The sequence below is a fragment of the Promicromonospora noduliphila genome, assembly GCF_056951025.1.
The window spans coordinates 4,171,429-4,399,954 of sequence record NZ_CM167806.1; the positions used below are offsets into that span (position 1 = coordinate 4,171,429).

Annotated in this window: 197 protein-coding genes, 5 tRNA genes and 1 pseudogene (2 of these 203 running past the window's edge); 89 read left to right on the plus strand and 114 right to left on the minus strand. The window is 72.8% G+C overall.

Annotated elements, in window-relative coordinates:
* From AC0QU1_RS18285 to AC0QU1_RS18310, 6 genes are all read right to left on the minus strand, one after another.
* A protein-coding gene (locus AC0QU1_RS18285) for a Gfo/Idh/MocA family protein (RefSeq protein ID WP_483571341.1) crosses the window boundary here: on the minus strand, nt 1–907 show its 5' portion. The gene continues 260 nt to the left of window position 1, outside the view; only the first 907 of its 1,167 coding nucleotides appear in the window; its start codon is at nt 905–907; its stop codon lies beyond the left edge, outside the window.
* Between the two features lie 90 nt (nt 908–997).
* The gene (locus AC0QU1_RS18290) at nt 998–1,846 is read right to left on the minus strand and encodes a sugar phosphate isomerase/epimerase family protein (RefSeq protein WP_483571342.1); all 849 of its coding nucleotides are present in this window, start codon (nt 1,844–1,846) and stop codon (nt 998–1,000) included.
* Between the two features lie 129 nt (nt 1,847–1,975).
* On the minus strand, nt 1,976–3,265 hold the full coding sequence (locus tag AC0QU1_RS18295; RefSeq protein ID WP_483571344.1) for an MFS transporter: 1,290 nt from the start codon (nt 3,263–3,265) through the stop codon (nt 1,976–1,978).
* 137 nt (nt 3,266–3,402) lie between these two features.
* Complete coding sequence (locus AC0QU1_RS18300; RefSeq protein WP_483616266.1) at nt 3,403–3,810, minus strand: GNAT family N-acetyltransferase; 408 nt, start codon at nt 3,808–3,810, stop codon at nt 3,403–3,405.
* Between the two features lie 333 nt (nt 3,811–4,143).
* Nucleotides 4,144–4,998 (minus strand): S1 family peptidase, encoded by an 855-nt coding sequence (locus AC0QU1_RS18305; RefSeq protein WP_483571348.1) that lies wholly within the window; start codon nt 4,996–4,998, stop codon nt 4,144–4,146.
* 97 nt (nt 4,999–5,095) lie between these two features.
* Nucleotides 5,096–6,124 carry an SDR family oxidoreductase gene (locus AC0QU1_RS18310; protein ID WP_483571350.1) on the minus strand — a complete coding sequence of 343 codons (1,029 nt, stop codon included), beginning with the start codon at nt 6,122–6,124 and terminating at the stop codon, nt 5,096–5,098.
* Between the two features lie 55 nt (nt 6,125–6,179).
* Here AC0QU1_RS18310 and AC0QU1_RS18315 point away from each other — a divergent pair, with 55 nt between their 5' ends.
* Nucleotides 6,180–6,824 (plus strand): TetR/AcrR family transcriptional regulator, encoded by a 645-nt coding sequence (locus AC0QU1_RS18315; protein ID WP_483571352.1) that lies wholly within the window; start codon nt 6,180–6,182, stop codon nt 6,822–6,824.
* A gap of 409 nt (nt 6,825–7,233) precedes the next feature.
* Here AC0QU1_RS18315 and AC0QU1_RS18320 read toward each other — a convergent pair whose 3' ends face one another.
* The 4 genes from AC0QU1_RS18320 to AC0QU1_RS18335 are packed head-to-tail and all read right to left on the minus strand — an operon-like array spanning nt 7,234 to nt 13,133.
* Nucleotides 7,234–9,702, minus strand: coding sequence for a glycoside hydrolase family 2 protein (locus tag AC0QU1_RS18320; RefSeq protein WP_483571354.1), 2,469 nt, complete (start codon nt 9,700–9,702; stop codon nt 7,234–7,236).
* A gap of 26 nt (nt 9,703–9,728) precedes the next feature.
* Nucleotides 9,729–10,697, minus strand: coding sequence for a carbohydrate ABC transporter permease (locus AC0QU1_RS18325; protein ID WP_483571356.1), 969 nt, complete (start codon nt 10,695–10,697; stop codon nt 9,729–9,731).
* Nucleotide 10,698: 1 nt separating this feature from the next.
* On the minus strand, nt 10,699–11,598 hold the full coding sequence (locus AC0QU1_RS18330) for a carbohydrate ABC transporter permease (RefSeq protein ID WP_483571358.1): 900 nt from the start codon (nt 11,596–11,598) through the stop codon (nt 10,699–10,701).
* The gene (locus AC0QU1_RS18335) at nt 11,595–13,133 is read right to left on the minus strand and encodes an ABC transporter substrate-binding protein (protein ID WP_483571360.1); all 1,539 of its coding nucleotides are present in this window, start codon (nt 13,131–13,133) and stop codon (nt 11,595–11,597) included. Before AC0QU1_RS18335 ends, AC0QU1_RS18330 begins: the two co-directional genes overlap by 4 nt.
* Before the next feature lie 127 nt (nt 13,134–13,260).
* Here AC0QU1_RS18335 and AC0QU1_RS18340 point away from each other — a divergent pair, with 127 nt between their 5' ends.
* Nucleotides 13,261–14,283 (plus strand): LacI family DNA-binding transcriptional regulator, encoded by a 1,023-nt coding sequence (locus AC0QU1_RS18340; protein WP_483616268.1) that lies wholly within the window; start codon nt 13,261–13,263, stop codon nt 14,281–14,283.
* Nucleotides 14,284–15,020: 737 nt separating this feature from the next.
* Here AC0QU1_RS18340 and AC0QU1_RS18345 read toward each other — a convergent pair.
* Entirely contained in the window at nt 15,021–15,158 is a 138-nt protein-coding gene (locus AC0QU1_RS18345; protein ID WP_483571364.1) for a hypothetical protein, read from the minus strand.
* Nucleotides 15,159–15,709: 551 nt separating this feature from the next.
* Between AC0QU1_RS18345 and AC0QU1_RS18350 the strand changes: the two genes are divergently transcribed.
* The 4 genes from AC0QU1_RS18350 (at nt 15,710) to AC0QU1_RS18365 (ending at nt 20,110) form a co-directional block, all read left to right on the plus strand.
* Nucleotides 15,710–16,240, plus strand: a complete 531-nt coding sequence (locus tag AC0QU1_RS18350; protein ID WP_483571366.1) for a ricin-type beta-trefoil lectin domain protein — start codon at nt 15,710–15,712, stop codon at nt 16,238–16,240.
* Nucleotides 16,241–16,608: 368 nt separating this feature from the next.
* A complete protein-coding gene (locus AC0QU1_RS18355; protein ID WP_483571368.1) occupies nt 16,609–17,253 on the plus strand; it encodes a hypothetical protein in 645 nt (214 codons plus the stop codon).
* Nucleotides 17,254–17,487: 234 nt separating this feature from the next.
* Nucleotides 17,488–19,029 (plus strand): PepSY-associated TM helix domain-containing protein, encoded by a 1,542-nt coding sequence (locus AC0QU1_RS18360; protein WP_483571370.1) that lies wholly within the window; start codon nt 17,488–17,490, stop codon nt 19,027–19,029.
* Between the two features lie 427 nt (nt 19,030–19,456).
* On the plus strand, nt 19,457–20,110 hold the full coding sequence (locus tag AC0QU1_RS18365; protein WP_483571372.1) for a class I SAM-dependent methyltransferase: 654 nt from the start codon (nt 19,457–19,459) through the stop codon (nt 20,108–20,110).
* A gap of 55 nt (nt 20,111–20,165) precedes the next feature.
* Here AC0QU1_RS18365 and AC0QU1_RS18370 read toward each other — a convergent pair whose 3' ends face one another.
* The 3 genes from AC0QU1_RS18370 to AC0QU1_RS18380 all read right to left on the minus strand — a co-directional run bounded on the left by AC0QU1_RS18370 (nt 20,166) and on the right by AC0QU1_RS18380 (nt 23,857).
* Nucleotides 20,166–20,927 (minus strand): DUF427 domain-containing protein, encoded by a 762-nt coding sequence (locus AC0QU1_RS18370; protein WP_483571374.1) that lies wholly within the window; start codon nt 20,925–20,927, stop codon nt 20,166–20,168.
* Nucleotides 20,928–20,943: 16 nt separating this feature from the next.
* Nucleotides 20,944–22,179 carry an AI-2E family transporter gene (locus AC0QU1_RS18375; RefSeq protein ID WP_483571376.1) on the minus strand — a complete coding sequence of 412 codons (1,236 nt, stop codon included), beginning with the start codon at nt 22,177–22,179 and terminating at the stop codon, nt 20,944–20,946.
* A gap of 85 nt (nt 22,180–22,264) precedes the next feature.
* A complete protein-coding gene (locus AC0QU1_RS18380) occupies nt 22,265–23,857 on the minus strand; it encodes a peptide chain release factor 3 (RefSeq protein WP_483571378.1) in 1,593 nt (530 codons plus the stop codon).
* A 138-nt stretch (nt 23,858–23,995) separates the two neighbouring features.
* On the opposite strand from AC0QU1_RS18380, the gene AC0QU1_RS18385 reads away from it, so the two are divergent.
* Genes AC0QU1_RS18385 through AC0QU1_RS18395 form a run of 3 tightly spaced genes read left to right on the plus strand, consistent with a single transcriptional unit; the run spans nt 23,996 to nt 26,969 of the window.
* Nucleotides 23,996–25,102 carry a DUF418 domain-containing protein gene (locus AC0QU1_RS18385; protein ID WP_483571380.1) on the plus strand — a complete coding sequence of 369 codons (1,107 nt, stop codon included), beginning with the start codon at nt 23,996–23,998 and terminating at the stop codon, nt 25,100–25,102.
* Nucleotides 25,103–25,107: 5 nt separating this feature from the next.
* Nucleotides 25,108–26,268 (plus strand): sensor histidine kinase, encoded by a 1,161-nt coding sequence (locus AC0QU1_RS18390; protein WP_483571382.1) that lies wholly within the window; start codon nt 25,108–25,110, stop codon nt 26,266–26,268.
* Nucleotides 26,265–26,969, plus strand: a complete 705-nt coding sequence (locus tag AC0QU1_RS18395) for a response regulator (protein WP_483571384.1) — start codon at nt 26,265–26,267, stop codon at nt 26,967–26,969. Before AC0QU1_RS18390 ends, AC0QU1_RS18395 begins: the two co-directional genes overlap by 4 nt.
* Here the strand turns inward: AC0QU1_RS18395 and AC0QU1_RS18400 are convergent.
* Nucleotides 26,966–30,454: a family 43 glycosylhydrolase gene (locus AC0QU1_RS18400; RefSeq protein ID WP_483571386.1), complete on the minus strand. Its 3,489-nt coding sequence runs from the start codon at nt 30,452–30,454 to the stop codon at nt 26,966–26,968. The two genes, AC0QU1_RS18395 and AC0QU1_RS18400, sit on opposite strands and share 4 nt — an antisense overlap.
* 732 nt (nt 30,455–31,186) lie before the next feature.
* Between AC0QU1_RS18400 and erm the strand changes: the two genes are divergently transcribed.
* The 3 genes from erm to AC0QU1_RS18415 all read left to right on the plus strand — a co-directional run bounded on the left by erm (nt 31,187) and on the right by AC0QU1_RS18415 (nt 33,353).
* Nucleotides 31,187–31,966 (plus strand): 23S ribosomal RNA methyltransferase Erm, encoded by a 780-nt coding sequence (erm, locus tag AC0QU1_RS18405; protein ID WP_483576730.1) that lies wholly within the window; start codon nt 31,187–31,189, stop codon nt 31,964–31,966.
* A gap of 65 nt (nt 31,967–32,031) precedes the next feature.
* Nucleotides 32,032–32,649 (plus strand): hypothetical protein, encoded by a 618-nt coding sequence (locus AC0QU1_RS18410; protein ID WP_483571388.1) that lies wholly within the window; start codon nt 32,032–32,034, stop codon nt 32,647–32,649.
* Between the two features lie 182 nt (nt 32,650–32,831).
* Nucleotides 32,832–33,353, plus strand: coding sequence for a VanZ family protein (locus AC0QU1_RS18415; protein WP_483571390.1), 522 nt, complete (start codon nt 32,832–32,834; stop codon nt 33,351–33,353).
* Nucleotides 33,354–33,435: 82 nt separating this feature from the next.
* Here AC0QU1_RS18415 and AC0QU1_RS18420 read toward each other — a convergent pair whose 3' ends face one another.
* Nucleotides 33,436–33,777 (minus strand): nuclear transport factor 2 family protein, encoded by a 342-nt coding sequence (locus AC0QU1_RS18420; protein ID WP_483571392.1) that lies wholly within the window; start codon nt 33,775–33,777, stop codon nt 33,436–33,438.
* A gap of 215 nt (nt 33,778–33,992) precedes the next feature.
* On the opposite strand from AC0QU1_RS18420, the gene AC0QU1_RS18425 reads away from it, so the two are divergent.
* The 5 genes from AC0QU1_RS18425 to epsC all read left to right on the plus strand — a co-directional run bounded on the left by AC0QU1_RS18425 (nt 33,993) and on the right by epsC (nt 39,221).
* Nucleotides 33,993–34,613 (plus strand): TetR/AcrR family transcriptional regulator, encoded by a 621-nt coding sequence (locus AC0QU1_RS18425; protein WP_483571394.1) that lies wholly within the window; start codon nt 33,993–33,995, stop codon nt 34,611–34,613.
* Entirely contained in the window at nt 34,610–35,527 is a 918-nt protein-coding gene (locus AC0QU1_RS18430; RefSeq protein ID WP_483571396.1) for an ABC transporter ATP-binding protein, read from the plus strand. The genes AC0QU1_RS18425 and AC0QU1_RS18430 overlap by 4 nt, the downstream gene beginning before the upstream one ends.
* Nucleotides 35,524–37,212: an ABC transporter permease gene (locus AC0QU1_RS18435; RefSeq protein WP_483571398.1), complete on the plus strand. Its 1,689-nt coding sequence runs from the start codon at nt 35,524–35,526 to the stop codon at nt 37,210–37,212. Before AC0QU1_RS18430 ends, AC0QU1_RS18435 begins: the two co-directional genes overlap by 4 nt.
* A 477-nt stretch (nt 37,213–37,689) precedes the next feature.
* Nucleotides 37,690–38,625, plus strand: a complete 936-nt coding sequence (gene cysK, locus AC0QU1_RS18440) for a cysteine synthase A (RefSeq protein ID WP_483571400.1) — start codon at nt 37,690–37,692, stop codon at nt 38,623–38,625.
* Complete coding sequence (epsC, locus tag AC0QU1_RS18445) at nt 38,625–39,221, plus strand: serine O-acetyltransferase EpsC (protein WP_483571402.1); 597 nt, start codon at nt 38,625–38,627, stop codon at nt 39,219–39,221. The genes cysK and epsC overlap by 1 nt, the downstream gene beginning before the upstream one ends.
* Nucleotides 39,222–39,402: 181 nt before the next feature.
* Here the strand turns inward: epsC and AC0QU1_RS18450 are convergent, their stop codons facing one another.
* On the minus strand, nt 39,403–39,795 hold the full coding sequence (locus tag AC0QU1_RS18450) for an MmcQ/YjbR family DNA-binding protein (RefSeq protein ID WP_483571403.1): 393 nt from the start codon (nt 39,793–39,795) through the stop codon (nt 39,403–39,405).
* Between the two features lie 216 nt (nt 39,796–40,011).
* On the opposite strand from AC0QU1_RS18450, the gene AC0QU1_RS18455 reads away from it, so the two are divergent.
* On the plus strand, nt 40,012–41,124 hold the full coding sequence (locus AC0QU1_RS18455; protein WP_483571405.1) for an LLM class F420-dependent oxidoreductase: 1,113 nt from the start codon (nt 40,012–40,014) through the stop codon (nt 41,122–41,124).
* 73 nt (nt 41,125–41,197) lie between these two features.
* On the opposite strand, the gene AC0QU1_RS18460 is transcribed toward AC0QU1_RS18455, so the two are convergent.
* Both AC0QU1_RS18460 and AC0QU1_RS18465 read right to left on the minus strand, forming a co-directional pair.
* Nucleotides 41,198–43,081: a bifunctional metallophosphatase/5'-nucleotidase gene (locus AC0QU1_RS18460; RefSeq protein WP_483571407.1), complete on the minus strand. Its 1,884-nt coding sequence runs from the start codon at nt 43,079–43,081 to the stop codon at nt 41,198–41,200.
* 221 nt (nt 43,082–43,302) lie between these two features.
* Nucleotides 43,303–43,755 carry an MGMT family protein gene (locus AC0QU1_RS18465; protein WP_483571409.1) on the minus strand — a complete coding sequence of 151 codons (453 nt, stop codon included), beginning with the start codon at nt 43,753–43,755 and terminating at the stop codon, nt 43,303–43,305.
* Nucleotides 43,756–43,831: 76 nt separating this feature from the next.
* Here AC0QU1_RS18465 and AC0QU1_RS18470 point away from each other — a divergent pair, with 76 nt between their 5' ends.
* Both AC0QU1_RS18470 and AC0QU1_RS18475 read left to right on the plus strand, forming a co-directional pair.
* The gene (locus tag AC0QU1_RS18470) at nt 43,832–45,148 is read left to right on the plus strand and encodes a GNAT family N-acetyltransferase (protein WP_483571411.1); all 1,317 of its coding nucleotides are present in this window, start codon (nt 43,832–43,834) and stop codon (nt 45,146–45,148) included.
* Complete coding sequence (locus AC0QU1_RS18475) at nt 45,148–46,128, plus strand: phosphotransferase family protein (RefSeq protein WP_483571413.1); 981 nt, start codon at nt 45,148–45,150, stop codon at nt 46,126–46,128. Before AC0QU1_RS18470 ends, AC0QU1_RS18475 begins: the two co-directional genes overlap by 1 nt.
* Here the strand turns inward: AC0QU1_RS18475 and AC0QU1_RS18480 are convergent.
* Nucleotides 46,119–47,393: an Fpg/Nei family DNA glycosylase gene (locus AC0QU1_RS18480; RefSeq protein WP_483571415.1), complete on the minus strand. Its 1,275-nt coding sequence runs from the start codon at nt 47,391–47,393 to the stop codon at nt 46,119–46,121. The two genes, AC0QU1_RS18475 and AC0QU1_RS18480, sit on opposite strands and share 10 nt — an antisense overlap.
* Nucleotides 47,386–47,838 (minus strand): ribose-5-phosphate isomerase, encoded by a 453-nt coding sequence (locus AC0QU1_RS18485; protein WP_483571417.1) that lies wholly within the window; start codon nt 47,836–47,838, stop codon nt 47,386–47,388. Before AC0QU1_RS18485 ends, AC0QU1_RS18480 begins: the two co-directional genes overlap by 8 nt.
* A gap of 64 nt (nt 47,839–47,902) precedes the next feature.
* Between AC0QU1_RS18485 and AC0QU1_RS18490 the strand changes: the two genes are divergently transcribed.
* The gene (locus AC0QU1_RS18490) at nt 47,903–50,029 is read left to right on the plus strand and encodes a M13 family metallopeptidase (RefSeq protein ID WP_483571419.1); all 2,127 of its coding nucleotides are present in this window, start codon (nt 47,903–47,905) and stop codon (nt 50,027–50,029) included.
* 258 nt (nt 50,030–50,287) lie between these two features.
* Here AC0QU1_RS18490 and pepN read toward each other — a convergent pair whose 3' ends face one another.
* The gene (gene pepN / locus AC0QU1_RS18495; RefSeq protein WP_483571421.1) at nt 50,288–52,849 is read right to left on the minus strand and encodes an aminopeptidase N; all 2,562 of its coding nucleotides are present in this window, start codon (nt 52,847–52,849) and stop codon (nt 50,288–50,290) included.
* Nucleotides 52,850–53,056: 207 nt separating this feature from the next.
* On the opposite strand from pepN, the gene AC0QU1_RS18500 reads away from it, so the two are divergent.
* Nucleotides 53,057–54,010 (plus strand): hypothetical protein, encoded by a 954-nt coding sequence (locus AC0QU1_RS18500; RefSeq protein WP_483571423.1) that lies wholly within the window; start codon nt 53,057–53,059, stop codon nt 54,008–54,010.
* A 72-nt stretch (nt 54,011–54,082) separates the two neighbouring features.
* Here the strand turns inward: AC0QU1_RS18500 and malQ are convergent, their stop codons facing one another.
* The 3 genes from malQ to AC0QU1_RS18515 form a co-directional block, all read right to left on the minus strand.
* On the minus strand, nt 54,083–56,323 hold the full coding sequence (gene malQ, locus AC0QU1_RS18505) for a 4-alpha-glucanotransferase (protein WP_483576732.1): 2,241 nt from the start codon (nt 56,321–56,323) through the stop codon (nt 54,083–54,085).
* Between the two features lie 152 nt (nt 56,324–56,475).
* On the minus strand, nt 56,476–57,555 hold the full coding sequence (locus AC0QU1_RS18510) for a mechanosensitive ion channel family protein (RefSeq protein ID WP_483571425.1): 1,080 nt from the start codon (nt 57,553–57,555) through the stop codon (nt 56,476–56,478).
* Nucleotides 57,556–57,714: 159 nt separating this feature from the next.
* Nucleotides 57,715–57,963 carry a PTS sugar transporter subunit IIB gene (locus AC0QU1_RS18515; protein ID WP_483571427.1) on the minus strand — a complete coding sequence of 83 codons (249 nt, stop codon included), beginning with the start codon at nt 57,961–57,963 and terminating at the stop codon, nt 57,715–57,717.
* A 156-nt stretch (nt 57,964–58,119) separates the two neighbouring features.
* Here AC0QU1_RS18515 and AC0QU1_RS18520 point away from each other — a divergent pair, with 156 nt between their 5' ends.
* Nucleotides 58,120–58,503: a globin gene (locus tag AC0QU1_RS18520; protein ID WP_483571429.1), complete on the plus strand. Its 384-nt coding sequence runs from the start codon at nt 58,120–58,122 to the stop codon at nt 58,501–58,503.
* A gap of 31 nt (nt 58,504–58,534) precedes the next feature.
* Complete coding sequence (locus tag AC0QU1_RS18525) at nt 58,535–59,491, plus strand: acyl-CoA thioesterase (RefSeq protein WP_483571431.1); 957 nt, start codon at nt 58,535–58,537, stop codon at nt 59,489–59,491.
* Between the two features lie 22 nt (nt 59,492–59,513).
* Here the strand turns inward: AC0QU1_RS18525 and AC0QU1_RS18530 are convergent, their stop codons facing one another.
* Complete coding sequence (locus tag AC0QU1_RS18530; RefSeq protein WP_483571433.1) at nt 59,514–60,014, minus strand: acyl-CoA thioesterase; 501 nt, start codon at nt 60,012–60,014, stop codon at nt 59,514–59,516.
* A gap of 206 nt (nt 60,015–60,220) precedes the next feature.
* Between AC0QU1_RS18530 and AC0QU1_RS18535 the strand changes: the two genes are divergently transcribed.
* Nucleotides 60,221–60,871: a hypothetical protein gene (locus AC0QU1_RS18535; protein WP_483571435.1), complete on the plus strand. Its 651-nt coding sequence runs from the start codon at nt 60,221–60,223 to the stop codon at nt 60,869–60,871.
* 46 nt (nt 60,872–60,917) lie between these two features.
* Here the strand turns inward: AC0QU1_RS18535 and AC0QU1_RS18540 are convergent, their stop codons facing one another.
* The 8 genes from AC0QU1_RS18540 to AC0QU1_RS18575 form a co-directional block, all read right to left on the minus strand.
* Nucleotides 60,918–62,714, minus strand: coding sequence for a dynamin family protein (locus AC0QU1_RS18540; RefSeq protein WP_483571437.1), 1,797 nt, complete (start codon nt 62,712–62,714; stop codon nt 60,918–60,920).
* On the minus strand, nt 62,711–64,867 hold the full coding sequence (locus AC0QU1_RS18545) for a dynamin family protein (protein WP_483571439.1): 2,157 nt from the start codon (nt 64,865–64,867) through the stop codon (nt 62,711–62,713). The genes AC0QU1_RS18540 and AC0QU1_RS18545 overlap by 4 nt, the downstream gene beginning before the upstream one ends.
* Nucleotides 64,868–64,920: 53 nt before the next feature.
* Nucleotides 64,921–65,808, minus strand: a complete 888-nt coding sequence (locus AC0QU1_RS18550; protein WP_483571441.1) for a hypothetical protein — start codon at nt 65,806–65,808, stop codon at nt 64,921–64,923.
* Nucleotides 65,809–66,360: 552 nt separating this feature from the next.
* Nucleotides 66,361–67,314: a phosphotransferase family protein gene (locus tag AC0QU1_RS18555; RefSeq protein ID WP_483571443.1), complete on the minus strand. Its 954-nt coding sequence runs from the start codon at nt 67,312–67,314 to the stop codon at nt 66,361–66,363.
* Between the two features lie 490 nt (nt 67,315–67,804).
* The gene (gene ettA / locus AC0QU1_RS18560; RefSeq protein WP_483571445.1) at nt 67,805–69,487 is read right to left on the minus strand and encodes an energy-dependent translational throttle protein EttA; all 1,683 of its coding nucleotides are present in this window, start codon (nt 69,485–69,487) and stop codon (nt 67,805–67,807) included.
* A 126-nt stretch (nt 69,488–69,613) separates the two neighbouring features.
* Nucleotides 69,614–70,315, minus strand: coding sequence for a single-stranded DNA-binding protein (locus tag AC0QU1_RS18565; protein WP_483616270.1), 702 nt, complete (start codon nt 70,313–70,315; stop codon nt 69,614–69,616).
* Nucleotides 70,315–71,895 carry a GTP-binding protein gene (locus tag AC0QU1_RS18570; protein ID WP_483571449.1) on the minus strand — a complete coding sequence of 527 codons (1,581 nt, stop codon included), beginning with the start codon at nt 71,893–71,895 and terminating at the stop codon, nt 70,315–70,317. Before AC0QU1_RS18570 ends, AC0QU1_RS18565 begins: the two co-directional genes overlap by 1 nt.
* Entirely contained in the window at nt 71,892–73,580 is a 1,689-nt protein-coding gene (locus AC0QU1_RS18575; protein WP_483571451.1) for a GTPase, read from the minus strand. Before AC0QU1_RS18575 ends, AC0QU1_RS18570 begins: the two co-directional genes overlap by 4 nt.
* Nucleotides 73,581–73,802: 222 nt before the next feature.
* Here AC0QU1_RS18575 and AC0QU1_RS18580 point away from each other — a divergent pair.
* A tRNA-Arg gene (locus AC0QU1_RS18580) sits at nt 73,803–73,878 on the plus strand.
* A gap of 2 nt (nt 73,879–73,880) precedes the next feature.
* On the opposite strand, the gene AC0QU1_RS18585 is transcribed toward AC0QU1_RS18580, so the two are convergent.
* Together AC0QU1_RS18585 and AC0QU1_RS18590 are read right to left on the minus strand one after the other, a co-directional pair.
* Nucleotides 73,881–75,539, minus strand: coding sequence for an FAD-dependent monooxygenase (locus tag AC0QU1_RS18585; protein ID WP_483571453.1), 1,659 nt, complete (start codon nt 75,537–75,539; stop codon nt 73,881–73,883).
* Nucleotides 75,540–75,627: 88 nt separating this feature from the next.
* Nucleotides 75,628–76,371 (minus strand): hypothetical protein, encoded by a 744-nt coding sequence (locus AC0QU1_RS18590; protein WP_483571455.1) that lies wholly within the window; start codon nt 76,369–76,371, stop codon nt 75,628–75,630.
* 106 nt (nt 76,372–76,477) lie between these two features.
* Here AC0QU1_RS18590 and AC0QU1_RS18595 point away from each other — a divergent pair, with 106 nt between their 5' ends.
* The 3 genes from AC0QU1_RS18595 to AC0QU1_RS18605 all read left to right on the plus strand — a co-directional run bounded on the left by AC0QU1_RS18595 (nt 76,478) and on the right by AC0QU1_RS18605 (nt 80,508).
* Nucleotides 76,478–76,903 carry an NUDIX hydrolase gene (locus AC0QU1_RS18595; RefSeq protein WP_483576733.1) on the plus strand — a complete coding sequence of 142 codons (426 nt, stop codon included), beginning with the start codon at nt 76,478–76,480 and terminating at the stop codon, nt 76,901–76,903.
* A 129-nt stretch (nt 76,904–77,032) separates the two neighbouring features.
* On the plus strand, nt 77,033–78,355 hold the full coding sequence (locus AC0QU1_RS18600) for a winged helix DNA-binding domain-containing protein (protein WP_483571457.1): 1,323 nt from the start codon (nt 77,033–77,035) through the stop codon (nt 78,353–78,355).
* Between the two features lie 344 nt (nt 78,356–78,699).
* Complete coding sequence (locus tag AC0QU1_RS18605; RefSeq protein WP_483571458.1) at nt 78,700–80,508, plus strand: ATP-dependent DNA ligase; 1,809 nt, start codon at nt 78,700–78,702, stop codon at nt 80,506–80,508.
* Between the two features lie 25 nt (nt 80,509–80,533).
* On the opposite strand, the gene AC0QU1_RS18610 is transcribed toward AC0QU1_RS18605, so the two are convergent.
* A complete protein-coding gene (locus tag AC0QU1_RS18610; protein ID WP_483571459.1) occupies nt 80,534–81,364 on the minus strand; it encodes an alpha/beta hydrolase in 831 nt (276 codons plus the stop codon).
* A gap of 229 nt (nt 81,365–81,593) precedes the next feature.
* Here AC0QU1_RS18610 and AC0QU1_RS18615 point away from each other — a divergent pair, with 229 nt between their 5' ends.
* Both AC0QU1_RS18615 and AC0QU1_RS18620 read left to right on the plus strand, forming a co-directional pair.
* Nucleotides 81,594–82,181 (plus strand): TetR/AcrR family transcriptional regulator, encoded by a 588-nt coding sequence (locus tag AC0QU1_RS18615; RefSeq protein ID WP_483571460.1) that lies wholly within the window; start codon nt 81,594–81,596, stop codon nt 82,179–82,181.
* Between the two features lie 62 nt (nt 82,182–82,243).
* Entirely contained in the window at nt 82,244–82,822 is a 579-nt protein-coding gene (locus AC0QU1_RS18620; protein ID WP_483571461.1) for a dihydrofolate reductase family protein, read from the plus strand.
* 56 nt (nt 82,823–82,878) lie between these two features.
* Here AC0QU1_RS18620 and AC0QU1_RS18625 read toward each other — a convergent pair whose 3' ends face one another.
* Nucleotides 82,879–83,424 (minus strand): DUF6879 family protein, encoded by a 546-nt coding sequence (locus tag AC0QU1_RS18625; RefSeq protein WP_483571462.1) that lies wholly within the window; start codon nt 83,422–83,424, stop codon nt 82,879–82,881.
* Between the two features lie 241 nt (nt 83,425–83,665).
* Between AC0QU1_RS18625 and AC0QU1_RS18630 the strand changes: the two genes are divergently transcribed.
* The 6 genes from AC0QU1_RS18630 (at nt 83,666) to AC0QU1_RS18655 (ending at nt 87,488) form a co-directional block, all read left to right on the plus strand.
* Nucleotides 83,666–83,899, plus strand: coding sequence for a hypothetical protein (locus AC0QU1_RS18630; RefSeq protein ID WP_483571463.1), 234 nt, complete (start codon nt 83,666–83,668; stop codon nt 83,897–83,899).
* 5 nt (nt 83,900–83,904) lie between these two features.
* Nucleotides 83,905–84,429 carry a DUF6879 family protein gene (locus AC0QU1_RS18635; RefSeq protein ID WP_483571464.1) on the plus strand — a complete coding sequence of 175 codons (525 nt, stop codon included), beginning with the start codon at nt 83,905–83,907 and terminating at the stop codon, nt 84,427–84,429.
* A complete protein-coding gene (locus AC0QU1_RS18640) occupies nt 84,395–85,279 on the plus strand; it encodes a helix-turn-helix domain-containing protein (RefSeq protein ID WP_483571465.1) in 885 nt (294 codons plus the stop codon). Before AC0QU1_RS18635 ends, AC0QU1_RS18640 begins: the two co-directional genes overlap by 35 nt.
* 45 nt (nt 85,280–85,324) lie before the next feature.
* On the plus strand, nt 85,325–86,146 hold the full coding sequence (locus AC0QU1_RS18645; protein WP_483571466.1) for an HAD family hydrolase: 822 nt from the start codon (nt 85,325–85,327) through the stop codon (nt 86,144–86,146).
* Nucleotides 86,147–86,238: 92 nt separating this feature from the next.
* The gene (locus AC0QU1_RS18650; protein WP_483571467.1) at nt 86,239–86,799 is read left to right on the plus strand and encodes a DUF6879 family protein; all 561 of its coding nucleotides are present in this window, start codon (nt 86,239–86,241) and stop codon (nt 86,797–86,799) included.
* A gap of 116 nt (nt 86,800–86,915) precedes the next feature.
* Nucleotides 86,916–87,488: a phosphotransferase-like protein gene (locus tag AC0QU1_RS18655; protein WP_483616272.1), complete on the plus strand. Its 573-nt coding sequence runs from the start codon at nt 86,916–86,918 to the stop codon at nt 87,486–87,488.
* Nucleotides 87,489–87,494: 6 nt separating this feature from the next.
* Here the strand turns inward: AC0QU1_RS18655 and AC0QU1_RS18660 are convergent, their stop codons facing one another.
* Nucleotides 87,495–87,902, minus strand: a complete 408-nt coding sequence (locus AC0QU1_RS18660) for a MerR family transcriptional regulator (RefSeq protein ID WP_483571468.1) — start codon at nt 87,900–87,902, stop codon at nt 87,495–87,497.
* A gap of 85 nt (nt 87,903–87,987) precedes the next feature.
* On the opposite strand from AC0QU1_RS18660, the gene AC0QU1_RS18665 reads away from it, so the two are divergent.
* Nucleotides 87,988–88,725, plus strand: a complete 738-nt coding sequence (locus tag AC0QU1_RS18665; RefSeq protein WP_483571469.1) for an SDR family oxidoreductase — start codon at nt 87,988–87,990, stop codon at nt 88,723–88,725.
* A 23-nt stretch (nt 88,726–88,748) separates the two neighbouring features.
* Here the strand turns inward: AC0QU1_RS18665 and AC0QU1_RS18670 are convergent, their stop codons facing one another.
* Genes AC0QU1_RS18670 through AC0QU1_RS18685 form a run of 4 tightly spaced genes read right to left on the minus strand, consistent with a single transcriptional unit; the run spans nt 88,749 to nt 93,866 of the window.
* Nucleotides 88,749–90,371 (minus strand): dipeptide ABC transporter ATP-binding protein, encoded by a 1,623-nt coding sequence (locus AC0QU1_RS18670; RefSeq protein ID WP_483571470.1) that lies wholly within the window; start codon nt 90,369–90,371, stop codon nt 88,749–88,751.
* Entirely contained in the window at nt 90,368–91,234 is an 867-nt protein-coding gene (locus AC0QU1_RS18675) for an ABC transporter permease (protein WP_483571471.1), read from the minus strand. The genes AC0QU1_RS18670 and AC0QU1_RS18675 overlap by 4 nt, the downstream gene beginning before the upstream one ends.
* Nucleotides 91,231–92,214: an ABC transporter permease gene (locus AC0QU1_RS18680; RefSeq protein ID WP_483571472.1), complete on the minus strand. Its 984-nt coding sequence runs from the start codon at nt 92,212–92,214 to the stop codon at nt 91,231–91,233. Before AC0QU1_RS18680 ends, AC0QU1_RS18675 begins: the two co-directional genes overlap by 4 nt.
* Nucleotides 92,211–93,866: an ABC transporter substrate-binding protein gene (locus tag AC0QU1_RS18685; protein WP_483571473.1), complete on the minus strand. Its 1,656-nt coding sequence runs from the start codon at nt 93,864–93,866 to the stop codon at nt 92,211–92,213. Before AC0QU1_RS18685 ends, AC0QU1_RS18680 begins: the two co-directional genes overlap by 4 nt.
* 502 nt (nt 93,867–94,368) lie before the next feature.
* Here AC0QU1_RS18685 and AC0QU1_RS18690 point away from each other — a divergent pair.
* The 14 genes from AC0QU1_RS18690 to AC0QU1_RS18755 all read left to right on the plus strand — a co-directional run bounded on the left by AC0QU1_RS18690 (nt 94,369) and on the right by AC0QU1_RS18755 (nt 109,423).
* Nucleotides 94,369–95,586 (plus strand): toxic anion resistance protein, encoded by a 1,218-nt coding sequence (locus AC0QU1_RS18690; RefSeq protein WP_483571474.1) that lies wholly within the window; start codon nt 94,369–94,371, stop codon nt 95,584–95,586.
* A gap of 8 nt (nt 95,587–95,594) precedes the next feature.
* On the plus strand, nt 95,595–96,161 hold the full coding sequence (locus AC0QU1_RS18695) for a hypothetical protein (protein ID WP_483571475.1): 567 nt from the start codon (nt 95,595–95,597) through the stop codon (nt 96,159–96,161).
* Nucleotides 96,162–96,904: 743 nt separating this feature from the next.
* Nucleotides 96,905–97,810 (plus strand): AAA family ATPase, encoded by a 906-nt coding sequence (locus tag AC0QU1_RS18700; protein WP_483571476.1) that lies wholly within the window; start codon nt 96,905–96,907, stop codon nt 97,808–97,810.
* The gene (locus AC0QU1_RS18705; protein ID WP_483571477.1) at nt 97,807–99,123 is read left to right on the plus strand and encodes a GlnX family signal transduction membrane protein; all 1,317 of its coding nucleotides are present in this window, start codon (nt 97,807–97,809) and stop codon (nt 99,121–99,123) included. Before AC0QU1_RS18700 ends, AC0QU1_RS18705 begins: the two co-directional genes overlap by 4 nt.
* A complete protein-coding gene (locus AC0QU1_RS18710) occupies nt 99,120–100,142 on the plus strand; it encodes a glutamate ABC transporter substrate-binding protein (RefSeq protein ID WP_483571478.1) in 1,023 nt (340 codons plus the stop codon). The genes AC0QU1_RS18705 and AC0QU1_RS18710 overlap by 4 nt, the downstream gene beginning before the upstream one ends.
* Nucleotides 100,139–101,242, plus strand: coding sequence for a hypothetical protein (locus AC0QU1_RS18715; RefSeq protein WP_483571479.1), 1,104 nt, complete (start codon nt 100,139–100,141; stop codon nt 101,240–101,242). Before AC0QU1_RS18710 ends, AC0QU1_RS18715 begins: the two co-directional genes overlap by 4 nt.
* Nucleotides 101,239–103,524 (plus strand): serine/threonine-protein kinase, encoded by a 2,286-nt coding sequence (locus AC0QU1_RS18720; protein ID WP_483571480.1) that lies wholly within the window; start codon nt 101,239–101,241, stop codon nt 103,522–103,524. The genes AC0QU1_RS18715 and AC0QU1_RS18720 overlap by 4 nt, the downstream gene beginning before the upstream one ends.
* Nucleotides 103,525–103,561: 37 nt before the next feature.
* Nucleotides 103,562–104,677: a PP2C family protein-serine/threonine phosphatase gene (locus AC0QU1_RS18725; RefSeq protein WP_483571481.1), complete on the plus strand. Its 1,116-nt coding sequence runs from the start codon at nt 103,562–103,564 to the stop codon at nt 104,675–104,677.
* Nucleotides 104,678–104,703: 26 nt separating this feature from the next.
* Nucleotides 104,704–106,011 carry a VWA domain-containing protein gene (locus AC0QU1_RS18730; RefSeq protein WP_483571482.1) on the plus strand — a complete coding sequence of 436 codons (1,308 nt, stop codon included), beginning with the start codon at nt 104,704–104,706 and terminating at the stop codon, nt 106,009–106,011.
* Nucleotides 106,008–107,114 carry a double zinc ribbon and FHA domain-containing protein gene (locus tag AC0QU1_RS18735; RefSeq protein WP_483571483.1) on the plus strand — a complete coding sequence of 369 codons (1,107 nt, stop codon included), beginning with the start codon at nt 106,008–106,010 and terminating at the stop codon, nt 107,112–107,114. The genes AC0QU1_RS18730 and AC0QU1_RS18735 overlap by 4 nt, the downstream gene beginning before the upstream one ends.
* Before the next feature lie 359 nt (nt 107,115–107,473).
* Entirely contained in the window at nt 107,474–107,653 is a 180-nt protein-coding gene (locus AC0QU1_RS18740; protein WP_483571484.1) for a hypothetical protein, read from the plus strand.
* A gap of 533 nt (nt 107,654–108,186) precedes the next feature.
* Nucleotides 108,187–108,336, plus strand: a complete 150-nt coding sequence (locus AC0QU1_RS18745; RefSeq protein ID WP_483571485.1) for a hypothetical protein — start codon at nt 108,187–108,189, stop codon at nt 108,334–108,336.
* A 304-nt stretch (nt 108,337–108,640) separates the two neighbouring features.
* Entirely contained in the window at nt 108,641–109,276 is a 636-nt protein-coding gene (gene orn, locus AC0QU1_RS18750; RefSeq protein WP_483571486.1) for an oligoribonuclease, read from the plus strand.
* 71 nt (nt 109,277–109,347) lie between these two features.
* Nucleotides 109,348–109,423 (plus strand) — tRNA-His (locus AC0QU1_RS18755).
* 83 nt (nt 109,424–109,506) lie between these two features.
* Here the strand turns inward: AC0QU1_RS18755 and AC0QU1_RS18760 are convergent.
* Nucleotides 109,507–110,403 carry an ATP-grasp domain-containing protein gene (locus AC0QU1_RS18760; protein ID WP_483571487.1) on the minus strand — a complete coding sequence of 299 codons (897 nt, stop codon included), beginning with the start codon at nt 110,401–110,403 and terminating at the stop codon, nt 109,507–109,509.
* A complete protein-coding gene (locus AC0QU1_RS18765; RefSeq protein WP_483571488.1) occupies nt 110,400–111,500 on the minus strand; it encodes an ABC transporter ATP-binding protein in 1,101 nt (366 codons plus the stop codon). Before AC0QU1_RS18765 ends, AC0QU1_RS18760 begins: the two co-directional genes overlap by 4 nt.
* A gap of 43 nt (nt 111,501–111,543) precedes the next feature.
* On the opposite strand from AC0QU1_RS18765, the gene AC0QU1_RS18770 reads away from it, so the two are divergent.
* From AC0QU1_RS18770 to AC0QU1_RS18780, 3 genes are all read left to right on the plus strand, one after another.
* Entirely contained in the window at nt 111,544–112,203 is a 660-nt protein-coding gene (locus AC0QU1_RS18770) for an ABC transporter permease (protein ID WP_483571489.1), read from the plus strand.
* A complete protein-coding gene (locus AC0QU1_RS18775; RefSeq protein WP_483571490.1) occupies nt 112,200–112,880 on the plus strand; it encodes an ABC transporter permease in 681 nt (226 codons plus the stop codon). Before AC0QU1_RS18770 ends, AC0QU1_RS18775 begins: the two co-directional genes overlap by 4 nt.
* Nucleotides 112,881–113,023: 143 nt before the next feature.
* Nucleotides 113,024–114,052, plus strand: coding sequence for an ABC transporter substrate-binding protein (locus AC0QU1_RS18780; RefSeq protein WP_483571491.1), 1,029 nt, complete (start codon nt 113,024–113,026; stop codon nt 114,050–114,052).
* Between the two features lie 122 nt (nt 114,053–114,174).
* Here AC0QU1_RS18780 and AC0QU1_RS18785 read toward each other — a convergent pair whose 3' ends face one another.
* Nucleotides 114,175–115,728, minus strand: coding sequence for a dihydrolipoyl dehydrogenase family protein (locus AC0QU1_RS18785; protein WP_483571492.1), 1,554 nt, complete (start codon nt 115,726–115,728; stop codon nt 114,175–114,177).
* 120 nt (nt 115,729–115,848) lie between these two features.
* Nucleotides 115,849–118,278 (minus strand): Tex family protein, encoded by a 2,430-nt coding sequence (locus AC0QU1_RS18790; RefSeq protein ID WP_483571493.1) that lies wholly within the window; start codon nt 118,276–118,278, stop codon nt 115,849–115,851.
* A gap of 347 nt (nt 118,279–118,625) precedes the next feature.
* On the opposite strand from AC0QU1_RS18790, the gene AC0QU1_RS18795 reads away from it, so the two are divergent.
* From AC0QU1_RS18795 to AC0QU1_RS18805, 3 genes are all read left to right on the plus strand, one after another.
* Nucleotides 118,626–119,930 carry a serpin family protein gene (locus AC0QU1_RS18795; protein ID WP_483571494.1) on the plus strand — a complete coding sequence of 435 codons (1,305 nt, stop codon included), beginning with the start codon at nt 118,626–118,628 and terminating at the stop codon, nt 119,928–119,930.
* Nucleotides 119,931–120,086: 156 nt separating this feature from the next.
* Complete coding sequence (locus AC0QU1_RS18800) at nt 120,087–121,478, plus strand: OFA family MFS transporter (protein ID WP_483576737.1); 1,392 nt, start codon at nt 120,087–120,089, stop codon at nt 121,476–121,478.
* 2 nt (nt 121,479–121,480) lie between these two features.
* On the plus strand, nt 121,481–121,651 hold the full coding sequence (locus AC0QU1_RS18805; RefSeq protein WP_483571495.1) for an MFS transporter small subunit: 171 nt from the start codon (nt 121,481–121,483) through the stop codon (nt 121,649–121,651).
* A 13-nt stretch (nt 121,652–121,664) separates the two neighbouring features.
* On the opposite strand, the gene fdhD is transcribed toward AC0QU1_RS18805, so the two are convergent.
* Nucleotides 121,665–122,570, minus strand: a complete 906-nt coding sequence (gene fdhD / locus AC0QU1_RS18810) for a formate dehydrogenase accessory sulfurtransferase FdhD (RefSeq protein WP_483571496.1) — start codon at nt 122,568–122,570, stop codon at nt 121,665–121,667.
* Nucleotides 122,571–122,648: 78 nt separating this feature from the next.
* On the opposite strand from fdhD, the gene AC0QU1_RS18815 reads away from it, so the two are divergent.
* The gene (locus AC0QU1_RS18815) at nt 122,649–124,976 is read left to right on the plus strand and encodes an FdhF/YdeP family oxidoreductase (protein WP_483571497.1); all 2,328 of its coding nucleotides are present in this window, start codon (nt 122,649–122,651) and stop codon (nt 124,974–124,976) included.
* 99 nt (nt 124,977–125,075) lie between these two features.
* On the opposite strand, the gene AC0QU1_RS18820 is transcribed toward AC0QU1_RS18815, so the two are convergent.
* From AC0QU1_RS18820 to trmB, 3 genes are all read right to left on the minus strand, one after another.
* The gene (locus tag AC0QU1_RS18820) at nt 125,076–126,710 is read right to left on the minus strand and encodes a solute symporter family protein (RefSeq protein WP_483571498.1); all 1,635 of its coding nucleotides are present in this window, start codon (nt 126,708–126,710) and stop codon (nt 125,076–125,078) included.
* Between the two features lie 17 nt (nt 126,711–126,727).
* Entirely contained in the window at nt 126,728–127,063 is a 336-nt protein-coding gene (locus tag AC0QU1_RS18825) for a DUF485 domain-containing protein (protein ID WP_483571499.1), read from the minus strand.
* A 193-nt stretch (nt 127,064–127,256) separates the two neighbouring features.
* Entirely contained in the window at nt 127,257–128,054 is a 798-nt protein-coding gene (gene trmB / locus AC0QU1_RS18830) for a tRNA (guanosine(46)-N7)-methyltransferase TrmB (RefSeq protein ID WP_483571500.1), read from the minus strand.
* 97 nt (nt 128,055–128,151) lie between these two features.
* Here trmB and AC0QU1_RS18835 point away from each other — a divergent pair, with 97 nt between their 5' ends.
* Nucleotides 128,152–128,439 (plus strand): hypothetical protein, encoded by a 288-nt coding sequence (locus AC0QU1_RS18835; protein ID WP_483571501.1) that lies wholly within the window; start codon nt 128,152–128,154, stop codon nt 128,437–128,439.
* Between the two features lie 28 nt (nt 128,440–128,467).
* On the opposite strand, the gene AC0QU1_RS18840 is transcribed toward AC0QU1_RS18835, so the two are convergent.
* Nucleotides 128,468–129,034, minus strand: coding sequence for a TetR/AcrR family transcriptional regulator (locus AC0QU1_RS18840; protein ID WP_483571502.1), 567 nt, complete (start codon nt 129,032–129,034; stop codon nt 128,468–128,470).
* A gap of 101 nt (nt 129,035–129,135) precedes the next feature.
* Between AC0QU1_RS18840 and AC0QU1_RS18845 the strand changes: the two genes are divergently transcribed.
* Entirely contained in the window at nt 129,136–130,134 is a 999-nt protein-coding gene (locus AC0QU1_RS18845; protein WP_483571503.1) for an alpha/beta fold hydrolase, read from the plus strand.
* A gap of 133 nt (nt 130,135–130,267) precedes the next feature.
* Here the strand turns inward: AC0QU1_RS18845 and AC0QU1_RS18850 are convergent, their stop codons facing one another.
* The 5 genes from AC0QU1_RS18850 to AC0QU1_RS18870 form a co-directional block, all read right to left on the minus strand.
* A complete protein-coding gene (locus AC0QU1_RS18850) occupies nt 130,268–131,557 on the minus strand; it encodes a HupE/UreJ family protein (RefSeq protein ID WP_483571504.1) in 1,290 nt (429 codons plus the stop codon).
* Nucleotides 131,554–135,063, minus strand: coding sequence for a metallophosphoesterase (locus tag AC0QU1_RS18855; protein WP_483571506.1), 3,510 nt, complete (start codon nt 135,061–135,063; stop codon nt 131,554–131,556). Before AC0QU1_RS18855 ends, AC0QU1_RS18850 begins: the two co-directional genes overlap by 4 nt.
* 202 nt (nt 135,064–135,265) lie before the next feature.
* Nucleotides 135,266–135,338: transfer RNA gene (locus AC0QU1_RS18860), tRNA-Lys, on the minus strand.
* Between the two features lie 106 nt (nt 135,339–135,444).
* A tRNA-Lys gene (locus tag AC0QU1_RS18865) sits at nt 135,445–135,520 on the minus strand.
* A gap of 102 nt (nt 135,521–135,622) precedes the next feature.
* Complete coding sequence (locus tag AC0QU1_RS18870; protein ID WP_483576739.1) at nt 135,623–135,919, minus strand: GroES family chaperonin; 297 nt, start codon at nt 135,917–135,919, stop codon at nt 135,623–135,625.
* Between the two features lie 145 nt (nt 135,920–136,064).
* On the opposite strand from AC0QU1_RS18870, the gene bcp reads away from it, so the two are divergent.
* From bcp to AC0QU1_RS18885, 3 genes are all read left to right on the plus strand, one after another.
* A complete protein-coding gene (bcp, locus tag AC0QU1_RS18875; protein ID WP_483571507.1) occupies nt 136,065–136,544 on the plus strand; it encodes a thioredoxin-dependent thiol peroxidase in 480 nt (159 codons plus the stop codon).
* Nucleotides 136,545–136,548: 4 nt separating this feature from the next.
* Complete coding sequence (locus AC0QU1_RS18880) at nt 136,549–137,760, plus strand: acyl-CoA dehydrogenase family protein (protein WP_483576741.1); 1,212 nt, start codon at nt 136,549–136,551, stop codon at nt 137,758–137,760.
* A gap of 35 nt (nt 137,761–137,795) precedes the next feature.
* A tRNA-Leu gene (locus AC0QU1_RS18885) sits at nt 137,796–137,877 on the plus strand.
* Between the two features lie 31 nt (nt 137,878–137,908).
* On the opposite strand, the gene trxA is transcribed toward AC0QU1_RS18885, so the two are convergent.
* Nucleotides 137,909–138,271, minus strand: coding sequence for a thioredoxin (gene trxA / locus AC0QU1_RS18890; RefSeq protein WP_483571508.1), 363 nt, complete (start codon nt 138,269–138,271; stop codon nt 137,909–137,911).
* 113 nt (nt 138,272–138,384) lie between these two features.
* Between trxA and AC0QU1_RS18895 the strand changes: the two genes are divergently transcribed.
* Nucleotides 138,385–138,954, plus strand: a complete 570-nt coding sequence (locus tag AC0QU1_RS18895; RefSeq protein ID WP_483571509.1) for an NUDIX hydrolase family protein — start codon at nt 138,385–138,387, stop codon at nt 138,952–138,954.
* Nucleotides 138,955–138,963: 9 nt separating this feature from the next.
* Here the strand turns inward: AC0QU1_RS18895 and AC0QU1_RS18900 are convergent, their stop codons facing one another.
* The 3 genes from AC0QU1_RS18900 to AC0QU1_RS18910 all read right to left on the minus strand — a co-directional run bounded on the left by AC0QU1_RS18900 (nt 138,964) and on the right by AC0QU1_RS18910 (nt 141,731).
* On the minus strand, nt 138,964–140,637 hold the full coding sequence (locus tag AC0QU1_RS18900) for an ATP-binding cassette domain-containing protein (protein WP_483571510.1): 1,674 nt from the start codon (nt 140,635–140,637) through the stop codon (nt 138,964–138,966).
* Between the two features lie 93 nt (nt 140,638–140,730).
* Nucleotides 140,731–141,156, minus strand: coding sequence for a trypsin-like serine peptidase (locus AC0QU1_RS18905; protein WP_483571512.1), 426 nt, complete (start codon nt 141,154–141,156; stop codon nt 140,731–140,733).
* Nucleotides 141,108–141,731, minus strand: coding sequence for a trypsin-like serine peptidase (locus AC0QU1_RS18910; protein WP_483571513.1), 624 nt, complete (start codon nt 141,729–141,731; stop codon nt 141,108–141,110). The genes AC0QU1_RS18905 and AC0QU1_RS18910 overlap by 49 nt, the downstream gene beginning before the upstream one ends.
* Before the next feature lie 177 nt (nt 141,732–141,908).
* Between AC0QU1_RS18910 and AC0QU1_RS18915 the strand changes: the two genes are divergently transcribed.
* Nucleotides 141,909–142,307: a DUF3054 domain-containing protein gene (locus AC0QU1_RS18915; protein WP_483571514.1), complete on the plus strand. Its 399-nt coding sequence runs from the start codon at nt 141,909–141,911 to the stop codon at nt 142,305–142,307.
* An 87-nt stretch (nt 142,308–142,394) separates the two neighbouring features.
* Here AC0QU1_RS18915 and AC0QU1_RS18920 read toward each other — a convergent pair whose 3' ends face one another.
* Both AC0QU1_RS18920 and AC0QU1_RS18925 read right to left on the minus strand, forming a co-directional pair.
* Complete coding sequence (locus AC0QU1_RS18920; protein WP_483571515.1) at nt 142,395–143,081, minus strand: non-canonical purine NTP pyrophosphatase; 687 nt, start codon at nt 143,079–143,081, stop codon at nt 142,395–142,397.
* Between the two features lie 67 nt (nt 143,082–143,148).
* Nucleotides 143,149–144,633 carry an MFS transporter gene (locus AC0QU1_RS18925; protein WP_483571516.1) on the minus strand — a complete coding sequence of 495 codons (1,485 nt, stop codon included), beginning with the start codon at nt 144,631–144,633 and terminating at the stop codon, nt 143,149–143,151.
* A gap of 161 nt (nt 144,634–144,794) precedes the next feature.
* Here AC0QU1_RS18925 and AC0QU1_RS18930 point away from each other — a divergent pair, with 161 nt between their 5' ends.
* Complete coding sequence (locus tag AC0QU1_RS18930; protein WP_483571517.1) at nt 144,795–145,265, plus strand: winged helix-turn-helix transcriptional regulator; 471 nt, start codon at nt 144,795–144,797, stop codon at nt 145,263–145,265.
* 4 nt (nt 145,266–145,269) lie between these two features.
* Here AC0QU1_RS18930 and rph read toward each other — a convergent pair whose 3' ends face one another.
* The 8 genes from rph to AC0QU1_RS18970 form a co-directional block, all read right to left on the minus strand.
* Nucleotides 145,270–146,019: a ribonuclease PH gene (rph, locus tag AC0QU1_RS18935; protein WP_483571518.1), complete on the minus strand. Its 750-nt coding sequence runs from the start codon at nt 146,017–146,019 to the stop codon at nt 145,270–145,272.
* A gap of 35 nt (nt 146,020–146,054) precedes the next feature.
* Nucleotides 146,055–146,885 carry an MBL fold metallo-hydrolase gene (locus tag AC0QU1_RS18940; RefSeq protein ID WP_483571519.1) on the minus strand — a complete coding sequence of 277 codons (831 nt, stop codon included), beginning with the start codon at nt 146,883–146,885 and terminating at the stop codon, nt 146,055–146,057.
* Nucleotides 146,885–147,688 (minus strand): glutamate racemase, encoded by an 804-nt coding sequence (gene murI, locus AC0QU1_RS18945; RefSeq protein WP_483571520.1) that lies wholly within the window; start codon nt 147,686–147,688, stop codon nt 146,885–146,887. The genes AC0QU1_RS18940 and murI overlap by 1 nt, the downstream gene beginning before the upstream one ends.
* Before the next feature lie 94 nt (nt 147,689–147,782).
* Nucleotides 147,783–148,556, minus strand: a complete 774-nt coding sequence (locus AC0QU1_RS18950) for a DUF2017 family protein (RefSeq protein ID WP_483571521.1) — start codon at nt 148,554–148,556, stop codon at nt 147,783–147,785.
* Nucleotides 148,553–148,861 carry an ATP-dependent Clp protease adapter ClpS gene (gene clpS, locus AC0QU1_RS18955; RefSeq protein WP_483576742.1) on the minus strand — a complete coding sequence of 103 codons (309 nt, stop codon included), beginning with the start codon at nt 148,859–148,861 and terminating at the stop codon, nt 148,553–148,555. Before clpS ends, AC0QU1_RS18950 begins: the two co-directional genes overlap by 4 nt.
* A gap of 160 nt (nt 148,862–149,021) precedes the next feature.
* Nucleotides 149,022–150,458: a nicotinate phosphoribosyltransferase gene (locus AC0QU1_RS18960; protein WP_483571522.1), complete on the minus strand. Its 1,437-nt coding sequence runs from the start codon at nt 150,456–150,458 to the stop codon at nt 149,022–149,024.
* A 91-nt stretch (nt 150,459–150,549) separates the two neighbouring features.
* Complete coding sequence (locus AC0QU1_RS18965) at nt 150,550–152,355, minus strand: DEAD/DEAH box helicase (protein ID WP_483571523.1); 1,806 nt, start codon at nt 152,353–152,355, stop codon at nt 150,550–150,552.
* Nucleotides 152,352–152,654 carry a DUF3039 domain-containing protein gene (locus AC0QU1_RS18970; RefSeq protein ID WP_483571524.1) on the minus strand — a complete coding sequence of 101 codons (303 nt, stop codon included), beginning with the start codon at nt 152,652–152,654 and terminating at the stop codon, nt 152,352–152,354. Before AC0QU1_RS18970 ends, AC0QU1_RS18965 begins: the two co-directional genes overlap by 4 nt.
* A 375-nt stretch (nt 152,655–153,029) precedes the next feature.
* Here AC0QU1_RS18970 and AC0QU1_RS18975 point away from each other — a divergent pair, with 375 nt between their 5' ends.
* On the plus strand, nt 153,030–154,265 hold the full coding sequence (locus AC0QU1_RS18975) for an AAA family ATPase (protein ID WP_483571525.1): 1,236 nt from the start codon (nt 153,030–153,032) through the stop codon (nt 154,263–154,265).
* A gap of 4 nt (nt 154,266–154,269) precedes the next feature.
* Here AC0QU1_RS18975 and nagB read toward each other — a convergent pair whose 3' ends face one another.
* From nagB to AC0QU1_RS19005, 6 genes are all read right to left on the minus strand, one after another.
* A complete protein-coding gene (gene nagB, locus AC0QU1_RS18980) occupies nt 154,270–155,049 on the minus strand; it encodes a glucosamine-6-phosphate deaminase (protein ID WP_483571526.1) in 780 nt (259 codons plus the stop codon).
* Nucleotides 155,049–156,017, minus strand: coding sequence for an ROK family protein (locus tag AC0QU1_RS18985; RefSeq protein ID WP_483571527.1), 969 nt, complete (start codon nt 156,015–156,017; stop codon nt 155,049–155,051). The genes nagB and AC0QU1_RS18985 overlap by 1 nt, the downstream gene beginning before the upstream one ends.
* The gene (locus AC0QU1_RS18990; RefSeq protein WP_483571529.1) at nt 156,017–156,871 is read right to left on the minus strand and encodes a carbohydrate ABC transporter permease; all 855 of its coding nucleotides are present in this window, start codon (nt 156,869–156,871) and stop codon (nt 156,017–156,019) included. Before AC0QU1_RS18990 ends, AC0QU1_RS18985 begins: the two co-directional genes overlap by 1 nt.
* On the minus strand, nt 156,868–157,815 hold the full coding sequence (locus AC0QU1_RS18995) for a carbohydrate ABC transporter permease (protein WP_483571531.1): 948 nt from the start codon (nt 157,813–157,815) through the stop codon (nt 156,868–156,870). The genes AC0QU1_RS18990 and AC0QU1_RS18995 overlap by 4 nt, the downstream gene beginning before the upstream one ends.
* 133 nt (nt 157,816–157,948) lie before the next feature.
* Nucleotides 157,949–159,247, minus strand: coding sequence for an extracellular solute-binding protein (locus tag AC0QU1_RS19000; protein ID WP_483571533.1), 1,299 nt, complete (start codon nt 159,245–159,247; stop codon nt 157,949–157,951).
* Nucleotides 159,248–159,337: 90 nt separating this feature from the next.
* Nucleotides 159,338–160,492 carry an ROK family transcriptional regulator gene (locus tag AC0QU1_RS19005; protein WP_483571535.1) on the minus strand — a complete coding sequence of 385 codons (1,155 nt, stop codon included), beginning with the start codon at nt 160,490–160,492 and terminating at the stop codon, nt 159,338–159,340.
* Nucleotides 160,493–160,799: 307 nt separating this feature from the next.
* Here AC0QU1_RS19005 and AC0QU1_RS19010 point away from each other — a divergent pair, with 307 nt between their 5' ends.
* Nucleotides 160,800–161,780 (plus strand): DUF4349 domain-containing protein, encoded by a 981-nt coding sequence (locus AC0QU1_RS19010; RefSeq protein ID WP_483571537.1) that lies wholly within the window; start codon nt 160,800–160,802, stop codon nt 161,778–161,780.
* Between the two features lie 10 nt (nt 161,781–161,790).
* Here AC0QU1_RS19010 and AC0QU1_RS19015 read toward each other — a convergent pair whose 3' ends face one another.
* From AC0QU1_RS19015 to AC0QU1_RS19085, 15 genes are all read right to left on the minus strand, one after another.
* Nucleotides 161,791–162,195: a RidA family protein gene (locus tag AC0QU1_RS19015; protein ID WP_483571539.1), complete on the minus strand. Its 405-nt coding sequence runs from the start codon at nt 162,193–162,195 to the stop codon at nt 161,791–161,793.
* A 53-nt stretch (nt 162,196–162,248) separates the two neighbouring features.
* Nucleotides 162,249–163,472, minus strand: a complete 1,224-nt coding sequence (locus AC0QU1_RS19020; protein WP_483571541.1) for a type III PLP-dependent enzyme domain-containing protein — start codon at nt 163,470–163,472, stop codon at nt 162,249–162,251.
* Nucleotides 163,473–163,515: 43 nt separating this feature from the next.
* On the minus strand, nt 163,516–165,384 hold the full coding sequence (locus AC0QU1_RS19025; protein WP_483576743.1) for a beta-N-acetylhexosaminidase: 1,869 nt from the start codon (nt 165,382–165,384) through the stop codon (nt 163,516–163,518).
* 224 nt (nt 165,385–165,608) lie between these two features.
* On the minus strand, nt 165,609–167,357 hold the full coding sequence (locus tag AC0QU1_RS19030; protein ID WP_483576744.1) for an HNH endonuclease: 1,749 nt from the start codon (nt 167,355–167,357) through the stop codon (nt 165,609–165,611).
* Between the two features lie 637 nt (nt 167,358–167,994).
* A complete protein-coding gene (locus AC0QU1_RS19035; RefSeq protein WP_483571543.1) occupies nt 167,995–169,053 on the minus strand; it encodes an HpcH/HpaI aldolase/citrate lyase family protein in 1,059 nt (352 codons plus the stop codon).
* The gene (locus tag AC0QU1_RS19040; RefSeq protein WP_483571545.1) at nt 169,050–170,258 is read right to left on the minus strand and encodes a CaiB/BaiF CoA transferase family protein; all 1,209 of its coding nucleotides are present in this window, start codon (nt 170,256–170,258) and stop codon (nt 169,050–169,052) included. Before AC0QU1_RS19040 ends, AC0QU1_RS19035 begins: the two co-directional genes overlap by 4 nt.
* Entirely contained in the window at nt 170,255–172,468 is a 2,214-nt protein-coding gene (locus AC0QU1_RS19045; protein ID WP_483571547.1) for an SUMF1/EgtB/PvdO family nonheme iron enzyme, read from the minus strand. Before AC0QU1_RS19045 ends, AC0QU1_RS19040 begins: the two co-directional genes overlap by 4 nt.
* Nucleotides 172,465–173,637 carry a ribokinase gene (locus AC0QU1_RS19050; protein WP_483571549.1) on the minus strand — a complete coding sequence of 391 codons (1,173 nt, stop codon included), beginning with the start codon at nt 173,635–173,637 and terminating at the stop codon, nt 172,465–172,467. The genes AC0QU1_RS19045 and AC0QU1_RS19050 overlap by 4 nt, the downstream gene beginning before the upstream one ends.
* Nucleotides 173,634–175,031, minus strand: coding sequence for an ADP-ribosylglycohydrolase family protein (locus AC0QU1_RS19055; protein WP_483571551.1), 1,398 nt, complete (start codon nt 175,029–175,031; stop codon nt 173,634–173,636). The genes AC0QU1_RS19050 and AC0QU1_RS19055 overlap by 4 nt, the downstream gene beginning before the upstream one ends.
* Nucleotides 175,028–176,206, minus strand: a complete 1,179-nt coding sequence (locus tag AC0QU1_RS19060; RefSeq protein WP_483571553.1) for an ADP-ribosylglycohydrolase family protein — start codon at nt 176,204–176,206, stop codon at nt 175,028–175,030. The genes AC0QU1_RS19055 and AC0QU1_RS19060 overlap by 4 nt, the downstream gene beginning before the upstream one ends.
* A 40-nt stretch (nt 176,207–176,246) precedes the next feature.
* A complete protein-coding gene (locus AC0QU1_RS19065; RefSeq protein ID WP_483571555.1) occupies nt 176,247–177,521 on the minus strand; it encodes an ABC transporter substrate-binding protein in 1,275 nt (424 codons plus the stop codon).
* 29 nt (nt 177,522–177,550) lie between these two features.
* On the minus strand, nt 177,551–178,378 hold the full coding sequence (locus AC0QU1_RS19070) for a carbohydrate ABC transporter permease (protein ID WP_483571557.1): 828 nt from the start codon (nt 178,376–178,378) through the stop codon (nt 177,551–177,553).
* Nucleotides 178,379–178,382: 4 nt separating this feature from the next.
* Nucleotides 178,383–179,324: a carbohydrate ABC transporter permease gene (locus AC0QU1_RS19075; RefSeq protein WP_483571558.1), complete on the minus strand. Its 942-nt coding sequence runs from the start codon at nt 179,322–179,324 to the stop codon at nt 178,383–178,385.
* Complete coding sequence (locus AC0QU1_RS19080) at nt 179,321–180,391, minus strand: LacI family DNA-binding transcriptional regulator (protein WP_483571560.1); 1,071 nt, start codon at nt 180,389–180,391, stop codon at nt 179,321–179,323. Before AC0QU1_RS19080 ends, AC0QU1_RS19075 begins: the two co-directional genes overlap by 4 nt.
* A 221-nt stretch (nt 180,392–180,612) precedes the next feature.
* A complete protein-coding gene (locus AC0QU1_RS19085) occupies nt 180,613–181,266 on the minus strand; it encodes a CGNR zinc finger domain-containing protein (protein WP_483571562.1) in 654 nt (217 codons plus the stop codon).
* 139 nt (nt 181,267–181,405) lie between these two features.
* Between AC0QU1_RS19085 and AC0QU1_RS19090 the strand changes: the two genes are divergently transcribed.
* The 3 genes from AC0QU1_RS19090 to AC0QU1_RS19100 are packed head-to-tail and all read left to right on the plus strand — an operon-like array spanning nt 181,406 to nt 182,605.
* The gene (locus AC0QU1_RS19090) at nt 181,406–181,849 is read left to right on the plus strand and encodes a VOC family protein (RefSeq protein WP_483571564.1); all 444 of its coding nucleotides are present in this window, start codon (nt 181,406–181,408) and stop codon (nt 181,847–181,849) included.
* 26 nt (nt 181,850–181,875) lie between these two features.
* Nucleotides 181,876–182,127 carry a hypothetical protein gene (locus tag AC0QU1_RS19095; RefSeq protein WP_483571566.1) on the plus strand — a complete coding sequence of 84 codons (252 nt, stop codon included), beginning with the start codon at nt 181,876–181,878 and terminating at the stop codon, nt 182,125–182,127.
* A complete protein-coding gene (locus AC0QU1_RS19100; RefSeq protein ID WP_483571568.1) occupies nt 182,114–182,605 on the plus strand; it encodes a hypothetical protein in 492 nt (163 codons plus the stop codon). The genes AC0QU1_RS19095 and AC0QU1_RS19100 overlap by 14 nt, the downstream gene beginning before the upstream one ends.
* A 142-nt stretch (nt 182,606–182,747) precedes the next feature.
* On the opposite strand, the gene AC0QU1_RS19105 is transcribed toward AC0QU1_RS19100, so the two are convergent.
* Nucleotides 182,748–183,833, minus strand: a complete 1,086-nt coding sequence (locus AC0QU1_RS19105; RefSeq protein ID WP_483571570.1) for a CobW family GTP-binding protein — start codon at nt 183,831–183,833, stop codon at nt 182,748–182,750.
* Nucleotides 183,834–184,026: 193 nt separating this feature from the next.
* On the opposite strand from AC0QU1_RS19105, the gene AC0QU1_RS19110 reads away from it, so the two are divergent.
* Nucleotides 184,027–184,998: an NAD(P)-dependent alcohol dehydrogenase gene (locus AC0QU1_RS19110; RefSeq protein ID WP_483571572.1), complete on the plus strand. Its 972-nt coding sequence runs from the start codon at nt 184,027–184,029 to the stop codon at nt 184,996–184,998.
* Between the two features lie 9 nt (nt 184,999–185,007).
* Here AC0QU1_RS19110 and AC0QU1_RS19115 read toward each other — a convergent pair whose 3' ends face one another.
* Together AC0QU1_RS19115 and AC0QU1_RS19120 are read right to left on the minus strand one after the other, a co-directional pair.
* Nucleotides 185,008–185,766, minus strand: a complete 759-nt coding sequence (locus tag AC0QU1_RS19115) for a class I SAM-dependent methyltransferase (RefSeq protein ID WP_483571574.1) — start codon at nt 185,764–185,766, stop codon at nt 185,008–185,010.
* A gap of 31 nt (nt 185,767–185,797) precedes the next feature.
* On the minus strand, nt 185,798–186,697 hold the full coding sequence (locus AC0QU1_RS19120; protein WP_483571575.1) for a LysR family transcriptional regulator: 900 nt from the start codon (nt 186,695–186,697) through the stop codon (nt 185,798–185,800).
* 88 nt (nt 186,698–186,785) lie between these two features.
* Here AC0QU1_RS19120 and AC0QU1_RS19125 point away from each other — a divergent pair, with 88 nt between their 5' ends.
* Nucleotides 186,786–187,589, plus strand: coding sequence for an SDR family NAD(P)-dependent oxidoreductase (locus AC0QU1_RS19125; RefSeq protein ID WP_483571576.1), 804 nt, complete (start codon nt 186,786–186,788; stop codon nt 187,587–187,589).
* Between the two features lie 41 nt (nt 187,590–187,630).
* Nucleotides 187,631–188,263, plus strand: coding sequence for a TetR/AcrR family transcriptional regulator (locus AC0QU1_RS19130; protein WP_483571577.1), 633 nt, complete (start codon nt 187,631–187,633; stop codon nt 188,261–188,263).
* Here the strand turns inward: AC0QU1_RS19130 and AC0QU1_RS19135 are convergent.
* Together AC0QU1_RS19135 and AC0QU1_RS19140 are read right to left on the minus strand one after the other, a co-directional pair.
* Nucleotides 188,260–189,378, minus strand: coding sequence for a Gfo/Idh/MocA family protein (locus tag AC0QU1_RS19135; RefSeq protein WP_483571578.1), 1,119 nt, complete (start codon nt 189,376–189,378; stop codon nt 188,260–188,262). The two genes, AC0QU1_RS19130 and AC0QU1_RS19135, sit on opposite strands and share 4 nt — an antisense overlap.
* On the minus strand, nt 189,375–190,112 hold the full coding sequence (locus AC0QU1_RS19140; protein ID WP_483571580.1) for a sugar phosphate isomerase/epimerase family protein: 738 nt from the start codon (nt 190,110–190,112) through the stop codon (nt 189,375–189,377). Before AC0QU1_RS19140 ends, AC0QU1_RS19135 begins: the two co-directional genes overlap by 4 nt.
* A 360-nt stretch (nt 190,113–190,472) precedes the next feature.
* On the opposite strand from AC0QU1_RS19140, the gene AC0QU1_RS19145 reads away from it, so the two are divergent.
* A complete protein-coding gene (locus AC0QU1_RS19145) occupies nt 190,473–192,407 on the plus strand; it encodes an HNH endonuclease signature motif containing protein (protein ID WP_483571581.1) in 1,935 nt (644 codons plus the stop codon).
* A gap of 71 nt (nt 192,408–192,478) precedes the next feature.
* Here the strand turns inward: AC0QU1_RS19145 and AC0QU1_RS19150 are convergent, their stop codons facing one another.
* The 7 genes from AC0QU1_RS19150 to AC0QU1_RS19180 all read right to left on the minus strand — a co-directional run bounded on the left by AC0QU1_RS19150 (nt 192,479) and on the right by AC0QU1_RS19180 (nt 203,992).
* Complete coding sequence (locus tag AC0QU1_RS19150; RefSeq protein WP_483571582.1) at nt 192,479–193,531, minus strand: hypothetical protein; 1,053 nt, start codon at nt 193,529–193,531, stop codon at nt 192,479–192,481.
* 159 nt (nt 193,532–193,690) lie between these two features.
* Nucleotides 193,691–196,018 carry an alpha-galactosidase gene (locus tag AC0QU1_RS19155; RefSeq protein WP_483571583.1) on the minus strand — a complete coding sequence of 776 codons (2,328 nt, stop codon included), beginning with the start codon at nt 196,016–196,018 and terminating at the stop codon, nt 193,691–193,693.
* Complete coding sequence (locus AC0QU1_RS19160) at nt 196,015–196,845, minus strand: carbohydrate ABC transporter permease (RefSeq protein ID WP_483571584.1); 831 nt, start codon at nt 196,843–196,845, stop codon at nt 196,015–196,017. Before AC0QU1_RS19160 ends, AC0QU1_RS19155 begins: the two co-directional genes overlap by 4 nt.
* Nucleotide 196,846: 1 nt before the next feature.
* A complete protein-coding gene (locus AC0QU1_RS19165; RefSeq protein ID WP_483571586.1) occupies nt 196,847–197,722 on the minus strand; it encodes a carbohydrate ABC transporter permease in 876 nt (291 codons plus the stop codon).
* Complete coding sequence (locus AC0QU1_RS19170) at nt 197,719–199,011, minus strand: ABC transporter substrate-binding protein (protein WP_483571588.1); 1,293 nt, start codon at nt 199,009–199,011, stop codon at nt 197,719–197,721. The genes AC0QU1_RS19165 and AC0QU1_RS19170 overlap by 4 nt, the downstream gene beginning before the upstream one ends.
* Nucleotides 199,012–199,058: 47 nt before the next feature.
* Nucleotides 199,059–200,348 carry a cellulase-like family protein gene (locus AC0QU1_RS19175; protein WP_483571589.1) on the minus strand — a complete coding sequence of 430 codons (1,290 nt, stop codon included), beginning with the start codon at nt 200,346–200,348 and terminating at the stop codon, nt 199,059–199,061.
* Nucleotides 200,345–203,992: a DUF5107 domain-containing protein gene (locus AC0QU1_RS19180; RefSeq protein ID WP_483571590.1), complete on the minus strand. Its 3,648-nt coding sequence runs from the start codon at nt 203,990–203,992 to the stop codon at nt 200,345–200,347. Before AC0QU1_RS19180 ends, AC0QU1_RS19175 begins: the two co-directional genes overlap by 4 nt.
* A gap of 110 nt (nt 203,993–204,102) precedes the next feature.
* On the opposite strand from AC0QU1_RS19180, the gene AC0QU1_RS19185 reads away from it, so the two are divergent.
* Together AC0QU1_RS19185 and AC0QU1_RS19190 are read left to right on the plus strand one after the other, a co-directional pair.
* Complete coding sequence (locus AC0QU1_RS19185; protein WP_483571591.1) at nt 204,103–204,984, plus strand: helix-turn-helix domain-containing protein; 882 nt, start codon at nt 204,103–204,105, stop codon at nt 204,982–204,984.
* A 241-nt stretch (nt 204,985–205,225) separates the two neighbouring features.
* Nucleotides 205,226–207,289: an NPCBM/NEW2 domain-containing protein gene (locus tag AC0QU1_RS19190; protein WP_483571593.1), complete on the plus strand. Its 2,064-nt coding sequence runs from the start codon at nt 205,226–205,228 to the stop codon at nt 207,287–207,289.
* Between the two features lie 73 nt (nt 207,290–207,362).
* Here AC0QU1_RS19190 and AC0QU1_RS19195 read toward each other — a convergent pair whose 3' ends face one another.
* A complete protein-coding gene (locus tag AC0QU1_RS19195) occupies nt 207,363–208,292 on the minus strand; it encodes a LysR family transcriptional regulator (RefSeq protein WP_483571595.1) in 930 nt (309 codons plus the stop codon).
* 116 nt (nt 208,293–208,408) lie between these two features.
* Here AC0QU1_RS19195 and AC0QU1_RS19200 point away from each other — a divergent pair, with 116 nt between their 5' ends.
* The gene (locus AC0QU1_RS19200; RefSeq protein WP_483571597.1) at nt 208,409–209,281 is read left to right on the plus strand and encodes an aldo/keto reductase; all 873 of its coding nucleotides are present in this window, start codon (nt 208,409–208,411) and stop codon (nt 209,279–209,281) included.
* A 37-nt stretch (nt 209,282–209,318) separates the two neighbouring features.
* Complete coding sequence (locus tag AC0QU1_RS19205) at nt 209,319–210,251, plus strand: aldo/keto reductase (RefSeq protein ID WP_483571598.1); 933 nt, start codon at nt 209,319–209,321, stop codon at nt 210,249–210,251.
* A 125-nt stretch (nt 210,252–210,376) separates the two neighbouring features.
* Here AC0QU1_RS19205 and AC0QU1_RS19210 read toward each other — a convergent pair whose 3' ends face one another.
* Nucleotides 210,377–211,789 (minus strand): FAD-binding oxidoreductase, encoded by a 1,413-nt coding sequence (locus AC0QU1_RS19210; protein WP_483571600.1) that lies wholly within the window; start codon nt 211,787–211,789, stop codon nt 210,377–210,379.
* A gap of 99 nt (nt 211,790–211,888) precedes the next feature.
* On the opposite strand from AC0QU1_RS19210, the gene AC0QU1_RS19215 reads away from it, so the two are divergent.
* Entirely contained in the window at nt 211,889–212,419 is a 531-nt protein-coding gene (locus tag AC0QU1_RS19215) for a MarR family winged helix-turn-helix transcriptional regulator (protein ID WP_483571602.1), read from the plus strand.
* An 87-nt stretch (nt 212,420–212,506) separates the two neighbouring features.
* Nucleotides 212,507–213,949, plus strand: a complete 1,443-nt coding sequence (locus AC0QU1_RS19220; RefSeq protein ID WP_483571604.1) for an MDR family MFS transporter — start codon at nt 212,507–212,509, stop codon at nt 213,947–213,949.
* Here the strand turns inward: AC0QU1_RS19220 and AC0QU1_RS19225 are convergent.
* Nucleotides 213,930–214,349: a helix-turn-helix domain-containing protein gene (locus tag AC0QU1_RS19225; protein ID WP_483571606.1), complete on the minus strand. Its 420-nt coding sequence runs from the start codon at nt 214,347–214,349 to the stop codon at nt 213,930–213,932. The two genes, AC0QU1_RS19220 and AC0QU1_RS19225, sit on opposite strands and share 20 nt — an antisense overlap.
* Before the next feature lie 62 nt (nt 214,350–214,411).
* Between AC0QU1_RS19225 and AC0QU1_RS19230 the strand changes: the two genes are divergently transcribed.
* Complete coding sequence (locus AC0QU1_RS19230; protein WP_483571608.1) at nt 214,412–215,383, plus strand: NAD(P)/FAD-dependent oxidoreductase; 972 nt, start codon at nt 214,412–214,414, stop codon at nt 215,381–215,383.
* A gap of 19 nt (nt 215,384–215,402) precedes the next feature.
* Here AC0QU1_RS19230 and dnaG read toward each other — a convergent pair whose 3' ends face one another.
* On the minus strand, nt 215,403–217,394 hold the full coding sequence (dnaG, locus tag AC0QU1_RS19235; protein WP_483571610.1) for a DNA primase: 1,992 nt from the start codon (nt 217,392–217,394) through the stop codon (nt 215,403–215,405).
* A gap of 60 nt (nt 217,395–217,454) precedes the next feature.
* On the minus strand, nt 217,455–217,739 hold the full coding sequence (locus AC0QU1_RS19240) for an SbtR family transcriptional regulator (RefSeq protein WP_483616275.1): 285 nt from the start codon (nt 217,737–217,739) through the stop codon (nt 217,455–217,457).
* A gap of 85 nt (nt 217,740–217,824) precedes the next feature.
* Here AC0QU1_RS19240 and AC0QU1_RS19245 point away from each other — a divergent pair.
* The 4 genes and pseudogenes from AC0QU1_RS19245 to AC0QU1_RS19260 form a co-directional block, all read left to right on the plus strand.
* A pseudogene (locus AC0QU1_RS19245) lies at nt 217,825–218,082 on the plus strand (zinc-binding dehydrogenase); the annotation flags it as partial.
* A gap of 134 nt (nt 218,083–218,216) precedes the next feature.
* Entirely contained in the window at nt 218,217–218,375 is a 159-nt protein-coding gene (locus tag AC0QU1_RS19250) for a zinc-binding dehydrogenase (RefSeq protein ID WP_483571611.1), read from the plus strand.
* A gap of 162 nt (nt 218,376–218,537) precedes the next feature.
* Nucleotides 218,538–218,711 carry a DUF4236 domain-containing protein gene (locus AC0QU1_RS19255; protein ID WP_483571612.1) on the plus strand — a complete coding sequence of 58 codons (174 nt, stop codon included), beginning with the start codon at nt 218,538–218,540 and terminating at the stop codon, nt 218,709–218,711.
* Between the two features lie 119 nt (nt 218,712–218,830).
* Nucleotides 218,831–220,117: a deoxyguanosinetriphosphate triphosphohydrolase gene (locus tag AC0QU1_RS19260; protein ID WP_483571614.1), complete on the plus strand. Its 1,287-nt coding sequence runs from the start codon at nt 218,831–218,833 to the stop codon at nt 220,115–220,117.
* A 21-nt stretch (nt 220,118–220,138) separates the two neighbouring features.
* Here the strand turns inward: AC0QU1_RS19260 and AC0QU1_RS19265 are convergent, their stop codons facing one another.
* Genes AC0QU1_RS19265 through AC0QU1_RS19275 form a run of 3 tightly spaced genes read right to left on the minus strand, consistent with a single transcriptional unit; the run spans nt 220,139 to nt 223,802 of the window.
* Nucleotides 220,139–221,017, minus strand: coding sequence for a sugar ABC transporter permease (locus AC0QU1_RS19265; protein ID WP_483571616.1), 879 nt, complete (start codon nt 221,015–221,017; stop codon nt 220,139–220,141).
* Nucleotides 221,014–222,582: an ABC transporter permease subunit gene (locus AC0QU1_RS19270; RefSeq protein ID WP_483571617.1), complete on the minus strand. Its 1,569-nt coding sequence runs from the start codon at nt 222,580–222,582 to the stop codon at nt 221,014–221,016. Before AC0QU1_RS19270 ends, AC0QU1_RS19265 begins: the two co-directional genes overlap by 4 nt.
* Nucleotides 222,582–223,802 carry a sugar ABC transporter substrate-binding protein gene (locus AC0QU1_RS19275; protein ID WP_483571619.1) on the minus strand — a complete coding sequence of 407 codons (1,221 nt, stop codon included), beginning with the start codon at nt 223,800–223,802 and terminating at the stop codon, nt 222,582–222,584. Before AC0QU1_RS19275 ends, AC0QU1_RS19270 begins: the two co-directional genes overlap by 1 nt.
* Before the next feature lie 193 nt (nt 223,803–223,995).
* Here AC0QU1_RS19275 and AC0QU1_RS19280 point away from each other — a divergent pair, with 193 nt between their 5' ends.
* Together AC0QU1_RS19280 and AC0QU1_RS19285 are read left to right on the plus strand one after the other, a co-directional pair.
* The gene (locus AC0QU1_RS19280; RefSeq protein ID WP_483571620.1) at nt 223,996–225,039 is read left to right on the plus strand and encodes a LacI family DNA-binding transcriptional regulator; all 1,044 of its coding nucleotides are present in this window, start codon (nt 223,996–223,998) and stop codon (nt 225,037–225,039) included.
* Between the two features lie 153 nt (nt 225,040–225,192).
* Entirely contained in the window at nt 225,193–226,992 is a 1,800-nt protein-coding gene (locus AC0QU1_RS19285) for a glycoside hydrolase family 13 protein (RefSeq protein WP_483571621.1), read from the plus strand.
* Between the two features lie 51 nt (nt 226,993–227,043).
* On the opposite strand, the gene AC0QU1_RS19290 is transcribed toward AC0QU1_RS19285, so the two are convergent.
* Both AC0QU1_RS19290 and AC0QU1_RS19295 read right to left on the minus strand, forming a co-directional pair.
* The gene (locus AC0QU1_RS19290) at nt 227,044–227,457 is read right to left on the minus strand and encodes a hypothetical protein (protein WP_483571623.1); all 414 of its coding nucleotides are present in this window, start codon (nt 227,455–227,457) and stop codon (nt 227,044–227,046) included.
* 15 nt (nt 227,458–227,472) lie between these two features.
* Nucleotides 227,473–228,526 carry the 3' portion of a PGAP1-like alpha/beta domain-containing protein gene (locus tag AC0QU1_RS19295; protein WP_483571624.1) on the minus strand. The gene runs 530 nt beyond the window's last position, so the window shows 1,054 of its 1,584 coding nt (coding positions 531–1,584); the start codon falls outside the window, past its right edge; it ends in the stop codon at nt 227,473–227,475.

Genomic DNA, 228,526 nt, shown 5'->3' on the forward strand with positions numbered 1-228,526 from the left:
TGTAGTTGTCCGTGTTGTCGAGGCCGTCGGAGGTCAGGCTGGCGAGGTCGGCCGCGTGCTCGGCGCTGCTGAGCACCCGCTCGGGGAGCCTGAGCCGGGTGACGGTGGCCGTCGTGCTGTTCTCTACCACGATCTTGCCGGCATCGCCCAGGATCTCGAACCGGTCGGTGCCCACCATGTCGTGGGTGGCCGTGACGAACACGCCCGTCACGCCGCCGCCGTAGTCGGCAAGGACGGTGACCTCGTCCTCGACGGCGATGTCCCGCCGGAACCCGTACGCCACCTTGGCGTACACGGTCCTCGGCACGCCGCAGATCCACTGCCACAGGTCGAGCTGGTGCGGCGCCTGGTTCACGAGCACGCCGCCGCCCTCGCCGCCCCACGTGGCCCGCCACGGGCTCTGGTCGTAGTAGGGCTGGGTGCGCCACCAGGTGGTGATGATCCAGTTGGAGCGCCGGACGGCGCCGATCTCGCCGTTCTCGACGATCTCCTTGAGCCGCCGGTACAGCGGGTTGGTGCGCTGGTTGAGCATGATGCCGAAGGCCACCGCCGGCCTGGTCGCTGCGAAGGCGTTCAGCTCGGCGACCTGCTTGGTGTAGACGCCGGCGGGCTTCTCGATCAGGACGTGCAGGTCGCGCCGCAGCGCCTCGATACCGACCTCCGGGTGCAGGTAGTGCGGCACCGTGGTGACGACCGCGTCCACGGCGCCCGAGTCGAGGAGCCGCACGTAGTCGTCGAAGAATGGCACGTCCGGGTACCGGGCCGCGGCGACGGCGGCCCGCTCGGGGTCGACGTCGGCGATGGCGCCGACCACCAGCCCGGGCACCAGCCCCTCGTTGATCTGCTTCGCATAGACGGCCCCCTGGGTCCCGAACCCGACAACCCCGAGCCGCAACGTAGCTGCCACGACCTCTCCTCCCGAACGTGAGATCTGGTGTCTGCGGTGAGATCTGGTGGCGCGGCACCAGATCTCACCGCAAACACCAGATCTCGGGGCCTATCGCGTCGTCACGCCCGCACGAGCCAGCAGGGTCGCGAAGGCTCGGGCCGCGTGGCCGAAGGCTTCCGGGCCCGAGAAGCCGCCGAGCTCGAACGCCGCGGCGAGGTGCGGTTCGAGCGACGCGAACCCCGCGTACCCGTCGTCGCGCAGCGCGGTCACGGTCTCCAGCAGCTCGCCGTCGCCCTCGCCGGCCGGCACCACCCGCCCCGACGCGGCGAGCGCGTCCTTGACCTGCAGGTAGTCCACGTACGGCCGCAGCATCGCGTACCCGTCGGTGAACGGCCGGACGCCGACCTGCACGAAGTTGGCGCTGTCCCACGCCAGCCGCAGCGCCGGCGACCCGACGGACTCGACCAGGTCGAGCACCCGCTCGGGGATGTCGCCGTAGATCTCCTTCTCGTTCTCGTGCAGCAGCGTCACCTGCTCCCGCTCGGCGACGTCCGCCAGCAGCCGCATCCGCACCAGCACGTCGTCACGGACACTCTCGGCCGTGACGCCGTCGGGGCGGTAGAACGAGAAGATCCGGATGTTCGGCGTGTCCAGCGCGTGCGCGACCCGGACCACCCGGCGCAGACGCTCGACCTCGTGGTCAGCCTCCAGCGTCACGTCGACCTTGCCGATCGGCGAGGCGACGGCCGAGACCGCCAGCTCCTCGCGCAGCAGCAGCACGCGCAGGTCCGCGAGCTGCTCGTCGGTCAGGTCGACGACGTTCACGCCCCACGCGCTGCGGACCTCGATGTGGTGCGCGCCGTGCGACTTCAGGACGGCGGCCTGGATCCGGGGATTCTCGTCGATCTCGTCGCCGAAGCCGGACAGCGTCCAGGCGAGCGGTGGGGTCTGGGACACGGGGCTCCTTCGTTGGTAGCCGCGGCAACCGATTGCCAAACGGCGCCATCCTAGCCAGCCAGGTGCGGGCTGTCACCGAGTCGGCGGGCGGCCGCTGGGCCGGCGGGCTGCCGCTGGGCCGGCGGGCCGTCAGGTCGCCGACGTCACGGGCGCCGTCGCCCGCACCACGCCGTCGACCTCCGGTGTGACCCGCCGCCCGACGACGAACGCCACCGCCCCGATCCCGAGGCAGCCCGCCACGACCACCCCGGTGAAGGCGCCGGACCAGCCTTGCTCCAGCAGCAGCCCCGCGACCACGGGGCCCGCGATGGTGCCTGCCTGGAACGCCCCTGAGCTGATCGCGTTGTACCGGCCGCGCAGGTGCCCGGGCGCCATGTCGTTCGTGAGCGCGGGCAGGGCCGACTGCAGCAGCGTCTCCCCCAGCCCGAACACACCGTGGAACGCCAGCACGATCACCACGGCCGTCGTGCCGCCCGGCATCAGCCCCGTGACGCCCAGCAGCAGCCATGCCGCCGCCCACACGACGGCCATCAGGGCGAGCACGCGCGTGCGGCGCCGTCCGCTGACCCGGTTCATCACCCAGAACTGCAGCGCGACGATCACCACCGTGTTGACCACGAACGCGAAGCCCACCACCCGGGTCGAGACCTCGGACACCTGCCGCGCGAAGGCGGGGAAGCCGGCCTCCATCTGCCCGTAGCCCACGAACGCCGCCAGCAGCCCGAGCGCGGCGAGCCAGAGCACCTCGGGCCGGCGGAGGATCGCCAGGTAGCCCACGGCGGGGCCTTCGGCATCGTCCGGGTGGTCGACGCGTCCGTGCAGGTGCCGCAGCGGCCCCAGCAGCACGACGACGGGTGCGGCGAACGTCGCGGCGTTGACCAGGAAGGCCATGACGAACGTGCCCGGCCGCTCGACGTCGACCACGAGCCCGCCGACCACGCCACCCACGCCGACGCCGAGGTTGAGCAGGGCGAAGTTCACGCCGTAGTACCGCTGCCGCAGCTCGCCGTCGACCACCGTGGCGACGAGCGCGTTGACCGACGGCCACCCGACCCCGAACTGCATGCCCGCGAGCGCCAGCCCTGCGGCGGCAACGACCGGGACCGTGGCGAACGCCAGCACGGCGTACCCGACGACGGCGCAGGCCAGGCCGCCGAGCATGACCTTGCGGGCGCCGTACTTGTCGACCATGGCGCCGGCCGGGCCGGTGACGAGCATGCCGACCACGGCGATCAGCCCCATGAGCGTGCCGGACAGGCCGAGCGAGAACCCGCGCACCTCGTGCAGGTAGATGATCGTGAACGGGAGGGTCAGACCGCGGCCGAAGAACTGAACCACCACGGTGGACAGCAGCCAGCGGCCGTCGTTCGGCAGGTCCGACCAGAAGGCGAGGGCGCCGGAGCGCGAGGAGGATGTCACGGGCTGATCCTCGCTCGGTGCGGGGCGGGCGGCTAGCGGTTTTCGGCCGCCGCCGTCCACGCGCAGGTCCGGCTGTCCGGTGCCCATCGCGCTGCCCGCCCCGCCCACCCCTCCGTCAGGCGGGTCGGCGCGGAAGGTCAGAGCGGCATGACACCGGCCGCCGTCGGCCGGAACCCGCACTGCGCGTAAAACGACTCGAGGTGTGGCTCATAGTCGACGTGCAGCCATCCGGCACCGGACGCCCTCGCCTCCTCGGCGGCCGCACGCACCAGCCGCACCCCGAGTCCTCTCCGCCGTTCGTCTGGATGCACGGTGGTGTCCAGGATGAAGGCGTGCGTCCCGCCGTCGCCGGCAACATTGACGAACCCGACGAGCCGGCCGATCCGATGCGCGGCGACCCAGGTGAGGCTACGGGCAAGCACCGGTGCAAACGACGTCGGCCGATGATCGGGCCACGACGCACGGAACAGCTCGTTGAGGTTGTCGTCCGTGAGCAGGGGACGCACGGCCAGCACGGCTTCGTCGTCCTGCAACGAATCACTCATCATGCGGAACAGGCTGCCAGGTGTGCTGCGACCAAGGCCGACGAGGCTCGGCCCGGCTCTCCAGGGAACTAGTTGCTCCCGGGGGTGGGTTGCGGAGAGTGAACATTGTCAACTGTCCGCAACCCACCCCCGGGAGCAAGGTTTATCCCGTGCACGTCTGCTCGTTGACGGCAGAGGGCGCGTTCGATCAGCGTCACGACCTGCGGGAGCCTAGCCGCCGCCAGCCATGGCCGGGCTCAACCCGGCGCCGTCCGCCGTCCGGCGTCCAGCGTCCAGCGTCTGGCGTCTGGCGTCTGGCGTCCGGCGTCTGGCGTCTGGCGTCCACGAGGACGCTCAGCGTTCGAGCTCCGCGTGGATCAGGTCCGCGTAGACATCGACCCTGGTGTAGCCGCTGTAGGCGCCCTCGCAGACCTTCCCGTTGCGGGAGAGGGTCGGCCCGAACACGCCGGCCAGTCGCCCGTCGATGACCAGCGGGCCCCCGCTGTCACCGCCGCAGGCGGCGGGTCCGCCGTCGGGCCGCCCGCCGCAGACGTAGAACCGGGGGGCGAGCTGGAACGGCCTGGCCGGATGCGCCTTGGCGGCGTCGTTGCAGGCGGTGTAGCTGAGCATCGGGATACGGCCCTGCTGCAGCACCGGCGACGGGCCCAGCAGGCCCTCCTCCTGGTAGATGCCCCAGCCCAGGACGGTCGCCGGCCGCCCGGGCCGGTAGCGCCAGCCGTCGTCCGGGTCGATGATCCGGAGGGTGCGGTACGGCATCGGCTCGTCGAGCGTCAGCACGGACACGTCGCCGCCGCCGGCGAACGGCGGATCGCCGGGCTCCGGCGTGGGCGGCGGCACGCGGGGCACGTTCCACACCCGCACGACGTCACGGACAGTGCCGTCCTGGCCGCGGAGATCCGTCCGTCCGCCGATCACCTGGAACTGCTCCGGCACCAGGTCGTCGATGCAGTGGGCGGCGGTCACCACCTTCGTCGGGGTGACGAGGGCGCCCCCGCAGAAGTGGCCCGACGGCGTCGTCGTGTCGCCGGCCCGGCTGAGGAACACCATCCACGGGTACCGCGTCGTCGTGGCGTCCCGGCCGTCGACAATCGCCTGTGCCTGCGTCGCGCCGAGCGACAGCGACATGACGACGGCCAACACCGGCACGAGCAGGGCGACGACGAGGCGTGCTGAGATCGAATGCGTCATGTGCTCGACCGTACGAACCCGCGCACCCGCCCGACATCGGGATTGTCCCTGGTCGGGACCCTGGACTCAGGAGTCGGTGTCGTGGACCGGTCCGTGATCACCTCCCCGAACGCGACCGCACCAGCCCGAGCTCGATGAGGCTGCGGCCCGTGTCGACGAGGGTCTCGCCCACGGGGCGCATGCTCCAGCCGAGCTCGCGGCGCGCCTTGTCCGAGCTGACCCGGTCGGCGCTGCCGACGAAGTCGAGGCCGAGCCGCACCTCGCGGTCGAACCGGCCGACCGCCCACATCACCCAGAACGGCATCCGGCGGGTGGGCACGCGGTACCCCTGCGGTCCGAACTCGTCGTCGACGATCCGCGCGATGTCGCCGTACCAGAGGTTGTCGCCGGCGCAGATGTAGCGGTTGCCCGCCGCCTCCGGCAGCTCCATGGCGAGCCGGTGCGCCCGCGCCACGTCGCGCACGTCGACCGGCGCGAACCCGAGCTCCGGGACCGCGGGCATCTCGCGGTTGAGGAGCCGGCGCACCAGCACCAGCGACGTGCCGGCCGCCGCGTGCTGCAGCGGCCCCAGCACCAGCCCCGGATTGATCACCGCCAGCTCCAGCTCGGGATGCTCCGCCACGAAGTCCCAGGCCGCGCGCTCCGCGAGCGTCTTGCTCTTCGCGTACGGGGCGGTCCGGCTCAGGTCGCTCCAGTCCTCCTCGGTCCGACGCCGGTCGTCGTCGTGCGAGCGGCCGGCGCTCACGGCGGCGAGGGACGATGTCATGACGACGCGCCGCACCCCCGCCCGCGCGCTCGCCCCCAGGACCCGCAGCGTGCCGTCGACGGCGGGCCGGATCAGCTCGGCCTCGTCGCGCGGCGGCGCCGCGGGGAACGGCGAGGCGACGTGCACCACGTACTCCCGTCCGGCGACCGCCTCGTCCCAGCCGGCGTCGGCGGACAGGTCCGCCTCGACCAGCTCGAGGCGACCGCCGAGCGAGTCCGCGATGCGGTGCAGGTGCGCCGTCCGCGCGGGGTCGCGCAGCGAGCGCACGGTCCCGCGCACCTCGTGCCCGCTCCTGATCAGCTCCTCGATCACGTGCCCGGCGATGAATCCCGTGGCGCCGGTGACAAGAACCTTCGACATCGCATCTCCAGTCTGAGCGGTGTTTAGATTATGAGCACCGTATAGATTGCCAGGCATGGAGGTCAACAGGGCGCGCAAGCGCGAGACGTACCACCACGGCTCCCTCCGCGAGGAGCTGATCGACGCCTGCGTGCGGCTCATCGAGGTCGAAGGGATCGCGGCCGTGAGCCTGCGGCGTGTCGCGCGCGAGGCGGGGGTCAGCCCGGGCGCGCCCTACCACCACTTCCCCGACCGGGCCGCGCTGCTGTCCGCCATCTCCGCCCGCGGCTTCGAGCAGCTCACGCGGGACCTGCTGAGCGCCGTCGGTGAGTCGCCGGGCACGGCGGCGTCCGACGACGTCGCACGCGCCGCCGCTGCGTACGTCGCCTTCGCCCGGCGCCGGCCGGGCCACTTCCAGGTGATGTTCCGGCCCGAGCTCTCCGAGCCGGAGAAGCATCCGGCCGTGCTGGAGGCCGGCGACGCCGCGCTCAAGGTCCTGACCGACCTGGTCGACCGGCTCGGCGTCGCCGACCCGGAGGCGTTCGGGATCACGCTCTGGGCGCTGGGCCACGGCCTCGCGTCGCTGACCCTCGACGGTCAGCTCGCCCACAAGGCCGCGGCCTGGGGCACCGACCCCGACGACCTCCTCGCCCGCGCCCTCGGCCAGATCGGCCGCTCGCTCGACATCCGAACCGGCCCGGGCGCGGCCCCCACGTCGTGACCTGACCTGACTCGACCTGACCTGACCGGTCAGGTCAGGTCACGCCCCGATCTGGGCCGAACCGCAGATTGCTGTCGAATCCCGCAAGCCTCGTCGTGCCGAACCGCAACTTGCTGGCCTCTCCAGGCGCCGAACCGCAACTTCCTCGTCTCTTCGAGCGCCCGCTCGGCTCTCCGGGCGCCGAACCGCAACCTCCTCGTCACGCTGGGCGCCGAACCGAGAGTTGGACGTCGATCGAGGGCCGAATCGACCAACACATTTCGGTTCGACGCCGGGAGAGATCAGCAGGTTGCGGTTCGAGGCACCGGCCGACCAGCAAGTTGCGGTTCGGCGCCTGGAGAGGCCAGCAGGTTGCGGTTCGGCGCCCGGAGGAACCAGCAAGTTGCGGTTCGAGGTAGGGCCGGTCAAGTCATGCCCAGCGCTCGCCGCGCCGGTTTGGCTCCTCGATCGGGGCCGCGTCGACGAACGTCCGCGCGCGCACGACGCCGCCGTCGTCCACGAGCCAGAGGAACAGTCGGGCCGACGGCGTCCCCGGCGGCGGCACCGTGACCCGGACGGCCGGGCTGAGCACGAACGGCCTGGCCTCGACGGTCTCCGACTCGACTTCCCGGAGGCCGACATCGAGCGGAGCGGTGTCGCCGAGTCGGGCGTCGTCGAACCGAGCATCGTCGTCGGACCGGGCCGCCTGCCCCAACCTGACCGTGTCCAGCCTGACCACGTCCAGCCTGACCGCGTCCAACCTGACCGCGTCCAACCTGCCGTCCTCGAACGGCGTTCCCGCAGGCACCCACGCCGCCCGGACCTGCCCGCGCACCACTCCAGGTCCGTGGTGCGACACGTGCACGTCGAGCGTGAGGTCACCCTCCGGAACGGCGAGGTCGGCCCCCGCGTGCGCGGGAACCAGGTCGACGACGAGGATCGTCTCGGCGTTGACGTCGCGGGGGTCGAGGCCGCCGCGGTCCTTGGGCCGGCGGTCGGCGTCGAGCAGGCCGGCCATCTCGTGCTCGACGTCGGTCAGCTCGGTGTAGACGTAGCCGGCGAACCGGTCGTGCCTGCGCAGCTCCTGCGTCTGCCAGCGCAAGTGCCAGGCCCGTTCGAGGCTGGTGAACCCCGCGCCGTACTCGCTGTTCAGCACGGGGACGCCGGTACGCGGGTGGTCCGCCGACCCGTAGAGCGACTTCTTCGCCAGGAAGTCCGGCGCGAGCTTCACCGGGAAGTCCTCGCCCGTACCGTCCGCGAGCGCCGCGACGTTGGCGGCCCACGCGGCCGGGTCCTCGTCGTAGTAGTGCCAGTCCACCAGGTCCGTCCGCACGTGCGCCCAGCCCGAGTTCTCGACGACCGGGCGGGAGTCGTCCAGGGCGCGGAGGGCCTCGTAGGCGCGGACGGCGGCAGCGGCCCGGTCGGTGCTGCCGGGGATGTCCCAGTCCAGGCCCCACTCCTCGTTGTAGAGGCCCCAGACCACGATGCTCGGGTGGTTCCCGTCGCGCTCGACCATGGGCCGGATCTGCGCCTCGAAGGCCCGTGCCGCTTCCGCGCTGAACCGGCTCGGGGCGGGCGGCTCGGCCCAGACCAGCATGCCCGTGCGGTCGGCGTGGTGCAGCCAGCGCGGGTCCTCCAGCTTGAGGTGCTTGCGGACCAGGTTGTAGCCCAGGTCCCGCGCGTGCCGCAGGTCCGCGACCAGGGTCTCGACGTCGGGCGCCGTCAGGCCGGTCTCGGGCCAGTAGCCCTGGTCGAGCACGCCGCGCAGGTAGATCCGCTCGTCGTTGAGGTACAGGTGCTCGCCGCGGCGCTCGATGCGCCGCAGCCCGCCGGTGACGCGGACGACGTCGTGGTCACCGCCCACGGCGTCGTCCGCACCCCGCGTGGTCACCGTCAGCACATAGAGGTGCGGGTCGGCCGGGCTCCAGAGCCTGGGCTCCGCGATCTCGATGCGGCCCGACGCCGTGCCCGCGCCGTCGGCGACCAGCTCGATCCGTTCCCCCGAGCCAGCCGGTGCTCCCATGCCGCGCTCTGGCCCAGCAAGATCCGGCCCCGCACCCGCCGGCCCCGCGTCCGAGCCCGCCAGGTCCGCTCCGGAGCCCAGAACGTTCGCTCCCGCGCCCGCCGAAACCTCGACCGTCACACGTGCCCCCGCCGGCGCGTCCCCCGCGACGTCGACCGTCACGTCGAAGCCCGTCAGCGAGTCGCCCCGGAGCGTCACGCGGGCCGCGTACGTGCGGCCGCGCGCCTCCAGCCAGACGGGCTGCCAGATGCCGGAGGTCGGCGTGAACGAGACGCCGTCGTAGTCGTCGCGCGGGATGGAGCGCTGCTTGCCGTGCGGGATGGCTCGCTTGTCGGCGGGCGCGTCGACCTCGACCTCCAGCGTGCCGGACGCTCCGGGCGCCAGCACGCCGTCGAGGTCCACCTCGAACGGCGTGTACCCGCCCACGTGCTCGGCGACCCGGACGCCGTCGACCCGGACGACGGCGCGGTGGTGCACCGCGCCGAAGCAGAGCACGGGCCGCGCGCTCGCCCAGGCGGCCGGGACGGTGATCCGGCGCCGGTAGGTCGCGTGCTCCAGCCAGGTGCGCCCGACGCCGGACGCCGGGGTCTCCCAGGCGAACGGGACCGTGACCGGCACCGTGCCGCCGGGGACGTCGAGGTCCCAGGTGCCCTCCAGGCTGGTCCAGCGGTCGGACCGGTCGCGGTCGGGGCGGGGGTACGCGGTCCGGTCGGGGTCGGGGCGGAAGTGCTCAGGCGGTGCGGCCTCAGGGAGCGCGGCCTCAGGGAGAGGCGCTTCCGAGCCGGACGCCTCCGGACGAGCCGTCGCAGAGCGGGAGACACCAAAGCGCGAGGCACCAGGAAGGGAGGCTTCGGGGCGCGTGCGGGCCGAGGTCATGTGTGAGCCTTTCGAGAGTGCGGGGGTCAGCCCTTGACGCTTCCGGCGAGGATGCCGTTGATGAAGTGCCGCTGGAGGGCGATGAAGACGATCAGGAGCGGGACCAGAGCGATCGACGCGGCGGCCAGCAGCTCGCCGGTCACGGTCGCGTAGTCGGCCCCGACGCGGTTGCCGGTGATGTTCTGCGCGAGGGTCGACAGGACCACCTGCAGCGTCGCCATCCGCTCCGAGCTCGCCGCCACCACGGGCCAGACGAAGTCGTTGTAGATGTTCATGACGGTCAGGACGGCGAGCCCGGCCAGGGCCGGCCGGATGACGGGCAGCACGATCCGGGTGAAGATGCCGAACTCGCCCGCGCCGTCGACCCGGGCGGCGTCCAGCAGCTCGTCCGGGATGTCGGCGATCACCTGGCGCATCCAGAAGATGGCGAAGGCGTCGACCGCCCCGGGCAGAATCAGCGCCTGGTAGGTGTTCACCCAGCCCAGCGCCTTCATCTCCAGCAGCAGCGGGATGATCAGCACGATGGTGGGCAGCATCAGGGTGATCAGCACGGTGCCGAACAGCAGGTCGCGGCCCGGGAACCGGTACTTGGCGAACGCGTAGGCCGCGAGCGGCGCGCAGAACAGCGTGATGGCACCCTTCACCACCAGCACGACGGCGGTGTTGAGGAAGCCCTGGCCGATCGGCACGTCGGCGAACATCCGCCGGTAGTTGTCCAGCGTCAGCGCCGTCAGGTCAAGGCCGAGCGGGTCGCTGACGATCTGCGTGGCCGGCTTGAACGCCGAGACGAGCGCCCACGCGACCGGCGCGAGGAAGGCCAGCGCGAGCAGCAGCAGGAACGCCTGCGAGCCGACGGCGGCGGGGAGCCACCGCTGCCGCGCCGTCGGCGGCCGGGTCGCCGCCGGATAGGCCCCGCCGCGACGGGTCGCTAACGGCCGGGTCTCACCGGAACGTGCGACGGCGGTCTCCGCCGCGCGGGCGATAGGTGTGGTCATGTCAGTCCTCCGTCCGCAGGAGCCGGACGAACAGCAGCGAGAGCCCCATCACCACGACCACCAGCAGGAACGAGTTCGCCGCCCCGGTGCCCAGGTCGCCCCGGGTGATGTGCTCGTACAGGTGCAGGCCCGCCGTCGTCGTCGAGTTGTACGGGCCGCCGTCCGTCACGACGAACGGTTCGGCGAACATCTGGAACACGGCCAGCGTCTGCAGCACCACCGAGAACATCAGCGTGCGCCGCACGAGCGGCACGGTGATGCTCCGGAGCTGGCGCGCGCGGGACGCGCCGTCGATCGCCGCCGCCTCGTACACGCTCGCGTCGATCGACTGCAGCCCGGACAGCAGGATGATCACGATGAACCCGGTGGTCTTCCACAGGAACAGCAGGGCCAGCGTGGGCTTGGCGAACTCGCTCGTGGTGAGCCAGCCGACGTCGGGCAGACCGACGAGGTTCAGCAGGCCGTTGACCGCCCCGTAGTCCTGGTCGAAGACCACCACCCAGATCTGGGCGACGGCCACCAGCGGCGTCACGAACGGCACCAGGAACGCGATCCGGTAGAACGAGCGCATCCGGAGCTTCGCGTTGTTCAGCAGCACCGCGATCAGCAGCGACAGCACCACTTGCACCGGGACGATCATCAGCCAGAGCACCGCCGAGTTGCCCAGCGAGCCCCAGAACATCTCGTTGCCGAGCAGGTAGGTGTAGTTGTCCCAGCCGACCCACTGCGCGGCGCCCGACCCGCGCCAGTCGGTGAAGCTCAGGCGCAGCGTGAACAGCATCGGGTAGACGCTGAACGCCACGAACAGCGCGACGAACGGCAGCACGAACACGTACGGCGCCACCGCGCGGGGTAGCCAGGGCCGCGTGATCGGGCGGCCCTGGCCCACGAGCACGCTCACTGGCGGTCGACCAGGTTCGTCTGGATGTCCGCCGTGGACCGCTCGATGACCTCGTCGGGGGTCAGGTCGCCGTCGTACATCCGCTGGATGTTGGTGCCGAGGTAGTCGACGGCGCCCGTCCACCACGTCGGCGCGGGTGCACCGCCGGGGATCTGCTCGCCGGCCTCGACCGCCGTCGTCCACAGGTCCTGGCCGCCGAGGCCCTCGACGGGGCCGAACAGCGGGTCCGCCGGGTCGGCCGCCGGCGCGTAGGCCGGGATCGAGGTGGCCAGGCCGTTCGGGTAGGTGTCGTTCTCGCCCCACACGGCCCGGTAGCCGTCCTCGTGGAACATGAGGAACTCGTAGAACAGCCACGCCAGCTCGGCGTTCTCGCCGTCCTTCGGCAGCACGAACGACGACCCGCCCATGGCGCCCGAGCGGGCGCCGCCGTCCTCCCATGCGGGCAGCGGCATGGCGCGCCAGTCGCCGCTGGTCTCGGTGAGCTGCTGCTCCGGCGCGAAGCTGAACCAGATGGCCCACGGGTAGAACACCTGGTCGCCGGACTCCAGAGCGCCGACGTCGGACGGCGACAGGTACTCGGCGCGGGTGCCGAGGCCCTCCTTGTTCACGGTGTCGAGCCAGCCGAGCACCTGGCGGTACTCGTCGGAGTCGAGGCGCAGCTCGCCGTGCTCGTCGGCGATGGCGGTGCCGAGCTGGCTCGCGTACATCTCGAGCTGGAGCTGGCCGAGGAACGCGCTCTGCTCCAGGTGGATCGGGGCCGAACCCGGCACCGCCTCCTGGTAGTCGCGGGCCGCCTCCAGCAGGTCGTCGTAGGTCTCGATGGTCGTCGCGTCGATCCCGGCGTCGGACAGTGCCCGCTCGTTGTAGAAGAGCAGGCCGGGGTCCAGGTCGAACGGCACGCCGTAGATGGCGCCGTCCTGCGAGTTGACGTCGATCTTCTGCGGGGCGATGTCGGCGGTGTACGGGGCCAGCACGTCGGTGAGATCCCACAGGTAGTCGGAGAAGCCGGCGACCTTCGCGTCGTCGAGGAACACGCCGTCCGGCACGTCGGTGCCGGTGATCAGGGTGTTCTGCAGCTTGGCGTCGATGTCGACGGCCTCGTGGTGCACGGTGATGTCCGGGTAGACCTCGTTGAAGTCGTCGATCACCGCGTCGAAGACGTTGAACAGGTCGCCCGAGCGGTCCCAGATGGTGATCTCGCCCCGGGGCGACTCCTCGGCGGGCGCCTGGAGCCGGTCGGCCGCCGTCGGCTCGGATCCCCCGGTCTCGCCGCTGGTGATGGACGGGCCGCAGGCGGCGAGCAGGGTTGCGAGGGTCAGGGCGCCGGCGGCTGCGGCGGCACGACGGCGGGAGGTTCCGGGGGCCTCTGCCGCGCGGCGGCGAGCGGTTCCGGCGGTACGACGGCGTGAGGTCGCGGCAGCGCGACGGCGTGAGGTCGCGAGTGCCTGGGCCGTGCTGCGGCGGGCTGTTCCGGGGTCCTGTGCGGCGGCGCCGCTCGGGCCGGCAACGGCGCGGGTGTGGTGGTTTGGGTGCATGAGCACTCCCTTGTGCATGCGCGGCACGTCGCCGCACCGCGCGGTTTTCAACGTGTGCAAACTAGCTCTCCTTTGCCGACGTTGCAAGGCCTATCCTTGGGTGAACCAGGACGAGAGGGGAGCGCGCGTGCCGATCACACTCCGCGACGTGGCAGAGAAGGCCCAGGTGTCGGTGCGGACGGTGTCGAACGTCGTCGCCGGCTACACGCACGTCAGCGAGCGGACCCGGCAGCGCGTGCAGGCGGCCATCGAGGAGCTCGACTACCGGCCCAACCCCGTGGCCCGCACCCTGCGCACGGGCCGCACCGGCGTGCTGGCGCTCGTGGTCCCGGAGATCGACGTGCCGTACTTTGCGGAGCTCGCCCGCGAGGTGATCGACGCCGCGGCGGCCCTCGGCTACCGCGTCATGGTCGACCAGACGGGCCACGACCACGAGCGCGAGCGCCGGCTCCTCACCGGCGCGGACCGCACCATGCTGTTCGACGGCGTGCTGTTCAGCCCCCTGGTCACGCGGGACGAGCTCGCGGAGATGGAGCCGAGCACGACCATGCCGCTGGTGCTGCTCGGCGAGCACGACTTCGACGGCCGCTACGACCACGTGGCCATCGACAACGTGCAGGCCGCCCACGACGCGACGACCCACCTGATCGCCAGCGGCCGCACCCGCATCGCGGCGATCGGCACGCAGCCCGACGAGGACTACACCACCCCGCGGCAGCGCACGCTCGGCTACGAGCGCGCCCTGCGCGAGGCGGGACTGTCCCCGGACCGGGAGCTACTGCGCCCGGCGGCGCACTACCGGCGCGCCGACGGGTACGACGCGGCGGCCGCGCTGCTCGCCCTCCCCGAGCCCCCGGACGCCATCTTCTGCTACTCCGACCTGCTCGCCATGGGCGCCATGCGCGCGGTGTTCGACGCCGGCCGCAGCGTGCCCGACGACGTCGCCGTGATCGGCATCGACGACATCGAGGAGGGCGAGTACACGCACCCCAGCCTGTCGACGGTGTCGCTGGACACCCCGTTCATCGCGCGCCAGGCGGTGGGCCGGATCGCCGAGCGGATCGCCGACCCCGACACCCCGGCGATCGAGGTCACGGCGCCGCACACCCTGATCGTCCGGGAGAGCACGGCCCCGCCGACCCCACACTGACGCGCGGCGCCCGGCGCCCCACGCGAGTCACGTTCTACCCAGTCATTACGCCCGAAACTCACGTGGGTTCCGGGCGTAATGACTGGGTAGAACGTGACTTCGCGCGCCGCCACTCTTGCAACGTGTGCACATCGTGCGCCACAGTTGCCTTTGCAACGTCTGCAAAGGTGCATCTCGGGCGTCACCGCACCGCTACCGAACATCACGCGCACGACAAGGAGGTCCTGCACCATGTCTCGACATCTCACGACCCCGCGGAGATCCGCCGCACTGACCGTCGCCCTCGCGGCAACGTTCGCCCTGGCCACAGCACCCGCCGGCACGAAGGCGGTGCTGGGAGCAGCGCCGGCCGCCGCGGGACCGACGACCACCACCGCGTCAGCGGCCGACGACGTCACCCCGGCCGCCCTGCCCGGCTCCGTGCTCTACAGCCCCGACCTGGCCCAGAACCCGAACGGGACGGCCGGCTATCCCCGCGCGATCCGCCTCGACCACGACCAGAGCGCGAACCAGACGATGCTCGCCACGTTCGCGCGGGGCGGCGTCGGCTCGGCCAACGTCATGCCCGTCTACCGCAGCACCAACGGCGGCACGTCGTGGTCTCAGGTCTCCACGATCAGCTCGAACACGCCGGGCTGGGACATCGAGGCGCCCACCCTCTACGAGGTACCGCGCACCATCACCGGCCTGGCCGCGGGCGACATCCTCGCCGCGGGCACCGCCTGGCAGGTGGGCGACTACAGCACGCAGAAGATCGAGGTCTTCCGCTCCACGGACCGCGGGTCCACCTGGCAGTACCTGTCCACCTGCACGCAGACCTCCGGCCAGCCCGACACCTGGGGGCACGGCATCTGGGAGCCGGTCTTCCTGGTCACGGAGGACAACCGCCTCGCGTGCTTCATCTCGGACGAGCGCCCCGCGAACAGCCCCACCAACAACCAGGTGATCGGCCACTACACGTCGTCCGACGGCGGCCGCACGTGGAGCTCCTCCATGACCGTCGACGTCTCCTTCCCGGCCGACAACCTGCGCCGTCCGGGCATGCAGACCTTCGCTTCGCTGCCCAACGGCGACCACCTCATGTCGTACGAGATGTGCCGCGACGCCACCGACCCCGACCACGCCTGCGAGGTCTACGTCAAGCGCAGCGCCAACGGCTCCGACTGGGGACCGGCCGGCGACGCGGGCACCCTGGTCCGCACGGCCGACGCACGCGAGCTGCTGCACACGCCGTACATCTCCTGGATCCCCGGCGGGGGTCCGAACGGGACGGTCCTGCTGTCCGGGCAGCGCGTCGTGGCGGGGCCGACGGGGAACAAGACGGTCCTGGCGGAGTCGGGCACGGTGCTGTTCGCCAACACCAACCTCGGCACCGGCGCGTGGACCGAGGCGGCGACCCCGGTCACCGTGAACCCGACCGGCGGGTATGCCACCGGCGTCCCCGTCGTGCCCCGGCTACTCGACCCCCGCGATCCCCCGCGAGGACGGGACCAGCTACCTCTACCTCGCCGCGACCTGGCTCGGCACCGGGAACCAGTGCGAGGTGCGGTTCGGGATCGGCACGCTGCCGGGACCCACCGGACAGGTCGTCGGCCCGGTGGGCAAGTGCCTCGACGTCGACACCAACACCGCGGCGAACGGGAACGCCGCCCAGCTCTGGACGTGCGGCATCGCGACCGGCCAGACCTGGTCCGTGAGCCCGGACGGCACGCTCCGCGCGTTCGGCAAGTGCCTCGACGTCGACGCGCAGGGCACGGCCAACCACACCAGGGTCCAGCTCTGGGAGTGCAACGGCTCCGGGGCGCAGCAGTGGGACGCCCGGGCCGACGGATCGCTGTTCAACCCGCAGTCCGGGCGCTGCCTGGACCTCCCGCAGGGCAACACCGCGGACGGCACCGACCTGCAGATCTACGACTGCAACGGGCTCTGGACGCAGGTCTGGAACGTCCCGCAGTAGGAGTAGGCAGCGGGCCCCAGTAGGTAGCGGGGCGGCAACAGCCAGGCGGACGGCGGTACGTCGCGCGAGCGGCCGGCCCGCGAGGACGCCGCCGTCGCCGTCGGCCGCGGGAGGAGCGATCGCCGCTCCTCCCGCGGCCGGCCACCGCTCCCACCTCTCGCGCCGAGGGCCCTGCTTCCCACGCCGCGGGCCGTACCTGCCACACCACCGCTCCCACCTCCCACCAGGACGGCGGTGCGGCTAGGCTGCGCGTCGACCCTTGCCGTGCCGTCGTGCGGCCAGCGCGCATGCCGCCGTACCGCAACGACGCCCGTCCGACCCGAGAGCATTCGCCCGACCCCGAGACCGCCCGACCTGAGAGCGACAGGATGCAGCCAGCCGAGGACCAGCCAGGCCGCACGCGCGCGCGTGCGGTGCGCGGCGGCCTCGCGGCGACGTCGGCCACGCTGGTCGCGCTGCTCTCCCACCTCGCGGGCGGCGGGGAGCTGCCCGGCGTGCTGGGGATCGCCGTCCCGCTGGCGCTGTCGCTGCCGGTCTGCATGGCGTGGTCCGCGCGGCACCTCTCGCTGCTCCGGCTGTCGGCCTCCGTGGTGGCGAGCCAGCTCTTCTTCCACGTGCTGTTCGTGCTGGGCACCCCCGTGGACGCCGGGGCGGCGCCGCCTGTCCACACGGGGCACGGCGGGATGGGCCTACCGACGACGACGGCGCAGGCTCCCGGGCAGATGACGGAGCCCTTGCACGCCGACACCACGATGTGGGCCTGGCACGCCGTCGCGGCGGTGGTCACGATAGTCGTCCTGCACCGCGGGGAGCTGATGCTGCTCCGCCTGCTGGCCCTGGCCGGCCGGACGGCGGCGTGGCTGCTGCGCGGACGGGACGTCGTCGAGGGCGTCGGCGCCCTCGTGCTTCCGGCGCGCCCGGACGTGGTCCCGGCGACCTTCCGTCCCCTCCACCCGGGCCCGCGGCTGTCCCCGCTGCGCCGCAGGGGGCCTCCCGGAGCGTTCGCGGTCTGAGTTCCGAGCCACGGGCGCGCTGCACGCGCCCGTGCGCTGCTGCCCGTCCTGAAGTGACGGGTATCCCGTGCGCGCCGACGTCGTGCTGCGTCACGTCGCAGGAGACGCCTGCCTCTCGTGGGCTTCCGCTCTCTTGTGGGCTTCCGCTCCCCCGTGGGCTTCCGCTCCCTCGTGACCTTCCGCGCGCACGACGACGCCTCCCCGTGAACCCCTCGCCTGAAAGCAGGCCCTCGCATGACCGAAACGCTTGTCGGCTCCCCCGTGCCCGCCGACGCACCGCCCTCCGACGCCCTACCCCCCGGCCCGCGGCGCCGCCCCTGGTTCGGCCCGCTGCTGCGGCGGCTGCACTTCTACGCCGGCCTCCTGGTCGGCCCGTTCATCCTGGTCGCCGCGACCAGCGGCGCCCTGTACGCACTGGCCCCCGCCCTGGAGCAGGTGATCTACGACCACGAGCTGCACGCGCCCGCCACCGACACGCGACTGAGCCTCGGCGAGCAGGTCGAGATCGCCCGGGCGTACGTCGACGGCGACGCGACGCTCTCGGCGGTGCGCCCCGCGCCGGAGCCGGGCGACACCACCCGGGTCCTGTTCAGCCAGGGCGGCCTGGGGCCCAGCGAGTCCCGCGCCGTGTTCATTGACCCCGGAACGGGTGAGGTCCGCGGCGACCTCATCACCTACGGCTCCAGCGGCTCGCTGCCGCTGCGGAGCTGGATCTCGAACCTGCACCGCAGCCTCCACCTGGGCGATCCCGGGCGGCTGTACAGCGAGCTCGCCGCCTCCTGGCTCGGCATCGTCGTGACGGCGGGGCTCATCCTGTGGATCGGCCGCCTGCGGACGGCCCGGCGCCGGGCGGGCGCCGTCCGGCCCAAGCGGCGACGGACCGGTTACCGGCGCCTGCTGTCCTGGCACACCGCCGTGGGCGCGACGGTGGTGCTGGTCGCGCTGTTCCTGTCCGTCACCGGGATCACCTGGTCCCAGTACGCGGGCGCCAACGTCAGCGACCTGCGCGCGACGCTCGGCTGGCTCACCCCGACCCTGGACACGAGGCTGGCCGACCGGCCTACGGACGGGGCATCGGGCGCAGGGACGCTCGGCGAAGGGACGTCCGGCGAAGGGACGTCCGGCGGAGAAACGCCCGGCGGAGCCGGCGAGCACGCTGAGCACGGCGATGCGGGCCAGGACCCCGCCGACCCCGGAGACCTCGCGGACCCGGCCACGTTCGACGCCGTCCTCGCGGCCGCCCAGGCGATCAACGTCAACACGGGCGAGGTCGAGATCACGCCGCCGACCGAGCCGGGCACGGCGTGGGTGGTGCAGGAGAACAAGAGCAGCTACCCGACCGAGGCCGACTCCGTCGCCGTGGACGGGACCACCATGCAGGTGGTCCACCGCACCGACTTCGCGGACTTCCCGCTGCCCGCCAAGCTCACGACATGGGGTATCGACCTGCACATGGGCCTCTTCCTCGGCCTGGCGAACCAGATCCTGCTGTTCGTGCTCGCGCTGGGCATCGGCTCGATGGTGGTGCTCGGGTACCTCATGTGGTGGAGACGGCGGCCCACCCGCGGGCCGCGCGGGCTCGGTGGCCCGCCTCCGAGCCGGGGAGCGCTGCGCGACGCCCCGTGGTGGGGTGTGGCCGCCGTCGTCGCGGGTGCCGCGGTCGTGGGGTGGTTCCTCCCCCTGGTGGGGTACACGCTGGCCGGCTTCGTCGTCCTGGACCTCCTGGTCGGTGCCTACCAGGCCCGACGCGCCCGCGACCTATCCGGGGCGAGCTGATCCGCTCGGCCGTGCTATTCGACGGGTTGATTCGCCGCATTGTGATGCCTGACGGTCTGACCATGCGGCCGCGATACCCGGCTGGCCGATCGGTGCGACCGCCGTCTCCGGCGGGCTGACCATGCGGTCACCGTGTCCGACATGCCGACCCGTTCGGTCGTGGTGCCCGACGGAGAGAACTTCCTCCCGAGGGAGTGTTACGGAGAGTGAACATTGTTCACTCTCCGTAACCCACCCTGGGGAGCAACTGTTTCCCGGACCACCCGGCATCATGACGAAGACCATGTCGGTCACGTCCCGACGTCGCCGACACGGGGTGGCCGACATCTGGCGGTCGGCACCGGGTCGCCCACGACGCCGGTGCCAGCGCCGTCACCACTACGGTGTTGTCATCGAGTTCACCCCAACCCGTGAGCGGGAGACCATGGTGCGCGCAGCGAGGCTGGACCGGCTGCGCCGGTACTGGGACCGGCAGTCGGCGTCGTACGACCAGAAGATGGACCGCGCCGAGCGGCTGTTCGGTGACACCCGCGCCTGGGTATGCCGGCAGGCCACGGGCCGGGTGCTGGAGGTGGCGGTCGGGACGGGCCTCAACCTCGGGCTGTACCCCGAGCACACCACGCTGACCGGCATGGACCTCAGCCCCGCCATGCTCGACCTGGCCCGCGAGCGCGCTGCCGAGCTGGGCCGCGAGGTCGACCTGCGAGTCGGCGACGCCCAGCGGCTCGAGTTCGACGACGCCTCGTTCGACACCGTGGTCTGCACCTTCGGGCTGTGCGCCGTGCCGGACGACCACGGTGCCGTCGACGAGATGGTGCGCGTGCTGCGGCCGGGCGGCCTGCTCGTGCTCGCCGACCACGTGGTCAGCACGTCGGTGGCGCTGCGGCTGCTCCAGGCCGTGGCCGAGCTCTACACCGTGCCGGTCGAGAACGAGCACTTCCGGCGTCGGCCGATCCTGCACGTCCAGGCCGCCGGACTCACCGTCGAGCGGCACGACCGGTTCACGCAGGGCATCGTCGAGCGCCTCACGGCCCGCAAGCCCACGACCGACCGAGCGCCACGCAAACCCACGACCGGCTGAGCGACGGTACAGCCCGGCCGCCCAGGCCGCCCGAGCCGCCTCTGAGCCGCGCTGCCTACGACTGGCCGATCCGCTCCCCGTCCACGTAGACCTCCAGGTCAGGGGTCTTCTCGGCCCAGAAGACGATCATCCCGGCGACCCGCAGCGCCTCGCGCAGCGGTGTCTCGAAGCCCCAGGCGATGTCGGTCAGCTCCAGGTCGCCGACGGTGAGCGACCAGTACGACGCCTCCCCCTTGTACGGGCACCCGCTCACGGTGTCGGTACGGGTCAGCAGGTCCATCCGCACGTCGACGCGGGGCAGGTAGTACCGCGGCACGAGCCCGGTCTCGGTGAGGACTATCGGCCTGCGCGACTCCGCGACGACCTCGCCGCCGGCCACCACGCGGACGTGCCTGCTGGACGGCATCGTGTCGATCCGCACGTACGGGCTGCGCGCGTGGGCGTGGAGCACCTCGTCCTCGGCGAGCCAGGTGTCGCAGGCCGACCAGGTCAGGGAGTACGCGTCGCGCATGCCCTCGACCGGGGCCTTCGGGTAGCGCCGGGCCGCCTCCGGCAGCACCCGCTCGCCCACCACGACGTCGAACAGCTCGCTGGGCCCGAGCACCTCGGACCGCGGGCCCTCCCCGGCCGGGCGCAGCTCGGCCGTCACGTCGCCGAGGACGAAGAAGTACCGGGGGTAGTAGGAGTGCTCCCAGACCAGCAGCGGCGTCGCGGCGTCGGCGACGACGGCGCCCGCGCTGAAGGCGCGCACCCTGGTCGCGCCGACCTGGACGGTGCCCGGCGGGATCACGAACGGGTCCTGGACGATCTCGGGCATCTTCGTCACCTCTCGGTCAGGGCTTGGCCGCGGCGCCCGGGTCGCGCAGCATGTGCGACTCCACGAGCTCGTGCCGCTGGAAGTACGTGGTCGCGGTCGCCTGGATCGTAGCCGCCACCGGCAGCGCGAGGAACGCGCCGAGCACCCCGAAGACGGCGCCGAACGCCAGCACCACCAGCAGGCTCACCGCTGCGTTCATCTCCAGCGCCCGCGCCGACACCTTCGGTGCCAGGTACAGGTTCTCGAACTGCTGGTACGCGATCACGAAGGCGAGCACGGCCAGGGCCTGCGGCAGCCCCTGCGCGGTCAGCGCCACCATCACGGGCAGCGCGCCGCCGAGGTAGGCGCCGATGGTCGGCACGAACTGGGACACCACCCCGACGAAGACGGCGAGCGGCACGGAGTACGGCGTCTGCAGGATGAGCAGGAACACGAGCGTGACCACCGTCGAGACCGCCGCAAGGACCACGCGGGAGCCGATGTAGTCGGACACCTTGGCCTGCGTGACCTCCCACAGGTGCAGCACCTCCTGCTGGCGCGCCGGCGTCAGCCAGGCGCAGACGGCGGCGCGGAACCGCGGCCCGGCCGCGAGCAGGTAGTAGGCGACCAGCAGGACCGTGAGCGTCGCGAGGAGCCCGCCCACCACGGTGGTGCCAACCAGGAGGGCCCCGGAGGCGACGTCGTCGCCGAACTCGCCCATCGCCTGGCGCAGCAGGTTCTCGGTGTCGGGCACGACGATGTCGAACCGCTCGGCGACGAAGTCCTGCAGCCCCGCGTAGAGCCGGGGGACGGACCGCGCGAGCTCGACGAGCTGCTGCACGAACAGGTTGCCGAACAGTGCGAGGAGCACGACGACCACGACGAGCGCCCCGATCAGCGTGGCCGCGGCGGCCAGGCCGCGCCGCCACCCGTGGCGCACCAGCCAGACCGTCGCGGGCTCCAGCGCCAGCGCGATGAAGAACGCGATGAGCACGTTGACGAAGAGCCCCTCCAGCGCCCCCATTGCGTTCCACGCGAAGATGCCGAGGAACACCGCCACGACGGCCATGGCCAGCGCCCGCGGCAGCCAGCGCGGCGGGCGCGGCGAGTCCGGGGCGCCGCGCGGGGGCTCGGGGGGCTGCTCGGCGCCGGGCGCAGTACCAGCACCCAGCTCGGTATCCAGGCCGGGCTGGAGCTCGCGGCCGGGACCGGCGGAGCCGGCCGGCGCTTCCGGACCGGGCGCACCGGCCTCGGACGAGCTGGGCGACGTCATGCCCAGACGCTAGTGCCCCGCTCCCCCACCGGCCAGCGCACCAAGCCCCGCGCCCTCCGCGAAGGCCCTCCTCGGAGACCCGCCGTCAGACCCCGCTCGCGACCAGCGGAACGAGGGGCACGTCGGGATGGGCGCGCTCGAACGCGCGGGCGTGCCACACGTCGCGCAGCAGGACGAGCGGCGTGCCGTCCCCGCGCCGCACCACCTCCACGCCCGGGTAGGCGGCGATCGTCTCGACGTCGCCCGGCGCCGCCTCGCGGGCGAGCCCCAGGCCGAGCGTCTCCAGGCGGATCGGCGCGGAGAACTCGTGCTCCATCCGGAAGGTGGCCACCTCGAACTGGAGCGGGCCGACGGCGGCGAGGATCGGGTTGCCATCGCCGCGCGCCTCGGACACCAGGACCTGGACCACACCCTCCTGCTCGAGCTGGGTGATGCCCTTGCGGAACTGCTTGGACCGCCCCGGGTCGGCGACGCGCGCGGCGGCGAAGTGCTCGGGCGCGAACACCGGCATCGGCGGGAAGCGCACGCGCGGGCCCGCGGAGTCGAACACCGTGTCGCCGACGGCGAGCGTGCTCGCGTTGACCAGGCCCACGACGTCGCCGGGGTAGGCATCCTCGACCGTGGCCCGCTCGCGGCCGAAGACCGACAGGGCGTACTTGGTGGCGAACGGCCGGCCGGTCCGCTCGTGCGTGACGACCATGCCGCGCTCGAAGCGGCCGGAGCACACGCGGACGAAGGCGACGTGGTCGCGGTGGTTCGGGTCCATGCCCGCCTGCATCTTGAACACGAACCCGCTGAACGCCTGGTCCACCTCGCGGGCCGCGCCGTCGACGTCGGGCCGCGCACCCGGCGCCGGGGCCAGCTCGACGACGGCGTCCAGGAGCTGCCGGACGCCGATGTTGGCCAGCGCCGCACCGAACAGCATCGGCGTCGTGGTGCCGGCGAGGAACGAGGCGCGGTCCAGCTCGTCGAGGAGCTGCACGCTCTCGACCGCCTCGGTGTGGTCGTCGCCGAGGGCGTCCGCCGCGGCCTGCGGGGAAAGCACTGTCTCCTCGGCGATCGACGCGCCGCCCGGAGCACGGCGGTAGGTGCGGACCTCGCCACTGGCCCGGTCGAGCAGCCCGATGAACCGCCCGGCCTCGCCGACCGGCCAGGTGAGCGGCGTCGGGCGCAGGCTGATGCGCTCCTCCAGCTCGTCGCACAGCTCCAGGGCCTCGCGCCCGGGCCGGTCCCACTTGTTGACGAACGTGATGACCGGCACGCCGCGCCGGCGGCACACCTCGAACAGCTTGAGCGTCTGCGGCTCCAGGCCCTTCGCGGAGTCGAGCAGCATGACGGCGGCGTCGACGGCGGTGAGCACCCGGTAGGTGTCCTCGGAGAAGTCGGCGTGCCCCGGGGTGTCCAGCAGGTTGATCACGACGTCGCCGTAGGCGAACTGCAGCGCGGCGGAGGTGATCGAGATGCCGCGCTTCTGCTCCATCTCCAGCCAGTCCGACACGACGCCGGCGCGGTTGCCCTTGCCGTGCACCGCCCCGGCCTCCTCGATCGCATGGGCGTGCAGCGCCAGCGCCTCGGTGAGCGTCGACTTGCCGGCGTCGGGGTGCGAGATGACGGCGATGCTGCGCCGGCGCGCCGCCTCGACCGCTACCGGGCGGGCGTCGGAAGCGATGATCGTCACCGAGACTCACCGATCTGTACGCGCTGCAACAACCCCACACCCATCTCTCGTTTGCCAGCCGCTAACTCTACCCTCCGGCACGGGAAAGGTACTTTTGGCCGGTACCGCGGTCCGCGGCTCGACGCCGAGCATGAAGGCATGCCCACAACCTCGGCCGAACCGGTCCCTGCCCGGCCCCGTCTTGTCGCGCTCGACGTCGTCCGCGGCGTCGCGCTGTGCGGGATCCTGATCGCCAACGTCATCCCGATCAGCGCGTCGGTCGCGTCCGACGCGCCCGTGACCACCGCCCTCACCACCTCCGGCAACGGCGCGGTCGACTGGCTGCACCTGCTCGTCGACCAGCGTTTCTTCCCGATCTTCTCGCTGCTCTTCGGCATCGGGTTCACACTCCTCGTCGACTCGGCCACGACCCGCGTCGTGCGACCGCGGCTGATCCTGCTGCGCCGGCTGCTGGTGCTGCTCGCGATCGGCCTGGCGCACATGCTCCTGCTCTGGCCCGGCGACATCCTCACGGTCTACGCCGCGGTGGGGTTGCTCGTGCTGCTGCCGTCCACCTGGCTGCCGCGGTGGGCCGTCGCCGGGCTTGCCGCCGTCTGCCTGGCGGGGGCGATCCTGCTGGGTGCCGGCCACTACGCCATGGTGCCGGGGCTCTTCCTGCTCGGCTCGGCCCTGACCCGGTACGGCGTGACGCGCCGCATCGAGGACTCGGCCCGCGTCCCGGCCCTGCTGGCGCTCGCGCTCGCCGCGGCCGCCGCCCCCGCCGCGTGGGCGCAGGCCTCGTTCGAACGCACCGGAGACATCGACGCGCCGGCCTACCGCATGGTGTTCGCGGTGGCCGGCCTGCTGATCGCCGGGGTCTACATCTGCCTGCTGCTGGTGCTGCTGCGCACTCCCATCCGCCCCGCGCTGCGGGCCGTGTTCGCGCCCCTGGGGAAGATGGCGCTGACCAACTACCTGACCGCCACCGTCCTGGTGCTCGGCGTCGCGCACGTCGTCGGCCACCCGGAACGCTGGTCGTCGAAGACCGTGCTGGTGATCGCGGGCACCGTGCTCGCCGCCCAGTGGCTGTTCTCCACCCTCTGGCTCCGCCGCTTCCAGTACGGGCCCCTCGAGTGGGTATGGCGCTGGGCCACCTGGCTGCGCCGCCCACCGCTGCGGGTGACGGCCCGGGCGGCCGGCACGGCCTCAGACGCCACGACCGACCGGACGACCGAGCGACGCCCGCCGTCGACCCTCGTAACCTGAGCAGCGTGCACACGACCGGGCGCGGAGCAGCACTGACCAGGATCTTCGGAGACATCGTCCTCGGCCTCCTCCTCACCGTCGTGCTCCTGGTCACCGCCGCGGCTCTGGCGGCGAGCTGGGGCGGGTTCTCCTGGGTGTTCGGCCTCGGCGCGGGAGCCGCGGTCTGCACGCTCGCGCTCCTGCGTCGCCGGCGCCGGTTCGGCATGGCGCTCACGGGTCTCGGCGTGGCGGCGGCGACCGTCGTCGTCGCGCGGCTCGCCGGGTTCCCCGAGGAGCCCGCCCCCGCGATGGCGCTGGCGCTCGCCGTGCTGATCGCCTCCGCGGTCCGGGCGCTCCCTACCCGGCAGGCGGCCGTAGTGGTCGGAGGGGGCCTCGTCGTGGTCGTCGGTTCTTGGCTCGCCGCCGTGCCGTTCGTGCCCGAAGCGACGGTCGTCCCGATGGTGAACGCCGCGACCTGGCTCGCCGCGGTCGCGGCGGGCCTCGGGGGACGGCTCGTCGTCGCCCGCCGGGAGGCGGCGGTCGAGCGGGTGCGCAAGGACGAGCGGCTGGCGGTGGCGCGCGAGCTGCACGACGTCGTCGCGCACCACATCACCGGCATCGTCGTCCAGGCGCAGGCCGCGCAGATCCTGGCCGGCGAGGGAGCGGACGACCCCGGGCGGCTCGCGGGCTCCCTCGCGGGCATCGAGGCCGCCGGGTCGGACGCCCTCACCTCGCTGCGCCGCGTCGTCGGCCTGCTGCGAGACGCCGAGGACGCGTCTCCCGTCGCGCCCGGTCCCGAGGCGCTCGGCACGCTGGTCGGCCGGTTCGAGAACCGCGGTGGACCGGCGGTCCGGCTACGGCTGTCCGACGACGAAGCCGCGTGGCCGCCCGAGGTCACCACCACCGTCTACCGCGTGGTCCAGGAGGCGCTCACGAACGTCACGCGGCACGCGCCGCACGCCCGTCTCGTGACCGTCGACGTGAGCAGGACGCGGGAGACCGTCGTCGTCGAGGTGTCCGACGACGCGCCGCCCTCACCCGGGCTCCGTCCCGGCGGCGGTTACGGCCTGATCGGGATGCGGGAGCGCGTCGAGGCGCTCGGCGGCACCTTGCATGCGGGACCACGCCCCGGAGCGGGCTGGGCCGTGCTGGCCGCCCTGCCCCTCACCGCCGAGGAGCCCCGATGACGATCAGCGTGCTCCTGGCCGACGACCAGCCGATGGTCCGTGGCGGCCTGCGGCTGATCCTGGAGGACCAGCCCGATATCGAGGTCGTGGCCGAGGCGTCGGACGGCGCCGAGACGGTCGCCCTGGCCCGCCGCCTCCGGCCCGACGTGTGCCTGGTCGACATCCGGATGCCGCGCCTGGACGGCATCGAGGTCACCCGGACGCTCGCCGGGCCCGACGTCGCCGATCCGCTCCGCGTCATCGTCGTGACGACGTTCGACGTCGACGAGTACGTGTATGGGGCGCTGCGCGGCGGCGCCGTCGGCTTCATCCTCAAGGACGCCGGGCCCGCGCTGCTCGTCGAGGCGGTCCGGGCGGCGCACGCGGGCGACGCCCTGGTCTCGCCGTCGGTCACCGTGCGGCTGCTGCGGCAGCTGACGACGTCCCCGGCGGGCGCGCCTGGTCTGCCGGGCCGCTTCGGCGCGGAGAGCCGGCCGAAGCGGCCGGGCGGCGGATCCGCCGCCCGGCCGCTCTCGGAGCGAGAGACCGAGGTGGTCCGCGCCATCGCGCGCGGGCGGACCAACCTGGAGATCGGCGCGGAGATGTTCATCTCGCTGAGCACCGTCAAGGGTCACGTCGCCGCGATCCAGGCCAAGCTCGGTCTCCGCAACCGCGTGGAGATCGCGGCCTGGGCCTGGGAGACCGGACTGGTCGGCCGCTAGCTTCTGGGCGCCACCCGCGCGGTGGCCGCAGAGACCGCCACGCCCGGGAACGCGCCCGGCCGCGACGCGGTCACCCGGACCGACAGGCGGTGCCCGACGTCGGCGCCCGTGAGCCGGAACGTCTGCCGGGTGGCACCGGCGACGGGCTCGCCGTCCCGCAGCCACTGGTAGGCGAACGTCAGGCCGTCCCGGTCCCACCTGCCGGGGGTCGCGGCGAGCGTCGAGCCGACGACGGCCCGGCCCGCCACCTTCGGCGACCGCAGCGCGGTCGGCTGGACGCCCTCGTAGGGCAGCGGGTCGACGCTCGTGAGCGTCGGCGTCACCCGCTGCATCAGGCCGTCGGGCCCGAAGGTCAGCCGGTCGATGGTGGTCTCGCGGTGGGTCCCGTCACCGCCGGGGATCCCGAACCGGTGGTAGGCGATGTACCACTCGTCGGTGCCCGGCACCTGGACGATCGAGCTGTGCCCGGTGCCGAGGATGCCCTGGCTGGTGTCCTTCTCCAGGATGACGCCGCGGTAGGTCCACGGTCCGTAGACGCTGGTGGCCGTCGCGTAGCCGACGCGGTAGTTGGGCGAGCCGGTGTCGTCGATCGAGTACGTCAGGTGGTAGAGCCCGTCGCGGTAGTTGACGAAGCTGCCCTCGCGGAAGTCGGTCAGGCCGCCGATCCGCTGGAGCGTGTCCTGCTTGATCGACAGCATGTCGTCGCTCAGCTCGGCGTACACCGGCCCGTTCGACGGCCCGCCGTTGCCCCAGAACAGGTAGTCCTTGCCGGTCTCGGGGTCCTGGAACGCCGCGGGATCGATCGCCTGGCCCGACGCGATCGGCTCGTTGTTCAGGATCATCGCTTCTCGCTGCGCGGTGAACGGCCCCTCGGGGCTGTCGGCCACGGCGACGCCGAGGGTCTTGCGGTTGTACGTCGGGTTGTGGCCGGAGAAGTAGAAGTAGTACTTGCCGCCCCGTTCGATGATGGTCGGGGCCCAGGCGTTGCCCGTGGCCCACGGCACGTCGCCGTTGGCGCCGTCGAGCGTGAGGATCGGCTCGGCCGAGCGCTCCCAGCTCGCCAGGTCCGTGGACTTCCAGACGTAGAAGTCCTTGCCGCCCCAGCCGGCAACGCCGTCCGTGGTCGCGTACAGGTAGTAGGCGTCACCGAACCGCGCGATGTTCGGGTCGGCGTACAGGCCGGGCAGCACGGGCGAGCGCATCTCGACGGCGCGCACCGTCCAGTCCCTGCTGCTGCCGTCCTGGGCGGTGACCGTGAACGTCCGCGGGGCCGACAGGTCGACCGGGCCGGTGACCTGGGGCGAGACCGTCGACGTCGACACGGTCTCGAAGGCCGGCTCCAGCGCGGTCAGGTCGGTGCCTGGCGTCACGGGCAGCGTCACGGTCGACGTCGCGGCGTCGATGACGGCCGGGACCTTGAGGGCGTCCAGCCCCACACCGGTGATGGCGGTCGGGTCGGCCCCGAGCTCACGCACCTCGGCGGCGGACAGGGCGCGGTTGTAGATCCGGAAGTCGCGCACCTTGCCCTTGAGGTACTTGTCCGCGGTGTAGGTGGAGCGGCCCAGGTAGTTGGCAGTGGTCCGGCCGTCGCCAATGTCGCCGGGCTCGATGGTGACGCCGGTCTTCTCGCCGACCTTGACGCCGTCGAGGTAGAGCGTGGCCGTGCCGTCCTGGAGGGTGTAGGTCAGCGTCTTCCAGACGCCGCGCGACAGCGCCGCACCCGACGTCACCGTCTGCTCGGTGGACCAGTTCCCCGTGGCGATCGAGGAGCGGTAGTTGTTCCCGGTGGTGAACAGGTAGCCGTTGCCGACGCCGCCGCCGTCGGTGTTGCCCAGGCCCCAGATGAAGTACGGCGTGGCCTGGGCCGGATCGATCCACACCTTCGTCGAGACGGTGATGGCGTCGAGCCCGGCCATCATGTTGTCCGGCAGCCGCACGTGGCCGTTGGTCCCGCCCAGGCTCAGCGCGCCGTCGGCCCACGTGACATCGCCGCTGACGACGCCGTCGTAACCGTGGCCGGTGCCGTCGGCGGCGACCGACCCCGCCGTCTCGTCGAGCGCGTAGTGCGCGACCAGGCCGTTCTCGTCGGCCACGACCGGCGTCGGCTCCTCCGGGATCACCACGCCCTCGCGCAGCGCCGCGAGCTCGGCGCCGGTCACCGGGATGACGGTGCCGTGCCGCGGGCTGGCGGGCAGGTCGTAGTCGGGCGCCACCTGCCAGTCCGGGTGCTCCAGGTCGTCGGTGCCGAGCGGGATGTAGCCGCGGCCGCCGTACTCGTCCACGAACAGGTAGTACGGCGAGCCGGACGTGTCGCCCGGGTTGGCCTTGAAGACGGTCGGGCCTTCGACGGCCGAGGTACCGGCGTCGCGGCCGATGCAAGCGTCCATGAACTGCCACGAGGGGTTGCCCGGCAGGTCGACGGCGGTGAGCGTCGGAGACTTCTCCTGGATGATGTCGGAGCAGCCGGTGCCCCCGCCGCCCTCGTCCTTGGTGAAGCGGTAGTAGGTGCCGTTCTCCCGGATCACCGTGGAGTCGATCCGCGACTCGCCGCGGTCCTGCCAGATCTTCGCCTCGCTGAACGTCACGAAGTCGCGCGTGGTGGCGTAGAGCATCCGGTTGTAGGCGCCGCCGGTGTGGTTCGGGTCGTCCTCCGCGTACAGCTTCGAGGCCCAGAACACGACGTACTGGCCGAGCGACTCGTCCCAGTAGGCCTCGGGTGCCCAGGTGTTGCCGGCGGTGTCGGGCGAGACCTTGACGTGCCGCTGCTCGGACCAGTTGATCAGGTCCGTCGACTCCCAGACCTCCAGGTACTTGCTGCCCTGACGCTGCGCCTGGTCCCAGTTGCCGTTGCGGCCGATGGACAGGTCCGTGGCGATGAGGAAGAACCGGTCGCCCTCGGGCGAGCGGATGAGGAACGGGTCGCGCAGGCCGAGGGTGCCCTGCGTCGACTCCAGCGTCGGCCGGCCCTCGTTCAGCTCGTCCCAGGTCAGCGCGTCGTTGCCGCGGCTCGCCGCGAAGTAGATCTTCTCGCCCGCGATCGAGTTGCCCGTGAAGTAGCTGAACGCGTACCCCTCGTAGGCCGCGGCCTCGGGCAGCTCGCGCACGGTCAGGGGGATCTCGCGGGCGGCGGTCGCGCCGCCGACGTCGGCGGTCCCGGTCAGGGTGACCTGGGTGTCCCCCGCGCCGTGCGCCGGGCGGTGGACGACGCCGTCGGTGGCGACGACCTCCGGGTCGGACGACGTCCAGGTGACCGTCGCCCCGTGCAGGCCGGACGACGGCAGCGTGAGGTGGCCCCGGACGTCGTCGGCGTGCACGATGCTCAGCGCGGCCGCCGCGGCGTCGGCCTGCGCCTGGTCCTCGGCGGCGGCGGTCTCGGCGGTGGTGGCCTCGGCGGTGGTGGCCTCGGCGGTGGTGGCCTCGGCGGTGGTGGCCTCGGCGGTGGTGGCCTCGGCGGTGGTGGCCTCGGTGGTGGTGGTGGCGGACATCGTGGTCTCCGGGGCGGCCGCGAGCGCAGAGCCCGCTGTGGCGCTTGCTGGCAGGAAGGGAATCAGGCTTCCGAGCAGGGCCGCGGCGGCGCTCGCGGCGACCGCGCGGAGGGGCAGGCGGGAAGGACGAGTGCTTCTTTGCACGGTGACCTCGCGAGAATGTGAGCGTTAACAGTCGCGCAAATATGACCGTCGGCAGAACGCCGTGTCAAGCCTTCGCGGACGAACACCTGGGTGCCCGCTCGTCCGACGAGCATCCGTGCCCCGTGGAAAAAGCCCCGTGGAAAAAGCGACGAGCGCCCGCGCCCGCGGAAAAAGCGTGGCCTGGGGCCACGGGGCACTCGTAGGGTCACCGGTGATGAGCGCCATGACCATGAATGCGATGATCAGAGAGCGTTCCGCCCGCTAGCGGCGCGGAACGCACACTCACACCCAGCGCGTGCCCCGCGCCGCCGGCTCCCACCGGGCGGCGCGTTTGTGCTGCCCGGAATCGAGTACCGACGACATCCGGAGCACACCATGTCACGCAACCGTTCTTCTCGTGCCTCTTCCCGGCCGTTCTCCCGCACCTCGGGTGATTCCCGCAGAACCCCGCCTGGGTCCCGCAGCACTCCGCCCCGTTCGGGAACGGATCGGCCCGATTCCGGCACGGCCCGGTCCCAGGCCAACACAGATCAGCCCGATGCTGGCGCGGTCCCACCCGCCGAGCAGTACCCCGGCGGCGCCCACGAGCTGGGCCAGAACCTCCTGGTCGACCGGCACGTGATCGACCGGGTCGTCGTCCTCGTCGGGGACGCCGACCGGCTCGTCGTCGAGTGGGCCGCCGGGCGCGGCGCCGTGACCCTGCCCCTGGCGCGCACGGGCCGGCAGATCGAGGCGGTCGAGATCGATCCGCGGTCGGTCGGCCGGCTGGGCCGGGTGGTGCCCGGCAACGTCACCGTGACGCGGGACGACATCCTGCGCCACGCGCCGCCGTCCGGCACCTACGACCTGGTGTGCAACGTGCCGTTCCACCTGACCACCCCCGTGCTGCGGCGCCTGTTCACCCTGGACGGCTGGCAGCGGGCGGTGCTGATCACGCAGTGGGAGGTGGCGCGCAAGCGGGCCGCCGTCGGCGGCACCACGCTCCTGACCGCCCAGTGGTGGCCGTGGTTCACCTTCCGCCTGGACCGCCGGGTCCCCGCTGCCGCGTTCCGGCCGCGGCCCAGCGTCGACGCCGGGCTGCTCGTGATCGACCGCCGTCCGGCGCCGCTGGTGCCCGCGGCCGAGACGGACCGCTACCAGCGATTCGCCGCCGCCGTGTTCAACGGGCCCGGCCGGGGCGTGCGCGAGATCCTCGCCCGGCAGGGGATCGCCCGCGGCGACGTCCGGCGGTGGGCGCGCGAGAACGCCGTCGGGCCGAGTGCGCTGCCGCGCGACCTGGACGCGCGGGCGTGGGTGAGCGCGTACGCGATGAGCGGCCGGCGACCGGCCGCGCGACCCGTCGATCGCGCGCGACCCGCCGATCGGTGAGAGCCATCACCTGATGCGCAGGGGATCGCCATCGGTCCGGCATGTCGATGGGGTCGAATAGGCCCATGACGTCGGACACTCCCCTCGCCCCGAGCACCCCTCGCCGCCCGCGCCCCCGTTGGATCATCGCCACCGCGTCGGTGGTCGGTGGACTGGTCGCCCTTGGCGCGGTCGGCGAGGTGGTGCTGCGCGGGCTCATCGACGACCGGATCGCGGCCGCCGCCGCGGAACTGCCCTCGGGCGTCACGGTGACGCGGGCGGACACGCCGGCGCTCTGGCAGGTCGCGACGGGTCAGGCCGCGGTGCGGGTGGAGGTCTCGCCCGAGGCGCTGACCGACCAGGCGCGGTCCGTCACCGAGCTGCGGGGACTCCGGGTCGTGTCCGACTCGGGCGGCCTGGTCGCGCGGGTGCCGCTCTCCATCGCCGGGAGCCGACAGACCGTCGAGGTGCTCCTCTCGGTGGCCGCGGAGGGCGGCCGGGCCGTGCTCCGCGCGGACTCCGTCCGGTTCGCGGGGCTCACCCTGCCGGTCGCCACGGTGGCCCAGCAGCTGGGCAACGCCCAGCTCGACCGCCTGGCCGAGGGCGTGGCGTTCCCGGAGGACGAGGGCCAGGTAGCGATCTCGTCGGCACGCGCCACCGACGGCGGACTGGAGCTGGGCGCCGAGGTAGCGATGTGGGGCTGAGCGACGGGACTTGACCCCGTGGCCCCGAGCGGGTCCGCTTTGATCATGCGATTGGGCATGCTCTGGCGCTGCGAACCATGCGCAATCGCATGGTCAAAGCGGACCGACTCGCACTCCCACCAGACCGAGGCCGGCGAGCTCACCTAGGCCGCCGGCTGCACGGGCCATACGATCACGTCACCATGATCTCCACGTTCCTGGTCGCCTATCACGACCTCGTCCCCGTCGCCTTCCTCCTGATCGCGCTCGCCTGTGTCGGCGTCGGCTACCTGGCCCTGCGGCACCCGCGGTCCGGCCGGTGGATCCTGTGGACGCTCCTGGCGCTCTCCGCGCTCCCGGTCATCGCGCTGACCTTGGTCCCGGCTGCGGCTCCTGGGCCGGACGGCGCCGTCTGCACGGTTCAGTTCTCCGTCCCGACGCTCGGCGGCGTCGAGACCCTGGCCAACATCGCGCTGTTCTTCCCGCTGGCTCTCTTCGCAGCGCTGACCACCCGGCGTCCGCTGCTGGTGCTCGCGGCGGGATCGTTGGCGTCGGCGGCGATCGAGGCGCTGCAGGCCGTGGCGCCCGTCATCGGACGCGCCTGCGACACCAACGACTGGCTGATGAACACGATCGGCACGGCGGTCGGCGTCCTGCTCGCGTGGGTGACCCTGATGCTCGCGAACCGCGCGGATGCCAGGAAGGCCGTCGGGGTGCGCGAGTAGCGACCTCAGCCCAGCATGCCGCCGCGTGCGCCCCCACCGCGCCCGACGGGCGCGCCGGCCCCAGCGCGTCGCTCTCGGCGCGTCAGCTGATCACCAGGCTGGCGACCTTCCCGTCGCGCAGCTCGAACTTGAGCGGCCCGGTCCCGTTGAACCGGTTGCTGGTGACCTTGAGGGTGAGGGTGTACTCGGAGGGCTCGCTCCCCGGCTCCAGCGAAATGAAGTCGAAGCGGGCCTGCATCCCGATGTTGTCGGTCTCGTTCCAGCTCCGGATGCCGTCCGGGCCGTGGAACTCGCGGCCCCAGTCGTTCAGGTACGCGTCGTCGGTGAACACGGCGACGAAGCGCTCGGTATCGCCCGCGTTGGTCGCGTCGATGAACTCCTGGATCGGGGCGGGAACTGCGGCGGACGGGTCGGTGACAGCCATGCGAAGCCTCCAAGGGCGCTCGGTCTTCTCGGCTTCGAGAATAGGCACGGCTTCCCGCGCCAACCAGGACGCGACAGTCCTACCTTCGCCGGGCTGCGCCCCGCTCAGGGGACCTCGCGGACGCGGGACTGGTTCGGCGCGCGCCCACCGCTCCGACACATCGAGCACGCCTATACGCCTGTACAGCAGGCTGTACATCCGTATAGGCTGCCCGCATGCCCCCTTCCGATGACCTCACCGCCCGCGCCCGGATCCGCGACGCCGCGCTCGCCGAGTTCGGGGCGCAGGGCATCGCGGGCGCCACGATCCGCGGGATCGCCAAGCGCGCGGGCGTCTCGCCCGCGCTGGTCCAGCACCACTTCGGCACGAAGGACGGGCTCAGGGCCGTGTGCGACGACCACGTGCTGGAGTACTACCGCGCCACGACCAAGGCAGCCTTCGACGGCGGCGAGATCGCCGAGGCCTCCTTCATGGCCTCGGTCTACGACTCGTCGCCGCCAGTGCTCGGCTACCTCGCGCGGGCCCTCATCGACGGCACGCCCGCTGCCGAGACCGTCTTCGACGAGATGGTGGGCCTCACCGAGCGCTACTTCGCGGGCCGCCCCGGGCTGGCCGACCCGCGGACTCGCGCCATCGTCTACACCAGCATGCGGCTGGGCGGGCTCGTGCTGCACCACCACGTGGCCCGGCTGCTGGACGTCGAGTCGATCACCGACGCCGGCCCCCGGCTCGGCCGGGCGACCCTCGACGTCGTCTCCCCCGACATTCTCCCCGACGGCGCCGCCGACCAGATCCGCCGGGCACTGGACACCTACGAACAGGAAGCGAACCGATGACCGCAACCACCGGCACCGCCGTCGTCGACATCCACGGGCTGGTCAAGACCTTCGGCTCGACCAAGGCCCTGGACGGCCTGGACCTTCGGGTGAGCCAGGGCGAGGTGCACGGCTTCCTCGGGCCGAACGGCGCGGGCAAGACCACCACGATCCGGGTCCTGCTCGGGCTGCTCCGGCCGACGTCGGGCGAGGTGCGGCTGTTCGGCCGCGACCCCTGGTCCGACGCCACGGAGCTGCACCGGCGGCTCGCCTACGTTCCCGGCGACGTCACGCTCTGGCCCGGCCTCACCGGGGGCGAGGTGATCGACCTGCTCGGCCGCACGCGCGGCGGACAGGACTCCGCCCGCCGCGACGAGCTGATCGAGCGGTTCGAGCTGGACCCCGGCAAGCGCTGCCGCACCTACTCCAAGGGCAACCGGCAGAAGGTGGCCCTCATCGCCGCGCTGGCCTCCGACGTCGAGCTGCTGATCCTCGACGAGCCCACCTCCGGCCTGGACCCGCTCATGGAGGCGGTGTTCGCCGCCGAGATCGCGCGCGAGCACGACCGCGGGCGCACCGTGCTCCTGTCGAGCCACATCCTGTCGGAGGTGGAGGCCCTCTGTGACCGCGTCAGCATCGTCCGCGCGGGGCGGACCGTGGAGTCCGCGCCCCTCTCGGAGCTGCGCGCCGTGCGGCGCACCGTGGTGACGGCAGAGCTGGCCGCGCCCGCGCCCGCGCTCGGCACCCTCCCGGGCGTCCACGACCTGGAGGTGGACGGCCTGACCATCACGTGCCGCGTCGACGCCGAGCACCTCGACGCGCTGCTGCGCACGCTCGTCGAGTCCGGGGTACGCAGCCTGACCAGCAGGCCGCCGTCGCTGGAGGAGCTCTTCCTCGCGCACTACCGCCAGGAGACCGCGGAGGCCGCCCGGTGACCGGCCACCCCGCGGACGGCGCCGCGCGCCGCGGCGCCGGATCGCGCACCGCCGTCGGACCGCATGCTGCCGCACGGCATGGCGCCGGACCGCACGCTGCCGGACCGCATGCGGCCGGGTCGCTGGCCGGCATCGGCGAGCTCGTCCGGCTGGTCGTGCGCCGCGACCGGTTCCTCCTGGCCACCTGGCTCGTGGTCATGGCCCTGCTCGCCCTCGGCCTGGCCTCCGGCGGCATCGCCGCCTACCCGACGCACGCCGAGCGGGTCGCCCTGGTCGGAGAGGTAGCGGCCAACCCGGCGCTCCTGGCCCTGCGCGGGCCCGTCTTCGCGCCGACCCTCGGCGCGCTCGCGGCCCAGGGACTCGTCTCCAGCGGGGTGCTGTTCAACGGCCTGGTGAGCCTCCTGCTGGTCGTCCGGCACACCCGGGCGGACGAGCAGGCCGGACGCCGGGAGCTGCTCGGGTCGGCGGTCGTGGGCCGCCAGGCCCCGCTCGCCGCGGCGCTCGCCGTCGTGAGCACCGCAAACCTCGCGGTCGCCGTGCTCGTCGCGCTCGGCCTGCTGGCCACCGGCCTGCCCGTCGGTGGTTCGGTGGCGCTCGGGCTCGCGCTCGCGGCCGGCGGCATCGTGTTCGCCGCCGTCGGCGCGGTCGCCGCGCAGGTGACCGAGGGCGCCGGCGGGGCGAGGGCGCTGGCGCTCGTGACGTTGGCGGTGCTGTACGTCGTCGCGGCGGCGGGCGACCTGTCCGGGTCCGGGCTGGTGTGGTGGTCGCCGTTCGGCTGGGTCCGGCACCTGCGGTCCTTCGCCGGTGAGCAGTGGTGGGTGTTCGCGCTGTTCGCCGGGCTCACCGCCGTCCTGACGTGGGCGGCGTTCGCGCTGTCCGCGCGGCGCGACCTCGGTGCGGGCCTGGTGCCCGCCCGGCCGGGTCCGACGGCCGCCGGGCCCGCGCTGCGCAGCCCGTTCGCCCTGGCCTGGCGCCTGCACCGCGGGGCGCTGCTCGCCTGGACGGCGGGCGCCACCCTGCTCGGGCTGGCGCTCGGCGCGGCGATGGCCTCCATCGGCGGCCTCCTGGACACCCCGGCCTACCGGGAGCTCGTCACCACGCGGGGCGACGGCGACGTGGCCGACGCGTTCTTCCACCTCGTGCTCTACGTGCTGGCGCAGGTCGTCGCCGCCTCCGTCGTGGCATCGGCCTTGCAAGTGCGCGGCCAGGAGACGGCGGGGCTCGCCGACCTGCTGCTGAGCGGGCCCGTGGACCGGGTCCGCTGGGCGGCCGACCACCTGGTGCTGACGGCGTCCGGTGCGGCGCTCGTGCTCGCCGGCCTCGGGCTGGGTGCCGGGCTGGGCTACGGCCGACCGCTCGAGGTGTTCTGGACCACAATGGCCTACCTGCCCGCGTGCCTGGTCTTCGCCGGGATCGCCATGGCGTTCACCGGCTGGGGCCCGCGTATCGCGGCTCCCGCCACCTGGTCGGTGCTGGGCCTGGCGGTCGCGCTCGACCTTCTCGCGGAGTTCCGGCTGGTGGACGTCATGGTGCTGCAGCGGGTCTCCCCGTTCGCCGCGATCTCGGTCCCGTTGACCATCGGATCCGGCCTCGCCGCCGCCCTGACGACGGTGACCACGATCGCCGTCGCCCTGACCTGGTTCGGACTGTTCGGGCTCCGCGTGCGCGACCTGGACGCGTCCTGAGCGCCGCTCGGGCCGCGTGCCGCCACCCGGGCCCGGCGCGGCCCGGGTGGCGTCATCCATCAACATGATCGATACCTGAGACAGATCTTGTCTCACAGTCCCCGCCCGCGTAATCTGCACGAGGCGAGCCGCCCGCCCGCCATAGAACACGCAGCCGCGCGGCCGTCCGGCCGCCACACGCAGGGAGGACGTCTTGAGCACCGTGCGCTCCGCACTCCCCACCTCCGCCCGCCCGGCCACGACGCGCCGAATGTGCGGAACCGGCTGCTGCCAGCGAGGCTGTCTGTAGAGCGTCCGCTCGCGCCCGACCACACCGGACCCACCGGCCGTGGCCCCGGGCCAGCGCGACGCTCCGGCCCCGACACCTGCCCCAGACGCTCGACGCCGGTCCCCCAGGCGCGCATCCGCACGACCCGGGCGCCGACGTCGGACACGCACGACCTCACGCCAGACCCGCCACACAACGAAGGAAGAACAATGGCCCGCATCTACGACGACGCGACCAAGCTGATCGGTCGTACGCCGCTCGTCCGGCTCAACCACCTGACCGAAGGCCTCGAGGCGACGGTGCTCGGCAAGCTCGAGTTCTACAACCCGGCCAACTCCGTGAAGGACCGCATCGGCGTGTCCATCATCGACGCCGCGGAGGCGTCCGGTGAGCTCAAGGAGGGCGGCACGATCGTCGAGGGCACGTCCGGCAACACGGGCATCGCCCTCGCCTGGGTCGGCGCGGCCCGTGGCTACAAGGTGGTCCTGGCGATGCCGGAGACCATGTCCAAGGAGCGCCGCGCCCTGCTGCGTGCGTACGGCGCGGAGCTCGTGCTCACGCCGGGCGCCGAGGGCATGAAGGGCGCGGTGGCCGCCGCCGAGAAGATCGCCGCCGAGCGCCCGGGCGCGATCCTGGCCCGCCAGTTCGCCAACGAGGCCAACCCGAAGATCCACCGCGAGACCACCGCGGAGGAGATCTGGGCCGACACCGACGGCGCCGTCGACATCCTGGTGTCCGGCATCGGCACGGGCGGCACCATCACCGGCGTGGGCCAGGTGCTCAAGCAGCGCAAGCCCGAGGTGAAGATCGTCGCGGTGGAGCCCGAGGAGTCGCCGATCCTCAACGGCGGCGCCCCCGGCCCGCACAAGATCCAGGGCATCGGCGCCAACTTCGTGCCGGAGATCCTCGACACCAGCGTGTACGACGAGGTCATCGACATCAACCTCGCCACCGCCATCGACGCGGCCCGCCGTTCGGCGAAGGAGGAGGGCCTGCTGGTCGGCACCTCGTCCGGCGCCGCGCTCGCCGCGGCCCTCCAGGTCGCCAAGCGCCCCGAGAACGCGGGCAAGACGATCGTCGTGATCATCCCGGACTTCGGCGAGCGCTACCTGTCCACGCCGCTGTTCGAGGGCCTGGTCGACTGATGGCGGAGGCGCGCGGGCTGTTCCAGGTCCTCGCGGAGGACCTCGACGCCGCGCGCGCCCACGACCCGGCCGCGCGGTCCCGCCTCGAGGTGGCGCTCGCCTACCCGGGCGTGCACGCCATCTGGGCGCACCGCGCGGCGCACCGCATGTGGCGGGTGCCGTTCCTTCGCCTGCCCGCGCGGCTGCTCTCGCAGTTCGCGCGGGCGGCGACCGGGATCGAGATCCACCCGGGCGCCCGGCTGGGGCGGCGGATGTTCATCGACCACGGCATGGGCGTCGTCATCGGCGAGACCGCCGTGGTGGGCGACGACGTCATGCTCTACCACGCCGTCACGCTCGGCGGCCGGTCGCTGAACCGCGGCAAGCGGCACCCGACGCTCGGCGACCGGGTCACCGTGGGGGCGGGCGCCAAGGTGCTCGGCCCCGTCTGGATCGGCGACGACGCGCAGATCGGCGCCAACGCCGTCGTCGTCAAGGACGTGCCCGCCGGGGCCGTCGCGGTGGGTGTCCCCGCGCGGGTGCGGGTACCGGACGCGCCGGTGGCGGAGCGGTCCCGCAACGAGGACCCGTCGGAGCTCATCGAGTACTCGATCTGAGGTTGTCAGGTGCGAGTCGGTGGCCTGTTCGGGCTGCCGAACCGCAAGATGCACGTGCCTGATGAGGCCGAGCCGCAAGATGATGGTCGATTTGGGCTGCGATCGACACGTGTGTTGCGCTTCGGCGCCCGTGATCACGTACATCTTGCGGTTCGGCGTGTCCGGCCGACCGGTCACGTGCTCAGCGGAGGCGGCCGGCGTGCTCCTCGGCAAGCTTCGGCGGCGCCACGGCGAGCCAGGCGTCGACCAGCGCCTCCCGCAGGTCGTCCTCGCCGACGACGTCGAGCTGGATCAGCAGGCCGGCGAAGCCGTCGAAGTGCTGGATAGTGAAGAACCCCGGTCGCCCCGCGGCCAGGATCGCCTCCTTCTCCTGCAGGTCCTCGACCCGCACGCCGAGGATCGGGCCCTGCGGCACCGGCTCGTCGCCGAACCGCTTGAGGTCGGCCTTGGTGAACGGACGCTCCCACGCGAACGCCTTGCGCCCCACGGACCAGGCACGGTTGCGATAGCTCACCCCCTCGGCGGCCTCGGGCAGCGCAAGGGCAAGCCGTGCGACGTCGTCCAGGCTGGCCATGGCACCACGGTACCGACACCGGGCTGAGCGTGGTCGGCAAACTGTCAGGTGATCGGCATTCCGAGGTGCCGATCACCTGACGTTTTACCGACCACCCGGATCCGCCGGGCCCGCCCGGCGCAGCAAGGCGCGGCGAGGCGCGGTGGGCCGGTAGGGTGTGGGCAGTACCCGGGACGCGCCGTCCCAGGTAGACGTTCCCACGACGAGGTGAACCCCATGCGCATCGGATTCCAGACCGGCTACTGGTCCCGCAGGCCCCCCAAGGGCATCCAGCAGTTCATCGTGGCCGCCGACAAGCTCGGCCTCGACTCGGTCTGGACCGCAGAGGCCTACGGGTCCGACGCCTTCTCACCGCTGGCCTGGTGGGGCTCCCGCACCCGGAACGTGCGGCTGGGCACCGGCATCGCCCAGCTCTCCGCCCGCACGCCGACGGCGACCGCCATGCAAGCTCTCACGATGGACCACCTGTCCAGGGGCCGGTTCGTGCTCGGGCTCGGCGCCTCGGGGCCGCAGGTCGTCGAGGGCTGGTACGGCCAGCCCTACCAGCAGCCGCTCGCCAGGACCCGCGAGTACGTCGACATCGTGCGGCAGGTCATGCGCCGCGAGGCGCCCGTGACCCACGACGGCTCGTTCTACCAGCTCCCCCTCACCGCCGACGCGCCCGGCGCGACCGGGCTGGGCAAGGCCCTCAAGCCGACCGTGCACCCCTTCCGGCCCGAGATCCCGATCGTGCTGGCCGCACAGGGCCCCAAGAACATCGCCCTGGCCGCCGAGATCGCCGACGGCTGGATGGCCGGCTTCTACGCGCCCCGCATGGACGGCGAGTTCCGCGCCCTGCTCGCAGAGGGCTTCGAGGCACGCTCCGCGCAGCGCTCGCCCGCCGCCGGGTTCGAGGTGTGCGCGACGGTCCCGGTGGTCGTCCGGGACGACGTCGAGGCCGCCGCGGACGTCATCCGCCCCCACATCGCCCTGTACGCGGGCGGGATGGGCGCCAAGGAGGCGAACTTCCACAAGCGGTCGCTCGACCGACTCGGGTACAAGGAGCCGCTCGACAAGGTGCAGGAGCTGTACCTCGCCGGGCGCAAGGAGGAGGCGGCAGCGGCCGTCCCAACGCAGCTCGTGGAGGAGATCGCGCTGGTCGGGCCCATCGACAAGCTCCGGAACGAGCTCCCGGCCTGGGAGCGGACGGCGATCACGACCATGCTCGTGCAGGGCGACCCGGCCTCGATGCTGGCGCTGCTGTCGGCATCGCAGGACGCCTCGCTGCGCGGCCGCGTCCGGTCGACGGCGGGGGCGCTGCTGGCGCGGGTCGCGCCGGCGAAGGTCTGAGTCGTCGAGTGCTGGATATTCACCTGGTCTCCAGCCGTTGAACGGGCGAATACCCAGCGCTCGACGGCGGGGATCAGGGCAGGACGGTGATGCGACCCTCCGGCGTGACGTCGATGGTGCCAAGGGTCCGGGCGTGCTGGGCGATCACCTCGGCGTCCACGGGCGCGTCCCCGAGCGGCACCAGGACCTCGGCGTCGGCGAACCCGCTGACGCCGTCGCCGCCCCCGACCACGTAGTTGGTGGCGGCGACCGTGTAGGTGGCGTCCCGGTCGAGCGGCTGCCCGCCCACGCTGACGTCGCTCACCCGCGAGCCGGCCGGCGCGCTCGGCGAGTACGCGTACGCCATGCCGGAGACCTGCGGGAAGCCGCCGCCGGCGTCCTGCACACGCGCGACCGCGTCCTCCAGCGACCGCAGCAGCCCTGCGCCCGTGACCCGCACGCTCATGACCCGGTTGCTGAACGGGGCGATCGAGTAGGCGTCGCGCAGCGTGAAGTCCGGCCCGGGCGACTCGGCCCGCAGGCCGCCGCCGTTCACCCAGCCGATGTCCGTCCCGTGCTGCGCCCGGAACGCGTCCGCGACGAAGTCGCCGAGCGCGGTCTCCTCCGACCGGCTGGCCTGGTCCGGGTTCAGGAGTGGGGTCCGCAGGTCGGCCAGGACCTCGGAGAGCCGCTCGTCCATCTCGGCCGCGTAGCGCTTCTCGACCTCGCGCAGCTCCGGGTCCGGGGTGACGGTGTGGTCCACCTCGATCACGGACGGCCGTACGCGGTACTCGGGGCGGTGCGTGCTGTGCCTCGCGCCGTGCTCGGCGGCTCGCTCCGTGCCGGGCGCCGCGCCCTGCTGGGCATCGCGTTCCGTGCCGTGCCGCTCGCCGCGTGCCGTACTGATGTCCAGGCGGATCAGCGACCCGATGTTCCCCTCCGACGCCATGAGCGGCACGTCGCCCTCGTACTCGATGACCGACTCGTACTCGGCCATCTCCTCGCCGAACACGGCGTCCAGCTCCGGCACGGCGCGCACCAGCTCGTGGTTCTCGTCCATCGGGTACTGGGTCACGGCCACGACGACGTCGACCCTGGCGTGCGCCTTCAGGTCAGCGACGGCGGCGCGGGCCGCCTCGACCGGATCGGTCTCGACCAGGTCCCCTGCGGCCGACGTCGTCTCGATCGCGTCGGTGAGGCCCACGAACCCGACCCGGACCTTGCCCACCCGCTGCACCGCCCAGGTGCCGCCCTCCACGAAGGGCGACCCGTCGGCGTCGGTCACGTTGGACGTGATCCACGGAAAGTCGGACGCCGCGACCAGCTCGCGCGCGTGGTCGACGCCGAAGTCGAAGTCGTGCTGCCCGAAGTTCGCGAGGTCCACGCCGACCTCGTTGAGCGCCTCGACCATCGGCACGCCCTTGTAGAGGCCGCCGAACAGGGTGCCGCCGGCGAGGTCCCCGCCGAAGACGACGGCGGTGGCCCGGTTGCGCTCCTCGACGGTGCGCACCGCCGTGGCGAGCCGCGCGACGCCGCCCCGGTCCTGGCCGCCGGTCAGAACCGGGCCGATCTCGTGCGCATCGTGGAAGTACAGGAGCGTCGCGGCGGGCCTGGTGCGGCCGTGCGCGGAGGCGGCAGGCTGCGCCGTGGTGGACTGCACTGCGGTGGACTGCACTGCGGTGGACTGCACTGCGGTGGACTGCACTGCGGTGGACTGCACCTCGGCGGGCGAGCCGACGCCCAGCGGCAAGGCGGCCCCGAGCCCGACCGACATCGACCCGGCGCCCAGCGGGAGGGCGGCCCCGCGCTCGGCCGACGGCGACCCCGCCGACGGCGACCCCGCGCCCAGAGGCACAACCGCGAGCGGCTTGGCCGCTGGCGGCTCAGCCGCCGCGACCGTCAGGCCGGAGGCGACCAGCCCCGACGCGAGCACGAACGTGCCGAGGAACCCCGCGGTGCGGGCGAGGGGACGGTGCACGGTAGAACCTCCGACGGCAGAGCGGTTACGGCTCGCGACGCTAGCCCGCAGGCGTGAACGCCGCGGCCCTCGTCGATGAACTGTGGGTGACTCGGCACCTGCGTGGCCTCGTGGCGCAGTGCCCCTTGCGCGGTACTCCCTTTGGTCGGTCACGTTTGGTCAGTCACGTTGGTTGATCACGACGCCCGATTGGTCACGACGCCGCACCCGCGACCGACCCCTCACCGGCCGTCACGCACCGGCTCGTCGTCGTCCTCCGGGAACCAGACCGCGCGCCGCAGGTTCACGCGGCGCCCGTCGCCAGACAGGGGACAGCCCTCCGCGCGCAGCGCGTCCAGCGCCTCGGTCAGATGTCGCTGGGGAGGCGATCCGGCCGCGTTGACCACGCGCCACCACGGGACCCGCACACCCTCCGACCCCGCCCCGCCGTCGAGGTCGACGCCGTCAAGGTCCCCGCCGTCGTCCGGGACCAGATGGGCGTACCTGTCCCCCGATCCGGCCATCACGCTCCCCACCTGGCGCGGCCCGCCGCGGCCGAGCCGCTCGCCGACGATCTCCGCGATCAGCCCGTAGGTCATCGCGCGGCCGGAGGGGATGCGCAGGACGACGTCGAGCACGGCGCGGGCGTACTCGTCGACGTCGGTGAGCTGGGGTCCGGGCGGAGGTTCGGTCACGGCTGCGATCGTAGACGCGGACACTGACACGCCGTCGGACCGATATCCGCTTGTCCACGGATGCGACGATCGACGCATGGCCCTTCCCCCGATCGACCTGCCGGCGGGATACCGCTGGCGCACGCTGACCCACGACGACCAGCGCCTCGTGACCGAGCTGGACACCTGGGCGTTCCCCACGGGCAACGCGCACGACGACATCGACGCCACGCCGTCCCCGCTGACCTGGGAGCGCGCCGTCGCGATCGAGGCGGACGGCCTCGACGGCCTGGCCGCGCTGCACGCCTCCTACCCGTTCGAGCACTTTCCGGTGCCCGGCGCCGAGCTGCCGACAGCGGGCCTGACCTGGGTGGGTGTGCATCCGCAGCACCGCCGCCGCGGCCTGCTGACCGCGATGATCGACCTGCACCTGGCCCGCTGCGCCGAGCGGGGCGAGGCGCTCAGCGCGCTGTTCGCGGCGGAGGCGCCGATCTACGGCCGGTTCGGCTACGGCCATGCCGCCGACGACCTGCGCCTGGACATCCCGCGTGGCGCGGCCCTGCGGGACGTGCCGGGGGCCGAGCGGCACACGGTCCGGGTCGAGGTTGCCACGCGCGAGAAGCACGGCGCCCTCGTCGACCGCCTGCACCGCACGGCCGGCGCCGCCCCGACGGGTGTGCCCGGCCTCAACCGGCCCGGCTGGGTCACGCGCGAGACCGAGGAGCTGCAGGCCGTCCACTGGGACGACGCGCCCATCCACCGCGACGGCCGCGAGTCGCGGCGCATCATCGTCGTCGAGCTCGACGGCGAGCCGCGCGGCTACGTGACCTTCCGCCGCAGGCTGAGCTGGGAGCCCACCGGGCCGCGCGGGCACGTCAGCGCCGGTGAGGTCGTCGCGCTCGACGCCGCGGCGGCACGCGCGCTCTGGGGCACGCTGATCGACCTCGACCTGACGAACGAGATCAGCCCGTTCCTGCTGCCCGTGGACGACGTCGTCACACAGCTCCTGGTGAACCTGCGTGCCGCAGCCCCGCGCACGCCGGACAACCTGTGGGTCCGGCTGGTCGACGTGGCAGGGGCGCTCGGCGGACGCCGGTACGCGGCCGACGTCGACGTCACGCTCGCCGTGACCGACTCCCGCCTGCCCGCCAACGCCGGGGTCTACCGGCTGCGGGCCGAGGCGTTCGGGCCGGCGTCGGTGGAGCGCGTCGACCCGGAGTTCGAGGCGCCCGAGCTGTCGCTGGACGTGCGTGAGCTGGGCGCCGCCTACCTGGGTGGGAAGTCGCTCGCGGCGCTGGCCGCCGCGGGGCTGGTCACCTCCCACCCTCGCCCTGGGCAGCGGCCCGGCGTCCTGGCCCGGGCGAGCGCGGCCTTCGGCTGGCCGGTCGCCCCGGGCTCGTCGTGGGTGTTCTGATGCCCGCGTTCTCCGCGGTGGTCACCGGCGAGGCCTGGCACGCCGAGGTCCGCGGGTGCCTGGCCGACGTCGTCGCGGGGCGCGGGCACGAGGTGACGTCGGTCGCCCAGCCGCGCGTGCGGCCGTGGTCGACGCAGCTCGTGGTCGAGACCACCGGCGGACGCCTGTGGTTCAAGGCGGGCTGCGCGGCCATGACGTTCGAGCCCGGGCTCCAGTCCCTGCTGGCGCGCCAGATGCCGCACGAGGTGGACACGCCGGTCGCCGTCGTGCCGGAGCGGGGCTGGATGCTCACCGCCGACCGCGGCGCCACGCTGGCCGATGCGCACGAACCCGGCCCGGACGACTGGGCCTCGGTGCTGCGGACCTGGGCCCGGCTCCAGCGGGCCGTCGCGGAGCACGCGGACGAGATGCGAGACACCGGCCTGCCCGACCGCTCGCCGCAGGGCACGGCGGACCGGTTCGGCGCGATGCTGGACCGCCTCACCGCGCTCCCGCCCGGCCACCCCGCGCGCCTCGCGGACGATGTCGCGGCGGGCCTGCGCGACGCGCACCCGGTCGTGGAGAAGGCCGCCCGCACACTGGCCGCTGGTCCCTTCCCGGTGTCGCTGCAGCACGGGGACCTGCACCCCGGCAACGTCTTCGCGGTCGACGGCGCGTTGCGCGTCTTCGACTTCGGCGACGCCCAGTGGGCCCACCCGCTCGAGACGCTCATGGTGCCGCGCGCTGTCGTGGAGCACGACGGCCGGGTGCCCTGGGCACCCGTCCAGGCCGCGTTCCTCGCGGAGTGGGGCGTGCCGGCGGACGTCGGCGCGCTCGACGAGCTGCTGCGGGCCGCCGCGGTGACCCACGCGGTCAACCGGTCGTCGTCCTGGTGGGACGCCCTCGGCGAGGCGTCCGACGCCGAATGGGCCGACTGGGGCGAGGCCCCGGCGCGACACCTCGCCCGGGTGCTCGACGAGGTGGCAGCGGATCAGGTCTGACAGGTACCGCACCAGAACAGGTTGCGGCCCGCCAGCTCCTTGACCAGCACCGGCGATCCACAGACCCGGCACGGCAGGCCGTCGCGGTGGTACACGTAGAACGCCTGGTCGGAGGGGACGGCGCCCGGGTCGCCGTCCGTGTTCTGCCGGGTCCGCGCGCGGCTGCCCGACGGCGGCGGCGGGCCGGTCCTGCCCGACGGCGACGGCGGGCCGGTCACCGCAGGACGTGAGCCGTCGTCCCCGGGGCGAGGGCCGGCCTCCCCCGGCGATCCCACCCGCGCGGCTCCCCGGTGCTCCGGGCGCGTGGTGACGATCGCGCCCCGGCCGGCGCCGTCGCGCATGAGCACCACCAGGTCGTCCCAGATCGCGCGGACCGTCGCGGCGGGCACGTCGCGGCCCGCCCGCAGCGGGTCGACGCCCGCGCGGAACAGGGCCTCGGCGCGGTAGATGTTCCCGACCCCCGCGACGACCGCCTGGTCCATGAGCTGCTGCCCGATCGTCACCCGGGACCGGCCGACCGCTGCCACGAAGGCCTCGACGTCGCCGTCGTCCCGGATGGGATCGGGGCCCAACCGCGCCTCGACCGCCGTCTTCTCGGCGGCCGTGATCACCTCGCACGCCGCCGGGCCGGTGAGGTCGGCGACGGCGTGCTCGCCGAGCAGCCGCACCCGTACCTGCCCGCGCGGCTCCGGCACCTCCCACGGGTCAGACGCAGGAGGCGTGGCCGGTCCTTCTGACACACGGGGCGACACACCGGACGCCGGCCTCTCCGCCAGACCAACGGCCAGCTCTTCCGACGCGCCGACGACAGATCTTTCGGACACACCAGCGGCCGGGCCCGCTGCCAGACCAACGGCCGGTTCTTCCGACGCGTCAGCGGCAGGTCTTTCGGACACACCGACGGCCGACGTCGGTGTCGGCGCCGGCACCGACTCCCGCTCGCCGATCCGGCGCCGGGGCGCGCCGATCGCGTGTGCCACCTCCGGCGCGTCCGGCGCGCCCGCGAACGTCCACGCGCCGTAGAGCCCGAGGTGCGTGCGCAGCCACAGGACGTCGTCCGCGGCGACCGTGCCCGGGCCGGCGGCCGGGGCGAAGCCCAGGAAGAGCTGCTTGCCCCACGCCTCGCTCGCGACCAGGCGGCGGCCGTCGAGCACGGCGGCGCCGTCGGCGAACCGGCCCTGCGGGCTGGTCACCCGCAGCACCTGGCCCGCGTACAGCGTGGTGAACGCCCGCGCGAGGCGGTGGACGGTGTGCCCCTCAGGCACGCTTGCTCTCGTAGTCCGCGAGCTGGTCGATGCGGCGCTGGTGCCGTGCGTCGCCGCTGAACGGCTCGGCCACGAACGCCTCGACGAACGACGTCGCCTCCGCCACGGAGTGCATGCGCCCGCCGACGGCGATCACGTTCGCGTCGTTGTGCTGGCGGCCCAGCCGCGCGGTCTCCAGCGACCAGGCGAGCACGGCCCGGACGCCGGCGACCTTGTTCGCGGCGATCTGCTCGCCGTTGCCGGAGCCGCCGATCACGATGCCGAGCGAGCCCGGCTCCGCCACGACGGCCTCGCCGGCGGAGATGCAGAAGGCGGGGTAGTCGTCCTGAGGGTCGAGCTCGTGGGCGCCGTGGTCGATCACCTCGTGCCCTGCCGTGGTGAGGAACTGCACCAGGTGCTGCTTGAGGTCGTACCCGGCATGGTCGGCGGCGATGTGGAGACGCATGGTCTCCATTGTTCCCCATGCGCTTCTTCCTGGTGTACGCGGCCACGTTGCGTACGCTGGCGCAATGACCACCGACGCCACGGGACTCACGTCGGGGATCGACCTCGACGCGCTCGATCCCGCAACCCGCCCGCAGGACGACCTGTACCGCCACGTCAACGGACGGTGGATCGACGCACACGAGATCCCCGCCGACCGCGCCATGGACGGTGCGTTCCGAGCCCTCTACGACCAGGCGGAGGTGCACGTCCGCGAGATCATCCAGGACGCGCCCGCCGGGTCGAAGATCGGCGACCTGTACGCGAGCTTCATGGACACCGACCGCACAGCGGAGCTGGGCACCACGCCGCTGGAGGCGGACTTCGCCCTGATCCGGGACGCCGCGAACCTCGCGGACCTGACCCGCGCGCTGGGCACGCTCCAGCGCTCAGGAGCCGCTGCGGCCGTGCGGTTCTGGGTGGACAACGACGCGACCGACCCGGAGAAGTACGTCGTCTACCTGCGGCAGTCCGGGCTCGGCCTGCCCGACGAGGCGTACTACCGCGAGGAGCAGTACGCCCCGCTGCGCAAGAAGTACGTGCCGCACGTGGCCAGGATGCTGCGCTTCGCGAAGGTCGACGAGACCTGGGGCATCTCGTGCGACGACGCCGCGGCCCGCGTCTACGAGCTGGAGAAGCGGCTCGCCGGCCACCACTGGGACGTCGTCAAGGACCGCGACGCCACGCTCACCTACAACCCGATGACGCTCGCCGACCTCGTCGAGTCGGCGCCCGGCTTCGACTGGGTCGCCTGGGCCGAGGCGCTGGGCGTTCCCGGAGCGCGCGGCGAGGACGGCGCGTTCGACCACCTCGTGGTGCGCGAGCCGGAGTTCGCGACCGGCTTCGCCGCGCTGTGGCGCGAGCTGTCGCTGCTCGACTGGCAGCTCTGGATGACGTTCCACGTGGTCAGCGCCCGGGCGCCCTACCTGACCGACGAGGTGGTCGAGGCCAACTTCGACTTCTACGGCCGCGCCCTGACCGGCGCGCAGGAGGTGCGCGAGCGCTGGAAGCGCGGCGTTGCGCTCGTGGAGGGCGCGCTCGGCGAGGCCGTCGGCGCGGAGTACGTGGCCCGGCACTTCCCGCCCGCGCACAAGGCGAAGATGGACCGCCTCGTGGCCGCGCTGGTCGAGGCCTACCGCGAGTCGATCAAGGGTCTCGACTGGATGACCGAGGAGACCAAGACGAAGGCCCTGGCCAAGCTGGAGAAGTTCACCCCGAAGGTGGGCTACCCGGTGCGCTGGCGCGACTACTCCGGGCTGGAGGTGGACGCCGCCGACCTGGTGGGCAACGTCCGGCGGTCCAACGCGTTCGACCAGGACTACGAGCTCGCGAAGATCGGCAAGCCGCTCGACCGCGACGAGTGGTTCATGACGCCCCAGACCGTCAACGCGTACTACAACCCGGGCATGAACGAGATCGTGTTCCCCGCGGCGATCCTGCAGCCCCCGTTCTTCGACCCGGACGCCGACGACGCCGTGAACTTCGGCGGGATCGGCGGCGTCATCGGGCACGAGATCGGCCACGGGTTCGACGACCAGGGCTCCAAGTACGACGGCGACGGCCGCCTCGAGGACTGGTGGACCGACGTCGACCGCGCCGAGTTCGAGAAGCGCACGGGCGCGCTGGTGGCGCAGTACGACCAGTTCCGCCCGGCCCAGCTCCCGTCCGCCGTCGGCGACGGCGCGCCCACGGGCGAGGGCGACGGCGCGAGCAACGGCGACGCCGGAAAGACCGGCGCGAGCGACAGCAGCGGCGCGAACAACGGCGCCGGCACGGACGACGGCGACGCCAAGGCCGCCGAGGACGTGCACGTCAACGGGAGCCTGACCATCGGCGAGAACATCGGCGACCTCGGCGGGCTGTCGATCGCCATCAAGGCCTACCGCATCGCGCTCGGCAGGCCCCTGGAGGAGGCGCCCGTCGTGGACGGGCTCACGGCCCTGGAGCGGATCTTCCTCGGCTGGGCCCAGGTGTGGCAGTCCAAGGGCCGCGACGAGGAGGTGCTGCGCCGCCTCGCGACGGACCCGCACTCCCCCAACGAGTTCCGCTGCAACGGCGTGGTGCGCAACGTGGACGAGTTCTACACGACGTACGACGTCCAGCCCGGGGACGCCCTGTACCTCCCCGAAGAGGAGCGCGTCCGCATCTGGTGACGTCCGAGGGAACGTCGCACCTGAGGACGTCCGGGGAGAAACGCCTCGCGGGGGTCGGTTGCTCTGCGTAGATGATGTCTACGCAGAGCAACCGACCCCCGCGAGGCGTTTCTCCCCGAGAGGGACTGCTCGCTGGTTCGACCGCCGGCAGGCGAGCGGACGGACGGTCTCTGGTTCCGTCCCCTCGCCCCTCGCTCCCGGCCGACCTGCCGTCGGGCCCGCCGGCCGAGCGCCGTCAGCCCCGGCTGCCGAGCGCCGTCAGGAGTCCGCGGCCTGGGCCCGCAGGGCGCGGTCGGTGCCGGCGAGGGCCTCCACCACGAGCCGGCGCAGGGCCGGGGCGGCGTCGGCGTTCGCGTCCAGCCACGCGGCCGTCGCGTCCCGCAGCTCCGGCGAGGCCAGCGGCGCCGGGTAGAAGCCCTCGATGATCTCCTCGGCGATGTGGTACGACCGCCCGTTCCACACCTTCAGCACCGCGTCCAGGTACGGCTCCACGACGCTGGCGAGCGCGGCCGGGTCGTTCACGTGCACGAACCCGAGACCGGTGTTCCGGATGATCGCGTTGGGTACGTCGGCGTCCACCACGGAGGTCAGCGCGGCCAGCTTGTCCTCGACCGTCGGCTTGGCGGCCCGCGCCCGGGCGGCGGACTGGTGGCCCGTCGCGGTGTCGTCGGCGGCGAGCGTGGTGTCGATCTCCGCGTCGCCCGCGGCGCCGTTGAGCACCAGGCCCTCCAGCAGCTCCCACCGCAGGTCGGTGTCGATCTCCAGCCCGTCGAGCGTCACGGAGCCGTCGAGCAGCCCGGACAGGGTCGCCACGTGCTCCGGCGTCGACGCCACGTGCGCGAAGAACTTGACGAGCTGGAACTGCGTGTCCGAGCCGGCGGCCGCGTCGCCGACCAGAGCCCAGAGCGTGTCGCCCACGTGGGCGATCGTCTCCGTGCGCTTGGCCGGCGCCACGTACTGCTTGGCCGCGAGCACCATCTGGTTGAGCGTGGTGCGGAGCGTGGTCGACTCGGTCTCGCGGGCGATGCCGCCCAGCACGAGGCGTACGTAGTCGGACGCCGGCACCTCGCCGTCGCGCACCGCGTCCCAGACCGAGCCCCACACCAGCGACCGGGCCAGCGGGTCGGCGATGTCGCCCAGGTGCTTGAGCGCGACGGCGAGCGACGCGGAGTCGAGGCGGATCTTCGCGTACGCGAGGTCCTCGTCGTTGAGCAGCACGAGGGCCGGCCGGTCGAGCTCGACCAGCTCGGACACGTCGGTCCGCGGCCCGTCGACGTCGACCTCGACGAAGTGGGTGCGCACGAGCTCGCCGTCGTCGGACAGGCTGTAGAAGCCGATGCCGAGGCGGTGCGGGCGGATGGTGGGCCACTCGGCGGGCGCCGTCTGCTCGACGACGAACGACATGATGCGCCCGTGGCTGTCGGTCTCGATGATCGGGCGCAGCGTGTTCACGCCGGCGGTCTCCAGCCAGAGCTTCGACCACGCCTTGAGGTCGCGGCCGCTGGTGGTCTCGAGCTCGGTGAGCAGGTCGGGCAGCTCGGTGTTGCCCCACGCGTGCTTGCGGAAGTAGGCCGAGACGCCCGCGACGAACGCGTCGCGCCCCACCCAGGCCACGAGCTGCTTGAGCACGGAGGCGCCCTTGGCGTAGGTGATGCCGTCGAAGTTGACCTGGACGTCCTCCAGGTCCTTGATCTCTCCGACGATCGGGTGCGTGGACGGGAGCTGGTCCTGCCGGTAGGCCCAGGACTTCTCCATCGCGGAGAACGTGGTCCACGCCGCGTCCCACTCGGTGGCCTCCGCCGTGGCGAGCGTCGAGGCGTACTCGGCGAACGACTCGTTGAGCCACAGGTCGTTCCACCACTTCATGGTCACCAGGTCGCCGAACCACATGTGCGCCAGCTCGTGCAGGATGGTCACCACGCGGCGCTCGCGCACCGCCTCGGTCACCTTGGAGCGGAACACGTACGACTCCGTGAAGGTCACGCAGCCCGCGTTCTCCATGGCGCCCATGTTGTACTCGGGCACGAAGAGCTGGTCGTACTTGGTGAACGGGTACGGCACGCCGAACGTGGACTCGTAGAACTCGAAGCCCTGCCGGGTCTTGGAGAAGATGTAGTCCGCGTCGAAGTGCTCCGACAGCGACCTGCGGCAGAACGCGCCAAGTGGGATCTCCCGGCCGTCCGACGACGTCAGCGACGAGCGGACCACCGCGTACGGGCCGGCCACGAGCGCCGTGATGTAGGTCGAGATGCGGCCGGTGGGCTCGAACGCCCAGGTCGCGGCCTCGACGTCGGCGTCGGTGGCGTGCTGGGCGGCGACCGGCTCCGGCGTCGGCTCGTTGCTCACCACCTCCCACGCGGCGGGCGCCGTCACGGTGAACTGGAACGTGGACTTGAGGTCCGGCTGCTCGAAGCAGGCGAACACCCGGCGTGCGTCCGGCACCTCGAACTGCGTGTACAGGTAGACCTCGCCGTCCACCGGGTCCACAAAGCGGTGCAGGCCCTCGCCCGTGTTCGTGTAGGCGCAGTCGGCGACGACGACGAGCTCGTTGTCGGCGGCCAGCCCGTCGAGGGTGATGCGCGAGTCGGCGAACACGGCGCCGGGGTCCAGCTCACGGCCGTTCAGCACCACCGACCGCACCGCCGGCGCGACCAGGTCGATGAACGTCGATGCGCCCTCTGTGGCGGTGAAGCGCACGGTCGTGGCGGAGGCGAACGTCTCCGGGCCGGTGGTCAGATCCAGCGCGATCTCGTACGACTCGACCGATACCACGCCGGCTCGTTCGACCGCTTCGGCGCGGGTCAGGTTCTCTCCGGGCACGGGCCCTCCACGTCTGTCTGTCGGGGGCGCCGGAGGCGCCCCGCGCGTCCTGTGGACGCGCCTTTTCGGTTGGCTTGTCGTCCGATCTGTGAACTACCTGCGACGACTCGTCGATCATGCCACGCAGGAGTAACAGCGAGTAACGCCTTTGTGTACGATCGACCGCGGTCGCCCAGACTGACCAGTTTGAACTAAGGGAGTCGCCTGATGTCCGGCACAGTGCCGCCGCCACCGCCGCCGCCCGGCGGTGGCGCCTCCGACGAGCCCGGTGCCCCGACCCAGGAGCAGCACCCGGCCACCACACCGACGCCTGTCCAGCAGGCGCCGGTGCAGCGCGTGTCCGCGTCGACCCGGATGCCTCCCGCCATCTCCCCCGCCAACCAGTTCTCGCAGGCCGTGACGCCCGCGCCCGCCGCGCCGGGTGCCCCGGTGGTCCAGTCGGTGCACAACGGCGGCGCCGAGCAGGGGATGCCGCAGCAGTACTACCCCCCGCAGCAGTACCAGCAGGGTTACCCGCAGCCCCAGCAGGGTTACGCCCAGCCGGCGTACCAGCCGCAGGGCTACGACCAGTACGGCCAGCCCGTCTACGCGCCGGCGGGCGCCTACCAGCCCGAACCGGAGCGCAGGAAGCTCAGCCCCGGCTGGATCGCGTTCATCGCCCTGGACGTGGTGCTCGTGATCGCCGCGATCGTGTTCGCCATCAACCTCTACAGCGCCCCCGACGGCTCGACGGCGGGCGGGGAGACGCCGGCCGCGGAGGAGTCCGTCCAGCCCGAGGCCGAGGAGGGCCTGGAGACCGACGGCGGAGCGGGCGTCGAGACGTTCGCGGCGCCGTCGCTGAACATCACGTGCACGATCTCGGCGGAGGCCGCCACCTGCGGCATCGCGCAGCTCGACCAGAAGCCCGCGCCCGACGCGTCCTGCGGCGGCGCCTCCGGCTACATCGCGAAGGTCGACCCGAACGGCAACGTGACGCAGCCGTGCGTGGCCAAGCAGGACCAGCCCAAGAAGGCGGGCGGCAACATCGCGGTCCTGAACTACGGCGAGTCCAAGCGGGCGCACGACTTCACCTGCTCCAGCGCGGAGACCGGCATGACCTGCGTCGCCAACGCGACCGGCAGCGGCTTCTCCATCGCCCGCGCGGGCATCGGCGAGGCGTGACGCCGGGCTGAGGAGGCGCGACGCCGCGCGCGGCACCCGGCCGGTCAGCGATCACTGACCGGCCGGGCCGCGCTAGGCAGGCTGCTCCGGGTCCTCCTCGTTCATGACCCCGACCAGCGACCGCAGGCGGGCGTTGCCGAACAGGTCCTCCAGCAGCACCACCCTGCCGGCCGAGTCCGCGAGCGGCACCTTCCAGTTCGGGTACTCGGTGTCGGTCCCCGGCTGGTTCTGGGCGCGCCGCTCGCCCACCGCGTCGGTCAGGTACACCCCGACCAGCGCGGACGGCGTGTCCTTGAGGTAGCGGTGCAGCCCCTCGACGAGCTCGCGCTCCGACGGGTCGAACGTGGTCAGGCCGCGGCGGGACAGCGCCTCGACGAGCGAGTCGCGCTCCGCGCGGGCCCGCGCGCGCAGCACCGTCGGGTCCTCCGTGAGCAGCCCGAGCCGCTCCCGCAGGTCCACGTGCTCCCCGGCGAGGTACCCGGCCGTCGGCGGCAGGTCGTGGGTGGTCACCGTGGCCAGCGCCGCGCTGCGGTAGGCCTCCGGCTCGACGGGCGCCCCGGCGTCGTCCCGCTCGAAGAGCAGCACCGACGTGCCGAGCACGCCGCGCTCCGCGAGGTAGTCGCGGACCCAGGGCTCGAACGTGCCGAGGTCCTCGCCGATGACGACCACCCCGGCGCGCTGCGCCTCCAGGCACAGGATGCCGACCATGGCCTCGTGGTCGTAGGTGACGTACGCGCCCGCCGACGCCCGCGCGCCCCCGGGGATCCACCACAGGCGGAACAGCCCGAGCACGTGGTCGATGCGCAGCGCGCCGCAGTGCCGCAGCACGGTCCGGAGCATCTCGCGGTAGGGCGCGTACCCCGCCTTCGCGAGCGCCCGCGGGTGCCACGGCGGCTGCGACCAGTTCTGGCCCTGCTGGTTGTACATGTCCGGCGGGGCGCCCACGGACACGCCGCGGGCGAGGACGGCGGCGTCGGCCCAGGCGTCCGCGCCGTCCGGGGACGAGCCGACGGCGAGATCCTTCAGCACGCCCAGCCGCATGCCGGCGTCGAGCCCCGCCCGGTGCGCGGCGCGGAGCTGCTCGTCGGCCACCCACTGCAGCCAGCAGTAGAACTGCACGCGGTCGGCCAGGGCGTTGCGCAGCGTCGTGACGCCGGACAGGCTCGGGTCGGCCAGCTCGGTCGGCCAGTCCCTGCCGTCGAGGTGCTCGGTGATGGCGCACCAGGTCGCGAAGTCGACCAGGCCCCTGCCCTGCGCCAGCACGAACTCGTCGAACGCGGTCTGCCGGGCCGCCGAGCGCTGCGCCGTGTACACGACCTCGAGCGCCGCCTTCTTGGCCTCCCAGACGGCGTCGCGGTCGATGGGCCCCGAGTCCTCGGACAGCTCCCGGACCGGCTCGGCGGCCCACTCGACGAGCGAGCGGTCGGCGGCCGAGAGGTAGGCCGTCTCGCGGATGTCCTCGACCCGGATGTACAGCGGCGACATGAACCGGCGCGACGTCGGCAGGTACGGGCTGGGGGTCAGCGGCGACACCGGCTCGGTGGCGTGCAGCGGGTTGACCGCCACGAAGTCGGCCCCACCGTTGTGCGCCGTCTGCCAGGCGAGGTCACCCAGGTCGGCGAGGTCCCCGATGCCCCACGAGTCCTTGGACCGCACGGAGTAGAGCTGGACCATGAAGCCCCACGCCTGCTTGCGGGTGATCTTCTTGCGCAGCTCCAGCCGCGCGGGGGTCACCACGAGCGGGGTCTGCGCCGTCTGCCCGCCGGACTCTGCGTGCAGCGTGTGCCAGCCGAGCGGCAGGTTGTCGGGCAGGGTGAACGTCGCCCGGCCGACCTTGCGGCTGTCGACGGTGCGCGGCTCGGTGTAGACGTCGGCCTGGCGCAGCGGGACCCGGGTGCGCCGCACCGCGGCGAACGAGCCCGTCGGAGCACCCTGCGGCGTGGTCACACGCCACGGCGTCGCGCTGGCCGGCACGGCGGGCGTCTCGGCCTGCTCGAGCTCGACCCAGGCCGTCACCTCTGCGCCGTCGGCCACGTGCACAGGGACCTGCACCTGGGTGCCCTCCCGGGTCACGATCGTCGGCGGGAGCATCGCGCGCCACGCGTCGTCGCGGGCGCGGTCGAGGCTCGCCGCGACGGCCCCTGGGGTCGACGCCTGCACGCCGAGCGCTTCGAGCACCGCGACGAGCGTCGAGGTGCTGACCTGCTGCAGGCGGCCGTCGTGGTCGGTGTACTCGCACTGCACGCCGTGCACGGCCGCCAGCTCGGCCAGTTCCGGCGGCACGGTGGAGCCCTCTGGGGCGGACCCGGTCATCGGTTCGTCGGTCACAAGGAAAGATCTTGCCATCTACCAGCGCCGATCGGGCGCAACCGAGCCTGATATCCGACGGCCGGGCGCGTAGTTCGTCCCGCTCCGGCCCTCCGGACGGCGGCGACCTCAGGCCCGACCGGGCCGGACCGCCGTCGTCAGCTCACGCCAGGGGTGTCCCCGGCGACGTGCTCGTCGAAGGCAACGGGCGCCGACCGCGCGACGATGCCAGCGTTGAGCAGCTCGGCGTGCGCCGCGACGCGCAGCGACCGGGCGACGGCCCACTGCTGGGCCGGGCGCACCTGGGCGTGCAGCGTGAACACGAGGCCCGCCTGGTCGACGGCGTCGACACCGCGCACCGACGGCGTCTCCAGGAGGCTGTCGGCCAGCTCGCGATCGTCCTTCACCCGGTCGACGGCGCGGCCGAGCGCCGCCCGCACGGCGTCGACGTCGGTGCCGAGCGGGACCTGCACCTCCGCCACCGCGCGGCTCCACTCCTGGGTGCGGTTGCCGGCGCGCAGGATCTCGCCGTTGCGGACGTACCAGAGCGTGCCGTCGAACGCCCGCACCTGGGTGAGACGCAGCCCCATCGCCTCGACGGTGCCGACGACGCCGGCCCCGAGGTCCACGTTGTCGCCCACGCCGAACTGGTCCTCGATGAGCAGGAAGACGCCCGAGATGAAGTCCTTGACCAGGCTCTGGGCGCCGAAGCCGAGCGCGACGCCCACCACACCGGCCGATGCCAGCAGCGGCGCGACGTTCCAGCCGAGGACCTGCATGAGCGAGAGCACCATGATGGTGCCGATCACGATGTTGACCGAGGAGTTCAGCACCGAGCCGACGGTCCGCGCCCGCTGGGCGCGCCGCTCGGCGGCACGCGGGGTGACGGCGCCCAGGGCGTCGGCCAAAATCTGCGGCGACATCAGCACGTTCTTGCGCCGCCGCTTCGTCCTTCCGCCGGACGCCGCGCCGGGCACGGTGCCGGGCATTGCGTCCCCGGTGGTCTGCGGGACGCCGCCCGTGGTGGTGCCGACGGGACCGGTGGCGCGCTCTACCACCGGCCGCGGCTTCTGGCCGGTGGCGATGCGTTCGGTGAGGGCGGTGACGACGCGCCGCAGCACGCCGATGGTGACCAGGCCGATGACAAGAATCAGGATGATCTTCAGGGGCCGGTCGGCGAACCAGACCCAGAAGCCCTCTGCGCTGTCGGACATGGTGGCGGCAAGAGACTCGAACACGGCTGCCAACCTACTCGGGTCCGAGGCCCGGACCGGACATCACCGGCCGGGTCTGACGGACTCCTGCGCGACCTTCACAGCCCGTTCGCGCCGGGGTCGCAGGCGGCAGCACCAGGGTGAGGCGGGTCACGGGCCCGGGTGCCTCCGGGCCCGCCCACGTCACGCCTTCGGGGTCGCCACCCGGAGCGTGTCGAGCTCTGCCGCGAGGTTGTCCGCCTCCGGGCCCACGATCACCTGGACCACCCTGCCGGACCGGACCACACCGAACGCCCCCGACGACTTCAGCGCCGGCTCGTCCACAAGAGCCGGGTCGCTCACCTCCACCCGGAGCCGGGTGATGCACGGTTCCAGCTCGACGACGTTCGAGGTTCCCCCGAGTGCCGCGAGAATCTGGTCAGCCTTGGTCATGCTCTCAACTCCCACCGTGCGTCGCTGCAGGTTTCGCCTCAGCCTATCCGGGCAGGCAAGCCTTTCGCCCGGGTTATTGTCGACTTGCTCACACGAGACTGTGTTTCACCAAGACCGTCATGGTCGCTGTCCGAGTCGGGTGGCAGGATGACGGACGTGACACAGGACTCCTTCTTCGACGCCGTCGGCGGCCACGACACGTTCGTGCGCCTCGTCGACGTGTTTTACGACGGCGTCGCGGACGACCCGGTGCTGCGCCCGATGTACCCGGAGCAGGACCTGGGGCCGGCCAAGGAGCGGCTGACGATGTTCCTCGAGCAGTACTGGGGCGGCCCCACGACCTACTCGGCGCAGCGCGGGCACCCGCGCCTGCGGATGCGGCACATGCCGTTCAAGGTGAACCCGGATGCCCGCGACCGCTGGCTCGCGCACATGCGGGTCGCCGTCGACTCGCTCGACCTCGCGCCCGTCCACGAGTCGCAGCTCTGGGACTACCTGGAGCGTGCCGCCTTCAGCATGATCAACACGTTCGACGACTGACTGACCAGGAACGACAAGGAGACGCCCGCTCGTGGACGCCACCAGCCCTGACCCGGCCCCCGGCCGCTCGCCGGACCGCGCCCCTGACGCGCTCGACCGCCTCTTGGAGGTGCTCGACCTGCGTCACCTGGAGGGCTGGGGCCCGCGCGGCGAGGAGGACGTGCTGCGCGGCGCGAGCATGCCGGGGCCGGCTAACCGCGCCTACGGCGGCCAGGTGCTCGCGCAGGCCATCCTCGCCGCCGACCGCACGGTGCCCGACGGCCGCCTGATCCACTCGCTGCACGGCTACTTCCTGCGCGAGGGGCGCGTCGAGGAGCCCATCGACTTCCCCGTGGAGCGCCTGCGGGACGGGCGCTCGTTCAGCGCCCGCCGCACCCACGCCATCCAGTTCGGCAAGCCGATCCTGTCGATGATCGCGTCCTTCCAGGAGGACCAGCCCGGCTACGAGCACACCATGCCGATGCCCGACGGCGTCCCCGCACCCGACGAGGTCGGCTCGGCGTTCGACGAGCTCGCCAGCCTGCCCGAGGGGGCAGACGTCCGTGCCCAGTTCTGGGCGGACTCGGCGTTCGAGCTGCGGCACGTGGGCGGTTCGATCTACCTGCACCCGGACGCCGCCGTCGCCGAGGGCCGCACGCCGCCGGCCACCCAGATGGTCTGGATGCGCACACGCCGGCCCCTGGGCATCAAGGAGCAGTCCATGCACCGCGCCCTGTTGGCCTTCGCGTGCGACCAGCTCATGCTGGAGCCCGCGATGCGCGCCGCCGGCAAGTCGTGGCAGGACGTCGGCGCGGGCGTGCCCATGGCCAGCCTCGACCACGGGATGTGGTGGCACCGCGACGTCTGGGTGGACGAGTGGATGCTGTTCGTCCAGTCCTCACCGACCGCGCAGGGCGGCAGGGCCCTCGGCACGGCGCAGGTCTACCGGCAGGACGGCACGCTCGTGGCCTCGGTGGGCCAGGAGGGCATGATCCGCCTGCCCGCGTAGTACCCCGTCCCGGCGAACGGGACTACCCGCGGTGCCGGAACACGACCGGCTCCTCCTCGAACTCCTTCCACGCCAGCCGCTCGGCCTCGCTGAGCCGGCGCGGCCGGTCCGTGGCGGCATCGACGAACACCAGCGTGGTGGTCGCGCGGGCATAGGGCCTGCCGCCCGACGTCGGGCCGGTCCGCGCCATGCCCGCGGCGCCGTCGTGCACCTCATAACAGACCTCGGCGCTCGCGCCCCCGATCCGGCCCAGCCACATCTCCACGCGCACCGGCGTGCGGGTGAACAGCAGCGGCCGCAGGTACTCGATCCGCTGCGCCGCCACGAGGGTGTGCGAGTCGGCGTCCGGCCCGGTCGGCACCACCGCCGTCGGCCAGGCCTCGCCCTTTGGCGCCTCCGGGTGCTGCCAGAAGGCGGTGATCCGGGCATCCTCCAGCAGCCGGAACATCGCCACGTTGTTGACGTGCGCGTAGGCGTCCAGGTCGGACCAGCGCAGCGTGACGGGTACGTGGAGGCGTGTCATGCCCTTATCTTCCCCCGCCCGCATCCCGCCCACCTTGTGTCAGACGTACAGGTCGTCCGGCCGACCTGCACGTCTGACACAAGGGGCCGAGTGGTCCTCGGCGTGCCCGAATTGGTAGGTTCATCCGCCTGGTGCTGGCCATAGGGGACGAGTTCCGGCTACGGGGGAACGGTCCGGCCACAGGGGAACAGAGGAACAGGGGAACGGTGGATCTGCCCAGGCACTACGTCGACCCGGTCACGCTGCACGAGGTGTTCTACGACGTCCCGGCGGCTCAGGCGTATCTCGCCGAGCTGGCGCGGGACCCGGGGCGCGATACGCCGGACGTGCTCGCCGTGCGGGTACCGCTCACCCGCGCGCTCGCGCCCGAGGCGGACGACCCGGAGGCCGAGCTGGCCGAGGCCGAGCGGCTCGGCTGGCTCGCCGTCAGCCTGGCCGGCGGGCCGGGAGACGGCGCCGCGGCCGCCCACGCGGATGCCGCCGAGGTACCGCTGCGCGCCGTCGCGCCCCTGCTGCGGCTGGCGCACGTGCTGCAGTGGCGGCACCGGTTCTCGGAGGCGGACCTGCTGTACGGGCTGGCCCTCGAGACGACGCGCTACCACGAGGAGCACGCCGCGAGCATCGAGCACGCGCGCCGGCTCGAGTTCCTGGCCCTGCAGCAGTGGGGCACGTGCCGGTACGACCAGGCGCTCGACGTCCACGCCGACCAGGCCAGGCCCTATCTCGGCGAGGCGCACGCCCTGTTCGTCCGCGCCCTGGAGCAGCGGGTCGAGGTCGCCGCGTCGCCCGACGAGGTCGAGGCGGTCCGCCAGGCGATCAGCGCGGCCCGCGACCGCCTGGCCGAGCTGGGCGCCTAGCCGCGGTCGCGCCCCTCCTCCTGCGGCCGGCCGCTGCGGCCGGCCGTCAGCTCGCGGCGACCGTAGCCGCCGTCCGGCAGCTCGCGAGCTGGGACAGCTCCTCCTCGACCGGCTTCCGCACGAGCCGGTCCGCCACCTTGCCCACCGACTGCCGCAGTCTGCGCCGCGCGGCCATGGCCCGCCCCCTGGCACCCACCTCGCCGAACAGGCGGCAGACCAGGGCCAGCAGCAGGCCGAGCGCGAGCCCGCCGAGCACCATGAGCGTGGGCCACGGGATCCGGAAGGGGTCGACGTCGAGACCGGCGCCCGGCTCGGGCGCCCCCGGGAACACGACGCCGTCGTCGCCCGACCACGTCGGCAGGGTCACCACGGGCGTCGGCAGCGGCGGGAGCTGCAGGTACGCGAAGCCGAACAGCACGAGCAGCCACAGCAGGCCCGCCGCCACCACGGCCACGAGCGACCACTGCACCACGTTGACCAGCGACCACCACACCGGGCGGCGGGACGCCTCGACGCGGGTGGCCGCCACCGCCTGGTCGAGGGCGTCGGGCAGCGTGTTGATGCCGGCCTGCGCCCGCGCACGTGCCGCGAGCACCCACGGGTCGGCGACGCCGCGCGTCACCTCCTCGACGTAGCGCCGCACGGCGGAGGCCGCCGTGGACCGCACGGCGGGCCGCGCCGTCGGCAGCGAGGTGCGCAGCAGATCCTCCCGGCCCGACGGCGCGCGCTGCTCCCGGTCCGCCGTGCGCAGCCCGAGCCGCCGCAGCGGGTCCCTGCGCAGCCGACCGACCCAGCGGGTCAGCGGCCAGCCGGTCGCCGCACGGGCGTCGCGCCGGGCGGAGGCGCGCACGGCGTCGACCACCGTCGGCACGCCCGCGGCGTCCTCCAGCGCGGCCACCAGCTCGCCGCGCGCCTGGCTTCCCGCGCGCGACGGCGGCGGCGTGCCGCACTCGTCGACGATCCGCTGCGCCACGGCCCGCTCGTCCGCCGCGAGCCGGGCCGTCGCCGCCTCGCGCTTGGCGGCCGCGGCCCGGAGCAGGTCGCGGAGCTCGTCCATGCCCTGCCCGGTCTTGGCCGACACCGCGAGCACCCGCGCGCCGTCCAGTCCGTCGTCGGCCACCAGACGTTTGAGGTCGGCGAGCATCGCGGACGTCTCGTCCGAGGTGAGGCGGTCGGCCTGGTTGAGCACCACGAGCACCACCTCGGCCCGGCCCGCGAGCGGGCGCAGGAAGCCCTCGTGCAGCACCGCGTCCGCGTACTTCTGCGGGTCCACGACCCAGACCAGCAGGTCGGCGCGCTGCACCAGGCGCTCGGCGCGCACGCGGTGCTCCGTGACCACCGAGTCGTGGTCGGGCAGGTCCAGCAGCACCAGTCCGGTCGTGTCCCCCGCAGGGGTCCGACGGCGGAAGGGGCCGCGGCCGCCGCCCGAGCCGCCGCCCGTCGGGACCCCGGTCTGGCCCGCCGGGACCCCCGCCTCGACAGCCTCGTCGACAGCGCCGGCCGGGGACTCGACCCGGTGCCGCCGTCCGACCTCCAGCCAGTCCAGGAGCGGGTCGGCGCCGTCGCCCCAGACGGCGGCCATCGCGTGCGACGTCGTCGGGCGCCGCACGCCGGGCTGCGCGATCGCGAAGCCCGCCACCGCGTTCAGCACCGACGACTTGCCCGACCCCGTCGCGCCGGCCAGCGCCACGACGGTGTGCTCGGCGGACAGCCCGCCGCGCTCGCGCGCCCTGGTCACGACGGCGCGGGCCTCGTCGAGCAGCGCCGGCTCGATGCGGCCCTCCGCGGCCCGGATCGCGGTGTCCAGGGCCGTGGTGCGGTCGGCCAGGTCGAGCCGGCTCATCGGCCGCCCTCCCCGAACAGCCGCCGCCAGAAGCTCTTCCGGCCCGAGCCGTCGGCGAGGTCGGTGCGCCCGTCCGCCAGACCCTCGGCGGTCGCCTTCGCACGGACGCCGCGCAGCCCGCGGCTGTCGGTGAGGTCCTCGGCCGGTGCGCCGGCGTCGGGCCCGGCGTCCGCACGTCCGCGCGCGCGCCGCTCGGCCGCGGCGGCCTCGGCGACGGCGGCCGCGGCCGCACGCAGGCCCGCCCCGCCCGCCTCGGCCGAGCCGAGCGCGTCGAGCTGCGCCGTGTACCGGGCGGCCTGCCCGTCCACCACGGCCTGGATGCGAGCCCGCAGCCGGTCGCGCGCCTGCACGGCGAGGCGCCGCACGGCGTCCTCGCCGAACACGGCCTCCAGCAGCCGCTGGGCCAGCACCGCAGAGCCGCCCGCTATGCCCACCTCGATGCCCGTGAGCCCGCCCGTCGAGGCGAACACGAAGATCATCAGCGCCACGCCCAGGCCGTTCACGCCGAACGACAGCGCACGGGCCTTGCCCCGCTTGGACTCGCCCTGCTCGCGCACGAGCTCCAGCACGTCGCCCTGCCAGCCGCGGATCTGCCCGCCCACCTCGGCGCGCAGCGCCGCCGGCGTCCGCGACAGCTCGAGGCCCTCCAGCAGCGCTGCGCCGGCGGGGTCGCCGCGCCAGGCCTGGTAGGAGCGCTCGGCGGCCTCCTCCGCTGCGTCGAGCACCACCGACTCCAGGCCGTGGGCGATCGCCTGCTCCACCTGGGGCGCCGCCCTGGGCTTGCCACGAAAGAACGCGGTCACCGCGTCCCGGAACCGGCCGATGCCCTCCTCGACCGCCCGGAAGAACTCGCCGGTGCCCACGAAGTCCTGCCAGCGGGCGAGCACCTCGCCGCGCAGCAGCGCGCCGTCCGACGTCGCAGCGGTCACGTGCGCGACGGCGTCCGCGTAGGCGCGGTCCACCACGTGGCGCAGCCGCTCGTCGGCGGCCTCCTGCTCGTCGGCGGCGTCTGCCAGGGCGGACGCGCGCGCCACCAGGGAGTCCACGACGCCGTCGCGGGTCGCCGCGATGACCCGCGTGCGGGCCTGGAGGTCGCCGCCCAGCCCGGTGAGCCAGCGCGACACGTCGGAGACGCCGTCCTCCGGCAGCAGACCGTCGGTCAAGTCGCCCTCCGGGATGATGAACAGCGGGCTCTCGGCCAGGCCGTGCTCCACCATCATGTCGCGCAGGTCGTCCGCCGTGGCCTCGGCACCCGGGTCCACGCGGTCCAGCACCATCGCCACCTGCGCCTTGCGGCCGGCGGCCTGCAGCAGCAGGTCCCACGGCACGGCGTCGGCGTAGCGCGCCGCCGTCGTGACGAACAGCCACAGGTCGGCCGCGCCGAGGAGCTGCGCGGCGAGCTCGCGGTTGGCGGTGTCCACCGAGTCGATGTCCGGCGCGTCCAGCAGCGCGAGGCCCTTCGGCAGCGCGTCGCTCGCCACGAGCCGCAGCGTGCGGGAGGGCTCGGCCGGCGTTCCCTGCGCCGCGCTCTGCCACGGGTTCCCGGCCCCCGGTCCGCCCGACGCCGTCACGCGCGCCAGGCCCGGCAGCACCCGGTCCGTGGAGAACCAGCGGGCATCCAGCGGGTGGTGCACCAGCACCGGCGCCTTGGTGGTGGGCCGCAGCACGCCCGGCTGCGTGACCCGCTCGCCCAGCACCGAGTTCACCAGGGTCGACTTGCCCGCCCCCGTCGACCCGCCGACCACCACGAGCAGCGGCGCCTTCTGCGCACGCAGCCGCGGCAGCAGGTAGTCGTCGAGCTGGTCCGTGGCCCGGCGCAGGTCCGTGCGGGCCGGTTCGGCGCCCGTGGTCTCCAGCGGCAGCCGCAGCGCGCCGAGCCGGGCCCGGAGCATCTCCAGGGCGGCGGTGAGGCGGGACTCGTCGGCGGGCGTCCCGGCCGGGCCGGCCGGGACGGGACCGGGCCGCTCGGCCGGTTCGGGGTCGGGCACGTCAGCCCGCTCAAGACTGGGCGCGTCAGCCCGCTCAAGGCCGGGCGTGCCGGCCGGCTCCGGGCCGGGCTCGGCCGCCTCACGGCCGGGCCGCTCGGCCGGCTCAGGACCCGGCGCCGGCTCCGGGACGCCCGATGTCGCGGCGCCGTCGGGCTTATCGGTCATGAGGCACAGTCTGCCGCAGACGCCCAGGTCAGGCGCACTCGCGGGGTGAAAAGTCAGCTCTTGAGACGCGTGCGCAGCCAGTCGATGGCCGCGTGCGCCACCTCGCGCTGCACGGCCCGGCCGTGCGGCACACCCCGCTCGGGCGGCCGCATCGACTCGAGCACCAGCGCACCCGCGACGACGGTGACCGCGCAGGTGAGCGCCTCGGCGTCGACGTCGACGAGCGGGTGCCGGTCCAGCACCGCCTCGGGCGGCGGCGCGCCGTCGGCCCGGAGGTACGGCAGCAGCAGCACGACGTCGAGGAACGACGCACCGCGGGACGGCATGAACCAGTCGACCGCGGAGGCGCTGGTCGCGTCCCAGCCGTGGTCGGTGATCAGGATCGACTCCCGGCGCAGCGCGCCGTGCACCAGGTTCTTGCCCGCCATCGCCTCGTGGGCGTAGCTCGCGATGTCCGCGAGGTGCTCGATCTTGTCGGACAGCCACGGCGTGAAGGCCGAGAGCCCGGCGGGCCGCTCGGCGGCGATGGTGGCCCACGCCCCGACGTCGACGACGTCTACCGTCTCGGGCAGGTCGACGGGCGCCTCGCTCGTGCCGATCTGGATGGCGAGCTCGACCGCCGCCGCGAGGTCCGCCTCGTCCCAGGGGTCGTGCGGCGGGCGGATGGGCTCGTTGCGGTAGCCGAGCACCACCCAGCGGCCCGCACCCGGCAGCACCTCGTCGACGAACCACTCGCGCGGCAGGCTCGGGATCTCGTCGGGCAGCATCGCCACCGACGCCGCCTCCGCGGCCATCCGGTCCTGCGTCACCGGGGCCTCCGGCCCCACCGCACGGACTATCGACCGGCCCACCGCCGTCTGCAGCACCTCCAGCGGCCCGGACTCCTCGGTCCCGCTCATCGGGGCGGACCCGATCACCCGGCCGCCCATGGTCTCGCTCACGCGGGAACGGACAGAAGGGGGGAGATCGGACCAGGCCGGCCGCCGTACAGCGCTCATGGCCGGAGTGTGCCCAACCCGGGTTTCGCCCGCAAACCACAATCCGGGTGACGGGGCCGCGTGGGTTGCACCCGCAGCCCGGCCGGGTCAGAAACCCGACCGGGTGAGAAGCCGGGCCGGGTCAGAAGCCGGGTCGGGTCAGAAGCCGGGCCGGGTCAGAAGCCGGGCCGGGTCAGAAGCCGGGCCAGGTCAGAAGCCGGGCCAGGTCAGAAGCCGAGCCGGGTCAGAAGCCGAGCCGGGTCAGAAGCCGAGCCAGGTCAGAAGCCGAGCCAGGTCAGAAGCCGAGCCAGGTCAGAAGCCGAGCCAGGTCAGAAGCCGAGCCAGGTCAGAAGCCGAGCCAGGTCAGAAGCCGAGCCAGGTCAGAAGCCGAGCCAGGTCAGAAGCCGAGCCAGGTCAGAAGCCGAGCCAGGTCAGAAGCCGAGCCAGGTCAGAAGCCGAGCCAGGTCAGAAGCCGAGCCAGGTCAGAAGCCGAGCCAGGTCAGAAGCCGAGCCAGGTCAGAAGCCGAGCCGGGTCTGCAGCCACGACACGGCGGCCAGGGCCAGCCGGTGGTGGTAGGAGCGCAGCCCGGGCGTGTCGGCCGGCGGCGGCTCGATCGACGACTTCACGTAGTGGCCGGCGAGCACCGCGATCCAGCAGGTCACGGCGTCGTCGTCCGTGCCGGGCGGCAGGCCGTACCGACGCAGCGTGGCCTCGGGCGGCGGCCCGTCGTTGGTCCGGATGTGCAGCAGCATCGAGACCAGGTCTAGGAAGGGCGCCCCGACGCTGCCCCGGATCCAGTCCATGGCGATCGCCTTCTCGCCCGGCGCGGCAGGCAGCACCACGTTGGCCACGCGCAGCGTGCCGTGCTGCAGGCTGGTGCCGGACATGGCGTCCTTGGCGTGCGCGGTGATCTCCGCGAGACCCTCCAGCCGGCCCGCGAGCCAGGGCGAGTGGTTCGCCAGCCCGGCCGGCCGCTTGTCCGCGAGGATCTCCCACGAGTCCGTGGGGAACACCTCGACCTCCGGCTGGAAGATCGGATGGTCAGGCGCCTCGACCTCGCCGATCCGCCGCGCCAGCTCGACCATGCCCGCGACGTCCTCCTCGGGCCACGACAGGTCGACCGGCCGCAGCTTCGCCCGCATCGAGTAGCCGATCGCCACCCAGGTGCCGACGTTCGGGAACACCTCGTCCAGGGACCACTCGAGCTCGGGGCTCGGCGCGGCGTCGGGCAGCAGCGGCGAGAGCTCGATCTCCTGCCGCAGCACCGCGAGCAGGTCGGGTTTCTCCGTGCCCAGCGCTCGGACGAACGTGTCGCCGCTCGTCGTCTGCACCTGGAACTGCGCGCCCGGCAGGATGCCCGGGTCACCGATGGATCTGTCGGCGATCACGCGCGCGCCGAGCAGCTCGGTGATGCGGTCTCGCAGCGAGGGCGGAAGGTCACGCCACCCGGGTCGTAGGGCTGGGCTCACTGCGGCATCTTGTCGGACCCGCCCAAATCGGGCAAGGATAACCTGGTGATTTCGTCCAGTTTTACCGAGCTGGGAAACTTCGGCTGATCCACCGGCCGGGACACACCTGCGGCCCACGCCTTCGAACCGCACCCTGCGAGGCCGGCGCTCTGCCGCCGAACCGCAGGTTACTGGTGAAGCTGGTCGCCGAACCGCAGGTTACCGGTGAGGCTGGTCGCCGAACCGCACGTTACTCGCCAGAGTAGGCGCCGAACCGAAAGTTAATCGTCGATCCAGCCCACGATCGACGACTAACTTTCGGTTCGACACCCGGCCTGACGAGTAACCTTCGGCTCGACACCCGGCCCAACGACCAACCTTCGGCTCGACACCCGGCCCAACGACCAACCTTCGGCTCGACACCCGGCCCAACGAGTAACGTGCGGTTCGGCGCCATGACTGAACAGCAGGTTGCGGTTCGACCCGCGAGCGTCGGCGCAACCTGCGAGCGTCAGTCGCGGGTCAGCTTGCGGTACGTGACCCGGTGCGGCCGGGCCGCATCCGCGCCGAGGCGCTCGATCTTGTTGGCCTCGTACGCCTCGAAGTTGCCCTCGAACCAGTACCAGTTCGCCGGGTTCTCCTCGGTGCCCTCGTAGGCCAGGATGTGCGTGGCCACCCGGTCGAGGAACCACCGGTCGTGCGAGACCACGACGGCGCAGCCGGGGAACTCCAGCAGGGCGTTCTCCAGGGACCCGAGGGTCTCGACGTCGAGGTCGTTGGTGGGCTCGTCCAGGAGCAGCAGGTTGCCGCCCTGCTTGAGGGTCAGCGCCAGGTTGAGGCGGTTGCGCTCACCACCGGACAGCACGCCGGCGGGCTTCTGCTGGTCCGGGCCCTTGAACCCGAACGAGGCCACGTACGCACGCGACGGGATCTCGACGTTGCCGACCTTGATGAAGTCGAGCCCGTCGGACACGACCTCCCACAGGGTCTTCTTCGGGTCGATGCCGCCACGCGACTGGTCGACGTAGGAGATCGACACGGTCTCGCCGATCTTGAGCTCGCCGCCGTCCAGCGGCTCCAGCCCCACGATCGTCTTGAACAGCGTGGTCTTACCGACGCCGTTCGGGCCGATGACGCCCACGATGCCGTTGCGCGGCAGCGTGAACGACAGGCCGTCGATGAGCACGCGGTCGTCGAAGCCCTTCCTCAGGTCGGAGGCCTCCAGCACCAGCGAGCCCATGCGCGGACCCGCGGGAATCTGGATCTCCTCGAAGTCGAGCTTCCGCGTCCGCTCCGCCTCCGCGGCCATCTCCTCGTAGCGGGCCAGGCGCGCCTTCGACTTGGTCTGGCGCCCCTTGGCGTTGGACCGCACCCACTCCAGCTCGTCCTTGAGGCGCTTGGCGAGCTTGGCGTCCTTCTTGCCCTGGACCTCCAGGCGCGCCCCCTTCTTCTCGAGGTACGTCGAGTAGTTGCCCTCGTAGGGGTAGAGCCGCCCGCGGTCCACCTCGCAGATCCACTCGGCCACGTGGTCCAGGAAGTACCGGTCGTGGGTCACGGCGAGCACGGCGCCCGGGTAGGTCGCCAGGTGCTGCTCGAGCCACAGCACGGACTCGGCGTCGAGGTGGTTGGTGGGCTCGTCCAGGAGCAGCAGGTCGGGCTTCTCCAGGAGCAGCTTGCACAGCGCCACGCGGCGGCGCTCACCACCGGACAGCACCGACACGTCGGCGTCCGGCGGCGGGCAGCGCAGCGCGTCCATCGCCTGCTCGAGCTGGGAGTCGAGGTCCCACGCGTCGGCCGCGTCGATCTCCTCCTGCAGCGTGCCCATCTCGGCCAGCAGCGCGTCGAAGTCGGCGTCCGGCTCGGCCATGAGCGCGGAGATCTCGTCGAACCGCGCCTTCTTGGCCAGGATGTCGCCGACCGCCTCCTGGACGTTGCCGAGAACCGTCTTCTCCTCGTTCAGCGGCGGCTCCTGCTGCAGGATGCCCACGCTGTAGCCGGGCGACAGGCGCGCCTCACCGTTCGACGGCGTGTCCAGCCCGGCCATGATCTTGAGGATCGTGGACTTACCGGCGCCGTTCGGTCCGACGACGCCGATCTTCGCGCCGGGCAGGAAGTTCAGCGACACGTCATCGAGGATGACCTTGTCGCCGTGCGCCTTACGCGCCTTATACATGGAGTAGATGTACTCAGCCACTGCCTGTGTTCCACCGTTCACAGTAGGTACTTGGGACGGGTGCGCTCACACGGAGCGGGTGCCAAGGGCGTCCACGCAGGCCTTTCCCCTGGCACCCGCGGACCGCGAAGCACGACTGGCACCAGCCTACGCGGTCACCAGCTCGCGCTGCCCACCGCCGACGCCGGAGCCCCGGCCGTCCGCCTCGTCCTCGTCGTCCTCACCGAACAGGTCGTCCTCGTCACCCAGGTCGTCCGGGTCACCCGGCCCATCGTCCAGCGCGCCGACGGCGAAGGGGTCGGCGTCGTCCGGCCGCACCGCGACCAGCTCGCCGTCGTCCACCGTGCCGGGAGCAGTGCCGGGAGCCGTGTCCGGAGCCGCATCCTCGTCAGGTGCTCCCGGTGCCGCGGCCCGGTACACGGTCCGCGAGAACTCCACCCGGCCGCGGGTCGCGTCGATGCCGACCGCCGAGGCCACGATCGCCAGCTCCGTCCGTGGCCCGTCCGGGCCGGTCCACTGGTCCACCTCCAGCCGGCCCGTGACCACCACCGGGTCACCCTTGCGCACCGACTTGGTCAGGTTCACCGCGGCCGCCCGCCAGGCCTTGACCGTGAACCACAGCGTGGCCCCGTCGGTCCACTCGCCGTTCTCCTTCACATAGCGGCGCGTGCTCGCCAGGCGGAACGTGGTCCACTCCCGCTCCTTGGACGTGTGCAGCGCGGGGCTGTTGCCCGCGAAGCCGGACACGGTCACCGTCACGTCGTTCATGTAGCCCTCCTGGGTCTCGCGGACCGGCCCGAGCGGCCGGCCCTCGCGGACCGGCCCCAGCGGCCGACCCGTACCCAGCATCAGGCGCGCACGGGGCCTACATCCGTCAGCCGAACGGTGCCTGTGGACGCAACCCGAAAAGACGTCCCTGTGGTCGCGTTCTCTTCCAGGCGCAGCGGCGTCGAGGGTTCTTCGTCGCGCGCGCTTTGTGCGAGCTCACGCACCGCGCGGTGCTCGTCGAGCAGGCGCTGGGTGGGCACGCCGAGGGTCTGCTGCAGCACGCGTTCGAGCGCGGCCCGGCCCGACGCGATGACGCCCTGCGCCCGGCGGGCAGCGAGCGCGCGCCGAAGCTGCATCGCCACGAGGAACACGACGAGGGCGGCCACCGCAGCGGCCACGGCCAGCACGCCGAGCACCGTGGTCCAGGTCTCCCCCACCGGCACGATCCCCATCGAGGCCAGCACCGTCACGATCCCGAGCAGCACGGCGACCAGCACGGCCCCGAGCGCGAGCCGGCGGGTGAGGCGCTGCGTCGTCGGGCCGCGGGTGTCGAGGGTGACGCCCTGCAGCGCGGTGGCCACAGCACCCGCGACCTCCTGGGCGCTCGCGACGCCCGCGGCGAGCGAACGCTGCCAGCCCGGCTTGAGCGACTCCCCCGAACCGGTGAGCCACCGCGACCGGGACAGCGCTATCGAGTCCGGGTCCGGCGCGCGGAACTCGGGCGACCCGTAACCGTTACGCACCGCGGCGCCCACCTGCGCGGCGACCGACTCCAGCCCGGCGGCCCGTGCCAGGGCGTCCACCTCGCGTTCCAGGACGGTGTCGATGTGCCACGGCACCTCGGCGGGCGTCTGACCCAGCAGCAGCGTGGCGGCCGCGTCGAGCTCGCCCGCCGCGCGCCCGGCGGAGACGGACCGGCGCGCCACGGTCTGCGCCAGCAGCCCGCGCAGGTCCTCGATGCCGATGTCGGTCTTCGTCGACGCCGCGACCACCGGGACGTCCTCCAGCCCGTCGTCGCGCAGCAGCCGCTTCACGTCGTTGACCAGGTTGTCGCGCTGCCCCACCGGCACGGTGTCTATCTGGTTGAGCACCACGACGGTCGAGGCCTGCATGCCCGTCGAGTCGCGCAGGTAGCCGGTGTGCAGGGCGTCGTCGGCGTACTTCTGCGGGTCCACCACCCACACGAGCAGGTCGACGAGCGGCAGCACCTTGTCCACCACCTCGCGGTGGCCGGGGGCCACGGAGTCGTGGTCGGGCAGGTCCAGCAGCACGAGCCCGGCCAGGGCCGCCTCGTCCGCGGCGTCGAGCTCGCCCGCCCGCGTGATCCGGCGCTCGCGCTCCACGCCGAGCCAGTCCAGCAGCGCCGCGGCGTCGTCGCTCCACGAGCAGGCGGTGACCTTGGCGGTGGTGGGGCGCTTCACGCCGACGTCGGCGAACGTGAGCCGCGAGATCTTGTTGAACATGCTGGACTTGCCCGACCCGGTGCCGCCAGCGAGCGCCACCACCGTATGGTCCACGCCGAGCGCGAGCCGTTCCCGCACCCCCGCCACGGAGCTGGCGACCTTGCCGAAGACGGCGTCGTCGAGCCGCGATCCGGCGATCTGGAGCGCGCGGCCGAGGTCCTCGGTGCGGGCGCTCAGCGTCGCGTCCTGACTCGTCATGTCAGCCTCCTGAGCTCGGCCAGCCGCACGCGGAGCGGAGCGGCCGCGTCGTCGGCTAGGGCGGGGACGTCAAGGGCACTCTGGACAGAACGGGCCTCTTCCGCAACCGCTAGCGCAACCTTGTCGGCAAGGTCGCCCTGCAGCTCCTCGATCGCGTCCCCCGCGGTCTCGCCGAGCACGCGGTCGACGAGCCCCGCGGACTCCTCGTTTCCGAGGGCCGTGGCCAGCAGGAGCGCCGCCAGGCCGCGGTCGCCGAACGCCTTCCGGGCGCCCGCCGCGCGCGCAGCGGCCTCGGAGCCGGCGGCAGCCCCAGAGCCGGCTTCGGCACCGCCCAGCCGGCCGACGACGTCGTCCGCCAGCCGGGACCACTCGGCCGCCGCGGCCTGCCCCCAGGCGAGGCGCTCCTGCGCGCGCCCGGTGGCGGACGGCAGGACCGCCTCCCCCGCGGGCAGCGAGCCGGGCCCGGCCAGGGCGGCGCGCAGGCTCTCCTCCGTGCGCACGCCTGCCGCGACGAACGCGCGGGTCGCCGTGGCCTCCACCTCTTCGAGCAGCCGCAGCAGCGCGGCCTCGCGCGCCTTGCCTGCGCGCTTCGTGGTGCGCGCGACGCCGTCCCGCACGGTGACCCGGGAGATGTTGTGCGTGCTGGCGAGCTCGGTGAACCGGGCGGCCACGGTGCCCTCGCCCGCAGCACCCGACAGGACGGCGGTCCGCCCGGCGAGCTGCTCGTTCGGGACCACCGACTGCACGAGGTTGCGCAGGTCGAAGGCGGCGGTGCCCTGCTCCTCGACGGCGCCGACGAGGCCGGTGACCCATTCCGGCAGCGCGTCGAGCGCGCCCTTGAGGGTGCGCAGGATCACGGTCCGCGAGCGCTCGGGGCCGGCCATCAGGTTGAGCCAGCGCTGGATGGGGGCCACCAGCTTGGGATCGAGCAGCCCTTCGTGCGGCCCGACGTCGGGCACGATGAACAGCGGGACGTCCTTCATACCCCGCTCCTTCATCCGCGCGTTGAGGTCGGCGCGGATGGTCGTCAGGTTCTCCCTCGGCACCCGGTTGAGCACCATCGCGACGCTCGCGCCGCGCTCCTTCGCGCGGTCCAGCGCCTGCCAGGGCAGGGCGTCGCCGTAGCGGGCAGCGGTGGTGACGAACAGCCAGAGGTCGGCCGCTTCGAGGAGCTGGTGCGCGGTGGAGCGGTTCTCCGTGAGGAACGAGTCGAGGTCCGGGGCGTCCATGAGCGCGGTGCCGCGCGGCACGCCCTCGTGCTTGACCAGCCGGGCGAGCTCGGTGACGGGGCCGGGCGTGAGCGTGTCGACGTCGCGCGGGTGCACGCCCACCACGGGCTCGCGGGTCGTGGGGCGCAGCACGCCGGCCTCGGACACCTCCTCGCCCAGGAGGCTGTTGAACAGCGTGGACTTGCCCGCGCCGGTGGAGCCGGCGAGCACCACCACCGCGGGGCTGGACAGCTCGGCCAGGCGCGGCAGCAGGTGCTCGTCGAGCTGCGCCAGGAGGCGCATCCGGGAGGCCTCGGCGTCCTCTGCCCCCTCGATCGGGAGCGGCAGCGTCGCGGCGGCGACGTCGCGGCGCAGGTCCCGCGCGACGTCGTGCACGGTGAAGCCGAGCTGCTCCGCAACGTTCGGGTCCACACCACCCCGACGGCCGAGGACTGCGGAGCGTGTTCCTGGAGTCACGGCTTCATCCTGATAGGTCAAGATCGTTCTGCCAAGCCGTACACGGCGGTTGGTGTGGAGAAACACGCGGCTTGCAGCGACATGCGGCGCCGGGCCACGGGTGCGGAGCGGTCCGCTTCGAGCATGCACTTACGCAGGTTTCCAGGCCTTGTAGCATGCGCAAGGGCATGGTCGAGGCGGACCAGGCCTCGCCGGTCAATGGGATGGATACCATAGGGCCGCGCCCCGATAGCTCAATGGATAGAGCAACGGCCTTCTAATCCGTAGGTTGCAGGTTCGAGTCCTGCTCGGGGCACCAGGTCAGATCGACGCGCTCGGCAGCCGCTTCGCCAGGTCGGCCAGCAACGCGTCGCCGTCCACCGGGTGGCCGCGGTAGGCGATGTGACCGTCCGGCCGGACGACGAAGGCGCTGGCCCGCTCGACGCCGTACTGGCGGTGCGCCGACCGGTCCGGGTCGCCGAGCGCCGCCGGGTGGTCGGCGAAGCGCTCCGCGGTGACCACGCGGGCCCGCACCAGCTCCGGGTACGCCTCCTCGATCCGCTCGGCGATCCGGCACAGCTCGACGGCCGGCCGCGCCTGCTCGTCGAGCCCGGTGAACAGCAGCACCGTGTGCCGCGTGCCGCGCAGCACGTCGTGGAGGCGTCCGCGCTCGCCGGCGACGACGACGTCGGCCTCCCGCGCCCGGTCGCCCGGTGCCGGGGCGTCCTGCCAGCCCGAGCCGCTCTCGGCGTTGAGCGGGCTGTCCGGGTAGCTCAGCCGGAGCTGGGCCAGGATGCCGAGCAGCCACTGGCGCAGGCTGCGCCGGGTCAGCAGCAGGTTCGCGAGCTGCGGCGCCACCCGGCCCCGCGCCGCCCTGGCCAGCCGGTTCTGCCCGGCGATGGCGGCGAACATCCGGTCGGTGGTCTTGAGCAGCCGGACGCCGACCGGGTGCCGGTCGGCGTGGTAGCTGTCCAGCAGGGGCTCCTCCGCGATCCCGCGCACCACGAGGGCGAGCTTCCACGCCAGGTTGTAGGCGTCCTGGATGCCGGTGTTCATGCCCTGGGCACCCGCCGGGCTGTGCACGTGCGCCGCGTCGCCGACCAGGAAGACCCGCCCGTCGCGGTACCGCGGCACCCCGCGCCGGTGCACGCGGTAGCGGGTCACCCAGTACTCCTCGACGACTTTGGCCGGATAGGGCACCCGCTCGTCGATCATCGCCTGGAACTCCTCGTGGGTGGGCTCGCTGTACTCGGCGCTGGGACCCTCTGGTCCTGGCGCGACGTTGCCGAAGATGCGGAACCTGTGCTCGCCCGGCATCGAGAACGCCGCGAAGATGCCGGCCGGGCTGGGGAAGGCGTAGAGGTCGCCGTCCGGCAGCTCCCAGTCGAGCTCGGCGTCGGCCATGATGAACTCGTCGGGGTAGGTGGCGCCCTCGAACGGCATGCCGATCGCCTTGCGCACCGCGCTGTGCGCGCCGTCGCACGCCACGAGCCACCGGCACCGCGCGGTCTCGGTGGCCCCGTCCGCCGTGCGCAGCGACACGGTCACCGTGTCGCCGTCCTGGGTCACGTCGGTCAGCGCGACACCGCGTTCGACCTCGACACCCCGCTCGGAGAGCGCGTCGGTGAGCAGCTTCTCGGTGTCGGTCTGCGACAGGGTGCGCAGCGAGGAGTAGGCGGTGCGGTTCCGCGGACCCGTCAGGAGGTCGACGAGGTCCATGTACACCTTCTTGCCCTCCGCGAAGGTGACGGTGAGGCCCGGCGCCCGGTTGCCGGCCGCGAGCGCGGCGTCGACCACGCCCATGTCGTCGAAGATCTCCAGCGTCCGCGGCATGACCACCAGCGCCCGCGACGTGGTGGCCGGTTCGGGCGCGCGGTCGATGACCCGCACGGGTGCGCCGTGCCGGGCCAGCTCGTTGGCCATGGTCAGGCCGGTCGGACCCGCACCGACCACCAGCACCGGATCCACGTGATCTGCCATCTCGACCAGTCCTTCCGCGCCGAATTCACCACCTGATGAAAAACAGGCTAGTACCGCGGGTGGTGCGCTTCAAGCCCCCGGGTGACGGTCACTCGGCCGCGCGGGCCCGGGCGAGGCGCAGCATGCGCCGGATCGTCCGGAGCAGGCGGTCCCGGGCGGGCAGCACCCGCTCGGCGCGGGCGAGCAGCGCCTCGCCCGGCGCGATCGCCCGCGCCGGCTCGTCACCCATGGCCTGCGCGTAGACGACGCCGGCCTCGGCGGCCAGCGTGTCCCGGTGGTCGGCGCCCAGGGCCTGCGTCCGAGCCGCTGCGACCGCCTCGTAGAGCGAGACCGCCCGCGCCGTGGCCCCCGCCAGGACCGACACGTTGGCGAGGTGGTACCGCCAGACCAGGGTGTCCGGATGCTCCGGCCCCAGCGTGGCCTCCCGGTCCGCGAGCCGGACGGTGTAGGTCGTCACGGCACGCAGCAGCAGCTTTGGCGTGATGGTCCCCGGGTCGTCGCTCAGCGTGGTCTCGGGCGTGAACCAGCGCGGGGCCGGACCCTGGCGGTGCCGGTAGATCTCGACGGCCGGAACGCCCACCACACCGACGACGGCGAGGCCCCACGCGGCGTACCCGAGCACGCGCCGCACCGTGGTCTCGGTGACCATCTCCTCGTACGAGTGGCCCGTGGCGAAGGGCAGCCCGCACGTCTGCCCTGGGCTCATCACGGCGCCGTCGCACACCGCATCGCCGGGCACGAAGACGATCCAGCCGAGGACGAGCGCGGCGGGGACCCCGACGAACAGGGCGGCGTAGGACACCACGCGGACGACCAGCTCAGTCCTGCTCATGGGCGTCAACGATATGGAGGCGCCGCTCGGCGTCACAAGGCCGCAAAAACCGGCCACGGAAGCGGACGGCGGGCGGCATGATGGCGCCATGTTCACCAGCCCTGACATGGACCTTCGCGTGGCCGCCTACGCCGTCGTCACCGATGACACCGGACGCATGCTCCTACCGCACTGGAACGAGGGCGGCAAGAGCGGATGGACGATGCCCGGCGGCGGGCTCGACCCAGGCGAGCATCCCGCCGACGCCGCCGTGCGCGAGGTCTTCGAGGAGACGGGCTACCACGTGGAGCTCGGCGAGCTGCTCGGGGTGGACAGCTTCGTCATCCCGGCGGCCGACCGCGTCTCGCCGTCGGACAAGCCGGTCCAGGCGCTGCGGATCGTGTACCGGGCGCGGATCACGGGCGGCGAGCTGCGGGTCGAGCAGAACGGCTCGACCGACGGCGTCGCGTGGCACACGCAGGACGAGGTTGACGCGCTGGACCGGGTGCCGCTGGTCGACCTGTCGCGGAGGTGGGCGGGGCTCATCGCGTGACCCGGCGTCGGGCGGGGCTGTAGCCGGGGTGGGGCTGGCCGGGCAGCGTGAGGCTGCGGCCGAGCAAGGCGAGACTGTGGCCGAGCGCGTCTCGGATGTGTGTCAGTGGTGCCGCGTAGCCTTCGCGGTATGCCCTCCGGAACGACCGAACTCTCCCCCGACGCCGCGCGCCGGCACCGCCTGCACGCGCAGGGGCTCACGCGCGCCGGAGGGACACGGGCCGACGGCGGACCGCGGGCCGGCGGGACGCAGAACGACGGCGGACCACCGGCCGACGGCGGGTCGCCCGGGCCCGTGGACGTCGTCCGCCGGATGGTCTCCCTGCAGGGTCAGGACCTGCCGGCCGTGCTGCGGGCGATCGCCGTCCGGTCCCGTCCCGGCACCACGCTGGAGGACGTACGCGCCCGGTTCGACGCCGGCGAGCTCGTGCGCGGATGGACCCAGCGCGGCACCCTCTTCGCGACCACTCCCGACAACCTCGCCGCGCTCGTCGCGCTGACCGGTGAGCGCATGCTGCGCACCGGCCAGCGCGTCCTCGACGCCGAGGGTCTGGACGACGCCGTGGTCGCCCAGGCGGAGGCGGTCGCTCGGGAGGCGCTGGAGGCCTCCGGGGCCGACCGCGGGATCTCGCGCGCCGCGCTGACCGAGCTGTGGCGGGCGGCCGGGGTGCCCGTCGAGGGCCAGCGCGGGTACCACCTGATCGCCACCCTGGCGATCCGCGGGGTGCTGCACTGGGGGCCGTTCGCCGGGGCGCAGCAGCTCGTGGTCGCCACGCAGGGCGGGGTGGCCACGCCGGGCGGGGTCGCGGCCCAGGGCGGGGTCGCGGCCCAGGGCGGGGTCGCGGCGCCGGACGGGGTCGCGGCGCCGGACGCCGGGCGGGGAGCGACGCCGCCGGAGGATCCCGATATGGCCCTGCGCCGCATCGCGCGGTCCTACTTCGCCAGCCGCGGGCCGGCCACCACCGACGACCTCGCGTGGTGGCTCGGCCTGCCCAAGACACCCGTGCGCGCGGCGGTGGCGGCGCTGCGCGAGGAGCAGCCCGACAGCATCGTCGACGTGGTGGTCGACGGCAGGGCGATGCTCATCGGGCACGCGGTCGCCGCGCACGGGCCGGGGGCCGACCTGGCGCCGGCCGATGCCCCGGAGCCCGGCACGGCCGCGGCGTTCGCCGAGCTGGCCGAGCCCGCCGGCGTCGTGCTCGTGCCAGGGTTCGACGAGATCGTGCTGGGCTACCAGGACCGAGAGCTGGTCGCGGACGCCGAGGCCATGCGGACCGTCATCCCGTTCACCAACGGCGTCTTCCGCCCCGCCGTCCTCGTGGACGGCCGCCTGGTCGGAACCTGGCGCCGCGCGCCCAAACGGGACGAGGCACCGTTCGAGCTCGTCCCGGGAGTCCGGGCCCGCGCCCGCAAGGCCGTCGAGGCCGCGGTAGCCGCGTGGCACTTGGGCTAGGGTCCACGAACAGCCCTGACCGCCTACACGATCGAGGTTGCCGATCTGGCCGCGGCCGAGGACCACCTGCGCCGCGAGGGCGTGGAGCTCCGACGGTCCGCCGACGGGCGGCCCTTCATCCCAGCCAAGGTCGCGCTCGGCGCCACGATCATCCTCGAACAGGCAAGGTGAACCGCGTGAAGCAGGCGGCCACAGAGCACTGACCGCCTGCCAGCCCAGGACACCGAAATGACCATGCATGTGCTGCCAGGCGCCGACCCTGTTTGGCAGCAACTGCATGGTCATTTCTCGTGGGCGACGCGCCGTCCGCCCGCGCTCCGATCCGGGACGGGTCAAGATGGAGCATGCTGCTCGCCGAGGTCGCCGCCACGTCCGACGCCGTCGCCGCCACGCGCTCGCGCCTGGCCAAGCGCGCGGCCATCGCCGACCTGCTGCGCCGCACGGCCGACGGCGACCGGACCGCGAGCGCGGAGACCACGACCGACCGAGCCGGTGTCACCACCGCCGACCCGACCGCCGCCGACCTGGAGATCGTCGTCGCCTACCTCGCCGGCACGCTACGCCAGCGCCGCACTGGCCTGGGCTGGGCGGCACTGCGCGACCTCCCGCCGCCCGCCGCGGATCCCGCGCTCACGGTGCACGACGTCGACGCGGCGTTCGCCGCGATGGCGACCCTGGAGGGCCCCGGATCCGCCCAGGAGCGCTCCGCGGCGGCCACGGCGCTGTTCGGCGCGGCGACCGAGCGCGAGCAGGCGTTCCTCCGCGGCCTGGTCGCCGGCGAACTCCGGCAGGGTGCGCTCGACTCGGTCATGGTCGACGCCATCGCCGAGGCCGCTGGCACGCCCGCCGACGCCGTCCGCCGGGCGGTCATGCTGCGCGGCGCCACGGGGCCGGTGGCGAGTGCGGCCCTCCTCGCGGACGACCCGCTCGCCGCGCTGGCGGAGTTCACGCTCGAGGTCGGGCGGCCTGTGCGGCCGATGCTGGCCCAGTCGGCGCCGGACATCGCCGCCGCGTTCGCGAAGCTGGGCTCAGCACTGGCGCCCGCTGAACCGGATGCGGAGCCTGACGCAACTCCCGACACCACGACCCAGTCAAAGCCAGCCGGCAAAGCCGACGCACAGCCAGACACCGACGCAGGCAAGCTCTGCGTCGACGTCAAGCTCGACGGCATCCGCATCCAGGTGCACCGGCTCGGCGACGACATCCGCGTCGTCACCCGCTCCCTGGATGACATCACCGAGCGCGTACCGGAGATCGTCGAGGTGGTGCGCGCCCTCCCGTCAGACCGGCTGGTGCTCGACGGCGAGGCCCTCGCCGTCGGCGAGGACGGCGTGCCGCGCCCGTTCCAGGAGACAGCGGCCCGATCGGCAACCAGGGAGACGGCGGCCCGCTCAGCCACCAAGGAAGGGTCCGCGCGATCGGCGGCCAAAGAGACCGCTGCTGTTCCAGCGACCAAGGAGGCAAAACCAACCAACGGCACCACCAGGGAGGCGGAGCTGGCCGCCCAGCTCCAGCTCTCGCCGTTCTTCTTCGACGTGCTGCACGCCGACGGCCGCGACCTGCTCGACGCCCCGCTCCGCGAGCGCCTGGCGGTGCTCGACGAGGTCGCGGCGCCGCACACCGTCCGCCGTCTGGTGACGTCCGATCCCGAGGCCGCCGCCGAGTTCTTCGCCGGCGCGCTGCGCGAGGGCCAGGAGGGCGTGGTGGTCAAGTCCCTGGAGACGCCGTACGCGGCCGGACGGCGCGGCGCCGGCTGGATCAAGGTCAAGCCCCGCAAGACGCTCGACCTCGTGGTGCTGGCGGTCGAGCGCGGCTCGGGCCGCCGGCAGGGCTGGCTGTCCAACATCCACCTCGGCGCGCGCGACCCCGAGGGCGGCTTCGTGATGCTCGGCAAGACCTTCAAGGGCATGACCGACGAGATGCTGGAGTGGCAGACCACCCGCTTCACCGAGCTCAAGACCGACGACGACGGGTGGGTCGTCCACGTCCGGCCGGTGCAGGTCGTGGAGATCGCCTTCGACGGGCTGCAGCGCTCCACTCGCTACCCGGGCGGGCTCGCCCTGCGGTTCGCGCGTGTGCTGCGCTACCGCGACGACAAGACGGCGGACGAGGCCGACACGATCGAGACGGTCCGGACGCTGGCCGGTCTCTGACCTGGCGAAGGTCGAGCCACGAACGTCATCCGGCGAGATGTTCCCGGAGAAACGCGGTGATCTCCGCCCGCGCGGCCCTGGCCTGCGGCACCACCCCCGGCATGCTGACGAACGCGTGCATCGCACCGCGATGTTCGGTGAGCCGCACGGGCGTCCCCGACTCCCGGAGCCGTTCGGCGTAGCGGCGCCCCTGGTCGGCCAGCGGGTCCAGGGTCGGCAGCACGAGGAGCGCGGGGGCCAGCCCGCCGACGTCGTCGGCGTACAGCGGCGACACAGCGCGAGGATCGGTTCCGGGCGGAACGGCCAGCCGCTGGTACAGCCGTAGCTGCGGCAGGGTCAGGGTCGGACTGTCGGCGTGCCGGGTAATCGAGTCGTGGTCGAACGCCGTCTCAGTCAAGTCGAGGGCCGGGTTGACCAGCACCTGCGCCCGCAGGAGCAGGCCGGACCGCCGAGCCCGGAGCGCGACCGCCGCGGTCACCAGCCCGCCGTTGCTCTCGCCGAAGACCGCGGCCCGGTCCGCGTCGGCTCCCCACCGCGCGGCGTTCTGCAGGAGGTGCCGCAGCACGTCCCAGCCGTCGTCGACGGCGGCCGACACCGCGGTCCCCGGAGCGAGGAGACGGTGCTCGACCGAGACGACGAGGGCGGGCAGCCGTGCCGCGAGGTGGCTGTTCACCCAGTCGCTCTGCACCGCGGTGCCCACGAACCCGCCGCCGTGCACGTGCAGCACCAGGGGCAGGGCGCCCCCGCCGTCGCGCCGGGACGACGGCCGGTACACGCGGACCCGGAGCGCGCGGTCGGGCAGCGCCACCTCCTGCGACGCGATCGCGGCGCCGCGGTCCGGGAACCCGCTGATCACCCGGATCAGGCGAGACGCCCGCCTGCGGTTCTCCGCAGCGCTGAAGGCGGCCAGTTCCTCGGCCGACAGCTCAGACCAGTCGGGCTAACCCGCACGGCCTGCAGCAGCCGGATACCCAATGGCGGTCGGTCCACGCCGACGACGTCGTTCATGTCTTCTCCTCGGTCCGAGCTGTTTCGCTACCCATGGTATCGAAACTAACGGTAGCGCAATTGGCTATCGTGGCGCCATGGCCTCAGCGAGCACACCCGCCAAGCAGCCCGGCCGCCCCCGCGCCGGCATCGACGCCGTGGTCTTCGCCGCGACGCTGAGCACGGTCGACGAGCTGGGCTACGCGGGCGCGACGATGGACCGCATCGCCGCGGCGGCGGGCGTCGCCAAGACGACGATCTACCGGCGCTGGCCGTCGAAGGGGGCGCTGATCGCCGACTGCCTCGTCGACGCCTTCGGTCCCCTGCCGTTGACGGGCGCAAGCCGGGACGAGGACATCTCCGCGGCCATCCACTGGGGCGCCGCGCGGATCGCCAGGCCCGGGGTGGGCGCGGCGTTCGCGGGGGTGTTCGTGGATGCGATGAGCGACCCCAGCCTCCGCGAGATCCTGTCCACCCGGCTGCAGGACCCCTACCGGCGCGCGCTCCAGGACGCGCTCGGCGAGCCCGAGCACCGGGTGCTGCTCGTCATCGACGTCGTCGTCGGAACCCTGCTGCACCGGATGGGCATGACCGGCGCGCCGATGGCCGACGCCGACGTCGACGCGCTGGCCGAGATGGTGCTGCGCGGCTTCGTCGGCGAAACCCCTTCGGCCCGACGGCGATGACTTTTCCCGGGGTGACCGGTCGTATCACCGACGAGCATCGACCGCACTCAAGGGAGAGCATCATGGCCGCCACCTACACGTTCGACGTCTTCTCCAGCCTCGACGGCTTCGGCTCCGCCACCGGCGACTGGACCGGCTACTGGGGCAAACAGGGCCCTGAGCTGCTCGACCACCGCCTCGGCCTGTACACCGAGGGGCAGCGGATGGTCTTCGGCGCCAACACCTACCGGATGTTCGCGCGGATGCTGGCCGAGAGCACCGAGGACTCCGACGTCCGCGACCCGTGGGTCACGCGGATGAGGAACCTGCCCGCGACGGTGGTGTCGTCCACGCTGCACGAGCCCCTGGACTGGCCGGACGCGACCATCGCGAGCGGCGACGCCGTCGACGTCGTCGCCCGGCTCAAGGAGGAGTCCGACGTGCCGCTGCGCTCGCACGGCAGCCTGTCGATGAACCGGGCGCTGATGGCCGCCGGCCTCGTCGACCGCGTCCAGGTGACGATCTTCCCGGTCATCACCGGCCAGAACGGCGAGGAACCGATCTTCGGGGGAGCAGCCGACTTCGACCTGGAGCTCATCGAGCACCGGACGCTCGACAACCACATCCAGGAGCTCACCTACCGGCCGACTCTGCACGGCTGAGGGTCGTCGCCAGCGCCGACGAGGACCGTCCGACGCACGCCGTCGAGCGGTGCAGGTCAGGCATCTGGCCAGGGCCGTTCGATGTGCTGTTCGGCGAAGTCGTCGCGCGGGATGGCATGGTGCCAAGCGGCGTCGCGCCAGTAGTTGTGCTCGATCACCACGGCCGGGTCCTGGATCAATTCAGCGCCGAGAAACCGGTCGTCGTCCGCGAAGTGCATCTTGGCGACCGACTTCGAGTCGAACAGCCAGTAGTCGTGATCGGGCAGTCCGCCCGCCTGTTCACGAGGAAGGTAGCGGATGTCGTCGCCCGCCCGGTTCGTTGCCTCCGCCTCAAGGAGGCCCCACTCGTTGTACGTGCTCAGGGGCAGCGACACGACGCGGACTCGGTGGAACCGCCGGCCGGCGTCCGTCGCCTGGCGCACGTGCGTCAGCCAGTCCGACGTTCGGTCCCGGTCGATCCAGCCCTCTTCGATGTACCGGCGCAGGTCATCCTGCTCGCTCGGCGCGTTGTACGCCTCGCGGACCTCCAGCCGGAACGCCGTGTGCTTGAACTGGCGGAACATCCGGCCGAACTCTGGCCCGGGCGGGATCAGCTCGCTCATGGTCTTCCGTCCTCTCCTGGTGCCGGCGAACCCACATACCGATGGCATCCTCCGGCGCCTCGATGACCGTCTGGCAGACCGCCCGAAGCGAGGGTGGGCCTACTGACGGTCGGCGGTAAACCAGAACGCGCGCACGTGGGCTGTCCCAGACCAGCTCTTCACACTGGCCTCTTGACGGGTCCGGACGAGGCCTGGACCATGGCCAGGCAGGTTCATTTCTTTCTAGCAAGGGAGCCCCGTCATGCGTGCACGCCTCATCGGCAAGGACCCTCAGTCGCCGGAAAAGAACTCACCCACGCTGTTTGCTACCGACCGCACCGACCGAAAGACGTTCCTCGTTCAGGGCTGGAAGGTGACCGACCGCAGCGCACTGGCCGACGTCGGCGAAATCCCCGGTCACGAGGACATCGTCGAGGTGCCGGTCGACATCCTGGAAATGTACGTGGCCTACAAGAAGCAGGAAGGGCAGTCCTGAGCACCGTGACACCGATCGGCGCAGAGTGGGAAGAACTCTTCGATTCCTTCGAGCACACTGCCTACCGGCTTGAGGTCCGTGAGCGGTACAACTCGAGGCTCGATCAACTCGAGTTGTTCGTGCGCGATGGGCGTGTGGGCACCGACTGGCTGGAAGGCTGGCTGGACGAGGTCCGCGAGGCGGCAAGCCAGGGACGAACCTACAAGCGCGTCCGGGTGGTCGACACGCCACTCAGCGACTACTCCAGGTTCAGCCTCTGGCTGGCGACCTACAACAACGAGGCTGGCGAGGACATCCGTTACCTCGCCCGCTCGGACGCCGACAGGCTCGGCCTGCCGACGTTCGACTACTGGATGTTCGACTCCCGCACGGTGGCCATGATGCACTTCGATGATCAGGACACCCTCCTGGGCTTCGAGCTGATCGAGGACCCGGCCGCGGTGGTCGACATGAACCACGCGCGTGATGCAGCCTGGCATCACGCCGTCACGAGAGATGACTTTGCCGCGAAACACTTCGATCAACGCTGACATCCGAGAGGCGCGCAACGAACTAGGCGCGCGCCTTCGGGACTTGCGGCGAGCCGCTGGCCTCACGGGTCAGCGGCTCGCCGATCTTCTGTCGTGGGTGCCGTCAAAGGTCTCCAAGATCGAGCACGGCCGGCAGTCCCCGACGGCCGACGACATCCGAGTGTGGTGCCGCGCGGTCGGCGACGAGGCCGCGATCAAAGGTCTTCTGGCGGACCTCCACACCATCGAGACCCGCTTCCAAGAGTGGCAGCGGATCATGCGTGGTGGTCTCGGCCAGATGCAATCGGGGGTGGCGCGATGGGAACAAGAGACCCGCGTCTTCCGTAGCTATCAGTCGCTTGTCGTGCCCGGCCTCTTCCAGACGCCGGACTACGCGCGCGCACTGCTCGAACGGGCCAGTCAGGTCTGGACGCAAGGTACTGGCGTAGACGAGGCGGTCGCGGCACGCATGCAACGGCAGGGAATCCTGTACGACACCTCGAAGAAGTTTCGCGTCGTGCTCACCGAGGCAGTCCTGCTGTACGCCGTGTGCTCGCCACCCGCGATGCTCGCTCAGATCGACCGGCTCATGACGGTATCAATGCTGCCGAACGTGCGGCTGGGAATCATTCCCTTCGAGCGAGAGTGCGCCATCGCACCGGAGCACACTTTCTGGGTCTACGACGATCAGCTCGTGCTGTTCGAGACCATCTCCGCGCAGCTCAACCTGCAACAGCCGCAGGAGATCGAACTGCACACCAAGGTGTTCGAGTCGATGGCGCTGGACGCCGACTACGACCAGAAGGCGCGGGCCATCCTTCACCGGGCAAGCAAGCAAATCGCAGCCAGGATTCCGCCCGAGAAAGATTGAGAAAGAAACTCGCTCGCCGCGGTCGATGTCCATAATCTCCAACGCATGGCCTCCCCATCGCCAACGCACCAGACGGCGCACCACCTTGGCCCCGTCGGTCCCGTGCTCATTGCGTGCGACATCGACGGCACCCTCCTGCGCACCGGACGCCCGGTGACCCGAGCCGTCCTTGACGCGACGGTCGCCGTCCGCGCCGCAGGGCATCACCTCGTCCTCGCGACCGGTCGGTCCTTGGCCGGGGCGCTGCCCGTCGTCGCGCAGCTCGGGCTACAAGAGACCTGGGTCGTGGCGAGCAACGGCGCCGTCACCGCGCGCCTGACCGGAGGCCGCTACGAGGTCATCGAGCGGCACGATCTGGACGCGGAGAAAGCCGTCCGTGCCAGCGTCGCCGTCGTACCCGGCATCCGGATCTCCGCGGAGATCGTCGGCATGGGATACCGCGTGAACATCCTGTTCCCCGAGGCAGAGCTCAATGGCACCCAGCACAGCATCCAGGGCCTGGAGGAACTCTGGGCCCAGCCCACACCACGCCTGTCCCTCCACGGTCCTGGCGTCTACCGCGTGACGCCGACGCTCCGCACCCTCGGGTTCACTGCGATATCCACCCGTAGCGATTGGGTCGACGTCACGGCACCTGGCATCTCCAAGGCCAGCGCTCTTGAAAAGGTCCGCACCGAGCTGGGCGTCGAGGAGCACGCCACCGCGGCGATCGGCGACGGCGAAAACGATCTGGAGATGCTTGCCTGGGCGGCATTCGGCTTCGCCATGGGACACGCACCCATACCTGTGATTGCCGCCGCTGACCATGTCACCGGCACAATCGACCAGGACGGAGCGGCCACCGCGCTGCTCGCACTGCTGTCCTGACGCACGGCTTGAGCCCACCACGTGAGATCACTGAGATCCTGGAGGACCGCCATGAAGCTGCGTACGCACTCCCACCACGAAGTGGCCGGCTCATGAGCGGCCTCATCCCGCTCGACTCCCGCTGGCATGACCTGTTCGAGACGTTCGAGCACACCGCCTACCGGCTGCATGTGCGGGACAACTACAACACGTCCCTCGAACGAGAGCCGAAGGCTCAGTTCATCGAGACCGGAACGGCCGATCTTGAGTGGTTCCAAGACTGGCTCACATCCATCCGAGAGGCGAAGGCAGCAGGACGCATCTTCCGCCGTGTTCGAGTGGTCTCCCTTCCGCTGACTGACAGCGCTCGGTACATGCTCTGGGTCGCGCAGTTCAACAACGAAGCAGGCGAGGACATCCGCTACCTCGCCCGCGACGACGCACAAGGCCTGCCCGACTTCGACTACTGGATGTTCGACTCCCGGACCGTCGCCAAGATGCACATCAACGACCAAGACGAAATCGTCGGCTTCGAACTCATCGAGGACCCCGCCGTGGTGGTCGACCTCAACTACCAACGCGACGCCGCGTGGCACCGCGCGATCCCGAGGGATGCCTTTGCCGCCGAACACCTCAACGGCGTCAAGAGGGACGGACCTCACGAGGACAAGTAGGTCAGCCAGATACCGTGCGCGAGGATGACGGTGTGGATCCGAGAGCTGGTGCTGACCCGGTCCTGAAACCGTTGTGCTTGGTCATCAACGGACCCTCGGCCGCAGGGAAGTCGACCTTGACGACGAAGATCCAGGATCGCGCCGAGATCCCTTTGCTGAGGTTCGGACTCGATGAGCTCTTCCGCATGGTGCCCGACCATTGGGGAGGCGGGTTACCCGAGGCACGACACGCGGACCGGGGGTTTCGCTACGAGGCGATCGACGGGCGCGGAGGTGTGCGACGGATTCGTTCCGGCTCCGACGGCCTGCTGATGCTGGAAGCGATGAACGCCGCCATAGCGGCCATGCTGCAGGTCGGCCAGAGCGTCATCGTGGACGGGCAGCCATTCGAGCCCGCAGCCAACCAGGACCTCGAATCCCGGCTCGGGGAGTTGCATCGGACCGGCGCGGCAGTGGTCGCGATCGTCGAACTCAAGGTGGATGACAGCGAACTTGAGGATAGACAGCGCCGGCACGAGCATCCGGCGGGCCTCTCGTTGTTCCACAACAGTCAGCCGGCGCAGTCGGCAAACCCTGATCTGGTCATCGGTACGACCGGCCTGAACCCAACGCAGGTGGCAGACCTGCTCTGGGATTGGCTCGTCGAGCTGTATCCAGCGATCGAGACCGGCCGCGCGCTGACCGACTGAGTGCCGTCAGCCCTCCCGCACCACCTCACGCCAAGGCGGCCCACTAGCTCCCTCGCTGAGCCGGGCCCGGTAGGCGTTCAGCTTTCCGTCCAGGACGTCGAGCTGGTGCTCGGTGCGCTCCAGGGTCTCCTGGAGACGCTGCCGGTGGGCGAGCAGCAACGCCAGCCGGTCGCCGTCAGCGGCGCCCTGCCGTGCCAGCCGGGCGTAGGCGGCGATCTGCGCGATGGGCATGTCGAACTCGCGCATCAGCGCGACCTTCTCCAGCCAGTCGACGTCGTCGGGGTGGTAGAGCCTGCGACCCTGCCCGTCCCGTTCGATCGGGCCCAGGAAGAAGCCCTCCTCCTCGTACAACCGGATGGTGTGGACGCTGAGCCCCGTGCGCTCGGAGACCGCTCCGATACCGATGTGTTCCACCCGCCAACCGTAGTTCGCGATGGTACGAGCGCGCAGCGAGGACGGACTTGTCCTCGACCGCGGTCTAGGTCCTAGCGTCACGGGCATGGACCGATTCCACGGAAAGACCATCCTGGTGACGGGCGCCTCGAGCGGCATAGGGCTCGCCGGCGCCCGCCGGCTGATCGCCGAGGGCGCTACGGTGATCGGGACCGGCCGCTCGCCCGACCACCTGGAACACGCTCGCGCAACCCTGGGCCCGGCGACGGTCCTCGTCCGCGCCGACCTGGCCGAGACCGCCGGTGTGGCCGCCGTCGTCGAAGCCGTACGGGAGCACGGGCCGCTGGACGGCGTCTGGCTGAACGCGGGGCTCGCCGTCGCGGGCGGGCTGGACGTCGACACCGCGACCTTCGACGCGGTGATGGGCGCGAACGTCCGCGGGCCGCTGCTGCTCATGGCCGCGCTCCAGGACCAGATCCGGGACGGCGGCACTGTGTTGGTCACGAGCTCGTCGTCGGTGTACGAGGCGCAGGCCATGGTGGCCCTCTACGCCGCGAGCAAGGCCGCCCTCGCCACCGCCGCGCGGAACTGGGCCGAGGCGCTGGCGCCGCGCGGCATCCGGGTCAACACGCTGACGCCGGGCCCCATCACGTCGAACCTGCGCAGCGTGCTGCCCGCCGAGCAGCGCTCGCAGTTCGAGGAGGAGCTGGCCACACGGGTGCTGCTGCGCCGGGTGGGCGACGCCGACGAGGCGGCCGCGGCAGCGGCCTTCCTGCTCTCCGCCGACGCCTCCTTCATCACCGGCGCCGAGCTGGTCGCGGACGGCGGGCTCGTGTTCCGCTGAGCAGCGTGCCTTCCGACGCCGGGTCACCCGTCGAGGGGAATCGGCGCCAGCGTGTCCCGCAGCCGCCGCGCGTACGGGTGCTCCGGGTCGTCGAAGACCGTCGCCGCAGGCCCGGACTCCACGATGCGCCCGGACTGCATCACCGCGACGTCGTCGCTCATGTGCAGCGCGACGCCCAGGTCGTGGGTGATGAGCAGGTAGGCGAGGTCGCGCTCGCGCTGGAGCCGGTCGAGCAGGTCGAGCACCTGCGCCTGGACCGAGACGTCGAGCGCGGAGACCGGCTCGTCCAGCACGAGCACCCGGGGGTCGGCCGCGAGCGCCCGCGCGACGGCGACCCGCTGCCGCTGCCCGCCCGACAGGTGCAGCGGGCGCCGGGTGGCCAGCGCCGGGTCGAGGCCCACCGTGTCCAGCAGGGCCGACACCTCCGCGCGCACGGGTCCCGGCCGGACCGACCGGCCGCGGGTGACGGCGTCCGCGAGGATCGCGCCGACGGTCCACCGCGGGTCGAACGAGCTGAGCGCGTCCTGGAACACGGCCCCGAGGAGCGGACGGCGTGGGCGGCGCTCGGCCTCGGGCAGCGGGCTCCAGGGCTCGCCGAGCAGGGTGACCTCGCCGGCGTCCGGCCGTTCGAGCCCGAGCAGGAGCCGGGCGGTGGTGGACTTGCCGGACCCGGACTCGCCGACCAGCCCGAGGGTCCGGCCCGCCCGGAGCGTGAGCGACACGTCGTCGGCGGCAACGATCTCCCGTCCGGCGACGTGAAAGGTCCGCGAGAGCCCGCGCGCCGCCAGCAGTTCGGCGCCGGGCCCCCGCCCGGCGCCCACGCCGCCAACACCAGCACCAGCCGCCCCACCCACCAACGCCGTCCCCCGCGGCCGCCCCGCCGGGACGGCGTCCACGAGCGTGCGGGTGTACGGGTGGCGCGGCCGCTCGAACACCTCGGCGGGCGTCCCCTCCTCGACCACCACGCCGTCGGTCATGACCAGCACCCGGTCCGCGACGCCCAGGACGACCGACAGGTCATGGCTGATCAGCAGCACGCCGACGCCGTCGTCGCGCAGCTCGCCCAGCAGCCGGAGCACCCCGGCCTGGACGGGCTGGTCGAGCGCGGTGGTGGGCTCGTCGGCGACGAGGAGCCGCGGGCCGCCCGCGATGCCCGCCGCGATGAGGGCCCGCTGGCGCTGCCCGCCGGAGAGCTGTCCCGGGCGCTGGCCCGCCCGCAGCGCGGCGTCGTCCAGGCCTACCCGGTCGAGCAGCTCGATGGTCCGCGCGCGCCGCGCGGCGGCGTCGAGGTCGGTGTGCAGGGCGAGCGTGTCGCCGATCTCGCGGCCGATGGGCCGCAGGGGGTCGAGGGAGACGAGCGCGTCCTGCGCGATCAGGCCGACCGTGCCGCCGCGCAGCCGGCGCAGGCGCCGCCCCGAGAGCGTGCGCACGTCCTGCCCCGCGACGGTCAGCCGGGCGGCCGAGACCCGCGCGCCCTCCCCGGCCAGGCCGAGGATGCTGCGCGCGGTGACGCTCTTGCCCGAGCCGGACTCGCCGACGATCGCCACGCACTCGCCAGCCGCGACCTGGAGGCTCACCCCGTCGACGACGCGCCGTCCGGAGAACTCCACCACCAGGTCCCGGACGTCCAGCACCGGCGCCGTCACGACGCGCTCCTGTTCCGCTTCTGGACCCCGCGCCCGACCACGGTCGCCGCCGCCGCGCTGGCGACGATCGCGAGGCCGGGGAAGAACGTCATCCACCAGAAGTTCGCGATGTAGGTGCGGCCGGCGGCGAGCATCGCGCCCCACTCGGCGGCGGGCGGGACGGCGCCCAGGCCCAGGTAGCTCAGCGACGACACCCAGATGACCGCCTGCCCGAGGCCGAGGGTGGCCAGCACGAACAGCGCGGCGGTGACGTTCGGCAGGATGTGGTGGGCCACGATCCACAGCCGCCCGCGCCCCAGCACCCGGGCGGCCTCGACGAACTCCGCGGACGCCGTCCGCCGCACCTGGGAGCGGATGATCCGCGCGTAGCCGGGCGCGGTGGCCAGGCCGACGGCGATCGTCGAGCTCAGGACGCCCGGCCCGGTGACCACGATGAAGAGCAGCGCGAGCAGCAGGCCGGGGAAGGCGAACAGTACCTCCACGAACCGGGTGGTGCCGAAGTCGAGCCAGCGCGGGCCGAGCCCCGCCAGGAAGCCGAGCACCACCGCGAGGCCGATGCCGATACCCGTGGCGAGCACGCCGATCAGGAGCGAGTCGGACGCGCCGTGCACCACGCGCGTGTAGATGTCGCGGCCGGACTCGTCGGTGCCGAACAGGTGCGCCGCCGACGGCGGCTGGAACGCGTCGGCGTGCGAGACGGCGAGCGGGTCACCCGGGGCGAGGAGGCTCGGCCAGAGCGCCGCGACGACCAGGAGCAGGAGCACCAGCCCGGCGAGCGCCTCGGCGACGGTGGGCCGGAACCCGGCGGCACGCGCAAGAGCAGCACGCGCACCGCGGACGACGACGGCGCCCGGCCCGCTCATTCGGTCACCGCCCTCGTGCGCGGGTCGATGAGCCGGTCGGCCACGTCGGTGACCAGGGTCATGACCGTGTACGCGAGCGCCACCACGAGCACGATGCCGGTCACGAGCGTGACGTCGCGGAGCTGGACCGCGGACAGCAGGCTGCGCCCGAGGCCCTGGCGCGCGAACACGGACTCCACGACCACGGCACCGCTGATCAGCGACCCGAAGGCCCAGCCGGAGAGCCCGACGGCGGGGATCGCGGCGTGCCGCAGGGTGTGCCGCCAGAAGATCCGCACCTCGCTCTCGCCGCGGGCCCTGGCCGTGGTGACGAAGGGCGACTCCATCGCCGTCAGCAGCGACTCGCGCATGACCTGGCCGAGGAACCCAGCCAGGGGGATCGCCATGGTGAGGGCGGGCAGCACGATGCCGAGCGGCCCCGGCACGCTGACCGGCGGGAGGATGCCGAGGGTGAGGCTGAAGAACAGGATCAGCACGGTCGCGAGCCAGAAGTGCGGCACGGCCGCCGCGACGAGCTCGAGCCCCGAGCCGATGGCCCACGCGACCCGCCCGCCCCGCACGCTCCAGGCCGCGAGCCCGCACGCGAGCGCCCAGGCCAGGGCGAGCGAGCACAGGGCGAGCGCGAGCGTGGCGCCGAACTGTTCCCCTATCGCCGTCGCCACGGGCTTGTGCAGGGAGTACGACTGGCCCAGGTCGCCCACCACGAGCCGCCCGAGGTAGGTCAGGTACTGCACCACGAGCGGCTGGTCGAGGCCGTACTCGCGGCGCACCTGCGCCAGCGCCTCCGGCCCGGCCTGCGAGCCGGGGCCGCCGAGGATCGCCTCCGCCGGGTCGCCGGGGATCAGCCGGAGGGCGAAGAACGTGATGGTCGCGGCGGCCCAGAGCACGAAGACGACCCCGCCCGCGCGCAGGAGCAGCCAGCGCCGGTTGCCCGGCACCGGGCTCCTGCGCGCCCCGGTGGTGGGGACCGGAAGCGTCAAGGCGCCAGCCAAGCCCCGGCGAAGGTCGGCGTGGACACCGTGGGCATCGCGCGCAGCCCCTGCACGGTCGACGAGCGCAGGAAGTGGTTCTGCTGGTCGTACAGCGGCAGGATGTAGTAGCCCTCCAGGATGATCCGCTGGGCCTGCTCGTAGAGGCTCGCCCGCTCGTCGGCGTTGCTCGTCGCGGAGGCCCGGGTGAGCAGGTCGTCCAGGGCCGGGTCGTCCACCTGTGCCAGGTTCGCGAAGTAGCCGCTCGGCGCCGGCTCGATGCTGGCGGAGTGGTACAGGATGCGCAGCACGTCCGGGCCCACCTTCGTGTACGGGGCGCTCACCAGGTTGTAGTCGTTCTCGGCCAGCGCGCCGTACCAGCTCGACAGGTCCAGCGGATGCAGCCTGACCTCGAAGCCCGCCGTCTTCGCGTCCGCCTGGATCTGCTCGAACAGGGACTGCTCGGCCGGGATGGACTGGTTGGTGCTCACCGGGAAGTCGAGGGTGAGCCGCTCACCGTCCTTGACCCGGTAGCCCTCGGCGTCCCGCTCGTCCCAGCCGGCCTCGTCCAGCAGGTCGGCGGCGGCGTCGGTGTCGACGGTGAACAGGTCGGGCAGGCTCAGGCCGAGCGGCTCGACGCTCGACAGCGGCGAGTAGGAGCGCTCGGCGGTCCCGAAGAACAGGCTCTCGATGCCGGAGTCGACGTTCACCGAACGGATGAACGCCTCGCGCACGCGCTCGTCGTCGAACGGCGCCTTGCCCGAGTTGAGCTCGATGCGGTTGGCCGCGCCGGGGCGCGGGGCGTCCAGCTCCTCGATCGCGTCGTCGGACTCGGCCGACCGGATCGTGTCGGGCTGCGCGTTGTCGATCACCTGCACCTCGCCGGACTGGAGCGCGGCGTAGCGGCTCGCGGAGTCCGGGATGAACCGCCACACGATCGAGTCGAGGTACGGCAGCCCGCTGCCCTCGGCATCGGCGGGCGGTGAGTTGTAGTCGTCGTTCCGCACCAGGGTCACCGAGTCCTGCCGCTCCCACTGGTCGACGACGAACGGCCCGGTGCCGACCGGCGCGGCGCAGTTCTCCTCCTGGCTGCGCTCCAGGGCCTTCGGCGACTCCATCGCCACCCACACCTGCGACAGCGACTCCAGCAGCGCGGAGTCGGGGGCGCTGAGCTCCAGCCGGACCACGTGGTCTTCGACGGGGACCACTTCCTCGATCTTCGCCAGGGCGAGGTAGCCGGTCGACGACGCCGTGGCCGGGTCCTGCACGTGCGCGATGTTCGCGGCGACGGCCTCGGCGTCGAACGGGGTGCCGTCGGTGAACGTCACGTCGTCGCGCAGGGTGAACTCCCACGCCAGGCCGTCGTCGCTCTCGGTCCACTCGGTGGCGAGCCACGGGATGACCTCGCCGTCCTCGTCCAGCGACACGAGCGACTCCAGGTACTGCGTGGCGATGAGCGCCTGCGGGTAGTTGCCGCCCACGTGCGGGTCGAGGCACGACGGCTCGGCGTCGCCCGACGCGTACGTGAGGGTGCCGCCCGACACCGGCTCGCCCGACGGCTCCGCCGTCGTCCCTCCCCCGGGTGAGCAGGCGGCGAGCAGGAGGGCTACGGCTGCCGTGACGACGACGGCGGCACGCGGGCGGGAGAACCGGCGCGAGGGCATGGCTTCGTGTACATCCTGTCTGGAAGGTGGTTCCGAACGACTCCGTTCATGCTGCCAAACTGCAGGCCTCGGGGGCGGTATTCCGCAGACTGGCACGAGGTGAGGCGCGCCACACGGCGGGCGAGACACCTCCACGTCCGCGCTTCTGCATCCCTTCCGCGCTTCTGCATCCCTGGAGGAGACTTCCACACTCTCAGGAGATGTGCTCCACCGGGAGATGTGCTTCCACACCCCCGGGAGAAACCCCCGGAGAACGGTTCCTCCCGAGGGCGCGTTGCGGCGAGTAGACATCGTCGACTCACCGCAACACAACCCCGGGACGAAGTCTTTCCCTGCATGTCCACGAGAGCACTCGTCGAACATGCGCCCCGTCCGGCGGGCATCGGGAACTCTCCCGGACACCCCCTCGTTCTCACCCCGGCACCCAGGCGTTTTCCTCCCGGCAGGAAGGGCTCCCCGCATATACTCGCCGGGTTCGGACGCCCTATCACGAGGAGCACCGATGACCGAGCCGATGCCGCTTCAACCGCCCGCCCCCGCCGAGCCCCTCGTGCTCACCGCTCCGGACCCGGTGCAGCCGGTCGCGACCACGCAGGCGCCGAAGATGGCGCCCAAGGTGGACCCCGCCGTGGCGCCGGCCCTCGACCAGAAGGTGACCACCTACCTGGACGGCCTGCTCAGCACCGACACCAAGAGCCCCGAGTTCGCCCGGCGGGCCGACGACGTGCGCACCATGGGTGACCAGGACATCCGCCAGGCCGCTGACTCCAGCAACCGGCTGCTGGCCACGCCCGTCCGGGCGCTCAAGGAGGGCGGCCTCGCCGACGGCTCCAAGGTGGGCCAGACCCTGCTGGAGCTGCGCCGCACGGTGGAGGGCCTCGACCCGTCCGAGGCGAGCGTGGGCCGCAAGATCCTCGGCGTCATCCCGTTCGGGGACAGGATCCAGGACTACTTCCGCCGCTACGAGTCCGCCCAGGGCCAGCTCAACGCCATCATCCAGGCGCTGTACAACGGGCAGGACGAGCTGCGCAAGGACAACGCGGCGCTCAACCTGGAGAAGCAGAACCTCTGGGACACGATGACCCGGCTCAACCAGTACATCTACGTGGCCGAGCGGCTCGACGCCCAGCTCTCCGCGAAGATCGCCGAGCTGCAGGCCACCGACCCCGACCGGGCCAAGGCGCTGTCCGAGGACGTCCTGTTCTACGTGCGCCAGAAGCACCAGGACCTGCTCACCCAGCTCGCCGTCTCGATCCAGGGCTACCTCGCGATCGACATCATCATCAAGAACAACGTCGAGCTCACCAAGGGCGTCGACCGCGCGACCACCACGACGGTCTCGGCACTGCGCACCGCCGTCATCGTGGCGCAGGCCCTGGCGAACCAGAAGCTGGTGCTCGACCAGATCGGCGCCCTGAACACCACGACGTCGAACATGATCGCCTCGACGTCCAAGATGCTCGCCGACCAGTCCGCGAACATCCAGGAGCAGGCCGCGAGCTCGACCGTCGGCATCGAGCAGCTCCAGGCGGCGTTCGCAAACATCTACGCCACGATGGACTCGATCAGCGACTTCAAGACCCGGGCGCTCGACTCGATGTCGCAGACCATCGGCGTGCTGCAGACCGAGACCACCAAGGCCGCCGAGTACGTGGAGCGGGCCAAGCGCACCGACACCGAGGGCGTGGTGGGCGGCTCGCTCGACCTCGGCACCCGGTGACGGGCCCCGTGGCGGCACGCTCGGAGCAGCGCATGGGCTGGTGGCAGCGGATCTTCGGCGGCGGGCGCGCGCAGGAGGAGGAGCAGCCCGTCGCGGTCCCGGCCCCGCCCACGACCGAGCAGATCGTGACGTCCGTCGACGCCGTCATGGCCCGCGTCTCGGGCAAGGCGCCCGCCGCGGTCACGGCCCGGGTGCAGCGCGTGGCCGAGACCGTGCACGAGATGGCTCCGCGCCTCGACCGGCTGGGCGCAGGCTCCCAGCAGGCGCACACCGTCGTCGCCACGGCGACGAGCTACCTGCCCGAGGCCGTCGACGCCTACCTGCGCCTCCCCCGCGACTTCGCCGACCGGCGCGTCGTGGACCGCGGCAAGACGTCGCTGATGATCCTGTGCGACCAGCTCGACCTGCTGGGCGCCACCATCGACAAGATCTCGGACGCCGTCTCCCGCGCCGACGCCGTAGCCCTCGTGGCCCACGGCCGCTTCCTGGAGGAGAAGTTCGGCACCTCAGGCGGCCTGACCCTCCCCGGCACGACCGGCACGACGTCGGGCCCCCCGCCCCTGGAGGCCCCGTGACCACCCCGGGCGAAGGCTCTGCAAGCACCCCGGGCAAAGGCCCCGCGAGCACGACGGCGCTGGCCGCCGCCCTCGACGCCCTCGCCACAGCCGCCACCGCCGCCGGCCTGGACGCCCGAACAGCCCGCACCGAGGGCGCAAGCCTGGCCGCCGCAGTAGCAGAGTCATCCCCAGGCGCCCCAACAGACTGGCTGACGGCCACGGCAACGGCCGCCCCGCCGACGCCAAGCCACGGCACCCACGCATCCACCCACCCGCCGTCGCCCACGCCCACCCGGACGCCACCCGCGAGCACCCCGACGCCGCCCGCGAGCACCCTGCAACCTTTCTTCGACGCCGCAATCAGCGCCCGCCGCTGGCGCTCCGCCCCCACAGACCTGCTCAACGCCCTCATCGCGAACGCCCCACAGCACGCCCCCCGCTACGCCGAGGCCCTGGCCGCGGTAGTCGACGCCGCCGCCACCCTGGGCACCCCCAGCATCAGCGCCATAGCAGCCGCCGAGGGCACCAAGGCAGTCCACCGCAGCGCAGCAGCAGGCAGAACCAGCACCAAGACACCGACCCCCCGGCCAACCACCCCCACCCTGAACGCGCCACTGCCACCGACCCCACCCGGCGCAACCCACCCACTCCAGCCGGGCACTCGACCCACCGCAGAAGGCGACGAACCAGAAGAGGCCGTGGGGTCCGAGATACCGCGGCCGGATGTATCTTTTCCCGAAGTGGAGGGCCCCCTGGGGCCCGTGAACGCATCCGGCCGCGGTATCTCGGACCCCACGGCCGCCCCAGCCGAGGAAACCAAGCCAGCCGAGAAGCAAGAAAAGACCCTGGACCAGCTCCTAGAAGAGCTAGACCAGCTCATAGGCCTGGCAAGCGTCAAGAACGAGATCCACCACCAGACCGAACTCCTCCGCATAGAACGCCTGAGATCGGAAGCAGGCCTCACCTCCCCGACCCTCACCCGCCACCTGGTCTTCGTCGGCAACCCCGGCACCGGCAAGACCACGGTCGGCCGCCTGGTAGCCGGCATCTACCGCGCACTGGGCCTGCTCGACAAGGGCCACCTCGTGGAGGTCGACCGCTCCGAGCTGGTCGCGGGCTACCTGGGCCAGACCGCCGAGAAGACCACCGCCGTCGTCCAGCGTGCCCTGGGTGGCGTGCTGTTCATCGACGAGGCGTACGCGCTGGCCGAGGACCAGTACGGCCGCGAGGCCGTGGACACCCTGGTCAAGGACATGGAGGACCACCGAGACGACCTCGTGGTGATCGTGGCGGGCTACCCCGGCCCCATGGCGAGGTTCGTCGGCACCAACCCGGGCCTGGAGAGCCGGTTCTCCCGGACCATCACGTTCGAGGACTACTCCGCCGCGGAGCTGCGGCGGATCTTCGCGGCCATGGCCCGGTCCGCCGACTTCGAGCCGCAGCCCGCCACGCTCGAACGCTTCGACCGCCTCGCGGCGGACCAGCCGCGCGGCGAGGGCTTCGGCAACGGGCGCTGGGCCCGCAACGTGCTCGACTCCGCGATCGCCCGGCACGCCTGGCGCCTGCGGGACGTTGAACGACCGACGGTGGACCAGCTCCGCACGCTGGTCCCGGAAGACCTGGAGGATGTCGTGGACATCGGCACAGACAGCGAGGCCACCCCGTGACCGCGCCGCCGACGACGAGCGGCCGGCCCGTCACCCCCGGCACGCCACCCGACGGCGCCGTCGCCCGCCGCTCGGTCGGCGCCCGACTCTCGGCCGAGCTGGCGACCACCCCGGGCCGGCTGGCGCTGGCCACCACCGTCGCCGTCGTGGCCTGCCTCCTGCTGGGGGTGACCGGGTTCCTGGCGGGCAGCAGCCAGTCGACAGCGCTCCGGGACGCGCAGCGCGACGCCGCCCAGCTCGTCGGCACGCAGGAGCTGCGCAACCACCTGGTCTCGGCGGACGCGACGGCCACCAACGCGTTCCTCGTCGGCGGCCTGGAGCCCGCCGCGGCGCGCGAGCGCTACGAGGCGAGCCTGTCGCAGGCCGCGCAGGCGGTGCCCACGCTGGCCTCGACCGCGCGGGGCACGGAGGCGGCCGACCTGGCCACGGTGTCCGACTCGGTGCAGCGGTACGCGGGCCTGGTCGAGTCCGCCCGGGCGAACAACCGGCAGGGCTTCCCGGTCGGCGCCGCCTACCTGGACCAGGCCTCCGCCGCGCTGCGCGACGAGGTGCTGCCCACCCTCGACGAGGTGGCGGTCTCCACGTCCGAGCGGGTCGACGCCGACCTGGGCTCCGTCTCCCTCACCCAGGCGTTGCTCCTGTTCGTGCTGCTGGCCCTGGTGGCGCTCGGCGCTGTCCAGCTCTGGCTCGCGCGGCGCACGCACCGCGTGCTGAACAACGGGCTCGCGGCCGCGAGCGTCGCCCTGCTGGTGGGCGGCATCGTGGCGGCGGCGGCCGTGCTGGGCGGCAACGGCGTCGCGCGGTCGGTCGCGAGCGGCCCGTACGCGGCGACGGTCGCGACGTCGCAGGCCCTGTCGCTCGCCACCGACGCCAAGTCGATGGAGTCGTTCACGCTGATCAAGCGCGGTTCGGGCGCCGAGTTCGAGGAGTCGTACCAGGCGTCGGTCGCCGAGGCCCAGAACCTCCTGGGCGAGGCGGAGAACGCCACCGGCACCGGCTCCGACCTCCCGGCCCTGCTGAACGAGTGGGACACGCGGCACGCCGAGATCCGCGAGCTGGACGACGGCGGCGAGTGGGAGGACGCGGTCGCGGCGGCGACCTCCACGGCCGACGACTCGGCGGGCGCCGCCTTCACCGCGTTCTCCGACCAGGCCCGCGCCGACGTCGAGACCACGAGCGCGGAGGCGGTCGACCGGCTCGGCTCCGCCGCGACCACCGCCCTGGTCGCCGCCTGGGTCGCGCTCGTGCTCGGCGTCGCCGGCGCGGTCGCAGCGGCCACCGGGATGAACGTCCGCCTGAAGGAGTACCGATGAGCCCCCGCGCCACCCGCAGACCGATAGTCACCGCCCTCGTGGCGCTCGCCGTCGTCGGCACGACGGCGGCGTGCGCGCCCCAGTCCACGACGCAGCTCCTGACGGGCGCGGCCGGGGCGGGCTCGTCCGTCCAGGAGTCGGCCGAGGGGTCGGCGCCGCAGGCGGCGGGCCGGGCGGCGTCCGGCGCGGCCGCGGCCGCCCAGGACTGCGCCGACGGGCGGCCCGCCGTCGCATCGCTGGACCCGGAGGGCAGCCCGGAGGTCACGTCCGGCTCCACGATGGCGGCCATCCGGGAGCGCGGCGTGCTTGAGGTGGGCGTCTCGGCGGACACCCTGCTCATGGGCTCGCGCAACCCGTTCTCCGGCGACATCGAGGGCTTCGACATCGACGTGGCCCGCGAGATCGCCGACGCGATCTTCGGCGACCCGGACCGGATCCAGTACCGCGTCATCACCTCGGGCGACCGCGAGACCCTGTTGCAGGAGCACGAGGTGGACATCGTGACGCGCGCCTTCACGATCAACTGCGACCGCTGGGAGAACATCGCGTTCTCGGCGGAGTACTACCACGCGGGCCAGAAGCTGCTGGTGCCGTCGACCTCCGACGTCGAGAGCATCGACGACCTGGCCGGGCAGCGGGTCTGCGCGCCGGAGAGCACCACCACCCTGGAGCGCCTGTCGGAGTGGGAGGGCGTCGAGGCCGTGCCCGCCGCCACCCACACCACGTGCCTCGTGCTGTTCCAGCAGGGCGAGGTGGACGCCATCACGGGCGACGACACCGTCCTGGCCGGGTTCGCGGCCCAGGACCCGTACGCGGAGGTCGTGGGCGACGCCGTGAGCGACGAGCCGTACGGCGTGGGCATCCCCGCCGACCAGCCGGACATGGTGCGGTTCGTCAACGGCGTGCTGGAGGAGATGGTGGCCGACGGACGGTGGGAGGAGTCCTACGACCGCTGGCTGGGCGACGCCCTCGGCCCCGCCCCCGACGCGCCCGAGCCCGTGTACGGACGGACGCCGTGAGCAGGACCCAGCGCGCGCCGGCGCCGCCCGGCGCCCTCGGCGTAGCGGCGGAGCCGGCCGAGCTCCTCGCCTACCTGTCCGACCTCCAGTCGTGGCTCGACGCGCGCCGCGCCGACCTGGACCGGCTGGACAGCGCCGCCCGCCAGTCCGGCGCGGACGCCGTCACCGCCGACGTCGTGCTCGCCCTCACCCTGTGGCAGGCCGTGCGCACGCGCACGGACGAGCTGGTCACCGTGTGGGACTCCGGCCGGGCCGACGTCGTGGCGCGCGAGCGCATGTCCCAGCTCATCTGGGGCCGCCTGGGCGGCGACCCGGCGACCTCGCTCCTCTCCCTGGTCGACGCCGCCCGGCTGTGCGACGCCCAGGCCGACCAGCTCGCCACCCGGCTGTCCTTCGACCCGCACGCCGCCGACGTCACGGCCCGCCTGCGCGCGGTCGCGGCGGGCATCGTCCGGGCGGAGGACGCCGCACACGCCACGGCGGACACCGAGGACGACGCCGCCGTCGCCCGCCTGCGCGACCGCCTGGCCCGCCTCAAGGCCGACGCCGCCCGCGGCGCCGACGTCACCGGACCGCTCGGCGCGCTGGAGGACGACGTCGCGCGCACCGAGCGGGACCTCATCGTGGCCACGGCCCGGAGCCGGGCGCTGGCCAAGGACCGGGAGCGCGCCGTCGCGCTGCGCACCAGCCTCGCGGACCGCGCGCCCGTGCTCGCGCAGGTCGCCGAGCGCTGCCGCCGGGAGATCGCCGACCCGCCGCGGCTCGCGATCCCGGACGTGAGCCGCCTCGGCGACGTGCCGGCCGAGCAGGACCGGCTCGCGACGTACGTCAAGCGGCTGGGCGCCGTCGAGCGCGCCATGGCGCGGGTGGAGGACGCCTACACAGCGCCCCTGCGCGAGCGCGCCGAGCTGCGCTATCGCGTCAAGAACCTGATGACGAAGGCCCATGGCAACGGGCGGGCGTCGTCGTCGGCCGTGAAGGCGGGCGAGGACGAGGTGCGCGAGGCGCTCGACGCCACCCCCTGCGACCTGGCCCTGGCACGGCACTTCACCGAGCAGCTCGAGACGCTGGTGCGCGATCTCCCGGAGGGACACCGATGACGACACAGGCCTGCGCCGAACCGGGCTGCCCCGGCACCATCGAGGACGGCTACTGCAACGTCTGCGGGGCGCCCGCCGGCGGCAACCCGGCGGGCGACGCGCTCGCCGCCGTCGCGGCGTCGTGGGGCTCCGGCGACGACGCCGACACCGTGCGCTCGCCCGGGTCGGCCGGGAGCATGGGGCAGCCCGCGACGGGGCGCACCAGCTCGTCCCGCCTCGCCTCGACCGCCCTCGGCTCGGCGCGCGTGTCGTCGGGCACCTACCAGACGCGCCGCGTGGGCACCGGCTCGACGCGCCTGCGCGGGCACCGCCTCGGCGCCGGCCTGACCACGGTGCCGCACACGCCCGTGGCCGACCCGCTGCAGGCCGTCATGGCCACGCCGGAGCTCGCCGAGAGCAAGCGGTACTGCCCCTCGTGCGGGCAGCCCGTCGGCCGGGCGCGGGACGGCGTGCCCGGCCGCATCGCCGGGTTCTGCGGGCACTGCGGCGCGCGCTACGACTTCGCGCCCGCGCTCAAGGCCGGCGACCTCGTGGGCCGGCAGTACGAGGTGGTGGGCTGCCTGGCCCACGGCGGCCTCGGCTGGATCTACCTGGCCCGCGACCGCAACGTCAGCGGCCGGTGGGTGGTGCTCAAGGGCCTGCTCAACTCGGGCGACACGGAGGCCTACGAGGCCGCCGTCGCCGAGCGCCAGTTCCTCGCGGAGGTCGAGCACCCGCTCATCGTCGAGATCTTCAACTTCGTGCTGCACGAGGGCCTCGGCTACACGGTCATGGAGTTCGTGGGCGGCAAGTCGCTCAAGGACGTGCTCAAGGAGCGCCGCGACCAGGACGGCGGACAGCCCCGGCCGCTGCCCGTGGACCAGGCCATCGCGTACATCCTCGAGGTGCTGCCCGCCTTCAGCTACCTGCACGACCACGACCTGCTGTACTGCGACTTCAAGCCGGACAACATCATCGCCCAGGGCGACGGCGTCAAGCTGATCGACCTGGGCGGCGTGCGCCGCGCCGACGACCTGACGTCCGCCATCTACGGCACCGTCGGCTACCAGGCGCCCGAGGTGGCCGAGATCGGGCCGTCCGTCGCGTCCGACATCTTCACGCTGGGCCGCACGCTGGCGTCCCTCGTGCTCGACTTCCGCGGCAACACCACCGTGTACCAGACGTCCTTCCCGCCCGTCACCGACACGCCCGTCTTCCAGAAGTACGACTCGCTCTACCGCTGGCTCGCCAAGGCCTGCGCGCCCGCGCCCGCCGACCGGTTCGCCTCCGTGGACGAGGCCCGCGTCCAGCTCCTCGGCGTGCTGCGCGAGGTGGTCGCCATCAACAAGGGCGTCGGGTACACCGCCACGACGTCGGCGGAGTCCCTCCTGTTCGGCGTGCCGCCGCTCGACGGCGCGGACGGCGCCCTGGAGTGGGACCAGCTCCCCGCGCTGAAGGTGGACTCGTCCGACCCGATGGCGTCCTTCCTGGCCGGCGTGAACGTCAACGACCCGGACAAGCGGCTGGAGGCGCTCGCCGAGGCGGATGAGGACACCGTCGAGGTGCGGCTCGACCGGGCGCGCGTCGCGATCGAGGCAGGGGACACCGACCTGCTGCGCACGACCGTCGGGCAGATCCTCGAGCACGACCCCTGGGAGTGGCGCGCCGCGTGGATGGAGGGCCTCGGGCACCTCGCGCAGGGCAACCCGGCCGCGGCCCGCGCGTCGTTCAACGCCGTCTACGGGCAGGTACCCGGCGAGCCGGCGCCGAAGCTCGCCCTCGCCACCGCCTGCGAGGTGTCGGGCGAGCCGGGGGTCGCCGAGCAGCTCTACGGCACCATCGCGCGCGCCGACGCCAACTACACCGGCGCTGCGGCGTTCGGCCTCGCGCGCGTCCGGTCGGCCGGCGGCGACCTCGACGGCGCGCTCGACGCCCTCGACCTGGTGGGCCCCACCAGGGGCTCCTTCCCGGACGCCCGCCTGCGGCGCGCTCGGCTGCTCGTCGCGGCGCGCCGCGACCTGACCGACCTGGCCGACGCCGTCGCGGGGCTGGACACCGCCCACGTCCCCGACCGGCCGCGGGCCGAGGTGACCGTGGACGCGCTCGCCGGCGCGCTCGACCTGGTCATGGAGAACGGCCCCGACCGGAGCGTCCTGGTGGCCGGCGCGGAGGCCGACGAGCCCGCGCTGCGGGACCGCCTGGAGCTCGCCCTGCGCGACCTCGCCCACCTCACGGAGGACCGCTCGGAGCGCGTGGCGCTCGTCGACCGGGCAAACTCCGTACGGCGGTGGACGATGCGATGAGCGAGCCGCCCGACGAACGCGAGAGAGGGAACCAGTCATGAGCGCCGACGACAGTGTCCTCGTCCGCTGCCCCCGGTGCGGGGAGAACGCGGCGCCCTACGCCAGGTTCTGCGAGAACTGCGGCACGCCGCTTGGCGACGTCGACCCGGACGGGGTGGCCCCCTCCGAGGTGACCCTCGAGATGGCACCCCTCGTGCTCGACCTCGACCCCACGACGGGCGAGTCCTCCCGCCGGCCCTGCGCCGCGTGCGGCGGCACCATCGCGGACGACGGGTACTGCAGCGAGTGCGGCACGCCCGGCCAGTCCGAGCGCGACCACTTCGAGGAGCGCCCGGCGGGCTGGGTCGCCGGCGTCTGCGACCGGGGCGTGCGGCACGCCCGCAACGAGGACGCGATGGCCCTCGCCACGGGCGACGCCTTCGCGGCCCTCGTGGTGTGCGACGGCGTGTCGAGCGCTCCGGACTCCGACGTCGCCTCGCTCGCCGCGAGCCGGGCCGCACGGGACGTGCTGGTCGCCTACGGGCCGGAGGGGTCGAGCTCGGTCGAGGGCGCGACCAGCCGGCGCATCGCCGGGTGGACCGACGCCATGGTCGCGGCGTCCCGCGCGGCGGGCCAGGCCGTGCGGGGCGTCGCGGAGCAGCTCGCAGCGACGAAGGGGAAGGACGTGGCGGACGACCCGCCGTCGTGCACCTTCGTTGCCGCCGTCGTGGACCACGACCTGCTGGTCGCCGGCTGGCTGGGCGACTCCCGCGTGTACTGGCTGCCGGACTCCGGCCCGGCCGAGCAGCTCAGCGTCGACGACTCGTGGGCGCAGGAGATGATCGCGGCGGGCGTGCCGCGCGCCCAGGCGGAGGCGTCACCCCAGGCGCACGCCATCACCCGGTGGCTCGGCCCCGACGCTCCGGACACCGACGCCCGGTGCGCCGCCACCGTGCCCTCCGGGCCGGGCTGGCTGCTGGTCTGCTCCGACGGCCTGTGGAACTACTGCTCCGACGCGCACGCGATGAGCGACCTCGTGCGCCGGTTCGCGGGCTCCGGCGACCCCCTCACCGCGTCGGCCGCGCTCGTGCGCTGGGCCAACGCGCAGGGTGGACGGGACAACATCACCGCGGCGCTCGCCCGTGTCGCCCCGACTGTCACCGAGCAGCGCTAGCCTGCCGTTACCCGAGAGGAGCCACCGTGGCCGAGTTCTCCGCCGAGGTCTTTCAGAACGAGTTCCTGTCCGACGGCGCCACCGACGTGCACGCCATCGTGTCCGTGACCTGCACGGGCGCCGGTGGTGCCGCCCTCGCCGACGCCGGTGCGCCGGGTGGTGCCGCCGCGGCGAGCGGCGTCGCAGAGATCGTCGCCGTCGACACGTCCGGGTCCATGCAGGGCCGCAACATGGAGGCCGCCAAGCACGCGGCGGCGGTCGCGGTGGACCAGATCCCCGACGGCACGCTGTTCGCCATCATCGGCGGCTCGCACGTCGCGCAGCGGATCTTCCCCTACCCCAACGCGCGGGTGCCGATGGTAGCCATGGAGCCAGGCGCCCGCTTCGAGGCCAAGCGCGCGATCTCGACCATGTCGGCGAGCGGAGGCACGGCCATCTCGACGTGGCTGCGGCTCGCGGACGACCTCTTCGCCACCGTCCCCGTGGCCCAGAAGCACCTTATCCTGCTGACCGACGGCAAGAACGAGTCCGAGCCGTCGATGCACCTGGACCAGATGATCGCCAACGTCACGGGCCACTTCCAGTGCGACGCCCGCGGCGTCGGCGACCGCTGGGTGGTCGAGGAGCTGCGCAAGATCTCGACCGCGCTGCTCGGCACCGTGGACCTCATCGCGCGGCCGGAGGACATCGCGGAGGACTTCTCCGCCCTGGTGCGCAAGTCGATGTCCCGCGGCGTCGCCTCGGTGGACCTGCGGGTGTGGGCGCCGCAGGGGTCGCAGGTGCTGTTCGTCAAGCAGGTGGCCCCGGAGGTCGACGACCTGACGGGCCGCCGCACCGAGGTGAACCCGCTAACCAGCGGCTACCCGACGGGTGCATGGGCCGACGAGACCCGGGACTACCACGTGGCGGTCCGTGTGGCGGCCAAGCCGGTGGGCTCGGAGCAGCTCGCGGCGCGCGTGCAGATCGCCGTCGGCGGGGAGGTGCAGACGTCCGGCCTCGTCAAGGCCAAGTGGTCGGACGACTCCACGCTCACCGCCCGGATCAGCCCCGAGGTGGCGCACTACACGGGCCAGGCGGAGCTCGCCTCGGCCATCCAGGAGGGCCTGGCCGCCAAGGCCGCGGGCGACGAGGCGACGGCGACCGTGAAGCTCGGCCGCGCCGTGCAGCTCGCCGCCGAGACCGGCAACGACGAGGCCACCTCGCGCCTGCGCAAGATCGTGGAGGTGGAGAACGAGGAGGAGGGCACCGTGCGGCTCAAGCGGAACACCGCCAAGCTGGACGAGATGGCACTCGACACCGCCTCCACCAAGACCACCCGGGTACGGCGCGCATGACCGTCGTCTGCCCGGAGGGACACACCAGCCAGGCCACCGACTACTGCGACGTGTGCGGCACGCCGATCCTGTCCGGAGCGGGATCGGCCGGCGAGCCGGGCCCGACGCCTGCCGAGGCCCAGCCGGCCGAGGCGGCCGAGGGTGGCGGCCCCGTGACCTGCCCGAACTGCGGCGAGCTCTCGCCCGCCGGCTCGCTGTTCTGCGAGAACTGCGGGTACGACTTCACGACCGGCACGCCGGCCGCGCCGCCCCCGCCTCCGGCATCCGGCCTGGACCTCGGCGATATCGGTGGGGCGGGGCAGACGGGTGGGGCGGGGCAGACGGGTGGGGCGGGGCAGACGGGCGGGGCGGCGCAGCAGGCCGGTGGGTCGGCGCAAGGTGCTGGTGCGGCGGCTTCCGCGGGCAGCGCGGGGCAGCAGGCCGCCGGGCAGCAGCCGGGGGCCCAGGCGGGCGCTCCGGCGGCAGGCGGAGTCGCATCAGGCACCCCGACGTCGGGCGACGCGGCGGGCGGCGCCGTGTCGGGCGACGCGGCGGGCGGCGCCGTGTCGGGCGGCGCGCCAGCAGCACCGACCGGAACGTCCCCGGCGTCGGCCGGCGCGCCCACGGCGTCGTCCGGCACACCGGCGGCGGGCGGCATGCCAGCAACAGGTGGCACGCCGGCGGCCGGCGGCGGCCTCGCCGCCCCGCCCGTCCCCGGCGACGACGCCTGGGTCGCCGAGATCTGGGTGGACCCGGACTGGTACGCGCACGAGCAGCCGGAGGACCCCATGCCGTCGGCGGGCCTGCCCGGCCTGGTCACGCTGCGGCAGCGCAGCCTGCTGGTGGGCCGGCCGTCGAGGTCGCGCGGCATCCGGCCCGACATCGACTGCGGCAGCGACCCGGGAGTGTCCCGGCGCCACTGCCAGCTCACCACGGACGGGCAGCGCTGGTGGGTGGAGGACCTGGGCTCGTCCAACGGCACCTTCGTGGCCGCGGCGGGCGACCCGCTCCCCGACGACCCGCTGACGCAGGGCGTGCGCAGGGAGCTGGAGGAGAACGACCGGGTCTTCATCGGCGCGTGGACCCGCCTGGTGATCCGCAAGGCGCTCCCGGGCGAGGCCTGATCGGTCGTGAGGTCCTCACTCGGCGACCCCACTGGCCAAGCGAGAACCCGCCCCACTGGCCGAGGGAGAACTCGCCTCGCGGAGGTGTGTTGCCCCGCGTAGACAACTACAACGCAGAGCAACACACCTCCGCGACGGAAGTTCCTCCGAGCCGCGGGCGCACCGCCGTCGGGCGGAAGGCGCACCGCCGTCGGGCAAGATCTGCCGGGCGGAAAATGACGTGCGTAACACGGGTGTTACCTGGGAGGCTCAAGGCACACCGCGGTGACGTCCGTCCGGTCCCATGCCGGGCGGTGGACGGGGTCCGGCCAGACCCCATGTCGGGAGACCGACGATCCAGCGTCACGAAAGGCACTCACGTGCATACCGAGTACGACCTGGCGCAGTCCCTTCACCGGGAGCGCCTCCGCGACGCCGAGGAGAACCGGCGTCGGCGCACGCTCCGCGAGGAGCAGAAGCGACGCAAGGCCGAGGCCCGCGCCGCACACCGGAACGACAGCCGCGCACAGGCGCCCGCCCTGCGCGCGCGGTCCGCATGATCCGTACGGCGCCCGCCGGAACCCCGTCCGGCATCCCGGCGCCCTCGCCGTCCCCGAAGCAGAGCGTGTGTCCCGCACACGCTCTGCTTCGCTGTGCGGCCAGTGAACCTCGCTTCGCCCGCTGAGCTCCTGAGTCCGGTGGTGAGCCCTGCTTCGCCGCTGGGCTCCTGAGCCCCGGCTCTCCGCTCGGTTCCCGAGTCCCGGCTCTCCGCTCGGTTCCTGAGCCCCGGCTCTCCGCTCGGCTCCTGAGCTCCGCTTCTCCGCTCGGCTCCTGAGCCCCGGCCCTCCGCTCGGCTCCTGAGCCCCGTTTTTCCGCTGGGCCCGCGGGCCCTCGCTTCGTCCCTGAACCTCCGCCCCCCAACATGGCCGCTGACGTGCACAAGCGTGCCCAAGATCACGCCCTGTCCGCCTTGCGCGGGATTTCCGTAATCAGGAATCATGTAACACAACGGAAACACGAGGATCCCGAGCCGCGATCCGGCCGGTACGCCTCGTCCCGTCACCCTCTCCCCACCCCTGGAAGGACCCCGGACATGCACGCCCAGACCGCCTACTACATCGGCCGCGCCCAGGTCGCGGAGATCGCGCGCCGCGCGGAGGTCGCCGGTGCTCAGGAGCGCGCCCTGCGTGAGCGCGCCGAGCGCCACACCACCAAGCGCACCAAGCGTTTCCGCCTGATCTGACCCCCTGCCCCGGCCCGCCCAGCCGGCCCTCCTGGCCCTCCTCTGACGACCTCCGATCGCTCCGCGGGAGGGCCTTCCCATGCCTTCGGGGGCGTGCTGAGTTCGGCAGCCCGCCCATGAAGTCGGCAGTTGGCATCGAGATCGGCTCAGGCCTGGACCGATCTCGATGCCAACTGCCGACCGTCCGGAACCGGGCTCAGGAGACTGCCGACCGTCCGAGAACCGGCCCTCCAGACTGCCGACCACGCCCTCCCACAGATGCCCCGCGCAACCCTTCGACCTCGGACGGAATAGGCTGAGCGGCGTGAGCCTTCCCCATCCCAACGAGCGCATCGTCTGGATCGACTGCGAGATGACCGGCCTGGACCTGCGCGTCGATGCGCTCGTCGAGGTCGCGGCCATCGTCACGGACTCCGACCTCAACGTCCTCGGCACCGGTGTCGACGTCCTCGTGAAGCCGCCCGCCGAGGCGCTGGCGCAGATGAACGACTTCGTGCGCGCCATGCACACCACCTCCGGCCTGCTCGAGGCGCTCGACCACGGCCTGACCCTCCCCGAGGCGCGGGACCAGGTCCTCGCGTACGTCCGCGAGTGGGTGCCTGAGCCCGGCAAGGCGCCCCTGGCCGGCAACTCCGTCGGCACGGACAAGTCGTTCCTCGACCTGCACATGCCCGAGCTGGTGCAGCACCTGCACTACCGGATCATCGACGTGTCGTCGATCAAGGAGCTCGCCCGGCGCTGGTACCCGCGCGTCTACTTCGCCTCCCCGAAGAAGGACGGCGGCCACCGCGCGCTGGCCGACATCCTCGAGTCGATCGACGAGCTGCGCTACTACCGCGAGGTCCTGTTCCCCGCGCAGCCCGGCCCGGACACCGCGACGGCCCGCGCCGCGGCGGAGCGCGTGGCCGAGACGTCCGTCACGAAGCAGCTCGCACCGTAGATTCAGTTCGGTCCGGGGCCGCCGACCATGTATGCTTTTCGACGGCCGCCGGTCCGCGATCGGCGCACATGGTGGGCGTAGCTCAGCTGGTAGAGCATCGCGTTGTGGTCGCGAGGGCCGCGGGTTCAAGTCCCGTCGCTCACCCCATACGCAAGGGCCCCTCGCACAGGCGAGGGGCCCTTTTGCACGGCCGACGGCGGCCGGCATGCTGCCTGACGGCGGTGCGGGGCTCAGCCCACCAGCTTCAGCACCGCATCCGCGAGCTTGCCCTCGACGCCCGTGCCGTACTTCATCCACAGCGACGGCTCGGTGAGCTCCAGCTCGATGACCATGGGCACGTCGTCGTCGCCCGAGACGAGGTCGACGCGCGCGTAGGTGAGGTCGGAGCCGGTCACCTCGCGGGCCACCGCGAGCGCCCGCCGCGCCGTCTCGACCTGGGCGGGCGTTGCCTCGACGGACATCATCTCCTCCACGGCGTACAGCTCGCTCGACTCCTTGGCCGGGCCGGTGAGCAGCGCGTTCTTCCGGACGGCGTGCGTGAGCTCGCCGTCGACGAAGACGAGGCAGGTCTCGCCGGCCGTGTCCACGGAGGTGACGTAGGGCTGGATCATGACCCAGCGGCCGTCGTCGAGCAGGCGGGTGGCGTGCGCGATGGCGAGGCCGCGGGACTCGGCGGACACGGGCTGGTAGCGGCCGGTGTCCCTGGCGCCTGCGCTGACGACGGGCTTGACCACGAAGTCGCCGAACGCGGGCATGCGGGTGTGCACGGCGCGCTTGGACAGGTGCCGCTCCGGGTCGAGCCAGATGGTCGGGATCACGGGGATCCCGGCGGCCTCGAGGTCCCGCAGGTACCGCTTGTCGGTGTTCCACTCGATGACGTCGACGGAGTTGGCCACCTTGGGCAGGGAGCGCGCCCACGCGAGGAACTCGTCGTGCCGCGGCGAGTAGTCCCAGGTGGAGCGGACCAGCACGAGGTCGTAGGCCTGCCAGTCGACGGCCGGGTCGTCCCACACGGCGGGTTCGGCCGTCACGCCGCGCTCGGCCAGGGCGGCGATCAGCGGCACGTCGTCCGTGTCGAGGTCGGGAAGCTGGGAGCAGGTCGCGAGGGCTACACGTGCGTTGGTCACCCGCCGAGACTATCCGGACGATCCGCCGGCGCGGCGTCCGCCACCGCGTCCGCCGGGGCATCGGCCAGCCGGACGTCGGCGTCCAGGGCATCGGCCGGAGCGTCCGCCACCGAGGCGTCGGCGGCCCGGCGGAGCGCGCCGAGGATGCCCTCCGCCGTGAGCGAGCCGATGAGGTCGTCCGTCTCCCCCACGACCGGCACCCGTCCCATGGCCGAGCCGGGCAGCGCCGCGACGGCCTCGAACGCGTCGGTCAGGCGGGCACCCAGCCGCACGGGCGGCGGCGCGGGCTCGACGATCCGGTCGACGCCCTCAAGGTCGGCGGCCTGCACGCGCGCGAGCGCCAGCATGCGCGACGCGGAGCCGTCGCCGATGAAGTCCCGCACCCGGTCCGACGCCGGATGGGCGAGCACGGCCAGCGGGCTCGCCACCTGCTCGAGCTTGCCGCCGCGGGACAGGACGGCGATCCGGTCGCCCAGCCGTGCCGCCTCGTCGATGTCGTGCGTGACGAGGATCACCGTGGTCCCGGTCTCGCGCTGGATCTGGGCGAACTCCGTCTGCAGGTGACGCCGGAACTCCGGGTCGACGGCGCCGAACGGCTCGTCCATGAGCATGACCGGCGGGTCGGTCGCCAGGGCGCGCGCCACGCCGACGCGCTGCCGCTCGCCGCCGGACAGCTCGTGCGGGTACCGCTTCGCGTAGGTCGCGGCGGGCAGGCCCACGAGGTCGAGCAGCTCGGCCACCCGGGCCCGCGTGCGCCTGCGGTCCCAGCCCAGCAGGCCGGGGACCGTCGCAACGTTCGCCTCGACGGTCCGGTGCGGGAACAGCCCCACGTTCTGGATCACGTACCCGATACGGCGGCGCAGTGCCACGGGGTCTGCGGCCGTGACGTCCTCGCCGTCGAGCAGGATGCGGCCCGACGTCGGCTCGACGAGGCGGTTCACCATGCGCAGCGTGGTGGACTTGCCACAGCCCGACGGGCCGACGAGCGCGAGCACCTCGTGCTCGCGGACGGCGAGGCTCAGTCCTTCGACGGCGACGGTTCCGTCCCCGTACGCCTTGCGGACGGTGTCCAGCTCGATCACAGTGCGGGCAGCCATGTCGTCGAACCTACCCGGTCACCGGCACGGTACGGTCGTAGGCATGCCCGGCAACCCGTGGTTCTCCTGGTCCTACGTGGTCGACAACGCGCCCCTGCTGTGGGAGCGCACGGTCGAGCACGCGGGGCTCACCATCGAGGCCGTCGCGATCTCCGCGGCCATCGCCGTGCCGCTGGGAGCGCTGATCTCCCGGTCCCGGTGGCTGTCCGGGCCCGTGCTCGGCACGGCCGCCGTCTTGTACACGGTGCCGTCCCTCGCACTGTTCGCGATCCTGGCGCCGCTGCTCGGCATCGGCCGCACGCCCGTGCTGGTGGGCCTGGTGGTCTACGCGCTGCTCATCATCCTGCGCAACACCGTGGCCGGGCTCGCCACCGTGGACCCCGCCGTCCTGGACGCGGCCAGAGGCCTGGGCTACGGGCCCGGCCGGATGCTCGTCCAGGTGGCCATGCCGAGCGCGCTGCCGAGCATCGTGGCCGGACTGCGGCTGGCCACCGTGTCCACCGTCGCGCTCGTGACGGTCGGCGTGGTGGTCGGGTACGGCGGGCTGGGGCAGCTCATGTTCCAGGGCTTCCGCAACAACTTCTACCGGGCCGAGATCATGGCCGCGACGCTCGCGACCATCCTGCTCGCCCTCGTGCTGGACCTCGCCCTCTGGGCGGCCGGCAGAGCCCTGACCCCCTGGCTGCGCAGGAGGAGCGCATGAGTGCCCCGAACGGCGTCGTCCAAGAGGCCCTCGTGTGGCTCAACGACCCCCTGACCTGGACCGAGCCCGGCGGCGTGCTGGAGCTGGCCGGCGAGCACCTGCTCATGACCGCCGTCGCGGTCGGGGCGGCCGCCGTCGTGGCGATCCCGCTCGGCGCCTGGCTGGGGCACAGCGGCAGGGGCGCAGGCATCGTCGTGTGGCTCACCAACGCCTCGCGCGCGCTGCCGACGCTCGGCATCATCCTGCTGCTCGCCGCGGGCGGGCTGTTCGGCAACACCGCCACCGTGATCGCCGCCGCGTTCTTCGCCGTGCCCGTGCTGCTGGTGAACACCTACGAGGGCGTGCGCGGCGCCGACCCCGACGCCAGGGACGCCGCCCGCGGCATGGGTATGAGCGGCGGGCGCATCCTGCTGCAGGTCGAGCTGCCGCTGGCCACCACCCTCGTCGCCGCCGGGCTGCGGACCACGATCGTGCAGGTCGTCGCCACGATCCCGCTCGCGGCGCTGGCCGGCGGCGGTGGTCTGGGGCAGATCATCGCGCTCGGCATGGGCACGCAGCGGTACGGCGAGGTGCTCGCGGGCGGCGTGGTGGTCGCGGCGCTGTGCCTCGCGATCGACGCCGTGCTCGCCGTCGGGCAGCGCCTGGCCACCCCGGCCCCGCTGCGGGTGGGCGGCTAGGCGCGGGCCCGAGCCCGAGCCGCAAATGTAACGAGATTCTCACGAGCGGGTTTATCCCTTGCCATCGACCGCGCGCCGGGGTCGAATGGGAGCGATCGAAGCCGTAGAACAGTTGTACGTCATCCCACGTTCGGAGACATTCGATGAAGTTCCCCCGCACGCACGTGTCCCTGCCCCGCGCGCTCGGCGCGGCGGCCGCCGTCGTCGGCCTCACTCTCCTGACCGCCTGTGGCGAGCCGGGCTCCGCCGGAGGGAGCGACACGACCTCCACGGGCGGCGGCAGCATGGCCGCCTGCGAGGCGGTCCCCGGCGACGAGCTCGTGGTTCTGGAGGACGACCAGCAGCTCCAGACCGTCGACAACATCATCCCGGCGGTCAACGCGGCGGCGGTCGAGGGCGACGACACCCTGATCCCGCTCCTCGACACCGTGTCGGCGGCGCTCGACACCGACACCCTCATCGGCCTGAACAAGGCGGTGGACGTCGACCGCCGCAGCTCGGAGGAGGTCGCCCAGGAGTTCGTGGCCGACGCCGGCCTGGACAACCCCGAGCAGAGCGGCAGCGGCCAGATCGCCATCGGCGCCGCCGACTTCGCGGAGAGCGCGACGCTCGGCAACATCTACGCCACGGTGCTGAACGCCGCGGGGTACGAGGCGTCGGTCACCACCATCGGCAACCGCGAGGCCTACCTGCCCGCGCTGGAGGACGGCGAGCAGGTCCAGGTGATCCCCGAGTACGTGGGCACGCTCACGGAGTTCATCAACAAGGACGTCAACGGGGCCGACGCCGAGGCCGTCGCCAGCAGCGACCTCGACGCCACGGTGGAGGCGCTCACCGGCCTGGGCGAGGAGGTCGGCCTCGTGTTCGGCGAGCCGTCCCCCGCGCAGGACCAGAACGCGTTCGCCGTGACCAAGGGCTTCGCGGACGAGCACAGCCTCACCACGCTCAGCGACCTTGCCGAGGCCTGCGGCGGCCTGGTCCTCGGCGGCCCGCCGGAGTGCACGGAGCGCCCGTTCTGCCAGCCGGGCCTCGAGGAGACCTACGGCCTGGAGTTCGCGGACTTCCGCTCGCTCGACGCCGGCGGCCCGCTGACCAAGTCGGCGCTGCAGCAGGGCGAGATCACGCTCGGCCTGGTCTTCAGCTCGGACGGCTCCCTGACGCCGTCGGAATGACGTCGCCGAAGTAGGGCGGACGCCGGGCGTCCGCGCGGCGGACGCACTGACTGCCGGCCGGCTGAGTAGCCGGCCGGCAGCCGGAGCGCCGCTCGGCTCGCCGGCCGATCAGCCCGGCCGGCTCACAGACCGTACGACTCCAGGAACCGGAGCCACACCTCGCTGACGGTCGGGTACGCGGGGACCGCGTGCCACAGGCGGTCCAGCGGCACCTCGCCGACGACGGCGATCGTCGCCGCGTGCAGCATCTCCCCGGCGTCGGGACCCACGAAGGTGGCGCCGACGAGGACCCGGCGCTGGGTGTCGACGAGCACCTGGGCGCGCCCGGTGTAGCCGGGCCCGTCCACGCTCGCGCCGGCCACCCAGGACAGGTCGTAGGACACGGCCTCCACCGGGATCCCTGCCGCGCGTGCCTCGCGCTCGGTGGGCCCCACCCAGCTCACCTGCGGCCGCGTGAACACGACCTGGACGCGCGCGGCGTGGTCGGCCGTGGCGGCGTACCGCGACCACGGCTTGCCCTCCTGCCCGACGGGCGGCTCGGGGTCCCCGGCGGTCGGCGTGCGGTCGCCCGCCTCGGTGCCGTACCGGGCCGCGACCACGTCGCCGACGACGCGGCCCTGGTACTTGCCCTGGTGCGTGGTCGGCGCCCGGCCGGTCACGTCGCCGCACGCGTACAGCCAGCCGCCGGGCACGCCGGTGACCTGGAGCGACTCGTCGACGACGAGCGCGCCACCGCGACCGAGCGCGGACTCGTCCAGGCCGACGCTCTCCAGGCCGAGGTCCGCCGTGCGCGGCACGCGGCCCGTGGCGACGAGGATCTCGGCGGCGGTGACCTTTCCGCCGTCGGACAGGGTGACGGTCACGGGGCCGGCGGGCTCGCTCTCGTTCCCGGAGCCGGGCCGCTCGACCGACCTGGCCTCGACGCCCGTCCGGACGTCGACGCCGGCCCCGCGCAGCGCGTCGGCCACCATCTCGCCGGCGAACGGCTCGGCGTTGGACAGCAGGCCGCTCCTGGCCAGCAGGGTCACGTGTGCGCCGAGGTCCGCGTACGCGTTCGCCATCTCGACGCCCACCACCCCGCCGCCGACCACGACGAGGGACTCGGGGATCGCATCCGCCGCCGTCGCCTCGCGGCTCGACCAGGGCGACGCCTCCGCCAGCCCGGGGGTGTCCGGCAGCACCGGGACGCTGCCGGTGGCGACGATCACCGCGTGCCGGGCGCGCAGGAGCCGCGCCGCCGGCGCGTCCTCGGCGTCCGCCGCCTCGCCGAAGCCGCCGGCCGGGTTCTCCTTCGGCGCCGTGACCTCGACCAGCCGCTCGCCGGCCAGCCGGCCGTGCCCGCGCACGAGCGTCAGGCCCGCGCCCTCGACCCAGGAGACCTGCCCGGCGTCGTCCCAGTTGCTGGTGATCTCGTCGCGCCGGGCCAGCACGGCGGCGACGTCGGGCGCACCCGGATCGCTCAGGCCGGGCGTGTCGCGCGCGAGCGCGCGCACGCTGCCCGCGCGCAGCAGCACCTTGGACGGCATGCAGGCCCAGTACGAGCACTCACCGCCCACGAGCTCGGACTCGACCAGGGCGACGGAGAGGCCGGTGCGCGAGGCGCGGTCAGCCGCGTTCTCGCCGACCGGCCCGCCACCGATCACGACGACGTCGAACAACTCCTCAGAAAGGCTCATGCCGTCAACGTACCCTCCGGCGGCCCGGCCGCCAGGGGGCCCGCCCTGTCGAAAACCTTACGGAGCTGTCAGATCTACGGAGACCCGCAGGTCTGACAGCTCCGCCGCCGTCCGCCCGGATCAGGCCAGACCAGCGCGCCGCAGGGCGTCGGCCATCGCGGTGTCCACGGGCGCTGGGCGGCCGCGGCCGCCCTGTCCGCCCTGTCCGCGCCCGCCGCCCTGGCCCCGGCCGTTCCGGCCGCGTCCCTCGCCGCCCTGCCGGCCACCCTCGCGACCGCCGCGCTGCCCGCCGCCGGAGCCCTGGCCGTCGCCACCCCGACCACCGCCCTGCCCGCCGGAGCGCGAACCGCCGACGGCCCGGCCGCCCGGACCGCCGCCGACCTCGTCGTCCAGCCGCAGCGACAGCGAGATCCGCTTGCGCTGCAGGTCCACGTCCATGACCTTCACCTTGACGATGTCGCCCGACTTCACGACCTCGCGCGGGTCGCTCACGAAGTTCTTGGACATCGCCGAGACGTGCACGAGCCCGTCCTGGTGCACGCCGACGTCCACGAAGGCGCCGAACGCCGCGACGTTCGTGACCTGCCCCTCCAGCACCATGCCCGGCACCAGGTCGCCCAGCGTCTCGACGCCGTCGGCGAAGGACGCCGTGGTGAACGCCGGGCGCGGGTCGCGGCCGGGCTTCTCCAGCTCGGCGAAGATGTCGGTCACGGTGGGCAGGCCGAACGTCTCGTCCACGAACTCGGTGGGACGCAGCGTGCGCAGCGCGCCGCCGTTGCCGATGAGCGCCTGCACGTCGGCGCCCGACGCCGTCACGATGCGCCGCGCCAGCGGGTACGCCTCCGGGTGCACCGACGACGCGTCCAGCGGCTCGTCCCCGCCCGTGACCTTGAGGAAGCCCGCGCACTGCTCGAACGCCTTGGGGCCCAGGCGCGGCACGTTCTTCAGCGCCGCACGCGACGGGTAGGGCCCGTTGGCGTCGCGGTAGGAGACGATGTTCTCCGCGAGCGTCGACGTGATGCCAGAGACCCGCGACAGCAGCGGCACCGAGGCGGTGTTGAGGTCCACGCCTACGCCGTTCACGCAGTCCTCGACCACGGCGTCCAGCGAGCGCGACAGCTTGGTCTCCGTGATGTCGTGCTGGTACTGGCCCACGCCGATCGACTTGGGGTCGATCTTCACGAGCTCGGCCAACGGGTCCTGCAAGCGGCGGGCGATCGAGACCGCACCGCGGATGGACACGTCCAGGTCGGGCAGCTCTGTGCTGGCGTACGCCGACGCCGAGTACACGGACGCCCCCGCCTCGGACACGACGGCCTTGGTCAGCCCCAGCTCCGGCGCCTTCTTCATCAGGTCGGCGGCCAGCCGCTCCGTCTCGCGCGACGCCGTGCCGTTGCCGATCGCCACGAGGTCCACACCGTGCTTCTGGGCCAGCCGCCCCAGCACGGCCAGCGACTCGTCCCAGCGGTTCGCGGGCGCGTGCGGGTAGATCGTGGCGTGCTCGACGACCTTGCCGGTCGCGTCGACGACGGCGACCTTGACCCCGGTGCGCAGACCCGGGTCGAGCCCCATCGTGGCCCGGGTGCCGGCCGGGGCAGCGAGCAGCAGGTCGCGCAGGTTGGCCGCGAAGACGCGCACCGCCTCGTCCTCGGCCTCCGAACGCAGCCGCAGCCGCACGTCGATGCCGAGGTGCACCAGGATCTTGGTGCGCCAGGCCCAGCGGACCGTGTCGGTGAGCCAGCGGTCGGCCGGGCGGCCCTGGTTCGCGATGCCGAACTGGTGCGCGATCGTGGCCTCGTACGAGGTGGGCACCCCGGCCTCGATGCCCTCCTCCGGCTCGATCGTCAGGTCCAGCACCTCCTCCTTCTCGCCCCGGAACAGGGCGAGCACGCGGTGCGACGGCAGGCTGGACAGCGCCTCGGCGAACTCGAAGTAGTCCGAGAACTTGGCGCCCTTGTCCTGCGCCCCGTCGCGGACGGCGGACAGCATGCGCCCGCGCTGCCACAGCCGCTCGCGCAGTGTGCCGATCAGGTCGGCGTCCTCGCCCATGCGCTCCACGAGGATCGCGCGGGCGCCGTCGAGCGCCGCGGCCGCGTCGGCCACGCCCTTGTCGGCGTCGACGTACGCGCCGGCCGCCGCCGTCGGGTCGAGCGACGGGTCGCCCAGCAGCGCATCGGCGAGCGGCTCCAGGCCCGCCTCGCGCGCGACCTGCGCCTTGGTGCGCCGCTTCGGCTTGTACGGGAGGTAGATGTCCTCCAGCCGCGACTTGGTCTCCGCCGCCAGGATCTGCGCGCGCAGCTCGTCCGTGAGCTTGCCCTGCTCCTGCACGGAGGCGAGGATCGCCGCGCGCCGCTCCTCCAGCTCGCGCAGGTACCGCAGCCGCTCCTCGAGCGTGCGGAGCTGCGCGTCATCGAGCGTGCCCGTGACCTCCTTGCGGTAGCGGGCGATGAACGGCACGGTCGCGCCGCCGTCGAGCAGGTCGACCGCCGCCGCGACCTGCCCCTCCCGAACGCCCAGCTCCTCAGCGATCCGCTGGTTGATACTTGCCACTTGTCCCTTACCTCACTCCTAGAAGGTCGGGACAGATTGTGCCCGGAGCCACTGACACTTGTCGCCTCCATCCACGCGTTCCGCCGACGGCGGCTCCACGCCAGCCGGGTTGGCCTCCACGACTTCGGTCAGTTGCACGGGCATCTGGGGTGACTTCGGTCCGTTGCCCCGAGATCGGTCCATCAAACGACCGATCTCAGAGCAACCGACCGACGTCAGCCGCCTGCGCCATGCAACCAACCGAAGTCAGCGACCCGAGTTCCTCGCAAGCCCGACCGTTGTCGGGACACAAGCAGATCGAACCCGCTCAGTCGCCCCGAACCCGCTCAGTCGCCCCAGGAGAACCCGTGCAGCGTCGCCGTCGAACCGCCCGCCTCACCCGCCGCCGCGTGACGGCGCCCGCCGCGGCGGCCGTGACCGCGGTCCTCGCCCTGACCGCCTGCGGGCCCGGCCCGGACGAAGGCCTGGAGCGCTCGAACGTCGAGCGCCTGATCATCACGCCCGCCGACGCACCCGCGAGCGCCGACGCCGTCGCGGCGACCGAGGAGCTGGGTCTGCTGGCACTGCGCGCGACCGCCGAACCCGACGCGAACGCCCTCGTCTCTCCCGCGTCATTGAGCTTCGCGCTGGCCCTGCTCGCCGAGGGCGCGCGCGGCGAGACCGCCGCGTCCCTGGACGCCGCGCTCGGCGCGACCGGCGAGGACCGCACCTTTGCCTACAACGCCCTGGCGGGTGCGCTGGCGGAGCACGACGGCGACCCCGCCGTCGTGCAGGACGACGAGCTCCCCGGCGAGCCGGTCCTGCACCTGGCGAACCAGGCGGTGCTGGACGACGAGCTCGAAGTACAGCAGGACTATCTCGACGCGCTCGCGACCTCCTTCGACGCCGGCGTCCAGCGCACCGACCTGGCGAGCGACACGGGCAAGCGCGTCCTGGACGCCTGGGTGAACGAGCACACCGGCGGCCTGATCGAGGAGTCGGCCATCGAGCCCGACCCGTTGCTGCGCCTCGTGCTGCAGAACGCGGTCCTGCTGGCCGCGCGCTGGGAGACCCCGTTCCAGGAGTCCGCGACCAGCGACGAGGACTTCACCGGCCCCGACGGCACCAGGCCCACCGAGATGCTGCACGGCACCGAGTCGTGGGCCTACGCAACCCATGACGGGTGGGCCGCCGTCCGGCTGCCGTATGCCGGGGCGTTCCACGCGGACGTGCTGCTCCCGCCCGCCGGCACCGACCCGGCGGAAGTCACGTCCGAGACGCTGGACACCCTCACCTCGGCCCTCGACGCCGAGGGGCCGCGGCTCGTGGAGCTGGCGATGCCGACCCTGGAGCTCGAACCGCCCACGCTGGACCTGGCCCCCGCGCTGGAGGAGGCCGGCCTGGGCGGCCTGTACGACGGCCCGGACCTGTCCGGGATCACCACCACCGAGCCGCTGGAGGTGAGCCAGGTGCTGCAGCAGGCCTACCTCAGCCTGGACGAGGACGGCACCGTCGCGGCCGCCGTCACCGAGATCGGGATGGAGGCCAGCGGCATGGCGCCGGGCGACGGCCCGGTCCGCATGACGGTCGACCGCCCGTACCTGCTCCGCATCGCCCACACCGAGACCGGCCTCCCCCTCTTCCTGGCGGCCGTGCGCAGCCCGCAGCACTGACCGAACCCGCTCGCCGACCGGCGACGCGAAGCGCGCCGTCCGCCGGTGAGCCGACCATTGACCGAGGCATCCAGCGCCAGTAGCGTGCGCACCAAAACGGGCGAAACCGTCTTCCAGCGGACCTGTCCCCCAAGCACGAGGAGGTGCTCCGTGGCGCTGTCGTTCCTCGACCGCGAGCACACGGTGGCCAAGCCCGGCTACTCCAGGTGGCTCATCCCGCCGGCCGCTCTCGCGATCCATCTGTGCATCGGCCAGGCGTACGCCACCAGCGTCTACAAGAACGCGCTGGTCGCCCACTTCGAGTCGAGCCTCACCGCGATCGGCGTCATCTTCTCGATCGCGATCGTCATGCTCGGCCTCTCGGCCGCCGTGCTGGGCACGTGGGTCGAGCGCGCCGGGCCGCGCGCCGCCATGTTCACCTCCGCCTGCTTCTGGGCGTCCGGCTTTCTCATCGGGGCGCTCGGCATCGCGACGTCGCAGCTCTGGCTGGTCTACCTCGGGTACGGCTTCATCGGCGGGATCGGGCTCGGCATCGGCTACATCTCGCCCGTGTCGACGCTGATCAAGTGGTTCCCGGACCGGCCGGGCCTGGCCACCGGCATGGCGATCATGGGGTTCGGCGGCGGCGCGCTGGTCGCCTCGCCCCTGTCGCGCCAGCTCATGGCGTTCTACGACAGCGGCTACGACCCCGCCGACCCGGCCTCCGTCGCGTCCGGCAACGCCGTGACGTCGCTCTTCGTGACCCTCGGCATCGCGTACTTCCTGGTGATGATGCTGGGCGTGTTCACGGTGAAGGTCCCGCCGCCCGGCTGGTCGCCTGCCGGCTTCGACGCCGGCGCGGTCGCGGCCAAGCCCCTGGTCTCGGCGGCGAACGTCTCCGCGGCGAACGCGATCAAGACCCCGCAGTTCTGGTTCCTGTGGACCGTCCTGTTCTGCAACGTGACGGCGGGCATCGGCATCCTGGAGCAGGCGGCACCGATGATCCAGGACTTCTTCCGCGACGGCGGCACGTCCTCGGTCGCGCCGGCGACGGCGGCCGGCTTCGTCGCGTTCCTGTCCCTGTTCAACATGGCCGGCCGCTTCGTGTGGTCGTCGACGTCGGACTACATCGGCCGCAAGCCGACCTACATCATGTACCTGGGCGTCGGGATGATCCTTTACGTGCTGCTGGCCACGGTCGGCCACGTCTCCACGATCGTCTTCGTGCTCGTCGCCGCGGTGATCCTCTCGTTCTACGGCGGCGGCTTCGCCACCATCCCGGCCTACCTGCGCGACATGTTCGGCACCTTCCAGGTGGGCGCCATCCACGGCCGCCTGCTGACGGCGTGGTCGGCGGCCGGCATCGCCGGGCCGCTGATCATCAACGGCTTCCTCGACGCCCAGGGCACGCCGGGCGAGCTGGTCGCCGCCGACTACCGGCCCGCGCTCTTCACCATGGTGGGCGTGCTCGCGGTCGGCTTCGTGGCCAACATCCTGGTGCGGCCGGTGGCGGAGCGGTTCCACGAGGCGCCGGGCCACACGGACGCGTTCGCCGAAGGAAAGGTGTGACCATGCCGGAGCAGACGCTCGAACCTTCGCCGGAGCCGACGCCGGAACCCGGACCCGGGCCGACGACGAACCAGGTCGCGCGGCTGGTCGTCACCTGGCTCGTGGTGACGATCCCGCTGGCCTACGGCCTGTTCCAGACGATCAGGGGAGTCATCCCGCTGTTCACGGGGTAACCACAACCCCGGGTCACCGCAGCCGGTCGGCCCGCGTGTAGACGTTCATCGACTCACCGCGTACGAAGCCCAGCAGGGTCAGGCCGCACTCGTCGGCCAGGTCCACGGCGAGGGTCGACGGCGCCGAGATCGCCGACAGCACGGGGATCCCGGCGCGCGCGGCCTTCTGCACCAGCTCGAAGGACGCCCGCCCGCTGACCTGGAGCACCGTCCCGGCAGCGGGCAGGGCGCCGTCGCGCAGGGCGGCGCCGACCACCTTGTCGACGGCGTTGTGCCTTCCGACGTCCTCGCGGACGTACAACGGCTCGCCGTCGGCGGTGAACAGGCCCGCCGCGTGCAGGCCGCCCGTGCGGTCGAAGGCGCGCTGGCGTGCGCGCAGCAGGTCGGGGAGCTCGGCGACCACCTCCGCGCTGACCGTGACCGGGTCGCCCGCGACCGGCCAGCGCAGCCCGGCGCGCACCTCCACCACGGTGTCCGACCCGCACACCCCGCACGCGCTGGTGGTAGTGAAGGCCCGCTGCCGCGGCGGCTCGACGCCGCGGGCGAGCGCCAGCTCGACGGTGTTGTCCTCGTCGGGACACAGCCGCATGCCCACGATGTCCGACGGCGCGCCGACCGCGCCCTCCGAGACCAGCCAGCCGGCCACGAGGTCGAAGTCGTGGCCGGGCGTACGCATCGTGATGGTCAGCGTCTCTCCGCCCGACGCCGCTCCGGGCGCCACGGCGTCACCCGGCAGCACTCCGCCCACCGGCACCACCGAGCCCGCGACGCCGACGGACACGCCTGGAGCACGAGACCGCGCCACCGCGGCCACCAGCCGGATCATGAGCGGTTCCTCGACGGCGAGCGTGTCCGGACGCGCCGCGCGCGCACCCTCACGGACGCGGACGACCCGCCGTCGGTCGGTGACGACTCCCATGACGCCAGTCTCGCACCCGCACCGACCGATATGTCCATACCTTCCACCCGGGGTGAAGTCCGGCGTAGGGTCTCTGATGTGACCGACGTGAGCGACGAAGCCCGCACCGACGCCCCCGAGAAGACCCTGCGCATCGGCCCGCCGAAGACCAGCGCCGCCGGTGTGCCCGGCGTCGTCCACGGTCTGGCGGACGTCTTCCAGGAGTCCGGTGTGGGGCGCGGCCTGCGCACGCTCCCCCTGGTCAACCAGCACCGCGGATTCGACTGCCCAGGCTGCGCCTGGCCCGAGCCGGGCAAGCCGCACATCGCGGAGTTCTGCGAGAACGGCGCCAAGGCGGTCGCGGAGGAGTCCACCCGCAAGCGCGCCGACGCCGCGTTCTTCGCCGCGCACCCGATCTCCGAGCTGGCCACCTGGACCGACCACCGGCTCGGCAAGTCCGGGCGCCTCACCGAGCCCATGCTGCGCGAGGAGGGCGCCGACCACTACCGGCCCTTGTCCTGGGACGAGGCCCTCGACCTGGTCGCCACCGAGCTGCGCGGCCTCGACTCACCCGACCAGGCCGCGTTCTACACCTCCGGCCGCACCAGCAACGAGGCGGCGTTCGTCTACCAGCTCCTCGCGCGCAAGCTCGGCACCAACAACCTGCCCGACTGCTCGAACATGTGCCACGAGTCGTCGGGCACCGCGCTGACCGAGACGCTCGGCATCGGCAAGGGCAGCGTCTCGCTGGAGGACATCACCGACCACGCCGACCTGATCGTCGTCGTCGGCCAGAATCCCGGGACCAACCACCCGCGCATGCTCACCGCACTGGAGCAGGCCAAGGACCGCGGGGCGCGGATCGTGGCGATCAACCCCCTGCCCGAGGCCGGGCTGCAGACCTTCAAGAACCCGCAGCGCGTGCGCGGCGTCGTGGGCCAGGGGACCAAGCTCGCCGACCGGTTCCTCCAGGTGCGCCTCGCGGGCGACCTGGCCCTGTTCCAGGCGGTCAACCGCCTGCTCCTGGAGGCGGACGACGACGCACGCACGGCCGGCCACCCGCCGGTCCTCGACCACGACTTCATCGCCGAGCACACCTCGGGGTTCACCGAGGCCGCTGCCGCCTGGCGGGCCCTCTCGTGGGACGACGTCGACGCCGCCACCGGCCTGGACCGTGCGGAGATCGAGGGCTTCGTGAAGGAGGTCCTGGCCGCGAAGAACGTCATCGTGTGCTGGGCGATGGGCCTGACCCAGCACAAGCAGGCGGTGGCCACCATCCGCGAGGTGGTGAGCTTCCTGCTGCTGCGCGGGAACGTCGGCCGGCCGGGCGCGGGCGCCTGCCCGGTGCGCGGGCACAGCAACGTGCAGGGCGACCGCACCATGGGCATCTGGGAGAAGCCCACCGACGCCTTCCTGGACGCGCTCGGCGCGGAGTTCGGCTTCGAGCCGCCGCGGGCCCACGGGTACGACACGGTGGACACCGTTCGCGCCCTGCGCGACGGGCACCTCAAGGTCTTCATGGCGGTGGGCGGCAACTTCGCCGCGGCCACGCCGGACAGCGCGGTCACCGAGGCCGCGCTCCGGGAGGTGCCGCTCACGGTGCACGTCTCGACCAAGCTCAACCGCTCGCACGTGCTGCCCGGCCGGCGCTCCCTGGTCCTGCCGTGCCTCGGCCGCACCGAGCGGGACGTCCAGGCGGGCCGCGAGCAGGTCGTCACCGTCGAGGACTCGATGAGCGTGGTGCACACCTCGCGTGGCCGGCTGCAGCCGGCGTCGGACGCCCTGCGCAGCGAGACCGCGATCCTCTGCGACCTGGCCCGCCGCACGCTCGGGCCGGACGACCCGACGCCGTGGGAGGAGTTCGCGGCCGACTACGCGCGCATCCGCGACTCGATCTCCCGCGTCATCCCGGGCTTCGAGGACTTCGAGCGCCGGGTCGCCGAGCCGGGCGGGTTCGTGCTGCCCCACCCGCCGCGCGACGCGCGCGTGTTCCCGACCCGGACCGGCAAGGCGAACTTCACGGTCAACGAGCTCGACGTGGTCCGGGTGCCGGAGGGCCGCCTGCTGCTGCAGACGGTCCGGTCCCACGACCAGTTCAACACCACCGTCTACGGCCTCGACGACCGGTACCGGGGCGTGCGGAACGGGCGGCGCGTCGTGTTCGTGCACCCGGACGACCTGGCGGCCGGCGGGTTCGCCGACGGTGACACGGTGAACCTGGTCAGCGAGTGGCCGGGCCCGGACGGCGGGACCGACGAGCGCCGGGCCGAGGGCTTCCGCGCCGTCGCCTTCTCGACCGCGCGCGGCTGCGCCGCCGCGTACTTCCCGGAGACCAACGTGCTGGTCCCGCTGGACCACACGGCGGAGGGCAGCAACACCCCGGCCTCGAAGTCGGTGGTCATCCGCCTGGAGGCGGCCGCCGCCTGACCCCCGGCCCCTGGACGACGGCGGCCGTGGTCGCCTTCCTGCAGAAGGTGACCACGGCCGCCGTCGGGCCGCGAACGGCCCCGGGTCAGGTGCGCCGGGTCAGTGGTGGACCGCCTTCTCGGCGCCGGCGCCCGTGAGCGACCGGACCTCCATCTCGGCGTACTTCTCCGGGTGCGAGCGCTCCTTGCTCAGGTACGTGCCGACGATGCCGAGCACGAACGCGAGCGGGATCGTCACGATGCCCGGGTTGTCGAGCGGGAACCAGTGGAAGTCGATCTCCGGGTTGGTGATCATCGACTTGCTGAGCCCGGTGACCGGGTCGGCCGGCTTGCCCGACACGACCGGCGAGAAGATGATCAGCACGACCGTCGAGATCAGGCCGCCGTAGATGCTCCACAGCGCGCCGGACGTGTTGAACCGCTTCCAGAACAGCGAGTAGATGATGGTCGGCAGGTTCGCGGACGCCGCGACGCAGAACGCCAGGGCCACGAGGAACGCGACGTTCTGCCCGTTGGCGAAGATCCCGCCGATGATCGCGATGACGCCGATCACGACCACCGTCCAGCGGGCTACCCGGACCTCGGTGTTCGGCGACACCTGCCCCTTCTTGATGACCGAGGCGTAGATGTCGTGCGAGAAGCTCGCCGCCGCCGTGATCGTCAGGCCGGCCACCACCGCGAGGATGGTCGCGAACGCGACCGCCGCGATGATGCCGAGCAGGATCTCGCCGCCCAGCTCGAACGCGAGCAGCGGTGCCGCCGAGTTCTGCCCGCCCGGCGCCCCGAGGATCGTGTCCGGCCCGACCAGCGCCCCGGCGCCGTACCCGAGCACCAGCGTGAACAGGTAGAAGATGCCGATCAGCCAGATCGCGACGACCACGGACCTGCGGGCCTCCTTGGCCGACGGCACCGTGTAGAAGCGCATCAGCACGTGCGGCAGGCCCGCGGTGCCGAGCACGAGGGCGAGCGCGAGCGACAGGAAGTCGAGCTGGGACAGGGCCGTCGCGCCGTACTGCAGGCCCGGCTCGAGGATCGCCTCGCCGTTCTCGCCGGCCATGTTCACGGCCTCCTGCATGACGGCCGAGAGGTTGAAGCCGAAGAGCGCGAGCACCCAGATCGTCATGGCGCCGGCGCCCAGGATGAGGAGCGCCGCCTTGATGATCTGCACCCACGTGGTGCCCTTCATGCCGCCCACCAGCACGTACAGGATCATCAGCGCGCCGACCACCGCGATCACCACGCCCTGGCCCGCCGTGTCGGTGACGCCGAGCAGGAGCGCGACGAGCCCGCCGGCACCGGCCATCTGGGCCAGCAGGTAGAAGAACACGACGGCCAGCGTGGACAGGGCGGCCGCCATCCGGATCGGCCGCTGCTGCAGCCGGAACGAGAGCACGTCCGCCATCGTGAACTTGCCCGTGTTCCGCAGCAGCTCGGCGACCAGGAGCAGCGCGACCAGCCAGGCCACGAGGAAGCCGATGGAGTACAGGAAGCCGTCGTACCCGTTGACGGCGATGGCGCCCGCGATGCCGAGGAAGCTCGCGGCGGACAGGTAGTCACCGGCGATCGCCGTGCCGTTCTGCGCACCCGTGAAGGTGCGGCCGCCGGCGTAGAAGTCGGTGGCGCTCCGGTTCTGCCGGGAGACCCGGAAGACGATGACGAGGGTGACCACGACGAACGCGGCGAAGATGCCGATGTTGATCCAGGTGTTGCCGACGTTCGTGGCCGCAGCAGCCATGACAGTCTCGGTCCCGTTCACAGCTCGCCCCCCTCGATCTCCTCGCGCAGGGCCTGCGCCCGGGCGTCGAACTTGTTGTTGGCCCACCGCGCGTAGAGCGTGGTGATCACGAACGTGGACACGAACTGCAGCAGGCCGAAGATCAGGCCGACGGTGATGGTCCCGGCCACTCGGATACTCATGAACTCGTTCGCGTACGTGCTCATGAGCGCGTACAGGAAGTACCAGACGAGGAACAGCGCCGTCATCGGGAAGACGAAGTTCCGGAATGCCCTGCGGAGACTCTGGAACTCGTCCGATCTCTCGACGCGTTGGTAATCGGTTTCAGGCCCTGGGGCCTGTACGTCACTCATGACGCCTCCATTGGCTCATGGGGGCGCGCGTTTCTGCCCGCGGCCCGGTGCGTTCTTCGCACCCGCGCCCCAATGTGCCGCACCTCACATGCCGAGGGCAAACAGTTCGGCCGGTGAGTTTACGGACTTGACCAAGTCGTTACACCTTGTGATCCCCGTCGGCCGGCACACGAACCGGCTGGTCAGCGCGATGTCAGCGCCGCACGTACGCCAGGTCCGCGATGGCCCGCCCCGCGCTGTGCGCCTTGCGCTCGAACCCCGTGAGCACGCGCCGCTCGAACCGAGGAGCCGGGCGCCCTGGACCATGCACGTTGGTCAGCTCCTCGTCGGCCTCCATGACCTCGACCATCTGCTCCGCGTACTCGGCCCAGTCGGTCGCCAGACGCAGCGTCCCGCCGGGCCGCAGCACGCGCGCCGCGAGCGCCGCGAACTCCGCGGTGACCAGACGGCGCTTGTGGTGACGCGCCTTGTGCCACGGGTCGGGAAAGAAGACCCAGAGCTCGTCCACCGACCCGGCCGGCAGGGTGGTCGCCAGCAGCTCCGTCGCGTTGGCCTGGACCAGCCGGAGGTTCGGCAGCCCGTCCTGCCCCCGCGCCGCGCCGGCCCGCTCCGCGCGGGCGATCGTGTGCGCCAGTCCCGGCTGGTAGACCTCGACGGCGAGGTAGTCGCGCTCGGGATCGGTGGCGGCGGCCTCGACGACGGCATCCCCCAGGCCCGAGCCGATCTCCACGACCAGCGGGGCCTCGCGCCCGAAGACGGCCCCGGCGTCCAGCACGTACTCGGGGTCCACGGAGGTCCGCGCGATCGCGCGCGGCACGTCGATCAGGTACGCGGCGTGGCGCGCGGCCCACAGCCGCTTCTGCCGGTCCGTGAGCCGCCCGGACCGGCGCACGAACGACACCGGCTTGGTCCGGAACCCGGCGAGGTCGGGCCGGCCGGCGGCGTCGGGCTGGCGCGGAGCGTCGGACTCTGAGGGGACGGGCTGGCTCACGGGAAGAGCCTACGAGGCCGCGGGCGAGCGTTGCGTATGCGCACGGATTCCGGGTTCACCGCGCAGCACGACGGCGGCGCGCGGCAGGCTGGGCCCCATGACCGACCGCAGCCCCTGCTCGCGCGCCGAGCTCGCCGGACGGCGGCTCGTCGTCGACCTGTCCGACGCCGACCGCGCGCGGCTCGCCGCGGCCGAGGCCCGGCGCGGCATCGAGGGCACGGAGCTGGTCCTCGCGTGGATCCGGCGCGGGCTGGCCGACGACGGCTGGGGCGAGCCGGGCGGTCGGCACGATCCGCACGGCCGGACGGCGCGGGACGTGGCCGTCGCCGAGCACGCCGAGGAGATGTTCGGGGACCTGCTCGGCGACCACGACCACTCGGACTGAGCCGGGGACCGGCCGGGCACCCGGGCCGTCACACCCGGCCGACCTCGGCCTCCAGCGCGGCGAGCGCCTCGGCCGGCTCCAGGTCGCCGACCAGGACCCGCAGGGTGAGGCCGTCGGCGAGGGCGAGCAGCCGCCGGGCCTGCTCCAGGGCGGCCGCGTCGCCGCTTCCCCCGCGCACCGCGCGGACCAGCCGCGCGCATTCGTCCTCGGCCCCGCGCCGGGCCTCGGCCAGCACCTGGCGGACGGCGGGATGGCTGATCGACTTGGCCACGTAGGCGTACCAGACGCTGACCCCGATGCGGCTGGCGTCGGTCTGCGGGATCTGCTGGCTCACGACGTGCAGCAGCCGGTCGCGCGGCGCGGCGTCGGCGGTCTCCTGGTAGCCGGCGTAGGCGCGGTCGACGAGGGCGGTGCAGCCCGCCACCACGAGGGCCTCCTTGGTGCCGAAGTAGTGCTGAATCCGCCCCATCGAGACGCCGGCCCGGGTGGCCACGTGGCGCAGGCTCACACCCTCGATGCCGTGCTCGGCGATCACCAGCCAGAGCGCGAGCACGATCTCGGCGCGGCGTTCCTCGTGGTCGACGATCCTCGGCATGCGCCGAGTTTAGCAATGCGATCGCATCGGAACCTGTTACGATGCGATCGTATTGCTAAACGTCACCCGGCCACGGCCGAGCAACCCCCGAGAGGACTCCCATGAGCGACACCCTGACGCGCAAGCGCCGCCGCTGGCCCGTCGTCCTGCTGGCCGTGGTCGCGGCGGTGTCCACCAGCGGCCTGATCCTGCTCATCGCGTCCGGCAGTCCCGGCGTCGGCCACTTCCGCACCCTGGAAGGGCGCCAGGGGTACGAGGACGCCTACGCGGCGGCGATGGCGGGGCTGCCCGAGCCCACCGAGACGCACGACGTCGCCACGAGCTTCGGCACCGTCCGCGCCTACGCGTGGGTCGACGAGCAGCACCCGGACGCCACGCCCGTGGTGCTGCTGCCGGGCCGGGCAAGCGCCGTCCCGATGTGGGGCGACAACCTGCCCGACTACATCGAGCACCGCACCGTGTACGCCTTCGACACCCTTGGCGACACCGGCATGTCGGTGCAGGAGGTCCCGATGACCGGCGTCGCGGACGCCGCCCGCTGGGTGGACGAGGCCATGGCCGGCCTGGGGATCGAGCGCGCCCACCTGGTGGGCCACTCGCAGGGCGGCGGGCTGGCCGCCGCCGTCGCCGTGCGGCACCCGGAGCGCCTGGCCAGCCTCACGCTGCTGGAGCCGATCATGACGCTCGGCATGCTGCCGCTCTCGTCCATCCTCGCCTCCATCCCGCTCTCGCTGCCCTTCGTGCCGGAGTCGTGGCGCGAGGCCGCGCTGAACCAGATCGGCGGCGTCGAGGCCGAGGAGGTCGACCCGGACGACCCGCTGGCGCGCCTCATCGCCCAGGGCACCGAGCACTTCGACGCGTCGTCCATCCCCAACCCCAGCATCCTGACCGACGACGAGCTGCGGGGCCTGCGGATGCCCGTGTACGTCGCGATCGCGAGCGACTCCTCGCTGGCGGGCGGAGCGGCCGCGGCGGAGAAGGCCGAGCTGATCCCGGACGTCCAGGTCAAGACCTGGCCGAACACGACCCACTCACTGCCGATGCAGGTAGCCCCGGCGCTGGACGCGGAACTGGAGACGTTCTGGACGGCGAACCCGTAGCACCAGGAGCCTACGAAGGTCCGCTTCGAGAATGTCATTACGCATGCTCAGACCCCTGAATCCATGCGCAAGGCCGTTCTCGAGGCGGACCTTTCTCGGTTGCCGCGGCTCGGGGAGCTGGAGCGGGGCGGCGTCAGGCCCCCGCCAGCCGCTCCACGACCCACCACAGCGCCACCGCCGCGATCACCGCACACCCCGTGCCGAGCACCCACCACGCCACCCGCGGGGCCCGGACACGCAGCAGCACCAGCAGCGGGAAGACCACCGCGATGATGCCGAGCTGCACGGCCTCGATGCCCACGTTGAACGACAGCAGCGACCACAGGAGCGTCCACGACCACGCGGCGTCGATCCCGAGCGCGCCCGCGAACCCGACGCCGTGCACCAGCCCGAAGACGAACACCACCGGCAGCCGCCAGCGGTCCCAGGCGGTCAGCACCTCGCGCGAGCCGGCCGGCCCGCGCCAGCGCAGGGCATCCCGCACCGGACCCCAGCCCGGCCCGCCCGCTCCGGGCGCCAGGCCGGGCGCCGAGCCGGCCGCCACGCCCGCCGCGAGCGCCTCCCCCCGTCCACGCCAGATCAGGACCAGGTCCACCACGGCCACCACCGCTATCGACGCGGCGATCACCGGCTCGACCACCATCGCGGGCACCGACACCACGCCGAGGGCCGCGAGCAGGAACGTCACGGAGTGCGCCACGGTGAACGCCGTGGCGGTCCAGACCACGTCGCGCAGCCTGCGGGCGCCGATCAGCAGCGCCAGCAGGAACAGCACGTGGTCCAGCCCGAGCAGCAGGTGCTCCCCGCCCAGCACGAAGAACTCCGCGACCTGCTTGAGCAGGCGGTTCTCCCCCGTGGTCAGGGTGGGCGACGCCGCGGTGAGCACCGCCGAGCCGTCCTCGTCGTCGAGCGTGTACCGCACGATCGTCTCGGTGGAGTGCACGAACGACTCCGCGTCCGGGAACAGCGCGCTGGAGACCGCGTGCACCCCCTCCGGCTCGCCCTGGCAAGCGAACGTGTAGGTCAGCGAGGCGTAGGCCCGTTCCCCCCGCTCGACGACGTCGATACCAGAGAGCGCCGGGGCGCACGGCTCGCCGTCGTAGGCGACGGCGAAGCGGTCGGTCACGTACTCGTCGACCACCCGCTCGTGCTTGTCGAGCTGGTCGAGCTGGTCCGCCCGCCCCGTCGCCTCGTAGGCCTCGGCACGCAGCCACGCGGACTTCATGAGCAGGTCGTACTCGAGGTCCAGCACGGCGGCGACGTCCGCCGTCGGCCCGCCGTCGCCGCCGCCGTCCGGCGGCGCAGGGGTCACCTGCGCGTACACGTCGCTCGTGGCGTCGTGCGCCCACGCGGCCTGCCCGACGGCGGGGCTGCTCACCACTGCGAGCAGCCCCGCCAGGGCGAGGATGCGGCGGAGCCTCAACGGCCCGCCGTGGTGAAGTACGCCGGCGAGGCCGTCGCCGTGCCGCCGCCGGAGCTGCGGGCGGTGACGAACCAGGCGTAGGTGCGGCCCGGCTTGAGGCCGGTCCACCGGACCGAGGCGACCTCACCCGAGGCGACCATGTCCCGGCCGATCTCGCGCACCGGGTCGTACAGCACCACCGAGTCCGTGCTGAACGACGTGGTGCGGGAGGTCAGGTCGACCGGCAGCACCATGTTGTCCTCCAGCCCGTTGTACCGCTGGTCCTCGTCGTACTCGGTGGCGCCGAACTCGCCCAGCAGCGGGGAGTAGGTGTCGACGGACATCTCGCCGCGGTCGACGTCGAACTGCAGCATGCGGAAGAAGGACGCGCCGAACTGGAGCCGGTCGGCCGGGTCGTACCCGCCGATCTCGGCGATCCCGAGCTGCCCCGCCGACACCGTGTAGAACTGGTAGTCCGCGAGCAGCTCGACCACGCCGCCCCCGACGTCGCCGACCACGGGCGGGCGCACGTTGGTGCCGACGCCGTGCCGGTGGCCCGCCAGGACGAGGAACACGTTCGGGTTGTCCTTGACCAGCAGGTTGTACAGCAGCGGCCCGTCGGACCCGCCGAAGTTCGCGCCGCGCCCGTCGGGCGAGGTCGACGGCTCCAGGTAGTCGTGGGTCAGCAGCACGCCGTTGCGGTCGGAGTACCGCTCGAAGATCCCGGCCGCCCACTCGGCCTCGTCGCGGGTCACGCCGTAGGACAGACCCACCACCACGAAGTCCAGGCCGCCGGCCGAGAACAGGTCGTAGTGGTTCTCGTTCGAGCCCGGCGTCATCGTGCCGCCGTAGGACGCGTCCGCCCAGCCCTCGGACAGCTCCTCGTACCGCTGCGGGCCGAAGTACCGGTCGTACAGCGCGGGGTCGGTGCCGGACTGGTTGTCGTGGTTGCCCGCGACCACGCCGTTCGGGATGCCGGCGGCGTCGATGCGGCCCTGCGCCTGGGACGCGAACTCGAACTCACCGATGACCTGCTCCTCCAGCTCGGGCGGGAAGGCCCGGATGTTGTTCTCGATGATGTCGCCGGTGTGCGCGACGTACGCGATCTTGCGCTCGTCGGCGTTGTCGACGATCCAGTCCATGACGCCGTTGTAGCCCTGCGCCCACACGGCCCGCTCCTCGGGCGTCTCCTGCTCGACGGCGCCCTCCGACAGGTACTGCGTGTCGGTGTAGTGGACCATCGAGAAGTCGTAGCCGTCCGGGTCGGCGAAGCCGTCCGGGTCGCCCGGGTCGATGTCGTCGGCGAAGGGATCCTCGCCGGTGACCATGGCGTGGACCTTGCCGTCGTCCACGTAGTCCCTGGTCACGGTGCCTTCGAGCACGGTGGCACCCTCGACGGCGCCGCGCGCGGAGGCGACGACGTCCCAGGCGTCGGTGTCCCGGTTCCAGGCCCGCAGGCTGACCACCCGGGTCGGGTCGGCGGTGCCTTCCCAGCGCAGCACGGGCGCCTCGATCCGGCCGCGGACCGGCACGTCGAACCGCTGGTAGGTCACGTCGGCCGACGCCGTCGAGTCCGCCGACCGGCCGTCACCCGGCTCCAGCGCCCGGGTGCTCATGCCCTTCTGGCCTCGCACGTTCAGCGTGGTCGGCACCTCGGCCGACTCGCCCTGCCAGGCCCGGCTCGGCGTGAGGATCTCGGCGGCCGAGAAGCGCGCGGTGACGTCGCCGCCGTCCGGCTCCGCGACCGTCGCCCTGAGCGTCGCGGTGCGCCCGACCCCCGTCGTACCCGACGCCGGTGCGACGTCCGCGGGCACGTCCGGGATCCCGGCACTCACGAAGCCGATCTCGTGCGTCACCTCGTTGCCGAGGCCGTCCGTCGCGGAGACGGCGAGCGTGTGCTCGCCCGCGGAGAGCCCCGGCCCGACCGGGTCGCCGAGGGCGATCGCCGCGCCGTCGAGCGTGAGGTCCGGGCCGTCCACCACGCCGGAGGCGTCGTCGACGACCACCGCGAGCGGCACCGCCGAGGTGAGCCGGTCGCCGTCGGCGGGGGTGGCCGAGACCAGCGCCGGGCCGGTGTTGTCGGTGAACAGCGCGCGCGTGGCGGTCTCGCCGGTGGTGGAGGTCGCGGCGAGCTCGTGCTCGCCGTCGGGCAGCGCCGCCGTGTCGACGTCGACGCGCAGGCCGCGCGCGGGAGCGTCGACGGTGAACGTCACGGTGATCTCGCGCAGCAGCGAGGCGTTGGAGCCACAGGTGCCGTCGCCCATCGCGTAGGAGGGCTTCAGCCCGACGCCGGCCGACGTGCCGACGGCGGGCGTCAGCGCGAGGTTCGAGATCGTGAAGTCGTCGCGGTTGCAGTCGCCGGCGAAGGTGCCGGTCACGACCTTGACGGTGTTCTCGCCGGGGCGCAGCCACTCGTTCGGCACCGCGACGTCGGCGCGCTGGCTCGCGTAGGAGCCGCCCAGCGGCATCTCGATCCCGTTCACGACGAGCAGGTTGGCCGCGTTGCCGTCCACCGCGTTGGAGCCGACGTTGAACGAGAACGCCGCCTCGCCGGTGCCGAGCGTCTCGCTGGCCTCGACCTCCTCGCCGTCGACCGTGAGCTCCGCCGTGGCCCCCTCGCCGTCCGCGGGGCGGGCGCCCGTGACGGTCACGGTGCCGTTGGTGAGCGTGCCGTCGGCCGGTGTGAGGCGCGGCGCGCCCGCCGGCGCGTTGTTCACGCGGACGGTGTGCGCCGTCGTGTCGCCCGCCGCCGTGGTGGCCTCGATCGTGTGCTCGCCGTTGGCCAGGGTCGTGGTGTCGAGGTCGGCACTCAGGCCCGTCGTGCCCTGCGGGTCGCCCTGCACGAAGAACGTCAGCTCCGCGCGCCGCAGCAGGCTGGTGTTGGTGCCGCAGCTCCCGTCGCCGAACGAGTAGGTGTACTCGTTCTCCTCGCCGTCGGCCGTCTCGCCGAGCGGTTCGAGCGTGAAGTCCGAGAGCACGAAGTCGTCGTAGTTGGAGCCGCAGCTCGTCTCGATCGCGCCGACCACCACCTCGACGGTGTTCTCGCCGGTCACGAGCTGCTCGTTGGGGATCTCCAGCTCGACGCGCTCGCTCACGGCGTCGGGCAGGTAGATCGGCTCCGCACCGTTGACCGAGACGTAGCTCCGGTAGCGCGCCTCTGTCGAGTTCGTCCCCACGGTGTAGCCGAGAACCGACGTGCCGAGCGTCGCGGTGGCGCCGGGCACGTCCGCGCCGTCGACGGTCAGGCTCTCGACGTCGTCGCCGGGCGCGACGGGCTCGGCCGCGACCGGGACGGTCCCCTCCAGGAAGGCGCCGTCGGCGGGCGTCAGGACGGGGCCGCTCGGCAACGGGGCGTCCGGCTCGTGCGGCGCCGTCGCCGTCGTGCCGCTCGCGGGGCGGACGGCGTCAGCGGGCGATGCCGACGACGACGTCGCGACCCAGCCCGTCATGGCGAGCGTGGCCGCCGTGACCGCCGCGACGAGGCCGGCCTGCTGCCGGGCCCGCTGTTTCCTGGTGACTGGCCGCATGGCCGCCCTCCCTGTGCTCCGTGGATCGGGCGGCTCCCGGGCGCGCCCGCGGGCCACCGTGGCCCGATCGGGTGAACGGAGCTGGAGCAGCAGGCAACAACCGGACAAACTGTCAGGTCGGCCGCGAAACGGCTGGTCAGAGAGCCGTGGCGAGGGGGTGAAACACGAAGGCCCTCACCGCGGTGAGGGCCTTGCCGTGTTGTGCGCCATCAGGGACTCGAACCCCGAACCCGCTGATTAAGAGTCAGCTGCTCTGCCTATTGAGCTAATGGCGCCTGCGACGGAAAGATTACCAGGGCATCCAGGCTGCGGCCCCACGGATTTTCCGCCTCACGGCGGCCGTCGCCCAGCCCGGTGAGAGGGGGTCTGAGACCGTCGTGCTGGTGCGCCATCAGGGACTCGAACCCCGAACCCGCTGATTAAGAGTCAGCTGCTCTGCCTATTGAGCTAATGGCGCGCAACGGGGAGAAACACTACCAGGACCAGCGGCGTCACCGGTAACCGAACGAGCGGGCCCGGCCTGTGAACTGTGCGACAGCGGAACGCGCCCGGCCGGGCCCTACAGGTAGAGCCCCGTCGCGCCGTCCGCCTCGTCGCTCTCGGCCACGCCGTGCACGTCGCGCTCGCGCAGCAGCACGTAGTCCTTGCCCGCCAGGTCCACCTCCGCGCGGTCCTCCGGGTCGAACAGGACCCGGTCGCCGACGTCGACCTGCCGCACGTGCTCGCCCTTGGCCACGACCTTCGCCCACGCGAGCCGCTTGGGACCGACGGCGGTCGCCGGGATCACCAGGCCGGCCGTCGACTGCCGCTCCGCCGAGTCCGTCTCGGGCTCGACCAGGAGCCGGTCGTGCAGCATGCGGATCGGGAGGGTGCCAGGCTTGGTCACGGCTGGGGTGCTCACAGGACAACGCTACGCGACCTCCGGGCGACGTCGCCCGGTTGTCCACAGGCCCGGGCGCAGGAGGCGCTGAGTGTCCCAGAGGGCGGCTACCGTTACGGGCATGACCACTCGCCTCGAGCCAGGGGACAAGGCTCCCGACTTCACCCTCCCCACCGCCGACGGCGCCACCGTCCGCCTCGCCGACCTGGCGCAGAGCACCGACAAGGGCGTCATCGTCTACTTCTACCCGGCCGCCGCCACGCCGGGCTGCACCAAGGAGGCGTGCGACTTCCGCGACTCGGAGGCGTCGCTCCTGGGCGCGGGCTACGCCGTCGTCGGCATCTCCCCCGACAAGGTCGCCAAGCTGGCGAAGTTCGCGCAGGACGAGGCGCTCACGTTCCCGCTGGCGTCCGACGAGGACCACGCGACGCTGGAGGCGTACGGCGCCTGGGGCGAGAAGCAGAACTACGGCAAGACGTACGTGGGCGTGATCCGCTCCACGGTGGTGGTGAACCCGGACCTGACGGTCGCGGAGTCCTTCTACAACGTCCGGGCGACCGGCCACGTGGCCCGCGTGCGCAAGGTGCTGGGGCTTGACTGAGCCGATGGGCTCCCCGGCCGACCTGCTCGACCTCGACGCCGAGCTCAGCGACACCGAGCTGGCCACGCGCGACCGCGTCCGCGAGTTCGTGGACCGCCGCGTGCGGCCGAACATCGCCCGCTGGTTCGCCGACGCCCACTTCCCGCGTGAGCTCGTCCCGGAGCTCGGCGAGCTCGGGCTGCTCGGCATGCACCTCACGGGCTACGGCTGCGCCGGGCGGTCCGCCGTCGAGTACGGGCTGGCGGTGCAGGAGCTGGAGGCCGGCGACTCCGGCATCCGCACGTTCGTGTCGGTGCAGGGCTCGCTCGCGATGTCGGCGATCCACAAGCACGGCTCAGAGGCCCAGAAGCAACAGTGGCTCCCGCGGATGGCCACGGGTGAGGTGGTCGGCTGCTTCGGGCTCACCGAGCCGGGCGCCGGCTCCGACCCGGCGAGCATGACCACCCGCGCCCGCTTCGAGCCGGGCAGCGAGGGCGGCGACGCCGGCGGCGAGTGGGTCCTGGACGGCGCCAAGCGGTGGATCGGCATGGCCTCGTTCGCCGACGTCGCGATCATCTGGGCCAAGGTGCGCGAACCCCAGGCCGACGGCGGCGAGCGGGACCGCGTGCGCGGGTTCGTCGTGCCCACGTCGACCCTCGGGTTCACCGCCGTGCCCATCGAGCCCAAGCTGTCGATGCGTGCATCGGTGCAGTGCGACATCACGCTCGACGGCGTCCGCGTGCCCGCCGACGCGATCCTCCCGGAGCATCCCGGCCTGGCCGGGCCGTTCGCGTGCCTCGACGAGGCGCGCTACGGCATCGTGTGGGGCGCGGTCGGCGCGGCGCGCGACGCCTTCGAGTCCGCCCTGGCCTACGCGAAGGAGCGGGAGCAGTTCGGCGTACCGATCGCGGGCTTCCAGCTCACGCAGGCCAAGCTCGTCGACATGGCGCTGGAGATCACCAAGGCGCAGCTCATGGCGCTGCGCCTGGGCCGGCTCAAGGACGCCGGGCGCCTGGAGGGGTACATGATCTCCGCCGGCAAGCTGAACAACGCCCGCATCGCCATCGAGGTGTGCCGCCAGGCTCGCACCGTGCTGGGCGGCAACGGCGTCACGCTGGACCACTCGCCGATGCGGCATGCGAACAACCTGGAGTCGGTGCGCACCTACGAGGGCACGGACGAGGTGCACACGCTGGTGCTGGGCCGACACATCACGGGAACCGCCGCCTTTCGCTGACCCGCCCGCCCGCGTGCCCGTAGACTGTGCGCCGCGCGCGAGTGGCGTAATTGGCAGCCGCGCCAGGTTTAGGTCCTGGTGTCTTCGGACGTGGGGGTTCGAGTCCCCCCTCGCGCACCCCCGGTTCTGCCGTGCCGGCCCAGCCGCGTCAGTTCTGCTGCGCCGCGATCTCCTTGCGCACCTCGTCCATGTCGAGGCCGCGTACGGCGTCCACCACCTCGGCGAGGGCCTTCGCGGGCAGCGCGCCCGCCTGGCGGAACACCAGCACGCCGTCGCGGAACGCCATCAGCGTGGGGATGGACGTCACCTGCGCGGCCGACGAGATGCCCGGGTTGGCGTCCGTGTCGATCTTGGCGTGCACGATGTCGGTGTGCTTGTCCGAGGACGCCTCGAAGATGGGGCCGAACATCTTGCACGGCGGGCACCAGGTGGCCCAGAAGTCCACGAGGACTATCCCGTTGTCGTTGACGGTCTTCTCGAACGTGGCGTCGGTGATCTCGACGGTGGCCATGTCACGCTTCCTTTCGTTGGGCGTCTCCCTGGTGAAGCACAGTCACCCACTCCGCTATTCCACGATCGGCGCGGGGTACGGCGTCGGGGAGCCCGAACTGGTAGAACGGACCCGTGACCGAGACTGCCGACTACCCGTCCGACGACTTCTACAGCGAACCCACCCAGGTGTCGGGCTGGCTGACCGACGAGGACCTCGCGGTCGTCCGGGCGCAGCTCCCCCTCGTGTACGTCGACGCGGTGCCGGTGCGGGTCGACGACTCGGGTGACGTGGTCTCCGTCGGGCTGCTCCTGCGGGTCAGCACCCAGGGTGCGATGACGCGGGCCCTGGTCTCGGGCCGCGTCATGTACCACGAGCGGGTCAGGGACGCGCTGCTCCGGCACATCGAGAAGGACCTCGGCCCGGTCGCGCTGCCGCAGGTCCCGCCGTCGCCGCAGCCGTTCACCGTCGCCGAGTACTTCCCGACGCCCGGCATCACGGCGTTCCACGACCCGCGCCAGCACGCGGTGTCGCTCGCGTACGTGGTGCCGGTGACGGGCGACTGCCGGCCGCAGCAGAACGCCCTCGACCTCGCCTGGCTGACCCCGGAGGAGGCCTGCGCCGACGACGTCCAGGCCGAGATGATGAACGGCCAGGGCATGCTGGTCAAGCAGGCCATGGCCCACGTGGGCCGGCTGCCCTGACTCGCCGGGTCAGCCCGCCGGCGTCAGGTCCAGGACCGGCCAGTCCTCCAGGTCCGACCGCATCCGCCGGTCGTGCGTCGCGACCACCACGGCGCACGGCGTGACCTGCAGCGCGCGCGTCAGCTCGTCGACGAGGTCGATCGACAGGTGGTTCGTCGGCTCGTCGAGCAGCAGCAGGTGCGGCGCATGCAGCAGCGCCCGCGCCAACTCGAACCGCCGCCGCTGCCCCGCGGACAGCTCGGCTAGCGGCCGCTCCAGGTCCTCCTCACTGAGCAGGCCCAGCCCCGCGACGGGCACCACGTGGTCCGGGTCCAGCTCGCCGGACGCGAGCAGCCGCAGCGCCTCGTCGGCGTAGGTCTCGAACCCGGTCCGCAGGCGCGCCTCCCCGGTGATGGGCGCGCTCTCCTGGCCGACGACGCCGATGCGCGCCCCCTGCACCACCGAACGGCTCCCCCGGTCCAGTTCCAGGGTGCCCGCCAGCACCGCGAGCAGCGTCGACTTGCCGGTCCCGTTCGGCCCCACCACGAGCAGTCTGCCCGACGGCGGGATCGCCACCCGCGTGCCCGGCAGGTCCAGCCGGAGGCCGCCGTCGTCGCGCCCACTGCCGGGGCCGCCGTCGGCCCCTGTGCCCACGCGGGGCGACCGCACGTCCACCACAGGGTGGCTCGGATCCCAGCCCGGCGACATCGCCGGGAGGTCCGGGAACCCCAGCTCGACCGGCGGGACGGGTACCTCGATGGCCTCGGCCTCGAGCTTCTGGACGAGCCGGTCCGCGGCCTTCACATGAATGCGGGCGCGGGTCGCGCGGCGGTGCTTCTGCGAGCCCTTGGCCGGGCGCCACTCGTCGGAGAGCCCCTCGTAGGACTCGTCCAGCCGCTCGGCGAGCGCCGCCGCCCGCTTGCGCTCGGCCCGGTAGCGCTGCCGCCAGCGGTGCAGCGCCTGGTTCTTCGCGAACCGGTAGGCCAGGTAGCCCGGCTGCCCGTAGAGCACGGGCTTGCCGTCCCACGACGGGTCGAGGTCGAGGATGGCGGTGGCGACGTCGTCGAGCAGCTCGCGGTCGTGGGTCACGAGCACGACCGCGCCGCGCCACGCGACAAGCTCGCCGGTGAGGTACTCGATGGCGGAGTCGTCGAGGTGGTTGGTGGGCTCGTCGAGCAGGAGCAGGTCGGCGCGCTCCGCCAGCCGGCATGCGAGGCGCACGCGGAACCGCTCCCCCACGCTGAGCTGGTCGAGCCGGCGCCCGGGGTCGCGCGGGGCGCCGAGCCGCGTGAGGGCCACCTCGACGCGCCGGTCGGCGTCCCAGACGGCCAGGTGCTCGGCGAGCGAGAGAGTGCGTTCGAGCACCGCCAGGTCGCCCGAGCTGTGGTCGAACGCCGCGGCGGCCGCCTCCAGCTCGGCGGCGGCGGTCCGCAGGCCGTCGAGCGTCCCGGCGACCAGGTCGCCGATGGTCTGGCCCGGCGCGGGGTGCAGCTCCTGCTCGACCAGCGCGACCGTCCCCTGCCGCCGCACCTCGCCCGACTTGGGCAGCAGGTCGCCCGCCAGCAGGTGCAGCAGCGTGGACTTGCCCGACCCGTTCTCGCCGACGACGCCGAGCCGCCCGCCGTCGGACACCGTGAAGCTCACCCCGTCCATGACGGGCCGCCCGGGGTAGGCGAAACCGAGATCCTGGGCGACGAGGTGCATTCACCCAGCCTACGGGGGACCAGGGCGAGCCCGAAGCCGGCTGCCCCGGCGACGGCCCGGCCCGGGAACCCCGGGCCGGGCCGCTTCACCGCGTCAGAGCGCGGCCGCCGAGTTGTACAGCGTCCGGGCGACGTCGCCCAGGTAGGGACCGAACATGTAGTTGCGCATGCTGCCGCCCCGGTACTTGAAGGAGTTCACCGAGTTGAGCGTGCCCACGCCGGTGGACTCGGAGTAGTTCACGAACCACGGGCCGCCGGACGAGCCGCCCGTCAGGTTGCAGTCCAGGCCCTGGTCCATGCTGCCGCCGAAGGTGTCCTGCACGGCGGTGCCGTGGCACCACGCGATGTCCGAGCCGTCGTACGGGTTCGCCGCCGGGTAGCCGAACGAGTACATGTACTGGCCGCGGGCCAGGTTGAAGCCGATGGACTGCCCGCCGACGACGTCGGTCAGGTGCGCCCCGTTCAGCGTGTTCAGCACGGCGAAGGCCACGTCGTAGTCGAAGTCGCCGCTGTCTGCCACTGCGTCGTGGTGGTGAGCTGCCGGGCCGTGAACGTGCCGTAGGGCCGCGCGCCGTCGTCGTAGGCCGGCACGAACGCCCAGTTGGTGGCGTAGGCGCCGGGACCCTCGTTGACGCAGTGGCCCGCCGTGAGCACGACGTCCTTGTTCCCGGAGGTCACGGCGCTGCCCGAGCAGACGTAGTTGACGCCGCCGAGCGTGAAGAACACCTTGCCGGTCGTGTCCACGACCTCGCCGCCACCCGTGTAGTAGCCGCCCACGAAGGCGGCGGACGGCGCGGGCTTGGCCTGCGCCTGCGGGACGACGGTCGGCGCGCCTGCCGCGACCGCGTCACCGGCCGACGCCTTGCTCCTGGCCGCCACCAGGACGTCGGCGGGCACGGCGTCGCGCATCCGCTGCGGGGTCCAGTACTCGGTCACCCGGTCCTGCGCGGCCCGGGTGGTCGCCGCGCTGTGCACCGCGACGTGGCTGACGCCCTCGTCGGCCTGCGCCGGCGCGACGACCGCGACGGCCACGCTGCCGCCGAGCGTCAGGGCCGCCAGCCCGCCCAGAAGGGTGCGGGAGAGGTTGCTTCGCATGCTGCCTCCTTGATCACGCTGGCCGCCGGGTTGGCGGCCAGCGTGATCCTGCGGCCTGGATGATTCGACCGCAAGAGGCACATATGTCCGGGATGTAAATTTTCTCCAGCGCTCGGCGATCCAGGATCCAGGGCAACCGGCACCCGGCGTCGACGGCGGGCGGACTACCCTCGACGCGTGAGCACCACCGCCCCCGCCGCCCGGACCGCCCCGGTCTGGCCCGCCGCCCTGGCCGACACCGTCGCCGTCCTCGCCTTCACCCTCATCGGCATCGCCTCGCACGACGGGTCGCTGATCGCCGCCTTCGGCCGCGTGGTGTGGCCGTTCGCGCTGGCCGCCGCGATCGGCTGGGCGTGGACCCGCGCGTGGCACGACCCGGCCCGCGTCTGGCCGACCGGCGTCATGATCTGGTTCACCACCGTGCTCGGCGGCCTGGTGCTGCGCGGCGTCTCCGGCCAGGGCCTGGCGTGGTCGTTCGCGCTGGTCACGGCCCTGTTCCTCGCGATGACGATGCTCGGCTGGCGCGGCCTGATCGCGGCGCTGCGCCGCGCGCAGGGGCGCGCCGCGTCAAGCTGACGCAGCCTGCTCGGTTGACCATGCGTTTGCTGCCAGAACGAGGTCCGTTCTGGCAGCAACCGCATGGTCATCACCCCGTGACAGCGATCAGGGCTGGAGCGCCTCGATGACCAGCGGGGTGAGAGCCCGGAACGCCTTGCCGCGGTGGGAGATCGCGTTCTTCTCGTCCGGCGAGAGCTCGGCGGCGGTCCTCCGGCCGGCCGTCCCGGCCGCCGCGTCGCCGGGCGCGACGGGCGCGGCCGGCGGGGCGTCGTCCGGGATCAGGATCGGGTCGTAACCGAACCCGTTGGTCCCCCGCGGCGCCGTCGCCAGCACGCCGCGCATCTCGCCGGTCCGCACCTCCTCGCGCCCGTCAGGTGTGACCAGCGCGGCCGCACACACGAACCCGGCCTGGCGGTGCTCGGGGCGCACGTCGCCGAGCTGGCCGAGCAGCAGCTCGAGGTTCGCGAGGTCGTCGCCGTGCTTGCCCGCCCAGCGGGCCGAGAAGATGCCGGGCGCACCGCCCAGCACGTCGACGGCGAGCCCCGAGTCGTCGGCGACGGCGGGCAGCCCCGTCGCCGCGCACACGGCCCGCGCCTTGATGAGCGCGTTCTCGGCGAACGTCACGCCGTCCTCCACGGGCTCCGGCGCGCCGACCTCGCCCGAGGTGACCAGGGCGCCGTCGGCCAGGTCGAGGCCGGCCGCGGCGAGGATCGCCCGCAGCTCCCCCACCTTCTTGCGGTTGTGCGTCGCGAGGACGATCCGGGCGGCGGGCGGCACGATCAGGGAAGCCATGTCCCCGATCATGCCAGCCGCCGCCCGGCGTCGAGCACCACGCGGGCCGTCCGGCCCGCGGTGTGCCTCAAGCCCGCGTACCCGCGAGCGCAGGCTCCGGCTCCCCGACGACGGCGGTACCGGTGGCGGCGGTACCGGTGACGCCGGCGCCGACAGCCGGCTCCTCGCCCACCCCCGGCTCCTCGCCCGCCGCGCCCTCCCGGTAGTGCCGGCTCATCGTCCGGTACTGCCGGCTGGCCAGCGCCACCGCCGTCAGCCCAAGGCCCAGCACCGCCAGCAGCATGAGCACCAGCGCGATCCCCCGGGCGGGCCCGGTGCCGAACCAGGCCCCGATCAGAGCCGCGCCGGCGCCGTCGGTCATGAACGGCTGGAACACGAACTCGGTCAGCGGGCTGATGAGGAACGCCGTCAGCGGCGCCGCCACCATCTCGACGCTGTGCGCGAACCCGAGCACCCGCCCCTGCCGCTCGTACGGCACGACCTTCTGCAGCACGGTCTGCTCGGACGCCTCGGCGAACGGCATGACGAACAGGTACACCGCGAAGCCGGCGACGAGCAGCACGGCGCTGTGCTGGATCGGCAGCAGGAACGTGGCCGCCCACATGATCAGGTTGACCACGAGCAGCGTCCGCAACGGGTTGCGCCCGACGCCGCGCTTCGCGACGACCAGCCCGCCCAGGATCATGAACACGCTGATCCCGCCCCAGGCGAACCCCCAGGCCTGGACCGACATCAGCGACAGCCCATACGGGTCGGCCAGCGCCATCAGGCCGCCGCCCAGCAGGTTGTTCAGCAGCGTGAACCCGATCAGCGCCCACATCCCCGGGATCTGGCTCACGATCCGCAGGGTCCCGCGCAGGTCGACCTTCTTGGGCTCGCCGGTCGCCGCGGCCTCGGCCAGCGATTCCGGTACCGGCAGGCGGTGCAGGTGCACGACGGCGGCGGCCAGCACGACCACGGCGACGACCAGCACGCCGAACATCCCGCTGGAGGCGACCAGCAGCCCGCTGATCACGGACGTCACGAGGTGAGAGATGCCCGACGTCGTGCCGACGAGGCCGTTGGCCCGGTCACGGCGCGACTCGTCGAACAGCGCGGTGACGACGGTGGTCATCGCGATACCCCGCACGTTGCCCGCCATCACACCGGCCATCACGAGCAGCACGAGTGCCCAGAGCTGGAAGCTCGCCGGGTCGGTCCACACCGCCGCCGGCGTGGCCAGGTACAGCCCGAGCGCCGCCGCGTAGAACGCCAGCGACACGGCCGCCGATGCCTGCATCACGGTCTTCTTGCGGTGATGGTCGACCAGCGACCCGAACCACACGCCGGTCGAGACCATCGCGATCAGAAAGATGCCGGAGATCACGCCGGCCGCGAAGACCGATCCCGTCTCCAGGTACACCCAGAACGTGACCGCGAACCAGACGGTGAAGTTGACCACCGATGCCAGGCTCACGTTCACCAGGAGGTGCGCGAAGGTGCGTACCTCGGGGTCCTGCATGCGCAGCTTCGCCACGCCGTCCGACGCCGTCTGCGTCTGGTTCGTGCTCATCGCCAGCTCCTCGAACTCAGGGGTCCTTGAAGACCCTCGACGAATTCACTACGATCTTCGTAGTGATCATGAAGGGCTGACGGGGCGGGTCACGGAGAATCATCGGTCCGGCACCGACGAGTTTTTACGGGCCGGGAACGTCGGCCGGGAAGGAGGCCACCATGAAGCGCTCGAACGGCAAGTCCACCTGCCCGGTGAACTTCGGCCTGGAGGCCTTCGGCGACCAGTGGTCGATGCTCGTGGTGCGTGACGTCGTGTACTTCGGCAAGCACACGTTCAACGAGTTCCTCGCCTCCGACGAGGCCATCTCGCCGAGCGTGCTGTCCGCCCGCCTCGACGCGCTGACGGGCGCCGGGATCCTGCGCCGGTCCCCCGACCCGACCGACCGGCGCCGCGTGCGCTACGACCTCACCGAGCGCGGCCTGGCACTGATCCCGGTCATGGTCGAGATCGCCGAGTGGGGCGCGACGCACGACCCGGAGACGGGTGCGCCGGCGGACTGGATCGCCCTGGTCCGGGAGAACAAGCGGGAGATGCTGCGCCGCTACACCGACACGGTCCGCCGGGGCGGCAGCGTGTTCGTCGGCGAGGACAGCGTGCTGGCCCAGGTGCAGTCGCTGGGCGCCGCCTGACGGCTCAGAGCTCCCGCGCGAGCGCGTCCTGCTGGATCTTGGCCAGCTCGGCCGTACCGCCCACCGCGAGGTCGAGCAGCGCGTCGAGCTCGGCGCGGTCGAACGGCGCGTGCTCGGCGGTGCCCTGCACCTCGATGAACTTCCCGCCGCCGGTGACCACCACGTTCATGTCGGTCTCCGCGCGCACGTCCTCGACGTAGGGCAGGTCGAGCATCGGGGTGCCGTCGATGATGCCCACCGACACGGCGGAGACCGAGTCCGCGAGCACCTGCTTGCCACCCTTGATGTACCCGTGCCTGCGCCCCCACGCGATCGCGTCGGCGAGCGCCACGTAGGCGCCGGTGACCGAGGCGGTGCGGGTCCCGCCGTCGGCCTGGAGCACGTCGCAGTCCAGCACTATCGAGTTCTCGCCGAGCGCGCTCATGTCCACCACGGCGCGCAGCGAACGGCCGATCAGGCGGGAGATCTCGTGCGTGCGGCCGCCGATCTTGCCCTTCACCGACTCGCGCTGGCTGCGCTCGTTGGTGGCGCGCGGCAGCATCGCGTACTCGGCGGTGACCCAGCCCTCGCCCGAGCCCTTGCGCCAGCGCGGCACGCCCTCGGTGAACGACGCGACGCACAGCACACGCGTGCGCCCGAACTCCACGAGCACCGACCCCTCGGCCTCGTCGAGCCATCCCCTGGTGAGCTGCACGGGGCGGAGCTGGTCGGTGGCGCGCCCGTCGGCGCGGACGATCTCGTGAGTGCTGGTCATGCGACAACCCTAACGACGCCGACGGCCCGCGCGGGTCAGAGCTCGTAGACCTTGCCCGGCTCCGCGACGTCGACCGGGCCGGCGAACGTCCCGCGCGCCTCCGCCACGGAGTCCGCGGGATCGTTCCACACCGGCAGGTGCGTGAGCAGCAGGCGCCGGGCCCCCGCCTCGGTCGCCACCTGCCCGGCGCGATGCCCCGTCAGGTGGATGCCGCGCTCGACGACGTCGTCGCGCCCCTCCAGGAACGCGGCCTCGCTGAGCAGCAGGTCGGCGTCGCGCGCCAGCTCGACGACGGACGCGCACGCGTCCGTGTCGCCCGTGTACGCCAGCGTCGCGCTCCCGCCGGACGACGACGGGCCGGTCACCCGCACTCCGTGGGTCTCGACGGCATGGAACATCGGGTACGGCTCGATGGTCATCGGCCCCACCCGGACCGACGGGTGCTCGGTCCAGGACCGGAAGTCGAAGTCGTTGTCCATGGACTCGCCCTCGCTCAGCCCGTAGGCCCGTGCGACGTGCCGCGCGGCGTTCGACGGCCCGTAGATGGGCAGGGGCGCGCGCCGGCGCCCGGTGGCGCGCAGCGACCCGCGGTGGGGGTGGTACCGCAGGTAGACGTACAGGCCGGCGAGGTCGGCGCAGTGGTCGGGGTGCAGGTGCGAGATGGACACGGCGTCGAGCGTCATCGGGTCCAGGTGCCGCTGCAGCGCGCCGAACGCGCCGTTGCCGAGGTCGAGCAGCACGTTCCAGTCGCGCGCCTGGTGGCCGGCGGCCGCCGCCTCCGCGGCAGGCACCTGCACCAGGTACGACGACGCGGGCGTCTCGGGGCCCGGGAACGAACCGGAGACCCCGAGCGGGACGAGGCGCATCAGACGGCCTCCACGAGGGACACCTCAGGGCCGAGGAACCGGCTGGCGAGCTGCCCGAACGGGGCAGGGTCACCCGTGGTGAGGAACCGGTGCACGGGCGCGCCGACGTCGGGCGTGCGCTCCAGGTCGTGCTCCACGAGCGTGCGGTAGACGTCCTTCGCCGTCTCGTCGGCGCTGGAGACCAGCGTGACCTCCTCGCCCATCACGTAGGAGATGGCCCCGGCGAGCAGCGGGTAGTGCGTGCAGCCGAGCACGAGCGTGTCGACGCCGGCCGCCTTGACCGGGTCGAGGTACTCGTGCGCGAACTTCTGCACCTCGGGCCCCGACGTCCGGCCCTCCTCGACGAACCGCACGAACTCCGGGCAGGCCTGGCTCGTGATCGTCAGGCCGGGCGTGACGTGGAACGCGTCGTCGTAGGCGCGCGACTGGATGGTCGTACGGGTGCCGATCACGCCGATCCGCCCGGAGCGGGTGGCCGTGACGGCTGCCCGCGCCGCGGGCAGGATCACCTCGACCACGGGGATGCCGTGGCGCTGCGTGTACCGCTCCCGTGCATCGCGGTACATCGCCGACGACGCCGTGTTGCACGCGATGACCAGCATCTTCACGCCGTCGGCCACGAGCCGGTCCATGGCGTCGAGCGCCATGGCGCGCACCGCCGCGATCGGCTTGGGGCCGTACGGGCTGTTCACGGTGTCGCCGAGGTACCGGACCTGCTCGTTGGGAAGCTGGTCCAGGATGGCGCGCGCGACCGTGAGGCCGCCGAGTCCGGAGTCGAAGATGCCGATGGGCGCGTCGTTCACGGGTGAAGCCTAACGACGACATGTTGCCCGAACTGTTACCCGTGAGCCGTGCCACGCGTGACGCGTACCACGTTCGGGCAGGTCAGGCGGGCTGTCAGGCGCCCATGGTCGACGGAGCGCCCGGTGGGCGCCGTCCGCGCAGCTCCGCGAGCATCACGTCCATCAGGGTCTCCTGCGCGTAGCCCGCTGCGACGAACACCCCGGACCAGAACCGCCGGGCCGCGCGGCCGTCGGTGGCCACGGGGATCTCGCGGCCGGCCTGCCGGTCCCACATGATCTCGTCGGTGAGCTGCGTGACCTGGTCGTCCGTCTTCAGGCCGAGCCGCTCGGCGATCACCAGCCGGACGTCGGTGAGCGCCCCGGCGAACTGCTCCGCCTCCTCGCGCGGCACCCGCACCGGCGGGGGCGCCCCGTGCCTGCCCAGCGTCGACGGCGCGTCGTCGCCCGTCGGCAGGTCGAGCAGCGTCGCGAACGCCTCGAGCCGCTCCACCTTCGCCTGGGCCACGTCGTTCTGCGTGAGCCGGCGGAACTCCGCGGCGATGTCCGTGTCGTCCTTGCTCGCGTCCGGCAGGAGCCGCTGCGCCGCCGGGTCCGTCGGGACGCGCCCGACGCCCGTGACCCCCGTCAGCCGCGCCAGGTCGGCGTCGGTCAGCTCGTCCGGGGCGAGCAGCCCGTTGGCCCACGCCTGGCCCTTGCCCGGTCCGGGGTGCGCAGAGGGCCCCGGCTCGCCGCCGCCGTCGACCAGGTCCAGGCCCGCCTCCTCGCGGAGCATCTCGGAGACGTCGCGCGCCACCCGGGCCAGGACGACCCGCTCCACCGGCTCGAACCTGGCCTCGTAACCCCGCCGCATGGCGCGGAACGGCGTCATGCGACTCCCCGCGCGCCCGACTCCTGCAGCGTGGCCCACAGCCCGAACCCGTGCATCGCCTGCACGTCCACCTCCATGCGTTCCCGGCCGCCGCTGGACACCACCGCGCGGCCGTTCTTGTGCACCTGCGTCATGAGCCGTTCCGCCTTGGCGCGCGGGTACCCGAAGTAGCTCTCGAACACGTAGGTCACGTACGACATCAGGTTCACCGGGTCGTTCCAGACGATCGTCACCCATGGGTCGGCGACCCCCGAGGCGGCGGCCGCCTCAGTGTCCTCCTCGACGGCCGTCCCGGCTGACCCCATGGGTGTGAGCAGCGGCGGTGGGGAAGAAGTCACGGTCTCACTCTAGGCGGTTTCGTCCCTCGGCTGGACACCCTGGTCAGAGATTTCCACCAAGTTGTCGCCGGGCTGTGACCTCTGGCCATCGGTCGGTCACGGGCGGTTCACCGGGAGGGTCCCGAACTCAGTCCAGCCGCAGGTCGACGGTGGGGATCGCGGGGTCGCCCTTGGACAGCCGGCGCGCCCCGCGCGGCAGCTCCGCACGCACCATGCCATGGTTGATCGCCGCGTTCGAGACCCCGTACGGGCCCACCCAGCGCGAGTCGACGGCGCCGTCGACCACCAGCGGAGCGAGCAGCGGCCGCAGGTCGTCGCTCTGCGGCGCCCACTCCGTCACCGCGGCGTCCGGGCCGGTCACCATGATCTCCTCGATCGCGTACCCGTCGCGGCCGTAGCGCCGGGCGGCCGCCTTGCGGCCGCCCACCGACACCTTGTTCGCGGACGCCTTGGCCACCGGCTGCAGCACGCCGGACGCGTCGGCGCGGGCGACCAGCTTGTAGACCATGCCGCAGGTGGGCGCGCCCGACCCGGTCACGAGCGACGTGCCGACGCCGTACACGTCAACGGGCATGGCGGCCAGGGACGCGATGGCGAACTCGTCGAGGTCGGAGGTGACCACGATCTTGGTGTCCCGCGCGCCGAGCTCGTCGAGCTGGCGGCGCACCTCCTGCGCCAGGCCGCCGAGGTCGCCCGAGTCGAGGCGCACGGCGCCCAGCCCGGTGCCGGCCACCTCCACGGCGGTCGCGACGCCCTGCTTCACGTCGTAGGTGTCGACCAGCAGGGTTGTACCCGGACCCAGCGCGGCGACCTGCGAGGCGAACGCCTCCCGCTCGGTGTCGTGCAGCAGCGTGAACGCGTGCGCGGCCGTGCCGATCGTGTCGAGCCCGTACCGCATCCCGGCCTCGAGGTTGGACGTGCCGGCGAACCCGCCGATCACGGCCGCCCGCGCCGCCGCGACGGCCGCCTGCTCGCTCGCCCGGCGCGACCCCATCTCCAGCACGGGGCGGCCGCCGGCCGCGTTCGTCATGCGCGACGCCGCCGACGCGACCGCCGAGTCGTAGTTCAGGATCGACAGGATCAGGGTCTCCAGCAGCACGGCCTCCGCGAAGGTGCCCTCGACCTGGAGCACCGGCGAGCCGGGGAAGAACACCTCGCCCTCGACGTAGCCCTGGATGGTGCCGGTGAACCGGTAGTTCGCGAGGTAGTCGAGCGTCCGGCGATCCACCACGCGGTTCTCCTCCAGGAACGCCAGCTCGGCGTCCTCGAAGACGAAGTGTGGCAGCGCTTCCAGTACGCGACCGGTGCCGGCCAGGACGCCGTAGCGGCGGCCCGCCGGCAGGCGGCGCGTGAACACCTCGAACACGCAGTGCCGGTGGGCGGTCCCGTCCGCGAGCGCCGCCTGGAGCATGGTCAGCTCGTAGCGGTCGGTCAGGAGCGCGACCGACGGGCGCACCGCCGGAAGGGGTGCTGCGGGAAGCGGCCGCGGTTCATCGACACCGTTGTCGAACGCAGGCCACGAGTCTGTGAGCGGGGCGTCGATGCCCCGAAGCTCGTCGGTCATGCACTCACGGTAGGCCAGAGAGGTGGCCAGGGTCGGGCGAACAGGGCCAGGACGGCCTCTTGTCTCACCATGCGGATCGTGGTCCTCGCCACTACTTCTGCCCCACGAACCAGCGCCGGACCTGGGCCACCCGCGCGGCGAGCTGGTCGGCGGTCGCGAGCGGCACCTCCGGCCCGCCGCACGTGCGGCGCAGCTCGGTGTGCACGACGCCGTGCGGCTGCCCGCTGCGCTTGGCCCAGGCCGAGACGAGCTTGGACAGCTCCTTGCGCAGCTCGGCCGCGCGCCGGTGCTCCTGCTCGGACCGCTCGTTCTCCACCTCGCGGGCGGTCGGGGCTCCCCCGCGCGCCTTGAGGTGGTCGGCCTGGCGCTGCCGCAGCAGCGTGGCCACCTGGTCGGGCTCCAGCAGGCCGGGCAGGCCGAGGAAGTCGAGCTCCTCCGCCGAGCCGACGTCGGCGCCGGTGCCGAACTCGCCGCCGTCGAACAGGACGCGGTCGAACGACGCCTGGGCGTCGAGCGCCTGGAACGAGCCCTGGAGCTCGCTCGACGCCTTCTCCTCGCGGTTGGCCTCCGCGATCAGCGCGGCCTCCGGGTCGTACTCGATGCCCTGCTCCTCGGCCGTGCGCGGCCGGTCGAGCGCGTGGTCGCGTTCCTGCTCCATCGAGTTCGCGAGGTTCAGCAGGGGCGCCACGCTGGGCAGGAAGATCGACGCCGTCTCGCCGCGCTTGCGGGCGCGCACGAACCGCCCGATCGCCTGCGCGAAGAACAGCGGGGTGGAGGCACTGGTGGCGTAGACGCCGACGGCGAGGCGCGGCACGTCGACGCCCTCCGACACCATGCGCACCGCGACCATCCAGCGGTCCTCGCTCTGCGCGAACTCCTCGATGCGCCCGGAGGCTCCCTCGTCGTCGGACAGGACGACGGTGGGGCGCTTGCCCGTGATCTCGTGCAGGTGCTTGGCGTAGGCGCGCGCGTTGTCCTGGTCGGTGGCGATGACCAGGCCTCCGGCGTCCGGCACCGTGCGGCGCACCTCGGTAAGACGCTTGTCGGCGGCCGAGAGCACCGACGGGATCCACTGCCCCTCCGGGTCCAGCGCGGTGCGCCAGGCCTGGCCGGTCATGTCCTTGGTCATGGCCTCGCCGAGGCGGGCGCTGACCTCGTCGCCCGTCTTGGTGCGCCAGCGCATGTCGCCGGCGTACGACATGAACAGGACGGGCCGGACCACGTGGTCGCGCAGGGCCTCGCCGTAGCCGTAGGTGTAGTCGGCCTTGGAGCGGCGGATGCCCTCCGCGTCGGCCTCGTACTCGACGAACGGGATGGCTGAGGTGTCGCTGCGGAACGGGGTGCCGGTGAGCGCCAGGCGGCGCTCCGCGGGATCGAAGGCCTCGCGGACGGCGTCGCCCCAGCTCAGGGCGTCGCCGCCGTGGTGAACCTCGTCGAGGATCACGAGGGTGCGCGCCGCCTCTGTGCGGGCCCTGTGCAGCGCGGGCTTGGCCGCGACCTGCGCGTAGGTGAGCGCGACGCCGTCGTAGTGCGAGCCGTGCCTGCCCTGCGAGTTCTTGAACTGCGGGTCGATGCGGATGCCGACGCGAGCAGCGGCGTCGGCCCACTGGGTCTTGAGGTGCTCGGTGGGCGCGACCACGGTGACCCGCCGGACCACGCCCAGCTCAAGGAGCTCGGTGGCGATGCGGAGCGCGAACGTCGTCTTGCCCGCGCCGGGGGTGGCGACGGCCAGGAAGTCCCGCGGGTTCTTCTCGCGGTACAGCTCCAGGGCCTCCGCCTGCCAGGCGCGCAGGCTCGACGCCGTACCCCAGGGGGCACGGCGTGGGAAGGCGGGACTGAGCGACGAAGCGGCCGCAGACGACGGTGTGTGGGGCAGCTGCTGCGGCTGGCTCGTCACTTCGACGAGTCGCCCTTGCCGCCGTCCTGCGGGTCGCGGAGACCGTCGTAGATCTCCTTGCACTTGGGACACACCGGGAACTTGCCCGGGTCCCGGCCGGGGACCCAGACCTTGCCGCAGAGCGCGATCACGGGCTTGCCGCTCATGGCGGACTCCATGATCTTCTCCTTGCGCACGTAGTGCGCGAAGCGCTCGTGGTCCCCCGGCTGCGTCTCCTCCCGGGTCTCCTCACGCTCGAGGACGCTCGTACCGCCCTGCGTACGGGGCTCGTCGTGCGGGTTGGAGAGTGGTTCGGTCATGCCGAGAAGTCTACGCGGGACCACCGACAGTCCCCTCGGCGGCGCGCGCTGCCACGCAGGTCCGGGCCCACGCGGCGCGCCCCGAGGGCGCGCGCCCGACAACTCGGCGGCGGAATACCTTGCGGCAGTGTCGGTGACCACGGATATAACTGTCTGCATGTCACGTCCCAGCCCCGAGAGGAGCCTCATCCTGCCCGACGACGCCGCCGCCCCAGCGACCGACCTCGCCGAGACCCTGTCCGCCACGCTGTCCGACAACCTGTCCGACGGCCTGCCCGGCGCACTGCCGCACGGCCTGGCCGGCACCCGTACCCGCGGCCTGCCCGAACCCGTCTGGCCGACTTCGGCGACAACGACGAGGCCGCCCGCCGCGCGGTGGCCGCCGTCGCCGCCATGCTCGGCCGGCCCATCCCCGAGCGGCCGAGGGAGCCGCGCTCGTCGAGCGAGTGGCTCACCCGCCGGTGGGGCGTCGAGGAGAGCACCCTCGTCAACGTCTCCCGGGACATGTCGCGCACCCTCCAGCGGCTGCACGCCTACGCCCTGCAGCGCTGGGTCGACAAGCACCCGGACGCCGTCTCGGTGTTCGGCCCCGGCGGAGCCCCGCAGCGTGCGGCGCTCGACCTCGGCAACGGCACCTCGGTGAGCGTGCCGGCCGTGGCCACCGTGCTCTTCCCCGCCGGGTCCGCCTACGACACGCCGGTCGCCATCGAGGTGGCCTACCGGTACGGCACCCCCACCGTCACCGCGTTCACCCCGCCGGGCGGGCTGGCCCTGGCCGAGCAGGTCCTCGCCGACCTGACCCGCACGCTCGAGGCCGACCACCCGTACCGCGGCGGCGTCCTGTCCGCCCGGCCGGGGAACGGCACCGTCGAGCTCACCCCGGTCAAGCACACCGTGCAGGTGCGCGGCGACGTCGTGCTGCCCGCCGACCTGTGGCGCGAGGTGGACCTGTTCTGTTCCTCCGTCACCACGCGCCGCGAGGCGCTGCGAGCCCTCGGCCACACCACGTCGCGCGGCCTGCTGCTGGCCGGCAAGCCCGGCGTCGGCAAGACGAAGCTCACGCGGGTGATCGCGACGGAGCTGGCCGGACCGCTCACGGTGGTACTCGTGACGGCGGAGGTGCTGCGCACCTGGATGACCGAGCTCTACGACGAGATCCGCGGCCTCGGCCCCTGCCTCGTGGTGCTGGAGGAGATCGACTCGGTGGCCGCGAAGGGCTCGCGCGGGGACACGTCGTTCGCCGAGTTCCTCGACGCCCTCGACGGCACCCGCAGCTCGGACGACGTGCTCACCGTGGCCACGACGAACGACCCGGACGCCTTGGACCCCGCCGTCAAGCGCCCGGGCCGCTTCGACACGATCATCGAGGTGCCGCCCCCGGACCAGGCCGGACGCACGGAGATCCTGCGCCTGTTCCTACCGCCGGACGCGCCGGTCGACGTGGACCTGGTCGCCTCGTACCTGGACGGCGCGACGGGCGCCGACCTGCGCGAGGTGGCCCGCCGCTCCATCCTGGAGCACGGCCCCGACGGTCTGACCACCAGCCGGGTCACCGACGTCGCGACGTCCGGCCGGTGGCGCCCCGCCCCGGTCGCGGGGAACTACCTCTGAGCCGTCACAGCCCCTGCCAGTCCGGCTTGTCTGCGTACGTCTGCCGGTAGTAGTCGGCGAGCTGCAGGCGGGACGCGGCCGCGTCGTCGACCAGCACCGTAGCGTGCGGATGCATCTGCATGATCGTGGCGGGCCACATGGCCGAGACCGGGCCCTCCACGAGCTGGTGCACCGCCTCCGCCTTGGCGCGCCCCGAGGCCAGCAGCACGAGGTGCCGCGCCGCCATGATGGTGGCCAGCCCCTGCGTGAGGCAGTGCCGCGGCACGTCGTCGATTGCGCCGCCGAAGAACCGGGCGTTGTCCTCGCGCGTCTGCCGGGTCAGGGTCTTGATCCGGGTGCGGGAGGCGAGCGACGAGCCCGGCTCGTTGAACGCGATGTGCCCGTCGGTGCCGATCCCGAGGAGCTGCAGGTCGACGCCGCCGGCGTCGGCGATGCTTGCGTCGTAGGCGGCGCAGGCGGCCGGGAGGTCCGCGGCGAGGCCGTCCGGGCCCTGCACCGCGCCGGGCGCGAAGTCGACGCGCGAGGCGAACTCCTTCTCGATGACGTTGCGGTACCGCTCCGGGTGCTCGGCCGGCAGGCCCACGTACTCGTCCAGCATGAAGGCACGGGCCCGCGCGAACGAGAGCCCCTCCTTGTGCCGGCGAGCCAGCTCGTCGTACACGGCGAGCGGCGACGAGCCCGTGGCCAGGCCCAGCACCGCCTCGGGGCGGGTGCGCAGCAGCCCTTCGACGGCGTCCGCCGCCAGCCGGGCCAGCTCGTCCGCCGGCGCGATCACGACCTCCATCAGCTTCTCCTTCCCAGCACCGCGGCGCCCACGGCCGCGACCGGGACGTGCGTGGGTGCGAGCCGCACCCGTTCCGCCAGCTTGAGCGACCCGAGGAACTGCGACACCTTGGCCTGCTCGCGCAGCGCGTCCTGCACCGCGTCCAGCAGCTCCGTGCCAAGCTGCGCGACGCCCCCGCCGAGCACCACGTGGCGCACGTCGGTGGTCAGCACCAGCAGCCGCACGGCCGAGGCGACCGAGTCGGCGAACCTGTCCTTGACGGCGATCGCCGCCTCGTCGCCCGCGCGGGCCGCCTCGAACAGCTCCACCGGCGCCGGCTTGCCGCGCCGCGACGGCCATGCGGCCTCCAGCGCCTTGCCCGAGGCGAACCGCTCCAGGCAGCCGCGCTGGCCGCACGGGCACTCCGGCCCGAGCGGGTCCACGGGGATGTGCCCGATCTCCCCCGCCGCGCCGCTCGCGCCGCGTCGAAGCTGTCCGTCGAGCACCAGGCCGGACGCCAGGCCGGTGCCGAGCGCGAGGAACGCGAGATCCTCGTGGTCGCGCGCCCCGCCGGCCTGGTCGGCGTGCTCGACCGACCGTTCGAGCACGTGCGCCGCGCCGACGGCGGCCACGTTGAGGTCGTTCTCCACCACCACCGGCACCCCGCCGAGCTGGGCGGACAGCAGGTCGGCGAGCGGCAGCTCGTCGTCGTGCACCCCGAGGTTGACCGCGTGCTTCACCGTGCCCGACGTGTGGTCGACGATGCCTGGAATACCCAGCCCGACGCCGGCCAGGGCGCCGAGCTCCACCCCGCCGGACGCGACGACGTCCCGCACCGCCTGCGCCGCGCCCGAGACCAGGCCCTCCGCGCCGTGCACCGTGGACCGGCGCACGGTCGCGACGACCTCACCCTCCGGGTCCAGGAGGGCGCCGAGGATCTTGGTGCCGCCGATGTCGAGGCCGACCGTGTACCTCGCCTGCCCGCCCATCAGCCCTTCACCGCGCCGGAGACCAGACCACCGGTCATCCGGCCCTGGACGATCAGGAAGAAGATCACCGCGGGGATCGCGATGAGCACCGACCCCGCCATCACGGCTCCCCAGTTGGTGGCCTGCGTGGCCTGCAGGAACGTGCGCAGCCAGAGCGGCAGCGTCATCGCCTCGGGCCGCTGCATGATGACCAGCGCCATGACGAACTCGTTCCACGCCTGGATGAAGGCGAACACGCCGGTGGCCACCAGGCCAGGGGCCAGCAGCGGGAACGTCACGCGCCAGAACGCGCCCGCCCGCGAACACCCGTCGATCATCGCCGCCTCCTCCAGCTCTTTGGGTACACCATTGACGAATCCGCGCAGCGTCCAGATGGTGAACGGCAGCACACCTGCCGAGTACACGAGCGTCAGGCCGATGATCGTGTTGAGCAGCTGCCAGCCGTCGATGATCCGGAACAGCGAGATGATCATCGCCTCTCCGGGGATCATCTGGACAACCAGGATCAGCACGATGAAAGTCCGGCGGCCCTTGAAGGAGAACCGGGTGAGGGCGAGCGCCGCGACGAACCCCACGACGAGGACGATGACCAGGGTCAGGAACGTGACCCCTATCGAGTTGAGCACGGCGGGCGGGAACGGCGCCCGCTCCTCGCCGAACATGGCCGCGCGGTAGTTGTTCAGCGTGAACAGGTCCGGCGTCGGGAAGAAGGCCAGGTCCTCGCCGCGGATCCGGTCGTTGGGCAGGAACGACGTGCTGACCATCCAGTACACGGGGAAGACCGAGAACGCGAAGACGATCAGGGCAAGGAAGCCGAACCAGGTGTCGGCGAGGCGCCTACGGATCTTGATCACTGCTCTTCCTCCCGCAGCGTGCGCCGCACGTAGGTGTAGGAGATGGCCAGCATGACGACGACGAAGATCACGCCGATCGCGCTCGCCAGGCCGTAGTGGCCCTGCGCCATGCCCTCCTGGTAGATGTAGACGCCGATCGTGTTGGTCAGCTCGCGGTCGCCCCCGACGTCCTGCAGCACGAACACCTGCGTGAAGAGCTTCAGGTCCCAGATCATCGACAGCACGACGAGCACCGTGATGATGCTGCGCACGTAGGGCACCTGGATGAGCCGGAAGCGCTGGAACGCGTTGGCGCCGTCGATCTGCGCGGCCTCCAGCACCTCGCCAGGGATCTGCGTCAGGCCCGCGTACAGCGTGAAGGCGACGAACGGCACGGCGCCCCACACCACGATGAAGGTCAGGATCAGGTAGAACGACCACGGGTTGAGCAGCCAGGAGTGGCCGAACCACCGGTCGCCGGTGATGGCGGTGAGCAGGTTGTTCACCACGCCGTACTGCGTGTCGAAGACCCACCCCCACACGGTGGTGGCGGCCAGCGACGGCATGGCCCACGCCAGCAGCAGCCCGACCGACACCAGGAGCCGCATGCCCTTGCCGATGCGGATCATGAGCAGCGCCACGAGCATGCCGAGCACCATCGTGGTCACCACGAGGACGACCATGAGCGCGAAGCTGCGGCCCAGCACCGTCCAGAAGCCCTCGACGTCGGTCAGGACGGCCACGTAGTTGTCGAACCCGACCCACTCGGCGGGCTGGCCCATGAGCTGGGCGCGCTCGTACTCCTGAAACGACAGGACGACGAGGCGGACGACGGGGTAGCCCGTCAGCACACCGAGGAGGACCATCGCGCCCGAGAGCATCAGCCAGGGCAGATAAGGGGGCCGGCGCTTCTGCCGGATCTCTTGGCGCGGCGGCGCCGGGGAGTCGAGAAGTGCGGAACTCATGTCCTGTCTTCCTCAGGGGCGGCCGGCGGCCTCTCCCTCCGGAGAGGCCGCCGGCGTCAGGTGGGCAGTGGAGTCCCGTCCCGCCCGGGTTCTGGGGCCGCGCCGGGCGGGACGGGAAGTCGTGCTGACCTGGTCAGCTGTTGAGGATCTCCTCGATGTCCGCGTCGAGCTGCTCTGCGACCGTCTGCACGTCCTCGCCGGAGGCGATCTTCGAGAAGGCGTTCTGCAGCAGCATCTGCGACTCGACGTCGGCCCACTTCGGCGACGCCGGGGTGAGCTTGGCGTTGGCGGCCGCCTCGGCGGACGCCTTGCCGATCGACGTCTTCTGGTCGACCTGCTCGAACAGCGAGGTCTTGGCCGGGAACAGGCCGATGCCAGCGAGGATGGACTGGTACTCGTCGCTGAGCAGGATCTCGTAGGCGCTCATCGCGAGGTCCGGACGGGCCGACTTCTGCGCGATGGCGATGTTCGAGCCGCCGGCGAACACCTGGGCGGCGCCGCCGTCCTTGCCCGGCAGGGCGAAGCCCTCGAGGTCCGAGCCGTAGGTGGACGCGCAGCCGGGCACGCCCTCGGGGTCCTCGGGCTCCTCCGGAGCGTTGATGGACCACTGGATCCAGCTCGGCGCCGAGAGGAAGGCGACCTTGCCCTCGCAGAACGGCACCTGGAGGTCGGCCTCGTTGGTGTCGGCCGGGGCGTTGTTGCCCTCGGTCATGATCGTCTGGATCTGCTCGAGGCCGGCCAAGCCGCCCTCGGACGAGAAGCCGGCGTCCCACGTGCCGTCCTCGGCCTGCTCGGCGACGTAGCCGCCGTTCTCCCAGATGAACGGCAGGGCGTTGTACCAGTCCTGGCCGGGCCAGTAGACGCCGGACACGTCGTCGGTCTTCAGGTCGACGGCGCTCTGGACGTACTCGTCGAGGGTGGTCGGGACCTCGGCGTCGCCGAGGACCTGCTTGGAGTAGAAGACCACGCGCGAGCCCGAGTAGTAGGGCAGGGCGTAGTGCTTGCCCTCCCAGTCACCGGCCTCGACGAAGCCGGGGAGCAGGTCGGAGCCGCCGAGGGACTCGAACTCCTCCGCGGTGATCTCGCGGAAGTAGCCCGCCGAGGTGAACGCGGCGGCCTGGGTGTTGCCGATCTCGACCACGTCGGGGGCGTCCGAGCCGGACAGCGCCGTCGTGTACTTGTCGACCAGACCCTCCCAGGCCTGCTCCTCGATGGTGAGCGTGCTGCCCGGGTTCTGCTCCTCGAAGGTCTCCTTGAGGTAGTCGCGGGCCTCCTGCGGCGTGTCGGAGCCGACGAGCCAGACCCGGACCTCGCCGGGGCCGGTCTCGCTCGGCTCGGAGCTGGTGGCCCCGCCGGCGTTACCGCACGCGCTGAGCGCGAGCGTCAGGGTGATCGCCGACGCCGCGGCGCCGACGAGACGGTTCTTGTTCACGTTGTTCCTCCCGGGATACGACCGTGTGTCGCGGTGGTGCATGGTCAGAGCTCGATGGGATGCCCGCCGCCGACACGTGCGCGCTGATGCTCACGAGACCCCCAGCTGGGCGGAAAGCACGAGGACGGCGGCGCCCGCCAGCACGACGTCCTCGTCGAGTGCGGCCATCCGTAGCTGCAGGCCCGAGTTGATGGCCGACATGGTCCGCTGACGGATGGTGTCCAGCGCTGCCTCGCGCAGGGGGCCGTCGAGCAGGTCGCGCGGACCGCTCAGCAGCACCTCCGTGAGGTTGAGCGCGCTGACGACCGGGGCGAGGGTGACACCAAGCACCCGGCCGGCCGACGCCAGAGCGGCGTCGGATTCTGCTGTGCTCCTGTCCGCCACCGCGCGCCGCAGCGCCGGCTCGGACAGCACGGTCTCGAGGCAGCCCGCACGGCCGCAGGCGCACGGCTCGCCGTCGTCGACGACGGTCACGTGGCCGATCTCGCCGGCGGCGTCGCGCTGGCCGTGCACCCGCACGCCGTCGACCACCACGCCGGCGCCCACGCCCGCGCCGACGGTGACCACGAGCATGCTGCCCGTCGCCCCGCCGTAGGTGAACTCGCCGAGTGCGGCCGTGTTGGCGTCGTTCGCCACGTGCACGGGCAGGCCCAGGCGCTCGCCCAGGAGCTCGGCGAGCGGCACGTCGTACCAGCCGCGGTTGGGCGCCTCGACGACGCGCCCGTCCAGGTCGATGATGCCGGGCGAGCCGACGCCGACGCCGATCACCGGGTGGTTCGCGGCGGCCACGAGCCGCCGGACGAAGCGGGTGAGCAGGTCGACCAGCTCGTCCCCGGTGCGCCCGTCGATGTCGAGCTGACGGCGGACCACGATCTCGCCGGTGAGGCTGAGCACCGCGCCGCGCATGTGGCCGCGCTCGGTGAGGTCCACCGCGACGATCTGGTAGGCGTCGGTGCGCAGGCCCACCAGGATCGCCGGCTTGCCGACGCGCTGGCCGGGCCGCGTGCCCAGCTCCTCGACCAGGCCCTCGGTGATCAGCACCGAGACCAGGTCGGAGATGGTGACGCGGGTGAGCGAGGTGGCTCGTGCGAGGTCGGCCCGGGAGGTGGGCCCCTCGTGGAAGAGGTGCTGCAGCACCAGTGAGCGGTTGTGCGCCCTGGCGTGCTCCGGGAGCACCTTGGACGTCGCGCGCAGACGTGCGCCGAGCCCTCGCCCGGTGCCGTTGCGTTCTGTCGCCGTCGCCATGTTTGTTAGTAGACCTCCTTAACAGAGTCCTGTCCATTGCCCGGTATGACCCGTAACCAGACTGTTACGTGGGTCACGCTGCCCGCTGGCATAGGACGCGCCCTGCTCGACGTATCGGATTACTTCACGTGCCTGACGAATCCGAGCCTGCACTACGTCGGCCGCGCGGGCACGGCGTGACCGGAACGTGATCAAGAGCGGCGCAAAACCGGTGAAAAAACCGGTCACCAGGCCCACAAGTTCACAAAGGGATCACAGTTCTCAGGTGGGGCGCGTTCCGGCCCTGCGGGACTCCTACGCTCGTGCCATGAAGCGCAACCGGTCGGTCCGGGGGGACGCGGGCCTGCTCCCGCGCCGACTTGTCCACACCCTCCTCGCGGCGGTCGTCGGGGGGACGCTCGCCGTCGCTCTCGCGGCCTGCTCCGGCGATGGAGCGGGAGAATCCGGCGCGGACGTCGCGACCGACGGCGGCGCGGCGCGCGGCGAGCTGGTCGCCCCCGAGGCCGCGACGGGCACGGCCGCCGATGCGGCAGGCACCGTCGGCCTCGCCGAGGCGCCCGAGGAGGCGGTGGACCGCGAGCTCATCACCACCGGCAACGCCACGCTCGCGGTGGACGACCCGTTCGAGGCCGCCGAGCAGATCGCCGGCCTCGTGGAGGAGGCGGGCGGCCGCGTCGAGGCACGCGACGAGCAGGCCGGGTCCGACGGCGAGCCGGGCAGCGCGTCGATGACGCTCCGCATCCCCGCCGACCGGGTCTCGGCCACGCTCGACGCCCTGGACGAGCTCGGCGACGTGCGCGACCGGCACGTCGAGACGGTCGACGTCACCGGCACCGCGCAGGACCTCGACGCGCGCATCGAGGCGCTCCGTACCTCGACCGACCGCCTGCGCGAGCTCATGGCCGAGGCGGACCGCACCGCCGACCTCATCCAGATCGAGGCCGAGCTCTCCACCCGTCAGGCCGAGCTCGACGCCAAGGTCTCCGAGCGCAACCGGCTCTCGGACGAGGTGGCGATGTCCACCCTGCGGGTCGAGATCGTCGCGGAGGACGCCCCGGCGGCCCAGGCGCAGCCCGAGGGCTTCCTCGGCGGCCTGTCCGCGGGGTGGAGCGCGATGGTGAGCACGTTCAACGTGGTGGTCCTCGTGCTCGGCGCGCTCCTGCCGTGGCTCGTGCTGGCGGGCGTCGTGCTGCTGGTCGTGTTCGGCGTCCGCAGGCAGGTGGCCAGGAACCGGCCCGCGGGGCCGGCGTCGCCCGCCGCCAAGCCGGAACCCGCACCCGCGGACTGACCGGGGTGGGTCAGTCCGTGACCGCCAGCGCGTCGATCTCCACGAGCATCTCCTCGCGCGGCAGGCCCACGAACACCGTGGTCCGGCTCGGCAGCACGCCGCCGGGGCAGTGCTTCGTCACGAACTCGCCGTAGGCCTCGTTCATCGCCGCGAAGTCCTCGCGCTTCGTGAGGTAGACCCGCAGCATCACGACGTCGTCGAACGTGGCGCCGCCGGCCTCGACGATCGCGCGGACGTTCTCCAGCGTGCGGGTGGTCTGGGCGGCCACGTCGCCGGGGTGCAGGTACTCCCCCGTCGCCGGGTCCACGGGGCCCTGCCCCGAGACCTGGACGAACGGGCCCTTGCGCACGCCCTGGTGGAACGTGTGCGCGGGTGCGGGGGCGTCCGGGGTGGAGACGGCGGTCTTGGCGGTCATCGGGTTCTCCTTGCTGGTGGTCAGGCGGCTTGCGGGGGTCGTCAGGCGGTGGGTCAGAAGCTCAGCGTGATCTGCTCGGCGACCTCGTCGCCGCGGGTCACCAGGGCGGTGCGGTACTTGTCGAGCGTGGTGCAGGGGTGCGAGATGCCGAAGCCGACCACGTCGCCGGGCGCGATCGGCGCGCCCGCCTGCCCGTCGCCCTCCGCGACCGGGTCGACGGACAGGTAGCCGTGCTGGTCGTTGAGCGCGGTCACGCGCACGCCGGTCAGCTCGCGGGACACGCCCAGCCGGCCGGCGCCGTCGGCGGTGCGCACCACGAGCGGCGTCGGCAGGTCGATGTCGAACGACACGTCCCTGCGCCCCAGGCCGCAGATGGCCAGCCCGGGCTCCGGCACGGACAGTACCGAGGCCCACACCGTGATCGCGGGCCGCAGCGGCTCGGCGCCCAGCCGCGTCCACGGGTCGTTGCGCAGGTAGTGGCCGTGGTCGTGCGTCACGTAGGCGCCGGACCGCAGCACGACCCGCGTCGGCACGACGGCGCCCGCGGCGTCCTGGACCGGTGCGGCGAGGTGCCGCGCGACGACGTCGGCGAAGGCGCTGCCGCCCGCGCTCAGCACGACCGGCCCGTCCACCAGGCCCGCGATCCGGGCCCCGGATTCCCGCAGCGCATCGCACCACTGCCCGACGGCGGTCAGCTCGTCGGTGCTGCTGCCGCCCGCCACCGACCCCTCGTAGCCGGCGACGCCGACCAGCCGCAGCCCGGCGTCGTGCACCCGGCCGGCGAGCGCCACGACGTCGGACACGGTGCGTACGCCGGTGCGGCCGCCGGGGACGCCGAGCTCGACGAGCACACCCAGCCGCTCGACGGCCTCGGGCGCGGCGTGCGCGAAGCCGTCGGCGAGCAGGTCGACGCCGCGCGCGGAGTCCACGTAGACCCAGACCTCGTCGGCGGTGCCGTCGGTGAGGGCCTTGCGGAGCCACGCGATCTCGCGGGGGTCGACCAGCTCGTTCGCCAGGAAGGCGCGGCGCGCGGCGCCCGGGACGGCCCAGCCGAGCGCCGTCCGGAGCTGCGCGGGCGTCGCCACGGAGGTGCCCCACGCGCCGGCGGCGGCCTGCCGCTGCCAGATCTCGCGGGACATGTGCGTCTTCACGTGCGGCGCGTGCTCGACGCCCGCTGCGGCGAACACCCCCGCGACGGTGGCGATGTTGTGGTCCAGCGCGGCCTCGTCGAGGGTCAGCAGGGGCCAGGAGAACTCAGGGTCGTCGATGCGTTGCACCAGACCATCCTGCCGTGCGATGCGGCCCGTCAACGACACGGGGTCACGCGTCGTTCTCCACGCCGCCGTCCTCCCGCCAGCCGCCCAGGCCGGCCCAGCCGCCGACGGCGGTCTCCGCCGCCAGGTCGCGCGGGTAGCCCTCGACGCCGGGACGGGTCTGCCAGGGGTGCGGTCCGGCGAGCGGACGGTACTCGACGCCGTAGGCGTCCAGCCGCGGCAGGTGATGCCGCTCCAGACGCTCGACGAACTCCTTCGACGCGGGCGAACCCGGCTCCCGGTCCGCGCGCGGCGACCAGGCGACCTCGGCGAAGGCCGCGAGCCGCGGGAAGGTCGCGTAGTCGACGCGCCGGGCGCTGTCGAGGTGCTCGGTCCAGACCTGGGCCTGCGCGCCGAGCAGCCGGCCCGTCGCCGCACCGGTGGTCTCGGGGATGGCCAAGGCGGCCGGGAGCGGCTCGAAGGCGTACACGTCCTCGACCGTCCGCAGAAACCCGACCGGGATCGGCTCCGCGGGATGCTCCCCGGCACGATGGTCCAGGTAGACGGCCTGCTCGGGCGCCATGACGACGTCGTACCCCGCCGCGAGCGCTGCGGCGCCCTGGGCGTACCCGCGCCAGGACGTCACGATCACGTCGCGCGGCAGCAGCGGCGACACGGCCTCGTCCCAGACGACGGCGCGGCGGCCGGCGTCGGACACGTGCTGCGCCAGGCGGGCGACGAACCAGCCGTGGAGCTGCGCGACGTCGGGGACGCCGTCGGACCCGAGCAGGCCGAGCGTCCTGGCGCGCTCGACGATGTGTGGTGACTCGCGCCAGAGCGTGGGCGGCACCTCGTCGCCGCCGAGACCGATCCAGGGTGTGTCGAAGACGTCCAGCACCTCGTCCAGCACGTGCCGGAAGAACGCGAGCGATCCCTCGGACGGGTCGAGCACGTCCTGGCTGATGCCCCACGTGGTGCGCACGCCCCGACGGTCCTTGCGCGTCCCGAGCTCGGGGTAGGCGGCGACGGCGGCCTCGACGTGACCGGGCACGTCGATCTCCGGGATCACGGTGATGCCCCGGTCGCGGGCGAAGGCGACGATCTCGCGCAGGTCGTCCTGCGTGTAGAAGCCGCCGTGGGGGCGGCCGTCCCGTGCGCCGGTGCGCCAGGTGCCGACGGTGGACTCGCTGCGCCACGCGCCGGTCCGCGTCAGCTCCGGGTAGCGGTGGACCTGCACGCGCCAGCCCTGGTCGTCCGTGAGGTGGAGCTGGAGCACGTTGAGCCGGTGGGCGGCGGCGAGGTCGATGAACCGCAGCACGTCGTGCTTGGGCAGGAAGTGGCGGGCGACGTCGAGCAGCATGCCGCGCCAGGTGAACCTGGGGTGGTCCTCGATCTTCACGACAGGAACCTGGAGCTCGGGGACACTGCGGTGGTGGCCCGAAGGGCTGCGGCGGAAGGCCGCGGGGCCGGCGAGCTGGCGCAGGGTCTGGGCGGCGGCGTGCGCGCCGGCGAGGTCCGCTGCCTCGACGCGCACGGTTCCGCCGTGCGCTGGGGTTCTTGACACCGCGCCGGCCGACGACGTCGGGCGCACCTCGATCCGGTAGCCCTCGGGGGGCAGGTCGGTGGCCAGAGCGAAGACGACGTCGGTGGGTGACGGAGCACCGGGGGTTGGGCTGCTGGGCGACGGGCTGCCTTGGTCGAGGCCACTGGAAGCAGGAACGGCGGAAGATGAGCCGCCAGAGGCAAGACCGCCGGAAGCCGGGCTACTGGGAGCAGGGCTTCCTGGAGCCGTCCCGCCCGAAGCGAGACCGCCCGGACCTGGCCCGCCGAGAACCGGACTGCCCGCCGTGGTTGACGGCACCAGGTCGATGCCGAAGGCTTCCTCTGTGACCCGGCGCCACCACCGCGCCGCGGGCCGCAGGGCCGGGTCGCTCATGACCCGCGCGCCGTCCGGAAGCAGGACCGAACCGCCCGAGACCTGCGTCGACGCAGGCTCAGGAACGAGGCCAGGATCTCCGGGGTGGTGCACGGCGTCACCTTAGCGTGGCCCCCTGTTCATCCGCGGCAGGGGGCATCGGCATTCGCCGCTGGCGCTGGGTCAGCGCCACCGGTACCGCCGGGGCCTTGACCGCCGAGCGTCAGCTCGTGGCGGTGGCGGACTTATTGGCGTACACGCCCCGGTGAGATGGGCGTATGTGCCCACACGAGATCGGGTCGGGACCGCCGCAGATACCTGGGACGGGCCGGCTCACGCCGTCCGGGGGGCCGGTAGGCGATGGTGCCCCGGTCTCGGTGGGTGTGGCAGCCGATGGAGTATCGGCTGCGTGGGATGCGTCCGTTGCGGGGTCCGCTCATGCCGACCGCCGGGGTCCAACCCGGGGTCGCCGGGGCGGTGTCCTCGGTTGCCGGGGCGGTGTTCTGGGTCGGTGCGGCGGCACGGTCACGGACCGGACCAATGTGACGGTCAGCGGTCGTGCCACCGCTCCCGAACGGTGTCACGTCACCGACCCTTACCGGTGCGGGTGGTGTGGGCGCGACGAAGGCATACGTGTGCCCCGTCGGGGTGATCGTCTCGACCGCGTGCCGGCCGCCTACCTGGGTCGTCTTCTGCGACCAGCCGGGTGCCTGCTTGGCATGGTTGCACCGGGCACACAACCCTTGCCCGTTGTCCAGGCTCGTCACCCCACCCTGCGCGTGTGGGGTGATGTGGTCCAGGTGCCGGACCGGGGCGTCACACCACGGGGTGGCACAGATCCCCTGCTCGCGGGCGCGCAACAACGCTGCCAAGCCTTGTGGGTGGAACCGTGACGTGGAGGTCGTGGCCAGCAGGCGACCACGGGGGTCGACGTAGATCGACCGCAACCACGCCGCATCCGCATCGATCGCATGCGCAACCAGGTTCCGAGCCACCGGGGCTGGCACGACACCCGCACCCGCCGGGGTGCCTTCCACCACCACACCCGGCTCCTCACCACCAGGCCGGTCACCACCAGGCTGGCAGCTACCTAACCGGTCCTCCCCGGGCCGGTCCTCCCCGGGCCGGTCGATGGGCTGGTGGTCACTACCGGCGAGGAGGGTCTGGTCGGAGACCAGCAGATTGATCGTGACCGGCACCCCGTCCGCCTGTCCGGGCTGGCGTCCGGTGACGCGCTCGACCAACGTGTCGGCCATGATCTGCCCGGTCCCCCGCCCATCACCCGCAGCCTTCAGCGTCTCAGCGTGGGCTTTGAGCTGCGCGTAAGCCTGGACCCCTTGCTGCATCGGCACCAGAGCGGTCAGATACACCATCAGATCCGGAGCCGGACGCACCGACACCCCACGCTCCGAGACGGCCTTGGCGTTCCGGTTCACACACGCGCGCACATCCAACTGTGCCGCCAGTTCCTTGACCCGGGCCACCAGACGCCGCGTCCCCATCCGCGCCAGCGCCCCCAGGTTCGCCGGACCACACACCTGCTCGTCGATCTGGGCGCGGTGCTCGACCGACAGGTGCGACGTCTCCCGCACCAACAACGTCGCCCGCCACTGCGAGAGCACACCCGCCCGCAACGCCTCGAACGTGTGCGGCATACCGGTGACCCATACCCGGGCCGTGCTCAGAAACGAGGCGCCGGCGTGCGGGCTGCACCGCAGAGCCGCACCCACCTGGTTCGGCACACCACGACCACGCCGCTCCGCCCGGACACCCTGCCGAGCCTCCTCAGCACGCGTCGCCTCCTCCAGCGCCACAGCCAACCTCGCCTGCGTCGCCGTCACCGCATTCTTCACCGCCTCCAGCTCACCCAACAGGTCCACCCACTCCGCCTGCACCTCCCGCGACACCGCCGGACCCATGGAAGCAGTGGAAGCAGTGGAAGCAGTGTCCGGCACACCATCAGCACCGATGTCAGAGGCACCCGGCAAAATCATGCCCGCCAACCGCTCACGCATAGCCCGCACACCCGCCACATCAACGACATTGGCGACCGTAGGAAGCCTTGTGCCGCTCCGGGGCAGCACCGGCTGAGCAGGCGGGTCGCCTGCCCTGGTGAATGCCTTACCGGTTCGCGTCATGACATCAATCTATCGCACACGTGTTCGACTCGCTCGACGAAACAACCCACATCTGCCAAGAGCAGAACGGGCGAACTTACTCCCAGACTGCCCGCTGGCCTCGCGCCAAGCGGTCGGCCGTCGCAACCCAAGCCACACCTCAAGACAAGGCCCATCTCGGCTGCCTTGCCCTCACCAATACCGACGACGCTGCGGAGAGGCGACGGCAGACCCCGCCTCTCCGCAGCCGGCTCACATGTCCCTGCAATGACCGCAGAGCGGCCAGCCGTTGGTCCCACCGCGCCGGTTGCGCGGAGGAATCTGCTGCCCACTGGGGCAGTTGTCGTGAACGTGGTGCACGTCGGGGTCGGACGGGTTGGTCGAGTGGTAGGGCGCGACTCGCATGACAGGCTCCTTTGCCTCGATTGCGTGAACAAGGAAGGTGCATTCCGAAACTAGGTCGCGGTGCATGGCGCCTTCCCACTTCTCGCCCTCAGATCACCCTGAAGTCACCTCAGCGCGACCGCGTCCCACGCCTCGCCAGCTCCACCACCCACCGCGCCCGCTCCACCATCGCCACGTCGAGGAAAGTCCCGTCCTCCAGCGCCACGGCACCGACGCCCTGCGTCGCGGCAGCACCGACCCGCGCCAGCACCTCCCGCGCCGCGGCGACCTCCTCGGCCGACGGCAGGAAGGCCGCGCGGATCGTGTCGAGCTGCCCGGGGTGGATCGCCGTCCGCCCGCTGAAGCCGAGCGCGCGGCCCACCCGGCACGACGCCGCCAGCCCATCCAGGTCGCGCACGTTCGTGTACGCCGACATCACCGGCGGCACCAGCCCCGCCGCCCGCGCGGCGACCACCACACGGCTTCGCGCCCAGAGCAGCCCGTCGTCGGCGTCGACCCGCAGGTCGGAGCGCAGGTCCGCCTCCCCCAACCCGATCGAGGCGACCTGCGGCGACGCCGTCGCCAGCTCGAAAGCGCGCTCGACACCGAGCGCCGACTCGACCAGCAGGTGCAGCGCCCGCCCCGGCAGCGCCGCGGCAAGCGCCCGCACCTCCTCGACCGTCTCCACCTTGGGGATCCGCGCACCGACGGCGGACGGCAGTTCCGCGAGCATCGCGACGTCGGCGGCGTGCCACGGCGTGCTGCCGTGATTGATCCGCACTTGCACGATTCCAGCGGCCAGGTGCCCGAGCGCCTCACCGGTCGAACCCCGGAAGGCCCCAGCAGCCGAATCTCGGAGAGCCCCCACGTCCACACTCTCGAAGGACCCAGCGGCCCGACCAGCAGTCAGTTCACCGGCCGAGCCGGCATCCCCGCCGTCGGACAAACCCGCGAGAAGCCGCGCCACGTTCTCGCGCGCCTCCCCCTTGCGCGACGGCGCGACGGCGTCCTCCAGGTCCACCAGCACGGCGTCCGCCGCGGAGGACAGGGCCTTGGCCACCCGGTCGGGCCGGTCGGCCGGCACGTACAGCAGCGTCAGCAGCGGACCGCCCGGCCCCGCGGCCCCTCCGGCGCGCGCCGCACTACCTAGCGCACGCCCCGCTCCGGCACCCGTCCCACGGCCCGTCATACCGCCCCCTCCCCCCGCAGCTCCGCCACCCGCTCCGGCGAGAACCCCAACTCCCCCAACACCTCATCCGTGTCCGCACCGTGCTCCCGCCCCGTGAACTGGATGACGCCGTCGTGCTCCGAGAGCCGGAACAGCGGCCCCTGCATCAGCATCGGCCCGAGCTCCGGGTCATCGATCTCGTGGATGGTCCCGAGCGCCCGGAACTGGGGGTCCTCGACGATGTCCCGCGCGTCGTACACCGGCGCGACCGCGGCCTGTGCCTCCTCGAACGCGGCCACCACTTCCGCCCGCGTGTGACGCCCAATCCATCCGCCCACGGCGGAGTCCAGCTCGTCGGCGTGCCGCGCCCGGTCGACGCCGCGCGCGAACCACGGCTCGTCCACCAGCTCGGGCCGCCCCACCAGCCGCATCACTCGCTCGGCGATCGACTGCGCCGACGTCGACACCGCCACCCAGTGCCCGTCGCTGGTGCGGTAGGTGTTGCGCGGCGCGTTGTTGCTGGATCGGTTGCCCGTGCGGGGCTGCACGGTGCGGAGCTGGTCCCAGCGCGTGATCTGGGGCCCGAGCATCGCGAGGATCGGCTCCACGATCGCGGTGTCCACGACCTGCCCGCGGCCGGTGCGCTCACGCGCCGACAGCGCGGCCATGATCGCGAACGCGGTGGCGAGCGACGCGACGCCGTCGGCAAGGCCGAAGGGCGGCAGGGTGGGCGGGCCGTCGGGTTCGCCGGTCATCGCCGCGAACCCGCTCATCGCCTCGGCGAGCGTGCCGAATCCCGGGCGCGTGCGGTACGGCCCGGTCTGGCCGAAGCCCGAGACCCGGGCCAGCACGAGGCGCGGGTTGCGCGCCGACAGCTCCTCGTAGCCGAGGCCCCAGCGTTCGAGCGTGCCGGGCCGGAAGTTCTCGATCACCACGTCCGCGCGCTCCGCGAGCGCCAGGAACACCTCGCGCCCGCCCGGCGAGCCGAGGTTCGCGGTGACGGCGCGCTTGTTGCGCCCCAGCGTCTTCCACCAGAGGTTGACGCCGTCCTTCGCGGCCCCGTGCGTGCGCGACGGGTCGGGCTTGGCCGGATGCTCCACCTTGACGACGTCGGCCCCGAGGTCACCCAGGTGCATCGCCGCCATCGGCCCCGCGAACAGCGTGGACGCGTCCACGACGCGCAGGCCCGCCAGGGCGCCGTCGGCCGGGTCGCGTGAGACCGTCACGGCGTCACCTCCGGGCCGACGGCGGCGTCCGCGGCCAGGTCCCACGCGCACCGGAACCCGACGGACGCGCTCCGGGCCAGCCCGAGCCCCGGGAGCAGCAGCTTCACCGAGTAGTCCGGCGCGTGCCGCCCGCCCTCGACGTACCACTCGGAGCCCTCCGCGCGGTAGTCGCCGCCGCCCTTGAGCATCACGAACCGCGTGCGGCCATCGCTGTGCTCGCTCTCGGTCCAGTTCCACACGGCGGGCCCCGGCCGACCGGGCCCGAACGCTGCCGGACGCGCCTCGCCCGCGAGCTGCCACTCGTCCTCGGTGGGCAGCCGTCCGCCGCGCCAGGCGCAGTACGCGCGGGCGTCGTCGAGGTCGACGAACGTCACGGGCTCCCCCTCCGTGCCGACGGCGGGGCGGCCGTCGGCCCAGTGCGCGAGGAACCGGTGCGCCTCGCGCGGGGCGTAGCCGGTCGCATCGAGGAACTCCGCGAACTGCGCGTTGGTCACCTCGGCCGTCGCGACCGCGACCGGCGCGGCGAGCACGCCGTCGCGCTGGAGCGTCCGCGCGTCGTGCAGGCGCGGGGCGAGCGGCTTCCACTCGTCCACGTACGGTGCGCCCTGGTACATCCCGGTCTCCCGCGCGCGGTAGCGCACGGTCAGCACGTAGGGGCCTTGGGGGAGGACGACGACGTCGGAGTCCCCGGGTGCACCCGTCAGCCCTGAACTGTCAGATGCGTGGGCCGCCTCCGTGGCCGGTGTATCTGACGGGTTGGCCGACGGCGTGGTCGACGATGCCGTCGGGCCACCGCGGCGCGCGAGCCGGTGCGGAAACCGTGCGTCGGCGTCGTGGGGTAGGTCCGCGAGGGTCCTGAGCATGCTCGGCAGCCACGCTGGCTCCTCAGCGCCGGCCGCCACGTGCAGGAGCGCGGCGATGCCTCGGCCGGGGACGACGACGTCCGCCGCACTCGGCGCGCCAGACCCGCCGGCCGCACCAGACCCGCCAGACCTGTCAGCCACGGTCACCCCGGTGACCTGTTCGTCCGACACATCGCCAGAACGAGACCCCGTAAGTGCGATCAGCCGGCCGGCCGCCCGTTCCGGCGCATCCGCCGCCAACACCGGCCCCCCGTAGTCCGTCTCGCCCCGGTTCACCAGCGTCCACAGCGTCACTCCGTCCAGCTCCCACCGCGACGCGTACACCCCCGCGGCCTCGGCCTCGTCGGCCAGCGGGGCCAGGGGCGTCCACGCGCCGTCGAGCAGCAGGTCGCCGACGGCGCGCTGGACCGTCACCATCCGCCGCACGGTCGCGGCGTCGCGCCGGGACCACCCGACCCACGCCCCGAACACGACCTCCCACACCATGACGCCGACCCCGTTGAGCCACGCCGACTGCAGCTCCGCGGAGTGGTCGCGGTGCCAGCGCCGCACGTGGTGCTGCATGTGCCGCCGCTCGTACCAGTGCGCGCGCAGCACGCCGGGTACCGGCGAGTCGGCGAAGAACTGCGCCCACGACGACGAGTGGTCCTCGATCCGCTCGACCGGCAGCTTCGACTCGCCCTCCAGCACGATGCCGGGGCGCGCCTCCTCCAGCCGGGCGACCAGCTCGGGCTCGGCCTTCTTCAGGGTGTCCAGGAAGACGCCGTCCGCTCCGAGCTCCGCGACCACCGTCGCCAGCTCGGTGACGTCGTCGGCGCCGCGCCGCGTGCCGACGTCCCACGGGTTGTAGTCGACGAACACGTGCAGGCCCGCCGCGTGCAGCCGCTCCACCAGGCCGCCCAGGCCCGGGACGTCGCGGTAGAAGTCCCACTGGTTGCGGTCGTCCAGCCCGATCACCGGGTAGGCATGCCACAGCACGACGGCGTCGAGCCCGCCGAACCGCTCCGCCGCGTCCGCGAGGAACCGCTCCGGCGTGAAGCGACCCTCCTCGAACGAGTAGAGCAGCTCGTCCCAGAGCCAGACCTGCGCCACGGTGTGCGCCCGCGCCGCCCAGGCGGCCTCGGGCCGCGCGTAGGCGGCACCGGTGTAATTGTGGCGCTCGCGCGCGTCGGCCCGCCAGGCGCGCAGCATCTCGCGCCACGCCGGGCGGTCGGCCGGATCCGCCGGGCCGGCGAAGATCTTCGCCTCGTCCAGGGCCTCGCTCCGCTCCGCGCTCAGCGGCCCGACGGCGACCTCGGCCGGCCGGTCGATCGGGCGCGGGACGAGGGGGTCGAAGGTGTAGGTCATGCGGTCTCTCCTGCTTGCTCGGCCAGGTCCGACGGCGGCTTGGCCGGGTCCTCGATCCGTTCGGACGGCCCTTCGGCCAGGTTCTCGGCCGACGGCCCCTCGGCTTGGTCCGGGCGCCCCTCAGCCAGGTTCTTGGCCAACGCGGCGACGTCGGCGGCCGCCGGCACGGCATCCTGCGCGCCCGGCCGTGTGACCGCGAGCGCCCCGGCGGCCCCGGCCACACGGGCGGCGTCGGCCAGCCCGGTACCGCGGGCGAGGGCCGCGGCCAGCACGCCGCAGTACGTGTCACCTGCGCCGGTTGTGTCAACCACTCGGACGTGAGCGGCGGGCACCCGAACGCTCGGCCGACCGCGTTGCGCCACGAGGCTGCCCTGGGCACCGAGCGTCACGACGACGGCGGGCACGCGCTCCAGCAGCACGTTCGCGAGGTGCTCGGGGGTCGCGGCCTCAGGCGACGGGGCCTCGGACGCGCCGCTGCCCGCGCCACCGGCACCCGCTGCAGCACGGTCCCCGCCGCCATCCGCCGCACCGTCGTCTGCACCACCAGCGCTCGCCGCGTCATCGCCCCCAACCGCACCAGACCCCGCCAGTCCCCTCACCAGGTCCGCCGCCTCATGCTCGTTCACCACCAGCACGTCGATCTGCCCCCACAGCTCCTCCGTCAACTCCCGCGACGGCGCCGCGTTGAGCACAAAGAGCGCCCCCTCCCGCCGCGCCCGCGCCGCGGCCACCACGGCGTCGAGCGGGATCTCGAGCTGCGCGAGGACGACGTCGGCGGCCGCGATCCGGCGGGCCTGCGGCGCCCCGATGCGCACGCACGAGTTGGCCCCCGGCGCCACGACTATGGTGTTCTCACCGTCGGGCGAGACGGTGATCAGGGCGGTGCCGGTCGGGTTCTCGACCCGGTCGACGGTGTCGGTCCGCACGCCGGCGCCGTCCAGCGAGGCGAGCAGCAGTTCGGCCGACTCGTCCCGGCCGAGCGCGCCCACGAACGTCGTCTCGGCGCCCCCGGCCCGCGCCGCGGCGACCGCCTGGTTGGCGCCCTTGCCGCCCGGCGTGCGACGCAGGTCGCCGCCGAGGATCGTCTCGCCGCCCGCGGGGTGCCTGGGCACGTCGACCACGAGGTCGACGTTCGCCGACCCGACGACCACCACGCGTCCCGTGCTCATGCCCCAGCCTCCGTCCCGGACGCGCCGGCCGCGACCGCCAGCGCGACGGTCCGCGTCACGAGGTCGGCGATGCGCTGCTCCCCGCCCGGCAGGGAGGTCGCGATCCGGCCGTCCAGCGGCGCGGTCCACTGCTCCCCGATACCGTCGGCACCGCGCAGCGCCCCCACCACCCCGCCCACGGTCGCGGCCGCCGAGTCGGTGTCCCACCCGGCGGTGACCGCTATCGAGACCGAGGGCCCGAACTCGCCCCGGCCCGCGCTCAGCGCGAAGGCGATGACCGCCGCGTTGTTCAGCACGTGCACCCAGTGCAGGTGCCCGTATTCGGCGTGGATCCGGTCCAGCCCGGCCCGCACGCCGGCCTCGCTCCCGTCGCAGTCCCGGCCCAGGGCGCGGCCCAGACGCACCGCGGCGGCCAGCCGGCTCCCCGGCGGCACGACGGCGTCCGCGGCGTCGAGCACCCGCTCCACGCCGTCGGCCACCATCGCCGCTGCGGCGAGCGCCGCCGCCCACGCCGCCCCGTACACCCCGTTGCGGGTGTGGCTGAGCCGCGCGTCGGCCCAGGCGAGCCGGGCCGCCCCGCGCACGTCGCCGGGCGAGACCCAGCCGAGCACGTCGGTCCGGATCAGGGCCCCGATCCACTCCCGGAACGGGTTGTGGTGCGTCGCGGTCTCGGCCCGCGCGTCCAGGATGTTCCGGTACGCGGCGCGCTCGGCCGTGAAGGTGCGCCCGGCGGGCAGGCTGTCGAGCCAGAGCTGCGCGACGTCGTCGGTGGTGAACCCGCGGCCGTGCCGCTCAAGGAGCGTGAGGGCGAGGATCGGGTAGTTGAGGTCGTCGTCCTCCGGCATCCCGTCGATGTTCTCCTCCAGCGACGTCGGCGCCGACCGGCGGTTCCACGGCCAGCGCTGCGCGACGTCGTCGGGCAGGCCCACGGCCGTGAAGTACCGGCGCAGCGGCCAGCGGCCGGTCGCGCGGAGGATCTCCTCGATACCCTCGCGCGGGATCTTCTCCACGGGCTTGCCGAGCAGGCAGCCCGCGGCGCGGCCGGTCCAGGCGCCGGCCACCCGGGCCGCGTACGCCGCCTCCGGGTCGGGGTCGGCCGGACGGCGCGGCAGGTCGGGCGCGGGCGGCAGCAGGGCCTCCGTCCCCACCCAGGTATCGGGCTCGCCGGGCGCCGACGGCGCGGGCCGCGCCGCCAGCTCGTCCAGCAGCTCACGGGCCAGCGCGCGAAGCTCAGGCGACGCCGGAACCGGCCCGGCCCCGCTCACCGCCGCCGTCGGATCGCCGCCCGCCGCCACCCAGCGGTCGCGCACGTCCGCGACGTCCTTGCCCTCGTGAGCCGACTGCACCAGCTCGTGCGCGAGCAGGTCCTCCGGCTGGGCCCAGGTCAGCCTCACGCGGACTCACCCGCCGGCACCGGGGCGACGGCGTCCAGGGCCGCGAGCCGGGCGAGCGCCCGCTCCCGGTCGGCGCGCAGGATGTCGGTCGCCGCGCCCGCCATGAGCCGCCCGGTCTCCCGGACGTCCATCTTGCTGGCCGCCTCGACCTGGTCGAGCCATTCGGTGGGCACGACGGCGCTCCCGCCGAGCCCCGCGGCGATCGCCCCCGCCATCACGGCTATCGAGTCGGCGTCGCGCCCGTAGTTCACGGCGGCCAGCACGGCGCCACGGTAGTCGCCGCGGTGCCCGAGCAGGAGCCCCAGCGCTACGGGCAGCTCCTCGATGGACTTGGTGCGCGAGGGGCGGCGCGCGTCCAGCGACATCTGCCGGTACTCCGGGCCCACCGAGTCGTAGGGGGCCACCACCTCGCGCACGAGGCGCGCGAGCCGGCGCTCCTCGTCGTCGTTCACCGGCGCCGCCGGCCAGCCGGAGACCGCGTCGACGACGGCGCGCAGCGCAGCGGCCGTCCCGTCGTGCGCGACGTCGAGCGCCGCGGCGACCACGCCGTCGAGCGTGGCGCCGGGGGCGACGGACGCCGCGACCATCGCCGCGAACACGCCCGCCGCCTCCCGGCCGTAGCTCGACTGGTGCGCGCCGGTCAGGTCGATCGCCTCCGCGTAGGCGGCCCGCGGGTCACCCGCGTTCACCAGCCCGACCGGCGGGATGTACATGGCGGCCCCGCAGTTGACGACGTTGCCGACGCCCGCCTCGCGCGGGTCGACGTGGCCGTAGTGCAGCCTGGTGACCAGCCACTTCTCCGCGAGGAACACACGCTGGAGCAGCAGCGCCGTCGACTCCAGCTCGGGGATCCAGCGCGGCTCGCCGATCATGAGCGGCACCAGGTCCTCGGCCATCGCGTACGCGTCGAGGTGCGCGCGCCGCTTCGCGTACACCTCGACCAGCGCCCTGGTCATGAGGGTGTCGTCGGTGATGTGCCCGTCGCCCTTGTGGTAGGGCGCGATGGGGCGCGCGTCCTGCCAGTTCGGGTACCAGGGCCCGACGACGCCGCGGACGCGGCCCCCGTGCCGGTCCTCGATCTGCTCGGGCGTCCAGCCCTCGGTGGCGCCGCCGAGGGCATCCCCCACGGCGGCCCCGGTGATCACGGCCACCGACCGGTCCTCCAACCAGCTCACGCTACGCTCCCTCGTCGTTCCGTCGTCACTGCGGGATCTGTCACTGCGTGATCTCGTCCCAGCCGCTCGTGAGCTGCTCGGCGAGCTCCGACTCGTCGGTCTCCTCCGCGAGGTACCGCTGGTAGGCCGGCGTCGCCACCGTGTCCTTCCACTGCGCGTAGGAGTCGGCGAACAGGTACGGGGCCGAGACGAAGTTCTGGCCTCCGGCCAGGATCGTGCTCCAGCCGTTCTCGTCGGCCAGCTTCTCCGTCAGGGCCTCCTGCGCCGACGTCGTCGCCGGGATCAGCGCGTCCGCCTCGTTGAGCGCCGCGAGGTGCTCCGTCTGCGTGAAGAACTCGATGAACTCGGCCGACTCCTCGACGTGCTCGGAGTCGATGTTGACCGACAGCGTCTGCGGGTTGGCGGCCTGCTGCGGACCCTCCGGGCCGGCCAGCGGCGGCAGCGCCACCCAGTCGAAGCCCTCGGGGGCGTCCTTGGCGATGTTCGCGGCCTGGTAGGAGCCCTGCACGGTCATCGCCGTCTGCCCGGCGTAGAACGACGCGATGGCCTCGGAACCCGACTGCGTCATGGTCACGGGCAGGATCGACTCGTCCTCGTACGCCATCTGGTGCACCAGCTCGGGCAGGGCCATCTCGCCCTCGCCGATGGTCAGCGTGGCGCCCTCGCCCGTACCCTCCAGGTAGGTGCCGCCGAACCCGGGGGCCAGTGACATGAACGCCGCCGTCGGACTGGACAGACCCCAGCCGAGGCCGTAGACGTCGCCCTTCGTGGTGGCCTGCGCGATCTCGCGCAGCTCGTCCCACGTCATGGTGTCGCCGGTCGGGATCTGGACGCCGGCGTCCTCCAGGAGCGTGCGGTTGGCGAAGACCACGTACGACTGCAGCTCGGTCGGGTAGGCGATCACCTGGTCGTCGACGGTGACCGAGTCGAGGATGCCCTCGGGGATGTCGGCACGGCGCTCCTGGGACATGAGGTCGGTGAGGTCCGCGAGGTAGCCGTCGCGGGCGAAGGACACGATGCTCGCGGCCTCGTAGTGGATGATGTCGGGCGCGGCGCCCCCGTTGAACTGGGTGATGAGCTTGTCGTAGACGCCGTCCCAGCCGGCCGGGACGATCTCGACCTGGACGTCGGGGTTGGCCTCGTTCCAGTCGGCGACGATCGACTCGGTCGCCGCGATGGCAGCGGGCTGGTCGGACAGGGCCTGGAACTTGAGGGTCACCGGGCCGTCGTCACCGGAGTCCCCGCTCCCGCAGGCGGCGAGCAGCAGGGTGGTGGTCGTGAGGCATGCGGCGATGAACACTCCACGAGACTTCATGGATCTACCTTTCCGATGGATGTGGGCGGTCATCCCTTGACCGCCCCGGCCATGAGGCCGCCGGTGAGCTTCTTCTGCATGATCGAGAAGAAGACGATGCTGGGGATCGCCGCAAGCACGGAGCCGGCGGCGAGCGGGCCGAGCGCGACCTTGCCCTCGCCGCCGATGAACGTCGACAGCGTGATGGGCAGGGTGTAGTTCTCGGGCGACTGGAGCAGCACGAGCGCGAAGAAGAACTCGTTCCACGACGAGACGAAGCTGAACATCGCCGTGGCGACGACGCCGGGCGCGAGCAGCGGGAAGACGATCCGGCGCAGCACCACCAGGCGGCTGCCGCCGTCCATCGCCCCCGCCTCCTCCAGGTCCACGGGGATGGCGGCGACGTAGCCCTGCAGCATCCACAGCGCGAACGGCAGCGTGTACGTGGTGTGCACGAGGATCAGTCCAACGAGGCTGTCGGTGAGCCCGATGGTGCGCAGCACCAGGAACAGGGGCAGCACCACGAGGATCACGGGGAACACCTGGCTCACCAGGATCCAGCCGACGCCGGCCGCGCGGATCGCCCCCTTGAGCCGCGCCAGCACGTAGGACGCGGGCAGCGCGATCAGGATGACCAGGGCCGTGGACGCCAGCGCGACGATCGCGCTGTTCGCCGCCGACGGCACCAGGCCCTGCCGGGCGAGCGCCTCGGCGTAGTTCGCCCAGTGCCACTCCTGCGGCAGCAGGCTCACGACGAGCGAGTTGAGCTCCGCGGACGACTTCACCGACGCCGAGATGAGCCACAGCAGCGGGAAGCCGAGGAAGAGGATGTAGGCGGCCAGCGCCACGTACTGGGCGGGGCGGACGAGTGCGCGCATCGGCTCAGCCCTTCTTCTCGGCGCGGTCGTCGCGAAGCTGCGACCGCAGGTAGAGGGCGAGGAGCGCGACGACCACCACGACCAGCACGACGCCCATCGCGGCCGCGTACCCGATGTTGCGGTTCTTGAACGCCTCCAGGTACGTGAACAGCATCGGCAGCATGGTGCGGCCCCCTGGCCCGCCCTCGGTCAGCACGTAGACCAGGGAGAACGAGTTGAAGTTCCAGATGAAGTTGAGCGACGTGATCGACGCGACGATGGGCCGAAGGCTCGGCAGCGTGACGGCGGTGAACCGCCGCCACGCCCCTGCGCCGTCCATGGCGGCGGCCTCGTGCAGCTCGCCGGGGATCTGCTGCAGCCCGGCGAGCAGCGTCACCGTGGTCTGCGGCATGCCCACCCAGACACCGACGACGATGACGGCGGGCAGCGCCGTGGCGAAGTCGGCGAGCCAGTTGACGTCGTCCGGCAGACCCAGCGAGCCGAGGAACGCGTTGAGCGGCCCCGCGTTGGGCGAGTAGATCATCCGCCACATGATCGCGACGACGACGGGCGGCATCGCCCACGGGATCAGCGCCAGCACGCGCGTGAGCCCCTGTAGCCGCAGCCCTGAGTTGAGCAGCAGCGCGAGCCCGAGGGCGGCCACGAGCTGGAGCACGGTCACCGCGACGGCCCACACCATGCCGATACGGAACGAGTCCCAGAAGAACGAGTTGCCCGCCAGCCGCACGAAGTTGTCGACGCCCACGAACTGGTAGTCGGGACGGCGGACGAGCTCCGCGTCGGTGAACGCCAGGAGCACGCCCATCAGCAGCGGCGCCACCGACAGCACGAGGATCGGCAGCAGGGACGGCATCACGAGCGCGGCGGCCTCGCGCCGTCGGGCACGGTCCAGGCCGCTCGGGGCGCGGGCCGCCAAGCGCGGCCGGGACGGGGTGTCGACGGTCATCGTGCGTTCTTCTCCTTCGCAGCGGGCGGGCCGACGGCGCCGTCGGCCGCGTGCGGGGCCGTGGACTCACGCACGACGAGGTGCGGTCCGATGGCGATCTGCTGGGCGGGCTCCACGCCGTCGCCGACCCGGTCCAGGACGAGCCGGGCCGCCGCGCGACCACGCTCGGCCGAGCCGAGCGAGACGCTGGTCAGGCTCGGCTGGAAGACGCGGCCGATCTCGGTGTCGTCCATGCCGGTGACGGCGAGCGCGCCGGGCACCGACAGCCCGAGCTCGCCGGCGGCCCGGATGACGCCGATCGCGAGCAGGTCGTTCGCGGCCACGACGGCGTCGAACGGGGCGGCCGCGGGGGTGCGGGAGAGCAGGCGGCGGGCGGCGTCGAGGCCGGCGGCGACGGTGAAGTCCTCGGCCCGCTCGGTCTCGGCGTGGTCCCCGGCGAACGCGGGCCCGCTGGTCGCGGCGTCGAAACCGCGCTGGCGGGCGGCGCCCGGCGTGGTGTCGAGGGGACCGTTGACGAACCCGATCCGGCGTCGGCCGATCTCCACGAGGTGGGCGACCGCCTGGCCGAGCCCCGCTGCCGAGTCCGTGGAGACGGAGTCGATGCCGTGCTGGTCCAGCGAGCGGCCGATCACGACGACGGGCACGGGCGCCTGCTTGATGGCGTCCACGAGCGCGTCGTCGGTGCGCAGCGGGCTGACGATCAGGCCGTCCACGAACCCGCTGCCCAGGCTGCGGACCAGGTCCACCGTGGAGGCGACGGTGTGGCCAGTCGACATGACGACCACGCGGTACCCGTGCGGCGCCAGCACCTCGTGGATAGCGGTGAGCATCTCGACGTAGACCGGGTTGCCGATGTCGGCGACCGCGAACGCGACCTGGAAGGTCCGCTTCATCCGCAGCGACCGGCCGATCGCGTCCGGGCTGTAGCCGAGCTCCTCGGCCGCGGCGCGGACTCTTTCGACCATCGCTGAGCTGGCGCCGGTGCCGTGCAGCGCCCGCGACGTGGAGGCGAGCGACACCCCGGCACGCTCGGCCACCTGGATGAGGGTGGCGCGTGATGACGACACTGTCGCTCCACTTCGTCGTGAGGTCTTGGGGCATCTGGAAACGTTTCCAGCTCGGCGCCATGGGCGAACTGGAAACGTTTCCTGTGATGCCGGCCAGTGTTGCACCGCGCCGGACAAGGCGTCAAGCGACCCAGGCCCGCCGATGCGGGCTCTACCCAGCGATTGGGCCCAAAATCAACGTCGATTCCGGGCCCAATGGCTGGGTAGAAGCGCACATCCGGTCAGGCGCCAGTCGGCGTCGTCGCCGGGGCGGTGCGGTGGCGGGAGCGGTAGGCCGAGACCTTGACCCGGTTGCCGCAGGTGCGCATGGCGCACCACTCGCGCCGGTGGCCGCGGGAGCGGTCCAGGTAGACCTGGGTGCACTCGGGGCGGCCGCACTCGCGCAGCAGCGCGGCGTCGGGGCCGCCGAGGATCTCGACGGCCTCGCGCGCGACGGCCGCGAGCCCCTGCGCGGCCGTACCGGTGCGGCGGGTGACGGCGGCGCCGACGTCGCCTGCCTGGTCGAGGCCCAGCGCGACGACGACGGGCGGCTCCGCGGCGTGCCGGTTCAGCACGGCGACGGCCGCCGCGAGTGCATCGGGGTCGGCGGGCGCGGCGGGCGCCTCCGGAGCGCCGGGGTCGGCGAGGGCCGCGAGGGCGGCGCGACCGCCGAGCCGTTCTTCGACGAGCGCGTAGATCGACTCGCGCAGCTCCACGGCTGCCGCCAGGTCGGCCTCGTCGGCGCGCGGGGCGGCGTCGAACATGCCCGACTCGACGAACCAGTCGTCGAGGAGCTCGGGCGTGCCGAGCTTCTCGGTGGGGACCGGGTTGCGGCGGGCGCGCAGCGTGCCGAGGAAGTCGAGCGCGAGCGTGCCGCAGGGGAAGGCGTGGTTCACGTAACCATTCTGACCGGTGACCAGTGTGACGCACAAGCCTCGTAACCAGTTTGACGGGTTACACGACCTGTGCCACAGTTCCTGCCATCGCAGTAACCACTCAAGGTGGTTACATCAGCATCCAGGATCGGAGAGCACCATGAAGCTCAAGCTCGAGGTAGTCGTCCTGCCCGTCTCGGACGTGGACCGCGCCAAGGCCTTCTACGCGGGCCTCGGCTGGCGGCACGACGCCGACTTCACCACCGAGCGCGGCCTGCGTGTCGTGCAGCTCACGCCGCCCGGCTCGGCCGCGTCGATCATCTTCGGCGAGCACCTCACCGACGCCGCCCCGGGGTCGGTGCGCGGTCTGCACCTCGTGGTGACGGACATCGCCGCGGCGCGCGCGGAGCTCGCCGAGCGGGGCGCTGACATCAGCGAGGTCTGGCACGACGAGGACGGCGTCTTCCACTGGGCCGGCACGGCGCACCGTGTCCCCGGCCCGCATCCCGAGCACACGAGCTACGCCTCGTTCGCGTCGTTCGCCGACCCCGACGGCAACGAGTGGGTGCTCCAGCAGGTCGTCGACCGCCTCCCCGGTCGCTGAACCCACCGGGCCCGGCGGAGACCGACATGGGGACGCACGAGGAGACCACGATGGAGCCACGGTCCGGCGAGATCCTGCTCGACCTGCTCAAGCAGGCCGCCGCCGCGCACGGCGTGCACGAGAAGGAAGACCTGGGCGGTGTGTACGACGAGGACTGGCCGCAGTGGTACGCCGCGCACATGGCCCGCACCCTCGCGGAACAGGGGTACCGCATAGTTCCCGCCGCCGACGCACCCGCCGCCGGCTCGCCCGCAGGAGGCCGTGATGAGCCTGTTTGATCGCCTCGCGCGTCGTCGGTCCGGCCAGTCCGAGCGGACGGCGCCGGCGGACGCCGTCGGTGCCCACGCGCTGGACCGCTATGAGCGAATGCTCGCATCGGCCCCGCCGGCTGCTGTCGAGGGGGTGCACGCCGAGGCGTTCGCGCGGTTGAGCCCCGAGCAGCGTGACGCCGTCTTCGAGCAGCTCACCGCTGCCGCGAGCGCCGACGAGCGCCCCGCCGACGCCTCCGCGGCGGCGCTGGCCCGGTCTGTATCCCGTGCCGAGTCACGCCGGCCCGGCACGCTCGCGAGGCTGCTCGGCACGGACCCGGCCGGAACCGATCCGACCGGCACCGCGCTCGACGCCGCCGTCGGCACCGCGATTCTCGGCACGGTGGCGGCCTACGCCGCGTCGTCGGCGCTCTGGGACGCGTGGGCCGCTGAGGGCGACGAGGAACCACCCACCTACGGGAGCGGGATCGGCGACTTCAACTTCTGATCACGGGCGCTGGCCATGATCGCAGGGGGTTGGCCAAAGGTCCGCCGTGAGAACGGCTTGAGGCACCGGCTCGGGCCAAATTCGGTGCCTAAGACCGTTCTCGAGGCGGACCTTCCTCCCCGCGCTGCGCCTATCGACTAGCTCAGGCGCTGAGCCGCCTGTATCGCTGGAGGCGGGCGAAGCCGGCGGCGTCCGGTCCGGCGGACGGCGTCAGCGCCCGGTCCAGCCGTTTCCGCACCTGCTCGACGTCGAGGTGCATGCCGATCGCCACGAGCTCGCCGGCCGTACCGCCGGCACTGCCGACCCCCAGCGATCCGCCGACCCCGGGCGCCCCGCCGACCCTGGGCACGCCACCCGTCCCTCGCCCACCACTCATCACATGCACCGAACGCCCCACGACGTTGACGACGTAACCCCGCAGGCTCCGCCCGGTGTCGACCACGACGCGCCCCTTGATCCGGTACGCACCGGCAGGCGGATCCTCCAGCAGGTCGACCAGCCGCCCGGGGCTGACCGGCCCGGGCGCAGCCACCGTGACGGCGTCCGCATGCTCGTGGTCGTGCTGGCGGCCGTCGCGCAGGAGGGCGGCCAGCGGGAGCTCGTCGGGCGGGTCCTCGGCGGACGCGGCGTCGTAGACCAGCGCCGGGTCGACGCGCCCGTGCGAGGTGCGCACCACCTGCGCCGCCGGGTTCCGCGAGCGCACCCGCGCCTCGATCCGCGCGAGCGTCGCCTCGCGCTCGCCGTCCAGCAGGCGGTCGGTCTTGTTCACGACGACGAGCGACGTCACCGAGTACCGCGCGGGTGGCTCGCCCCCGTGGTCGACGGTGCCGAAATGCTCGACGGCGTCGACGACGTCGACCACTCCCCCGGGCCGCACCCGCTCGACCCCGCTGAACCGGATCAGCCGGGACAGCGTCACCGGGTCGGCGATGCCGCTGGCCTCGACGATCACGACGTCCAGCCCCAGCCGCGGGTGGGTGAGCCTGTCGAGCGCTGCGTCGAGGCCGCCGGCGTCGGGCAGACAGCACAGGCAGCCGCCCGCGATCGACGCCGGCTCGTCGATCTGGCCGGTGACGAGGCCCGCGTCGACGTTGACGTCGCCGAAGTCGTTGACCACCACGCCCACCCGCGCGCCGGGCTGCTGCAGCAGGTGGTTGAGCAGGGTCGTCTTGCCGGCACCGAGGTGCCCGGTCAGCGTCACCACGGGGACGCGCCCGCTCGCGCTCATCGCGCCTCCTCCGGTTCGCTCGTGGTCCGACGGCGACCTCGGCCCGCCGCGATCAGATGATAACCATTCTCAAGAAGCTCGGAGTGTCTCAACCCCTTGTCTCAACCCCTTGTCGCCCCGAACCGGACCGTGTAGACCAGGCACCGACGTGTCAGACGTGCAGGTCACAGAGGGCTTCGACGGGAGATGCGGGATGCGGGCAGTCGTCTACGACGAGTACGGGCCACCGGACGTGCTGCGGGTCGAGGAGCTGCCCGTCCCGACCCCGGGTCCGGACCAGGTGCTGGTCGAGGTCCTTGCGACGTCGATCAACCTCTCGGACTGGGAGACCCTGCACGGGACGCCGCTCTACGCACGGTTCGGCGGGATGCGCGGGCCCAGCCGCCGGGTGCTGGGCTCTGACATCGCCGGGCGGGTCACCGCCGTCGGCGCGGAGGTCACCCGGTTCCGGCCCGGCGACGCCGTGTACGGCGACAACCTCACGCTGCTGGGCGGGTTCGCCGAGCAGGCCGTCGCGCCCGAGTCGGCGCTCGCGCACAAGCCCGCGGGGCTGACGTTCGCCCAGGCCTCGACGCTGCCGCAGGCGGCAGCGATCGCGCTCCAGGGCACCGCCGCCGCGGGCCCGGGAAGCCGCGTGCTGATCAACGGCGCCGGCGGCGGCTCGGGCTCCTTCGCGATCCAGCTCGCCAAGCGCACCGGCGCCCACGTGACCGGCGTCGACAACGCGGACAAGCTCGACTGGATGCGCTCCCTCGGGGCCGACCGCGTGATCGACTACCGCACCGAGGACTTCACCCGGACCGGTCCGTACGACCTGGTGCTCGACCTCGTCGCCCACCGGTCCGTGTTCGCCTACCACCGCGCGCTGGCGCGGCGCGGCCGCTATCTGTGCGTCGGCGGGCCGGTGCGGACGCTGCTGGAGATCCTCTCCCTCGGCACCGTCACCGGCCTGCTGACCGGCCGCCGGATCGGCATCCTCGTGGTGCGACTGGGCCCCAAGCACTTCGAGCCGCTCGCCGACCGGTGCCTGGCCGGGCAGGTGGACATCCACATCGACCGCACGTACCCGCTGGAGGAGGTGCCCCAGGCGCTGGCCTTCCACGGCGAGGGCCACGCCCTGGGCAAGGTGGTCATCGACGTCACCGGGCGCGCGCACGAGTCGTGAGCGGGGCGGTCAGCGCTCGGGCCGCCGCCCCACCGCCCAGCGGAAGGCGTTCATGAGCCGGTAGCTGCCGTCCGGCCTGCGGTACGGCGCGGCGGCATCGAGCACCACGGGCGCGAGGTCGGCGACCGTCGGGGCGGCCTCGCCGAAGAGGATCCCGCGCACCAGGTCGCCGTCGCCGCGCGCGGTCCACGGCACGGGCACCACGCCGTCGCCGAGCACGTCCCAGCCGGCGCCGCGCAGCACGTCGGCGAGCCCGCCCTCCAGGCGCAGCGGGCCGTCCTCGGGCGGCTCCTCGCCGTCGGCCTCGGCGAGCGCGCTGTTGATCGCGTCCAGGTCGTTCCGCGTCCGGTCGGCCCACCCGGCGAGGCCGACGGCGCCGCCCGGCACCAGCACGCGGCCCGCCTCGGCCAGCGCGCGCTCCTGGTCCTCGGCGAACTGGAAGGCGTTGACGGCGAGCAGCGCGTCGAAGACGCCGTCGTCGAACGGGAGCCGCTCGAAGTCGCCGCGCCGCACGTCGGCGCCGACGGCGCGCGCCCGGGCTAGCTCGACCATGCGGGACGCCGGGTCCACGCCGCTGGGCCGGGCGCCGCGGTCCTGGAGGTGCTCGATCAGCTCGCCGCTACCGCAGCCGACGTCGAGCACCCGCGTGCCGCGCCCGATCCGCGCGGTGCGCAGCAGCGGCTCCCACACGGGCCGCGCGAAGGTGCCCCAGTACCGTCCCCAGTCGTCGGCGACGGCCGACCAGGGATCCTCCGCGCTCGTCGCCATGCCGCGACAGTAGCGGACCTGCGCCGTCGGCTCAGCGCAGCTCCTGCGCGAGGTCCCGGAGCGCCGCGACCACCGCCTCCACGCCGGCGGTGCGCTCCGGGCGGGTCACGGCGACCGCGGCCCGGCCGAGCCAGGCGGGGTCGGCCACGCGCACCGTGACGACGTCGGCGGGCAGGCCCCCGGCGCCGATCTCGGGCACGGTGGTGATGCCCAGCCCTGCGGCGACCAGGCCGAGGCGCGCGTGCCACTCGCGGACCGCATAGGCGACGCGCGGCTGGAGCAGGGTGGGCCAGGCGCCGAACTGCGGGTCGCCGCGCAGGCCCTTGCCGACCACCCAGTTCTCGTCGGCGAGTTCCGTCACGGACACCTGCGCGCGTCCGGCGAAGCGGTGGTCCTGCGCCACCGCCACGAGCGACCGGCCGTCCACGAGGTGGTCGCGGCGCAGCCCGGTCAGGTCGTAGGCGGGCAGGTCGGCGCCCATGCCGATGACGGCGACGTCGAGGCGGCCCGCCCTGAGCTGGCGGAGCTGGGCGGGCGTCGAGGCCTCCTGGAGGTCGACCGTCAGGCCCGGGTGCCGCCGTCGGACCGCCGCGACCGCGCGGGGCGCGAGGACCCACGTCGCCGTGGGGAACGCGCCGAGGACCACGCGGCCGGCGAGCCGGTCGCCCAGGCCCGCGAGGTCCGTGCCCACGGCGTCGATCTCGGTCAGCGCGGCCGCCGCGCGGCGTGCCACCGCGCCGCCGGCCGGGGTGGACGCCACGCCGCGCGCACCGCGCACGAACAGCGGCACGCCCGCCGCGGCCTCTGCCGCGGCCACCTGGCGCGAGACGGCGGACTGCGTGTACCCGAGCAGGTCGGCCGCCGCGGTGAACGAGCCGGTGGCGACGACGGCGTGCACGACCCGCAGCGCCGTCACGGTGAGCTCAGCCATGCGCCCATCATGAGCCATGCGGTCACGTCATGTCTCGCGTGCGAAAGAGTCGCTGGCGGAATGGGACGCACCGCCGCACGATGAAGACATGCACACCACATGGTTCATCACCGGAACATCCACGGGCCTCGGCCGCGAATGGGCTGAGGCCGCCCTCGAACGCGGCGACCACGTCGCCGCCACCGCCCGCGACGTCACCGCCCTGGAGCCGCTGGTCAGCAAGTACGGCGACGCCGTCCTGCCGCTCGCCCTCGACGTCACCGACCGGTCCGCCGTGCTCGACGCCGTCGCGCGTACCGTCGAACGGTTCGGCCGGCTCGACGTCGTCGTGAACAACGCGGGGTACGGGCACGTCGGCATGGTCGAGGAGCTGACCGAGCAGGAGCTGCGCGCGCAGCTCGAGACCAACTTCTTCGGCGCCGTCTGGGTCACGCAGGCCGTGCTGCCGGTCCTGCGCGCGCAGCGGTCGGGCAGGATCCTCCAGGTCACGAGCGAGGGCGGCATCCGCGCCTACCCGGGGTTCGGCGCCTACCACGCGTCCAAGTGGGCGGTGGAGGGCATCTCCGAGGCGCTCGCGCAGGAGGTCGCCGCGTTCGGCATCCACATCACCAACGTCGAGCCAGGTCCCTACGCCACCGGGTTCGGCCCGGGCCTGCACGTGAGCGACGAGCACCCGGACTACGCGGACGTGCACGTGGCCACGGCCCCGCAGTTCGAGCTCGGGGACCCGCACGCGACGCGCGCGGCGCTGCTCCGGATCGCCGACGCCGAGCGGCCGCCGCTGCACGTCTTCCTCGGCAAGCCGCTGGCCGACGTCGAGGAGATCTACGCCGAGCGCCTGCGCACCTGGCGCGAGTGGCAGCCCGTGGCGCTGGAGGCGTTCGGGGCCTGACCACTCGGCCACTGCAAAGGCGCCTTCGTACCATGGCGTCCATGGCGAACGGCGACGCGGTCACCCACGAACGGTCCTACCGGAAGGGTCCGGAGCGGCGCGCGCAGATCCTGTCGAGCGCCATCGAGCTGTTCGCAACGCGCGGCGTCGGGGCCTCGCTGCGGGCCATCGGCGAGGCGATCGGCGTCTCGCACGCCGCGCTGCGGTACTACTTCGCCAACCGCGACGAGCTGCTCGTCGAGGTCTACCGCGCGCACGAGGACACGGTGCGCGAGCGGTCGGCGCCGGAGGCGGTCTCCGCCGTCGCGCTGATGGAGCGGAGCGCGGAGCGGAACCGCTCGATCCCCGGGCTGGTCGAGCTGTACGCGACGCTGACCACCGACGCGCTCCAGGGGCGGCAGCACCCGGCGACGCGCGAGTTCGTCCGGGCGCGGTTCCGCCGGGTGCGGTCCGACCTGGCGGAGCGGGTCCGGGCGGGGCAGCGGTCCGGCGCGATAGCCGCCGACGTCGACCCGGACGACGCCGCCGCGCTGGTCGCCGCCGCCTCGGACGGCCTGCAGCTCCAGTGGCTGCTCGACCCCGACGCCGTCGACGTTCGCCGTTCGCTGGAGCTGCTGGAACGGCTCCTGCCGGGGGCCGAGCGGAGCGCGGCCGGCTCGGGCGCCGCCGGTTAGGGCGCGGTCGCGACGGCGGGGTCCCAGCCCTCCGGCAGCGGCTCGACCGGCTCCACCGAGGAGGCGAGCTCGACCGCCTGGCCGGCCGCGGCGGCGTCCTGCACGCTGAGCAGGATGTCCAGGACGTGCGCGGCGACAGCCCCCGACGCGCGCTCGGTGCCGCCGTCACGGAGCGAGCGCACCAGGTCGACCACGCCGGCGCCGCGCCCGGACTCGGAGCCCTTGGCGGGGAGCGTCGTCGGCTCGTCCAGGCCGTACCGCCACAGGAGCGAGTCGCCGTCGAACCTGTTCGGGTCCGGCAGCACTATGGTGCCCTCCGTGCCGTTGACCTCCACGAACCCGTTGCGGGGCAGCGCGTGCTGGAACGAGAACGTCGACTGCGCCGAGCGGCCCGCGCCGAACTCGATCAGGGCGGCGTGGTGCGTCGGGACGAGCACGTCGAACACCTCGCCGGCCCGCGGACCGCTGCCGATCGTGCGGGTGGGGCGGGAGGTCGAGGCCACGGCCTGGACCCGGGTGGCCGAGCCGAAGACGTGCACGAGCGTGGTCACGTAGTACGGACCCATGTCGAGCAGCGGGCCGCCGCCGAGCGCGAACAGGAAGTCGGGGTTCGGGTGCCACGACTCCGGGCCGGGCACATGGAACATCGTGGTCGCGGTCAGCGGCTCCCCGATGTCGCCGCGCGCGATCGCCCGGAGCGCGGTCTGGATGCCCGGTCCCAGCACCGTGTCGGGCGCGCACGCGACCCGCAGGCCGCGCGCCGCGGCGTCGGCCAGCAGGGCGGACGCCGCGGCCCGGTCGAGGGCGAGCGGCTTCTCGCTCCACACGTGCTTCCCCGCGGCCAGGATGCGGTGCCCGGCGTCGGTGTGCACGGCCGGGACGGTGAGGTTGACGACGACGTCGATGTCGTCGCGGGTCAGCAGCTCGTCCACGGTGCCGGAGGCTGGCACGCCGTACTGCTGGGCCTGCGCGGCGGCGCGGGCGAGGTCGAGGTCGGCGACGAACCGCACGTCGACGTCGGGGAACCGGGTCAGGTTCTCCAGGTACTGGTTGGAGATGTTGCCCGCGCCGATGAGGCCGACGCCCGCGGGCCGCTCTGTGGCGGCGCCGCTCATCGGTCGTTCTCCCGCAGCCAGGCCAGCGACTGCGCGATGCCCGCGAACACGTCCCCGGCGTAGGCGTCGAACTCGATCACGCGGGTCGCCTGAGGCGCGGCGGCCAGCACCGCGCCGACACCTACGTCGCCCGCACCGGCCGGCTGCTGCCTGCTCACGTCGCCGTCGAGCGTGCCGTCCTTGACGTGGATGAGGCGCACGCGGTCGCCCAGCGCGGCGAGCAGCGCGGGGGTGTCGGCACCGCCGACACCGGTCCAGTACGTGTCGACCTCCAGCACCACCTCGGGCGCCAGGTGCCCCACGAACACCTCCAGCGCGTGCCGGCCCTCGATGCGGGTGCTCAGCTCCCAGGCGTGGTTGTGGTAGCCGAACTCCAGGCCGCGCTCGGTGGCGAGGGCCGCCAGCGCGTTCACGCGATCGGCGAGCTCGGCCACCTGCTCGGCGGTCTGCCAGCGTTCGGCGGGCACGAACGGGTCGATCACCGTGGTCATCCCGAGGGCCACCGCCGCGTCGAAGATCGCTTCCGGATCGTCTGCCTGGAGCACCGGGGCATGTCCGGAGGGCGCCGTCACGCCCGCCGCGGCGAACGCCTGCCGGTACTCCTGGGTGCGCAGGTGGAACGCGTACGGCTCGACGTGCTCGAGCCCGAGCTCGGCCAGGCGCGCGACGGCGCCGGGCAGGTCCTCGGCGACCGCGTCTCGGACCGAGTAGAGCTGTACGGATGTGACCGGCATGGGAACTCCTTCGTTCGACACGCACTCGACCCGGCCAACCCGTCGCGGCCGCACCCCCGAGTACCGGGGTCGATCGTACCCAGAAATTCTTACAGTGGAAGATTTTGGTGCGAACGAATTCGTCGATGGCTGGGCACACGCTTCCGTCGGGGGTTTTTCGGCAGGTTCGCGAGGCCCTTGGTGGCTTGGCGGCGGTTGGTGGGGCTGGGGTCCTTGGCGGTTGGCGGGCGGTCGGGTGGATGTCAGTGGTGGGCGATAGAGTAGAACAAGCGTCCTCAGTAATGGGAGTGTTCGATCTGGTATGGCCTGGAAGGAGGTGTCAGTGTGCGTGACGAGCAGCGGTATCAAGGCCTAGACCGTGTGGTCCTCCAGGACCCGGTCTCCGCCGCCGTGGCCGCGCCTGACCAGGCGTCGGCACGCCGGTCCGCGGACGACGTGACGGCTCCCGATACGCCGTCCAACGGCGAACTGTCCGACGGCGCGGTGTCGGACGGTGTGCTGTCGGACGGTGTGCTGTCGGACGGTGTGCTGCCTGACGGTGTGCTGGACGGCCGTGTGCCGGTCGGCTGGGTGGACAAGGGTGTGCCGGTGGGTGGGACCGAGGGGTTGCCGGAGGTGCCTGCCTGGCTGGACTCGATGCCCGAGTGGCCACCGGACGTGATACCGGTCGCGTTGTGGCCGGTGGAGACATTGCAGCAGGCACTGGTGGGCCTGCCGGGCATGGGCCTGGCGCGGGTGGTCGCCGAAGCAACCGACCCGGACACCGGCGCGCTTTCCGACCTGCCCGACGATGCCCTGGGTGACCTTGTGCTGGCGTGTGGGCGGTTGCAGTCCTGGGCCGCAGGAATCCAAGCCCGCGTCGTGGCCGAACGCGCGGCCCGGGAGACCCACCCACTGGCGCACAACAGCCTGGTCGGGCAGGTCACCGGCGAGCTCGTGGTGACCGAGACGGAGGCCACGGAGGTCGTGGTCCGGGCCGAGTCCGGGGCAGACCACCCCACCGTGATCCGTGCGCTGGAGACCGGGCGGATCGATGTCCGCAAGGCACACACCCTGCTGCGCTCCGCAGCCCAGCTCACGGTGGCCGAGCGGGCCGAGGCGATCACCCGGTACCTGCCCCAAGCACCCCGCCGGACCTGGAAATGGCTACAGACCCGGATGCTCGCCTTCGCCAAAGACCGCCACGGATCGGGGGAGACCGCCCAGGCCGCCGCGCAGCACCGTAACGTCCAGATCGACCGTGCCGACAACGACATGGGCTGGTTGACGGCCTACCTCCCTGCCGCGGATGCGGCGGCGGTCTGGGGTGTGGTGGACGACATGGCCCACCAGTTGCGGCATGTCACGGGCGAGGACCGCACCCTCGGACAGCTCCGTGCCGACTCCCTGACCGGGATCGTCACAGGCCGTCTCCTGCCCGGTGACCGATTCACCGACGCCTGCGTGGCCCCCGACACCACGACGGGGACGGACGCGGAGACGAGCACCGGCTCTGCTGCGGCTACTGCTGCGACTTCCGCAACCGACGTGGCGGATGAACCTGGTGCACCCGTGTGTACGTGTGGCGGTCAAGCGCCCCTCGTTCAGCAGGCCGTGCAGGAGACGGTGCAGATGGTGCGGATCACCCCGACCCGGCCGGTCGTGCGGGTCACCGTCCCGGCCAGCGTCCTGCTCGGCTTGGACGACGGGCCGGGGAACCTGGCGGGGTTCGGGCCGGTCCCGGCCGAGACGGCTCGCCTGATCGCCCAGGATGCGACCTGGCAACGCCTCGTCACCGACCCCGTCACGGGGATCCTGACCGACTATTCCACCGCCACCTACCGGCCCGGACGGGTCCTGGGCGCGGCCGTGCGAGCCCGCGACGAGACCTGCACCTTCCTGACGTGCGACTCCCCGGCAGAGTGGAACGACCTGGATCACATCGTGCCGTTCGATCACGACCTCGATCCTGCGACACTCCTTCCCGGGACGCCGGGCCAGACCCGCGCACAGAACCTGCAACCTCTGTGTCGCAAGCATCATCTGCTCAAGACCCACGCGGGCTGGGGCGCCATGCGTGACCCCACAACCGGGATCACCACCTGGACCACCCCTACCGGACGCACGCACGTCCGCCTGCCCACCGTGCTGGACACCCACATCGAGATCAACGAGGTCGACCCGGACACGAGCTACGACCTCACCCTCCAAGCCTTGACCGGCCGACGCCTGCCACGGCAGTACACCACCGCTGAGGCCGGAACGGCACCGGCCGGGCCCACCAACTCAGGCCGCCCCGACGACCCACCCTTCTGAGGTTCTCCGGTCGGTCGACCGTTCACGCCGAGCCAGAATGCCCCCCAGAATGCCCTGGACATCTGGGGCGATCACTGCTGTCTTGTGCCCGCCCGGGCCTCCAGCCACCAACCGATCCGGCCGGAGCTGTTCAGGTGGGCGAGCTGTGCCGGGTTGGTGCGGTCCCGGTTCGTCTCGGCACCGAGCAGCGGTTCGACGCCGATCGAGCGGTACGGCGCGCCGTCGGGCCAACCGCCCAGGTTGCGCCACACGACCAGGGACACCGGCGCCGCGTACCCGTGCTCGACGCCCCAGCGGAGCGAGAGTCGGTCGGTTCCGTCCACGACGTCGACCTGGTCGGTCGCGACGACGGCGCACCGGGCGGTCCCGTCGTCGGGTCCCAGGACGTCGAGCGGCACTCCCCCGCCGTCGGGCCAGGTGGTGGACGTCGTCACGCCCGGCTCCGGCCACTCGACCACCAGCACGTCCGGTCGGCCCGGGACTTCCAGGTGTGCGCCGGGCCCCACGTCCAACAGCATGTGCACCGCGTGCAGGAGGCCCGTGCCAGGCTCGCCGCTGATCGTGTAGGCCGCGCGGACCACGCCGTCGTGCGCGGTCAGCCGACGGTCGAGGGTGAGGCCAGCGGCCTGGACTTGCGCGACGGTTCCTGTGCCGGGGCCACTGCCGGAACTGGCACCGTGGTCGCTGCCCGAGGCGACATGGTCACCGCGGGAGCCGGCGTGGCCGCTGTCCGAGTCGACATGGTCGCCGTCCGAGCCAACGTGGTCGCTGTCCGAACCGACGTGGCCGCCGCGGGGGCCACCGTGGCCGCTGCTGGAAGCGGCACCATGTTCGCTCGGATCCGTCCGCGTGCCCGCGGGATCGACCGCCCACGGACGCGACCACACTTCGCCGTGGTCGCTCGGGCCGTTGATCGTGGGGAAGCACTCCTCGACGCCGCCCGCGTCGACGAACGGGTCGCCGGGAACCACCGCGGCGCGCGCAGCGGAGGAGATCACCGGGTTGTGCCACAGCCACTCGCGCTCGGGGGTCGCCAGCGAGGTCCAACGCCCGCCGTGGGACAGGTCGGTCCGGACGGAGAGCGGCCGCGCCTCTCCTCGGCGGGCGTCACCCGGCCGTGTCACAAGCCCCGCTCCACCCCGGCCCGATCACAAGCCCTGTTCCATCCGGCCCTATCACGGGCTCCGTTCGGCCCGGCTCAGCCACGGGCCCGGCCCCGGTCGGCTCCATCACAGGCCCAGTCCCGGCCGGCTCCATCACAGGCCCGGCCCCACCCGGCTCGGTCACATCCGGTCCAGGATCACGACGTCGCAGTCCCGCCGCGTCCACGGCACCACCAGCCCGTCGCGGTCCAGCTCCTTGCCGGTCCGCACGGCGTCGCTGCCGCGCACCCGGTACCGCGCGTCGGGGTCGAGGTCGCGCAGATGCACCGTCAGGTCACCGGCGTCCGGCCGTCGCCACGCGAGCACCACCACGGTGTCCGCCGCGTCGCCCGGGCCCGCCTCGCCCCAATCAGCACCACCCCAATCAGCACCACCCCGACCAGCACCGCCCGAGCCCACGTCGCTCGAGTTCGCGCCGTTAGAGCCCGCCCCACCGAAACCCGTGTACTGCACCGCGCACGCCGGATCCCCGGGCGCCCCGTGCCGCCGGACCCGCCCCGTGTGCACGACGGGCCGGATCGAGCGGTACAGGTCCACGAGCGACGCCGCGCGCTCTCGCGTCGCCGCGTCCCAGGCCAGCAGATCCGCGCCGATGCCGAGCACCCCCGCCATCGCCACCACGAACCGGAACTCGAGGCTGACCGGCTCGCCCGACCGGTCGCGGTCGAGCAGGTCGGGCAGGTCGGTGACCCACGAGCTCATGGTCCACGCGGGCAGCACGCCCAGGAACCCGTGCTGGATCGCCAGGCGGTCGCGCGGCCCGGTCTCGTCGCTGGGCCAGACGACGTCGGTCCGCGCGAGCACCGCGTGGTCGATCCGGCCGCCGCCACCCGCGCACGCCTCGACGGTCACGTGAGGGAACTCCGCACGCAGGGCGTCCAGGATCCGGTAGTAGGCCTGCGTATGCCGCCAGGACCAGTCGTCGCCACCCTGGGCGCTGCGCCCGCCGTCGGCGATGGAGCGGTTCATGTCCCACTTGAGGTAGGTGATGTCCGTCTCGCGCAGGAGCCTGCGCAGCGTGCCGAGCACCCACTCCTCGACCGGCTCCTGCCCCAGGTCGAGCACGTACTGGTTGCGCAGGGTCTCCAGCGGGCGCCCGGCCACCTGGTGCGCCCATTCGGGGTGCGCGCGGTAGAGGTCGCTGTCGGGGCTGACGGCTTCGGGCTCGATCCACAGGCCGAACCGCAGGCCGAGCTTCGCCACGCCCTCGGCCAACGGCCCGAGCCCGCCGGGGATCCGGTCGGTGTCCGCCTCCCAGTCGCCCAGCGCCGCGGCGTCGCTGGTACGCCCGCGGAACCAGCCGTCGTCGACCACGAACACCTCCGCGCCCACCTGGGTGGCGGCCTCGGCGAGCCGGAGCTGGTGCTCCACGCGGACGTCGAAGGCGGTGGCGAACCACGAGTTGTAGACCACCGGCCGGTGCTCGGGGCCACGCGTGCGAGCCAGCGTCGCCTGGTAGGCGTGCCAGGCCTGGGCCAGGTCGTCGGCGTCGCCCTCGACGCGCACCCCGGCCAGCACCGGCGTCGTCAGCGACTCGCCCGGCGCGAGCGTGAGGATCCCGGACTCGTCGTCCGGGCCGGCGGCTATTCGGATGTGGTCGGCGAAGGGCACGGCGTCGAGCGCCATCCGCCACGAGCCGCTGTAGCCGAGCGCCACGCCGTAGCGCACGCCGGAGCCGGGCGCGCCAGTCCCGCTACTCTCGGCCGCTCCAGGCCCGGGAACGCCGGCGGCGCCCGTCCCGCGAGTCTCGGCCGCTCCACGCCCGGCAACGCCGTCCCCGACGTCGCCGCTCTCGGCAGCAACGGACCCGACGCCCTGGGGCACCAGGCTCACCACAGGCGCATAGGTGTGCGACGTGATGCCCTGGCGGCTGCCGATACTGAGAGTCCCCGCCCCGAACGTCACCTCGAACGGCGTGAACTCCCGCGACCACGCACCACCGAGCACCCCGACCGACGCCGCCGGCCCCGCGGCCGCACCGCCAGGGACCGGGATCGTGAACGCCCCACCCCACGCCCGCAGCAGCTCGACCGGCAGCGCGGAGTCATTCCGCAGCTCCGCCCACTTCTCGACGACGTCGTGGCCGGGGTGGGTGCGGATGCGCAAGATCACGCCGAGGCCCAGCACCTCGTCGGCCAGCGGACAGACGAGGTGCGTCGCGCCGTCGTCGTCCCGGCCGAGGGTCACCTCGCCCGAGCGGGCGAGGCGTGCGCCGCGCAGGCCGTCCGCGCGCCGGACCACGAGCTCGGCGCCGTGCACGTTGCGCGTGCCGAGCGCCGTCGCCTCCAGCGGCAGCAGGTCGAGGTCTGCCTCGAAGGACGACGTCGCCGCCACCGGCGGCACGGCCTCCTCCGCCGCAGGCCCCCAGCCGACGGCGACCAGCCCGGCCCCGCGCGGCGCCTCGCCCACCACATACCGGCCCGAGCGGGTCGGGAGAGTCCACGTCACTTGTTGGCCCCCACGAGAAGTCCGGACACGAACTGCTTCTGGAACATGAAGAACACGATCGCCGTCGGGACGGCGGCTATCAGCGATCCTGCCGCGACCACGTTCCATGCGCTCGCGTACCCGCCCTGCAGGTTGAGCAGCGCGGCGGTGATCGGGAACTTGGACTCGGTGCGCAGCACCGTCATCGCCCAGATCAGGTCGTTGAAGATCCATGTGGTGGCCAGGGCCGCGAGCGCCGCCAGCGACGGCCGCGACAGGGGCAGCACGATGCGCCAGAAGATGCCGCCGGCGCCCGCGCCGTCGAGCCGGGCGGCCTCGAAGACCTCGTTCGGCAGGCTGCGCATGAAGCCGTGCAGCACGAACGTGTAGAACCCGATGCCGAACCCGACCTGGACCACGACGAGCGCGGTGCGGGTGTCGGCGATGCCGAAGGCCTCGGTGATGGACGCGACGGGGACCAGCAGGATCTGCGGGGGCAGCAGGTTCCCGGCCAGCATGGTGAGCAGGACGACGCGGCGGCCGGGGATGGCGAACCTGCTGAGCGCGTACGCCGCGACGGACGACAGCGCGAGGGACAGGAACACCGCCCAGACGGTCACGATCGCGCTGTTGCCGAGCGCCTGGAGCACGCCGCCGTCGGTCAGGGCGGTGGCGAAGCCGTCCGTGCTGAACGATGCAGGGAAGGCGCCGAGGCCGCGGCCGGCGATGTCGTCGTAGGAGCGGATCGCGACGAACAGCACGAACACGATGGGGCTCAGCCACAGCAGCGTGACCGGGACCATCGCGACGTGCAGCCACGGGGAGCGGGCGGAGCGGGGTCGAGACATGTCAGTCCTCCGTCCGGGCCTGGCGGGCGAGGTAGGTGATGATGAAGCCGATCGCCAGGGCGAAGATGACCACGGCGATCGCCGAGGCGTAGCCGAGGTTCCCCGTGGTGAACGCCTGCTGGAACATGTAGGTGCTCAGGAGCTGGGTCTCGTTGTAGGGCCCGCCCCGGGTCATGGCCCAGACGATGTCGAAGGTGCGCAGCGAGTCGATCACCGTCACGGCGAACACCACGGTGTTCACACCGCGAAGCTGCGGCATGACGATGCGCCAGAACCGCTGCCAGGCGCCCGCGCCGTCGACGGCGGCGGCCTCCTCGAGCGTCGGGTCGGTGCCCTTCAGGCCGGCCAGGTAGAGCACCATGATGTAGCCGACCTGCCGCCAGACGGCCGCGATGAGCACGGCCCACAGCGCGACGGCGGGGTCGGCGAGCCACTGCCGTTCGAGGGCGTCGAGCCCGAGCAGGTCGAGCGTGCCGTTGATGGGCCCCTCCGGCGCGTACATGACCCGCCAGAACAGGCCGCTCACGGCGAGCGAGACGACCATCGGCAGGTAGATGGCGCTGCGGTACAGGCCCACCAGGGGGCCCGGCTTGTTCAGGGTGACCGCGAGCACGAGCCCGCCCACCACGGACAGGCCGCCGAACCCGAACACCCAGATCACGTTGTTGCGCAGGGCGGTCAGGAAGATCGGGTCGGCGGCCAGGTCGCGGAAGTTCTGCAGGCCCACGGGCTCGGCCAGGCCGATCCCGTCCCACCGGGTCAGGGCGAGCGAGAACGAGTTGGCGGCGGGCCAGAACACCCACAGCAGCTCGACCACGAGCGGGACCAGCAGGAAGACCCAGACGAGCAGCGGGACGCGCGCGAGCCTCGTGCTCACGACGCGAAGACCCCCTCGGCCGCCGTCTGCCACTCGTCGAGGATGCTCTTGAGGGAGTCGGGCTCGGCAAGGAACTTGGTGAGGGCGGTGTCGGCGGTGGCCTGGAGCGCGTCGGAGGAGTCGCGGTTGAAGAACTGCGTGATCTCCTCGGTGTTGTTCAGCAGCTCGATGCCCTTCTGCACCAGCGGGCTGAAGGAGGACGTGTCGACGTCGGGCGAGGTGGGCAGGTTCGCGGACCTGGACTGCTCGATGTACTGCTGCTGCGACTCGGTGGAGGCGAGGTAGCTCAGCAGGTCGAGCGCGCCCTGGTGGTTGTCGCTGTTGGCGGCCGCGAAGAACCCGTCGGTCGGCGCCTCCTCGGCGGTGGGCACCAAGTCGTTGATCATCGGCACGGAGAAGAAGTCGAGGTCGTCGCGCTGGTCCTCGGGGAAGTAGGTGGTCACGAACGTCCCGATGAGGTACATCGCCGACTTGTCCTGGGCCACCGGGGTGGCGGCGTCCTGGGCCGTGTACGACGCCATGTTCGTGTCGAAGTACGGGATGAGCCGCTTGTACTCCTCCATCACGGCCACCACCTCTGGGTCGTTGAAGGCGTGCTCGCCGGCCAGCAGCTCCCGGTGGTACTGCGCGCCGTTGACCCGCAGGTCCAGGTAGTCGAACCAGCCCGACGCCATCCACGGCGTGGACGACAGGCCGTTCGTCAGCGGCACGATGCCCTGCCCGCTGAGGTTCTCGCACAGGGCGTGGAAGTCGTCCCACGACGTCGGGACCTCGACGCCCCACTTCTCGAACGCCGACTTCTTGTAGAACACGCCCCACCAGTAGTAGCTGGTGGGCACGAAGATCTGCTTGCCGGACGCATCCGACGACAGGCTGCGCAGCGCATCGGAGTAGCCCGCGCACACGCCGTCGCCCTGCCACAGGGACGACACGTCGAGCAGCAGCCCCTCCTCGGCGTAGGAGCGGGCCACCGACCCGGCGTACCAGCTCAGCACCTCCGGCGAGTCGCCCGACCGCAGGTAGTTGGTGAGCTGGGCCCGGAACTGTTCCGTGGCCACCGAGTTCATGGTGACGTCGCCGCCCGGGTAGGCCTCCACCAGCGCCTCCAGCGCGGCCTTGGGGTCGGCGTCCTGGATCGAGTTCTGCAGCGTGACCGTGCCGGTGCTCGCGGCGCCGCCACCCCCGCCACCGCCCGCCGTCGTGCCGACGCACGCGGCCAGCAGGCTCGCCGCACCCAGCGTCATGCCGCCCGCGAGCAGCTCGCGGCGCGTGATCGTTCGCTCGGACATCTTCGTTCCTCCTCCGTGCGCCCTCGTTGGCGCACCTGGTACCTCTCTCAGATCGCGGGCGCGGGTAGGTCCGCGCCCGTCAGGATGGCCGCGCACTCCCGCTGCAGCGCGACGTCGGCCCACATGGGGTGCTGCGGTGCGGCATTGGAGCACACGACGGCGCCCCACGCGCCCAGCCGGCGCGCCTCCCGCATCGCCTGGCGGCACAGCTCCGCCCCGACCGGCCCCTCCTCGAACCGGCCGTGCAGCGGGGTGTAGCCCACGTACCCCTCGCCGAGGATCAGCGGGATGCCGCGGCTCGCCGCGACGTCCGCCGCGGCCTCCAGCCACAGGGTGAGCTTCTGGTACATGGCCGCGCGGTGCGCGCCCCAGTGGTCGTAGAGCCAGCGGTCCCAGGCGTCCGGGTCGCACCAGTCGTGCACGTACACCTCGGGGACGGACATGATCGTGGCCCGCATGCGCCACTCCTGACCCGACGGCACGGTCCACGCGGCGATGCCGGGGGCGTCGGGGCGCAGCAGCTCGCGCGCCCTCTCATCGTCGAAGGCCTCGACGGGGCCGCGCAGGGCGAACGTGTCGATCAGCTCCTGCAGCACCCCGTACACGTACGGGTGGACCACCAGGGCGTCGAGGTCGGCGGGCATGGCGCTGAGCGCCCCCACGGGCACGCCGCCGTAGTTCACGGTGACCGGCCGGTCCGCGTGCCGCTCGCGGAACCGCGCGATGCCGCGGTCCAGCCGCGGCGTGAGTGCGCGGACGGCGTCCGGCCCGCGGCCCACGCCCAGCCCGTCGGCGAGGTAGCCGATCTGCACCTCGTTGTGCAGCTCGGTCAGCAGCAGCCGGTGGCCCAGGCCCTCCGCCTCCAGCAGGTCCACCAGGTCCGCGTGCGCGTCGGCGAGCACGACGGCGCGCTCCTCCGGATCGACCGCGTGCAGCGCCTCGTACCACTGTGGCGTGGCCGCGAACGACGGCGACTGCTGGTACTCCCACGACGACGCGATGACGCCGACGTCGTGCCGGTCGGCCGCGCGGAACAGCTCCAGCAGGTGGGCGCGGGCGTCGATGACCGTCTCGTGCCGCACGTCGTACCAGCGGGTGCGCTGGCCGTAGTCGCCGCCCAGCGGGCCGAGGCCCAGCTCCGAGGTGTCCAGCCCGGACCGGAACAGCAGGAACGGCATGGCGCAGATACGGATGGTGTCGTAGCCGCGCTCGCGGGCCTGCGCGAAGGCGCGGTCCAGGTCCTCGAACGGTTCGCCGGGGCCGGTGCGCGTGTACCAGGTGAAGTCCCACAGGGTCACCACGCGCGGGCGGTCCGGGACGGCGAGCAGGCTGGTCATGCGGAGACCTCCTTGGGGTCGACAGCGGTGTCGGGTCCGTGCGGCAGCTTTGCGCCGCGCCGGGCTATGGCGTGGCGCAGGTCGGCCGCGTGCCGGGACGCCGCGAGCGCCGGACGTCGGAGCAGCTCCTCGGCCGCCGCTGTGTCGTCGGCCAGCAGCGCGAGCTGCGCGTCCAGGACGAGCACGCGCCGGTCGCGCACGCGCAGCGGGTCCTCCTCGAACAGGAGGAGGTCGGGCAGGGACGTCGCGAAGTAGTCCACGCGCGGGACCTCGGCGGCGTACCGGTCGCGGAACGCGCGCAGCGACGCCGTCAGCTCGGCCGCCGCCGCATGCTGGCCGGTGCGGCGCAGGGCGAGGACCGTCCAGAACGTCTGCTCGCTGTGCTCCTGCGTGCTCATCTCGACGAAGTCGCCCCGCTGGGCGGCGGCGGTGTGCCAGGCGGCGACGGCGTCGTCGTCTCCGGCGGTCGCGAGCACATCCCCGAGCAGCAGATGTAGATGCGCCGTGCTGGCCAGCGGATGGCGGGCCTCACCCAGGCTGCGCGGCGGCGCGAGGGCCGCCCGCAGGTGCGCGACGGCGTCCTGCGCCCGCCCCTCCGCGAGTGCGTCCAGCGCCCGGTGGGTGTGCGCGCGGTCCCAGGCCAGCAGCGCCTGGCCCTCGCCGCCCTCCCACGGGTGGAGCCGACGGCCCTCGAGAATGGCCAGGGCCTGGTCCGCGCGGTCCTGCGTGATCATCAGGTGCAGCGCCTCGACCGCGAGATCGTCGCGGTCCAGGGCCGACGTGGCACCGGACCCACTTGACCATGCACTTGCTGCCAGAACCGACCCCGTACTGGCAGAAAGTGCATGGTCATCGTTCGTGCTGCCTGCGGCCGGGTCCGCCAGGAGGGCAGCCAGCCGGTTCGCCGGAGGTTCGCCCGTGAGGGCCGCGAGCTGGTCTCGCTCGTAGAGCAGGCGGGCGTCGCCCGGGGCCGCGGCGCGGGCGCGGTCGTAGGCCTCGGCCGCCGCGGTCAGGTCGCGCTCGTGGTTGACGGCGCCCAGGCCGATGTTCCGCCAGGCGACGGCGTCGGCCGGGTCGAGCGCGACGGCGGCCCGCCACAGCGCGAGGGCGTCGGCCCGGCGTCCGGCGGCGTAGGTCCAGTGGCCCAGCAGCGACCGCGCGCGGGCGTCGGCCGGGTCGGTGTCGGCCGCCGCGCGCAGCACGGCGGCGTCCGCGAGGCGGCCGGGGAAGCACCACGTGGCGTCCAGGCCGCGGGCGCGGGCCCGCTCCGCGGCGGCGTCGGCGGTGCGGCCGGCGAGCCGCAGCACGTGCGCGCGGTGATAGGCCAGCAGCGGCCGGACGGCGGTCTGCGCGGCGGGCCGGTGGTCCTCGCGGGTCTCGGCCTCGTCCAGGCAGGCCAGCGCGGCGTCGTGCTCCCCCACTCCGGCGAGCTCGATCGCCACGTCGAGCACGGTCTGGGCGTCGTTGCTGGCGGGCAAACCGTCCAGGTGCCGCAGCCAGGCGTCGAGCGGGTCGAGGGCGCGGGCACCGGCCAGCACCGCGGCAGCGGCGTCGTCCTGCCCGAGGAGCCGGTGGCACACCACGCTCAGGGCCAGCGCCTGGAGGTGCTCCGGCTCGGTCCGACGCACGTCGGCGAGCCGGGCGAGGGCGCTCTCGGGCCGGCCGGCGCGCGCGTCGAGGCGCGCCATGCGGTAGCTGGCGGGGGCCCGCCAGGCCCGCGACCAGGCGGCCTGCGCGTAGGCGGTGTACGCGCCGGCGTCGTCGCCGAGGGCCTCGCGGACCAGGCCGAGCAGGTAGAGCGCGGTGGTGTCGCGCGGGCTGCGATGCAGCCGGGTCAGCCGGCCGACGGCGCGTTCGAGGTACTCGGCGGCCTGCTCGTGGCTGCCGGCGCTGTAGGCGCGCCGGCCGAGACCCAGCAGGCTGTCCACGTGCCCGGGATCCCGGCGCAGCGCCTCCTCCCAATAGGGCTCCGGCGAGCGGGTCGCGTGCCGGTACAGCTCCAGGTGGGCCGCGATCAGCGCCAGCTCCTCGACGCTGGCGACCTCCCCGGGCGCGGGCGGCTCCTCGGCGACCGCTGGCTCGCCTGCCGACCCACCGCCGACCGCCGTCGTCTCCCCCTTTCGAGACCGAGGTTCCTTCGCTTTGGACGGCTCCACAGCGAAGGAACCTCGGTCTCGAAGGCGATCGGCCCCGACCGACTCGTCCAACGTGACCAGGATCCGGCCCGCGTGGGCCACCATCACGGTGAGCGGGCCCGTTCCGGCGGGGACGTCGTGCGTCAGGATCGCCGGGCGCGTCGGGTCGACATCGACGACCTCGGTCGCCAGCACCGCACCGTCGGCCGACAGCGTCACCTCCACCCCGGTCAGCGGTCGCGGCACGGCGACGCCGACGCGCGCCGTCGTCGTCCCCGCGGCCTGCCCGTCGCCGCCGTCCGGCATGGCCCCTTCGCCCAACCGCTCCAGCCGGACGGCGGCGCCCAAGGTGGCCCGGTCCACCGGGCCGACGTCGCGGAACGGGTACCAGTACTGCGAGAACACCTTGGTCTCGCCCGGGGCGAGGTAGGCGAAGTCGGGCTGGTTGTCCGTGAACACGCCCGCCATCAGCTCGACGTAGTGCGAACCGTCGTCGGCCAGGTTGGCGTCCCACGCGTGGCCGAACGGGGCGTTGCCCCAGGTCCACTGCTTCTTGCCGGGCGAGATGGCGCGGTCGGCCACGTGCACGAACCCGAGCCGGGCGGCGTGGTCGTACCCGCCGAAGAACTCCTCGTCGCTGGCCAGGCACATGTACGACGTCGGCACCGGGATGTTGCGGTACCAGTCGAGCCGGTCGCCGGTGAGGGCCGCGCCGTCGGCCGCGGTGTGCGTGCGGCCGGCGAGCGCCGGGTAGTCGACGCCGTAGTAGGGGCGGTCCGCGCGCGGGAAGGCGGTGACCGCGCGCCGCGCGTGGTCGGCGACGAACGTGACATCGTGCGGGAAGAAGGACTGGTAGTCGTCGTCCACGCGGGCCGCCACGTTGGCCCACCACAGGAACGACTGCGGCAGCTCGCTGCGGTTGTACAGCCGCACCGTCAGCTCCAGGACGGCGCTGTCGGGGCGCAGCCGCACGCCGTGCATGCCCTTCATGCGGGTGAACGGGTCGTGGTCGGAGCACCAGACGACGACGGCGCCGTCCGGCTCCTCCTCGATCTCGACGTCGACCGGCAGGTAGGTGGCCGGACGGTGGTGCTGCGGCCAGTTGAGCTCGACGCCGCCGGCCACCCACGGCCCCGCCAGGCCCACCAGGGCCGGCTTGATCACCGGGTTGGTCCAGAAGAAGTCCCGGCCGCTCGCGCGCTCGCGGGCCACGTGGATGCGCCCGCCCAGCTCCGGCAGCACCACGATGCGCAGCCACTCGTTCTCCAGGTGCACCGCCCGCCATTGCCGCTCGTGGGGCTCGTCGGCGATCTGGTGGTGGAACGGGAGCGGGTACACCCGCCCGGACGACCCCTGGTACACCCGCCGGTCCAGGTAGGCGGGGAACCGGTCCGGGGGCAGGGGCTCGTACGTGGTCAGGGTGAGCGGCGCCGACCAGGCGGCCGCGGCCCGTCCGGCCAGGTCGTCGGGCCGGTCGGGGAGGTCGAGCACGGACTCCACATCGAGCATGAGGCCGACGCTACGAACCGCCGGGCCGCCCGGGGAAGCGACGTATCGATGCACTTGCCTGGACGATCCGACGATTCCCAGGAGCGCGGCGGCGGGGCTACCCTCCAGGAGTGCGCATCCGTGACGGCTTCCCCGGGCAGCGCCTGCGCGTGCTGCCGACGACCGTGGTCCGCGCGGCGGCGAAGGCCGGCCCCACCTCGCGCCTGCTGGTCACCGACGCGGGCTATTTCCCGCATGCCGCGAACCATGGCCGGGTGCGCGCGCGGGGCGCCGTCGGGACCATCGTGATCGTGTCCGTCGCCGGGCGCGGCTGGTGCCGCACGCCCGGCGGTCTGCACCGCATCGACGCTGCTCAGGCCCTCGTCATCCCCGCCGGCGTGCCGCACGAGTACTGGGCGGACGACGACGACCCATGGACGATCTGGTGGATGCACCCCCGGGGTCCGGACGCGGAGGAGTTCGAGCGCGACCTGGCCCGGCATGCGGGACCGGACGACGTCGCCGTGGTCGAGGTGCACGACCAGGTCCGCGTGGTCGCCGATCTCGAACGCGTGGTCGAGGCCCTTGAGACCGACGAGACCTACCCCAGCCTGCTGCGCTGCGCCGGTGCGGCCTGGTCGGTGCTCGCCCAGATCGGCGCCGACGCCGCCGCGGGCAGCCCCGTGCGCGGCGAGCCGGTCCGCGCGGCGCAGGAGTACCTGCGTACGCACCTGGACGCCGTGGTCGAGGTGGCGGCACTTGCCCGCCGGTTCGGCCTGAGCACGTCCCACTTCTCCGCGCGCTTCCGGGCGGCCACGGGCGGCGGTGTGGTCGAGTACGTCAAACGACTGCGGATGGCCAGGGCGTGCGAGCTGCTCATCACCACCGAGCTGCCGGTCGCGGACATCGCCCGCTCGGTGGGCTACCCGGACCCGTTCTACTTCTCCCGCCAGTTCCGCAGCGTGCACTCCTGCAGCCCGACAGCCTTCCGCCGCGGCCTCCCCGACCGCTAGGCGCGTGCCCGGGCCCGGGCGTGAGTGGTCGGCAAGATGTCAGGTGATCGGTAGTCCGGGGTGCCGATCATCTGACATTTTGCCGACCATCCGGACTGCTCTCCCCACCAGCCCGCCGCGTCGGATCGTCCAGGTGGATGCGTCGTCCTCTGCATTCCGCCGGGCCCAGGGCCCGGGGTTTGCTGGGCAGGTTCCCTCCCCTCGGCACGCGCCGAGCCGACGACGACGTCAGGAGACCCGGATGTTCACCGTACGTACCTGGGCGGCCAGAACGAGTGCCGCCCTGCTCACGACAGCCTTGGCCGTGACGGGCCTGGCACCGGGCGCCGTGGCCGGCCCTCCGCCGTCGAGTCCCAGCCCCACGCCCTACCTGGGCTGGAACACCTACTACGGCCTGGGCGGCGACTTCGACGCCGACGAGGTGCTGGACGTGGCCGACTTTCTGGTCTCGTCGGGCCTGGCCGACGCGGGCTACGACATCGTGTGGCTCGACGGCGGCTGGCAGGCCGACGTGCCGCGCGGCGCCGACGGCCGCCTGCAGGGCGACCCGGAGCGGTTCCCCGACGGCATGGCCGCGCTGGCCGACGCCATCCACGACCGTGGCCTGCGCGCCGGCATCTACACCGACGCGGGACCGTACATCCCCGGGTCGTGCGGCCTGGGCAGCGGCGGCCACTACCAGACCGACGCCGACACCTTCGCGCAGTGGGGCTACGACGCGGTCAAGGTCGACTTCCTGTGCGGCATCGCCGCCGACCTGGACCCGCAGGAGGCGTTCACGGTGTTCGCCGAGGCGCTGCGGAACAACAGCTCCGGCCGGCCCATGATCTTCAACCTCTGCAACCCGGTCACCTCGCCCGACTGGGGCGACTACCCCGAGGAGCAGCAGTCCACCTGGTCCTGGACGTACGCCCCGGGCATCGCGGAGTCCTGGCGCACCTACACCGATGTCGGCTTCGTGGGGCAGATCCAGTTCAAGGACGTGCTGCGCAACTTCGACGCCAACGCGCGGCACCCTGAGGTCGCGGGCCCCGGGCACTTCAGCGACCCGGACTACCTGGGCCCGGAGCTCGGCATGACCACGGAGGAGTTCCGCACCCAGATGACGCTCTGGACCATCGCGGCGGCGCCGCTCGTCATCGCGAGCGACCCCCGCACGCTGAGCCAGGAGTCCATGGACATCCTGCTGGACGACGACGTCCTGGCGATCGACCAGGACCGGCTCGGCATCCAGCGCACGCGCGTGGGTCCAGCCGGCACCACCGAGACGTGGGCCAAGCCCCTGGCGGACGGCTCGGTCGCCGTCGCGCTCCTGAACCGTGGCGACCGGCCCGCCGAGGTCTCCACCACCGCCCGCGACCTGGGCCTGCGCGGCCGGTCGTTCGCCGTCCTGGACGCGTGGACCGACCGCCGCACGCAGTCCGCCGGCATCATCCGCGCCGCCGTCCCGGCGCACGGCGCCGCGCTGCTGCGCGTCACACCCAGCCGGGCCGACGGCGTCCCGCGCCTGGTGGCCGCCCCGCCGACGTTCACGGCGGTCGGGGCCGACGGCGTCACACCCACCACGGACCTCCTGGCCGCAGCGGGCGACCGGCTGGCGACCGAGGTGACGCTGCACAACGACGGCAGCACCGCCGTGCGCCGCCCGTCCGTCGCGCTGACCGTGCCCGACGGTTGGGCCGTCAGCCCGGCCGGCGCCGCCCCGAGGCTGGTCCGGCCCGGCAGCTCCGCGACCGTCGCCTTCACCGTGGACGTGCCGCCGGGCACCGGCACGGGCTCGTACGACGTCGCCGCGTCCGTCTCGTCCGGGGGTGCCCCGGCGGTCGCGACGCCGCCGTCGCGTGTGACGATCGCGCCCGCCGCACCCGGCGGCGCCGGCGTCGTGCTGTCCCGCCACCCGTGGGTGAGCGCGACCAGCGGCTGGATGGAGCCGACCGTCGACGAGAGCGTGGGCGGCGGCAACCCGCTCACGGTCGCCGGCACGGTGCACCCGACCGGCATCGGCGTCGCCAGCCCGTCCGAGGTCCGGTACTACCTTGGCGCGGCCTGCACCCGCCTCACGGGCGGCGTCGGCATCGACGACGTCGTGGGCACCGTCGGCCCGGAGGGCGGCACGGCGACCTTCGACGTCGTGGGCGACGGCGAGACGCTCTGGTCCAGCGGCACCGTCGAGCGCGGCACCGAGGTGCCCTTCGACGTCGACGTCACGGGCGTCCGCGACCTCTCCCTGCGCGTGGGCGACGCGGGCGACGGCGGCTACAACGACCGCGCCGACTGGCTGTCCCTGACCCTGAACTGCGCCTGACCGACCGAACGCAGGGATGGTCGCTGTATGGGGCGTCCATGGAGCGACCATCCCTGCGTTCGGCGGCCCGAGATCAGGAAGTCACCAGGTCGGCGGTCTGGTCGAGCGGGGCGGCGGGGATCGTCGCGGCCGCGGGGACCGGGGCGTCGTCGAGCAGCTCGACCAGGTGCGGGGCCGGCGAGTCCGCGCGCTCCCAGGAGCAGGTGACCACCGAGACCACCCAGTCCGGGGCGCCGTCGGGCGACACCGGGACCGGCACCAGCCGTGCCGCCTGCGGCTTGGCCGCGACGTGCCGCGGCACCATGGCGACGCCGAGGCCCCTGTCGACGAGGTCGAGCAGGTTGTGCACGTCGTTCACCGTGAACCGGACCCGGCGCCGCACACCGCGCACGCCGAACGCGTCGTCGTTGATGCGGCGCACGCCCCACGACGTGTGGAAGTCGATGAAGCTCTCGTCGGCCAGCTCGGACCGGTCCACCGACGGACGCGAGGCGAGCGGGTGCTCCGGCGGGCAGAGCAGCACCACCGGCTCCCGGCCCAGCTCGGTGCGCGGCAGCGCGCCCACGTGGTCGCTCGCGGCGACGAAGGCGACGTCCAGGTCGCCGTCGCGCACGCCCGCGACCAGCTCGTGCGAGCCCGCCTGCGTGAACACGATCTCGACCTGCGGGTAGCGCCGGTGGAAGCGTTCCAGCAGCGTGGCGACGTCGACCAGGCCGAGGCACTGCTCCGCGCCGATCCGGAGCGTGCCCGACAGCTCGCGCGAGACCTGCACCACCGCATCGCGCGCCGCCGTCGCCTGGCTCACCATGGAACGGGCGAAGGGCAGCAGCGCCAGACCCGCCTCGGTGGGCTCGACCTTGCGGGTGGTCCGGGTGAACAGCTTGGTGCCCAGCTCGTCCTCGAGGTTGCGGATGGCGGCGGACAGGCCGGACTGCGAGACACCCGTGAGCTCGGCGGCCCGGGTGAACTGCCGCTCGTCGGCCAGCGCGACCAGGTATTCCATCTGGCGCAGTTCCATTGATGATTGCCGTTTCTAGGAATGATGATGAGGAGTTGTTGGACTTCTAGGTTATCGCTTCCTAGTCTCGGGTCGAACCTGACGCGACACGAGGAGAAACCATGCAGCAGCGCACTCTCGGTGGCCGTACCGTCTCCGCCATCGGCCTCGGCGAGATGCCGATGTCGATCGAGGGGCGGCCCGACGTCGAGCGCTCCGTCGCCACGATCCACGCCGCCCTCGACCTCGGCGTGACCCTGATCGACACGGCCGACGCCTACCACGTGCACGCGGACGAGGTGGGCCACGGCGAGGAGCTCGTCGCGAGCGCCCTGCGCTCCTACGGCGGCGACACCTCCGACGTCGTCGTGGCGACCAAGGGCGGCCACCTGCGCCCCGGCGACGGGTCGTGGACCAAGGACGGCCGGCCCGAGTACCTCAAGGAGGCCGCGAAGGCCTCGGCCAAGCGGCTCGGGGTCGAGGCCATCGGCCTCTACCAGTTCCACCGTCCCGACCCGACCGTGCCCTACGGCGACTCGGTGGGCGCGATCCGCGACCTGCTCGACGAGGGCGTCATCGAGATGGCCGGCATCTCGAACGCCGACCCGGACCAGATCCGCGAGGCGAACGACATCCTCGGCGGCCGCCTCGTGTCCGTGCAGAACCAGTTCTCGCCGCGCTTCCGCTCGTCGCTGCCCGAGCTGGAGCTGTGCGCGGAGCTGGGTATCGCGTTCCTGCCCTGGAGCCCGCTCGGCGGTATCTCGCTGGCCCGCTCGGGCCAGCTCGGCGCCGCGTTCTCGGCCTTCCAGGAGGTCGCCGACGCGCACGGGGTCTCCCCGTTCCGCGTGACGCTCGCCTGGGAGCTGGCGCTCGCGCCCGTCGTCCTGCCGATCCCCGGGGCGTCGCGGCCCGAGAGCATCCGCGACTCCGCGCAGGCGCCCGACCTGGCGCTCACCGCCGACGAGGTCGCCCGCCTCAGCGCGGCTGTCGCCTGAGCCACCCGACCACCTCACCCACCACAGGAGAACGCCAGTGAAGACCTTCACCCTGCCAGGGACCGAGCTCACCGTGCCGAACGTCGTCCTCGGCCTCATGCGGATCCAGGACAAGACCGACGAGGAGGTGCGCACCCTGGTCAAGACCGCCCGGGATGCGGGCATCTCGTTCTTCGACCACGCCGACGTGTACGGCTCCGGGCCGCACGGGTGCGAGAAGCGGTTCGCCGAGGCGATGCAGCTCACCTCGTCCGAGCGCGAGCAGATCGTGCTCCAGACCAAGGCGGGCATCGTGCGCGAGGGGCCGTACTTCGACTACTCGTACGAGCACCTCGTCGAGTCGGTGGACGGCTCGCTGGCCGCGCTCGGCACCGACTACATCGACATCCTGCTGCTGCACCGCCCGGACGCCCTCGTGGAGCCCGACGAGGTGGCCCGCGCCTTCGACGACCTGTCGGCAGCGGGCAAGGTGCGCGCGTTCGGCGTCTCGAACCACACGCCGGGCCAGATCGAGCTCCTGCGCAAGTCCGTGCGGCAGCCGCTGGTGGCCAACCAGCTCCAGCTCTCGGTCACCCACGCCCCGCTGGTGGCGCAGGGCGTCGCCGCGAACATGCAAGGGCTGGACCAGTCGATCAGCCGCGACTTCGGCACGCTCGACTACTGCCGCCTGAACGACATCACCGTGCAGGCCTGGTCGCCGTTCCAGGCCGGGTTCTTCACCGGCGTGTTCCTCGGCTCGCCCGACTACCCCGAGCTGAACGCCGTGATCGACCGGCTCGCCGAGAAGTACTCCGTTCCCGCCATCGCGATCGCCACCGCCTGGATCACGCGCCACCCCGCGCAGATGCAGGTGGTGCTGGGCACCACCAACCCGGAGCGGGTCGCGGGCGCGGCGCTCGGCTCCGACGTGCCGCTCACGCGTGCGGAGTGGTACGAGATGTTCCGGACGGCGGGTTACACGGTGCCATGACGGGCGGCCTGTCGGGCCGCCGGGAGAAACCGCCTCGCGGGGGTGTGTTGCGCTGAGTAGACAGCGTCTACCTGGTGCAACACACCCCCGCGGGGGAACTTCCTCCCTGGGGCGAAGCCAAATCCTCAGGGCCGGACGTTGTGGTTCGAAGCGAACAGGTTGCCCGGGTCGTACGCGCGCTTCACCTCGCGCAGCCGGGCCAGCGTCGCCTCGGGGTAGGCGTTGCGGACGTCCTGCTCCGTGGCGGTGCCCATGAAGTTCACGTACCCGCGGCCGTTCACGCCCAGCGCGGCCGCCGACGACGCCACCCACTCACGCGTCGCGGGCAGCGCCTCGACCGCCGGCGCGCTCCCGCCGACCGTCACCATGAAGGCCGGGTCGCGGTGCGCGAAGGCCGTCGCCGCCGGGTCGACCCGGCCGATCGCACCGCCCATCGGCCGGATGTTCACCGCGGCGGGCCCGCGTGCCCCCGACACCGTCTCGATAGCGGCGGCGGCCCAGTCCTCGTCGGGCGACCACGTGCCCTGGCCGAGGAACCCGGTGCGCGCGTCGCCGATCCCGCCGGGCGGCGGGCCGCCCGCACCCTCGAACATCGCCGCGTAGGGCAGCTCGCGGACGCCGTCGAGCACCGGGCCGAGCGCGCGCAGCGGCGCCAGCGCCTCGTCCGCGGCGGCGGCCGTGCCCGAGTGGACCAGCAGCGCCATGATGACCGGCTTGCCGTGCAGCTCGGCCGGGACCATCGGGGCGGGCGGGGCGATCATCACGTTCACCATGCCCGCGAACTCCTCAGGGCCCTCGGCGAAGGCCCGCAGGATGGTGGCGAGCCGGGCCGGCGTCGGCTCCCACATCATCATGCCGCCGGCGACCGTGCCCACCTCGCGCAGGCGCAGGTCGAGGCGGGTCACGACGCCGAAGTTGCCGCCGCCACCCCGCAGCGCCCAGTAGAGGTCGGGGTTCTCGTCGGCGCCGGCCTCCACGACCCGGCCGTCGGCGAGGACCACCTGGGCGCCCAGCAGGTTGTCGAGGGTGAGGCCGTCGCGCCGGCTGAGGTAGCCGATCCCCCCGCCGAGCGTGATGCCGCCGACGCCGACGGTCGCCGTGTCGCCGAACCCGGTCGCGAGCCCCTTGGCGCCGGCCGCCGCCGTGTACACCCCGGCGAGCACACCGCCCTGCGCGTGTCCGACGCCGGCGGCCGCGTCGATCTCCACGCCGTCCATGAGGCGCAGGTCGAGCACCAGGCCGCCGTCGACCAGGCCGTGCCGGGCCTGGTGGTGGCCGCCGCCGCGGACCGCGAGCGGCAGCCCGGCGTCGCGTGCGACGGCGAGCGCCGCCGCTACCTCGTCGGTGGTGCGGACCCGCACGATCGCAGCGGGAGTGCGGGGCGGACCGCCCACGAAGACGGTGGCCGTCTCGGCGAACCCGGCGGACGCCGGGGTGAGCAGCCGGTCGCCGAGCGCGGCCGCGAGCGGGGCGAGGACGCCGTCGAGCGCCTCGGGCGAGAGCTGGGTGGTGCCGGTGGTGCTGTCGTGCGTGGACATCTCAGAGCCTCCGGGGTTCGGGAACTTCCGGGCGCAACGTTAGACATCTAAGGATTAGCCGTCAACGCATTTCGGCCTGGAGCGAACTACGCTGCGTCCATGCGACCGAACGGGCAGCCCAGCGGCCAGGCGGACGGTACGGACCCCGGGGCGGGCGGCGGGCCCGTCCCCGTCGCGGTCGCGATGTGGCAGTCGGTGCAGCGGGTCATGCGCGCGTTCGACGCGCTGCTGGCGCAGCACGGCGGGAGCTGGCAGGTCTGGCACATCCTGCTCGCGCTGCACCAGGGCACGCCGGCCACGCAGCGCGAGCTCGCCCACGCCGTCGGCATCCGGGAGGCCACCCTGACGCACCATCTGCGCGGCATGGAGGACCGGGGGCTCGTGGTCCGCTCGCGGGAGGCGTCCAACCGCAGGGTGCAGCGCATCGAGGTGACCGAGGCCGGCGAGGTGCTCTACCGGGAGCTCAAGTCCGCGGCGATCGAGTTCGACCGGACGCTGCGGAACGCGATCGGCGCGGGAGAGGACGACGTCGAGCTCTTCTTCGGCACGCTCGGGCGCCTCGCCGAGTCCGTGCCCGACGGTGGGCGCGACATCGTCCCGGAGGGCTGGCCGGGCAACCGCCGGGGGTAGCGTGGCTACCGTCAGGGGTCGGCCGGGAATAGGTGCTGCCCCGGGCAACCTTGTAGGTGACGTGCAGCACACACCGGAGCCCTTGGCATGACCGCGTCCTCCACCGTGACCACCGACACGCGCCTCGGCCTGCGCGGCGACCGCGGTCCCATCCTCGGCGCGCTGATGCTCTCCACGGCGCTCGTGGCCCTCGACGTCACCATCCTCGCCACCGCCTCGACCACCATCGCGCGGGAGCTCGGCGCGTTCGAGCAGGTCCCGTGGCTCTTCTCGGTCTACACGCTCGCGCAGGCCGTGACCGTCCCCCTGTACGGGCGCCTGGCCGACGTGTTCGGGCGCAAGCGCGTGATGCTCGTCGGGATCGGGCTGTTCCTGGTCGGCTCGGTGCTGTGCGCCGTCGCCTGGAGCATGCCGGCGCTGATCTGGTTCCGTGTGCTGCAGGGCCTGGGAGCCGGCGCGATCCTGCCGATGTCCATGACGATCGCCAGCGACATCTACACGCTCGCCGAGCGCGCCAAGACCCAGGGCTACCTCGCCAGCGTGTGGGCCGTCTCCTCGGTGCTCGGCCCGACCCTCGGTGGTGTGTTCAGCCAGTTCGTGAGCTGGCGCTGGATCTTCTGGGTCAACCTGCCCATCGCCGCGGTCGCGGCGGCCGTCCTCTGGCGCCGGTTCCAGGAGAAGGAGCGCGAGGGCGAGCGCGAGCCGATCGACTACATCGGCGCCGCCCTCCTCACCGGCGGCAGCACGCTCCTGGTGCTGGGCCTGCTGGAGGGCGGACACGCGTGGGCCTGGGCGTCGCCCGCGTCGGCGGGGATCTTCGCCGGCGCGATCGCCCTGCTCGTGGCCTTCGCCGTGACGGCACGGCGCAACCCGCACCCGATCTTCGACCTCGGCCTGCTGCGCCGCCGGGTGGTCGGCGCCTCGACGGCGGCGGGGCTCGCGGTCGGCGTCATCACGCTCGGGCTGTCCACGTACGTGCCGATCTACGCGCAGGGCGTGCTCGGCGTCGGACCGCTCGTGGCCGGGTTCGCGCTCGCGTCGCTGCTGGTGGGCTGGCCGCTCGCGGCCACGTTCTCGGGCCGGGTCTACCTGGCGATCGGGTTCCGCTGGACCAGCGTCATCGGTGCGGTGATCGTCCTGGCCGGCGCCCTGCTCACGCTCGGCCTCGGCCCTGGGTCGGAGGTCTGGCACATCTCGGCGGCCGTGTTCGTGATCGGGCTGGGGATGGGCCTGGTCGCCGTGCCGACGCTGCTGGCCGCGCAGCACAGCGTCGGCTGGAACGAGCGCGGCGCGGTGACGGCGACCAACATGTTCGCCCGGTCGATCGGGCAGGCCGTCGGCGTCGCGGCGCTCGGCGCGGTGGTGAACGCCCTGACCACCGTGGGCCCAGACGGCACGCCGGAGGGTCCCGGCCTGGCCAACGCCATGCACCTGGTGTTCTGGTGCGTCGTCGGCTGCGCGGCGCTGATGATCGGCACGGTGCTGCTGCTCCCCCGCGACAACCCGAGGGTCACGCCGTCCGGGCCGTGACGAACGCGCCGTCGAGCACGTCCTGCACGTGCGCCCGGAAGCCCGGGCAGGTGGCGATGTCGTGCGCCCGGCAGCGCAGCGCGTGCAGCGCCATCTCGCGCGATGCCGCCATCTCGGCCATGCGCCGGTCCAGGTCGGCGATGTGTGCCTCCAGCACCTGGTGCCGGTCGTACGCCTCGGCGTCGAGCATGACGCGCACCTGCTCCAGGCTCATGCCGGCCGCCTTGCTGCGCTGGATGACGCCCACCCGCACGACGTCGTCGCGGCCGTACCGCCTGCGCCCGGCCGCGTCGCGCGCCGGGCGCAGCAGCTTCTCGTCCTCCCAGTAGCGCAGGACATGGGTCTCCAGCCCGAAGCGGCGGGCCGTCTCGCCGACCGACCAGGTTTCGCTTGACTTCATGTTGACATGAAGTCACATCCTGGGCACGTACCGCAAGACCCACCAGGAGACGGAGCCCCGAGATGTCCGCACCAGACCCCTCGAACCCCCGCTACGACGCCGTGGTGATCGGCGGCGGCCCCGCCGGCCTGCAGGCCGCGCTCACGCTCGGGCGCATGCACCGGCGCGTGCTGCTGCTCGACTCCGGCGAGTACCGCAACGCACCCGCCGAGCACATGCACAACTTCGTGACGCACGACGGCACGCCGCCGGCCGAGTTCCGCGCGGCCGCCCGCGCGAACCTCGCCGCGTACGCGACGGTGACCGTCCGCGAGGCGGCCGCGACCGCCGTCGTGCCGGACGGCGACGGGTTCCGCGTCGAGCTCGCCGACGCCGCTCCCGACGCCACGCCGGAGGAGCCGCTCGCCACCCGGACCGTCGTGCTCGCGACCGGGATGCGCGACACTCTGCCGGCCGTGCCCGGACTGGAGCCGCTGTTCGGCACTGTCGCGGCGATCTGCCCGTACTGCCACGGGCACGAGCTCACCGGCCGGCACGTCGCGGTGCTCGGCAGCGGCCCGCACGTGACCCGGGTCGCGTTCCTCCTGGAGCGCATCGCGAGCCGCCTCACCGTCCTGGCCGACGGCGCGGAGCTCGACCCGGCCGCCCGCGCCCAGCTCGACGACGCCGGGGTCGCCGTCCGGTCCGAGCCGGTCAAGGAGCTGCGCCCCAGCGCGACGGGCGCGACGGTGTCGTTCGCCGACGGCCCCGACGAGGAAGTGGGCGGCGTGTTCATCGCGTCGGAGTTCGCGCAGCGCGCACCGTTCGCCGAACAGCTCGGCCTGGACCTGCTGCCGTCGGGCGCCGTCGAGGTGGACGCCATGGGCCGCACCAGCCGGCCCGGCGTGTTCGCGGCGGGCGACATGGCGCACACGTCCGCCGCGCCGATGCCGCTCGCGTCGGTGCTGGTCGCGGCGTCCTCCGGGCTGCTGGCGGCGACGTCGGTCGACGCGGAGCTGCTCGGCAGGGACCACCCGGCGCCCGAGCCGGCCTGACGGCGCCGGAGACTGCCGCCTACGCGCTCGCGCTCTCCCGGAGCGTTCTGCGCTCGCTCTCGATCGCCAGGAGCTCGGCGAACGCCGCCTGGTAGCTCTCGGTATCGGACGGGTCCAGGCGTTGCAGGCGGCTGCGCGCGTCCGCGACCCGCCGCGTGAGCCCCAGGTCGATCACCCGCCGCACCACGCCCCCGACAAAAGCCGCGATGGCGCCCTCCCGGTCCTCCGGGAGTGGCGCCACCGAAAGCTGCGTGACCAGGCCCGCCACCGTCTCTGGCGCCTGCTCCAGCACGCCGGCCACCCACTTCGCCGTGGGCAGCTCACGCCCGGCCACGGCTCCGCCGGCCGCCCGGATCGCGGTGTGCACGGCCCGCCACGCGGGCACGGCGAACGCGTCCTCGTCCAGCTCGTCGAACATGGCGGGCACGTGCTGGGGGTACTGGAGCACCGCGACAAGGGCGAGCCGCTCGTCGCGGGCCACGGGGTCGCGCGGGTCGGGGGCGGGAAGCCGGGGCAGGTCGGCAGTCGTCGGTGGCGCGTCCGGGCCGCCGCCCCAGGCACTGTCCGGTGCGCCGCGCCCGCCCTGCGCCGTCGTACCGGAAGGACCGCGCGCGCCGTCCGCCCGGTCGGGAGCCCTTCGCAACGACGGCGTCGACGCCGCGCGGGCGACCTCGCGCCGCACCTCGTCGATCTCCGTGCCGATCCAGCCCGCGACCTCGCGCGTGTAGCCGTCCCGCTGGCTGCGGTCCCGGATCGCCAGGATCTCCGGCGCCGCGGCCCGCACGGCGGACACGCGTCCCTCCACGGTGTTCAGGTCGAACTGCTTGATCTTGGCCTGGATCACGAAGGCGAACAGGGGTTTGCGGCCGTCGACCAGCGCGCGCACCGCCTCCGGGCCCTTGGCCATGCGCAGGTCGCAGGGATCCATGCCGCCGTCGGCGACGGCGACGAACGTCTGCGCGAAGAAGCGCTGGTCCTCGCCGTACGCCCGCTCGGCCGCCTTCTGCCCGGCGGCGTCGCCGTCGAACGTGAAGATGATCTCGCCGCCCAGGCTCGCGCCGGACGCGAGCTGGAGGCCGCCGCCCGCCGTCGTGTCGCCGAGCAGGCGCCGCACGATCTTGGCGTGGTCGGCGCCGAACGCCGTGCCGCAGGTGGCCACCGCCGTCGTCACGCCGGACAGGTGCGCCGCCATGACGTCCGTGTACCCCTCGACCACCACCACGCGCTTGCCCTTGGCGATCTCCCGCTTGGCCAGGTCGATCCCGTAGAGCACCTGCGACTTCTTGTAGAGGCTGGTCTCGGGCGTGTTGAGGTACTTGGGGCCCTGGTCCTCCTCGAACAGGCGGCGCGCGCCGAAGCCGATCACGGCGCCCGTCACGTCCCGGATGGGCCACATGACGCGGCCGCGGAACCGGTCGTAGATGCCGCGCTGGCCCTGCGACATCAGCCCGCTCGCCACCAGCTCGGCCTGGGTGAAGCCCCGGCCCTGGAGGTGGCGCTGCAGCGCGTCCCAGCCCTTGGGCGCGAACCCGACGCCGAACCGCTCGGCGTCGGACCGGTCGAAGCTGCGCTCGGCGAGGAAGGCCCGCGCGGCGGCGGCCTCCGGACCCATGAGCTGCTCCGCGTAGAACTCGGCGGCCACGCGGTGGGCGTCCAGCAGGCGCTGCCGCCTGCCCGGCTCCTCACGCGGCCGGACGGAGCCGCCCTCCTCGTAGCGGAGCTGCACGCCGGTCCTGCTCGCGAGGTACTCGACGGCCTCGGTGAAGCTCAGCCCGTCCATCTTCATGACGAACTCGATGACGTCGCCGCCCTCGCCGCAGCCGAAGCAGTGGTACCGCCCGACGCTGGGCCGCACGTTGAAGCTCGGGCTGCGCTCGTCGTGGAAGGGGCACAGACCCACCAGCGCGCCCACGCCGGCGGGCTTGAGGGTCACGTGCGCCGAGACGATCTCGTCGATCCGCGCGCGCTCGCGGACCTGGTCCACGTCCTCACGTCTGATCCGCCCGGCCACGCTCCGAAGTCTATGCTCGCGCGCCGAGGGCGGAGGCCGCCGTCCACACCGCCCGACCGGTCAGGCGCGCAGGCCTGCGACGAGCAGCCCGACGAGCCGACCGGCGTCGTAGCGCGGGCTACTGCCCGCACCCGCGCAGAGGCCGCCGACCCCGCGCATGAGCTCGTAGGCGTCCTGCCCGGGCCGGATCTCGCCCGACTCGACCGCGGCGTCGAGCAGCCGCACGCACACCGGCCCCAGGCGCTCGACGAAGTAGGCGTGCAGCGGGTCGTAGCACGAGTCGTCGGACTGCAGCACCCTGGCCAGCCCCTGCTTGGTGACCACGAAGTCGACGAAGGTGTCCATCCAGCGGGCCAGCGCCGCGTACGGCGCGGCGGCACTGTGGGTGGCCTACTCCACGGCCTACGGGGCGCTCGTCGAGAAGGCCGCGATGCGACCCGGCGACCACGTGCTGATCAATGCCGCCTCCAGCACGGTGGGACTGGCGGCCATCCAGGTCGCGGGCCAGCTCGGCGCCGTCCCCCTCGCCGTGACGCGGCACGCCGCGAAGCGGGACGCCCTGCTCGCGGCCGGCGCCGCCGACGTCGTCGTCACCGACGAGGAGGACGTGGTCGAGGGCGCCCACCGGCTCACCCGCGGGGCGGGTGCCGACCTCGTCCTCGACCTCGTCCGGGGGCCGGGCCTGGCCGACCTGGCCCGGGCCGCCGGCCTGGGGCGCACCCTGGTCACCGCGGGCTGGATGGACGACCGGCCGGCGACGTTCCCACGGGATGGCCCGTCACCGTCATCGGCTACGCCAGCTTCGAGCACACGACCGACCCCGTGGCGGTGCGCCGCATCGCGGCCTTCCTGGGAGCCGGCCTGCGGACCGGCGCGCTGCGGCCCGCCGTCGGACGAGTGTTCGAACTCGACGACATCGTGGAGGCGCACCGCTACCTCGACAAGGGTCAGCACGTCGGCAAGATCGTCGTCACCGTCTGACCGGACCGTGCGGCCGCGCAAGCAGGCTGACCATGCAGTTGCTGCCAGACGGGGCCCTCATCTGGCAGCAACTGCATGGTCAGCTCTCGGGGGTGGAGTTTGGTTTGCCGGGGTAGTGCAGTTCGGTACGCTTTGCCCCGACCCGAGGAGGAAGTCAGGAACATGGCAATCCGGTATCGCAAGAGGCTGTCGCTCGGCCCGCTCAAGTTCAACATCACGCAGCGGGGCCTGTCGTCCATGAGCTTCAAGGTCGGTCCGTGGACCTGGAACTCCAAGACCAAGAAGCACTCCTTGGACCTGCCCGGCGGCCTGAGCTGGTACAGCAACAACAAGTGAGCCCGGCCGCGCGCCGTCGTGGGCACGACGGCGCCGGCCGCCATCCGTACCGGCACCGAGCCGCACGGCCGACATCAGCCGTTTGGGGCGATGTCACCCTGCGTGGCTAGAGTGGCAGCGTGGAGCATGCCCTCGGGACCCGCATCCCGCCGTCGTACAGCGCGCACGACGTCGAGCGCTGGGTGGCGGAACCCCCCAAGTCCAGCGCCAGGACCCCCTTCGAACGTGACCGCGGCCGCGTGGTGCACTCGTCCGCGCTGCGCCGCCTCGGCGCCAAGACCCAGGTGCTCGGCGCGGGGCACGACGACTTCGTCCGCACCCGCCTGACGCACTCCCTCGAGGTGGCCCAGGTGGGCCGCGGCATGGGCCGCTCGCTGGGCTGCGACCCCGACGTCGTGGACACCGCCTGCCTGACGCACGACCTGGGGCACCCGCCCTTCGGGCACAACGGCGAGACGGCGCTCGCCGAGATCGCCGAGCCGATCGGCGGCTTCGAGGGCAACGCGCAGACGCTGCGCCTGCTGACCCGCCTGGAGCCCAAGGTCCTGGCCGACGACGACACCCCGGCCGGCCTCAACCTCACCCGCGCGAGCCTCGACGCGAGCGTGAAGTACCCGTGGGCCTACGGCGCGGGCCCGGCCCGCCCCGACGGCACGGCGAGCAAGAAGTTCGGCGTCTACGCCGACGACCTGCCCGTGTTCACCTGGCTCCGCAAGGACGCGCCCGACGGCGTCAAGTGCCTGGAGGCCCAGGTCATGGACCTCGCCGACGACATCAGCTACTCGGTGCACGACGTCGAGGACGGCGTGGTGGCCCGCCGGATCGACCTCGACCTCATGGCCGACGCCGAGGAGCGGGCGCGGGTCGCCGAGTACGTGCGCTCCTGGTACGGCGAGTGGTACACGGCCGACGCCATCGACGCGGCGCTCGGCCGCCTCCAGGACTACCTGCGGGGCGAGGGGCACCTGGTGCGGGCCTTCGACGGCTCGCGGCGGGCCCTCGCGTCGCTCAAGGACATGACCAGCCAGCTCATCGGCCGGTTCATCGGGGCGGCCGTCGACGCCACGCGCGCCGAGTACGGCGACGGGCCCCTGACCCGGTACGCCGCCCGGCTCGTGGTGCCGTCGGACACCGAGCACGAGATCCTCGCGCTCAAGGGCATCGCCGTCACCTACGTGATGGCCCCGCGCGGCCAGGAGCCCCGCTACTTCCGCGAGCGGGAGATCCTGACCGACCTGGTGCGCGTGCTGGCCGACCACGCCCCCAACGAGCTGGAGAAGCCCTTCGCGGCGGACTGGCGCGCGGCGCCCGACGACGCCGCGCGCCTGCGGGTCGTGGTCGACCAGGTCGCGTCGCTGACGGACCTGTCGGCGATCGCGCTGCACCGCCGGCTGGTGACCGCCTGACCGCAGGGGCCAGCCCCCGCCTCAGCCCTTGACCGACCCCGCCGTCAGCCCGCCCACGATGTACTTCTGCAGGAACAGGAACAGCGCGAGCACCGGCAGCGCCGAGACGACGGCGCCCGCCGCGAACAGCCCCCAGTTGGCCTCCTGCAGCGAGGACACCCAGCCGTAGAGGCCCACGGCGAGCGTCCAGTTCTCCTCCGACTGCAGCAGCACGCGCGCGATGATGAACTCGCCGAACGTGCTGATGAAGCTGAGCAGCCCCACCACCGCGAGGATCGGCGCGGTCAGGCGCAGCACGATGGCCCAGTAGATCTGGGCGTGCGTGGCGCCGTCGATCTTCGCGGCCTCGTCGATCTCGCGCGGCACCGTGTTGAAGAAGCCGTACATGAGGAACGTGTTCACCCCGAGCGCGCCGCCCAGGTACACGCAGATCAGCGCCAGCTTGGAGTCCAGGCCGAGCACCGGCACGACGTCGCCCAGCGAGACGAGCAGCAGGAAGATCGCCACGAACGCGAGCATCTGCGGGAACATCTGGATCACCAGCAGGGCGGTGAGCCCCATGCGGCGTCCGCTGAACCGGAACCGCGAGAAGGCGTACGCGGCGGCAGCGCCCATGAGCACGGTCCCCGCCCCGGTCGCGACGGCGACCACGAGGGTGTTGGCCATCCAGGTCCAGAACCGCGTGCCGCCCAGCGCCGCGTAGTTGGCGCCCGACACCGACGCGAACAGCTCGTTGGAGCCGGTCAGCGTGCCGCCGTCGGCCAGGGAGGCCGACACGACGTAGACCAGCGGGAAGCCCGCGTACACCACGGCCAGGACGCCGACGACGTGGCGCCAGCCGATCTCGGAGAACCACCGGCCGGCGGGCAGGCGGCGGGCCGGGGGAACCGTCGTGCTCATGCGATCTCCTCGAGCGAGCGGGTGCGCCGGAACGCGAGGGCCGAGATGGTCCCGACCACCACGAAGATGACTATCGACAGGGCGCTGGCCAGCCCGTAGTCCTTGGCGGCGGTCCCGTCGAGCCCGGACACGGAGTAGACCATCGAGATGAGGATGTCGGTGTGCCCGAGCGGCACCGAGGCGTCGTCGAACCGGGGGCCGCCGCCGGTGAGCATGTAGATCAGCGTGAAGTTGTTGAAGTTGAACGCGAACGACGAGATGAGCAGCGGCGCCGTAGCGACCAGCAGCAGCGGCAGGGTGATGGACCGCCAGGTGCGCCACCGGCCGGCGCCGTCGATCTTCGCGGCCTCCAGCACGTCGGACGGCAGGGACTGCAGCGCGCCCGTGCAGACGAGGAACATGTACGGGAAGCCGAGCCACAGGTTCACGCCGAGCACCGCGAGCTTGGCCAGCACCGGGTCGGTGAGCCACGGGATCTGCGCCCCGCCCAGCAGCACCTCGTTGACGAACCCGTAGGACCGGTTGAGCAGGCCCGACCACAGCAGGGCCGCGAGGAACCCCGGGATCGCGTACGGCAGGATCACCAGGGTCCGATAGATCCGGCGGCCGCGCAGGCGCGCGTCGTTGAACGCGATCGCCAGGAACAGGCCGAGCAGGAACGTGGACGCCACCGAGAGCACGGCGAACGCGAAGGTCCACAGCAGGATCTTGCCGAACGGGCCCGCGTACCGGTCGTCCCCGAACGCGGTGACGAAGTTGTCGAAACCCACCAGCACGCGCCAGCCCACGGGCAGCGTGGTGCCGTCGGCGGCCTCGAACTGGCCGTCGTCGTTGGGCGTGTACGTCACCCCGGTGGTCGTGTCGGTCATGGTGTCCGACGCCGGGTCGTACGTGAGCGTGGACGTGAAGACGTAGCCGGTGCGGGCGTCCTGGGTGCGGACCGAGCCGTCGTTCGGGTCGTCCGATACGGGCACGCGCAGGTCGGTGACCTCCTGCTGGCGCTCCAGGATCTCGGCGTACTCCAGCACCTCGTAGCCGGGCAGGGCCGTGACCCGGCCGGCCTCCACGGCCGCGCCCTCGACCGCCGCGAGCGGCTCGTCGGCGGTGCCCGCCTCGACCACCCCCTCGGGCGAGACGATCGCGAAGCCGAGCGCGTCGCCGTCGGCCACCACCGTGAGCGGGGAGGACGGCGAGCCCTCCACCCGGCGCTCGTTCTGCACGAGGAGGGCCTCGACGGCCTGCTCCTTGGTGCTGTTGTGCCCCTCGCCGTAGTTGGTGAACGCGACGTAGCCCGTGTAGGCCACGACGTACACCTGGTAGACCAGCAGGAAGGCGAGGCCGGGCAGGATGTACTTCAGCGGCAGCGCGCGCCTGCTGAAGTAGGCCCAGTTCGCCACGAGCAGCAGCGCCACCATCGCGGCGAGGATGCCCCACGACCTCGCGCCCCACGCGGCCAGGACCGCGTAGACACCGAGGGCGTCGACCAGCGCGATGAGGACGAGCTTCACGAGAAACCCGGGGCTCCAGCCGGTCCGGCCGGAGCCCCGGGTCGCGGGCAACGACATCAGCCGATCTCGCCCTGGATGTCGGCGACCATCTTGTCCCAGGCCTTCGCCGGATCCGACTTGCCGGAGACGATCGCGGCCTCGGTCACGCCCCAGTACGCCCAGACGGCGCCCATCTCGGGCAGCGAGGGCATCGGGACGGCGTCGGCGCCCACCTCGCGGAAGCCCGCGGTGATCGGGTCCTCCGACGCGGTGTCGGCGGCCTCGATGAGGGCCGGCGGGCGGTCGCCCGCCTCGTAGAGCGCGAGCTGCGCCTCGGGCGTGGCCATGTAGTTGACCAGGAAGTCGTTGGCGAGCAGCGCGTTCTCGCTCTGCGCGCTGACGTAGAAGCCGGCGACGCCCACGAACGGCTGGGCCGGCTCCCCGCCGGCGCTCGGGATGGGGTCGATCGCCAGGTCGAGGTCGCCGAACTGCTCCAGCATCCACGGGCCGCCCACGATGAAGGGCGACTCGCCCTTGGCGAAGGCCGCCACCGCGATGTCGTAGGTCACGTCGGTGCTCAGGTTGCCCGCCTCGCCCTGCTCGGCCAGCCACTGCGCGAACGCGGTGCCGCCCTCGCCGCCGAGCGCGAGCTCGGGCTTGTACGAGCCGTCCGCGTTCTGCTCGAACACGGGCGCGCCGAACGACGTCTGCAGCGGGTAGAACGTGTAGGGGTCGCCCTCGGTCGAGGTCTGGATCAGCAGCGGGTACTTGGTCCCGGCGTCCTTGCCGGCCGCGATCGCGTCGTCCCAGGTGGCGGGCGCCTCGGGAGCGAGTTCCGTGTTGCGGATGAGCGCGATGTTCTCCACCGCGTAGGGCAGGCCGTAGACCTGGCCGTCCTGCGTGAAGGCCGAGACGGAGACCGGCTCGAAGGCCTCGGCCGTGTCGCCCAGCTCGATCGGGGCCACGACGCCGTTGGTCGTGAGCTCGCCCAGCCAGTCGTGGGCGCCGACCGTGATGTCCGGGCCCTTGCCCGTGGGCACCTGCGCCAGGAAGTCGGGGCGGATGTCCTCGAAGTTCTTCAGGACCACCTCCACCTCGGCGCCCGTCGACTCCTCGAAGCCGGCCGCGGCGTCCTCGACGGCGGCCTGGCGGGTCTCGTCGACCCACACGGTGAGGGTGGCGCCCTCCCCGCTCGGTGCGGACGACTCCTCGCCCGCTGGTTCCTCCCCGCCGCCCGAGCAGGCGGCCAGCGCCAGCGTCGCGGTCAGCGCAGCGGCGGTCAGGATGCTCCGTCGCATCGTCACTCCCGGTGGTTAGCGGCCCGACGTCGGGCCTGGGTTTCGATGCCCCGAACCGTACGGCCCGACACGGCCGTTGTGCAAGAAGTTGCGATAAAGTTTCAGCATCGCTTGCAAGCGGTGCGCGGACGACGGCGACGGCGGCCGGTGCCTGGTGCCGAAAACCCGCGCTCATTACCGACGAGGAGGTCGCATGTCACCTAGGCTTCCTGGGGTGCGCACCCGACTGACCGACCTCGCCGAGCAGGCAGGGGTCTCCACCGCGACCGTGTCGCGCGTGCTCAACGGCAAGCCCGGCGTGGCCGGCGAGACCCGCCAGGCCGTGCTCGCCGCCCTCGACGTGCTCGGCTACGAGCGCCCGTCCGCGCTGCGCGCCCGCCCCGCCGGCCTGATCGGCCTCGTGGTCCCCGAGCTGTCCAACCCGGTGTTCCCCGCGTTCGCGCAGGCCATCGAGTCGCAGCTCGCCTCGCGCGGGTACACGCCGCTGCTGTGCACCCAGTCGCCGGGTGGCACAACGGAGGACGAGTACGTCGAGACCCTGATCGACCACGCCGTGGACGGCATAGTCTTCGTGTCCGGCAAGCACGCCGACACCCGTGCGTCCACCGAGCGCTACCAGCGGCTGCGCGGGCGCGGCCTGCCGATCGTGCTGATCAACGGGTACGCCGAGGGCATCGACGCCCCGTTCGTCTCCCCCGACGACGCCGCGAGTGTCGAGCTCTCGGTGCGGCACCTGGTGGCGCTGGGCCACCGCAGCATCGGCATGGCGATCGGGCCGGACCGGTTCGTGCCCGCCAAGCGCAAGATCGAGGCGTTCGCGGCCCAGCTCGTCCGGCACGGCCTCGCGGCCACCGAGCAGGAGGCGCGCGAGCACGTCAGCCTCACGCTCTACACGCTGGAGGGCGGCCAGGCGGCGGCCGGCGACCTGTTCGACGCGGGGCACACCGCCGTCGTCTGCGGTTCCGACCTGATGGCACTGGGCGCCGTGCGCGCCGCGCACGCGCGCGGCCTGTCCGTGCCGGACGACGTGAGCGTGGTCGGCTACGACGACTCGCCGCTGGTCGCGTTCACCGACCCGCCGCTGACCACGGTGCGCCAGCCCGTCGCCGACATGGCGCATGCGGCCGTCAGCGCCCTGCTCACCGAGATCCACGGCGAGCGGGCGCCCCGCTCGGAGCTGCTGTTCACGCCGGAGCTGGTGGTGCGCGGCTCCACGGGGGCGGCCCCGTCGCGGTAGACCGCCGCGGCGAACCCGAGTGTCAGTGGTCCGGGGCATGCTGGTGACCTGGACGTCGCGACTGGACGTCTGACACGGGAGGTTGAATTCCTCCCGTACGCTTGCTGCAAGCGTTACACCCGACATAACCCCCCGATCCCGAGGACGCGACTCGTGACAAGTACTGCCCCGCTCATCACCGGCGACCTCACCGCCGGAGCACCCGTCCACTCCCCCGCCGGCCGCGGCGAGTGGTGGCGCGACGCGGTGATCTACCAGGTCTACCCGCGCTCGTTCGCGGACGGGAACGGCGACGGGATCGGTGACCTGCCCGGCGTCACCGCCAGGCTGGACCACCTGAAGCAGCTCGGGGTCGACGCCGTCTGGCTGAGCCCGTTCTACCGCTCGCCCCAGAAGGACGCGGGCTACGACGTCGCCGACTACCGCGACATCGACCCGCTGTTCGGCACCCTGGCGGACTTCGACGAGATGCTCGCCGCCGCCCACGAGCGCGGCCTGCGGATCATCGTCGACCTGGTGCCCAACCACTCCTCCGACCAGCACGTCTGGTTCCAGGATGCGCTGGCCGCCGCGCCGGGCTCTGCGGCGCGCGAGCGGTACATGTTCCGGAACGGGCGCGGCCCGGCCGGTGACGAGGCGCCGAACAACTGGCAGTCCATCTTCGGCGGCCCGGCCTGGACCCGGCTGGCGCCGCGGGATGACGACGGCCCGCTCGGCCCGCAGTGGTACCTGCACCTGTTCGACTCCACCCAGCCCGACCTCAACTGGGAGAACCCGGAGGTCCGGGCGGAGTTCGAGGCCGTGCTGCGATTCTGGCTCGACCGGGGCGTCGACGGGTTCCGCGTCGATGTGGCGCACGGCATGATCAAGGCGCCCGGCCTGCCCGACTGGGAGGGTCAGGTCGCGATGGTCGAGGGCACGGTCGACGAGGGCACCGCCGACGAGAACGCGGAGCGGGCCACCGACCCGGGCGCCCCCGAGGACGGCTCGACGGGCGCCGGCCACCACGGCCCCATGTTCGACCAGGACGGCGTGCACGAGATCTACCGCTCCTGGCACCGCGTGCTGGCGGAGTACGACGGCGACCGCTGCCTGGTGGCGGAGGCCTGGGTCGAGCCGCTGAGCCGCCTGGCCCGCTACGTGCGCCCCGACGAGATGCACCAGGCGTTCAACTTCTCCTTCCTCACCGCGCCCTGGGACGCGGCCCGGCTGCGCACCGTCGTGTCCGCGTCGCTCGCCACCATGGACGCCGTCGGCGCGCCGACCACCTGGGTGCTCTCCAACCACGACGTCGTCCGGCACGTCTCGCGCCTCGGCCTCGCCGACCTCGGCAGCGGCCCGCTCAACGGCATCGGCGCGGACGACCCGCAGCCCGACCTGGAGCTCGGCCTGCGCCGCGCCCGGGCCGCGACCCTGCTCATGCTCGGCCTGCCCGGCTCGGCGTACGTGTACCAGGGCGAGGAGCTCGGCCTGCCCGACCACACCACGCTGCCCGACGACGTGCGCCAGGACCCGTCCTTCTTCCGTACCGCGGGCGCGGAGCCCGGCCGCGACGGCTGCCGCGTGCCGCTGCCGTGGGTCGGCGGCGCACCGGGCAACGGGTTCGGCACCACGGGCAAGACCTGGCTGCCGCAGCCCGACGTCTACACCAAGCTCGCCGCTGACCAGCAGTACGGCGTCGCGGGCTCGACCTACGAGATGTACCGGACGGCGCTTGCGGTGCGCCGGGCCGAGCGGCTCGGGTCGGGCGCGCTGGCCTGGGTCGATGCGTTCGCCGACGCCCCGGACGCCGTCGCCTTCCGGGTGGCGGACGTCGTCGTGCTCGCCAACCTGGGCGCCGCGCCGCTCGCGCTGCCCGCCGGGGCCGAGGTGCTCGTGGCCTCCGGTGAGCTCGCCGCGGCGGACGGCGCCGTCGCCGTGCCGACCGACACCGCGGTCTGGCTGCGGGCCTGACGCCAGGTGCGGCGAAGCGGAGCGCCCGTCGCTCCGCTTCGCCGCACCAGGTCAGTCCGGCGTGATGCCGTAGTGCTCGCGGAGAACACGGATCGACGGCGTCCCGTTGAACCCGGCGTCGACCGGAAGAACCGAGACCGTTCCGTCCTCGTTGGCATAGTTGACGTACGGCACAGAGGCGTTGTCCAGATCGGCCGATGCGGCGAACGCCCGAAGCACGTCCTCCATCACCGCGACCACCTCCGCCTTGGTGGTGCCCGCGATCGTGACAGTGCCCTTGTCGCTCGGGTTGCCGAAGGACCGCGTGCACGTGAACTCGGCGCCGACCACGCCCTCGACGGAGGTCGCGGCCGCGGTCAGCGCCTCCTCGCACTTGCGTGCCGAACCGCTGCCACATGCCGCGAGGGTCAGGACGACCAGTGTCACCAGGCCGGCCGACGTCAATAGGGTCCAGAAGGATCGCACGTTGCTCCTTGTTCGTCAGTGCTGGCGGCCCACGTGAATGTCCTGTCCGCTGACGCGTGACGGATCGTCAGTAAGGAAACCACTGTCCCGGAGCTGCTGCTCGTAGGCGGCGAGCCCCGGGTCGTCGCTGGTCCTGATGCTGTCCGAGTATGCACTGTGCGAGTGATTGCCCGCCGCGTCGTACCAGGACCCCGGATCGTCCATCGTGACGGTCGTGTGGTTCCCGCTCTCGTTCTGGCCGCCGGGCAGGAACGGGAACCGCGAGTCGCCGAGGTCGAGGCGCGGGACCGCGTCGTGCTGGTGCTGCATCTCGAGCACGCTCACGCGGGGATCGATGTGGTTGGAGTCGATCGGTGAGCCGAAGGTGATGGCGTTCGTCACGTTGTAGTCAGAGACGAAGTTCGCGTCCGACGTCAGGTCCGCCACCGTCATGCCGCCCTGCGAGTGCCCCACCAGCATCACCTCCGCGCCCGGCGGGATGTTGGCGTTCTCCATCGCCAGGATGACGGCCTCGCTCATCGTCGAGCGGCCGCCACCCGCGGTGACCAGATTTCCGGTGAGGTCCATCGGGTTGTCACCCGCCCCGGGATTCCAGCTCTCCGTTCCGGGCACGCTCACGATCACCCTGGGCCCGTTGGGGCCGTCCACGGTGGTCACACGGACGTTCCCGTCGCCGGCACCGTAGGAGTCCGTCACGCCCTGGGTGAGATCCGCGAGCTCGGCGGGGACCGTCAAGGGCGGTTCGCCGTTCGCGCCCGGCGCGCCCGGTGTGATCGGCCGCGGATCCCCCGCGTACGGATCCCCGTCGTCGAAGACCTTGGGGTCGAACATGCCGAGGGACCCGGCCGTGAGGCCCACGCCCACCGCCGCGCCCGCGAGCCGGATCCCGGAGGCGACCACCTCGGTGGTCCTGGGCCACTCGCCGTCCAGGATCGCCCCGCCGGTCGCGTCCCAGAGCTGCAGGCCGGCGTCGCCGAGGTTCTGGAACGAGCCGCCGATGGCGCTCGCGCGGTCGCCGAGCCAGCCCAGGGCGTCGGAGCCCCGGTCGCCGAGCCAGCTCAGCGCGTCC

Coding starts and splice junctions, on each gene's coding strand:
- AC0QU1_RS18400 (WP_483571386.1), bottom strand. CDS start 30,454: ATGTCCGCCACCACCACCACCGAGGCCACCACCGCCGAGGCCACCACC.
- AC0QU1_RS18600 (WP_483571457.1), top strand. CDS start 77,033: ATGCCCTCCGGAACGACCGAACTCTCCCCCGACGCCGCGCGCCGGCAC.
- AC0QU1_RS18625 (WP_483571462.1), bottom strand. CDS start 83,424: ATGAGCGAGCTGATCCCGCCCGGGCCAGAGTTCGGCCGGATGTTCCGC.
- nagB (WP_483571526.1), bottom strand. CDS start 155,049: ATGGAGGTCGTGATCGCGCCGGCGGACGAGCTGGCCCGGCTGGCGGCG.
- AC0QU1_RS18745 (WP_483571485.1), top strand. CDS start 108,187: ATGCACGCCCAGACCGCCTACTACATCGGCCGCGCCCAGGTCGCGGAG.
- AC0QU1_RS18835 (WP_483571501.1), top strand. CDS start 128,152: ATGACCGACCGCAGCCCCTGCTCGCGCGCCGAGCTCGCCGGACGGCGG.
- AC0QU1_RS18425 (WP_483571394.1), top strand. CDS start 33,993: ATGCCCCCTTCCGATGACCTCACCGCCCGCGCCCGGATCCGCGACGCC.
- AC0QU1_RS18545 (WP_483571439.1), bottom strand. CDS start 64,867: ATGACCGATAAGCCCGACGGCGCCGCGACATCGGGCGTCCCGGAGCCG.
- AC0QU1_RS18570 (WP_483571449.1), bottom strand. CDS start 71,895: ATGACGAGTCAGGACGCGACGCTGAGCGCCCGCACCGAGGACCTCGGC.
- AC0QU1_RS19175 (WP_483571589.1), bottom strand. CDS start 200,348: ATGACCAGCCTGCTCGCCGTCCCGGACCGCCCGCGCGTGGTGACCCTG.
- AC0QU1_RS18685 (WP_483571473.1), bottom strand. CDS start 93,866: ATGCCCTCGCGCCGGTTCTCCCGCCCGCGTGCCGCCGTCGTCGTCACG.
- AC0QU1_RS18470 (WP_483571411.1), top strand. CDS start 43,832: ATGGCCCTTCCCCCGATCGACCTGCCGGCGGGATACCGCTGGCGCACG.
- AC0QU1_RS18960 (WP_483571522.1), bottom strand. CDS start 150,458: ATGACCGACGAGCTTCGGGGCATCGACGCCCCGCTCACAGACTCGTGG.
- AC0QU1_RS18430 (WP_483571396.1), top strand. CDS start 34,610: ATGACCGCAACCACCGGCACCGCCGTCGTCGACATCCACGGGCTGGTC.
- AC0QU1_RS18395 (WP_483571384.1), top strand. CDS start 26,265: ATGACGATCAGCGTGCTCCTGGCCGACGACCAGCCGATGGTCCGTGGC.
- AC0QU1_RS18530 (WP_483571433.1), bottom strand. CDS start 60,014: ATGACACGCCTCCACGTACCCGTCACGCTGCGCTGGTCCGACCTGGAC.
- AC0QU1_RS19115 (WP_483571574.1), bottom strand. CDS start 185,766: ATGGCGACGAGCGCGGAGGATCCCTGGTCGGCCGTCGCCGACGACTGG.
- AC0QU1_RS18770 (WP_483571489.1), top strand. CDS start 111,544: ATGCCCGGCAACCCGTGGTTCTCCTGGTCCTACGTGGTCGACAACGCG.
- AC0QU1_RS19025 (WP_483576743.1), bottom strand. CDS start 165,384: ATGAGCGACCCGGCCCTGCGGCCCGCGGCGCGGTGGTGGCGCCGGGTC.
- AC0QU1_RS18585 (WP_483571453.1), bottom strand. CDS start 75,539: ATGGCAGATCACGTGGATCCGGTGCTGGTGGTCGGTGCGGGTCCGACC.
- AC0QU1_RS18630 (WP_483571463.1), top strand. CDS start 83,666: ATGCGTGCACGCCTCATCGGCAAGGACCCTCAGTCGCCGGAAAAGAAC.
- AC0QU1_RS18840 (WP_483571502.1), bottom strand. CDS start 129,034: ATGCCGAGGATCGTCGACCACGAGGAACGCCGCGCCGAGATCGTGCTC.
- AC0QU1_RS18805 (WP_483571495.1), top strand. CDS start 121,481: ATGCCGGAGCAGACGCTCGAACCTTCGCCGGAGCCGACGCCGGAACCC.
- cysK (WP_483571400.1), top strand. CDS start 37,690: ATGGCCCGCATCTACGACGACGCGACCAAGCTGATCGGTCGTACGCCG.
- AC0QU1_RS19200 (WP_483571597.1), top strand. CDS start 208,409: ATGCAGCAGCGCACTCTCGGTGGCCGTACCGTCTCCGCCATCGGCCTC.
- AC0QU1_RS19070 (WP_483571557.1), bottom strand. CDS start 178,378: ATGCGCGCACTCGTCCGCCCCGCCCAGTACGTGGCGCTGGCCGCCTAC.
- AC0QU1_RS18540 (WP_483571437.1), bottom strand. CDS start 62,714: ATGAGCCGGCTCGACCTGGCCGACCGCACCACGGCCCTGGACACCGCG.
- AC0QU1_RS18930 (WP_483571517.1), top strand. CDS start 144,795: ATGAAGCGCTCGAACGGCAAGTCCACCTGCCCGGTGAACTTCGGCCTG.
- AC0QU1_RS19100 (WP_483571568.1), top strand. CDS start 182,114: ATGAGCCTGTTTGATCGCCTCGCGCGTCGTCGGTCCGGCCAGTCCGAG.
- AC0QU1_RS18350 (WP_483571366.1), top strand. CDS start 15,710: ATGCCACCGGCGTCCCCGTCGTGCCCCGGCTACTCGACCCCCGCGATC.
- AC0QU1_RS18450 (WP_483571403.1), bottom strand. CDS start 39,795: ATGGCCAGCCTGGACGACGTCGCACGGCTTGCCCTTGCGCTGCCCGAG.
- AC0QU1_RS19265 (WP_483571616.1), bottom strand. CDS start 221,017: ATGAGCACGACGGTTCCCCCGGCCCGCCGCCTGCCCGCCGGCCGGTGG.
- AC0QU1_RS19255 (WP_483571612.1), top strand. CDS start 218,538: ATGGCAATCCGGTATCGCAAGAGGCTGTCGCTCGGCCCGCTCAAGTTC.
- AC0QU1_RS19170 (WP_483571588.1), bottom strand. CDS start 199,011: ATGTCCGAGCGAACGATCACGCGCCGCGAGCTGCTCGCGGGCGGCATG.
- AC0QU1_RS19280 (WP_483571620.1), top strand. CDS start 223,996: ATGTCACCTAGGCTTCCTGGGGTGCGCACCCGACTGACCGACCTCGCC.
- AC0QU1_RS18370 (WP_483571374.1), bottom strand. CDS start 20,927: ATGCCCGAGATCGTCCAGGACCCGTTCGTGATCCCGCCGGGCACCGTC.
- AC0QU1_RS19035 (WP_483571543.1), bottom strand. CDS start 169,053: ATGACGGGCCGTGGGACGGGTGCCGGAGCGGGGCGTGCGCTAGGTAGT.
- AC0QU1_RS18615 (WP_483571460.1), top strand. CDS start 81,594: ATGGCCTCAGCGAGCACACCCGCCAAGCAGCCCGGCCGCCCCCGCGCC.
- AC0QU1_RS19215 (WP_483571602.1), top strand. CDS start 211,889: ATGCGACCGAACGGGCAGCCCAGCGGCCAGGCGGACGGTACGGACCCC.
- AC0QU1_RS19015 (WP_483571539.1), bottom strand. CDS start 162,195: ATGACCGCCAAGACCGCCGTCTCCACCCCGGACGCCCCCGCACCCGCG.
- AC0QU1_RS18925 (WP_483571516.1), bottom strand. CDS start 144,633: ATGAGCACGAACCAGACGCAGACGGCGTCGGACGGCGTGGCGAAGCTG.
- AC0QU1_RS18725 (WP_483571481.1), top strand. CDS start 103,562: ATGAGCGCCGACGACAGTGTCCTCGTCCGCTGCCCCCGGTGCGGGGAG.
- AC0QU1_RS18375 (WP_483571376.1), bottom strand. CDS start 22,179: ATGACGTCGCCCAGCTCGTCCGAGGCCGGTGCGCCCGGTCCGGAAGCG.
- AC0QU1_RS18565 (WP_483616270.1), bottom strand. CDS start 70,315: ATGCTGGGTACGGGTCGGCCGCTGGGGCCGGTCCGCGAGGGCCGGCCG.
- AC0QU1_RS18820 (WP_483571498.1), bottom strand. CDS start 126,710: ATGGCTGCTGCGGCCACGAACGTCGGCAACACCTGGATCAACATCGGC.
- AC0QU1_RS18640 (WP_483571465.1), top strand. CDS start 84,395: ATGACTTTGCCGCGAAACACTTCGATCAACGCTGACATCCGAGAGGCG.
- AC0QU1_RS18310 (WP_483571350.1), bottom strand. CDS start 6,124: ATGTCGAAGGTTCTTGTCACCGGCGCCACGGGATTCATCGCCGGGCAC.
- AC0QU1_RS19225 (WP_483571606.1), bottom strand. CDS start 214,349: ATGAAGTCAAGCGAAACCTGGTCGGTCGGCGAGACGGCCCGCCGCTTC.
- AC0QU1_RS18870 (WP_483576739.1), bottom strand. CDS start 135,919: ATGCTGCACGACCGGCTCCTGGTCGAGCCCGAGACGGACTCGGCGGAG.
- AC0QU1_RS18785 (WP_483571492.1), bottom strand. CDS start 115,728: ATGAGCCTTTCTGAGGAGTTGTTCGACGTCGTCGTGATCGGTGGCGGG.
- AC0QU1_RS18490 (WP_483571419.1), top strand. CDS start 47,903: ATGACCACCGACGCCACGGGACTCACGTCGGGGATCGACCTCGACGCG.
- AC0QU1_RS19160 (WP_483571584.1), bottom strand. CDS start 196,845: ATGTCTCGACCCCGCTCCGCCCGCTCCCCGTGGCTGCACGTCGCGATG.
- AC0QU1_RS19140 (WP_483571580.1), bottom strand. CDS start 190,112: ATGCCGGTCACATCCGTACAGCTCTACTCGGTCCGAGACGCGGTCGCC.
- AC0QU1_RS19120 (WP_483571575.1), bottom strand. CDS start 186,697: ATGGCTGAGCTCACCGTGACGGCGCTGCGGGTCGTGCACGCCGTCGTC.
- AC0QU1_RS18720 (WP_483571480.1), top strand. CDS start 101,239: ATGACGACACAGGCCTGCGCCGAACCGGGCTGCCCCGGCACCATCGAG.
- AC0QU1_RS18675 (WP_483571471.1), bottom strand. CDS start 91,234: ATGAGCGGGCCGGGCGCCGTCGTCGTCCGCGGTGCGCGTGCTGCTCTT.
- AC0QU1_RS18880 (WP_483576741.1), top strand. CDS start 136,549: ATGGGCTCCCCGGCCGACCTGCTCGACCTCGACGCCGAGCTCAGCGAC.
- AC0QU1_RS19065 (WP_483571555.1), bottom strand. CDS start 177,521: ATGAAGTCTCGTGGAGTGTTCATCGCCGCATGCCTCACGACCACCACC.
- AC0QU1_RS18920 (WP_483571515.1), bottom strand. CDS start 143,081: ATGGCTTCCCTGATCGTGCCGCCCGCCGCCCGGATCGTCCTCGCGACG.
- AC0QU1_RS18620 (WP_483571461.1), top strand. CDS start 82,244: ATGGCCGCCACCTACACGTTCGACGTCTTCTCCAGCCTCGACGGCTTC.
- AC0QU1_RS18415 (WP_483571390.1), top strand. CDS start 32,832: ATGATCTCCACGTTCCTGGTCGCCTATCACGACCTCGTCCCCGTCGCC.
- AC0QU1_RS18455 (WP_483571405.1), top strand. CDS start 40,012: ATGCGCATCGGATTCCAGACCGGCTACTGGTCCCGCAGGCCCCCCAAG.
- AC0QU1_RS18360 (WP_483571370.1), top strand. CDS start 17,488: ATGACCGAAACGCTTGTCGGCTCCCCCGTGCCCGCCGACGCACCGCCC.
- trxA (WP_483571508.1), bottom strand. CDS start 138,271: ATGGCCACCGTCGAGATCACCGACGCCACGTTCGAGAAGACCGTCAAC.
- AC0QU1_RS18825 (WP_483571499.1), bottom strand. CDS start 127,063: ATGAGTGACGTACAGGCCCCAGGGCCTGAAACCGATTACCAACGCGTC.
- AC0QU1_RS18765 (WP_483571488.1), bottom strand. CDS start 111,500: ATGGCTGCCCGCACTGTGATCGAGCTGGACACCGTCCGCAAGGCGTAC.
- AC0QU1_RS18595 (WP_483576733.1), top strand. CDS start 76,478: ATGGACCTTCGCGTGGCCGCCTACGCCGTCGTCACCGATGACACCGGA.
- AC0QU1_RS18910 (WP_483571513.1), bottom strand. CDS start 141,731: ATGCGAAGCAACCTCTCCCGCACCCTTCTGGGCGGGCTGGCGGCCCTG.
- AC0QU1_RS18775 (WP_483571490.1), top strand. CDS start 112,200: ATGAGTGCCCCGAACGGCGTCGTCCAAGAGGCCCTCGTGTGGCTCAAC.
- AC0QU1_RS18645 (WP_483571466.1), top strand. CDS start 85,325: ATGGCCTCCCCATCGCCAACGCACCAGACGGCGCACCACCTTGGCCCC.
- AC0QU1_RS18590 (WP_483571455.1), bottom strand. CDS start 76,371: ATGAGCAGGACTGAGCTGGTCGTCCGCGTGGTGTCCTACGCCGCCCTG.
- AC0QU1_RS19240 (WP_483616275.1), bottom strand. CDS start 217,739: ATGGACACCTTCGTCGACTTCGTGGTCACCAAGCAGGGGCTGGCCAGG.
- AC0QU1_RS18970 (WP_483571524.1), bottom strand. CDS start 152,654: ATGACCGAACCACTCTCCAACCCGCACGACGAGCCCCGTACGCAGGGC.
- AC0QU1_RS18410 (WP_483571388.1), top strand. CDS start 32,032: ATGACGTCGGACACTCCCCTCGCCCCGAGCACCCCTCGCCGCCCGCGC.
- AC0QU1_RS18650 (WP_483571467.1), top strand. CDS start 86,239: ATGAGCGGCCTCATCCCGCTCGACTCCCGCTGGCATGACCTGTTCGAG.
- AC0QU1_RS19045 (WP_483571547.1), bottom strand. CDS start 172,468: ATGACCTACACCTTCGACCCCCTCGTCCCGCGCCCGATCGACCGGCCG.
- AC0QU1_RS18950 (WP_483571521.1), bottom strand. CDS start 148,556: ATGACGCCGTTCCGCGCCATGCGGCGGGGTTACGAGGCCAGGTTCGAG.
- AC0QU1_RS18335 (WP_483571360.1), bottom strand. CDS start 13,133: ATGCACCCAAACCACCACACCCGCGCCGTTGCCGGCCCGAGCGGCGCC.
- AC0QU1_RS19210 (WP_483571600.1), bottom strand. CDS start 211,789: ATGTCCACGCACGACAGCACCACCGGCACCACCCAGCTCTCGCCCGAG.
- AC0QU1_RS19125 (WP_483571576.1), top strand. CDS start 186,786: ATGCACACCACATGGTTCATCACCGGAACATCCACGGGCCTCGGCCGC.
- AC0QU1_RS18900 (WP_483571510.1), bottom strand. CDS start 140,637: ATGCACCTCGTCGCCCAGGATCTCGGTTTCGCCTACCCCGGGCGGCCC.
- AC0QU1_RS18315 (WP_483571352.1), top strand. CDS start 6,180: ATGGAGGTCAACAGGGCGCGCAAGCGCGAGACGTACCACCACGGCTCC.
- AC0QU1_RS18665 (WP_483571469.1), top strand. CDS start 87,988: ATGGACCGATTCCACGGAAAGACCATCCTGGTGACGGGCGCCTCGAGC.
- AC0QU1_RS19220 (WP_483571604.1), top strand. CDS start 212,507: ATGACCGCGTCCTCCACCGTGACCACCGACACGCGCCTCGGCCTGCGC.
- AC0QU1_RS19095 (WP_483571566.1), top strand. CDS start 181,876: ATGGGGACGCACGAGGAGACCACGATGGAGCCACGGTCCGGCGAGATC.
- AC0QU1_RS18845 (WP_483571503.1), top strand. CDS start 129,136: ATGAGCGACACCCTGACGCGCAAGCGCCGCCGCTGGCCCGTCGTCCTG.
- AC0QU1_RS19130 (WP_483571577.1), top strand. CDS start 187,631: ATGGCGAACGGCGACGCGGTCACCCACGAACGGTCCTACCGGAAGGGT.
- AC0QU1_RS19195 (WP_483571595.1), bottom strand. CDS start 208,292: ATGGAATACCTGGTCGCGCTGGCCGACGAGCGGCAGTTCACCCGGGCC.
- rph (WP_483571518.1), bottom strand. CDS start 146,019: ATGACCAGCACTCACGAGATCGTCCGCGCCGACGGGCGCGCCACCGAC.
- AC0QU1_RS18475 (WP_483571413.1), top strand. CDS start 45,148: ATGCCCGCGTTCTCCGCGGTGGTCACCGGCGAGGCCTGGCACGCCGAG.
- AC0QU1_RS18605 (WP_483571458.1), top strand. CDS start 78,700: ATGCTGCTCGCCGAGGTCGCCGCCACGTCCGACGCCGTCGCCGCCACG.
- AC0QU1_RS18985 (WP_483571527.1), bottom strand. CDS start 156,017: ATGGGCGGGCAGGCGAGGTACACGGTCGGCCTCGACATCGGCGGCACC.
- AC0QU1_RS18710 (WP_483571478.1), top strand. CDS start 99,120: ATGAGCCCCCGCGCCACCCGCAGACCGATAGTCACCGCCCTCGTGGCG.
- AC0QU1_RS19135 (WP_483571578.1), bottom strand. CDS start 189,378: ATGAGCGGCGCCGCCACAGAGCGGCCCGCGGGCGTCGGCCTCATCGGC.
- AC0QU1_RS19050 (WP_483571549.1), bottom strand. CDS start 173,637: ATGAGCACGGGACGCGTGGTGGTCGTCGGGTCGGCGAACGTCGACCTC.
- AC0QU1_RS18500 (WP_483571423.1), top strand. CDS start 53,057: ATGTCCGGCACAGTGCCGCCGCCACCGCCGCCGCCCGGCGGTGGCGCC.
- clpS (WP_483576742.1), bottom strand. CDS start 148,861: ATGGGGTCAGCCGGGACGGCCGTCGAGGAGGACACTGAGGCGGCCGCC.
- AC0QU1_RS18690 (WP_483571474.1), top strand. CDS start 94,369: ATGACCGAGCCGATGCCGCTTCAACCGCCCGCCCCCGCCGAGCCCCTC.
- fdhD (WP_483571496.1), bottom strand. CDS start 122,570: ATGGGAGTCGTCACCGACCGACGGCGGGTCGTCCGCGTCCGTGAGGGT.
- AC0QU1_RS18940 (WP_483571519.1), bottom strand. CDS start 146,885: ATGCGCCTCGTCCCGCTCGGGGTCTCCGGTTCGTTCCCGGGCCCCGAG.
- AC0QU1_RS18995 (WP_483571531.1), bottom strand. CDS start 157,815: ATGAGTTCCGCACTTCTCGACTCCCCGGCGCCGCCGCGCCAAGAGATC.
- AC0QU1_RS18355 (WP_483571368.1), top strand. CDS start 16,609: ATGCAGCCAGCCGAGGACCAGCCAGGCCGCACGCGCGCGCGTGCGGTG.
- AC0QU1_RS18420 (WP_483571392.1), bottom strand. CDS start 33,777: ATGGCTGTCACCGACCCGTCCGCCGCAGTTCCCGCCCCGATCCAGGAG.
- AC0QU1_RS19010 (WP_483571537.1), top strand. CDS start 160,800: ATGAAGCGCAACCGGTCGGTCCGGGGGGACGCGGGCCTGCTCCCGCGC.
- AC0QU1_RS19090 (WP_483571564.1), top strand. CDS start 181,406: ATGAAGCTCAAGCTCGAGGTAGTCGTCCTGCCCGTCTCGGACGTGGAC.
- AC0QU1_RS19270 (WP_483571617.1), bottom strand. CDS start 222,582: ATGTCGTTGCCCGCGACCCGGGGCTCCGGCCGGACCGGCTGGAGCCCC.
- AC0QU1_RS18385 (WP_483571380.1), top strand. CDS start 23,996: ATGCCCACAACCTCGGCCGAACCGGTCCCTGCCCGGCCCCGTCTTGTC.
- AC0QU1_RS19230 (WP_483571608.1), top strand. CDS start 214,412: ATGTCCGCACCAGACCCCTCGAACCCCCGCTACGACGCCGTGGTGATC.
- AC0QU1_RS18320 (WP_483571354.1), bottom strand. CDS start 9,702: ATGACCTCGGCCCGCACGCGCCCCGAAGCCTCCCTTCCTGGTGCCTCG.
- bcp (WP_483571507.1), top strand. CDS start 136,065: ATGACCACTCGCCTCGAGCCAGGGGACAAGGCTCCCGACTTCACCCTC.
- AC0QU1_RS18305 (WP_483571348.1), bottom strand. CDS start 4,998: ATGACGCATTCGATCTCAGCACGCCTCGTCGTCGCCCTGCTCGTGCCG.
- AC0QU1_RS18325 (WP_483571356.1), bottom strand. CDS start 10,697: ATGACCACACCTATCGCCCGCGCGGCGGAGACCGCCGTCGCACGTTCC.
- AC0QU1_RS19105 (WP_483571570.1), bottom strand. CDS start 183,833: ATGAGCGCGAGCGGGCGCGTCCCCGTGGTGACGCTGACCGGGCACCTC.
- AC0QU1_RS19030 (WP_483576744.1), bottom strand. CDS start 167,357: ATGATTTTGCCGGGTGCCTCTGACATCGGTGCTGATGGTGTGCCGGAC.
- AC0QU1_RS18855 (WP_483571506.1), bottom strand. CDS start 135,063: ATGCGGCCAGTCACCAGGAAACAGCGGGCCCGGCAGCAGGCCGGCCTC.
- AC0QU1_RS19075 (WP_483571558.1), bottom strand. CDS start 179,324: ATGACCGTCGACACCCCGTCCCGGCCGCGCTTGGCGGCCCGCGCCCCG.
- AC0QU1_RS18485 (WP_483571417.1), bottom strand. CDS start 47,838: ATGCGTCTCCACATCGCCGCCGACCATGCCGGGTACGACCTCAAGCAG.
- malQ (WP_483576732.1), bottom strand. CDS start 56,323: ATGACCGGGTCCGCCCCAGAGGGCTCCACCGTGCCGCCGGAACTGGCC.
- AC0QU1_RS18300 (WP_483616266.1), bottom strand. CDS start 3,810: ATGAGTGATTCGTTGCAGGACGACGAAGCCGTGCTGGCCGTGCGTCCC.
- AC0QU1_RS19110 (WP_483571572.1), top strand. CDS start 184,027: ATGCGGGCAGTCGTCTACGACGAGTACGGGCCACCGGACGTGCTGCGG.
- AC0QU1_RS19005 (WP_483571535.1), bottom strand. CDS start 160,492: ATGGCGACGGCGACAGAACGCAACGGCACCGGGCGAGGGCTCGGCGCA.
- AC0QU1_RS19190 (WP_483571593.1), top strand. CDS start 205,226: ATGTTCACCGTACGTACCTGGGCGGCCAGAACGAGTGCCGCCCTGCTC.
- epsC (WP_483571402.1), top strand. CDS start 38,625: ATGGCGGAGGCGCGCGGGCTGTTCCAGGTCCTCGCGGAGGACCTCGAC.
- AC0QU1_RS19180 (WP_483571590.1), bottom strand. CDS start 203,992: ATGCTCGATGTGGAGTCCGTGCTCGACCTCCCCGACCGGCCCGACGAC.
- AC0QU1_RS18515 (WP_483571427.1), bottom strand. CDS start 57,963: ATGACCAAGGCTGACCAGATTCTCGCGGCACTCGGGGGAACCTCGAAC.
- AC0QU1_RS18735 (WP_483571483.1), top strand. CDS start 106,008: ATGACCGTCGTCTGCCCGGAGGGACACACCAGCCAGGCCACCGACTAC.
- AC0QU1_RS18780 (WP_483571491.1), top strand. CDS start 113,024: ATGAAGTTCCCCCGCACGCACGTGTCCCTGCCCCGCGCGCTCGGCGCG.
- AC0QU1_RS19275 (WP_483571619.1), bottom strand. CDS start 223,802: ATGCGACGGAGCATCCTGACCGCCGCTGCGCTGACCGCGACGCTGGCG.